Consider the following 225411-nt stretch of genomic DNA (forward strand, 5'->3'; position numbering starts at 1 on the left):
AGGTGAAAGCGCGACCGTCAATCCTTCATCTTGATTCATAACAATTCCTTTTGTTCAACATCCTACTCTCCGCCTAACCTACCACCTCCTTATTCCCCTGTAATTAGTAATGCTATTAACGCCACTTATAAAAAACATTTTTGGATGCTTAAAATGCAAAAAGGGGCACGTTCAACACGCGCCCCTTTTTACTGACTTTATTTCTTATTACTGATATTTACGCATTGTCAGCGTGGCGTTAGTGCCGCCAAAACCGAAGCTATTCGACATCACGGTAGTCAGCTTTTTCTCGGTCGGTTTAGTGACGATATTCAGGCCTTCACCCGCCGGATCGAGTTGCTCAACGTTAATGCTCGGCGCAACAAAACCATGCTCCAGCATTAGCAACGTATAGATAGCTTCCTGCACACCCGCCGCGCCCAGTGAGTGACCCGTCATCGCTTTGGTCGCTGAAATGGCCGGCGTATTATCGCCAAAGACTTCACGAATCGCGCCCAACTCTTTCACATCGCCCACCGGCGTTGATGTACCGTGAGAGTTAAGATAATCAATCGGTGTGTCTACGCCCTGCATCGCCATCTTCATACAACGCACCGCGCCCTCGCCAGACGGCGCAACCATGTCCGCGCCATCAGACGTCGCGCCATAGCCAACGATTTCCGCATAGATATGCGCACCACGCGCCAACGCGTGCTCCAGCTCTTCAACCACCACCATACCGCCGCCGCCTGCGATCACAAACCCATCGCGCTCGGTATCATAAGTACGGGAGGCTTTTTCTGGCGCATCATTATACTTCGTTGACAACGCGCCCATGGCATCAAACTCACAGGCCATTTCCCAGCACAGCTCTTCACCGCCACCGGCGAAAACCACATCTTGCTTACCCAGTTGAATTTGCTCAACCGCATTCCCGATGCAGTGCGCGGAGGTCGCACAGGCGGAACTGATAGAATAGTTAACGCCATGAATTTTAAACGGCGTCGCCAGACAAGCGGAAACGCCAGACGCCATCGCTTTGGTGACCACATAAGGCCCCACGGCTTTCAGCCCGCGCGGGCTACGCATCGCGTCAGCGCCAAATACTTGAAAACGCGGAGAGCCGCCGCCGGAACCTGCAATCAGGCCAACGCGCGGGTTGTTCTGATACTGTTCGTCGGTCAAACCGGAATCTTTAACCGCCTGTTCCATGGAGAGATAAGCATAAATTGACGCATCACTCATAAAACGCACGATTTTGCGATCAATGAGGCCGGTGGTATCCAGTTTAACGTTACCCCAGACGTGACTACGCATGCCGGAGTCTTTCATTTCCTGAGAGAAGGTAATGCCAGAGCGGCCTTCACGCAGAGATGCCAGCACCTCTTCCTGGTTATTACCAATGCTGGAAACGATACCCAGGCCAGTAATCACTGCACGTTTCATTAAAATACCTCTTCCACTTCAAATTAGGAGTCGACGTGCACTCTAGCTTACACTTGTACGCCGAACAAGTCCGATCAGCGTTTTACTTTTGTAAATTTGCGTCATGTGACTTAGCTCGCTAAAATCGCGGCACTGCCTGATTAACGAGCCATTCCCGTGAAGTTATCCCCGATTGAGCACGCCAAACTTGCCTGGAATGATCGGGGTACACCTGTATCCCGAGAATTCGATGATGTCTATTTTTCCAACCAAAACGGGCTTGAAGAGACGCGTTACGTATTTCTTGACGGTAATCAGCTTCCCGCGCGTTTCAGCCAACATCCGCGCGATCTCTTTATTGCCGCAGAAACCGGCTTTGGTACCGGATTAAACTTCCTCACGCTTTGGCAAGCGTTCGACCACTTCCAGCGCGCTCAGCCGCAGGCGCCATTACAGCGTTTACATTTTATTAGCTGCGAGAAATTCCCCCTCACCGCCGAAGACCTCGCCGCCGCCCACGCCCATTGGCCAGAGCTGGCTGATTACGCCAAGCAACTACAGGCACAGTGGCCGGTCGCCCTGCCCGGTTGCCATCGTTTACTGCTGGATGGCGGGCGTATTACGCTCGATCTGTGGTTTGGCGATATTAACCAACTTATTGATACCTTTGATGACAGTCTTAATCGCCAAGTCGATGCCTGGTTTTTAGATGGTTTCGCACCGGCAAAAAATCCGGATATGTGGACACCGGCGTTGTTTCAAAGCATGGCGCGCCTAGCGCGAGAAGGCGCAACGTTGGCGACCTTTACCGCCGCCGGTTTTGTGCGCCGTGGGTTGCAGGAGGCCGGGTTTAACATACAGAAACGCAAAGGGTTTGGGCAGAAGCGCGAAATGTTAGTCGGCCACCTGGTTGCGGCGCCATCGCTAGCCGCGCGTGCGCCGTGGTATGCCCGCCCGGCCGCCAGCATCGGCGATTACGCGATTATTGGCGGCGGTGTCGCCAGTGCGTTATTAGCGCTGGCCCTGCTACGTCGGGGTAAAAGTGTCACACTCTACTGTCGTGATGCGGCGGCGGCGCGTAACGCTTCCGGTAACCGTCAGGGCGCGCTCTATCCGCTGATTCATCATCAGGACGCGGCTATTCAACACTTTTTCCCTGCCGCCTTTACCTTCGCACGTCGGCTCTATGACACGCTACCAGTTGAATATGAACACGCCTGGTGCGGCGTAACCCAACTTAGCTGGGATGATAAAAGCGCCGCGAAAATCGCTAAGATGCTTAGCACCGGCCTGCCGCCAGAAATCGCTTACGCTGTTGACCAGAAACAGGCGGAGAGATTGTCTGGCGTGGAAACCGGATGCGGCGGCATACATTATCCGCATGGCGGCTGGCTCTCGCCGTCCGAATTAACCACCGCCGCGATTGCGTTGGCGCAGCAACGTGGGTTACGCATTCATTGGTTGCATCAACTTGATGCCGTGGAGCCACAGGAAGACAGTTGGCGTTTGCAATTTTCTGCAGGAAACGACGCGCGGCACACTACGGTGATCCTTGCCAGCGGGCACCACATCGCCAGCCTGCCGCAAAGTGAGCAATTGCCGGTCTACCCGGTAAGTGGGCAAGTGAGCCACATTCCGACCGGCCCGGCGCTGAGCGCCTTAAAACAGGTATTATGTTACGACGGTTATTTAACCCCGGTCAGTTCGCGCTTTGGCACCCATTGTATCGGCGCCAGCTATCATCGCGGTGACACCACCACCGACTACCGCGAAACCGACCAGCAAGAAAATCGCGCGCGTCTATTACACTGCCTGCCCGATAGCGCCTGGCCGCAGTCGGTCGATGTTAGCGAACGTCAGGCACGCTGTGGCGTGCGCTGTGCAACGCGCGATCATCTGCCGATGGTTGGCGCGCTGCCAGACTATGCCCGCACGCTCACGCAATATCAAACCTTGCCCCACCAGCGTGAGCGCGGCGAAGATATTGCCAACGCGCCGGTCTGGAAAAATCTCTTTGTGTTGGGCGCGCTGGGTTCACGTGGTTTATGCAGTGCGCCGCTGGCGGCAGAGATCCTCGCGGCGCAGATGTGCGGCGAACCGATTCCACTGGATGGTGCAACGCTGGCGGCGCTGAATCCAAACCGTTACTGGCTGAGAAAGTTATTAAAGGGAAAACCGGTCGAATAGAGAAAACATAGCGCGGGCGGCAGAGCGCCGCCCGCGGGGGAAATAAATCAGGCGGACTGCCGGGCCTGCAAAAACAGATTATCCCACATGCCAATCACCAGCGCCTGATCGCGCGGCGAAAGTTCGCCTGCCGCAATGGCATTTTGCAAACTGTTCTGCACCTGAATCTGTAGCGCTTCCGGCGTGTGATTGCCAGACTGCTCAATTTCAGCAACCGCCAGCGTGAGGTGACCGCGCAGATAACCGCTGGCAAACAGCTCATCGTCACTGGCGTGCTCAACCATATCGTCAATCAGGGCCAGAATACGCGACTCAAATTCTGCGATCATGTCTCTTCCTCTTCTTCAAATTCACCCTCCGTTCAGCACGCATCTTCCGGCCAGGAAAATTGTGCCGCCGTCAGCGGAGGCGTTGAGTAAAATGCGCGAAGCGCTTCAATTAAACGTGCCGGGCGAGCGGGAATGCCCTTTTCCAGGTAAACCATCACCTGCGCATGAACTTTGCGCTGAAACGCGACACGATCGGGCTCACAATCTCCGCTGAGATTGTCACAACTTACGTTGAAGGGGAAGCCTGCCGCGACGCAAAACAACCATTCCAGAGCCTGCGGTTTAATTTCTACCTGTTCAAACTGACTTTGCGTTTGCGCATCGCGCCCATCCGGGCAATACCAGTAGCCAAAATCCTCTAATTTGCGGCGTTCGGCACCGGCAATACACCAGTGGGAAATTTCATGTAATGCGCTGGCATAAAAACCGTGAGCGAACACAATTCGATTCCACGGCGATTCATCATCAGCCGGAAGATAAATCGGTTCGTCATCGCCTTTAATTAGACGGGTCTGAAAATCGTCGCTAAAACAGCGATCGAATAAGGTTATTAAATCTTGGTAACGGTGTGTTGTAGCGATCATTTTATTATTCATGGCGTAAAAAAACGCGCAATTGTCGCATTAACGCCCGCCGGTTTCGAGTACTATTCTGCACTTATAGCAGATGGGTAAACCACGCGGCAATCTGCGTGCCGTAATTGTCATACAGCAGCTTACTGCTCATCACCGCTGAGACGATGACCACCATTGGACGGATCAGTTTCTGCCCACGGCTCAGCACCATATGCGCCCCAAGCCGCGCGCCAATAATCGCGCCAACCAGCATGATTAAACCGGTGCCCCACACCACCTTACCGCCAAACATAAAGAACAGCAGGCTGCCAATATTAGAAGTGAAGTTAAGAATTTTGGCATGGGCGGTAGATTTCGCCAGGTTATAGCCACACAGCGTCACAAAGGCCAGCGCATAAAATGAACCGGCGCCAGGGCCAAAAAAACCGTCATAAAACCCTACGCAACCACCCGCAACCAAGGCAAACGGCAAACCATGCAGACGCCGCACCCGATCATCCTCACCGAGACGCGGCATCAATAAAAAATAGACCCCGATGCCGATAATTAATAACGGCAGTACCTGACGTAAAAACTCAGCCTGAATATGCTGAACCAGCGTCGCTCCGGCAATCGCGCCCAAAAAGGTCATGGCGATATTCAGCCGCTGTTCGCGCAACTTCACCGCGCCACGCCGAATAAAATAGAGACTGGCAGAGAAGGAGCCGCCAACCGATTGCAGTTTATTGGTCGCCAGCGTTTGGGCGGGCGATAGCCCGGCGGCCAATAACGCCGGAACGGTTAACAACCCGCCGCCACCGGCGATCGAATCAATAAAGGCCGCCAGTACGGCGACCAGAAACAGCACCCCGACGACCGCCGGGCTGACAACAAACCAGTCCATCCCGCTTCCTATAGTAAATGTTTATCCAGTAGCGCCTGACAGGATGGCGGCAACGGTGGCGGTGTGCGTTTAACCGGTGCCCCACTTTTCGGTGGCGGCGGCAAAAACCAGCTTTGTAATTCCGCGCCACAGCCATCGCCCGGCGGCGGCGGCGGTTGATCGATACATTCGCGGCTCTCTGGCGGGCAGCGTAGGCGCACATGCATATGGGCGCGGTGCCCAAACCACGGGCGCACTTTACGTAACCAGTCGCGATCGCTACCGGCATCGGCGCACAGTTGCTGTTTAATCGCCGGGCTAACAAAAATACGCGTAACCTCGTTATCTTTTGCCGCCACTTTCACCAAGCTGTCAATTTCCGGCCGCCAGTGACGCGCCACCACCTGTTTACCGTTCGCCGACACCAGATCGAGCGGCTGGGGTTTTAACAACATTTGCTCGCTCCAGCGCGTTTTAGGTAATTGCAGCCAAATATCGACATCCAACCCCGACTGATGGCTGGCATGGCCGCTACTAAAACGCCCACCCGCCGCCATCCCCATATCGCCAATTAACACTTGGCCCAACCCCAGTTGATGGATTTGGGTACTCAGGCGCTGAATAAACAGAATCAAATCGGGATGACCATAAAAACGACGCTGATCCTGACGCATAACCTGATAGTCCGGCGCTTCCAGCGGCAACGGACGCGCGCCGATAATGCAACCGTTAGCAAACGCGCCAATTGACTGCGCTGGCCCGGCGATCGGTTGGCGGATGCTCTGCCACGGCGTCGCCGCCAGCGCGGCGGCCGAAAACACTAGCGCAGAGAGTGTAATCAGGATCTTTTTCATCGCATTACCAACGTGGAACCGTTGAGTTAACCTCCGCGCACTGTGCGCGATGACGCAATAAATGATCGATCAGCACAATCGCCATCATCGCCTCGGCAATCGGCACCGCGCGGATCCCCACGCAGGGATCGTGACGGCCTTTCGTGATCATCTCTACCTCTTCACCGGCCCGGTTTATGGTTTTGCCCGGTACGGTAATACTGGAGGTTGGCTTCATCGCCAGGTTGGCGATAATCGGCTGACCGCTGCTAATGCCGCCCAGAATGCCGCCGGCATGGTTGCTTTGGAAACCATCGGCGCGAATTTCATCGCGATGTTGGCTACCGCGCTGATTTACCACCGCAAAACCGTCGCCGATTTCAACGCCTTTCACGGCATTAATACTCATCAACGCGTGGGCTAAATCCGCATCAAGCCGATCAAACACCGGCTCACCCAGCCCGGCGGGAACATTTTCCGCCATCACGGTCACTTTAGCGCCAATCGAATCGCCCTCTTTTTTCAGGCTACGCATCAGCTCATCCAGCGCTTCCAGCTTATCAGGGTCCGGGCAGAAAAACGGATTTTGCTCCACCTGGTCCCAGGCTTTCAGTTCACAAGCCACGTCGCCAATTTGCGCCAGATAACCGCGTACTTGCACGCCAAACTTCATCGCCAGATATTTTTTGGCAATCGCGCCTGCCGCCACTCGCATTGCGGTTTCGCGCGCCGAAGAACGCCCGCCGCCGCGATAATCGCGTAGGCCATATTTTTGCTCGTAGGTGTAATCCGCATGTCCCGGACGAAACAGATCCTTAATCGCGCTGTAATCTTGCGAACGCTGGTCGGTATTCTCAATGATGAGACCAATGCTGGTACCGGTCGTCACGCCTTCGAATACGCCAGAAAGGATCTTTACCTGGTCCGGCTCACGGCGTTGGGTGGTATAGCGCGAGGTACCCGGGCGACGCCTGTCGAGATCGTGTTGCAAATCAGCCTCAGTGAGTGGAATACCCGGCGGCACGCCATCAACAATGCAGCCTAAAGCAAGACCGTGTGATTCACCGAAGGTGGTGACGCGAAAAAGTTGTCCGATTGTATTTCCGGCCATTTCGGCTCCGTTCTAAGTCGTTAATCTTTGAAAAATTTAAAATGATGCTGCGCGTCGAGAATCTGCTGTTTGGTTAGCATAAACACGCCATCGCCGCCGTTATTGAATTCCAGCCAGGTAAACGGCACATCCGGATATTGTTCGATCATATGTACCATACTGTTGCCGACTTCGCAGATCAGAACGCCCGTATCGCTGAGGTAATTCGGCGCACAGGCCAGAATACGACGGACCAGCTTCAACCCGTCACTGCCCGCCGCTAATCCAAGCTCAGGCTCGTGGCGATACTCGTTCGGCAGGTCATCCATATCGTCGGCATCAACATACGGCGGATTCGTGACGATTAAATCGTAAGGGATCGCCGGTAAATCACGGAACAGGTCGGAACGAATTGGCGTCACATGATGGATTAAGCCATGGTTTTCAATATTTTGTTCAGTAACGGCCAACGCGTCCCAGGAAATATCCACCGCATCGACCTCCGCTTCCGGAAAGGCGTATGCGCAAGCAATGGCGATACAGCCGCTGCCGGTGCACATATCAAGAATATGGCGCGGCGCCTGCCCGATTAAACCGGCGAAACGGTTATCAATCAATTCACCAATTGGCGAACGCGGGACTAAGACACGCTCATCAACGTAAAATTCATGGCCGCAAAACCACGCTTTATTGGTCAGGTAAGCTACCGGCACTCGCTCATTAACGCGGCGGATCACGCGCTCAACAATACGGTGACGTTCGCTGGAGGTGAGGCGTGCATTACGCATCTCTTCCGGAATATCGAGCGGCAGCCACAAGGTAGGCAACACCAGTTGAACGGCTTCGTCCCAGGGGTTATCTGTACCGTGCCCATACCAAATATTCGCTGCGGAGAAACGGCTCACCGCCCAGCGCAGCATGTCCTGAATGGTATGCAGTTCGCTGACTGCCTCATCGACGAAAATTTTGTCCAAGTTGCCCTCCACAGGCAAAGCCAATAATACGCCCGCTAGTTTGCCATGAAGCGGGGGATAATTCAGCGCGAGCGCGTGAAAAAGCTCACTTTTGTTTATATCCGGCAACAAGACAAGGTAGACTCGGACATCAAACCGGGACATTCAGCGCCACCAGCCGCGATGCCCCCGCCTGATGGCGCCATGACAGCGACGGTATCACTGTACGATGAAAAAAAAACACCACCTAAGCGCGGAAGACCAAACCTTATTCCGCCAGTTGATGGAAGGAACGCGTAAGTTAACCCAGGACACTATTGTCCATAAACCGGTCCGTAAGAAGAGCAACGAAGTTCCGCTTAAACGGTTGCTTTCCGAGCAGGCCGATAACAGTTATTACTTTTCCGATGAGTTTCAGCCGTTGCTGGCGAGCGACGGGCCGGTACGTTACGTGCGTGCCGATGTAAGCCATTACGAGCTTAAGAAGCTGCGGCGCGGTGATTATACTCCGGAGATTTTTCTTGATTTACATGGGTTAACGCAAAATCAGGCCCGCCAGGAACTGGGCGCGCTGATTGCCGCCTGCCGTCGTGACCATCTGTTTTGTGCCAGCGTAATGCATGGCCATGGTAAACATATTTTAAAACAACAGACACCGTTGTGGCTGGCGCAGCATCCGTATGTGATGGCGTTTCATCAGGCGCCGAAAGCGTTTGGCGGCGATGCCGCATTACTGGTATTGATTGAAGTTGAAGAGTGGTTGCCGCCGGAGTTGCCCTAACGCTCACGCATCACAGCCACGGCGGGCGCAATAGCCAATGCAAAACCAAGAATATCCATGCGTCTGTGGATCGGCACCAAAAGAAAAGGCGCCCGCGGCGCCCTCTGTTACTGTTGCTTTGGTTTGTCACCAAACCAGACTTACATTGCCTTCGCCAGTTTAGACGGGCTAACTTGCCATAACAACGTTCCCGTGCCCTGCTCAGCATCAAAATCAATACAAGCAATGGCGGAGGTCGCAAACATGGGCGGCGCTTCCTGTGGGCACAGTTCGGAAACCAGATAGCCGACTAAAGGTAGATGCGAAATCACCAGTGCCGATTCTACCCCTTCATTAGCCAACGTCTGTAAATAACTGGCGACTAAAGCGGGATCGCCGCCTGGCGTCAACTCTGGCAAAACGTCTTCGCCTTCCGGCAGTGAAAGCGCTTCGCGCACCGTTGAGAGTGTCTGCCCGGCACGCAAATAGGGGCTGACCAACACACGCTCAATTTTCAGCGCCTGGCCATTAAGCCAGCTCGCCATCTGACGTGACTCATGGCAGCCGCAATGCGTTAGAGGCCGCACCGAATCACTTGCCGCATCCAGGGCTGCATCGCCATGACGCATGATAAAAACTTGCATAAAGCACCGCTGTTGTTTAACAAAATCGCCGGGAACACAGGCTCACCGACTCTTCATTCTGCGAATGAACGCTGTGTTGTAACTCAATGCCCAAAGCCAAGTCAACCGATTGTTTATTAAATAAGCGCATCTCAGAACAGTGCCGATCGCGCGCTATTGCGCCATATTTTCTAAGGCACTGAATCGCTATGGTTATTGCCAGTTTCCACTGAATTGTAAAACTTTTCGCCATTTTCAGCCCGTCGGCGTAAAGCTTCGCAAGGGGAAAAACGCGCGCCATGTTGTTGCATAAGGGTGGTTAATGTATCAACCACATTTGTTGCGCCCAATGTATCCAGATAACGAAACGGCCCGCCGAGGAAAGGAGGGAATCCGATGCCAAATACCGCGCCAATATCGCCATCGCGCGCATGGCGAATTACGCCTTCATCGAGACAACGCGCCGCCTCATTCAGCATCATCATCACACAGCGGCGCGCAATTAACGCGCCATCTAATTGACGTTTGGGTTGTACGTTAAGTAGACGATAAATATCGCTATCTACCCGCTTTTTCGTTTTACCGTCATAACGATAAAACCCACGACCGTTTTTGCGCCCTTTACGATTATCATTTAGTACCGCATCAAACGCCGGCGGCGCGGCGAAACGCTCACCATACGCCTGCACCAGAATCGGGATAATCTTGGTGCCAACATCAATGCCTACCTCATCCAGTAACTGGATCGGGCCGACCGGAAAACCAAACTGTACTAACGCCTCATCTACCGCCTCGATCGGCTCGCCGTCCAGCACGCAGCGCATGGCTTCATTTATATAGGGCGCCAGGATACGGTTAACGTAAAAACCTGCGCGGTCGGACACGACAATTGGCGTTTTGCCCTGCTTTTTCGCCAGCGCCACCGTGGTAGCGATGGTTTGCGCTGAGGTCGCGGCGTGTGGGATCACCTCTACCAACGGCATTTTATCGACCGGACTAAAGTAGTGTAGGCCAATAACCTGCTGTGGGCGTTGCGCCTGCGCGGCAATCTCGCCAATCGGCAGCGAGGAAGTGTTGGAAGCGAAAACGGTGTCGGGCCTACAATGCTGCTCAACTTCGGCCACCATCTTTTGCTTCAGCGCCAAATCTTCAAATACCGCCTCTATCACGACATCGCGCTGTTGAAACCCCTGATAATCGGTTCCGCCGGAAATCAACGCCATCTCGCGTTGCCGTTCAGCCGCCGTTTCCTGCCGCCGTTTTACCTTTTGGCTCAGTAGCTCCCAACTGTATTTCATCGCATGGTTGATGCCTTCAAGATTAATATCTTTTATGCGCACCGGCAGTTTTGCCCGTGTCGCGGTGACGCTGGCAATGCCACCGCCCATTAATCCGCCGCCCAGTACCGCAATCGAACGCAATGCGGCGGGCTGTGCATCAGCGCCACGCTCTTTTTTCATCGCGGTAGTGGCAAAGAAAATGCTGCGCAACGCGGCGGATTGTGCTGATACTGCCAGTTCGCCAAACGCCTGCGCTTCGGCGTCATAACCACTTCCGCTGCCCTGCTCTAACCCAATACGCACCACATTCAGGATGCGCTCCGTCGCCGGATAATTACCTTTGGTTTTCGCTCGTGTCTGCTTTGTCGCCAGCAAAAACATCAGCTTGCGACCCAGCGGGCCATTCATCAAACGCTCGCGGATGGGTAATGGACGACGCGCTTCACGCGCTTTCAGCGCCAGTTTTACCGCCGTTTCCAGCAAAATCGCTTGCGGTACCGCCTCATCGACTAACCCCAGTTTCAACGCCTGCTTCGGGCGTAGCGTTTTGCCAGTCAACATTAGGTTTAGCGCCTGCGAAGCGCCGATTAAGCGTGGTAAGCGCTGCGTTCCGCCAGAACCGGGCAGTAGCCCCAGTTGTACCTCCGGTAACCCCAGCCGCGTTTTGTCATCCAGCGAACAGACACGTTTCGCGCAGGCCAGCGCCAGCTCTAAACCGCCGCCGAGACAAGGGCCGTGGATCGCTGCCACTACCGGCACCGGAAGCGCGGCTATTTCCGCCATCGCTTTTTGCCCTTGGTGCGCCAGCGCCTCGGCCTCTTCAGCGCTATCACAAGCTGCAATCATCGAAATATCGGCGCCGGCAATAAAGGAATCCGGCTTACCGGAAATAAACACCAGGCCCGCCAGATGCGGATTTTCACGCGCCCGTTTAATCACCTCACGAAGTTGTGTGGCAAAGGCCGCTTTCAGGGTATTCATCTTTTCACCAGGCACGTCAATAACGATCACGCCGACATTGTCTAAGCGCATATCAAGGTGAAATGCTGATTGTTGTTCCATTTGTTACTCCGCCTCCAGAACCATCGCCGCGCCGAGGCCACCTGCCGCGCAGGCGGTAACCAACCCTAATCCTCCGCCACGTCGGCGTAACTCATTAAGCGTTTGGGTTATCATTCGTGCGCCGGTCGCGGCGAAGGGATGCCCGTAAGCGATTGAGCCACCCAACACATTAAATTTTTCTTCGTTCACCTCGCCCATCGCGTGTGGGCGGTTAAGCACCTCACGCGCAAAACGCTCATCGCGGAACAGTTTGAGGTTTGCCAGGGTTTGCGCGGCAAACGCTTCATGCATATCAATGAGCGTGAGGTCATCCAGCGTCACGCCTGCACGTTCGAGCGCCAGCGGTGAGGCATAAGTTGGGCCCAGCAGCATGTCCTGCCAGACATCAATAGCGGTAAACGCGTAACTGCGCAGATAACCGAGTGGGGTAATGCCTAACTCACGCGCGCGCGACTCCGTCATCAGGACAACCGCGGCGGCGCCATCGGTAAGAGGGGTGCTGTTAGCGGCGGTGACGGTACCGTGACGGCGGTCAAACGCGGGACGTAAACGCGCATAATCCTCCGGTCTGGAGGCGGTACGAACGTTATTATCTTGCTGGAATGCGGCGCGCCACGGCGGCACAAATGCCGTCATCACCTCCGCGGCCAGCTTTCCCTCTTCCCAGGCTTTGGCGGCCCGCTGATGAGAGCGGTGCGCCAACGCGTCCTGCTGCTCTCTAGTGATGCCATGTGTTTTCGCCATCTGTTCAGCGGTGTCACCCATACGTAAACCGGTGGAGTACTCGGCGACTGCCGGCGGCACCGGCAGTAAATCACGCGGACGTAACTGGCTAAGGAGTTTTATTTTTTGGCCGAAGGTGCGCGCTTTACTGAGATCGACCAGCGCACGCCCTAATTTTTTGCTCACGCCAATTGGCAACACGGACGAAGAATCGGCGCCGCCCGCAATACCCGCACGGATAGTCCCGGCCAGCAAACTTTCGGTGACATTTGCCACCGCCTGAAAGCTGGTGGCGCAAGCGCGGCTAACGCTATAAGCATCGGTTTCAACACCCAATCCGCTACTCAGCACAATTTCGCGGGCGATATTCGGCGCTTCCGGCATTTGTACCACTTGACCGAATACCAGTTGTTCAATCACCTCAGCCGGAAGTTCGCTACGCGCCATCATTTCACTGACCACCATCCTGCCTAACTCAATGGCGGGGATGCCATGCAGCGCAGTCGCCTGCCGGGCGAATGGCGTGCGTAATCCATGCGTAATCGCGATGCGGTCGCCCTGACGGGTAAGCAAGGGTAGCGCTTTGCTCATTGTTATCACCTGTTAACTGGACCGGCGGCATCATTGCCAAAGAGGTCTGACCTGATCCAGTGTTAACCAGGTTGTTACATTACGCCAAGCGTTAGGAGAGAAAAATGCGAGAACAAACACGCTTTACAAGAAAAGGAAACCGCCAGCATGCGTGGAAACATACTGGCGGCTGGCAAAGTCTATACGGAAGGAGTTAACGCAGGCCGAGTTGGAAAATCAGCGTTTCCGCCTGACAGGCAAAGGTAAAATCTACATTCAGCCTGATCCCTTCCGCTTCCGGCGTGAAACGTGCCTGAACATCACAAGGTTCTGACTCAACCGCACGCGCTTTTTCCGTTAATGTCGCTAACATCGCCTCTGCCTGTTGGCGATCGCTAAACGCCTGTGACCAGGAAGCGGTACAGTCGGTATTATCCATTACGGTTCCAACATCAACACAGCAGCAAGCTGCGGTTTCATTCGCACTGCATTTATTAATGGCATCAGTCATTATTTTCTCCTGATACAGCCGCATCACGGCAGGATATTTATTTACTGCCCATGAGTTTACGCCGACCCGATGGCTATCTCTATGTCAGTGATGAATATCACATTAAATATTGATCGGACGCAATTACCGCACGGTTATTCCACTTTATTGCCCGTTTTTTGTTAAGCAGATCTTATTTCACGCATCATTCTTGAAATATTTAAAAAACAATATTGCAACATATACACAGGTCGGACCTATACTTGCCGCACTGGTCTGATTTGTCTGTTGTACTTCAGTCCCTACAATCCGCGATCCTTTGTTACGTTATGTAACGAGTTAATAAAAATCAGATAATGAGGTTGTGGTCATGAACCATAAAAACCTGTTTACAAAGTCAGCTGTGGCGGCTGCGGTGGCAATCATTTCCTCTAACGTATACGCAGCAGGATTTCAGCTTAATGAATTCTCTGCCATTGGGTTAGGTCGGGCTTATTCTGGTGAAGGTGCAATGGGCGATACCGCCGCTTCCGCCAGTCGTAACCCGGCGACCATGGCATTAATGGATCGCCCGATGTTCTCGATCGGCGCCGTCTATATTGATCCGGATGTTTCTCTGGATGGACAAACCGGTTCCGGTAATAGCCTGAAAGCCGATAATATTGCGCCGAACCAATGGGTGCCAAATATCCATTACGTGCAGCCCATTAACGATCAGTGGTGGATTGGCGCCTCGGCGGTCAGCAATTATGGTCTGGCAACCGAATTCAATGATAATTACGCAGGCGGTCCGTTTGCCGGTAAAACCGACCTGATGACCACTAACCTCAATCTGAGCACCGCTTACCGTCTTAACCAACACTTCAGTTTTGGGGTCGGGTTTGATGCGGTTTATGCACGGGCCAAGATTGAGCGTAACTTCGGTGAATTGGGTTCCTTACTGCCTGCCGCTGGCGCGCCAGCGGCACCTGCCGATACGCAAATTGCCCGCCTGAAAGGCAATGAGTGGGGCTACGGCTGGAACGCCGGTATTTTGTATGAAGTGGATGACAATAACCGCTTTGGCTTGACCTACCGCTCTGAAGTGAAGGTCGATTTTGATGGCGCTTATAAGAGCGATATCCCGGTCGCGCTGAACCCGATTGGTAGCCAATTTGGCCTGCCGGTGGGTACCGGCGGCGCGACGGTGCCGGGCTCGCTGTCGCTTCATTTGCCTGAAATGTGGGAGATCTCCGGTTACCACAAAGTGGCGCCGAAATGGGCCATCCATTACAGCATGGCCTACACCAGTTGGAGCCAGTTCCAGCAGTTGAAAGCGACCGGTTCTAATGGCCAAACGCTGTTCTATAAAGATGAAAGCTATAAAGATGCTTACCGCATCGCGCTGGGTACCTCTTATTTCTACGACGACAACTGGACCTTCCGTGCCGGTATCGCCTTTGATGATAGCCCGGTTCCCGCCGACCAACGCTCTATCTCTATTCCGGATCAAGACCGTACCTGGATCAGTGCTGGCGCATCCTACGCCTTCAACGAGGACGCCTCGGTCGACGTGGGCGTCTCTTATATGCACGGCCAGAAAGTCACTATCCGTGAAGGAACCGACCCAGTGGCAACCGCGCGTAACGGTGGTGTGAACACCCCATATACCTTTGATTCAGAAGGTAAAGCTTGGTTGTATGGCGCGAACTTTAACTACAAGTTCTAAACATAACGGCGAGAGTAGTCTCGCCGTTATGCTGTAACCTTTACCATCGGCGGGCAGTGACCCGCCGTTTTTATTCCGCGTCGATCTCGTTAATCTCACCCTGAATCGCTTGCGCGTTGGGGTTTTCCTGCGGTTTAAGCTTGCCGCCATTCGCCAGGAAATCATGCCGCTGGAAATACGCGTTACGCACAAAGGCGTAAGGATCTTTCGAGTTACGCAAAATCGCATCGGAATCCAGCAACTGCGCACGCGTTTCAATGCCTTCCAGCGTCCATTTACCAATCGACATCGGCCACGTCAGCCAGCTTAACACCGGATAGAGTGTATCAGCGTAATCGCCGCCATCTTCACGCAGGGTAAAACTGCCGTAAGCCGGAAGTTCTACATAAGGGCCATAGCCCACGCCCCAGGCACCCAGGGTTCCGCCAAAACGCGGCGGCTCCTCTTTCGTCAGTTTCGGATTCGCCATCCCTGCCACATCGATAAAACCGCCCAATCCGAAAATGGTATTCAGGAAGAAGCGGTTAAAGTGGATCATGCCGCGATAGGGATCGCCGCGCAGGAAGGAGTTCACCATCGCCGCAGGCTCATCAAGGTTACCGAGGAAATTGCTCAGCCCGCTACGCGCCGGAACCGGTACATAATCACGCCATGCCACCGCGACCGGACGCAAAACATAGGGATCCAGTACGTTGTAGTTAAAATCGAACATGGTTCGGTTGAAACCTTCCAGCGGATCGGAACGCCCTTGCGGCTCATCCGTCCCTTTAGAACTGGCGCAGCCGACCAGTAATACGCTTGCCAGTGCCAGCCCCGTCAGGCGGTAGTTCATATTGTTCTCCCTGTACTGGTTGAGTGATTACCGCTTCAGGGCTGCTGCTGGTTTATTTCAACAGCCAGTTGCTGATGACCATCGTAAGGCATAACCGCACTCTCGCCGAACCAATCTCCGGACTGTGGCGTGGCGCGACCATCACGCGAAAGGCGGACCCGTACCTGAACCTGATGCAGGGCCGATAACAGGCGCTGTGGCATCATGGCATTACTGTCATCCAGCGTCAGCGATAACGGAAAGTGACTCAGCGGCAGTTTTTTCACCGCCACCGGAACCGGTGAAACACCGTCGGAAACAGAAATATACATGACTCCGCCTTCCGGTAACATTTTTTCTGCATTGGGCGCAATGTTGACCGTCAATGATAACCGGCTGGTTTGTAACCCGGCATCGGTTTTCGCCTTTTCAATACTGCGTTCAATCACGGCTACCCGCCCATCATCCGCCGGGATTAGGCTAAGCATTTTTTGCCAAACGGCGATGGCTTGCGAGTAGTGTTGTTGTTCAAAAGCATTAAACGCTAGCAGACTCAGCACCGAAACATCTTTGCCGTCCTCTGCCAACATAGCGTTGAGTATCTCGCCGCCCTGGCGGTTATCTTCCGGGTCGTTAGAGCGAGTCAGTACTTCAGCATAGCTAAGTCTGACGTTTTTATTATTCGGCGCCAGTTGCAATGCGTGCTGAAACGCCTGCGTCGCGGTGCTCGCATTATTCATCACCATTCCAATGCGCCCCAGCAGCATCCAATCATTCAGGTTACGCGGGTCGCGCTGTAATTCGCTACGCACACCAAGCCCGAAGCGGGCCAACTCTTCCATACTTAATGGCTTCGCTTGTGGATCCATAACGCGTGCTCGCAGAGCCGGTAAGTCATGCTGCACTTGCTGCCATTCAACAAACTGAACGAAGCCGCCGGTTTTCAGATACAAACCAAAGCTGATAATCATCATCACCAGCACACCGGGTAACAGTATCCAGCCGCTTTGTGTTCTGAAGACACCCGACGATTCGGTTACCGGAATGTCGGTCAGCAGTGATTGTTGTAGTTCACGAACCATCACCGCGCGTTCCCCGACCACGCCCTGCGCTTCATCCTCTTCCAGCTCGCGCAGACGTTGGTAGTAAAAGCGCTTATTTAGCGCATCTCGAGTGTCACTGGCGGATTGGTCAGCGCGCCTTCCGCCCAACAATAACAGTGCGCTGGCGGCAACCAATAAGCCAACAAGGGTGAACCAAAAAGCGTTCATCACGATTTCCCCTTATCGTTGAGTAACGCATCCAGACGCTGGCGCTCTTCATCGTCAAGCGGCTGGTCAGCGGCAATACCAGAGCGGCGGCTACGTAAAACCAAGGTTAACGCTCCCAGTAACACAAACAGTGCCGGACCGGCCCACAGAATTAGCGTTGAGAGCATCAGCGGCGGCTCATAAGTGACAAAATTGCCGTAACGCGCCACCATATACTGCGTGATTTGTTGGTTACTTTGCCCCTGTTTCATGAGTTGCCAGACTTTCTGGCGCATGTCCGCTGCAATCATCGAATTGGAATCGGCAATGCTATTGTTCTGGCACTTCGGGCAACGTAGCGACTCGGTCAGGTGGCGATACTGCTGCTCCTGCTGCGCTGAATCAAACTGGAAGGTATCAATGGCGGCATAAACGCTGACGCTGAATAACATACCGATGAGTATGGCGATCACTCTGCTCATGCGCCCGCCTCCCGGCTGTATTTGATCCATAACGGTTTCACTTCTTGCTGCCAGACGCGGTCGTTCATATCGCCAGCATGGCGATAACGAATAATGCCTTTACCGTCGATCAGAAAAGTTTCCGGCGCCCCATAGACCCCCAAATCCAGGCCCAACATCCCGTCGCCATCGTACAGGCTTAAAGCGTAGGGATTACCTAATGTATTGAGCCAGTTCACCGCCTTGATGCGAGAGTCTTTATAATTTAGCCCCACTACGCGGATCCCTTGCTGCGCCAGGCCATTGAGATATTGATGTTCGGCACGACAGGTTGGGCACCAAGTGGCCCATACGTTCAGCAAAATGGGCTTACCGTCGGTCAAAACCGATTGGTTATAGGTCTGCCCTGGATGGTCGAGCGATTCGAGTTTAAACACCGGCACCGGTTTACCAATCAGCGCCGACTCTAAATTGGTGGGATCATCGCCCTGCGCGTTACGCGTGAGTTGCCACAACAAGGCGGCCGCCAGCAGCAAAAACAGCACCAAGGGAATATAGAGGATTTTCTTACTCATCATGCCTCCCGCCGGGCGTGCTTAGCGGAACGATAACGCGGATCAAGCAGGCAGAAAATACCGCCCAGCGCCATAAACAGGCCACCGAACCATATCCAACGCACGAAAGGTTTGTAGTAGATGCGTACTGCCCAAGAACCATCATCGAGTTGTTCGCCCAGCGCCGCATATAAATCACGGGTTAAACCGCCGTCGATCGCGGCCTCGGTCATCATTGAACGCGCCGCGCTGTAATAGCGTTTTTCCGCCCGCAACGTCGCCTCATAATGTCCGTTACGCGTGACCTCAATCACCCCCGCCCCGCCGCTGTAGTTTGGGCCGTTCACCGGCTGAACATCACGGAAAATGAAGCGATAATGATGAATATCGACACTGTCTCCGGCCTGCATTCGCACATCGCGTTCCACGCTATAACTTTGGCTAAAAGCAATGCCGATAACGGTAACCGCCACGCCGAGATGGCCAAGCACCATGCCCCAGTGGCTACGGGATAGATGCGTCAGCCCGCGCCAGAAGCTGTGCCGGTGCGTTGCACGCTCATGTAGCTCCATCAACGTCAGGATGATCACCCACACCGCCATGATTAACCCCACGACCGTCATCGCTTCGATGCGATCCTGTAGCAGCCATGGCAGCAAGATCGCCAGCAGTAACGTCACCGCGCAGGCCAATGCCAACCGTTTCCACAGCTTTTGTGGTTCATCGCGCCGCCAACGAACCAGCGGACCAATCCCCAGCATCAGCGCAAACGGTGCCATCAGCCAGGTAAATAAGGTATTAAAAAACGGTTCGCCGACTGAGATGCTACCCAATCCGAGCTGCTTATGAACCAACGGCAACAGCGTGCCTAACAGCACGACCAGCATGGCAGCAATCAGCAACACGTTGTTGCCAAGCAGAAAAGTCTCGCGTGACCATAACCCATTTTGCACCCGGGCACGCACCTTACTGCCTTTCACCGCATACAGTAGCAATGAGCAACCAATCACTATTACCAGGAACATCAGAATAAACATTCCACGAGCCGGATCGGAGGCAAACGCGTGAACCGAAACCAGCACGCCGGAACGTACCAGGAAAGTACCCAGTAAACTTAATGAAAATGCAGTGATAGCCAACAACACGGTCCACGCCTTAAACGTGCCGCGCTTTTCGGTGACCGCCAGTGAGTGCATCAGCGCGGTGCCTGCCAGCCATGGCATAAAGGAGGCGTTTTCGACCGGGTCCCAAAACCACCAACCGCCCCATCCCAGCTCGTAGTATGCCCAAGCGGAGCCAAGTACGATGCCGATGGTGAGAAATACCCATGCGGCAGTGGTCCACGGACGTGACCAGCGCGCCCAGGCGGTATCAAGCCGCCCGGCCATCAGTGAAGCAATGGCAAATGCGAAAGCAACCGAGAAACCGACATAGCCCATATAGAGCAACGGGGGGTGAAAGATCAGCCCAATATCCTGCAACATCGGGTTAAGATCGCGCCCGTCAATCGGGAAATCCGGCAAAGTCCGCGCGAACGGGTTTGAGGTCAGCGTAATAAACAGCAGAAAGCCGAGGTTAATCATCCCCATCACGGCCAGCACCCGCGCACTGGCGTCTACCGGCATAGCGCGGCTGAGCAGCGCAACCGCCAGCGTCCAGCCGCTCAGCATCAGTACCCAGAGTAATAACGATCCCTCATGCGCGCCCCAGGTTGCCGCCACCCGATACCATACCGGCAGTAATGTATTGGAGTTATCGGCAACATACGCCACGCTAAAATCATTGACGATAAAGGCGTGCACCAGGATCAGGAACGCGCCGGCGATACAGGCAAATAACCCGTAACTTAACGGGCGAGACAAGGCCATTAAGCGGTTATTTTGACGCGCCACGCCCCACAGAGGATAAACACTCAGCAGCAGCGCCAGCGCCAGGCCAAGACACAGTAAGAAGCTGCCAATTTCCGGCATCATGAGGCGCCACCTCCGGCATTTGAATACGCCGCCGGCGGGCTGTTATGATTTTTCTTCATCGCGTCTTTAATTTCCGGCGGGGTATATTTTTCATCATGTTTAGCCAGCACTTCTTTGGCGAGAATTTGGTTACCCGGTTGCAATACGCCCTGCGCTACCACGCCCTGCCCTTCACGAAACAAATCAGGCAGGATACCGTTAAACGACACGCTGACCACGCCATTCGCATCGTAGAGTTTAAAAGAAACTTGTAGCGTTTTGGCATCGCGTTTAACGCTGCCGGGCATCACCATACCGCCCACACGCAGCCGCTGCCCTGGCTCCGGCTTTTCCGCCGACTCGCCTTTGCCGTTAATAATTTCGCCGGGCGTGTAGAACAGATCGATATTTGAACGCAGGGCATACATCACTAATGCCGTCGCGACACCCAGACCTAATAAGATGGCCAGCACCGCGTACAGACGATGTTTTCTACGGGCATTCACAGAATGTCTCCTGCTGTTTTATCGGCATGTTTTTTCCGTTTCGCCGCCTGAATACGGCGCTCACGCGCCAAACGCTGACCAATATCGGCTAATAACCGGCGGCGCTGCCAGACGGTATGCGCCACCAGCCCACACAGCGCCATCACGCTAATGGCGACCGCCAGCCACACATAAAAGGCATAACCGCCCATGGCAAAAAAGGCCTGCCAGGAAGAAAATGCGGGGGTCATGATTTCGGCCCTCCCCGGGTCACCAGCGCCGCCACCCAAGGCCGATGCCGCTCGGTAAGTAAAATTACATTACGCAGGCGCATCAGCGTTAAGCTGATAAACAACAGTAAAAAACCGAGGATCGACCACCGTAGTGGCACGCGCATACTGGGGTCAATCGCCTGCTGTAATATGCCGGAAGAGCCCTGATGCAGGGTATTCCACCATTGTACCGAGTAGTGAATGATCGGCAGGTTAACGATACCTACCAAAATCAGGATCCCGGCAGCGCGTCCCGCCATTCGGCGGTCTTCAAATGCGTGGTACAGCGCGATGGTTCCCATATACAGAAACAGCAACACCAGTTCCGAGGTCAACCGCGCATCCCAGATCCACCAAGTCCCCCACATCGGCTTGCCCCACGCTGAACCGGTTACCAAGGCAATAAAGGTAAACACCGCCCCCACCGGCGCCATCGCGGCAGCGGCCAAGTCAGCCATTTTCATCTGCCAAACCATGCCGATAAACGCGGCAATCGCCATTGACGCATAAATACCCATTGACCAGATTGCCGCAGGTACGTGCAGGTAAATGATGCGGTAGCTATTACCTTGCTGATAATCGGCGGGCGCGAAACCAAAGCCCCACGCCAGCCCCAGCACTAAGGTCGCCAGCGCCAGCAGAGAGAAAACCGGGATCAGTTTTCCGCATAATTGATAAAGCCGCTCCGGCTTCGCGAGGGGATGTAACCATTTCCACATCGGTTAATTACTCACCATTAAATTTTTTAACCTTCGTCAGTTAATCTTCAACACCGGTTAATGCAAACTGACACGTAGCGCGGCGGCGGTGGCAAAAGGCGAAATCACCAAACTCAGTACCAGCATCGCGCCGAGGATCGCCAGATAACCACCGATCGGTAACCCCATCCCGGCAGCATCCATCGCCGCACTGGCAAAGATCAGAACCGGGATCGCCAACGGCAGTAGCAATAAACTCAATAAAATCCCGCCGCGTCGTAGCCCAACCGTCAAGCCAACGCCGATCGCGCCCAATAGACTTAGCGTTGGCGTGCCTAGTAGCAGGGTTAACGCCATCGCACGCCAACTGGCGAAATCCAGCGACAGCAACAGTGCGATAAGCGGTGACAACAATAACAACGGTACGCCGGTGAGTATCCAATGGGCGCCAGTTTTACCTAACACCGTTAACGGCAACGGTGTCGGTAACAGCAACAGTTGTTCCAGTGAACCATCGATGAAATCATCGCGGAACAAACGCTCCAACGCCAACAGCGAAGCCAGCAATGCCGCCACCCACACCACGCCGGGCGCGATACGCGCCAATAGTTGCGGTTCCGGACCGATACCCAGCGGAAACAGTGTGATGACGATTAGAAAAAACCAGAGTGGATTAACCACTTCCGCTCCGCTACGCAGCGCAATTTGCAGTTCTCGTTTTAATACGCGCCACAGCATTAACTCAACTCCGTGGCGCCAAGCGTCATTTTACGGACGCCGCGTGAGCAAGCCGGCAGATCTTGATGAGTGGTTAAGATCACGGCGCCACCGTTATCGCGATGATGCAAAAACAGCGCCACTAATTTTTCTACGCCCGATTTATCGATCGCCGTCAGCGGCTCATCGAGTATCCACAGTGTGGCGCGGCTGAGCCATAAACGCGCTAACGCTACGCGGCGCTGCTGCCCGGCAGAAAGCTGTGCTACCGGCATCTCTTCATAGCCCACCAGATCGACTGCTTCCAGTGCGGCATAGCATTCATCCGGGTGGCAATCGGCATGATAAAACGCCAGATTTTCCAGCGGGCTGAGCACCGCCTTCACGCCCGGCTGATGGCCGAGGTACAGCATATCGCGATGCCAGCGCTCACGTTGTTGATGAATGGCCCGTTGATGCCAAAGGACTTCGCCCCGTTCCGCCTGGCTTAGCCCAGCCAGCAAACGCAGTAATGACGTTTTCCCGGCGCCGTTCGCCCCTTCAACCTGCACGATATCGCCGCCGCCGACGGTGATATTCAGATCGCGGAACAGTATGCGCTCATCGCGCATGCAGGTCAGGTTAATGGCTTCCAGCATCGGCATCAAATCACACCCGTTGAATGAGGGCGGAATAGTACCACAACCCGAGCGGGTCCCGCAGCCCGCATACCCATACAGAGGTAGCACTAAGGTGCCATTATTTTGTTCATGATCAATGAAGTAAACGAAAGCGAATAACATAAAGATACGAGAAGGAGGTAAGAGTCAGTTGGTGCGGCGAAGGAAAGGACTAATTGATGACAGAATAAGCAATCAGACGGTAAGTGGTTAATCTGCGTGTAGAAACGCGCTATACTGCCCGCCTCGTCCCCTTAGTTAAATGGATATAACGAGCCCCTCCTAAGGGCTAGTTGTAGGTTCGATTCCTGCAGGGGACGCCAGTTAGCAGTTCGCTATCCTCCGTTTTAGTCCGCAAAATCCCATCTACAGCAAGACATCCATAAAACATCCGTTCGCCATAGTTCGCATTAGTTCGTTGACAGCCGCACCCTTCGGCGGGTAAAAAACGGGTAAATAATTTTACCCACCGGAATTTTACCCATGCTGACCATCAAGCAGATTGACGCGGCAAAGCCGAAAGATAAACCGTACCGTTTGCTTGATAGCAATGGACTCTATCTCTACGTTCCAGCGTCCGGGAAAAAAGTGTGGCAACTGCGATATAAGATGGGCGGCAAAGAGAAAGTGATGACAGTGGGGAAATACCCTCTAATGTCGCTGCAGGAAGCCAGAGATAAGGCCTGGCTGGCAAGGAAGGATGTTGCGGGAGGCGTCGACCCGGTTAAGGCAAAGAAGCTATCGGTTAAAGACAACTCCTTCGGTGCGATTTACCAGGAATGGTATGAGCATAAAAGGCAAGTATGGTCAGAAGGATATGCCGCCGAACTTTCACGGATGTTCCGTGACGACATCCTGCCATTGATTGGCAGCCTGGAAATTTATGACATCGAGCCAATGAAGATACTTGAGGTTATCCGTCACTTCGAAGACAGAGGAGCGATGGAAAGAGCCAATAAAGCCCGGAGGCGTTGTGGTGAGGTTTTTAGATATGCCATTGTAACCGGAAGAGCCAAGTATAATCCGGCTCCTGACCTGGCTGACGCAATGAAGGGATACCGAAAAAAAAACTATCCTTTCCTACCCGCCGACCAGATACCGGCATTCAATCGGGCGCTATCAGGATTCTCAGGAAGTATCGTTTCGAAGATTGCAACAGAGGTTCTGCAGTACACCGCATTGCGCACTAAAGAGCTCAGGTCCATGCAATGGGCGAACGTCGATTTCGAAACCAGGACAATCACAATCGACGCCGAAGTGATGAAGGGGCGTCGTATTCATCTTGTACCCATGTCGGAGCAAGTATTCAATCTCTTAAAAACTCTGGAGCCAGTCACGTCACCAGTTTCCAGTTTTGTTTTTGCGGGACGCAACGACAAAAAGAAGCCCATTAGCGAAAATGCCGTACTGCTCGTAATTCGCCAGATTGGCTACGAAGGACTGGCAAGCGGCCATGGCTTTCGGCACCAGTTCAGCACAATCATGAACGAACACGAATGGCCACATGATGCGATAGAGCGTCAACTTGCTCATGTCGATAGCGGATCAATTCGAGGCATTTACAATCACGCTCAATACCTCGATAAACGCCGGGAAATGATGCAATGGTGGGCTGACTGGATAGATGGTAAGACTCAATAACCGCACGGCCTGATGGCTCAGAACCCGACATGGAAAGTATCATCATTCGGGTCGAGCAACTCGAATTCCTCAAAGTCAGGAAACTCCCTCACCTTTCTCAGCGACATCAGGTATTCCATACCCTGCCTCAGCGAAACAGGGTACTCCATCTCCAGATAAGCGCTGTCATGATAAGTGCGTACAAGCCAGTACCCTCCACCCCACTGCAAAGAACGCTGGAAAAATACCAGCCTTCCCTCCCTCACTCGGTTAGCAGGCAACACCTGCCCGCGATATACCACGTCGAATCCTATGTCTTTCGCACCCATAGCTACCTCAATAGATACTGTATATTAATACAGTAATATCGATCGATGTATGCAATCAAGCGCGTTTTCTTGAGCTTTCAGGAAGGGGTTGAGCGGCAAGGGAATTTAGTTATGGCCCCATTCGGGGCCAGGGGTTTAGTGATGATGTGCCGCACCAGTCTTAATCACTGGAATCTTAATATTTGGCAGGTGCTTGCTCAACTTGAGCATGGGTCTCTCAATAGCAATGTGACACAACCAAGACGCTAACATTAGCAACGCTATTGTCGATGCTGCATATATAATGACCGTGGAATTAGGGGTGGAGTTAGTTACGAATAATTTCTTAACAAAAATGAATGTCGTTCCATGTAATAGATAAATTGGGTATGAAATATCACCCAAAAATTTCAGAATGTAATGGATTGGCTTTATTTCTCTCAAATCACCCATCAAAAAAAACGAAGAGCATAGCATCAATGTTATAGTTGTGAAAAAAACCTTCTCTGTTCCTGTTATTATATTTATCAAATCCCCACCGACATCGCGAGCCACAAAGAGAAACAGCAGCAATAAAGCAAAGCAAGAGCACAAGGCCTTTCTCCTTCCTACGTATGGAAGTAAAATTCGTGCGGATATAATACCAAAAATGAAAAAGTAAACCTGATTCAACGGATTGATATATTGAGACCACTGCCATCCAAATGGTTTATCTGAGTCTAGATGCATCGTTGCACAATATAAAAAAAGAGCAGCAGAAAATAAAGAAAGGATGAGAAGCATATACCTATTCCTTGCCATCAAAATGAAAAATGGGAAAAATAGATAAAAAACAATCTCATTACCGATTGACCACCCACCCATAACAATATAACCAGTTGGGCTAGTGACTCCAAATGTAAGAAATATGTTCTGAAGATATGACCACGGATCGATAGTAAGTATAGAAAATTTGTATGTTAAATAAGTCAGGAGGCATAATGCCACCCAATACACCGGGGCGAGTCTCAGAAACCTTTTCAGCATGAAAAAACCATATGCCGAAAGATCCCACTTACTATTTTTATGAGCAAGATAGAGTGCCATACCACTGATCACATAAAATGCAGAAACTGCATAGATGCCAAATCGACCAAGAATAGTGCCAGAGTCCATCACTCCCCAACGCCCAAAAATGAACGCAACATGATAAAAAACAACGCTTAACGCCATCACGCCGCGCAAATAATCTATCGACTGGATTCGCATTTATTGACTCAAGATAACGAAATTTTTCGGTACATTATCAAAAAGCCTACATAAGGTAAATTTTATTAACCTGTTTTTGAGTGATTTATCAGATAATTTTGATTGACTTAACATGAAAAAGGGAATCCATTCCCTTGTTAATTACATTATAAACAATAACATATCAACCAACACCTGTATCTGGATACCACCCGTATTTTGTACGATGCAGAAGCACTGCTTTACCGGCCAAGCTTTTACTAACTCTTATGCGATTTGCTTGGTCAATAGACGTGTCCTCGGTCAGTGTAATAGGGTTGGCTGCAGCCATAGACACGATAAGCACCCTACTGGCAGTCCCTGTGATAGAGCGAAGCGTTGTTGTAGCAGACATATAAAAAGTTGTAGCGACATCAGAGTTTAGCGTTGTTACGGCAGTTGTTACATCTTGCTCAATGCGAGAGTCACTAAGTCGAACTACATTTCCCAGATAGTTCATGTTTAACGTCTGACGATCACTGTTAATGTAAAGAGAGTACTGAGGAATATCGAAATATTGACACAGTGTGGATTCTGCAGCTATTTGAGCAACCGGCAACCGTCCCCAAGATCGGGAAAAATTAGATTGCTGAGTGAAAGCCCCTATTGAGCGATGCCGAACATTTAAAGACTTATATTGCGAACCTTCTGCGACAACTAAGAATGCCCCACTACCCAGTGAAGAGACTGTACTGTAACTAGTACTAATATTCACATCATCAAACATTGTCGTGCTGAACTTTTCCCACGAAAATCCATTATCCGTCGAAGCCCACATTTTTAGATTGTTTCTATACAGGTTCGAATCGTCGTTACCTGTGGGTGCTGTAACAAGAATTGTATCTCGTGAGTCGCCAGATGCCATGCTTGCATAAAGACACATTCCGGCTTTGCAGTTCGTTGTATCGATAGATGACTGGTAACTCCAATTCACTCCATCATACGACCTGTAAAATTGCTGTCGTCCCTTTGTATTTCCTGAATCGTTAAAATAGTCACGAATCATGGCGAGCAGAGAGCCGTCACCTAATTGAACAATTTGCTGCTCCCCTCCCCCCTGACCTCCTGCCGTACTTCCGAACAATATTAGCTGTCGAGAATACGAAAAACTTCCATCAGACTTAACTTGTACTCTGATACAGCCCTGGTTAAATATTCCGTCAACAAACCACGTATATGGAACGAACAGATCACCATCCCCTGTTACACAAATCGGAGATGGTGGTGTCCATGCCGAGGTGGCATTGTCCGGTTTAACAATCGTAGTGATATTTACAGGCTGGCTCCACGTTGAGCCATAAGTGTCGCTGTAAGTTACCCAATTCTGAAACGTTTTGTCAGGGTCGAAACCTGATGAACCGTGACCAACACCAACTTGCCCGCGCGCGGTTGTATAGAAAACCCAAATGCGTCCACGTTTCTCATCAAATGCAATTGAGGGCTCAGAAGCTTGTTGCTCTCCGTCATTTGAGATGACAGTAGGTGATGAAAATGTAAGATTATTATTTGTTGTGCGGAATTCAATGCGTGACGTTTGCGTTGCGCTCTGACCAATATCATTATTAGTCCCGACTAAAACGGCATATACAAGAAATGACCGGGCGCTAAAAGAAGATTTAATAAGGCTTGGCAGGCGATAAAACTCACCGGAATTAGCCGTTATAACAGACGAGCCTGTTGTATAAATGGGCCCACCGGTCAACTTTGAAACGTCAACCGGCAAACTACGCTGTAAACTACTCTGCGCTCTAGGTATCAGTTTTACCGTCCCGGACCCGACGATATTCACGTCGCCGTCAGAGTAATACGTAGCATCAAGATCTGACTCAACGCGATACGTGCCCGCTGGCACAATGCAGCCACCGGCAGCAATGAACGCGTCAGTAGAGTCGAGTACGCCGGTCTTGTCCGCGCCGAAGTCAGTAACAGACAAAGAGTCAGACCACTTATCAGATAACGGTCTGTTAATGGCCTCGGGCACCGGTCGATTATGTATATAACTGGCACCGGCATCTGAGGCCAGCAACAACAGAACATCGGCAGCAGAGCCAGACTCCGGCAGCAGCATGATCGGGTCGCCGTTCTCATCCATGCCGAGTATTTTATTTTTCCGCGCCTCTATAGAGGGAAGTTCTTTTACAAATCCTTCGGGCACGCGTAGCGAACGCTGAAAAAGGTTTGCCTCACCTGAAAAAGGGTAAGTAGAGTGAAAGTGAATCGGGTCATAACCAATATGAACCGGATCAGCGGCTTCTACCTGCCAGCAGTCACCATCAATTGAAAAAACCAGCGTTCCGTTTACCGCATCACGCGCACCGTCAAAATCTGGCGATCGTCTCCACGAGGCAGGCATGGCTTCCCAGATGCCATTATCTATAGGGTTGGTTTGGTTGGTCAGTAAAACACGCATCCCTTTAGATGTAGTGACAGTCCTTGTCCCGGTAAAAGTCGATGACGTAATGGTCTGCTCTCCGAACATAATTACGTTATAATCGGCTGAAATCTGCACAGGCGCTTTTACGGCCACGCTTGTTGTTATCCCATACAGGCGATCTGTTGCTGTTGAAGGCATTTAATTTTCTCCGGGCGTGACAACTCTCCACAGATGATTATCTGCGGTAATAGTGGTGTGTAATGAATGAAGAACAGCGTAAAAATATAGAAATGGCTGCTACTACGGCAGTTATAACCTCTCTGATTTCACTGCCGTTTGTTGGATTATGGGGTCTTGCGGTCGGGCCAGCGCTTGTTGCTATGTTCGCATGGGCTTATTATTCAATGGTTGGATTCGTCTGGTTTATAGAGAAAATAACCGGGCGAAAACTTTAATGCCCCAACATGAACTGAGAAGGAGGAATAAGGAAATCATTCTCCTGATTCTTCCTTACGTTTTGTTCATATCTGTGTAATGAGCCAGGCGACATAGACTCCTGTAACTGATTAAGTATCAGATAATTCATTATTGGGCGGGCCCAGTACAAATTAATGAATGGCGTATGGTCTACGGTGAAGCGAAATGCATCCCCTGCCTTTACATCGCCACGAACTGATTTCTGATACAAGGTAACAATGTCATCCAGATTGCCAGCAACCGGACCCGCCAGTGATGTGATTGGGCCGTTGCCGAAGCGATTGGCTTCGCCAAACAGGAAGTCGCCAAATATTCCCAACCCTCCGCCCTGCGCAGCAGCAGCAAGAAAGGTCTTGGCATCTGCCGGTCGAGGAGTTTGCCCCTTTAGCATCAATTTGGTCTGCATAGACAGATAGCCAAAAGTGGTCATCCAGAGAAACAGTTGAGCCAGTCCAACCATTTCTCCTTTCCCGCTCCTGAACAATGCATTCTGCACGCTTCCCCATCGGCTTTCACCAAGCTTAGCTGGCGTGTATCCACGACCAAAAACCTCGCGGCCCAATGCCTGTTGCATAAACGAAGCAGTAAAGGATTTATACTGGCCGATAAAACGCATCAGTTCGCCTTCAACAGTGCCTGGCTGCGTTCCCTGCTTCATTAATGCCCGTGTTCTGGCTCCGGGTTCTGTCATTGCTACCATGACGCGATCAAGGACATAACCACGCAACTTATCAGCCAGTTGTTCTCGTCCTGCCTTGAGGCTCTTCTCATTTACACTGATGTTGCGGTCGGATACATATTTTCCGATCACGTCATCCGGGATTGAGTCGATGCCATCCGGCGTCATGAACTTGCGACCCTCTGAGCCTTTCAAATCCATCTGACGATAGATGTTCCACTCAGCCTCACCAATGCCGTGAAGATCCAGTGCGCGCTTTAAATCTCCATTCAACGTAGCGTGTGGCGACCCTGCATTGTCTGCAAGCCAGTGCGAAATCATCGTCGCAGTAGTATTGCGTGATGCATCCGTCCACCAGTTCAGCCCGTTCAGTTTGAAAAACTGACGCTGAAGTCTCGATACCTTACCGGGAAGGGTTACATCTCCTGAAAAACGCTGGAGGATTTCATCACGCATTGAATCAGCATAAACACCAAGTGAGCTTAGTATCTGTTTCTGCTCAGCAGAGCTAAATCGCTTAAGCCGACCCTGTATAGATTCGGTAAGAGCCTGACCATAATTCATGCCCTGATAACGTAACTCCATGGCGTTGCTTGCCAGGTCGTTAAATGAAGAGATCATAGCACCGCCAAGCTTTATCGTTGAGTCTACAGCGCGCGTTACAGAGCCAAACCTTGCCAGGGAAGTTGAACCCGGAATATTTGTCTGACCGGTAACTTCTTTTATCTCGTTTTTGATTGAACTGCGTCGCTTGTCACTGAATGCCCTGAGTGCCCTTTCATTGCCTTTAAGGTCTCTCTCAATAGTGTCAGCAAGATAATTGAGCATGTTCTCTGGGTTAGTGCCGAGAATGCGCATCAGCCCTGTATTGCGTGCCGAGCTTTCCAGCCCACCAAAGATCGCCTCGCGTAAACTTCCCACGCCGAACTCTTTATTGTATGCATGCCATGACAGGCCGTCAGCAAAGTGCAGCACGCGCTCCTGGCTGGCTTTTTTAGCCGTGTTCTGACTACCTTTAAATCCTTTCATCCAGTCCGGCTTCTCAGAGGAAAGGTGAACTCCGGATGCAAGCCCGTCATAAATATTACGCAAAAATGCATCTTTATCAGACACGCCATCGAACGTTACCGGGTCCAGCTTAGGGAGAATGGCGTTACGCCATGCATCAAATCCGGCTGCGCGGATTTTCATCATGTCGTGCCCCTGGCGGGCGATGTATCCCGGAACCTTACGGATCCATGCCCCTGCTCTATTAGCATCCATCCTCGCGGATTCCTGCCATTTTGTGATGATCTCGGCAATGCGAACAGATTCCTTTGTCATTCCCTCTGTAGGCTGATTTTTACCGATACGCCACATAGCGTCCGCAACTTCAGCGTCATTGCTGCCACTGGCGAGAAATTTAACCAATCCCTCACGATCTAAATCATGATTAAGTCCGGACAAGTATTTTGAACGCAACTGGAACTGCTCGTTTGAAACCGAAGCGCGGCTACCCGTTCTGGCTTCATTTCGACCAACCAGAATAGCTGATAATCCAATATCCTGGTTATCAGGGAAACTGTCACGAATGAACATCAACCGCTGTGCAGCGATCCGGGTATTGATGGCTTTGTTGCGAGCCTCAATAACGCGAGCAAGTTTTTCCTCATTACCCAGTTCATTTGCGGCTCTCAATGCGGCATCCTCCAGCGAAATTCCTTCGTTCTCTGCGCGTATCCGCTTCACTGTATTATCCATTCCGGAGATCAGAGATTCCATTTCAGCCTCTGACAACTCTCTGCCCGCAGCATTATTCACTACTTGTTCACAGGCGGTAAGGAACTGGTTAGCCATTAAATTCTCCTGAGCATACAGGCTGCATATGCCTGCAAACCTTTGAAAATACTTTCGTCACTAGCCTCTCGTTTGACTGTCTCCAGAGCATCTCTTAACTCGGGAGAATCGAATTCTGCCAGGCTCTGAGTAGCCAACTCAATTTCTGAATTAAAGTCTTCCTGCGCGTTGATGAAGTCTGCGTTATCCTGATTAGCACGTTTCAGTTGTGAGTCAGCCTCGCGACTGGCGTTAGTCATGGAAATGTCAGCATCGGCCTGAGGCCCACGCTGAATCTGAGCCATGGATGACTCGCGAAGTTGAGGATCGGAGAGGTTGAATACAGGCTCAATGTCAGGCACCTTTCCCTGAAGCATATGAGACAGCCCAGCCCTGAATGCGTTTTGCCTTACAGACCAGTGAGCATCATTAATTCGTTGTGAAGCATTCTTAATACCCTGCGCAACGGGATTAATGCGCAATGCTCCTTTAATTTCATCTGCACGGGCACTGATGGCATTTTTCAACCCTTCAGGAATCTCTCCTCGCCCAATGCCTGCCACTTCACCACTCGCCACTTCTGCAGCTCGATTTCTGGAAAGAGACTCCTCAATATCTGCCTGCCGGCCAATGATGGTCCCTTTTTCCTGCTCTATATCCCGAAGAGCACGGGTCCGGGCATCCTTATACTTCATCCGTTGCTGCTGATAATCAGACGTTCTTTGCGGCAAAGTCTTATCAAGTTCAGCAAATAATTGCTGATTGGCGGCAAACTCACGCCTCAGATCTGCAATGTTACCCACTCTTGCATTCGCTAATGACTGTTGTTGCGCAAGATAATCAGGCGCGACATCATCGTATGCGCGACTGTAGGCGTAACTATCAAGATCGCGAGCAATCGCCTCACTCAGAATTGGTACCGTACCATCCTCACCAAACCTTCGAGGTGAAGTCGAGAAATCCGTAAAAACCTGAGCACTTTCTCCTGTCGGAGGAGAAGTATCAGGAGTTTTCTCCGGTGATTCAGTTATTGCAATATTTCTACGGGCGTGAACCATATCAGCAATAACACCACCTCCGGCATGAAGCAGACCGCCTCCCACAGTACCAAGGAATATATTTTCCATGGCATTTGCCATCGTATAATCTTCACCATCGGCGGCGGATGCGCTGGCAGTAAATGGTATTGTCGCAGCGGTCTGTGCTGCACCCATTGCTGCACCTTGTAAGAAGCGCTCTCCTGCACGCCCAAGCACTGATGCCGCTTTAGCTTCACCTGCAAACGGAACTAGTCCTATAGCAAGGTTTGCAGGGTCTGCCATCGAACCAGCCAGGCCGGCGATAAAATTAAGTGGAGTGGCAATAAATCCCGATGGGGCTGAGGAGGCTATCTGTTGTTTAGCAAGAGACTCCTTTCTCTCTTCTGTGACGTGATCGAGATAAGACTGAGTAACACCATAATCAGGGATGTTGATACTTTTAACACCCAACTCTTTCAGCCTGGCGTCTGCTTCACCTTTAGAAATAATCCTGGAGTTTGGGTCATTAGCAAGTTCGTCTGCCTCAGAATAACGAAGGGCCGACATAAGCGGCCCTTCTCTCAATCCATCGCTAAATGATGCAGCAAGTGACTCACCTAATCCTGAGGGGGCGTTACTTATTGGCTGATTAATCCCCGGCCCCGGATCGTTGGTATAAATTGGCATTTGTGTTCCTCATACCTTCAGCCATTGATGGAATATCGGCACTGCCGAAATTACCGAGTTGCCTTGCGGTTTCTTCGTTTCTGTTTTGCGACTCCTTAACTGCCTGTCCCGGCGTGTAAATCTTGGGTTTAAACGCGTCTTTAGACAGTTGATTGAGTACGCCGCGATTAGCAGAACCAAGTTGCGCCAGATCAGCGAATTTAACTGTGAGAGGGTTTCCTTGCGCATCATTAACAACCAGCCCGTTGAGAGTTAACATCAACCCTGTCTCGTCGGAATTAGTTACCCACTCACCATTATCTTTAATGCGGTCCAGGCTCTGTTTGCGGTTTACATCATCTCCAAGTCGAGGGTCTCCGTTTAAGGGGGTAATGTCAGATGGCTTCAGCTTGTCCATGAATGCATCCACCCCATCGGAAACATCTTTGATATCGGCGTTAGCGGTAACGGGTATGCGCCAGGTACCTTTCGTCTGATATTGACTGCCGAGAATATCCTGGTACGCCTGTGCTGCCGCGTCAGATGCCCCCATTCCTTTCTGCATGTTGAGATAGGTGAGGCGTCGTCCCTGCTCGTTGAAGTTATTCCAAATTGCAATTCCACCCGGCTGACCAACCATGGTTGAGGCAAAGTCTTTAGACTGAGAACCCCACTCACTATCAGCGCTATCTGACGCGCCTTTGGATGCAGTATTTACAGCATCTTTTAGTTCGGACGTTTTAACATCCCGGTTCTGCCATAACGCATTAGCTGCACGTGGATTGTTTGTCGCCATAACAACCTGCAAAACAGGGCCAGCTTTTTTCTGTACTTGCTGCATAACCTGCTCAGAATAAGGTCCGAACTGCTGACCCAATGACTGTATTGCGTTGACGTCCTGCTCTTTGTTGTTATTGATCTGCTGAAGAATCCCACTTGCAATACTGTCCGGAAGAACGTCCTTGCTTTTGATGCCGAGCCGCTGCTTTTCCATCAGTATCTGATGAGCCAACTGAGAACCAGTTGATGGGTCTTGTTGGTAAGACTGGTATGCCTGTTGTACTGAGGGGACGTTTTGAACCATCCAACCACCCGGATCTTTCTCACGAGCAGCAATAGTCTGCTGGTACTTCTGAACCGCCATCGCATAGCGCTTCTGTTTAAACTCAAAATCTGCATCACTGGCATCCGGGCGTAAAGCATTTACAGCATCAAGTCCAACATTTGAAGGGCTGGAGATAATGGTTTTATATGCCGGTTGTAGCGCAAGAACCTGACGATACTGGTCGAACTGCTGATATGCCTGCGCTCGCTGCGCCGGAGTTGAGCTTAGTTGCTGAGCAGCAACGTATTCTGATGCGGTTACCGGAGTCTCTACTTCCTTACCCGCATTAATCCTTGCCATGTCATCCTGCATTCTCTGCTGAATGCTGAAACGCTGACTGGAAGTAGCTGTATCTATGACATTATAGGTTTGCTCTACTGCCCTTGCTTTCTGTTGCGCGTCCAGCATGCCAAATTCTGGTGAGTCAATAACGTTTTTAGTCACATTGACTTTGGCAGCATTGCTCATTACTGACGCAACATAATTTTGCGTTTCTCCGTATGGAATGGAATTAGCAAATCCCTCGTCTGAAACTTCTCCTTTTCGTGGGTCGCCTATCTGTTTAATCCACTGATCCACCTTGCCCGGACCTGCGTTATAGGCCGCGAGCGCAAGCACCGGATTACCGCTGTACTTCTTGAGTTGCTGGTTAAGATATGCCTTGCCGATCGCCTGGTTGTATCCTGCGTCGTTTTTAAATCGGCTTTCATCCCATTGAAGTCCCGCAAGCTTTGCGGCTTCAGGGCCGGTTCCTGGCATAATCTGCGCGATACCAATTGCGCCAGCAGATGAAGTTAAAGGTTTTCCTTCATTGTCAAATTGTCGGCCACCACTCTCCTGCCCCACAACCGCTGAAAACAGGTCTTCTTCTGGAATAGGACCGGATTTAAAACCACCTATTCCACCGGGGGACATTAAGCGGATTTGTGCATCATTTATACGATTTCCGATAACTTCATTTGCCGCGGCATCCTGAAGTTTCTTTTTGGTGTCAGGAGGAAGAAGAGAGGCAATACCATCACGAGAATTCAGCGCAGCAATACGCTGTTCGGGTTTCATTGCGCCAATAGACGCAGCCGCATAGTCAACAGCTGATTTTTGACGGATGGCTACGCTTTGGGTTTCATCAATATATCCACGACTATAAGCGCCCTCAATTGCATCCTGTGTTGCTTTCAGGAATCCCATACGGGTTTCTTCATCTGGTGCCGTGATTGCGGCGCTGCGGTTAGACTCAATAGTTGAATTAAGTGATGCTATACCGTGGTCAACTTCCTTCCTGCGGGCCAGTCCTTTTATCTGCTCGAGGCCACGGGCAATGTCGTTGTTTGATTCAATTTCGAATGCCCGGCGATCATTAGCGTTACGGATCATCCCCATGGATGATTCTCGCGCTTTATTTATCTGGTCGTTATAGCGGTCACCGAACGTGCTGTAATCATTGTCATCCTGGAATGAAGATGTAATCGCCAGCTTCTTTTTCAGAAAGTAAGATTGTGCTTCCGCGTAATTGAACTGGTCTTCTTTTTGAGCGTAAGCATCGCCGACACGCTGAATTACTTGCCCTAAATTATCCTGGGCACGGAACTGAGATGACCGGTCAACGCTGGCTACTCCGCCAGCAACCTGTGGAATTCTGCGTCCAATGTCATTTGCATCAGGAATGCGAGCCATATTTATCCCCGGCTAGAAGTGCTGCCACCATAACGTGAATAAAGTGAGCTTCCACTTTGCAGAACTGATCCGATCATCTGAAGTGGCGCTGCTTTTTTTACTGATTTAGCCTGCTGATTTAGCAGGTCGCTCTGAAGATTCATATTTCTGGCCTGCTCGTTACCTCCCCAAAGTGATGTAAGCGCATTCAGTTCACCTTGCTGTGCAATATCGGAAATATTTTTTACCGTTGATGCGGATGTCGAAGAGGCACCTGATGCCGCCGAGACAGCTAATGCACGGGATTGCGCAAGGCTTGCCTGACGTCGGTCCTCCATGGCCTGAATCTGCGACTGGGCCATTGTGTTCTTAGCCTGAGTCGCGACCTGAGCAGCCTGTATTTTACTGTCCTGATACTGTTGATCGGCCTGCTGTTTCTGTGCTGATGCAGAAAGAACCGTGCCAGCAACTGTTGCAATTAACGGGATTGCCGCTGCCATATATAAACCTCTCCACCATCTTCGAGGGGGATGAATCCGATATGTCTCAAATAGCGATCTGCACTTTCCAGTCCCTCTTCTTTATATGCATAAATCGGAGCCCTGTACTTCGTGAATATTTCATCAGCAGCCTTTCTTGTTGCCTGCATGATGAGCCGAGCATGAGACTGAGCGCCTGGCTTCATGTTCATAAAAGCGACAAATGCCCCGCGGCTGTGCGCGACACCGCCGAGCACTACAGGGTTGCCATCAACTTCCCCAATAACTGCCCTGACAGCAACCTTTGGGCGCTCTTCGTCAGCATAAAAAAAAGCCACATCCTGAGACGTGGCAATTCTTACATTACTTGTCATTTGTCGATATTCCGATTATTGCCGCAAGAATAGTTACCGGTCGCGGGGCTTTCGCCATAAGGCATATTCGGGAATCGGTATCCCAGTCGCCGGGGAATTCGATCGCATCATTATCGTATGCATCCCATATTTTTCCGTCAGGGACATAGGCCCCACACTCATCTCGCGGCATGTCGTCCATGATTTCGAAATCGGGCCCATACATCAGCCCCTGCGCATGAGTATCTGAAAGAATTAAGCCTACCCGGTCTACCCTTTTACGTTGAGACAGCGCTGTTCCCATTCCTGCCGAATAAGCCAACTTAGCACTCTTGTATGGGGCTGAATAACCCAGGCCAACAACAATATTGCTTTTGGGTAAGGGAAGGGAAATGCTCCCGCCACTGACAATCATTGTGCCAATGTCAAATCCATCTGCCCAGCAAACTACTTCCTTCCCTTCAAGGTGGTCCAGTCCTGCTATGTTGCTCACAGGAGAGCCGGTGTAAACGATGTGCGAATCAGCCAGCTTTGTGAGTTGCCCACCGCGACATTCTGATTCAAGGCTCCATCTCTCCAGACAGCGCTTACCCTCGCGATTAACGACATAATAAACTTTATCCTCAATAGTCCCTGGCAGAGTCACAACGTCTTCAACAATTCCATCTGTTTCCATAAGTACCCAACAGCGGACATTTTCAACTTTGTCGTAAACCTGAATCGCAACCTTCCCGTCACCACGCACACAATGAATCCGCGTGTCCGGCTGACGATGGGCGTCTATCGCAACTATCTCGGGGTATCCAATTTCAGGGCAAAGCGTAGTCATATCGTTACTGACGTAGTCGTAAACACCGGAGTCGTATGTTAGCTCGTAAACCCTTACCCCTCCCCGCTGTACGAAAATGGCGCTGCTGTCGATTTTTACTGCTGCAATAGCAGTGCTGCCCTGCGTTGATGGGAATTTTATGCCAAAGTTTGTAGGGGTTAATGGTTCATCAAACGAAGATGAACGAATGGATGCTTCTGCTCCCTGGGTTCCAACCAGTAATCTCAATAACGGCATTAACCAGTTAATCGTATCAACAGGACCGGAACCTATTGCGCCTGAAATAGGTCCAGAGTCGCCTTCAGTCGTATCATCGAATGAATCGTATGCGTCCGACACACTTCCCCAAAACTTATCTTTGCCAGCCCACCACAATCTACCTTCATATAATGCCACCGCAGAAGGCCATCCTTTTTTGCCAGACCAGTCACCTTCTGACCAAATCTCAGTCGCGCTGGTGCCGCCAAGCTGAGACAAAACGATTGCGCTTGCAGAGGTTGGCGATGATACGGCGGTTACACGAACTATTCCTGTTCGACTACCGCCTGCGAATGAGATGCTTGTGCGCAAACTTCCCGATGACCACGCACCTGCTTTATACCCAATTCGGTAATAAATGATGGAGTTGTCAAGCTGATCGTTATAATCAAAAGAACCATTATCAGGCGCATACGATTCCACATCTACCCAGGCGCCAGGAGAACTAACCGAGCGTTGTAATGTCAGGGTTCCAGACCATGGGCCCGAACCAATCTGCGTCCTGTTAATGGTAAACTTTCTTGAATCCCCTATACCTGTAACCTTCACATAGTCAGTGAACTGATCGCTTCCATTAAGCGTTACAGTTGATGTTTGCCCGGTTGATTCCAGCCGGAATAGCGACCCAACATTTCCTGACTTAAAGAGCGGCGATGATGCGGTGAGAGTTATCACTCCGCTCAGGCCGCTTGGTGTAATGCGTAGCCCTGTGGTGTTCTCAATACCAAAAGGCCCATCAGTGGATTCGTAATTCACAACAGACCATGAGTTGTTATTACGACGCTCTATTCTCTGTTGCTGATAACTCTTACACGCTACGAATACAACGTCTCCACTCTGATCGTATCTAATTAGCGGCAGGTCACCCTCAGGCCACGGAGTGGTTATCTCCATTACCCCGCTGGACTCTATCGATATGGAATTGACAAGTACGGGATAATTTAGACGACTTGAGAACTCGACAAAGAAATTACCAGCAGGACTCAGTGTTAATGAGTGCGTGCCAGTAGCAAGGACGGTTTCAGTGATATATGAATCATCCCCGGCGCTTGATCCAACCCGCAGAGTTACCGGCCCTCTTGTTACGGAAATACGTAAACCATGCACCTTATTTGCATCGCCGGATGAAACAGAAACCTGTTGATTTCTTTTTGCTGCATTGAATCCCGTGCCAACAAGTTGCATATTCCCCGACACCCATGATGAAACCGCATCACTTTCGTCGGTATCACTCCAGCCAGAAAGGTCACTATCGAAGCCACCGTTTGTAATGATGGTAGACACTGCTGAGCGGGACACAAGTGCGTCATTTGTCCATATGCGCATTACTTTGTCACTTAGCTCAATGAGGGATGTCTCAGTTGTGGAGAAGATAAACTTAAGGAAACGAGACTTTTTATCCCCCTTTGTTCTGCCTACGAAGGCAGTTCCGGGGCGAAGCATCATGGAGCCCAACGTACGGGGCATCCAGTTCGTTTGTATTTCAGCGGACAGTGCAACGCGATCGATGTCAGTTCTTGCAAGAGCAAGTGGAGATACTATTCCACGGTTAAAGGCCTGAAGCGGAACGTTGTTGCGCGGCATGTTTCATCACCTGTCTCGATAATACCGGCTATATCCACCGGAACGTGAATTTACCCAGCAACCATCAGGCGTGCGCTTGGTTGCTTCCTGCATTGCATCTTTTGCCAGAGCGTCAGATTTTTTCATCCTGTAAGCTTTTTGCAGCCTGTCATCATCAATATCATTTTTCAGTCGCGGTGCTATTTGTAGCGCTAAATACGCGGCTATATAGTGACGGAATGTCTGCGGCCATAACGAAGTATCTTTACCAAATGACTCGTCTTTAGAAACGTAACGTATGTACATTTCATCCAGGTCACAGAACCAGAAACCGGCCTCGTCCGTGTACTGCAATAGAGGGCAGTTGAAGTAAGGATCTGACGCAATAGCGACCGTCCTAATATAATCATCAGGCTTATTAAACGCCCTCAAATAGCCGAATGGAGGCTCTACTGAAGGTGAGTAATCGAGTCGTTGCGAGCGAATAGCAAAGTTCCATTGCCCCTGCTCTAAACAGTATTCAACTGCACCATCCCATACCGCATCAAGCAAACGGCGAGGCTCCCGATTTTCATCAATGGAGACAAGCTGGCGCTCCCCTACCAGCCGCAACGAATCGTTATAAACATTGAGCTGGCTTGGCATGCTATTCCCCTTCGATATTCAACTTTTCGGTAAGAGAAAGCGCATCGTCCTTGGATTCAATTCCGCTTTCCACGACTTCGCCATCCGCTCTTCGGACTACCCGCCAGCGAGCATGAGGTCCGGCAAATTCAGCGTAATAAGTTGGTTCTTTTAATTCTGGCTCTGATTTTTCATTCAGATTGGCGTGAATGTGGAAATGAACATGAGCAGACGTTTTTGTCACTTTAAGCACCACGCCTTCCGCGTAAAAAGAACCGTCTTCTGCAACGAGTTCAATCTTGTCAAATTTCTTCAACTGTACAGCGACATGTGCCCATGCATCTGGCTCCTTAAAATCTTCAAAGGTCTGTCCGTGCTTTGCTTCAACTTTGTAAACGTTGCGCTTGTACTCAGCGAGATTGACGCTAGGCGGCAGGATTTTCATTCATTGCTCCAAAGAAAGGCCACCGAAGTGGCCCCTGTCATTATGCAAGCGCTGTTACAGTTACAGCGCCGGTTGATGCGTTAACTGCAGTCACAGATGCAACAGTCAACACGCCGGTTGAATCAACTACACAGTTAACAACGTCGCCAACTTTCATGCCGAGTTGCTTGCCGTTAGTAAAGTAGCCAGAGGCTACAACGGCAGCGCGGGCATCAGCGGAGATGTATGACCAGACAGCGCCGCCGCCCATTACGCGATCTTGCAATAGAGACGGTGGATTGGTTGTTGCGTAAGCCATGCTTTACTCCTTATGCCGCGTATGCGGACCCGTCGTGAACGATTTTGACAACACCTTTGTTCTGCAAAAGTTTGCCGCCCATGTATGCACTTGCGCGCGCCCACGAATAATCCTGCTCTTCGTCGTAGCCAACTGGTGTTTGCAAGCCTTTGGTGTCCATGCCGTGACCGATGGCACTGCGGTGATACAAGAACATCTGTTCCGCATTGGTGCCTTTGCCTGGCAGATTCGGATGGACAATCCAGGTGATGCCAGCCCAGTTGAATGACTTCAGAGAGCTGTCGGTGACGGTGAACGGTTTATTGTTGACATAGTCAACTGACGCAAACTCTTTGGTCTGCATCAGATAGGCTTCCGCAGCGGGAGTGATCAGCGCGAACAGGTTGTTATCTGCCGGCACTTCGTTGTTACCGAGGATAACTTTCGCTTTCATCGCTAGCGCCAGTGACATAGTCGCGGCATCGCCAGTGGTCTGAGTGGCAGCTGACAGTTCGCCAATGATGTCCTGGTCAATTTTGCGGTTCAGCACCGCCATTGTGGTACCGTGCATAATTGCACGCTGGTCACCCTGGCTGGCGAAAACGTTGTATTTCGTTTTTCGCACCAGGTCGTGCCACTCGCGAAGTGTTGCGGTGTATTGATTCAGGTTATCAGCGCGCGCGGGAATCATCCCGTTAACGCCGCGGGTTACAGCTTCAGCGCCGCCAGAGTCTGCAACCAGAAACACGATCTGATTACCCTTGATGACGCCTTCGGTAGTTGTGGTTTGCCGAACCAGGGACTGATTCTGCTCAAATCCCGCAATAAACTCATTGCGGTACATGGTTTGAAAAGCGGTATTCGCCATTTTAATTTCCTCATCGGGTTATTTGGTTCGCTCCGACGGGGTGTCCTTTCTTCAGGCAATAGCGGGGTGTCCTCAGTAAAGAGGGGCCGGTTGCATGGGAATGGGGCCGTTTACGCGTGTGTAAGAAGAGAGTTAAGCGCTGAAGCGCTCTTTTTCTTCGAGAAGTTGCAAGCGCTCTTTTGCTTCGAGAAGTTGCAGGTATCGCTCCTGCATTTTTGTGTCTTTGTTGTATGCGCTGCGGTTTTCCCGCATTACCTTTTCAATGCTTTCGATTTCAGTATCAACAGCAGAAATATTCGTTGCGCCGGGCACGACGGTTCCAACCGGATTTACCTTGCGCGCCATATCAACCATCCATCTGACAACATCAGGATTATTGAAAATAGCGGTACCATCAGCGGTGGTGGCGTTCGCGAATGCATCACGCGCCTCATCCGGCAGCGTTGCAATCAGTCCGTTTACCAGATTGATATTGCGCTTATACTCGCCGCCCCATTCCGCACGGAGTGACTCTTCAGTTTGTTCACGAAGGTTTGCATTGGCTTCATACCGCTGTTGTGCGTCCTCCTCAATCTGTTTCTGGTTCCACTCAATTGCCTTCTGCACCAGTCCCTTTGGAGCGTTCTCGGCATGCATTGCATCCAGAAATGATTTAACCCGAGGCTTATCATCTTCGCCCAGGACAACGCCTGAAGGTAAGTCGTTGATGTAATCGTCAGCCTTTTCTGGCACGCCGTTTTCTTTTCGCCACGTCGATAACTCTTCATCGGTTGGCTTGTCTGGTAATTTGTTATTTTTAAGCTCGCCGGAACTGACCTTCGATTGCAATTCTCGGTATGCCTTAGCCAGCGCAGCAGGAGATGCATACCGTTCAAGTTGCTTACGGTATTTTGCATCGTCTCCAGCAAACTCATCGCGCCAGTTGTCCGGGAACTTCTGTGGCGATGCAGGTGGCTGCTCTCCACCTCCATCAAGCGTGCTTGGCTGCACAGGAGGGGTTGTAGGCTGCTGGCCTGACGGTGGCTCATTACCTGGCTGCTGCTCTGCTGCTGCAGGTGGTGCGCCACCCACATCTTCAGGTGAGTAATATTTGATGAGAATGTTGCGAAATAGCATTGTATTTCCTCAATAAAAAACCCGCCGTAGCGGGTCTATTTCTTTGTTCTTTGCTTCGATTTCTCGATAGCTTCGCCAGAGAGGTTGATCAACTTAACCAACTGTGCACCGATGAATCTTTTCCCTTCTGCAAACGATGTATCTCTGTCGCTGTTTGGCCGGTAGCTCAAATCGTAATAGCCTGACATTGTCATCATTTCCTTAAGGATTAGTTGCTGCTGCTCAGCCGTAGCATCTCCTTTGTGCATGGCTTTCAGGGCATAAACAAATGGAAGGTTCCTGGCCCACTCATAAGGCTCATATGGTGGTGGGATTGTCATCCTATAGCCTCCGCTGCCTGTGATGCTGCAGCAATGTTTTGCATAACATCAGCACCTTGCTGAACACCTTCGACAGCTTGCTGGGTTTGCTGCTGCTGAGCCTGCTGCTGGATAATCTGGTCAGCATCATCCTCGCTTCGCATCCACTTAGCCGGGACACCAAACCCATCCATCGCATCTCGGAAAGCAGTGCGAATATCAACATCTGCTGTAACGCTTGGATCAATTTGGGCGGCAATACCAAGCATCTGGGCCGTATTTTGCAACAGCCCCTGTTTTTCCTGGCCTATCGCGGCTTGAAGTGGACTTTCAAATGTAAACTGAACGTCCTGGCCTCTCAGTGCGTCGGGTATGTCCATTGGTGACCCGAAAGCACCGCCTCGCATCAACAGGTCAAAGGTCATTTCACAGAGGTCGCCGTTATACTCATACTCAATTGGCGCGAATATTGGCAAGGCCTGGCGGATATACTCCTGAACACGCTGGCTTACTTCGTACGCTGTCATCTCTCTTACGTCGGGAAGAGACAGTTTATCGAGGTAGAAGGCCTGAGAAATCATCACGCGAACATCATCGCGGATGTTTATTCCTGCCGGCAGGTTTGACGATTTGCCAAATTCGCTAATCACATTGCGAATGTCGGTATCCATCTCTATATCAGCCCAGGTGATACCGCCAGCCATCAGATTAAAGTCATCACGGAACACCTCCCGGCTCGCTACCATTGGGGGATCTACCGCTTTCTCACCAGCCTCCAGCAACACGCGGCTTATTGACTGAATCAAGCGCGCGTCAGGGAGTGCAACTATAGTTGCCGGGGAATATGCATACTGAGAACCTGCTACAGTCTGCCAGCGTGGTATAACGTAAACGCGATGAAACACACCCGTTTCTTCCATTACGTGCTGATTTTCAACATCGATGTAAATGGAAACGTACGGGGTTTTAAAACCTTCATATTGCTCGGAGGGAATAACTATGTGCCTGCACTCAACCTCGCGATACGGCTCTTTTTCTATTGAATCGTTAATGCGCGGATGAACTTTGCTGCCAAAAATATTCTTTAGGTCTCGTACGGTTGGTTTCCATTTCCGATGAACTGTATCTATTAACCCCTCGGCATTCTCACACCACGCCATATCACGCAAGTGCCAGCATCGATATAAGAGCCCGTCAGCATTTTTATTCAGTTCAACGCTAATCGCGCATTGCCCGAAGGCGGCGTAATCATGATCGGCTTCTTTTGTTGCCCTGACGAATTGAGTGCGACGGTCATACATCGCCCGAAACTGGACATCTCTCGCCCATTCCAGCCAGACTTTAGATGCATGATCATTGTTATCTTCATAACCTGTTTTAAGGTTAAACCACTTATCTCTTCGCAACATTGAGGAGAAAGAATTGCCCAGGTCGCGGCGAGCCATCACCGGGTAGGACGTCATGAGATGGTCGGCAAATTCATCACCGAGCGAGCGGCAAACGGTGAAGTCAGCACGCTCAGGGTAGAACTGCTCAGCGATTTCCTGCCATAAGTTGAGTATTGGCGACTTCTTACCAAACAAGTGATCGCCCTGCTTGATGAGTTGCTGAGCATTGGATTTCATTTAACCACCTAATCTGTCCGTGAGAATCGTGCTGGCGCGACCGCTTCGCTGCATCTGATCAGCTGTCTTGCGGCGGCGAGCCGCTGTCACTGCATCAGTGTCTTCAGTTGGCATTACCGTTGTTGCCGTTTGCGTCAAATCCGGCTCATCAGGCTCTGCAGTGAGGCTATCTACTGTTGGAAGTCCTGCCTTAGTAAGCGCCTTGTCGCCGAACTTAATTGCCGGGTCCAGCGTGCTGACTACGCTATGCACCTTGCGTACTGCTTTAGCTACTCCGCCCATTAGCGTTTCCTCTTTGCTGATGTGTGCCCAAGGTTCACCTTAGGTGAGCCCCTTTGCATTCTTGATTTATACCCGCCTCTTACATGTTCTTGCTTCTCGCCATCGAACCACGCCATAACAACTGCATCGCCATCATCTGTAGACCTTCCAATCCTGTCTTTGAGTTTTTCCTTTGGCTCGAGCTGGATAACGCCTCCATCATGAGAGCGCTTAACTTCATATGATGGAGCTGTCAGGTCGGATAGAAGCGTCTGGTCAGGAGGTAGGGCTATCTGAGAGCCGCCCGGCTGATCCGGGTTGAGCGCATCACGCAGAGACCAGTAAGCCTCTGTGCGTACGTTGTAAAACTTGAGTTTCTTATCCTGCGTGCGCCTGACAGACGGCTTTACCCCCATGTACGAAACAGCATCAACGCCGTTCTCTCGCAGATGGGCATAAGCATCACCACCCCAGCCGCCACCGATATCAATGATGACCTTTGCGCCGTCTCGTCTTTTGGCAATGACGATACCAGCCACATCTGTTCCTCCAGGAGTTTCTTTGCCGGGCACCTTAATTAACTCGGCAAACCATGAATCATGGCGCTTGGCCAGCACCGTGTTGTCAGAGCCCCCCTGAGCTACGTCCACTCCGATAGAGCTCATTGGCACGCCAACAGGTGGTTGAGATGTCCATCTCGCCATTGCAGCCTGAACCCATGCGGTTGGGATACACTGATTAGGTTCGTCCTGAAGTGATGCGCGGAACTGTCCGTCACGATATGCATCGCGCAGTTCCTTCGGAAGGTTATTCAGGATGCGGGCATATTCACCATCCGCAGCAAGGTCAGGGTTATCACTGAGCTTCGCAGGAATGAATGTTCTGCTCTTTGCCTCTACCTCGAAGCCACCGATTAAATGCGGCCCACGACCTTCTACTTCGACTTCTTCCCCATGCTCATTACGCAGATACCAGCGCAACTCTCCGGGCTTAGCCGGGTTAGGGTGTGACGGGTCTAGCCAGGCTCCCCAATGCTGGATAACCCATAATCCGCTGGCAGACGTAGGCGGATTTCCGGTGCAAACAACACGACATCTTTGACCTTTCGTTGTCGAACGGTTCCAAATCGTGATGAACTCATACTGCGATTTAAGGAAGTCGGTAATCTCATCAAAGCAAATCAGATCGTGCGGGTCGCCTTTATAACGCTGCTTATCCTCTTCGAGTTCGCAACCACCGAACTGAATTAACTGCTTGCCGTTACGCCAGATGAGGTCAGAACCATTCCAGCCCGTTCGATTGCCATCAAACAATTTTCCGATTAACTCAGCCTCAGCGAGTTTCTGAGCATCAGCGCGAACACGTCGCAGTAGTAACGAACGCTCGTGAGACGTGACCGCCAGCCCGTTAATCAGCGCTGATTTTCCGCCACCAGCTTGCCCGCCATAGAAAAGCTCATCAGCCTCACAGTAATAAGCGTCTGTTTGTGGGCCGGGATTTGGTATCCATAGTTGATCACCTGTTGCCGACATCACTTCCTTTTCGACTTCTGCCAGTTGAGCAGGCGTAAGCCCTGAAAGGCGATTCAGTACGTCGTCAAAAGAGATAGTCATGGGATATTCCAGGCAATAAAAAAGGCCGCCTAAGCGACCTCTCTTTTCATTCTGTTTTAATCATCGGGGTAAATCAGCGGCATCCAGTGGGTAACCTTGCTGGAACCTGACTCAATGAACGCTGTTGTTCTCTGCCAGTAAGAGCCCATACAGGATAGCTTAAAAACATCACCAGTATCGCTAAGCGCAATTACCTCTTTCGACCACTGACCTTCTTTGCTTTCTGGTAGTTGGCGCTCAACACTTATCCATTTTCTTACGTTCTCATCCATAACAACCTCGTCTAGTTGCTCGTCAATGTTCGCTATGGCAGGCAGTGACGATACTGCTTTTCGACTGGCCGGTCTAGCCATAGCGTATAGGGTTGTCAGATTAGGAGGAAGCGATGACACCGGCAGAACGAAGGGATGCCAGGAGCGCATTAAGTGTAGTGTTAACGCCATCGACATCAGTAGCCGCACTATTAGAAACAGCCGCCCCCAACTTAACGCCGCCGATCTCGGCAGAGGTTGCCTCAGGAAGCACATATTCGCCCCCACTTAAAATCTCCCCATCAAACACCAATTGGCATTTTCCGTTCTCATCAGGAGCAGTAATTCCTAAGCGGTTACCATGAAGCGATACGAGAATATCAGGCATTGGAATTTTCCTTCATTGATTTAGTTAGGATGAACGCGAGTCGGCGGGCGACATCTGTCATGGTGGAGTCTTTAGTTTCTACTGTCCCGGAGTGCTCAGTTGCATGGCTGTCTTTTAGCCCAAGGTCACGGGCGATGATATTCGCATTAAGCAGATCAGCAGCCGCGCCAGAAAACTTCTGGTCATAAATAACTTGTTCTGCTCGCGTTACGACTTCAGATAAATCATCTCTTTGGCGGTACATTCGCCACGTTTCCAGAGTGATATCGAGAAAAAGAGTGAGCCCTGTAAGGGTCATAGCCCTCATTTTTGCCACTGGCTCCTGTGTTACTTCACCCTGATAGTTAAACGCCTTCATCTCCCATAATGGATGCTCTTCGACCCATTGAAAGTATTCACAGCACGCAGACCAAAGGGAATCGGCAGACTCAAACTTTGGGCTTCTTCCGTGGCTGCTGCGAGCCTCCCAGAACTTATTCCCCTTTGGAGCCGCCATCTGTTACTCCTTCTCAAACAAACCTTTCAGATACGCTTCAAGCTTTTTTAAGCGCTCTTCAATGTCATCAATGGCGATATGAGCACTGGTGCAAAGCTGGACAGCCGCATCCTTCAGGGCAGTAGCATTTGGATTAGCAACTGCTTTCGCAGCATCGTTTAATGTGGTTTCTTGTTTCGTTTCGGTTGCTTTGGTGGTCATGTTGACTCCTGTTGCATAAATTGAGAGAAATGAGAAAACATTCTGTCGAGGAGGTAGCAGTACGGTTCATTTGCATCGCCGGGGTTAGTTGTAACTCCAACGTCGCTACAGCAGTAGAAGGTTGCGTGAGCGCATTCATGAACCAGGGTAGACAGGCTGTTATCGAATACTCCAATCAGGTAGAGATTCTCACCCGTGGCATCATTAACGAACTGCCTGCATCGACCTACGCTCACGGATAAATCAGCTGGAGGTAGCCCAATAGATGCCTCTGCCTGAATCCACTCGTCTTTGCTGCGGCAAAGATAAATATTCGCTGAATTGAACAGGGGAACCAGGTAACGGGGCAACTTCGGCCATTTAGCTTTTGCCATGCCGTCTCCGGAAGTAATTATCAGGCGCACTCGTAAATGCGCCCTGTGATGAAAGCCGTTGTGAAAGTGGCTCTCGAAGCTATTTTTGCAGGTCAGGAATTGTCACTTGCCCATGATTTTCCAGACGTTCGATGCGAGCCAGTAAAGATGGTTTCTTCACCCTTCCCCAGCGGTTCAGTAAACGCCCCGACATGCTGGCAACATCTTTCTCTTTCATATATTCCAGCATCACCGCATTCCGCTCTGCTTCGTAGCTTTCGCTGTATTTCCGCAGTTCTGCTGTCATCCAGTTGAAAGCATTGATATATGCTTCTTTCACTGCGTCAGCTTTAGCGCCATTAAACCCCATGACAAGCATAACAAACCCGCTGAAGTCCATCGTGTAATAGGTCTGCTTCTTGTAAAAAACACCTAACTCATTGATTCTCTCGGCAACGCAAAAATGCGTTGTCCTGAATGCATCTGAGCAATGACTGTTTTTTAATGCCCTTAATACATCCGCATGTCTCTTACCGAACGCTTTCGCTATCTGAAAGGTATCAGTTACCGGCTCACCATCTGCAGCTGATACCAACTGGCGAAAATCAAACTCAGGGATTACTGATAAATCGTTCATTGCGTTTACCTTTTTGAAATAGAGCCTGCCGCATAGAGAACCAGCCCCAAGAAGCTCGCCAGCATTACTGGTGCTCTCAGGCTCTACATCAAACAGGTCTTGGGATTTGCGCTGCGGGCGCGGGGATTTACTACGGACGAAAAAAAGCCCCGCTAATGCGAGGCTCGTTACTTCTGGATAGCGCGGATATATTCCTGCAAACCGGTTATTTGCTTATTTGCTGTTTCGATTCGTTCCCGGAGGGTGAAATAATCCCGTTCAGCGGCGTTAGTAAGTCCGGGGCTGGCAGCAGCATCCATGCTGGCGGAGGTGGAGGAGTCGGACACTCGCTTACATGTGGCGTTGATACGCAGCCGCTTAATGCCATCAACAACATCGCGCTGCAAATCATCGATCGTTTGTTTTGCATCTGCGAGTTCCTTTGTGTATTTCCTGTCGATTTCAGCAACTGATTTTTGGTCAGCCTGCATTTTCGTGATTGTTTGCTGACGTGTTGCTGCTAACTGCTCTGCCTGCCTTCGCTCGGCGTCTGCCGTTTTATATGCAGAATGATAGTGCTGAGCGAGAGAACAAAAGATTGCGGCTAAACCTGCAAGCGCCAGCCACATGATGAGACGCCAGTTAAAGGTCATTAGCATCCTCCGCCAGGCATAGCGAACGTTCCATATCGCGTCTGTTCATCAAACCACGCCATTTCTGCCCGCCTGCATAAACCCATCTGCGCATTTCATCGCAAGCTCCAGCCTGGTCACCTGCATTGAGTTTTTTCAGTAGTGTTGAGTTCGAGAAAGCACTGACGCCGACATTATAAGTAAAACTGTAGAGGGCGGCACGCTGATACTCACCGAGATGCACTTTAACCAGTGGGTCAACCTGCTCTTTAACTTGTCTGACCCGGTTCCACAACAAACTGTCGCATTCTCGATCAGTGTAATGCTTGCCCTGAATAACCCCCTTCCCTGTTATTCCATCGCAGACAGTCCAGACCCCGACCACGTCTTTGTATGGCTCATATACGCGACCTTCAACGCCATCCTTGCCACCTAAAAACAATGTCGTAATTGCAATGGCACCGCCGCCAGCCGCAGCGATTAACTTATTACGCAAGCCTGATGACAGGGCCATAGCGTCTACTCCTCAAGCTTTTCAGTGGGAATATATCTGCGCGTCTCCAGTGCTCTTATCTGAGCGAGAGAAACTTTGCGTTTAAAGTAAAAATTGATACCAGCAGTGATGAGTGCCACGACAATACCAGCAAGCACTCCGACCGCACTCCATTCGTCAGGGCTGAGCCTCGTCAGCAACCCGTTCGCGACAGTACCGGCTGACGCGCCGTATGCCACGCCAGTTGCTAATTTGCTCATATGATTAATGCTCATGATCACCTCCGGTCATGCCGGTACGGTGGTGTGTGTTGTTAGAAAGGAGAAAGCGCCATCGCCAAAAGCACGGGTGAGTAAGGGATGGTAATTGGCGAGGCGCAAAATTGGTTGCTAAATAACTTGCAATGTAATCATTTTTTGATTACATTAATTGCATCGAAACGGAATGCAGGAATTTACAATGAAACTCTTTCACGGCTCTTTCAGCGACAAAGCACCGGTTATCAAAGTTGGTGAATTCGCCATGTCAGGCGACAACGTGTTTGACGGTATTTTCGCAAGTGCTGATTCTGATATTGCCGCATCCCACGGTGACTTTGTTCACTGCTACAACATAAATTCTGTAGCCGATAGTGCAGCACTGAATGACCGCATTGGCGAGGTTGTTGCTTTTCTTGCCAGTGAAGTCGAAACCGATGATGCTGAAACGCTGGCATATGCCATCGCTGATGATGAATGTGATGACCGTTTCGCTGATTTACTTACTCCACGTTCATGCACGGGTGATGCGGGATGGGAAATGCAGCGCCTGCGTGGCCGCGTGGCCGCCCATCTCGGATTTGATGCCGTTGAAATGAACGACGAGCACGGCACAAGCTATCTGATCGTAAATCCTTCAATCTTCGCGGAGTGATGCATGCTTTTACACAATTACATCAACGACACTTTCGGCGGGAATCAATCTGAATTCGCACGCCATATGGGAGTAAATCGTCAACAGGTAACGCGCTGGATCAATGAGTCGTGGATAGTCATAAATGATGTTATGTACAGCCCGCGCCGTGAAATACCAGAATATACTTCTGACGGACGAAGTGCTGAATAGATTCCCCGACGCTAAGCGGTAGTAACTGTCATCGTCATGACCGGGGATGTTTGGTGCCGGGCAAAGGAATCGAACCTCTGACTCACGCATTACAAGTGCGCAGTTCTGCCACTGAACTAGACCGGCGAATTGGTGCCACCACAAGACAGCATTCAGACCCTAAATATTATCTGAGGCCGGGTGTGGTGGTCTTTCAAGTCCCATACGGGCACGTAAAACAAAAAGCCCCGAGCTATTAACTCAGGGCTTTCTTCTTTGTGCTTAACAACGCACGCAACTTCAACTGTTGGGAATCATAACCCCAGTTTCGGGAAAAGTAAATAGCTCACAACAAAATAATGAGCTATTTCTGATTGAGCTATGAAGTCACCTTGTTAAGCGCGGTATTGGCCCATGATTCTTCAATCTCAAGCTTACCAATTAGTTGGTCATAAAATGGCTTTGCGCTTTTTTTCCATGTATCGAGGCTTATAGCGTCAGTGATGCCGCAGACTGCATTATGCGCATCGGTTGATGGTATTCGTTCATAGCCACGACCGCAGCAGCGCTTGCAATCACCCATAACCGGCACTCCCTGCCTTTCCGTTTCAGCTTTCATCACGGCCCGGCCACGACCATTGCAGTCGCGGCACGCTGTTGAGACGACGCCTTTCCCAAGGCACCGCTTACAGAGCACGCGAACTACCTCCTGAACCTGTCGGCGCTTTTCATATGATGAAGGTATAAATCCTTCAACACCCATGCGTACCGATGCCTTAACCACCTCTTTAGCAGGGAATGGCGTGTATGATTTAGTACTGAACACTTCAGCATCTATAAATCCCTCCCCATGACAGCAATCACACGGCTTCACGCTTGCTGCGCTCCTGCAATAATCCAGGTACGCATAAGTTGCGAGCGTTTGCATAACCGCTGGCTTAATATCACTGTCGAGCTTGCGAAGGGCTGCAACCCTGTCGCAGATTGTCAAAGCATATTCAGTTAACAGGGATACGGCGCGTGCGGCGTCGTTCTCACTTATCCCGACCTTCCCCATAAATGCCGAATATCCCATTGGAGCGCGTGCCATTGTCATACCCATAGCGGCGATGTAATCAGTGCCGATCAGCGGCTCTGTCGATGTGCATCGGGATGTGGGATTGAAGTTTGATGTCTTCGCGTAGTGAAATTTTACCGTTGATTCAAGGCTCACCCTTTCCTCCTCAGAATATGGCTAAAGTGTTGCAATATCCGGTAGTCGAACTGAAATGATTCTTTGCTGCGATACATGCGGAGTAGTAACCACTTTCGCCTGAGATAGTCGCTCATGCCGCTTCCTCCCGCTGTTTAATCAACGCCCGTAATTTCGCTCTGTACAGCGCCCTAATGCTGTCCAGTTCTTCTCTGGTGTATCGGTGAGGTGTGTTGTTAGATTCGAGCGCAAGGACGCGCTGAGGGCCGATTTTTTCTATGAGGTTGATACGGTACTGCTGTTGGTTGCCGGATAGCTGGACGTTACAGCGATGACATTGTTTCGATATATTGTCTTCGTTATAACGGATGTGCGATGCCTTGCCTCTTGACCGGTAATGCCCCGCTTCCCACTGAACCGTTTCCCACGTTCCGCAACTGATGCACGGAAGCTCTTTGTCCCTTTCCCGTATGTAGTCATTGACTACGCGCTGCGTTAAGTCTTCCCAGTGCTTTAGCGGCTTCAGTTTGGCTTTACGCTCACGCCATTCACGACGAGATTTAGCCTCAGCCTGTTTCTGCTGATTCTCTTTCTGTCGTTTCTGGAATTGGTAGGCGCAAGGGCCGGAACAAACAAACTGAAGGGGTCGGGATGGGATGAATTTATTTTTGCAGGATTTGCAGGTCTTCGGTTTCGGCGACTTAATCACTTTCGCCATCATCACCTCCATACATGTTAGGGTCTGTCATTTCGTAGAAAGCCGAGCAATCGCTGCAGACGTAACATTCATCCGGTGATAGCGGCATGCCGCAGTCACAGCAAATTTCTTCGCACATCATCGCTACCATCCAGCCACAGAAGAAATAACAGGCAGCAAATAGCATGTGCCAGATGCGGCAACCCACTTTCTGAATCATTGCGTTCGCCGCCCCACCAGGCTGTTATGTGGCGCATTGCGGCATCGAAATAACGGGTCCGGGCATCCGGTACCGTTTTCCAGTTATCAACCGCATATTTCTGTGCACCAAATTCCAGCACATCGATAACAGGTTTCAGCGTTCCTAGTGGAATGAGGCTAAATCGCCATTTTCCCGCGTCGTGTTTAGTTGTCATCTCGGCATCCTCATCTTGTCGTCCACACGCGCACGGATACCGCCGATGTAATCAAAGGTGACTATCTGGCTGGCGGTTGGAATTGGCTTGGGACGGTTTCTGCTGCGGCGGGTAGGTCGGAATATAGCGTTCTGCATAGCAAGGTAAGTGACGCTAATTTGTCGCCGCATAAGCCGCCCTCACGCCAGAAATAAGGTCGTTGAATTCCTGCATGTTTGCTCTGATGCCGAAGCCTGCCGCCTGCTCCGCCTTGTGATAGAGCATGCCGTTATGTCGTTCTGGGTCGGCTTTCTTCTTAACGACGCCATCGCGCACAAAGCCCGCCAGTAAAATCCGCACAGTGTCTTTCTTCGCATGCGCAAATGAAGCTATCTGTGTCGATGTCATCCAGCCGCCATTGCTCAGCGCTTCGATGACTGATACCTGTGTTTTAGTCATTCTGTTTTTCCTTCAGTTTTAGGCATATTCCCACATCATGCTGCGGTGAGATTTTTGCCTCCCGGTGATCGAGTTATGAACCAGAGACGGGTTGCACCCATAGCGCCTAGTTGATTGAATGGAAGGATACCAATATCCAATTTCAGCACCACTTGCTTGAACTGTGGTCTTATTTAAATTCATGAGACCTATTTCATTGGCGTGTTTCATATTCATTTCATGCGTGCACCACTCTAGATTTGAAACAATATTATTTCTTTTGTTTCCATCGATATGATTTACATGTGGATAATGATTTGGATTGGGGATAAAAGCCATTGCAACAAAACGATGCACTAAGTAATGTTTTGATTTTAAAGAAACCCTATCATATTGATGTGTTTTGCACAGACCGAGAATTCTTCCTGTGTATAGTTTCTTAACCCAAGTCTTTTTATCTCTTCCGCATGTATTTATCATTCTGGTTATACTTCTAACCCTGCCAGCATCACTGACCTCATAAAACCCCTCTAATCCTGGAACAGGCAGCCATTGTTCATCACTCATTGATTAATCTCTTTGTGTGGTATTCAGAGTTGGGTGGGATGCGAATTTTTATGCCTTTGGTTAAACACCAGACCTCAATCCTCCTCAGATAAAATGTCATTTCTTCGGTATCAAGTAGCTTCGTAGAGCGAACTATTTTGGATTCACCAAGTATTTCGATCTCTTTTTCGGGACAGAACATTCCCTTTAGAAATTCGTGAATTTCTTCATCACTTAATTTCTCAGTTGAAATCGCATTCACTTGGGTGGAAATATCTGAATTCCACATCCACATAAGGCTGTTCTGTGAGAGGCTGCGTTTTTCCGACCACGGTTTGATTATGAGGCGGTAACAATCACCAGATTCGAGAAGAGGTTGAAGCTGTTGGCCTATGGCCGCGAAGTTAGTTTTATGGAGTCTGACGCCCTCTTTCGGTATTTGCATTGGTCACCTCTCATCCCCCTTAACGGATATTCCTGCTCTGGTACCCTCATTGGTGAGGGTACCATCACTCTTCCTCAGGTTGGCGCTGGCATGCCATGCTTTAAACGCGAGGTGAACGCCGAAAATCACGTAACAATTCCTCCGCTCAAACCTATCCCGCTCAAGCTCGGTTTTGTCTGTCATAAAGCCTCCTGTGGTATTTCTACAACATCTGCAAGCCGGGAAACGGCTGTAATGCATATGCCATCAAGATGCTTATTTTTATTTTTTATCTTCTCCTCCATGCTTTCGATGTCCTCTATTCTCGGCGGAAGATGATCGTTACGGTAATTGAATATTCTGCCAGCACCACGACTATGCACAAACGAAACGAGATATACCTGGTACATCACTCCCTCCCCGCCCTCAACCAAAAAATAAGGCCCGCTATCGTTAGCAGGCCCTTTATTAGCTCTGCTGTGTAGGCGATCATCAGAATCCCCCCTTCTTCGCATATGGTTTCTGTTCTTGCTGCGGTTTTTGACGCTCTTCACGTTCTGCCCTGGCCGCATGTTGATCCATGTCGTAAATTGCTCCGTCTTTTTGCAGGCAAAACACTGTCCCGGTGTTTCCGTGTCGGTTCAGTCGCAGAAGCAGTTCGGTTTCGCCTGGAGGAACTTTATCGTCGTATGAGCCCTCGCGATGGATTCCTACCCAATAATCACAGTCCTGTTCAATCTGCCCTGTGTCACGTGAGTCGCTTGGCAATGGGCGCTTATCGGCGCGTTGCTCCAGCGAGCGGTTAAGCTGCGACAGCAGCACGACAACGCACCTAAGTTCTTTGGCGAGGTTCTTCAGTCCTTTGGTAATCATGCCGTAGGCCAGATCGTTCCTGTCCGCTTTCTCAGCTTTCATCAGCGTCAGGTAGTCAACCAGCACCATGCCAACACTTCCCCTCTGCCGCTTAACCTTGCGGCATTCAGCGACGATGTGGGCCAGAGATAATCCAGGGGTGTCGTCGATGTAGAGCAGGTCAAGATCGCGCAGCCGGTTCGCAGTAGCAAGGGCTTTCCCAAAATCCTCATCGTAGTTACCCTGGTAGGTATCATCGGCATCGTCCGTTGCTGGCATGTAGAAAATATTTGGGTTGACGCCTGACTTTTGGCCCACCAACTTCTCAAGAATCTGGTCAGCAGGCATTTCGAGACTGAACATCAACGCTGGTTTATTTTCACGAACAGCGCAGTTAATCGCCATTTGGCTGTAGAGTGTTGTTTTTCCTTGTTTGGGTCTGGCACCAATTACGAACAGCGACCCCTTTACCAGTCCTTTCGGCGATAGCATGCGGTCGAGTGACGGGATGCCGGTACTGAGTCCGCGCTGCTCACCTGTTGCGGAAAATCGTTTGTCCAGGTCAACTACCCAATCATCCATAACCTCTCCGAATGAGCGTAATCCGCGCTGTTTTCCGGTTTTGGCATAATCAGAAATGCTGGTCGTCAGGGTCTGAATCGCGTCGAATTTTTCTGACGCCGTCATCCCGTTTCTTGCATAGAGCAAATCAGCGGCTTCGTTTAGCTTCGCGATCCCGTAACGTTCCATCGCGCGCTCACGAACAACTCGCGCATATTCAACAATGTTTGCCACAGAGGGAATATTTTTTGAAAGCTCTGCCAGGTAAGCAAAGCCGCCAGCCATTTCCATTAGAGATTTACTTTCAAGTGAGTCCGACAAGGTCAGCAAATCAACCGGCTTATTGGCTTTAAGCAGAGAGGTTATTTCTTCGAAAATCAATCCATGGGGACGGCTGAAAAAAGACTCCTTCTTGAGCATGGCGATTGCTTTCAGGCTTCTTTCCTGCCCACCATCCAGCATTATCCCACCAAGAACCGCTTGCTCAGCTTCCAGGCTGTGTGGTGTGGTGATAATTTCATCGGTCATCCTTGTCACCCTCCCTGACTTCGACGTAGAGTTTTGCTTTCAGGAAGTCATCAAACTTCTTACGCCGCCATGTTTGCCCGGTTCTCTGATCCGGGCGGTCTTCAAGCATCCATCGACAGTTCCGGCTGATGTACTGCAAATAACCCCTGAAACCTTCCATAGTGAGTGGTTGTCCATCATCAAGGTCGCGGGCAATCTTGTTGGCCTTCCCCCAGAATGTCCTGATCAGGTTACGGCGTTCGTCTGTAAGTGTTCTCCATCCCCTCGCTTCTGGTAGTTCGTCTTTCAGACATTGCCAGACTTCTTCGCAAGAAATCCTTTGCTTCTGCTCAGGCGATTTTTGGCTGTGAGTTGCACACTCAATATCTTTAGATATTGAGTTAGTATTTAATAATTCTTTATCTGTGGACACTGGCTGGACACTGGCTGGACACTGTTGCTCATCAGCCCTTACCTGATGCGGCTTTCCGCTGGACACTGGCTGGACATCGGCTGGACACGAAAATTGCTGATATTCGTCGTATTTGACCACTTTCAGAATAGTAAATCTGTTGTTCGATTTGGTAGTTATCATCCCAAGATTGGTATATTTCCTGAGGAGCGATTTAACGCGATCTGGCTCAATTCCGGTTTCGAATGCCAGTGTATTTCTGCCAGTGATGAACTCACCGCGTTCACACAAAACATCGCCGATATCAGTCGATACGAGCGTTTGCTCATGGTTGGCGCGGAGAAGTAGATGAACCCACAAATGCGCCGCTTCAGGGTCTTTATAAAATGGCACATCCATAATTTTTCTGTGCAGCAAGGCAAACCCCTTACCGACTGGTTTCGGTGTCTCCTGATGCCGCCTGGCCTGTCTGGCGACGGCTAGATTGGTGACGTTGCTCATTTTCCCTTCCCCCTTGCCTTCGCCGCTTCCAGTGACTGCCTAAGTTTGCTTGCTGAAAGTGAAGAAAAACTCCGACAGAAAGCCTCACGAGCCCGCTCTTTATAGCGTTCGAATCTTTGATATTTATCGGGTTTCATGTATAATTACCTTGTTGAATTTATTGCAAATCACGCCTCGAAAAGCTCGCTACTTTCCGGGGCGTTTTCTTTTGTGAGCAGCCGTGCTACCTGCTTGGCCAGACTCGCTAGTTCTTCGTCTTCCACTCCCCATTCCAGAACCGCCAACAGCATTGACATGCGCGGTAGTAGCGATTCTTTCCAGCGGGTGATCTGCGATTTGTCCACGCCAACCGCTTCGGCAATGTTTGCCACGCCGCGAATAGCGATTTTGCTCAATAACTTGCTTTCAATTGCACGCGCTTTATTGCGTGTTGTTGCATGTTCCATTACTTACTATCTCCTGGTGTTAAGACGTGGCGTAACCGTGGGGTTTGCCACTAAAGGCTCCAGACCTTCCGGAGCGGGTTCAGAGTTTTAAAGAGCGATCGTGCTTAGGCGGATTTGCCGTCTTTTTCGCCATAAAGAAGCCAGTGCGGGTCGCACTTAAGAGCCATGGCTAACTCGACCAGAAAACGGGGTCGCTTTGTCAGTCCTGATTCAACCTGCTGTATGGTCTGTTGTTTTGTGCCAGACAACTCAGCAAGTTGAGATTGGGTAAGATTTAGCTCAACACGCTTCTGTTTGAGTCGGTCGGATAAAGTTTCCATACAACCTCCTAACAAACTTATTTGTATTTTATTGTCAAACTAACTTGTTTGTCAATTACCGTGTTTCTTGTAAGGATGGCGTATTGCAAGAGAGGGATATATGAGTATTGGCATCAGGGCTAAAAACAGACGTATAGAGCTTGGATTAACACAAGCTGAGGTGGCTCAGAGAGCAAAAACATCTCAGCAAGCCATACAGCAGCTTGAGGATGGAAAAACTCAGCGTCCACGCTATTTGCCTGAATTAGCAACAGCTCTGAATTGCAGCATTAAATGGCTCACTACCGGTAGCGATGGGGATGCCATACCTGATGAGAGTGAGTGGGGTTCTGTCGAACCTTGGGATGATGAAACCCCCTTACGCAACGATGAGGTAGAAGTTCCATTCTTAAGGGATATTGAATTCGCATGTGGGGATGGAAGCGTGTCCGATGAGGATTATAACGGATTTAAAATTCGATTCTCAAAATCCACGTTACGCAGAGTGGGTGCCAGGACGGATGGCGGTGGCATACTATGTTTCCCGGCTAGAGGTAACAGCATGGAGCCATACATTCCTGATGGAGCTACGGTAGCTATCAACTGCGATGACAAAAAAATCGTAGATGGCAAGGTTTACGCCGTAAACCAAAATGGCTGGAAAAGGCTGAAATTACTTTATCGCGTAGGGCCTGAACACGTAAGTTTGCGCAGCTTCAACAGCGAAGAGCATAAGCCCGAAGATCATGCGATCAACGATGTGGAGATTATTGGACGCCTCATCTGGTCGAGCACAATTTGGTAGCAATGGCCGGGCGAGACGCTTGGGTGGGTGGAATAGCAATTTTGAATGCGTAGAAGAGGAAAAATGGAAGAGTCAGAGATTGATAAGCGCGAACGAGAGCTGATGGAAATTTTGTGGAAAAAGTTCAAAGCATTATCACCTGAACTTTTCGCAAGGTTTCTTTCCCAAAAGGGAGTTCCTATTGTCTCCTGCCCTATTTGCAATCACATTGACATGGCGGTTCCACAGGTGAGCGAGCAAGTATATGAGGGCAATAAGGCCACTGGAAAATGGATCACATACGTTAATCCTTCAAAGGTTAGCTCATTTGGATTTGAACCATTACACTCGCTACTTCATTACAATTACAGACTAATTTGTAAAAATTGTGGTTATGAAAATAGATTCTCCGCCTACCCCGTTCTGACATGGCTTGAGAATAATGACAAAGAAAATAATGCCGAGTAGACTATGATTCAAGATAAAGACGATGCAAATGTTGTCTGGGGTGACTTCCCTAAACGTGGAGGGGGAGATGATGGAGGTAACGATATGCAAGTTAAAGTTGCCAGATTAGAGTCATACGTTGAATATATAAAACGCGATATTTCAGAGTTAAAAAAGGATGTTAAGTCCATTGATTCAAGGCTTTCAGGCATTGAGACGGGCATAAAATCACTTAAAACTACACTTAAGGCATCAGCCGCTGTAGCAAGTGTAGTCTTCGCTTTTTGTGCATATGTTTTTGGTAGTTATGTGACAAAAATTCTTGATGCACTAAATGGACTTGTCTTGAAATAACCCGGCCACCGCGCCGGGTTTTTTGTGCCTACCGATCACCACCCGGTCAACACCCTATCTCATTGATATTCAGGCAAAGATCTGATTATTTCCCCGTTTAGGTCAACACCCCGATCCCTATCTATCCAGCACCTTCGCAGCAGCCTCCATCGCCCTAACCAATAGCTCAGAACGCTCCTCAACCTTATGCGCCAGCGCCGTGCGGAGTGCATCCGCTATCACCATCTGTTTCGACTCCATGCCGAAATCATGCAGCGTGAACACCATGTCGCCCACCACCCTGCACATCTCATCATAAAGTTCGTCTGCTTCCTTTGACATATACGCCCCTCTATTTCCGCAACATGCTAATCGCGAACTCCACAGCCAAATCCGGCTCCGCATCAGCCAGTAACTCCACCATCTCCCGTATTGACTCGTTCGTGACCGCCCTTCCCTCAGCTATCAACTGAATCACAGCGTCACCTATGAGCTGTGCTGTAGCTGCCTGCGCTTTTTCCATGTCCATATAGCTCTCCTTTGTGGCATTTCAGCCTACCACCCCACCGCCGAGATGGCATTTACAAAAATAAATTCCTTTATAAAACAACACAAAACAAGATTAATACAATAAAATACAAATTTATGTGTTTACAAGAAAGTTTGTTTTCTTGTATTCTTATCCCATCAACAGGACGCACCACACGACAAGAAGTCGACGCTCTTTAAAAATATGGGATTGTCCCTGGAAGGTCCGGGGAACGAGTTTAACTAACAGGAGGTGCCAAATGGTGCACTAACGCGGTTAGACCGCTTATGCAGTGTCCTTAACTGGTTCTGCATCGCGAAGACGGCGTATACGGTCTGGCTCCCACGGCGACGTAGTGAGGGAGAGGAAGCGAAAGCATCACTGAGTTCCGGTTAGCGCCCGAGTTAACGCGTAAGCAGCTATCAAATGACGATGTGGATTTACCCTTCATCTGTATATCGGGTGAAGGCATAAATCTACCGGAGGTAACCATGACAATAGTCATTACGTATCTGGCGAAAGACAACGCCAAAAACCGCAAGTACAAAAAGACCGGCGAGTTTTTCGCGAAGAAAGACGCTGACCGGGCGATGGCAAAGAAGATTGCAAAAGCCTGGGCGAAGCTGACCCATGTTGATTTACCGAAACAGCATGAGAATTACAGTGGTCCAATATGCCTGCCGGAGGTTGCTATCTTCCGCGCAGGTCATCGTAAATCTAACAGCGTAACGGCGAGGTAATGATGCCCACATACGAGCAGCTTTACGCGTTTCTTCTTAAAAATTACAGGCCGTCAAGGTTCGAACAGCATAGCGACAAAGGAAAGCCTGACCGAATTTGCAAGATGTACCTTGATGACCTCCAAAAGTATGGCGTTGCGTATATTTCCAGACATGAAGATCCACTCGGGCAAGGTTTGAAATTTTACCCAAGCCTTGAAATAGAGCGTGGCGAGAGAATTGAATACCGAAACAGTGCCGGGCACTTAACGCATTTATTCTAGTCGGCTGCCTAACCCGCAGCTATTAGTCCCAGCGTGGACGCAGCAGATTAAGAGGTGAGTATGAGTAAGTTACGCGTTTGGCATATTCCACAGTTGCCAATGAAGGCGTTCTTCGTAGAGGTTGAATCTGTCGAAGAAGGCGTGCGAATGATGAATGCGCTGGCTGATTATGATTTGTTCCAACTTGATAACAACATAAAGCCTGATTACTGCAACGCCAACGGCATGCATATATGGGATGAAATCCTGACAGAGCAGGACTTAGTTGATATGGAGGTAGGTGACCGCTGGGTTGATTGGTTTATCGAGGTTGGTGACGATTATTTCGATGACCCGAGAGAATATCTCGAATCAATTAGCGAACCAGCATAGCCCGCCCGCGCGGATTTATTTCACCAGTCGCCATGAGCGGCTTTTTTGTGCCTGAGAAGGAGGAGTGATGAGTTAAGAAACAGGTGGGCCAGCGTTTCCAGTGCCACCCAGTGAATATCAAATTCAAGATACAGGCATGACGCTGCGAGATTACTTCGCCGCTAAGGCTATGCAGGGAGATATATCGTTTGATCCTCTTTCTCCCGGCGTAACTGATGAGCAGTTGGATATATATGCTAATCACTATTACAAAATTGCCGACGCAATGCTTAAGGCTCGCAGCCAGTAACCGGTAAGGAGGGGCTATGGAGTGGATTAAATTTGCAGGCGGTATTGATGAAGGAACATATATCGTCTGCACTGAAAATAAAATAGTTACAGAAATGAAATACATATCGAACAAATACGCAAAAACGAATCGCGGTAGAGCGCCACGGTGGGAATGGCACGGAAGAGTCAGCCCGTGGAAAGTCACTCATTTTATGGAAATGCCATCGCCGCCATCCGACTAACACCGCAATGCCGTTATACGTGACGGCATGACGATGTTACTCGACATCATCCACAACTTCTTTGCCCGCGCTGTGCGGGCTTTTTTATGCCCGTTATACAGGAGAGGGAAATGACAGAAACCACTGATTTAGCAGTACTTGAGATTAAGGCGGAGCAGGCTCCCACGCTCTATGTTCCGAACGGTCTTGATAGTTATTTGGAGCAGATTCGCCAGCAGGTTAATGAGGTTCCAGACCTGAGCACAGCAAAAGGTCGTGCGCGTGTGGCTTCACTTGCGGCGCAGGTGTCACGCAGTAAAACAGCAGTTGAGAAACCGGGACGTGACTACCTTCGTCACTTAAAGGAAGCTGTAAAGCCCGCAGAGGCTGAATTACGCCGATGGGTATCCGCGTGCGACACGCTGCGTGATGAAGTGCGACGACCTCTCACTGAGTGGGAAGCTGAGCAGGAGCGCATCAAATCTGATCAGCAGATGCTCGACTGGCATACCGAAGCGCTGGGAATGAACGAAGCGCACGATAAGGCAGCGGCTGAGCGTTTCGAATCAGATCACGAAGTCGCCCTACTCATGAATGAGAAATTCGACCGCGAAGCAGCAGAAGCGAAAGCCGAAGCTGAGCGAAAACGTATCGCCTACGAAGAAGAGTTAAAGCGTAAGGCGGCGGAACAGGCCCGCATCGAAGCTGAACAGAAAGCGCAGCGTGCGCGTGAAGAGGCTGCGCAGCGTGAACGTGAATTGCAGGCCAAGGCAGAGCAAGCTGAGCGTGACCGCATTGCCGCACAGGAACGTGCAGAGCGTGAGAAACAGGCAGCGATCGCTGAAGAACAGCGCAAAGCCAAAGCTGCGGAAGATGCAAGACTTGCTGAGGAGAAACGCATTGCTGATGAAGCTGCAAAACGCGCCGCTGACATCGAACACCGCAAGGCAGTTAACAACAAAGCTCTGGCAGATTTAATCGCAGCTGGCATACCTGAAGAATGTGCTAAAGCCTGTATTACAGCTATCGCAAAAGGTGCAGTAAGCGCCATCCGTATTACCTACTAATTAAATTAAAACAGGAGTTACCCATGATTTATGCAATCGCGGGTTGCCCGGTCATGGGCAACTTTCAGGAATCACTTTTAGACATTATCAAGCGCCGCATGAAGTGCGTTAGCAAATGGCTTGTTGACACGCTTAATCAGCCCGGGAGGCCGTAATGAAACTTCGATATTTCGATAAAGCTCAGGAGTTGTCACGGCTGGCTCTGTTAACCGGTAACAACCTCATCTGGCAGCAGGCGATGCAGATTTTACGGAGGGCGATTCAGTGAAGATAAAACTGACGTACAAAGACCGGCTGGAAATTGAGTCGATTATCGAAAACTTGTCTGAGTCAGATAACGAACTTATCTATGAGCAAGTTAAAAATATTATCGACAAAACAACAACAAATCCCGCCGAAATGTCCATGTGTGCATGGCTACCCAAACATTTCGATTACCCCATTATTGAATTGTGTCAGGAAGACACTCTGTCTCAGGATTTGGCTCACCAGTTCATCTGGGATTACCTAACCCGCGCTGCCAAGTGGGAGTACGCAGTTTCTATTTTCAAAAATAAATATAGCTACAGTGAGGTGGCATAAATGGCAAATGAATTAACTGTTACCTCTTCAGTTCTGGCAGAAAAAGGGATTGATGTTGCAACTTGGAGCGCTCTCAAAAACAGCATTTACCCAGGCGCTAAAGATGAGTCTGTAATGATGGCTCTGGACTACTGCCGGGCGCGCCAGTTGGACCCATTAATGAAGCCAGTTCATCTCGTGCCGATGAGCGTGAAGGATGCAAAGACCGGCAAAAACGAATGGCGCGATGTGGTTATGCCGGGAATTGGTCTTTACCGCATTCAGGCAGACCGCTCCGGCGACTACGCTGGCGCTCATGAGCCTGAATTTGGCCCGGATGTAACACAACAACTTAACGGGGTTGAGGTTACCTTCCCACAGTTCTGTAAGTACACAGTATGTAAGCGCATGCCAAGCGGTGAAATCGTCGAATTCAGCGCGAAGGAATACTGGATTGAAAACTACGCCACAGCTGGTCGTGATACCACTGCACCCAATGCGATGTGGAAGAAGCGCCCGTATGGACAACTGGCAAAATGTGCTGAGGCTCAGGCACTGCGTAAGGCGTGGCCGGAAATAGGACAGCAACCTACCGCCGAGGAGATGGAGGGTAAAACACTGGAAGTTAATGATCCGCGCGACGTAACCAACGTTGAAAGCCAGAAATCATTACCGGCAACTGCCAGCCATGAAACCCTTCAGTCGATTACTGACCTGTTGTCCAGTCTTGATAAAGATTGGGACGACGACTTTCTTCCGCTATGCCGTTCAATCTTCAAAAGGGAAATTTATGAAGCCGGTCAGTTAACGGAGGAGGAGGCCATTAAAGCCCACGACTTCCTGTCTAAAAAGGCTAAGGCGGCGGCATGACACCTTCCCTGCTTAATCTTCTGATGCGTGGTGGATATAGCTACAGCAACATAGCTGAAACTTTAGGGATGAGTAAAAGCAGAGTTCGCTGGTTTGTTATGGAACTGGAGCGCCGAAAGTGGATTGTTGTTAATAGGACCATCAACTGCACATGGAACGGACAAACCATCGGAAACGCAGTTAACAGGTACAGGCGAGGGATACTATGACACCAGAAATAATAATGAAGAAAACAGGGATTAACGTTCTCTCCGTAGAGCAAGGAAGCGATGACTGGATGAGGCTCAGGCTGGGGGTCATCACAGCTTCCGAGGTATCTAACGTAATTGCAAAGCCACGGAGCGGCACCAAATGGACGGATATGAAAATGTCCTACTTCCACACCCTTCTCGCTGAAGTCTGCACCGGAGTATCACCTGAGGTTAATGCTAAAGCACTGGCGTGGGGAAAGCAGAACGAAGAGGCAGCAAGGACGCTGTTTGAGTTCACCTCTGGCGTTGATGTTGTTGAAGCACCCATCCTCTACCACGACGAAACGATGCGCACAGCCTGTTCCCCTGATGGCCTATGCAGTGACGGACGCGGGCTTGAACTTAAATGCCCTTTCACCTCTCGCGATTTTATGAAGTTTCGCCTGGGTGGATTCGATGCCATTAAGAGCGCCTACATGGCGCAGGTTCAATACAGCATGTGGATAACCGGCAAGGATGCCTGGTACTTCGCCAATTACGACCCGCGCATGAAGCGTGAAGGGATTCATCACGTCATTGTCGAACGCGACGAAAAATATATAGCCGACTTTGAAGAGTTAGTACCGGAGTTCATTGAAAAAATGGATGAGGCACTTAGCGCAATCGGATTTCAATTTGGCGACCAGTGGCGGTGATTGATGAAAAAAAATCCCTTCTATCGGCGAAATGTTGCGGGGAAATATAGCGGGCTTAAGGAAAAGGTTGCATGGCAACTCAGCAAGCGCCCCATGTCAGGAAGTGAGTTAGCCACCATTTTGAGGATGGATGCTACTGAAATTAACCGCATGATGCGCTACTACATCACCGAGAACGCCGTTGTAACAATAACGGCAGGCGAATGGTTCAGGGATGAATCGGGATTTAAGGACAGAATATATACACTCGGAAGGAAAGCTAAGCGCGTTGCACCCCGCCCCACAAAATCAATCGTAGTAAGCCTCAAATCATTCAAAAACGCCAGCGAAGAACAGCGACAGAAAAACATTCTTGCGGCGCAGCGTCGTGCGCGGCTGATTGCTGCTGGCCTCTATATAACGGAGTAACCCATGACTAAATACTTTGTATCCGGCTGCATTGACGCAGACGGAGAGACTACGCGCGTCAGTGACAGTGAGGCGCAATTCTGGACTGTTTATGAGCGGGAGGATAATGGAACAAGTCAGGCTGTTGGTGACTGTGACAGCCGCGAATCTGCTGAGGCGTTTGCATCGCTGCTTAACTCCCTGACCATGCGCGCCGATGCTTTAGCGGCGGAGAATGTGGCCATGCGCCAGATAATCGACTCAGTAACCAACCTCGATAACGAACCCCAATACCACGCAGAGGGTATGGGATGCGGTCTTGAAGACCGGAATATTACTGACCGATACGATGCAATGCGCCATGGATGGGATGAAGCAATGGAGCGCGTTTACGCCGAAGTTATCCCGTGCGCTGAGGAGTTGGACTTTTTAGCCACTGACGATTACCTGGAATCGGTGCGCAATGAGGCCAGAGCTCAAGGCATACACTTTGCAGCTAACCGCATTCTTGCAGCGTGGGAAGCTGGCTTTATCAATGACACTCCGGCGCATGCATATGACATTTCCGGCGCTGTTCTGTCTGCGCTTGAGTTCCTTCCAAATGCGTCAGCCGAAGAGTTTAAACGTGATTACGCTGATGAAGTCAGGACAGCTATCGCCGCCCGCTTACGCAACGGGGAGACTGAATGATGATTGCTGCTATGGAACCCCAGCGCGACAAGTACGGCTACTGGACTCACCCCGACTATTTCGAGCCTGCAAACGGCAATGAATATGGCATGCTGGGCGAGTTCGATGCCTGGCTGAACGCGAACGGACTCGAATTCCGGGAGGAATATCGCGATGAGGATGAAATCGACCAGCACGGCGATGGTTACGACATTTCATCATGGCAGCCATCAGGAATAAAAGGTGATGGCTGGTTTGTCGGCTCCATTCATGACACTGAGGAAGGCGCGGTATGCATCTGGTTGCGCGTTAAGCAGGGAGGCGACCATGTGTGACTGCATGAAAAATACAGCCGAGAAAGTGCGCGGGCATCTGGAAAAACGCGTACCGATTAATGCTGAAGTATCAACTGGATTAGGTGATACGGGCTGGCAAGATGAATGGCTTTCTCTTGAAGACGGGAAACTTCACGTGATGCTCATTTACAAGCTCGCATATCGTGCACGAAAAAAAGACGGTTCAATGGCTAAAAATCTTACGCGCCTTTCAACTGGTGTCTCGATGGCTTATTGCCCGTTTTGCGGTGAGAAGTTTGGAGGCGACCATGCGTGAGCGTGAATACTTCGTTATCAGCGTAAAGCATAACCAGTGCAGTGACCGTTATGTCATCCTTTGGGGCGCTAACAATAGCGGCTATCGTGGGCGCGTTGAAAGTGCCGGTCGCTATCCCGAATCACTGGTTAAAGCGAAATTAGGATACTACAACACTGGCGACGATATTGCTGTGCCCTGCGATGTGATCGAAAGCCTGGCTGTGCCGGTCGATAAAGGATTTTTCGATACCGATGGCGGTAATTGGGTACTCAGCAACCGTAAGAACTGGCAAACGATACTCGCGCACGTCATCGAGCCACCAGCATACAAACCACAACCGGAATATCGTGGCGCCCGCCGCCGTGGGAGTGATTCATGAACCAGCCAATCCTTGACATGTGCTGCGGCTCGCGCATGTTCTGGCTAAACAAGACTGATCCGCGTGCGGTGTTCGCTGATATTCGGAAAGAATCACACACTCTGTGCGATGGACGGGCACTGCATATTGCGCCGGACGTTATCGCTGATTTTCGCGCGCTGCCATTCTCTGACAACTCATTTTCTCAAGTGGTATTCGATCCGCCTCATTTGGTTAACGTGGGCGAAAAAGCATGGATGGGTAAAAAGTACGGGCGGCTCAACCGGGAAACGTGGAAAGAAGACATCCGCCAGGGTTTTGTTGAAGCATTTCGCGTACTGCGGCCACACGGCACGCTTATCTTCAAATGGAATGAAACGCAGATACCCGCCAGCCAGATTATAGCCCTGACTGACAAGTCGCCGACAATCTGGCAGCGCACAGGCAAAGCCGACAAAACGCACTGGATACTGTTTCTGAAGGAAGGTGACGCATGAACCGCCCATACGACAAAACCAAACCGTTGAGTGAGCAGCCGTGGCTATTCAACAGGACGAGGAAAAAATCTTGAAAAGAAATGCTCTAACTAAAGCCGAGCTAGCATGGCTGGAAGCCTTGCAAGAATTACTCAATAAATGCCCGTCAAAAAGAATCGCGTTCTTCACTGTAGGTGATGATTTTTTGGGCTTGCACGATGCTAACCGAGAAAACGAAATCGCCGCAGAACTGGATAAAAACGGCGGCGAGTGGAGTAGCGCAGCCCAAAATATAGCGGCGGACTTTAACGGCTTTTGTCTTAATTTCCCTAACAGTGTTCATAGTACAGCAGGATAAGGAGCCAGCATGACAATTACATCTGAAAAGCTGCGCCATTGGGCGCAAATGGCGTCTTTAACATCTGAGGGTGCTTCATGTCTCAGCGCTGAGCAGTTAGCGCAAACAGCGGAATACATCGACGCCCAGGCGGAGGCTGTTGCAGGACTCAAAGCCTCGCTGGAGTGTTCATGTCGGCAAAACCAAAACCAGGCGGCGAGGATTGCTGAACTGGAGTTTATTCGTAATAGCGCCGACCAGGTGCAACGGGAATATGCGGAAGCCCTCGGATGTGCGGGTGACAATGAGTCGATTTTGGCAGCTATCGCCGACCAGGCGTCCGAGATTGAGAAAACCAAATCCCGTTACAATGAGGTGTCTGGATGGTACTGCAAGATGAAAACAAGGATGCTGGCAGCGGAGAAAGAACTGGCTTATTTTAAGAGACAGAGCAGTGAAAATAATACCTAGCAAAGATATTTTAGAAAAGTTCATCAATTACGAACCAGAAACAGGAGTTTTTATTTGGAAAGTTTCACCAAGCCCTAGGGTCAACATTGGAGACAGATCTGGATGGCTAGATTCCCAAGGGTATAGATATATCAGAATTGAAAACAAAACATATAAATCATCAAGGCTAGCTTACTTATGGATGACAGGAAATCAGCCAGTCATAGTTGACCATATAAACGGAATAAGGTCTGACGACAGATGGGAGAACTTAAGGAACTGTCTTGGTGATGAAAATAATTACAATAAGGGGAAGGAAAGTAAAAATAAATCAGGAATCACTGGGGTTTTCTGGTCAAGCAGAGATAAAAAATGGAGAGCAGAAATAACTCATCAAGGAAAAAGGAAAAGCCTTGGTTACTATGAAGATTTATTTTCAGCTTCTTGCGCCAGAAGGTCAGCAGAAATAACTTATTTTGGTGATTACAGACCCACAAGAAAATAAAGGTGATAGTCATGACTAAATCAGAACAGCGCAACGCCCCGGTTGCTGTGCCGGATAAGCATTATGATGCAGACGGTATTACCACCAGCGAGGCGGATATGATCTGGAATGCATGCATTGACGAAGTGCTGCGCCTCAACAGCGGGAGTGAGCCGGCAGTGAAGCCGGTGAAATTGCCGGAAGCATTATTGCCCGCTAATCACCGCAGCGGTGAAGCGTTTATGGCGGCAGATTCTGAGGGAAATTATTTGAACAGGGAGTTCACAATCAAAGCAATCCGGGCCGCTGGCGGGGAGATTGAAGAATGACTGAATCAGAAAAAGCGGAGTTGGTTGAAATCGCAACGAAGCGTCTGGCGCAATACCGGAAGATGAATGAGCACAAAAATTCAAATGTCATGCCGCGCGGAGGCATCGAATTTCAATATGAGCCGAGCATAGCGCTGATGGAAACCCTATTAGTGATGAAATCTACTCCCTCGAAGAATGCGAAAGCGTCAAAGCGCTGATATTAGAGCACAGCAACGTGACGCTGGAGTGTTCACCCGTTTACCGATAGCCGCGAAAGCGGTTTTTTAATATCTGGAGAAAAATAAATGCGAGTTGATAATGAAGTGCTCAACGTGTTGAGCGCTGCGGAATGTCATGGAAAAAATCTGGTGTTAACTGGTCAACTTGACCGTAATTTATACACACGCACCAACAAAGTTCTGGAAGCCGCGGGAGGGAAATGGAGCAGGAAAGAAAAGGCTCACATTTTTGATATTGATGCATCCGAGCGCATTGAGCAGATCATCCTGACTGGCGATGTTGTGGTGCCGAAAGATGATTTTGAGTTCTTCCCTACCCCGCCAGATGTGGTCAGACACGTAATTTATTTTGCAGATATTCGTGATGGCATGAGAGTACTTGAGCCCAGCGCTGGCCAAGGTGCGATTGCTAAAGCCGCTCATGATGCGGCAGCAGATGTGATAATTGATATGTATGAGCTGATGCCAGCCAACAATGATGCGCTGCACGCTCTAAATCTTCGTCTTTCAGGTATTGGTGAGCCAGTCGATTTTCTCACCGTGGTGCCAGCACCAATCTATGACAGGGTGGTAATGAACCCTCCATTTGGTCGGCAGGCTGATATTAAGCACGTTACTCACGCAATGAAATTCTTGAAACCGGGCGGCCTGCTGGTTTCAGTTATGTCTTCCTCGGTAACGTTCCGCAGCAACAAGCTTACTTCTGATTTCCGTCAGTTGGTTGAAGAACGCAGTGGTCACATCGAAGAGCTGCCAGAAGGTGCGTTCAAAAAATCCGGCACGATGGTTAACACCGTGATTGTGGTGATACCCAACTAGCTAATCATGGCGATATACTCCCCTAAGGAGGATTCGCCATGTCAAACAACATAGCAGCACGCAGCAAAGAAGAACGCGATAAAGTTAACGTTGACCTTGCGGCGTCCGGAGTTGCTTATAAAGAACGGCTGAACATGCCTGTAATCGCTTTCGAAGTTCAAAATCAACAACCGACTCACCTTCAGGAGTATTTCGTCGAACGGCTCCAGTTCTATCGCAGCGTGTCGGCTAAATACCCTAAAGGTGCAGACCCTATCTATGCGAAGAAGGAAGATTCAAAATGACACAAATTCTTTTGATTGGCGGGCCATTCGATGGGGAGATTCGTGAAGACCATTTCCTCGAATATAAAAATTTGAGAGTTACTAAGCCAACCTCTGTTTCGAGCGTATCGGCTCTGAGACGAGATTCCAACTCGGCAACTTCTCATGTTAAGGAGTGTTATCATAACTATAATATGATCTCGGTTCGTATCGAGGGAAAAAGTTATGCCTGTGCGACTGCAAAAACAATAAATGAACATGAAATTTTAGATTTAGTAAAGAAAGCAGCAAATGAATCTGGATTCAAACCAATTGAATAGAGCATGAAGTCTTTGGGGTGTTCAAAACCAATCTATCAGGTTTATGCGAAAACGGAGGAAGGGAAGTGAATCAATATAAATGGCCTACTTTTGGCCTAATCATTTTCCTTAGCGGCTGCATGGCCACCCCGAATGAAGCGCGGAGTGATAGCCCTCTTTTTACCGGGACAAGTACAAAGGCGCCCGAGTCCTTAGCCGAATGCATCTATGAGCAATGGACTAACCAGCGCGTTATGCTTGAAAGGGATAACACAACGCACACCGAAAGAGTTCGCAATATGATTACTGTTTTTACAATGAAAGACAGTATGTTTGCCGACATAACAGCCAGGGAAGGCGGCTCAGAAGTTAAATTTTATAAGACATTTGGAATGGGTTATACGGTATCAGGAAACAGACAAGACATCGTTAAAAATTGCCTTTAGTCATTCAAAGGTTGACCAATAACCTCGCCACGGCGGGGTTTTTTATTGCCTATAGGAAACCCTTATGCAAATCAATATCGGCGACAAATATGTTCTGACCGCTGACCAGTATCAGTACGTTATTCAGGAGAAGAAAACCATCAAGGAAGGCAAGAACGCTGGCGGCGAATACCTTTCACTCGTCGGCTATTTCCCGAAACTCAGCCAGGCTATCAGCGGACTGATTCATTTGGATATTCGATTGTCCGATGTTCAGTCATTACAAGCCATGCAGCAACATATTGAACGCGTTGCTATGCAGTGTGAGAGCGCATTTAAGGAGCGTGAGAATGTGTGATATCGCAGACGAAGCCGCTCAGCTAGAGGAGCACAATATCAGAGTCGCGCTGGCTAACATTAAAAAGCCGGAGCCTCGAGCTACAGAGTGTCAGTTTTGCGGCGATGACGAACTGATGCCTGGCAGCAATTACTGCTCGCCAGAGTGCTGTAGAAAACACGAACTGAGGCAGCGGAGGATGATGTGAATGCAGAACGTCAAAACGCAATCAGGGCAGTAGCGCGACGATGTAACGACGAAATAAAATCAGCAATAAAAACCAATCCCCACGTCAACCGCGACGACATATCCCGACCAATCATCAAAGCCCACTATCAGAAAATTAGCCCTTCATTTCGTCTGGTCGATTTGCTTTGGGCGATGGGCGTGATTAATGGCGTGCTTAAGGAGAGATAGTGATCACCCTTACCGAAATCCTCATGGCAATAGCATTCGTAATCATCGTAACGGCGTTATTCAAACAATTGTAATCAGGTTCGATTCCCATAATCGGAGTGCAACTCATGCAACATCATTTGCAACCAGACTCGCTTGTTGATCTGAAGTTCATCATGGCAGATACTGGATTTGGCAAGACCTTCATCTATGACCGGATCAAGTCTGGCGATCTACCAAAAAGTAAAATCATTCATGGCCGCGCTCGATGGCTATATAGTGACCACTGCGCATTCAAAAACAAACTCCTAAATTGCCCTAATGGGTAAATTAGCGGGTAAAATAAAAACCACACTTGATTTACCTCTTTTATATCAATCCCCTGCTATATATATTCGATGTATGCAGGGGACGCCAGTTAGCAGTTCGCTATTCTCCGTTTTAGTTCGCAAAATCCCATCTACAGCAAGACATCGATAAAACATCCGTTCGCCATAGTTCCCGGGCAGAAACCCCGGCTTCGGCCTCGCGGAGAATACTGATGATCTGTTCGTCGGAAAAACGCTTCTTCATAGGGATGTCCTCACGTTGTTGATGAAGACATTACTAACATCGCGGTGTATTAATCAACGGGGAGCGGGTCAGCCAAGATAGCGACTCAGGTTCTTCACTATACAGCATTACGCACCAAGGAACTCCGGTCAATGGTATGGAAAAACGTCGACTTTGAGAACAGGTTAATAACCATAGACGCTTCGGTAATGAAGGGCCGCCGTATTCATGTTGTCCCAATGTCTGACCAGGTTGTCGAGCTACTGAACTTCTTAAAAAAGATAAACGGCCAATATGATATTTGTTTTGTTGGGCGGAACGACAAGAAGAAGTCGATTAGCGAAAACACCATCCTTGGTGTAATCCGGTGCATTGGATATGAAGGGCAAACATCAGGGCATGGATTCCGACACCAGTTCAGTACGGTTCTTAACGAGAAGCACTGGAACAGTGATGCCATAGAGGCCCAGCTGGCCCATGTAAACGGACAGGGGACGCGAGGTGTTTACAACCATGCTGCATATATGGAAACGAGGATAGCAATGATGCAGTGGTGGGCTAACTGGATAGATGGTAAGACTCAATAACCGCACGGACTGATGACTCAAAACCCGATACGAAAAGTATCATCATTACAACGGAGAGCTGACGCCGGAAGAGTCAGAGAACAGATACCGTTTTTACTGTAAAACCGTGGCCAGTATTACTTGACCACTACACCCTCACTCCTTTCAATTACTGCTTCACAGAGTTGAAGGAGTAATTAACGCTACAAGCAGTCTTCTCTGGTTCCAGTTCCTCCAGGGAAATGCCTTTCGAACCCTTCACTTAGGTCTTCCAGGCTAATTTCAGAAAAACGTGACAGGAGTGCCTGTTCAGCCTCTTCCAGCACATTACCCAGAGCCTGATTTACCACCGCTTCAACGGCGCATTCCGGGCATTCATCTCCTCCACCGATGGCGAAAAGCTGCTTAACCCCTACAGCGTTGTAGATATCGAGCAGGCTGATATCCCGCATAGCAACAGCAATACGCCAGCCACCGTGATGGCCTTTTACCGATGTGACAAACCCCGCCTCGCGTAACCCGGCCAGAGTCCGCCTTACAACAGCACTGTTCGTCCCAAGCATCATGGCAATTTGTTCTGAGGTATAGACTTTATCGTGCCGCGCCATATGCAGTAAAACGTGCAATGTACGGGAAAGCTTGTTGTCCTGACGCATATCGCCTCTTCTCTTCAATCTACACTTATGTATCTTACAATGATACATAAGATTGACAACAACGAATATCATGTGATTTCATAAGTCACATGAAGGATCGCATCGCTATGCAAACAGGAAAAATTGCCCTCACAGACCTGCAAGGAACCAACAATGACTTCTATATTATCTTCAGATTTTTCAGTATGCCTAATGATTGCTCTGTCATCTGCCAGCTTGTCTATGACGATTACGCAAACCGAACTTTTCGCGTCACTACGAGCATTGGCGGCCAGAAAAAATGGCCTATTAGGGCATCTGTTCAGTTGTTTTTACTGTATGAGCCACTGGATGGTTGCGACCGGTATGCTGATCTACCACCCGGCTCTTTTACACAGTGGCATCAGCCTGTTCGACTGGGTAATGACAGCTTTTATCGTACTAACCATCACCACCTTTATTAATGGCTTACTGTTTAAAGTTTTTCAGGCCGCTATTCGTACTCATGTGATGAAGCATGAAGCACAACAAATACTGAATCCACATAAGTAAATGACAGGTACATATGAATACCAATGACATTTTTAACAGTGAATTTTCCCGCCAGTATGATGCCAGTAATTCACGTTTCAGCGCGATTAATGACAACCTGCATTTCCTGGTCGCACTGCTGCTGCGTGATCTCCCCACTGATGCACGTATACTTTGTGTCGGTGTGGGAACGGGTAACGAAATTATTTACCACGCAGTCAAAAACCATGGCTGGCACTTCACTGGTGTTGATCCCTCTCCCGATATGCTGGAGGTATGCGCCAGTAAACTGGAACAAGCTGAGATAAGAGACCGTTGCACTTTAATAGAAGGATATCTTGATAATATACCGGACAATGTAGCTTATGATGCAGTATTGTGCCTGCTAGTGACTCATTTTATCCAGACGAGTGACCGGGGTGACATCTACCGTCAAATAAAAAAGAGATTAAGGACTTCTGGCAGGTTGATTGTTGCTGAAATCGCGGGAGATACCACTGCTGGTAATTTCGACGAACAACTGTCTGGTTGGGCAGCCCTCCAGGCTGTCTCCAACCCAAACATACCAATGCTTGATGATCTCAAAACTTTGCTACGAAAAAGATTGCTTCTATTGCCCCCTGAAAAAACTGAAGAGCTAATTTTCAATGCCGGATTTTCGCCACCTCATCATTTCTTTCAATCACTATTAATTCATGCCTGGATAGCTAATACATAACAAGAACATACACTTCTAACCCTTGCTATTTTTGTAATTAACTATCCCACATATTATTTTTTATCAAAAATTTTGGAAACAGGGAGTTTTCCTTTGATTAAGACTCCACTCCCAAAATTCTTTCTTGAGTTCATCACTCACTAAGGTTTTCTACATGCTGTTGAAAAATCTTTAATTATTTTTTTGGTATAAATGTTGGAATAAATATGAACAGTTATAAAGTTTATTCTTTAAATCATATGTTCGTAGTGGTTGGTTGACAGTCCCCAAGCGGGTAAAGGACGTGTGCCGCACCAGATTAATACTGATTGCCTGAACAAATCGGTAAATGGGTATACCCGGGCTTGTTGGCCATATAGAGGGGAGCACATGTCGGTTTTCGGGGTTGTGGATCGACCGGTTCATCGCTTTCTGTAATGTGCTGCTGTGCCTGCTTTTTCGCGATGTCGCCTTTTTCGTCGGCGTTTTCCTGGCCGTGACTGAAATCACCCGCGACCAGTAACTTCGCAGGGAGATGAGCATACCTGGCATAGTCGAGCGGCGAAAATGCGAGCATAAATAGCATCATGATCATCGCACCAGCGTATAAGAATTTGACCGGTAAGAACTCTTTAGTAGCATGGAAATGATGCGCGCCGCTAAAGATACTCACCGCCGGTAACCGCTTCGGCGTAATAACGCTTCCATCACATCAATCGTTTTTACTGGTGCCCTTCCCGGTTCGCCGTTCGTCCAGCCAGTCGCTTACCTCAATAGGGTAAGTGTCAGGCGCCAGGCGGAGCATTCGGCGTGTCAAATCTAAAATAGTATGTTGAGCAAGCGCTTCATACATTCTTGCTTGTGCGATTTCCATCACCTGCCTGACACCACACGGCTGAGCGCACGCCCACTCCGGCGGCGAGCCGTCGAATACCGCCATACGCTGGCGAATTTCTTTACATTCGAAAACTTTTTTTTCTTCATCAATTGCTTTTACTACGTCCAGGACGGTTATTTGCTCCGGCGGCCGTGCTAAACGAAACCCACCGCCGCGACCTTCATTGCTTTCAACTAACCCGGCTTTGGCTAATCGGGTAAAAATTTTGCCCAAAAAAACGTAAGGAATATTATGAAGACTGGCCAGTTCACGGACACTCATATCGATTGAATTCCCTTGAGAATCAACCATACACATCAAGCTATGTATTCCGTACTCAACCCCAGAACTAAAGAAACTCATCATGACCCTGCTTGTTCATTAAACCTGACTAAGACCCGCCCTTACACGCCAGCAAGAGGATAGCATCAACTCGCGAACGTTGCGCATTCATTGATGTAACCCATCACTACGAAACATAACCAGGATAATATTTATCCAAGATAAATTCAATAACAGCAGAGGCAGTGATATTATTTATTTATAAAACAAAGGGTTATTTTTTAATTTTAATTATCAGTGCTTGATATGTGGATTTTTATGGATCTTTCTAGGATTATGTTTATCCTAGTATGACGATTAGTTAAGAACTCACGAGGAAGATATGAGCGATAATATTGTTGTAGTGGGTGCCGGTTTTGCCGGTATGTGGGCGGCTTTAAGTGCCTCTCGCCTTGCGGCACTTCATAAGCGTAATGATATTAGGGTCACGGTTATTGCCCCTCAGCCTGAATTAAGCGTTAGACCGCGCCTTTATGAAAAAAAAGCGCGGACCTTAATCGCCCCCCTATTACCTTTATTTGAAAAAACCAATGTTCACTTCATTAAAGGGAAGGTGGTTAAAATCGATGATGCCTCACACAATATTTACTACCGCGATGAGAATGAAGATATAAAGGCGGTAGGCTTTAGCAAGTTAGTCCTCGCAAGTGGGAGTCAGATAAACAAAACGACGATTAAAGGCGCGGATACTTACTCGTTTGATATCGATCAGGCAGAAAGTGCCGATGTGTTTGAAAAGCATTTACACGCACTCTCCTCAGAGGAAGAGAGCCAGCAACGAAACACCTTTATTATTTGTGGCGGCGGCTTAACGGGTATTGAGTTAGCAACCGAATTGCCTACGCGTGCCCGTGAAATTTTAGGTGAGGACGCGGATATAAAAGTGATGGTTATTGACCGGGGCACACGCGTTGGCGCTAATTTCAGCGCTGAAATGGCCGGGGTCATCTCCGAGGCTTCAGAAAAACTTGGAGTAGAATGGCTGCTTAACAAAAGCATTGAAGAGATAACCAAAGAGGGGGTGTTATTAACGGATGGCACCTTTATTAAATCAAGAACCGTTGTTCTGACTGCCGGAGTTAAAGCCAGCCCCTTAACTGCGCAACTCAATACCCCAAAAGATAATCGCGGCAGACTTCATGTTGATAGCGCTTTACGAGTAGCAGGTTATGAAGATATTTATGCCACCGGCGACGTTGCTTACGCGGCGTGCGATCAAAATGGTAAATATGCGCTAATGACCTGCCAGCACGCTATTCCTATGGGAAAATTCGCTGGCAATAATGCCGCCGCGGCAATTATCGGGCTGCCCCCGCTGCCCTATAGACAAGAAAATTACGTCACTTGTGTGGACTTGGGTGCATGGGGTGCCGTATATACTGAAACATGGAATCAACACGTGAAATCGATCCAAAAAGAAGCCAAGAACATTAAAGTATCTATCACCAACCAACTGATTTATCCCCCTGAGGCTGACCGGGAGATCGCTTTCGAGAAAGCCGACCCGCTTTCAGCTTTTGTGTAAAGCGGCAATCCGGAGCATTGCTTGGGTATGGCTACATCACGTCGCAGGCCAATGCTGAGAGAAATAATCGGTAAGAAAATCGATACAGGCTTTCACCCGGCTGGAACTTGACGGACGACGAGGATAAACCGCCCAAATATTCGCTTCTTGATACCACGCCGGTAAGACCTGAACCAAATCGCCACTCTGCAAATGATTAGCCACATCCCAGCGCGAACGCAACGCAATTCCATGCCCGCGCAACGCCCAGGCTAATACTACGCTGCCGCTATTTGAAGCGTGGCGACTATTTAACTGGCAATGCACCTGCTCCTCGCCATTGGTCAGCAGCCAGTGGCCAAAAACGGCGCTTCTTTCCTGAATAATCAGACAGTCATGATCGGCAAGATCATCAAGCGATTGCGGCACACCCTTGCGCTTTAAATATTCCGGCGCGGCACATAGTATGCGCTGATTTTTCATCAACTGCCGCGCTATATAGAGATCTTTAACGTCGTTTCCGATATGGATTTCAATATCCACGCCCTCTTCGACTAAATCGACCTCTTTATCGCTAAGCAGCAGTTTCACGTTAACGTCCGGATGTAAGTTGATAAATGCCGATAACGCATCCGCAACATACTCATGTCCAAAACCGAAGGAACAACTGAGAGTAATATTACCGGTTAATGCGCCGCGCACGCCCTCCAGATGACTGACGAAATCATCCATGCCGCCCACCACTTGTAGCGCGCCATCCAGCGCGCTCTCACCTTCCGGGGTCAAACGGATCATGCGGTTATTACGGAAAAACAGCCGCGTATCCAGACATTTTTCCAGAATCGCAATCCGTTTGCTGACATAAGAGGGAGATAACCCCAGCTCAGCGGCCGCCCGCGCAAAACCACCGTGACGCGCAACGATGATAAACACATACAAATCTTCGACTGAAGGCCACCCCGCAAGAGGCTGGCGATAGTGCTTCCCGACAAAACGTGTTTTCATACCGTGTGAGTGGCGCAGTAGTGAATGTCTCTGGCTATAATACCTTTTTCAAAAAAGGCTGCACCTTCTGCAGGAAGAGATCCGGTATCTCCTCTTGTGGGGAATGGCCGCAAGGTAGCGCCTCGCCTGATACGCTGATGGCTTTATCGCGCCAGGTTTCCACCACATCATACAAATTCCCTACCGTTCCTTGCCCGCCCCATAACAGTTGCAGCGGACACTGGATGCGTTTATCGGCATCTTGTGCGTCATCCTGCAGGTCGATAGTGGCCGCGGCACGATAATCTTCGCATACCGCATGGATCATCTCAGGCCGTTGGTAACAGCGGAGATACTCATTAAATACCGCTTCCGAGGTCGCGCCCGGTGTTTTTAGCTGCCCATCAATATGCTTACGCAGAAAAAACGCCGGATCATGCCCAATCATCGTCTCAGGGAGCGGCGAAGGTTGGATCAAAAAGAACCACCAGAAATAGCGGGTCGCAAACGCTTGATCGGTGCGCGCATACATGGTGGCGGTAGGCGCGATGTCAATAAAGGTACAACAGGTGACCTGCTGCGGATAATCCAGTGCCAGCCGATGACCGACGCGCCCGCCGCGATCGTGCCCAATCAGCGCAAAACGCGCATGCCCTAATCGTGCCATCAACAGGACAATATCCTGCGCCATCAACCGTTTTGAATAGGGCCGATGTTGCGCGTCGCTAACGGGCTTATCGCTGTCGCCGTATCCGCGCAGGTCAGGCAGAATAACGCGATACGCTTTTGCCAGTATCGGCGCAACTTTGCGCCAGGTAACATGGTTCTGAGGATGACCATGCAATAACACCAGCGGCGGCCCCTCACCGCCGCTCGCCACACGCAGCGTAATACCGTTATCCAGATGAACATCCTGCAAAGTAAAACCTGAAATAAAGGGAGAAGCGCCAATTTCTTCAATGGCTTGCATAAGGTTTACCTGTAATATTCCGCGTTATCGTCGTCATCCTCAGCAACGCGCCGGACGTTTTAACCACGGGCGCGTCGCGTAGTGCTGCGCCTCAAACTGTTCAATGTCCGACAAATAGTGCAATGTCCAGCTAATCGCATCTTCGCCGCCCGATAAAATCTCGCGTTTTAACGCTTCAACAGAAAAGGTCAGGCGCTCATCGCCAGCAATAATTTCACCGTTCTCTAGCGAAACCGTAATCCGATTGCTATCCGGTGTGGCGGCCAACTGGCTGAGACGCGAGAAAACCCTCTCCTCCAGAGAAACGGTTAGTACGCCATTACGTAGGCAGTTATCGTCGAAAATACCGGCAAAGGTGGTGCCAAATAGCGCCCGGATACCCAATTGCCTTAAGCCCCAAACCGCATGCTCACGGCTCGAACCACAGCCAAAATTGGGGCCAACCAATAAGAAAGTCGCCCCCTGCCAGCCGGGTTGATTCAGGATAAAATCAGGGTTCGGTTGTTGATTAGCGTTAAAGCGACGGTCGAAAAACACGCCGCGATCCAGCCCCTGGCGATCAATACCTTTCAAAAACTGTTTCGGCATGATGACATCAGTATCAATATTCGCTTCCAGCATCGGCGCAATAATGCCGCTGAGTTGATTAAAGGCTTCCATGTTGACCTCCGGAATTAAGCAGGATACGCACATCTTCTAAATGCCCGGCAATCGCGGCGGCGGCCACCATCGCCGGGCTCATCAGATGCGTTCTGGCCCCGGCGCCCTGACGTCCCGGAAAATTACGATTGGTGCCGGATGCACAGCGATCGCCAGGGGCGAGGACATCTTCATTCATCGCCAGGCACATGGAGCAGCCTGACTGACGCCACTCGAAACCGGCCTGAATAAATATCTCTGCCAGCCCCTCTTTTTCTGCCTGCAACCGTACCTGGGTAGAGCCCGGCACGATAATGCCGCGAACATGGCGGGCTATCTTACGCCCCTGAATCACCGCCGCAGCCGATCTCAAATCCTCAATCCGCCCATTGGTACAGGAGCCGATAAAAGCGTGGGTAATGTGGATGTCACGCAGCGGCGTTCCGGGCTTTAGGCCCATATACTGCAACGCTTTTTTCATCGATTGCTGTTTAACCAGGTCGGACTCATGCTCCGGATCGGGAATACAATCCGTAATCGTACCGGTCTGATCAGGGCTGATGCCCCAAGTGACTTTCGGCTCCAGGTCACGGCAATCAATCACCACCGTTTTATCGAAGCGCGCGGCCGGATCGCTGCGTAACCCTTGCCATTCGTTAAGCGCCTGCTGCCACAACTCGCCATCCGGCATCTGTGGTTTTCCGGCAATATAGGCGAAGGTTTTTTCATCCGGTGCAATAATTGCCCCGCGCGCGCCAGCCTCTACCGCCATGTTACACAACGTCATACGCCCTTCCATGCTCAACGCGGCAATGGTTTCGCCATCAAACTCAATCGCATAACCGGTGGCGCCAGAGGCGCTAATCTGCTCAAGTAACGCAAGGATGATATCTTTCGCGGTACATGCATACGGTAAAACGCCCGTCACCGTAACACGCAGGGTTTTAAGCGTGCGGTAAACCAGGGTCTGCGTCGCCAGTAAGTGTTCGATTTCCGAAGTGCCGATACCGAACCCTAAGGCGCCAAACGCACCATAGGTGGTGGTATGACTATCCCCGGCAGCGATAACCATGCCCGGCATTACCAGGCCTTGCTCATGCGCGACCACATGTTCAATTCCCTGGCGTTGATCCAGCACGTCGAACAGCTCGATACCAAAGTCAGCGGCATTCTTTCTAAAATAATCAACCTGAAGCTGACCGCCGTCATCGGTCATATGGATATCACGCTGTGGGCGGGTAGGATTAACGTGATCGATATTGAGCAATATATTTTCGGGGTGGCGTACCCCCCGTTGGTTTTCACGCAGCCCGCTAAACGCTTGCGGACTGGTATATTCGTTCAGAATGGAGCGGTCAATATACAGTAAAATATGACCTTCGTTATCCAATTCCCGAATGGTGTGCGATGCGATTATTTTCTCATACAGCGTTTTAGCAGACATAGGCTCACCCAATACAACCGTAATTAGAATAATTTATCTGCTATGGATGATTTCAGATATCGGGTCATAAAACAAACCCAACGCCCCTTCCTGAATGTGAATTACTGCATCACACTTCGTGCATGATGAGAAAATAATTTATGTGGTTATCCTAATGAAATTAATTACCGCGACGTAGCGCCGAAGGGGAATAACCCAACACGCTTTTAAAACGATTACTGAAATGGCTGGATGAACTAAAGCCACAGATCAAGGCTATCTCTGTCAGAGGCAAAGCGCTGTGCCGTACTAACTGTTCCGCTTTTGCCATACGCCGCTGCATTACATATTGATGAGGCGCCAGTTTAGTTGATTGCCTAAACATGCGCGCAAAGTGAAATTCGCTGAGTTCAGCCTGCGCGGCGAGATCGGCCAGCGTTAATGGGGCGTTTAAATTCTCTTCAATAAAGGTCGTTACCCGCCGCAGCACAACAGGTGCCAGCCCACCGCGTAGCGTAGGTAATTTCCATAACACATTACTGTAATGCTGCACCAAGTGGGACATTAACAAAGTCGAGGCGCTACTCAACGTCAAATGATTGGCATTTTGCCGCCAGTCACAATTCAGTAGAAAGTGACGATAAAGCTGTGTGATATGTGCGTCATCAGCAAAGACTTTTTCCTGTAGTGTCAGGCTTGCCGGGCTACGATCCCAAATCTGTTCCGCAACCTGCCGCAGGTGAGCATCCGTACAATACAGATGAACAAAAGAGAATTCGTCACGCACATCCCAGGTCGATTCGCTCTGCTCCGGCATCAGACAAAAACGGTCAGGCGCACCGCCATTTTTCCAGCCAGCCGGCGTTTTATGCCAGGTGTGGTAACCCGCCTCGACATACAGGCTCAGCGTATGGTGATCGCTACGCTGAGTGACGCAATCAAAATCGTTCGACCATGCCGCCAACTGAATACCCGAGCCTAATTGCACACTATTACGTAAGCGTGCGCGGTGCTGGCGGAGGTTTTCGAAGGCGTGATAAGGCTTATTCATGGTGTTCGATTGGCTGAAAAATGAAGCGATAGTGTAAGCGGCTCAGGCCTGTCTGACCAGATGGGGAGCCCTTAACGTCAATAAAAAAGCGCAAGTTTTTGCAAGTCCCGGCAGGATGCTGACAGCAAAAAACTGCCAGCGCGGCGAGACTAAGCGCCTTGTGAAAAGCGACAGGAAACGCGCATGAACGTATTATTGTATGGCTTGGTGGTGATGATTTGGGGAACGACCTGGATTGCGATCGTGATGCAACAGGGCACTGTCGCCATCACGGTCTCCATATTTTGGCGCTTTTTATTAGCGGCGCTGGCGATGCTCGCACTGTTAACGCTAACCCGGCGCCTGCGGCAAATTAGCCTGCGCGATCATCTGTTTTGCCTGCTACAAGGCTGCTGTGTATTCAGTTTCAACTTTGTCTGTTTCTACCAGGCGGCAAGTTTCATTAGTAGCGGGCTGGAATCGGTCATTTTCTCTATGGCGGTATTATTTAATGCGTTTAATAGCCTGCTTTTTTTCCGCCAGCGTCCCCATCCTAACTTGTTACCCGCCGCTCTACTCGGTATTGGCGGCGTCATCGCATTGTTCTGGCACGATCTCTTGGCTACCCAATTGGCGCCCTCGCTCCTTTACGGCATTGGTCTCAGCGCCCTGGGAACGTTTGGCTTCTCACTGGGCAACATGATCAGCACTCGCCATCAGCGACGTGGATTAGAAACACTGTCAACCAATACCTATGCCATGTTTTACGGCGCGCTGATCATGGCAATAATCAGCCTGGGACGCGGCGATAATTTTGCGCCTGAATTAACCACGCGCTATTTAGGCGCGTTGGTCTATTTGGCTATTTTTGGTTCGGTGATCGCCTTTGGCGCCTATTTCACCCTGGTTGGCCGCATTGGCGCCGGACCGGCGGCTTACAGCACATTACTGTTCCCGTTAGTCGCGTTAGCCATGTCAACGCTGTTTGAAGGCTACCGTTGGCATAGCAATGCGGTTATCGGCTTAGCGATGATTTTACTCGGTAATGCGGTGATGTTTCGCCCGCCGGGAAGAGTGCCTGGTTTCAACATCTTCCGCCGTACTCGCCAGGATAAGGCGCCACGCTCAGGATAACGCGCTGGTGCGTATCTTCACCCTTATTGCCTGGCGCAGCCTGCTTGCTCAACAAACCCGGAACACTATAAAAAATACTATCACTATTTGTTCCGTATTTGTCGCGCTACTCTAAAAGCGTTCATTGCAGGAGGAAAAAACCATGTTGCATCCACGGCCCTTTGTACAACAACTCCATCAACTCTGGAGGAGCGAACGCTACCCGCAGAAATTACTCGGCCTGATTTACCTCACGCCGGAGGCACGCACGGCGGTGGTAAAGGAGTTACTGGAACCTCATGCGCGTAAACATTAATTTCAATAGCCGGTCGTTTGTTTCAGGCTACATTCGCGTAGCCTGAAGCTTGCATTTAATTCACATTAGGTTATCTTTTTTCCAATTTAATCAAACAGTTTTACCATCCCAGGCATACTCTCCCGACCAACCGCAATGCCATTCATGCCACCCTCAATGCATTTCATTCCATTTTTAGCGCCATTCATGCCGGAACCCGCCGCCTGAACGGCATCAGGCTTTATTCTGTGCGCAATTTCAGAGATTCCCATGCGGGAGAGAGAAAATGAGCAATACCATTGCACCACAAAGCCTGAATCGCACACGTTGGCTAACCCTTATCGGCACCATCATTACCCAATTCGCTCTTGGTTCGGTCTATACCTGGAGCCTGTTTAATGGCCAGTTATCGCAAAAGCTGGACTCTCCTATCAGCCAGGTCGCCTTCACCTTTGGCTTATTGAGTTTAGGGTTAGCGGTCGCCTCTTCTCTTGCCGGTAAACTTCAGGAACGTTTTGGCGTTCGCTATGTCGCCATCGGCGCCGGTTTGTTAATGGCAATTGGGTTGAGTCTAACAGCGCAAGCCTCGAATCTATTTATGCTCTATCTGAGCGCCGGTGTATTGGTCGGTCTTGCCGACGGTGCCGGTTACCTGATGACGCTATCCAACTGCGTAAAATGGTTCCCGGAGCGTAAAGGCGTGATCTCTGCCTGCGCGATCGGCGCTTATGGCTTGGGTAGCCTCGGCTTTAAATTTATCTGTAGCTATTTACTCAGCATCCATAGCCTCGGAACCACCTTTATTATCTGGGGTGTGATGGCAATGGTGATGATTATCTGTGGCGCTTTAATGATGAAAGACGCGCCGAAGCAGCAAACCCAGAATAGTGCTACGGCGACCACCATCCGCGATTACACCCTTGCGGAATCAATGCGTTTGCCGCAGTACTGGATGTTGTCATTGATGTTTCTGACCGCCTGTATGAGTGGCTTGTATGTGATTGGGGTGGCGAAAGACATCGGAGAAGGTCTGGTACACCTGAGCGCGCAAACTGCCGCCAACGCCGTCACCATTATCGCTATCGCCAACCTGAGTGGGCGTCTGGTTCTCGGTGTATTATCGGACAAAATTGCGCGCATTCGGGTCATTAGCCTGGCGCAGATCATTTCGCTGGCCGGGATGAGTATCCTGCTGTTCACCACCATGAATGAAACCACGTTCTTCATCTCGGTTGCCTGCGTCGCCTTTAGTTTTGGCGGCACTATCACGGTTTATCCATCACTGGTTAGCGATTTCTTTGGCTTGAATAATCTGACAAAAAATTATGGCGTGCTGTATTTGGGCTTCGGTATCGGCAGCGTATTGGGCTCGCTGATTGCCTCGCTGTTCGGCGGTTTTACCATCACCTTTAGCTTGATTATGACGCTGTTGGTCATTTCTTTAGTGATGTCGTTGGCGATTCGCCTGCCGAATAAAGGGATGGAATTGAAACAAGTTTATCAACACAGTTAAGCCTGCATTACCGCATCCCGGTGGCAGGCCGGGATGCGGTACTACGCTGCGCTCATGCCTCCCTGAAGAACGGTTCCGCCAGCCCGCCAACCGCCATTTTTACCGCGAAGACACTGCCAGACTGCGGATAATGGAGCAGTTCCTCCGCGGTACGGTTTTCACGGGAACTGGTGATATAGAGGGTTTTGAGGTCTGCACCACCAAAGGCCACCATGGTTGGCCAGCGCACCGGCAGAAGGATTTCATCCACAATATCGCCGCTTTCGGGGTCAATGCGTACCACTCGCCCGCCATCAAACATCGCCGACCAGTAAAACCCCTCTTCATCAACCGCCGCCCCATCCGGTAAACCACCGCGCGCGTCATCGAAACGACGGAACACCTCACGCGGGCCGGGATCGCCACTCACGGGATCAAGTGGATAACGGTACAACACCGCGTTGGGAGTATCACTGTGATACATCCAGCGTCGATCCGGAGAAAATGCTAAGCCATTCGAAATTTTGATATCGTCCGCAATCACCCGCAGACCCAGGTCCGAATTGAGTTGGCAAAGTATGCCGCCATTTCTATCCTGTGGTTCCCACAAGCTACCGCAATAAAAACGGCCAAAGGGATCGACGCGTCCATCATTAAAACGGCTACGGCTGGCGTCGCCCGGATTATCGGCCACTTTTCGCACAGCTTTACCTTCGGCATCAAGAAACCAAACCCCGCTACGCAGCGCGGCGACCAGCCCCCCGTCACGCCGTAGTCCAATGCATCCAATCTCTTCTACCTGGGGGAAAACGCGGTGTTCCCCGGTGCGCGGCGAGAAACGATGCACCGCCGGCGCTAAAATGTCGACGAACCACAGTACCTGCTCCGTTACCGACCATAACGGGCACTCGCCCAACTCCGTCTCAATCGCTAAAACCCTCTCAACCTGATACGTCATGATTCTTCCTTTTTTCATCACTGGAGACACCGTTAACTGTAGCGCCAAAAATGAAACCGATATTTATTTTATTTGAGTTGAATTTAGGAAAATTCCAGGTAGTATTGACGGTAATTTGATGAATTCATTTATCTCCGCCAGCCGAAACACGCCTTATTCGATGCGTGGAAACATTTAGAAATATCACTATAAATAACTCTACATAGGCGGCATCCTTCCTCCATGATTGACGCGTAAAGTCGACTCCATCAAGGCATTAAAGGAGCCGTATTATGAAAACTATAATAAAAGTCGCGTCAGTATTTATGGTTGTTTCAATGCTAAGCGGTTGTATTATTGCACACGATCGCGGCAGCCATTATCACTACAATGGCTATCATCACGGTTATGGTTACCATCATCATAGATGGTAAGAATAAATAATCGGGAGAACTAAATAATGTATTTTTACCGCGGGCAAAGCCTGCACACAGCAATATAAAAATAATCAGGTAGTAAAAATTGGGCGGGATATTTTCCCGCCCTTTCTTTTTTAACCTTTCAGCGCGTAGTTACATTGATACCAGGCCTTCTTCAACCCCGGCAGGTGGCTATCTTGCGCCGGTAACGGCTCAACCCGATCAAACCCACGCGCGCTACAATAATGCGCAAGGTCTATCTCCAGCGCGGTTTTATCCACCGTTTTAGGATTGAAACGGTACTGCACCGTATTGGAGGCCGGATCCTCATCCACACGTTCAAAAGCGCCAGGCTTATCCGATGTGCAGCCAGCCAGTAAAAATGTCGCAACCGCGAATATTACCTGAGTTTTCATCTAAATACCTCACTCTGAGGCGGCATCATAACAGACAGACCGCCGACCACAATCGGACATTGACGCAAAACATCACCTCGCAATGCATTGTTTTACCGATTGGTTTGATTCAGTTAAACGCTTATCAGCCGCGCCGACGAAATGCGAGAATGCGCCCAGAGCGCAAGCTCTGAACCAGACCTGAAGTTACAACCATAAAAAAGAGTATTGCTTCATTTGGATGCCCGCGACGAGCGGGCTTTTTTTGGCGGTTAACCCGCGTTAGCGCCAAGCATCATACGCAAAACGTTAGCGGATTGTTTGGTCGGAAGTGCCAAGATAGCGCGATAAAGATCAATGGTCATATCACACATTTTAGCGCGGTCAGGCATCGCATCCGCTGGCGCGTTTAACCACTGCAAATCATTTCCCCATTTCGCATATAACGTGCGGACAATGCCCTGTAAACTCTGCCGCGCCGCCGGCAGGTCGACCGTATGTTCAGCCCCGGCACTATCGCGCAATAAGGCATCCATCTGGCGTAAGTCCCGCTGTTGCAGCGCAACCGGCAGCACTTCGCTCATATTCACGCCACCGCTCACTTGAGGAAACAGAAATTTAAAACACAGTTGTGGATCTTTCGCCCGCAGCGTCGCCATTTCTTCCACCGAGAGGCGGATATAGTCGTCAATACTCTGGTCGCCAGCGCGACCAATACGCTGATTTAACAGGTTAACCAACATACCGCGTAAATGCCCCATTGCCGCACTAATCGGTACGCCGTCGCGGACTTCCGCCATCAACTCGTCATCTAACTGTTTATACAGGGCGGGTTCCTGCTGTTTGATGGTGCGCCAAGGTGGTTCGGAGGCTAACCGCGCCCGAGCCTGATTCAGTAACGCTTGCTCACGCTGCTGCGGCAGCACCATACGCAGGTAATAAAGGTTACCTAAGATGACCGGTAAGACAACCAACAGTAGCGCCAGCAGGCGGTTAAACCGATATTTTTTAACTAACACCACGGCCAGCAGCAGCAGTATCAGCGCTGCCAGGAAAGAAGGGAGTACTGTTTGGCTATTCACAACATGACTTTCGGCTATTCAGGAGGTCCTGATAATAGCGTTGCAGGATAAGCTCACGCAACGTTACCGTTAAAAATCCCTGTGCGGCGCGCGCGCTACTCCCCTCATATCATGATTATCGCGGCTATTTATTTTGCGCCTGATTCGGCGTAGATTAAGTGCCGATCCTGTTCTGAGTTACTCAGAACGACCTGAGATGAAAGTGCATCTTTCTCTCAATTCTGTTCGTGTTGCACTGGCCCGGGATCGCCATGGTCGTAACCGCTCAGAGGAGTTGTTTGGTGAAATACGCGTTGATGGGAATTTCATTCTTCCTGTTGATCTGGGTCGGCACCTTTGTATTGATGCTGTAACCCAACCGAGTGGGGCGACGCTCTGCGTCGCCCGTCATGCGTTAGCCTTGCTCCACCACCGTTTTTATTGCCCCCGGTAGAATGCCGTCAGCCCGAAACATCGCTTTAATTCCGCGCACCGCCTGACGAATACGATCGCTATTTTCGATCAACGCAAAGCGTACGTGCGTATCGCCGTAATCCCCAAAGCCAATGCCTGGCGAAACGCATACCTTCGCTTCTTGTAACATGTGCTTGGCGAACTCCAGCGACCCCATCGCCGCATAGTGGTCAGGAATTTTTGCCCAGACATACATCGACGCTTTTGGCGATTCGACCATCCACCCCGCTTCATGCAAGCCTTTAACCAAAACATCACGTCGACGTTTATACTGTTCGGCAATATCCCGCACACATTGCTGTGGGCCTTCCAACGCGGCAATGGCTGCCACCTGCAACGGCGTGAAAGTACCGTAGTCATGGTAACTTTTGATGCGCGCCAACGCAGCGACTAACGCTTTGTTACCGACCATAAAACCAATGCGCCAGCCTGCCATATTGTAGCTTTTCGATAGGGTAAAAAACTCGACTGCCACATCACGCGCACCGGGAACCTGCATAATCGACGGCGCTTTCCAGCCATCATATACGATGTCAGCATAGGCCAAATCATGCACCACCAACACGTTGTACTGCTTCGCTAACGCGATAACCCGCTCAAAAAAATCCAACTCAACGCACTGCGCGGTGGGGTTTGACGGGAACCCTAAAATCATCATCTTCGGTTTAGGATAACTTTCGCGGATCGCACGCTCCAGTTCGGCGAAGAAATCAACGCCAGCGACCAATGGTACCGAACGAACCTGCGCGCCAGCGATTACTGCGCCGTAAATATGAATCGGATAACTTGGATTTGGCACCAATACCGTATCACCATGGTCAAGCGTTGCCAGCATCAAATGCGCCAGCCCCTCTTTCGAGCCGATGGTCACAATCGCTTCAGACTCCGGATCGATATCGACCTGATAGCGCTCCGCATACCAGTGAGAAATTGCCCGGCGCAAGCGGGGAATACCGCGCGATGTCGAATAACCGTGCGTGTCTTCACGCTGTGCGACCTGACACAGTTTTTCGACGATATGTGGCGGCGTTGGGCCATCGGGGTTGCCCATACTGAAATCAATAATGTCCTCGCCACGGCGGCGCGCCGCCATTTTCAGCTCGGCAGTAATATTGAAAACATAGGGAGGGAGACGTTCAATACGAGAAAAACGACGCGGTGTGCTGTTGTCAGCCATAGTATCCTCTGATGTACGTAAGCGCCCGGACCGTCCGAGCGACGCTGACCTCGTCTGGAGGTCGAACCATCAACATAACGCAACGTTAACAAGCCTGTCACCTGGCAGAATGAAATTTTTTTAATGATCCGGATTCAGACGACCAAACACCCAATCGTTCACCCACTGCCCACGTAGCAGATAATTATCCCGTAGCGTGCCTTCCAGCATAAAACCGTTTTTCTCCAAAACGCGCCGTGAGGCGTAATTACCTTCCACCACCGACGCTTTTAATTTGTGAAACTCACACTGCACCAATAAAAAGTCACACAGCACGCCTAGCGCTTCGCTGCCATAGCCCTGCCCGCAATGCTGATTAAGAAAAGAGTACCCGACTTCCACCTGTCGGTGCGGTAACCACTCGGCATTGGCGCCCATCAGCCCTAGTTTTTCCCCGCTGTCTTTCAGGCTAACCACCAAGCACAACATGTGATAGCTGGTAATTTGCCAAGGCGCCAGCCGATCGGCAAAACGCTGGCGAATGCCCTCTTCAGATGGGATTGCCGAGATCCAACTCATGCTCTGCTTATCGGTATGCACTTGCCGAAACAACTGCCAGTCCTCCGGCTGAAGCGTGGTTAATTGCAATCTTTGCGTTATCAGTTGCACGTTATCCTCACAAAAGCGGAACTCACATTATCAGTGAGCGTTTCCTCTATTCATCTTTTAAACCACAAAACCAACATTAACGTTACCTTTACGCTTCCTGGTCTGCCCTTTCATCCCCGTACACCCGATAAATTAGCCACCGGAAGACGTTTTTCCCTTAATAAGGAGAGATAAGTGATAGCCCCTTTTATGTCCAGGGTTTTCCGTAATTCCGGCCGAACAGCCTGAGGATGTATCGCAACATGGCAGTCACTGGCGACATTACTTATCATAGTCTCTTCAGTCTGAGCCGGGGGATGCCGTGCAATCCATCTTCGATATGCTGTTGGCGGTGTTTGACCGCGCGGCGCTAATGCTAATTTGTTTGTTTTTTCTGACGCGTACTCGTCATTTTCGTCAACTTTTACAAAATGAGGAGCATTCACGCCAGGAGCTCGCGGCGGTAACCGCCATCTTCTCGCTATTTGCACTGTTCAGCACCTGGTCCGGCATTAATGTTGATGGCTCTCTGCTTAATGTCCGTACCATTGCCATTATGTCCGGCGGTATCTTGTTTGGCCCATGGGTAGGCATCATCACCGGGGTTATTGCCGGTATCCACCGTTTTCTGATCGATATTCACGGCGTGACCTCAGTTCCCTGCCTGATTACCAGCATCATCGCAGGCGGCGTTTCCGGCTGGATTAACCTGAAAGTTCCGAAAGAGCAGCGCTGGCGCGTTGGGATCTTAGGCGGCATGTTGTGCGAAGCATTGACCATGCTATTGATTTTGCTTTGGGCAAAGCCCGCAGCATTAGGCGTAGCGATTGTTTCGGAAATTGCTATTCCGATGATTTTTGGCGCCACCAGTATCGGGCTGATCGTATTATTGGTGCAAAGCGTTGAAGGTGAAAAAGAGGCGGTCGCCGCCCGGCAGGCAAAACTGGCGCTGGATATTGCCAATAAAACGCTGCCGCTATTTCGCCAGGTGAATAGCGATTCACTGCGTCAAGTGTGCGATATTATCCGCAGCGACATTCATGCCGATGCGGTTGCAATTACCAATAAAAGCCAGATCTTGGCCTATGTCGGGTATGGCGAACAAAATTATCATGATGGCGATGATGGCCTGAGCCCCACCACCTCCCAGGCAATTAATTATGGCAAAATCATCATCAAAAATAATGATGAGGCCTGGCGAACGCCGGATATTCACTCGATGATTGTGATCCCGCTGTGGGAGAAAGGGGAAGTCACCGGCACGCTGAAAATTTATTATCGCCACGCGCATCGCATCACCGGTTCGCTGAAAGAGATGGCGGTTGGCCTCTCGCAAATTATCTCAACCCAGTTAGAGGTCTCACGCGCCGAGCAACTCCGTGAAATGGCGAATAAAGCGGAACTACGGGCGCTGCAAAGCAAAATTAACCCCCATTTTCTGTTTAACGCCCTGAACGCCATCTCCTCATTAACCCGGCTAAACCCCGATACCGCCCGGCAGTTAATCATTAATTTGTCGCGCTACCTACGCTACAACCTGGAACTCAATGACGATGCGTTTATCGATATCAAAAAAGAGCTTTACCAAATAAAGGACTATATCGCCATTGAACAGGCGCGTTTCGGCGATAAGCTCACCATGATTTATGATATTGACGAAGAGGTCGCCTGTACCATCCCGAGTTTGTTAATCCAGCCGCTGGTAGAAAACGCTATCGTGCATGGTATTCAGCCGTGTCGCGGCAAAGGCGTGGTGGTGCTGACGATACAAGATTGCAGTGACCGCGTGCGTATCTCGGTACGCGATACCGGCAACGGTATCAGCCAGCAAGTGATGGCGCGCGTAGCGAATAATGAAATGCCGGGCAATAAAATTGGCTTGTTAAATGTTCATCATCGCGTGCAATTACTGTATGGCGAGGGCTTGCAAATCAGCCGGCTGAATCCGGGTACCGAAATTGCTTTTTACGTCAGCAAAAACGGCCAGCGGCTGCCGGAGAAAAACCGCCCATTAACGGTATGAAACCCAATACAAATCCGGAGGTGTTGGCGTGAAAGCAATTATTGTAGAAGATGAATTTTTAGCTCAGCAGGAGCTAAGTTGGCTGATTAATCAGCATAGCGCCATCACAATTGAAGCCAGTTTCGATGACGGTTTAGATGTGCTGAAATATCTGCAACACCATCAGGTCGACGTCATCTTTCTGGATATTAATATTCCTTCACTGGATGGCATGTTGCTGGCGCAAAATATCAGTAAGTTTGCCCATAAGCCGCTGATTGTGTTTATCACCGCGTGGAAAGAACATGCCGTTGAAGCCTTCGAACTGGAAGCCTTTGATTACATCCTTAAGCCTTATCATGAGGCGCGGATTATCACTATGCTCAACAAACTGGAAGCGGCCTGGCACCAGCGGCAACAACCGGCGGCCTCGGAACCGGCATTTCGTCCCGCCTCGCAAACCATTAATTTGGTGAAGGATGAGCGCATCATCGTCACCGAGATTAACGATATTTATTACGCGGAAGCGCACGAAAAGCTGACCTTCGTGTATACCCGCCGCGAAGAGTATGTGATGTCGATGAATTTGACCGAGTTTTGTCAACGCCTGCCGGAAACCGGTTTTTTCCGTTGCCACCGTTCGTATTGCGTTAACCTGAGTAAAATTCGCGAGATCGAGCCGTGGTTCAATAACACCTATATTTTAAAACTGCGGGATTTAGAGTTTCAGGTGCCGGTCAGCCGTAGCCGGGTGAAAGCGTTCCGCCAGTTGATGCGGTTATAGTTCACCGGGCGGCGCAGCACACGTCGCCCGGCGCGTGGCCAGCTTTACAATACCCGGCCTAATGTTTGGCGCAGATGGGCGCCTGCGCCCAGTAACCCCGGCTGATCGTGGGTGATCATATAGACCGGTATCGCCATCACGTACTCTTTAAAACGCCCTTTATCTTCAAACGCGGCCCGGAAGCCAGAGGCTTTAAAGAAGTCGAGAAAACGCGGCACAATACCACCCGCAATATAGACCCCGCCGAAAGTGCCCAAATTCAGCGCCAGGTTACCGCCAAAGCGCCCCATAATCACGCAGAACAGCGCCAAAGCACGGCGGCAATCGGTATCCCCTTCGGATAACGCCCGCTCGGTGACATCTTTTGGCTTCAGCTTTTCTGGTACTCGCTGGTCGGATTTCACAATGGCGCGATAGAGGTTAACCAGCCCGGCGCCGGATAGCACACGTTCCGCGGAAACATGCCCCAGTTCGTCACGCAAAACGTCAAGGATAATGCCCTCTTCTTCACTGTTCGGCGCGAAATCAACGTGACCGCCTTCACCCGGAAGGCTCACCCAACGCTTATCAACGTGAACCAAATGCGCAACGCCCAGACCCGTACCCGCACCGTATACCGCAATTGGCTTATCTTTTACCGCAGCGCCGCCGCCAAACTGAATTACATCATCAGCGGACAGCATCGGAATCGCCATTGATACGGCGGTAAAATCATTAATAATTTCCAGATGTTCAAAACCGAGATTGGTTTTTAATGCCTGGGTAGAAAAGGCCCAGTCATGGTTGGTCATCTCAACCCAGTCGTCCGTGATCGGGCAAGCAATGGCAATGCAGCCATCGGTAATAGATTGCTGTTGTTCATCAAGATAGTGACGGATAACCGCTTCCAGACTTTCGTATTCCGCGGTCGAAAAGGTTTTGGCCTGGGAGAGCGTGCCGGTTTCGATCTCACACAGCGCGAGGCGTGCGTTGGTTCCACCCACATCTCCTACCAAAGCATAGGTTGTCATTATTCTGCTGCTCCGATTACGTCAATTTAATGAGGAACACTATAAATTTCCCCTGGTAAAACAACAACGCCCACCGAAAATAAAGGTGAGCGTGTAAGCAAAAACATCTCCCTACCATAACGCCGCTCAGGCCCGGCGCACAGCGGCATCGTCCGAAATGTTCAAGATCCGTTGCGTTGATGGAGGGAGGCCGATACTTTTTGCAACAACGGTGGGATATCTTGCTGCGGTAGCATCACTTCCACCAGCGACATACGTTCGCCCGGCGCGATAAGCGTCATCACCTCAATTAATTGAACGCTCTCTTCCACACGCCAGCTCTGTACCGGACACTCAACACTCATCGCTTGCGGTAACTGTGTCCAGTTCCAGGCCGCAATATCATTATAGCGCTGCGTGGCGCCATGGATGGCGCGCTCCACCGTATACCCCTCATTATTCAGCAAGAAGATGAGTGGATGCAGACCATCGCGCATCATCGACCCCAACTCCTGTGCGGTGAGTTGGGCCGAACCATCGCCAATCAATAAAATAACGCGCCGCGTGGGGTGTGCGGTTTGCGCACCAAACGCAGCAGGTAAAGTGTACCCAATTGAGCCCCACAACGGTTGTACAATTAGCGTGCTGTTTTCCGCCAGACGTAACGCTGCCGCGCCAAAAGCGGCGGTTCCCTGGTCGGCGAGAAGCAAATCCCCCGGCTGGAGAAAATCCTGCATCGCCTGCCAAAAAGCATTTTGGTTTAACCCGCTCTGCGCATCCGCCAGTAATGGCGGCGGCGTATCGCAATGTTTCTCCCAGCCAGAGGCATAGCGGCGACAGAGTTGGCGCAGCGTTTCAATAGCTTGTTGCATCGGTACACGCGCGAAGTGTCGCTCACCGATGCGGCAATCAAACGGTTGAATATCAATACGTTTTGCCGTTGGGATTTGTTGCGTAAAACCGGCGGTAATCGTATCGGTAAAGCGAACGCCGACGCAGATAATGACATCCGCTTGTTCAATTCCCTGCCGGGTGCTTTCCGCACTGCCTTCACCGGCATAGGTGCCAACAAATCCTGGCCGTTGTTCATTAACCACACCTTTACCCATCAATAATGAAGCGTGGGGTAGTGGTGTTTCATCAAGCCAGCGTGCCAGTACCGCGCTGAGGTCAAAACGATCGACCAAAAAATCCGCTAACAGTGAAACCGATTTCGCCCGCGCCAGCCACTCTTCTGCCGCATCGCTAAACGCGGCTAGCGCCTGCGCGTCAAACTCTGCCCCTCCCGGTTTTAACGGCGTGGTGGGCGTACGCGCGGGCGCTTCACACACATCGGTTGGCAGTAATAGATAGCCGGGACGACGTTCATGCAGCACGGTCAGGATAACGCGGTCAATCTCAGCACAGGCATTTTCCACGGTTAGCGCCGCCTGGGCCACGGTCACTTCTCGCTGCATACGCAAAAAATGTTCAAAATCGCCATCTCCCAACGAATGATGAACCAGATCGCCGTTCTGCTGCATTTTTAGCGAAGGCGCGCCAACAATGTGGATCACCGGCAGGTATTCGGCATAGCTACCGGCCACGCCATTAATCGCGCTCAACTCTCCTACGCCAAAGGTGGTTAATAAGGCGGCGGCAGATTTACAGCGCGCATAGCCATCTGCCGCATAGGCGGCATTGAGTTCGTTAGCACAGCCAACCCATGCCAGTTGTGGATGCGCAATGACGTGATCGAGAAATTGCAGATTATAGTCACCCGGTACGCCAAACAGATGATCGATACCGATTTCATGCAGTCGATACAGCAAATAATCACCAACGGTGGCCACTTTCATAGCAGACTCCTTCTGGAAAGGTATTTTCAGTATCGAAGATCCTTCTCAAACGGCGACCTTTTCCCACCCGCGTGCCCCTGTCGCGCTGGCAACAGATCGTTACGGTTACAGAATTATCTGCAAGTTGCGATCCGCCACGCGATTTATCCTTGTGTAAACGCATACACTGCTATGCTCATGGGTTTTTAAACCACGAGTGACAGGATCAAGAGATGCATTATCGCCCCGCAGCAGAACGTTACCAACAGATGGAATATCGGCGCTCAGGTCGTAGCGGCCTGAAGCTTCCGGCAATTTCACTGGGTTTATGGCACAACTTTGGCGATACCACGTTGGTGGATAACAGCCGCCAGCTACTACGGCATGCCTTTGACCGTGGTATTACTCATTTCGATCTCGCGAATAACTATGGCCCGCCGCCCGGTTCCGCCGAAGAGAACTTTGGTCGTATCCTGCGTGAAGATTTCCATGCCTGGCGCGATGAGCTGATTATCTCCACCAAAGCGGGTTACACCATGTGGGAAGGCCCGTATGGCGATTGGGGCTCGCGCAAATACCTGATCGCCAGCCTTGATCAGAGCCTAAAGCGTATGGGGTTAGAGTATGTGGATATTTTCTATCATCACCGTCCCGATCCGGAAACACCGCTGGAAGAGACCATGCGTGCGCTTGACCATGTCGTACGCCAGGGGAAAGCGCTGTATGCCGCGCTGTCTAACTATCCGGCGGAGTTAGCCGAAAAAGCGTTGGCAATCCTGCGTGATCTCGGCACGCCCTGTCTGATTCATCAACCGAAATATTCGATGTTCGAACGTACGCCGGAAAACGGGTTACTGACAGTACTGGAACGAGAAGGCGTAGGAAGCATTGCTTTTTCACCATTGGCGGGCGGCGTATTGACCGATCGTTATTTGCAAGGTATCCCGCAAGATTCACGCGCCGCCAGCGGCAGCCAGTTTCTTAAGGCGAACCAGTTGACCGAAGAAAAAATGGAGAAGGTACGTCAACTGAATGCGTTGGCCGAAGCTCGAGGACAGAAACTGTCGCAAATGGCGTTAGCCTGGGTGTTACGCGGAGACCGGGTTACTAGCGTGTTGATCGGTGCCAGTAAAACCAGCCAAATTGATGATGCGGTGGGAATGTTGAGCCAGCGTCACTTTAGTGATGATGAGTTAACGCGCATTGATGAGATCTTGCGCTAATCTCTCCTCCCGCCCTAACCGGGGCGGGTTGCGCCAGCAAGAATAGTCTCAAATCCCCTGTGATAAAACATTTTCAGAACACAACGCAAAGTCGATGGCCGCGTTTCGCTTTATGCTGGGGTCACAGTGACGCAGTCCGGTCGCTGAAAAGGAGATAATTATGAAACGTGCCGTACTTTTTGCCGCTTTGCTGGCAACCTTATCGCCTTTGGCTATTCACACAGCACAGGCCAATAGCGCAACTATCGATCTGGCTCCCGGCGTTACGCTGCATTTAGGCGACCGCGATAACCGAGGTTACTATTGGGACGGCGGACACTGGCGTGATCACCGTTGGTGGAACGATCGTTATCAATGGAATGATGGCCGCTGGTGGCGTCACGAAGAGTGGCGTCGACATCAGGAGTGGGAACGCCATCGTCAGTGGGAACGCGAACGCGCATGGCACCAACACCAGCGCGAACGGCAATGGCATCATGATAACCATCATCATGACGATCATCACCACCATTAAGCAAAACCGGGGCGGATTCTTCCGCCCCAACGCACATTAGTGAAACACTTCTCCGATCAGTAACCAGATATTTAACGCCACCACCAGCACCACAATTAACCATCCAGTGTTTTGCATCAACCGGTTGTTGACCATGTCCCCCATCAATTCCTGTTTGCCGGTAAAAACCAGCAGCGGAACCAGCGCCAGCGCGATACCAAAGCTGAGCATGACCTGGCTCATCACCAGAATACGCGTTGGGTCCCAACCGAGCATGATGACAATAAAAGAAGGCAACATCGTCACCGTACGCCGTAACCATAGTGGAATATGGAAGTGGATAAAACCTTGCATAACCACCTGCCCCGCGAGCGTAGCAACTACGGTCGAGGATAAACCGGCCGCCACCAGGCTGAGACCAAATACCGTAGCGGCAGCATGACCCAGCAGCGGCTTCAGGGTTAAATACGCCTGATCCAGGTCGGTAATACCGGTATGACCGCTAAAATGGAAAGCCGCGGCGGCAGTCGCCATCATCGCCAGGTTTACAAACCCAGCGATGGTCATCGCAATCGCCACATCCAGTTTGGTTGAAGAGTAACGCTCCGCCCGCGTACCGCGTCCTTCCTGTTGCGTTAACGACGAATGGAGATAGATAACGTGCGGCATAATGGTGGCGCCCAGCACCCCGGCGGCAAGGAAAACCGCATCTGAGGTGGGTAACGTTGGCAATACCATACCCTTAACCAAACCAGCTACGTTCGGCTGGGAGAAAAACAGCTCAACAATATAGGCCGCCGCAACAAACAGCAGCAGGCCGCTAATCACTAATTCCAGCGGCTTTTGACCGCGTTGTTGTAGCATCAGAATCAGGAAGGTCGCCACTCCGGTGAGCACCGCGCCCTGCAGTAATGACACGCCAAGCAGTAATTTAAAGCCGATCGCCGCGCCGATAAACTCAGCCAAGTCGGTCGCCATCGCGATAATTTCCGCCTGTACCCAATAAAACCATACCGCCGGGCGCGGGAAGCGATCGCGAATGTGTTCCGCAAGGTTTTTGCCCGTTGCAATCCCTAGCTTTGCCGACATCAATTGAATCAACATCGCCATGACGTTAGCCCACACCACCACCCACAGCAGCTTATAGCCATACGAAGCTCCGGCCTGGATATTGGTGGCAAAGTTGCCGGGATCGATATACCCGATAGCCGCAATAAATGCGGGACCCAGCAAGGCAAATTTAACTTTACGGGCTCCGCGTGCAGCTCGTTCCGCGGTGCGACTTTCTAACATAGTGGTAACCCTGCGTGGACGCTTGAACACCCCTATACGATAAAGGGACACTCCGGCGAGTGATATTCGGTTATCTTTATCGCTCTGATAGCCATCGCTATAAAGTATAGCAAAGGCTATAAATTAGGATCACAATAACCTGGTGCTAAAAAATGAGCAATCCCTTTAACGTTAGGTGACAGGTTTGGCGTTCAGCGGGCGGTGACGGGTTTTTAACCCCCGGTGTAGATGTGATCCGTCAGGCTTTTCTGACACCTGTCGGGATAGGTAATTATTATATTGTGGCCTTGATCTCGTTTTTACGCCTGCCGTTACATAGAATACGCAACGAAATATAACCTGCCTCAAATTTGGAGCATACATGTCCCGCATTTTGCAATTTATTCTGGCGTTGGTAGTGGTCACGCTGTTGGCTCTGTTGGTCAGCCACGATCGCAAAAGTATCCGCGCCCGCTTCGTCATACAGCTACTGGTGATCGAGTTGCTACTTGCCTGGTTCTTCCTGAACTCGGAAATCGGCCTCGGGTTTGTAAAAGGTTTCGCCGGTCTGTTCGATCACCTGCTGAAATATGCAGCGAAAGGAACCGACTTTGTGTTTGGCGGGATGAATGATAAGGGTTTAGCGTTCTTCTTCCTGAACGTACTCTGCCCTATCGTCTTCATCTCCGCGCTGATCGGTATTTTGCAGCACTTCCGCATTTTACCGGTGGTTATCCGCGCAATTGGTACCGTACTGTCAAAAATCAACGGTATGGGCAAGCTGGAATCCTTCAACGCGGTAAGCTCACTGATTTTGGGACAATCAGAAAACTTTATCGCCTATAAGGACATTCTGGGCAAAATGTCGCAACGCCGCATGTATACCATGGCGGCAACCGCTATGTCGACGGTATCAATGTCGATCGTCGGGGCTTACATGACGATGCTGCAGCCTAAATATGTGGTCGCCGCACTGGTGCTCAACATGTTTAGTACCTTTATCGTTTTATCGCTGATCAACCCGTATAGCGTTGATAAAGAAGAAGACTTGCAGTTAAACGATCTGCATAAGGGACAAAGCTTCTTCGAAATGCTGGGCGAATATATTCTGGCCGGTTTTAAAGTTGCCATCATCGTGGCAGCGATGCTGATCGGTTTCATCGCGCTGATCTCAGCGATTAACGCCGTGTTTGATACTATCTTCGGCATCAGCTTCCAGGGCGTGTTAGGTTATGTGTTCTATCCGTTTGCGTGGGTGATGGGCGTGCCAGCGCACGAAGCGCTGCAAGTCGGCAGTATTATGGCCACTAAACTGGTTTCCAATGAGTTTGTCGCCATGATGGATTTGCAAAAAATCGCCAGCCAGCTTTCTCCGCGCAGTGAGGGTATCCTGTCGGTGTTCCTGGTCTCTTTCGCCAACTTCTCCTCTATCGGGATTGTTGCCGGGGCGATCAAAGGCCTGCATGAAGAGCAAGGTAATGTGGTTTCACGCTTTGGTCTCAAACTGCTGTACGGTTCAACGCTGGTTAGCATTCTGTCCGCCTCTATCGCAGGCGTAGTATTAGCCTAATCCGTGGATTTAGATGCAAAGGCCGGGCGTTCCCGGCCTTTTTTATTAGCTACTTTTTAACTTAGCTATCCCTGTTTTCTCATTTCACACTGCTTTTATTCGGTAATAGGGTTTTCTCTCTGCCAGCCCGGCTGGCCACATCCACGGAGAAGCCCAATGAGTATTCAGTTTCTTGGCATGATCGGCCATCGCCTGGCGTCGGAAATTATCCCCGCCAGCGGTACGCTGTTTGATAAACAGTACATCGCCGATTTTGCCCGCGCCCATGAACAAGCCGGTTTTGACCGCGTGCTGGTAGGCTATTGGTCCGATCAACCGGACGGTTTCCTGGTCACCGCACATGCGGCGGCGAACACCAGCCGGATAAAGTTCCTGCTCGCCCATCGTCCGGGATTTGTTTCGCCAACGCTGGCGGCGCGTAAGCTCGCCTCGCTGGATAACCTGACCGATGGTCGCCTGGCGGTACACATCATTAGCGGCGGTAGCGATAGCGAGCAACGGCGTGATGGTGATTTTCTTGATAAAACCCAGCGTTATGCCCGCACCGATGAATTTTTGCAGGTATTAAAGCAGAGCCTGGAATCCAACTCGCCTTACGATCATCAAGGTACATTTTACCAGGCCGAGCAGGCTTTTTCCGCGATTAAACCGCAACAGGCGCATCTCCCCATCTATTTTGGCGGCTCTTCGCCGGAGGCGATTGAAGTGGCTTCCCGGCATGCCGATGTGTTCGCGCTGTGGGGAGAACCGCTGGCTGGCGCGGCAGAAACCGTCAACGCGGTGCGTGCCGCAGCGGCAAAGCAAGGGCGTGCCATCAAGTTCAATATCTCCTTTCGCCCCATTCTGGGCAGCACCGAAAAAGAGGCCTGGGAACGCGCCGAATATATTCGGGAAACCGCGCGCAAACAACTATTGGAGAGTGGCTATACCTTCGGTTTGCCGAAACCACAAAGTATTGGCGCGAAACGCTTACTGGAAGCGGCGAACCAAGGCGACCGGCTGGATAAACATCTGTGGACTGGTATCGCGAAGCTGGTCAGCGGCGGCTATAACTCTACCGCACTGGTTGGCACGCCCGATCAAGTTTCCGATGCATTGTTGGATTATTACGACCTCGGCATTGATAGCGTGTTGATTCGCGGCTTTGATCCGCTTAACGATGTGATTGAATATGGCAAAACGCTTCTCCCCCTGACGCGTGAAAAAGTCGCGGCAAAAGATCACATTGCGAGGCGTGCCTGATGAGTAGAAAAACCTGGCGCGCGGCAGTAGCGCTAGTCCTGATGGCGGCATCGGCCAGCGCAGCGGCAAAAGTGACCCTACGCCTCGGCGACGTGAAAGGCGACCGTTTTGTTTCGCTTGAGGCCTCCGGTCAGCTAAAAAATCTCCCTTACGAACTGAAACTCTCTTCCTTTGATTCCGGCGCGCCGGTACAGGAAGCGCTCAACGCAGGCGCATTGGATATTGGGTTTACCGGCGACCTGCCGTTTTTATTTGTCTATGCCGCTGGCGCACCAGTGAAAGCGGTCGGTGCATGGCAAAACAACCCCGATAGCATCGCCTTGCTAACCCGCCCCGATGCACATATCCATCGCCTACAAGATTTAAAAGGTAAGCAGATTGCGGTCAACCGTGGCGGCTGGGGGCACTATTTGGTGTTGGGCCTGCTTCAACGCGCCGGGTTAAAACCAAGCGATGTCACGCTGCGTTTTTTAGGGCCGGTAGATGGTCGCGCAGCATTGGCTTCCGGCGCTGTCGATGCGTGGGCGCCATGGGAGCCGTATATCGCTACCTCGGTGGCGGTTGATGGGAGTGAGCGCGTCCCGCAGGGCGGCGGTAAAGGGATTATGTCCGGCTATTCCTATGCGCTGGCGCGTGAAGATGCATTACAAGATAAAGAAAAACGCGCGGCTATCGCCGATTTGCTGGTTCGTCTGGCGAAAGCGCAAATTTGGGCGCAGCAACACCCTGACCAATTCGCACAGGATTTAGGTAAAGCGCTAAAAATGCCGCCGGCGATCACTCGTAGCTGGATTGACGATGCGCAAATTCGTCCTGTCAGCTTTACGCCGCAATTAGCCGCTACGCTACAAAAATCAGCAGATTTCTTTTTCAACTATCATGTGCTGCCCAAACGGGTGGATGTTAAACAGGCCTTTGACTACAGCCTGGCGGCAGAGGCGAATAAGGTGAGCCAACAGGCAATAGGAGGCACGCAATGAGCCAATCTCGTTATCAACCGCTGCGGGAATTTGTCGGCAACTTCGCGCGTTTACTGGATGCTACGCCGGAGCAACCGGTGTTGTTGCAGCAAGGAACATTACTCTTAAAACACCTGATCGCCAGCGATGAATGGCTGGATGCTGACTTTGCCCGGCCCTCTTTAGAGCACTACCAGCAATATTTACTGTATGCCGATGCCCGCCAGCGGTTTTCGGTAGTGAGTTTTGTCTGGGGGCCGGGTCAATCAACGCCAATCCACGATCATCGCGTTTGGGGACTGATTGGCATGTTGCGCGGCGCGGAAATCTCGCAATCATATCGGCGGGATAGCCATGGCCTGCAGGCGGTTGGCGCGCCGGTCAGGTTAGCGCCCGGCGATGTCGAACGCCTCTCTCCCGACGAAGGCGATATTCATCGCGTTAGTAACGCCTTTCCCGATCGGACTTCAATCAGCATTCACGTTTATGGCGCGAACATCGGCGCGGTAAGCCGCGCGGTGTATCACCAAGACGGCAGCGAAAAACACTTTATCTCCGGCTACAACAACCGCTTATTACCGAATATCTGGGATCTGTCACATGCCTAACTCCTCTATTACTGAGCGCCACAGCGGCGCAATTTTACAGGCACTACGCGCGGGACAAGAGGTCGCGCTGATCGATGTGCGCGATGAAGCGCTATTCGCAACCGGCCATCCGCTGTTCGCCGCCAACATCGCCTTGTCAAAGCTGGAAATAGAAATTCTCGATCGCGTGCCGCGGCGTACTGTGCCGGTGACGCTCTACGATGATGGGGAAGGACTGGCAAGCATCGCGGCTGACCGCCTGTTAGCGCTCGGCTACTCGGATGTCGCATTACTGGCCGGTGGGCTTGCTGGTTGGCGCGATGCTGGCGGTGAAATCTTTATTGATGTTAACTCACCCGGCAAAGCCTTTGGTGAATTAGTGGAAAGCCATAACCATACTCCCTCGCTCTCCGCCGACGAAATCCATACGCTGTTGCAAACCAATGATGACGTTGTGGTGCTGGATAGCCGCCGTTTCGACGAATATCAGACCATGAACATTCCCGGCAGCATCAGTGTGCCAGGCGCTGAACTGGTGCTACGGGTCGGTGACCTCGCGCCCTCCCCGGATACCACGGTGATTGTGAACTGCGCCGGGCGCACGCGCAGTATCATCGGTACCCAATCACTACTCAATGCCGGTCTGCGTAACCCAGTCTTTGCGCTGCGCAACGGCACCATTGGCTGGACACTGGCCGGATTGACACTGGAAACCGGACAAACGCGCCGATATGGCGATGCCAGCCCATCGGTGCAGCGCCAGGCGGCACAACGCGCACGCGCGGTAGCCGACCGCTGCGGCGTACAACGGGTTAATTTGGCCCAACTCGCGCAGTGGCAACATGATCCTGATCGGACGCTGTACCTGTTTGACGTACGTGATGCGGAAGCCTTCGCCAAAGGGCATCTGCCCAATAGCCGCTCGGTGCCAGGTGGTCAATTGGTACAAGAAACCGACCATTATGCTAGCGTGCGGGGCGCGCGCGTGGTGCTTATTGATGATGATGGCGTGCGGGCTAATATGAGCGCCTCGTGGCTGGCGCAAATGGGTTGGGAAAGCGGCGTACTGGATGATTTACGCGCCAGCGATTTTAATCAACAGGGTGACTGGCGCCCGCATTTACCGCCGCTGCCCTCTTTGCCGACCCTCTTACCTGACGCAGTGGCCGCCAGGCTGGCGCAAGGAGAGACACAGGTGCTGGATTTTACCACTAGCGCCAACTACGTTAATGGCCATATTCCCGGCGCCGCGTGGCTGCAACGCTCAGCCTTAGCGGGGCATTCAACCATCACTCTGCCAGAGGCGGAAAGCTATGTGCTGACCTGCGGTAGCAGCACACTGGCGCGTTTTGCATGGGCGGATGTCACCGCGCTTACCTCTAAACCGGTCTGGGTGTTGGAGGGAGGCAACGCCGCATGGAAAGCCGCTAGCTTGCCGCTTGAACAGGGAGAAACGCAGTTGCTGTTACCGCGCATTGATCGCTATCGCCGTCCCTATGAAGGAACCGAGAATTCGCCTGAAGCGATGCAAGCCTATTTGGATTGGGAGTTTGGCTTAATCGCGCAACTCGATCGCGATGGCACGCATGGTTTCAGGGTAGTTTCGCCGCTTGCGTAGCGCATAGGACCACAGTGTAGAGAACGCCAGGCACGCGATTATTGCGTGCCTTTTTTATCACTATGGATAGTGGCCGCAAGCGCGAAAAAACATCATTGGGAAATAAACAGAAGATGGTGGAGATAAGCGGGATCGAACCGCTGACCTCTTGCATGCCATGCAAGCGCTCTCCCAGCTGAGCTATACCCCCACTACAGGAAGCGAGTTTTCAGTACCAAACCTACTGGTGAAGATTTGGTGGAGCTAAGCGGGATCGAACCGCTGACCTCTTGCATGCCATGCAAGCGCTCTCCCAGCTGAGCTATAGCCCCGAACCGAAAAACCGTGTCGTGTTGACGGACGGCATAATATGAAACGCTCTACAGAGTGTCAACGGCAAATTCAGTTTCTGTGGTTGATCGCTGAAAAAGCCGCCAACAACGAAAATGAGTCTGAAAAATGCCGCAATAAACATAGCCGATCGCGCGTGAAAGCCCGAGCTACGCCGGATAATCAAAATTAACCATTTATATTGGCGATTCCAGTTAGTTTCTCCTGTCACAATTTATTGTAAGATACTCCCCTAACTCTTCTGTTACAGGGATAGCAACGTGAAAAAGGAATGGTTAACACCCGAAGAACTGGCGCAACTTACCGGTTATAGTCGCCAAACAATTAATAAATGGATTAAGCGTGAGAACTGGACCACGGCACCAAAACCCGGTGTTCAAGGTGGTAAAGCACGTATTATTCATATTGATGATCGCGTGACCGAGTTTTTGAAATCCACCCGGCATGCTGCCGAACCTAGCGCGGCTTATATGGCAAACCCGGCTACGCTTTCGGCGTTATTAGTGAATTCGATCCAACAAATGTCTCTGGCGGAACAAAATAAACTAGCCGCGCTGTTATTACGTGAAGGCGTGCAAGGATTATTACAACGCTTAGGGATTAGCGAAAATTAGCGGTAAAAAAACCGGAAACAGTAATCTGTTTCCGGTTTCGCATTACGCAACGTAATTTTTATGCTTGCGCTTCGCGCTCGGCAATATAGTTCAGCGCTTTTTCAATCCGGGCAATAGAGCGTGACTTGCCTATCGCCTGCACGGTGACATCCAGCCCTGGCGACTGACCGGCACCGGTCACGGCAACACGCAGCGGCATACCGACTTTCCCCATCCCTACCGCTAACTCGTCGGCGGTGGACTGAATGGCGTGATGAACATTTTCCGCTGTCCATTCACTCACTGCGGCCAGCTTATCACGCACGGTTTCCAGTGGCTGACGCGCGACCGGACGCAGGTGTTTTTTCGCCGCATCGGCATCAAAATCAGTAAAGTCTTCGTAGAAATAACGGCAAGAGGCAGCCATCTCTTTCAACGTTTTGCAACGCTCACCCAGCAATTTCACCAATTGCGCCAATTCCGGGCCGGTGCGCGTGTCGATATTTTCCTGCTCAATGTGCCATTGCAAATGCGTCGCAACATACTCAGGCGGCAGCGAATTAATGTAGTGATGGTTCAGCCATTGCAATTTTTCGGTATTGAAGGCGCTGGCGGATTTACTTACCGCATCCAGCGTAAATAGCTGCTTCATCTCTTCAATGCTGAAAATTTCCTGATCGCCATGCGACCAGCCGAGACGGACTAAATAGTTGAGCAATGCTTCCGGCAAATAACCATCATCGCGATATTGCATCACCCCGACCGCGCCGTGGCGCTTGGAGAGTTTTTTACCATCATCGCCCAAGATCATTGAAACATGCGCGTAAACCGGCACCTGTGCGCCAATCGCTTGCAAGATATTGATCTGGCGCGGCGTGTTGTTGATATGATCTTCACCACGGATAACGTGGGTGATGCCCATATCCCAGTCATCCACCACCACACAGAAATTGTAGGTTGGTGAACCGTCGGTACGGCGGATGATCAGATCATCCAGCTCCTGGTTACTAAATTCAATCGGCCCGCGAATCTGGTCGTCAAAAATAACTGACCCTTCTTGCGGGTTACGGAAGCGCACGACGCAAGGTTCATCAGCAGCATGATGTTGATGACTATCGCGACAATGACCGTCGTAACGCGGTTTTTCGCCGTTGGCCATTTGCGTTTCACGCAGGTTTTCCAGACGCTCTTTCGAGCAGTAACATTTATAGGCAGTGCCCGCTTCCAGCATTTCATCAATTACCGCGTTATAGCGATCGAAGCGTTTGGTTTGGTAATACGGGCCTTCATCCCAGTTCAGACTCAGCCAGTTCATTCCATCCATGATGGCATCAATCGCCTGCTGCGTTGAACGCTCCAGGTCGGTGTCTTCAATACGCAAAACAAATTCGCCGCCCAGGTGACGGGCAAACAGCCATGAGTAGAGCGCGGTACGGGCACCGCCGACGTGCAAATAGCCAGTCGGACTCGGAGCGAAACGGGTTTTGATTTTCATTAAGCGTTGCCTTGAATATGCGGATTTTCTGAGGTATGACAGAAAATAGCGAGTAGATGCCGGGTTAAGGTTAAGTGTGCTTATTCTACCATCTGCCTCTGATTCCTCAACGGCAATCCCGGTGAGTTTCGATCAACCCGCTGCGATTTCACACAGTAAAACAGTGATTTTGCCTAAAATGAGGTCGGCCTGACTAAATTTAAGACGAACGATCGTTTTCGTTTTAAAAACCGTTGACTCATTTTGAACTCTCCCTATAATGCGACTCCACACAGCGGGGGTGATTAGCTCAGTTGGTAGAGCATCTCCTTTACACGGAGGGGGTCGGCGGTTCGAGCCCGTCATCACCCACCATTTTATAGATGGCCCGCAAAGTAGTACAAGATTTGAGAGATGGGTGATTAGCTCAGTTGGTAGAGCATCTCCTTTACACGGAGGGGGTCGGCGGTTCGAGCCCGTCATCACCCACCATTTCTCATCAGGTTCTTGTAGGCAGTACCGAAATGGGTGATTAGCTCAGTTGGTAGAGCATCTCCTTTACACGGAGGGGGTCGGCGGTTCGAGCCCGTCATCACCCACCATTTCGGGTCGTTAGCTCAGTTGGTAGAGCAGTTGACTTTTAATCAATTGGTCGCAGGTTCGAATCCTGCACGACCCACCAATGTAGAAAGGCGCCCTAAAGGCGCCTTTTTGCTATGCTAAATCGGCAGGGTTCGAACCGTAAAAGGTTCGAGTCGAGCGAAGGCGAGACAACGTTGCCAGCGGCAACGGCCCGTAGGGCGAGGCCAAAGGCCGAGTCATCCTGCACGACCCACCAATGTAGAAAGGCGCCCTAAAGGCGCCTTTTTGCTATGCTAAATCGGCATAGTGCATCATATTTAAATCTATTATTCCCAAATTGATACAAAAAATGAGAAAAATAGACATTGCTTATTATTTATATTACGCCTAATAAAAAACCCATTAACCGTAAGCCACTTTATCATTGATATGATACAAGGTCGCCGTCGCCGCTAATACATGCTGCCCATCATTACCGGGTTCATGAGATTCAATATCCGTAATGTGATAACCGACCGCACCCGCAGCCAGCGCTTTCTTCACAAACGCATCATTCAGCTCCTCCATCGACGTCACCCAACTCACCGACGTCACGCCTGAAGGCTGGATTGACGCGATTTCACGATGCGATAACCCGGCACGAATTAACACCGGTTTCGCCTCCTGGTGGGTAAAAATGGAGATAACATCATTAATTAATTTTTTCATTTTCTTACTCCTCTGGAAACCACATCAGAGCCGATTATTAAACGCTGTGAGTTTTTCTGTTATTGATGCATAGCTGATAAATTTCTTTTATATATATATCGACAACGGCGCACGGAAAATAATGCGTACCGGTTGAATCAATAAACACCTTTTCATGTGACTTGTTTTAGCTTTAATTGCTAATAGAATGTTAAAATAAGTTCAGCCACACTTCATTTAATGTTTACGGCGTTTTTTTCATCTGATTACATTTTGGCGCTCTCTGAAACGAAACGGCACCGCACAAACAATCCGTGGTGAAAAAGGAGAGTTAGCTGGCAAGCCCACGAGAAAAATTGCTGCAATATCAATTACTCAAAACGCCGGAAACTGTTCACGCTGCCGCGTCAACAATGCCGCCTGCTGGCTCACTTCTTGCCAAATCGCCTCTGCTGCCGGTGAAAGCGAGCGATTCTTACGGCGGATCAACATCAGCGTGCGATTAATCTCCGGAAAAATCCGCCGCACCAGTAGCGGACGTCCTTCCGGCATCGGTAAAGCCAGAGCAGGCAGAATACTGATCCCAATCCCGGCTTCCACCATCGGATAAAGCGTCGCGGGATGCCCAATCTCTTGTACAATTTCGGCATTAACGCGCTGTTGCCGAAGCGCCTCATCAATCAATATTCGACTGCCGGAGGCGTAATCCTGTAAAACCAGCAGCCGCCCATTAAGACAACGCCAACTCACCTGCTCTCGCTGCGCTAAGGCATCATCCTGACGGCATAACAATAAAAAAGGCTCCTCCAGGATCGGCTGACAGGCAAAATCCGCTGAGGCCAGCGGCCCGATAATAATGCCGAAATCCACTTCCGCGTTACGCACGCTTTGCAGCACCCATTGTTGCGGGCGATCGCGCAGCATCACTTTAATATCCGGGTAATGTTGCTGGCTGGCGGCCAAACACTGCGGCATAAGATGTGCGGAGATGGTTTGGCTAGCGGCTACCCGCACAGTCCCGCTACGTTGCTGGCCGTAACTGCGCGCATCCAATAGCGTAGTGTTCAACTCTTCCAACAGACGCTCCAGCCGCGTAGCGAGTTGTTGCCCCGCTTCGGTCAGCAACACTTCACGCGTGGTTCGGTCTAACAGACGGATCCCCATCTCCGTTTCCAACTCTTTAATGCTATGGCTTACCGCCGATTGGCTCAGGCCAATGGCTTGCCCTGCCTGGCTAAATCCGCCCTGCTGCGCCACCGCCACAAATACGCGTAACTGCCGAAGAGAGTAATTCATCTATTCAATTCATATATACATTCAATAAATCAATTTTATTTCTAAACCCTAACCGCGCACAATGGCCGTTATTCATTTTTTATCAGGCATGCGTTATGGGAATTTTTCGACTCGACCCGATGATGGTCAAACTGATTATCACCGTCCTGTTGGCAACCTTTTTACCGGCGAAAGGCGCTTTTGTACCGTTTTTCGAATGGCTGACTACCGCCGCAATCGCCCTGCTGTTTTTTATGCATGGCGCAAAACTTTCACGGGAAAAAATTATCGCTGGCAGTAGCCACTGGCGGCTTCATCTCTGGATTATGTTCAGTACCTTTGTCCTGTTCCCACTCCTTGGTCTGGGTCTGGTCTGGTGGCATCCGGTCGACGTAGGGGCGGATATTTATACTGGCTTCCTCTACCTTTGCATCCTTCCCGCTACCGTACAGTCCGCCATTGCTTTTACTTCGATGGCAGGTGGTAACGTCGCCGCCGCAGTGTGTAGCGCTTCGGCCTCCAGTTTGCTTGGCGTCTTCATTTCACCGTTACTGGTTGGACTGGTGATGAATATCCACAGCGCCGTACCGGGTAACGGGCTGGAGCAGATTGGTAAAATCATGCTGCAACTGTTGGTACCCTTTGTACTTGGGCACATCGCCCAACGCTGGATTGGCGGCTGGGTGGAAAAACACCGTTCCTTAATCGGGAAAACCGATCAGACATCGATTTTATTAGTGGTCTACTCCGCCTTTAGCGAAGCGGTAGTTAACGGCATCTGGCATCGCGTTGGCGTCACCACGCTGGTTTGGATCCTGCTGGGTAGTTTACTGTTACTGGTGCTGGTACTGGCGATCAATCTCGGCGCAGCGCGCCTGTTCGGCTTTAACCGTGCGGATGAAATTACCATTCTGTTTTGTGGTTCAAAGAAAAGCCTGGCAAACGGGGTACCGATGGCCAACATCCTGTTCCCGGCTTCGGCGGTGGGGATTATCGTGCTGCCGCTAATGGTGTTCCACCAGGTACAGCTAATGGTGTGCTCATATATCGCTCAGCGCTATAAAAAGCAACATGACGCGAAGGCCGCACGGCAAATGCCGGAAAAAGGAAAAGCGGCTATTGAGTCACAAAAATAGCCGCAGCGGCTAATCTTACTACGGCGAGCCGCTTAGCTACGCTTAAGCGGCTTTACCAAACCTTCCAGCCCTTCAATTTTTATCGCCAACGTCATTTGCATTAGCTCGCCCAGATGCCCTTGTGGGAATTCGCCCTTGCGGGCAAACCACAATAAATAGGGCTCGGGGAGATCAATCAACGCGCGCCCCTTATATTTACCAAATGGCATCGGCGTATTCGCGATTTCAATCAGGTGCTCTTTCTCCATCCGGCTCTCCCAGCAAGCGGATCATTTCCGCCTCATCAATCACCTCAATCCCCAGCTCTTGCGCCTTCGCCAGCTTAGAACCCGCCGCTTCACCGGCAATCACTAAGTCGGTTTTCTTTGAAACGCTACCGCTGACCTTGGCGCCCAGCGCGTTGAGGCGCGCTTTGGCATCATCACGCGACATAATGCTGAGCGAGCCGGTCAATACCACGGTTTTACCGGCGAATGGGCTCTCAATTTCCGCCACATTCACCACCTCGACCGCCGGCCAGTGGATACCAATCTCCTCCACCAACTGACGGATCACCTCGCGGTTGCTCTCCTCCTCCATGAAGTTGCGTACGTGCGTTGCCACTACGCTGCCCACATCCTGTACGGCGATAAGCGCTTCAAGCGGCGCATCCATTAATGCTTCTAGCGTACCGAAATGCGCCGCGAGGTTAGCCGCCGTCGCCTCGCCCACTTCGCGGATCCCCAAGGCGTACAGGAAACGCGCCAGCGTGGTCTGTTTAGCGTTATCTAATGCATTGACCACATTCTGCGCCGATTTCGGCCCCATCCGATCCAGGCCGGTCAATTTACCGGCCGTCAGACGGAAGAGATCCGCCGGGGTTTTGACATACTCTTTTTCGACCAGTTGATCGATAATTTTATCGCCCATGCCGTCAACATCCAGCGCGCGACGCGAAACGAAATGCTTCAGCGCTTCTTTACGCTGGGCACCGCAAATTAACCCACCGGTGCAGCGCGCCACCGCTTCGCCTTCCACTCGCTCAACATCGGAACCGCATACCGGGCAATGCAGAGGGAAGACCACTTGCGCCGCGCCTTCCGGACGTTCTGACTCCACGACGCTAACCACCTGCGGAATCACGTCGCCTGCCCGTCGAATCACCACCCGGTCGCCAATTCGCAAACCCAGGCGCTCGATTTCATCGGCATTGTGTAGCGTCGCGTTACTGACCGTTACGCCAGCCACTTGAACCGGCTCCAGGCGGGCAACCGGCGTAATTGCGCCGGTACGTCCAACCTGAAACTCGACGTCACGTACCGTGGTCATCTGCTCTTGCGCCGGGAACTTAAAGGCAATCGCCCAGCGCGGCGCGCGCGCCACGAAGCCAAGCTGTTCCTGTAGATCTTGCGAATCCACTTTGATCACCACGCCATCAATATCAAAACCCAGCGTTGGGCGATCACTCTCAACCTGGCGGTAAAATGCTAACACCTCTTCCGCGCTATGGCACAACCGAACCCGATCGCTGACCGGCAAGCCCCATGCTTTAAATTGTTGCAGGCGTTGCCAGTGGCTACGCGGCATCTCGCCGCCTTCCAGTAAACCAAATCCATAGCAGAAAAAGGTCAGCGGACGTTTGGCGGTAATACGCGGATCTAACTGACGCAATGAGCCTGCCGCCGCGTTACGTGGATTGGCGAAAACTTTATTTCCACTACGACGCGCCTCAGCATTGAGCTTTTCAAAACCGCTCTGGGTCATAAAAACTTCGCCGCGCACTTCTACTCGCGCCGGAATATTGTCGCCTTTCAACCGTAGCGGTATGGCGTGGATGGTTCGCACGTTAGCGGTGATATTCTCACCGGTGGTGCCGTCGCCGCGCGTTGCCGCGCGTACCAGCAAACCATCTTCATACAACAAGCTCACCGCCAGCCCATCGAGTTTTAATTCACAGCAGAATGTGATGTCCTCAGTGCTTTTCAGACGATCCTGAACACGTTTGTTGAATGCCAGGTAGCTGGTTTCATCAAAGGCGTTATCCAGCGATAACATCGGCACCTCATGGCGCACCTGCTCAAAGGCGCCCAATGGCGCGGCGCCTACCCGTTGCGTTGGCGAATCCGGCGTCACCAAATCAGGATGCTTTTCTTCCAACTCGCGCAATTCGCGCATCAAGCGGTCGTACTCCACATCGGGTACTTCAGGCGCGTCCATAACGTGATAAAGGTATTCGTGATGACGAAGCGTGGTTCGCAATTGGGTGATTTTGTCTTGTACGGATTCCATAACGCACCATCAGAGATAAAAAAACCCCGACAAGCGGGGGTTTAAGATAGGAATGACGAGGTCGCTTACGCGTTCGCGTCAATTACATCGCGAATACGCGCCTTGTAGGTTTCCAGCTTTTGCGGCGTCATCATACGACGCTCATCATCCAGCACCACGCCGCCAACATCATCGGCAATACGTTGAGCCGACTGGAGCATCAGCTTAAAGTTTTGATTCGCATCGCCATAGGAGGGCACCATCATAAAAATGGAGACACCAGGCGTAGTGAAGTCCGCCATTTCATCCGGGTTAAACGACCCCGGCTTCACCATATTCGCCAGGCTGAATAACACCGGGCCACTGCCCGCAGGGTTTAGATGCCGATGGAAAATATTCATTTCACCAAACTGGAAGCCGGCCTGCAGCACGCCCTGTAGCAAACTTTCACCGTTCAGAGTACCGCCGGCATGCGCGGCAACATGTAGCACCAACACCGTTTCTTTACTGCGCTCTTCGCGCGGCGCGGCGGTTGGCTGGGCAGCCTGCTGGCGCAATTCAGGCTCAGGTTGAACCTCTTCCTCGTCGTCGAACGCCTCGTCATCCAACAGCGGATCTTTCTGTTCAGACGGCGCAAACTGCGGTTCAGGTTTTACGCGCACCGGTTCTGGCGCGCGCGGCGCAACCACCGGCGCCTGCTCCGCAATAGAAGGCGCATCGTCATCAAACAACGGGTCACGCTGCGCGGCGTCATCCGGCGTGGCGACGTGGCGAACCGGCTCCGGCTGTTTGCGCGGCGCAGGTTGTATTTCTGGCTCCTCGTCCTCAGCCGTAAACCCACCGAACGCAGGCTCATCATCATGCGCTGGCCGGGTCGGCGCACGGCGCACGCGAACTTCCCCTACCCCTTCATCCTCAACATCGGTAAGGTTCTCTTCGTCATTCTGCTTTAAACGCTTGTGCGGGCGATCGCGAAAAACGGAAGAACGCTCTTTACGGCTGGTCCACAGACCGTGAAGAAGCAATGCTATTATGGCGATCGCGCCAACAACGATTAATATCAGACGCAAATCCTGCATCATTGTATTCTCTGTTGTTCCAATACCTTGCCACCACGGCAAACTTTATTCTCTAACTGTATTTGTCCAGGTACACAAGTGCAAGTCTACGCAGTATTTTCTGACAAATAAGATAACGCCGACACGCTTTTTTGCTGTTTTTTCGACCAAAAGACATCTGGTCAGGCAAAAAAGCCAGGTTATGATAGCGCTGCTCTCACCATCAGGAGAAACTCGTTACATGCTAAACGACACTACCTTCACCGAACGTAATGGCATCCACTATTTTGCCGAGGGCTGGAAACTGATCCGCTTACCCGGCATTCGTCGCTTTGTCATTTTGCCGTTATTGGTGAATATTGTGTTACTGGGCGGCGCCTTTTATTGGCTTTTTCAGCGCTTAGGGCTGTGGATACCCGCGTTAATGTCCCACATCCCCGGCTGGTTACAGTGGCTCAGCTATCTGTTATGGCCGCTGACCGTCATCTCGCTAATTTTAGTGTTTAGCTACTTCTTTTCCACTCTCGCCAACTGGATTGCTGCCCCTTTTTGCGGGTTGTTGGCAGAACAACTTGAAGGGCATCTCACCGGCAAGCCGTTGCCTGATAGCGGCTGGGTTGCGATGATGAAAGACATTCCACGCATAATGAAACGTGAATGGCAAAAGCTGGCCTGGTATTTACCGCGTGCGCTGGGGTTGTTGTTACTCTACTTTATTCCCGGTTTTGGTCAGACTGTGGTGCCGGTATTGTGGTTTTTATTCAGCGCCTGGATGCTGGCTATTCAATATTGCGACTACCCTTTTGATAATCATAAAGTGAGTTTTCGCCAAATGCGCCATGCGTTGAGCCAACACAAAGGCGACAACATGCAGTTCGGCGCGCTAGTGAGTCTATTTACTATGATTCCCATACTAAACTTGGCGATTATGCCAGTGGCGGTCTGCGGCGCGACGGCGATGTGGGTGGATCGCTATCGCCAGTCGTTAGGGCGTTATCCGGCGGAAAACCAAGCAGAAAACCTCTCGCGCTTTTGAGAGCCTGAATCGGTAAAAAAGCCTTATGCATTTTCGTGAAGCCCTTATTTCGGTAGAACATATCCATATACGATTTCTTTCCTTCCTTGATAAATCGGAAAGGGTATGCTCTTGGGGTTCCCTATATTTCATACAGTTAAGGACGGGCTATGAGTAAGATCTATGAAGACAACTCTTTGACCATCGGTCATACGCCGCTGGTTCGACTGAACCGCATCGGCAATGGGCGCATTCTGGCGAAGGTAGAATCCCGTAACCCAAGTTTCAGCGTCAAATGCCGTATCGGTGCCAATATGATTTGGGATGCGGAGAAACGTGGCATATTGAAGCCCGGTATTGAACTGGTGGAACCCACCAGCGGGAATACCGGTATTGCGCTGGCTTACGTTGCCGCCGCACGCGGTTACAAACTAACGCTGACGATGCCGGAAACCATGTCAGTCGAACGTCGCAAACTCTTAAAAGCGCTGGGCGCCAACCTGGTGCTGACCGAAGGCGCCAAAGGCATGAAAGGCGCGATTGCCAAAGCGGAAGAGATCGTTGCCAGCGATCCGGACAAATTTGTACTGCTCCAGCAATTCAGCAACCCGGCTAACCCGGAAATTCATGAAAAAACCACCGGCCCTGAAATTTGGGAAGATACCGACGGCGAAGTCGATGTCTTCATTGCGGGCGTCGGCACCGGCGGCACGCTAACCGGCGTTAGCCGTTACATTAAAAATACCAAAGGCAAAAAAGCGTTAGTCACCGTCGCGGTGGAACCAACCGATTCACCGGTTATCGCGCAAGCGTTAGCGGGTGAAGAGATTAAACCCGGCCCGCACAAAATTCAGGGCATCGGCGCGGGCTTTATTCCGGGCAACCTGGATCTCAACCTGATCGACCGCGTGGTCGCCATCACGAATGAAGAGGCGATTTCCACCGCACGTCTATTGATGGAAGAGGAAGGTATTCTGGCCGGTATCTCTTCTGGCGCTGCGGTTGCCGCCGCGCTGAAGCTGCAGGAAGAAGAAGCTTTCGCCAATAAAAATATCGTGGTGATCTTGCCCTCTTCTGGCGAACGTTATCTCAGTACCGCATTGTTTGCCGATCTCTTCACCGAGAAAGAGCTGCAACAATAATGCCAACGTGCATGATTTGATGAAAAAAGCACCCAACAGGGTGCTTTTTTGTGGCACGCATCAAAGTTTTACCACCCGGTAGATTGATTTTACCCTCCAGGCTCTGGTATTTAAGCTGCCAATTATTTCGATCCGCAAAATTAATCGCCGCATGAAATGGATCAAGCTGAATCGATTTACTGATTTGGTGCATTACTGCAATTCGCGGCATAATAGGACGTGGAAAAGCGAAGCGATACCTTGTTTTCTGCCAAGCTAACTCTCATATCCTTAATTGCGCATTTTTTGGCGAGTTTCATACTCATGCCAGCGCAACCAACACAGGCTAAAGTTGCGCCACCAGGCTACGCTTTAGATCCATAACACCAAACCAATTTAAGTTGGGGAAACATAATGTTCCAGCAAGAAGTCACCATCACCGCACCTAACGGTTTGCACACTCGCCCGGCTGCACAGTTCGTGAAAGAAGCAAAAGGCTTCACCTCCGAAATCACCGTCACCTCTAACGGCAAATCAGCTAGCGCGAAAAGCCTGTTTAAACTGCAGACGCTGGGCCTGACGCAAGGCACCGTGGTTACACTGTCTGCCGAAGGTGAAGATGAGCAGCAAGCGGTTGAGCATTTAGTCAAGCTGATGGCTGAACTCGAGTAATTCACTCAGTCTCTCAAAAAAACCGTTTCATTAGGCCATTGAGTGCCAACATTTTGATCGCGGACATTACGTCCGCGTTACTGCATCCGTAAAGTACACTTTTTGTAAATTACTGACAGTTGGCATCACCTAATGGGCCATCGTTATAGAAAGGTAGGGTTATGATTTCAGGCATTTTAGCATCACCGGGTATCGCTTTCGGCAAAGCACTTTTGCTGAAAGAAGATGAAATCGTCATCAACCGGAAAAAGATTACTGCGGATCAGGTTGATCAGGAAGTTCAGCGCTTCCTCACTGGGCGGAGCAAAGCCGCCGAACAGCTCGAAGCCATCAAAATCAAAGCCGGCGAAACCTTCGGTGAAGAGAAAGAAGCTATCTTCGAAGGCCACATTATGCTGCTGGAAGATGAAGAGCTGGAGCAGGAAATCATAGCCCTAATCAAAGAAGATCACGCCACCGCCGATGCGGCGACCCACTCGGTGATCGAGGGGCAAGCCAAAGCGTTGGAAGAGTTAGATGACGAATACCTGAAAGAACGTGCGGCTGACGTGCGTGATATCGGTAAACGCCTACTGCAAAACATCCTTGGTCTGCATATTGTTGACCTGAGCGCGATTGAAAATGAAGCCATTCTGGTGGCGAAAGATCTGACTCCGTCCGAAACCGCTCAGCTAAATCTGAAAAAAGTATTAGGTTTCATTACCGACTTGGGCGGCCGTACCTCCCATACCTCGATCATGGCCCGCTCGCTTGAGCTGCCAGCGATTGTCGGTACTGGCGAAATCACCAATAGCGTCAAAAACGGTGATTATTTAATTCTGGATGGCGTCAATAATCAGATTTATATCAATCCAACCGCCGATGTTATTGAAGAATTAAAAGCGGTACAGAGCCAATATCTGTCTGAGAAAAACGAACTGGCCAAACTGAAAGATCTGCCGGCGGTGACGCTGGATGGGCATCAGGTTGAAGTCGGCGCCAATATCGGTACCGTGCGTGACATCCCAGGCGCGGAGCGGAATGGCGCGGAGTGCGTTGGTCTGTATCGTACCGAATTCCTGTTTATGGACCGCGACTCTCTGCCTTCTGAAGAAGAGCAGTTCCAGGCGTACAAAGCAGTGGCGGAAGCCATGGGCACCCAATCTGTTATCGTGCGTACTATGGATATTGGCGGCGATAAAGATTTGCCGTACATGAATTTGCCGAAAGAAGAAAACCCCTTCCTCGGCTGGCGTGCGATTCGTATCGCGATGGATCGTAAAGAAATTTTGCATGCTCAGTTGCGCGCCATTCTGCGTGCCTCCGCCTTTGGTAAATTGCGTATCATGTTCCCGATGATTATTTCGGTGGAAGAAGTACGTATTCTGAAAGGCGAGCTGGAGTTGCTGAAAACGCAATTACGTGAAGAGGGTAAGGCTTTCGACGAATCCATTGAAGTTGGAATCATGGTGGAAACGCCGGCTTCGGCGGTCATTGCACGTCACCTGGCGAAAGAAGTGGACTTCTTTAGTATTGGGACAAACGATTTGACGCAGTATACTCTGGCGGTTGATCGTGGTAACGAACTGATTTCCCATCTCTACAACCCAATGACGCCGTCTGTCCTTGGCCTAATCAAGCAAGTTATTGATGCATCGCATGCTGAAGGTAAATGGACCGGAATGTGTGGTGAGCTGGCTGGTGATGAACGTGCTACACTACTGTTATTGGGAATGGGGCTGGACGAATTCAGCATGAGTGCCATTTCTATCCCGCGCATCAAAAAAATTATTCGCAATACCAATTTTGAAGATGCGAAGGCATTAGCAGAGCAGGCTCTGGCTCAACCGACTGCGGAAGAGTTGATGAACCTGGTCAACAAGTTCATTAAAGAAAAAACACTCTGCTGATTCCGCGAGACGCTGGCCCAATATTACTGCTTAGGAGAAGATCATGGGTTTGTTTTCTAAACTTTTTGGCGACAAAACAGAAAGCGCATCGGGTACCATCGAGATCGTTGCGCCGTTGTCAGGTGAAATCGTCAATATTGAAGACGTGCCGGACGTGGTGTTTGCCGAAAAAATCGTCGGTGATGGTATCGCGATTAAGCCGGCAGGCAACAAGATGGTTGCGCCGGTTGATGGCACCATCGGTAAAATTTTTGAAACTAACCACGCTTTTTCAATCGAGTCTGACAATGGCATCGAGCTGTTTGTTCACTTCGGTATTGATACCGTTGAACTGAAAGGCGAAGGCTTCAAACGCATCGCGGAAGAAGGCCAAAAAGTGAAAAAAGGCGACGTGGTCATTGAGTTCGACCTGCCGTTGCTGGAAGAAAAAGCCAAATCTACCCTGACGCCGGTGGTGATCTCTAATATGGATGAGATCAAAGAGTTAATTAAACTCACCGGCCAGGTTACCGTGGGTGAAACCCCGGTTATCCGCATTAAAAAGTAAACGCGCGTGGCGCATCGATTAAACGGCACCTGCGGGTGCCGTTTGTGTTTCTACTCCCCTTGCCAGTGCGGCAAACGAATCGTCAGCATCAGGCCGCCCTGCCTGGCATTCTCTGCCTGCACCTCGCCTCCGTGCGCCAAAATAACTTTACGCACAATCGACAGACCAAGGCCATATCCTTTACCCGTCAGCGGAGAATTCACGCGCACAAAAGGATCGAAGATACTGGACAGTTTTCCGGCATCCACCCCCGGCCCCTGGTCGCTTACGCTTACCACCAGCCAACCAATCTCCCGCCGCAGGCTAACCGCCACCTTCTGCCCCTGTAGCGAGAAACGTAGCGCATTGCGTACCACGTTTTCCACCGCACGGCGTACCAACTCCGCGTTCCCTTTCACCGTGTACTCTTCAGCGTCATCCACCTCAAGTAAGATCTCGACGCCGGGAACCTGCGCCTCATAACGCGCATCGTTAACCACCACTTCCAGCAAACCGAGCAGATCAAAATACTCTTCTTGCGGTAAATTCTCATGCTCCGCTCGCGACAGCGTTAATAGCTCGCCAATCATCTTGTCCAACCGGCGCGCTTCTTCATCAATCCGATCGAGAGAAGCGCCCACCGATTCTGGCGTTTGCCGCGCCAACCCGGTCGCCAACTGTAAACGCGCCAGCGGAGAACGCAACTCATGAGAAACATCGTGTAGCAGCGCCTCACGGGCATCAACCAGCACCGTTAAACGCTCTACCATCGCATCAAAATCACGCGCGACGATCGACAACTCATCATGACGTCGACGCATTGCCGGATAGAGGCGCACCGATAAATCCCCGTTAGAAACTTTAGTAAACCCTTCGCGCAACTGGCGCATAGGTCGCGTTAAGTTCCAGGCCAGCAACGAACTAAATAACAGGCCAAACAGCCCGGCAATAATCAGCATCGGCTCAGGAATATTCAGGAAACTGTGCCGCGCTTTTCTCGCCCGCATCAGATTATCCTCGCGCAACCCTTCCATATCGTAATGCAACTGATATTGTTGCCCGTCGGCACCGGTAACCCGTTCAGATACTTCGGCGGGAAACACCTCGGTAGAAGCAGCGTGCGCAGGGATTTCATCTGCGCCTGCGCGCAGTGGGATCACCGAAAAAAAACGGCGATCTTCACGCGGCCAGTCGGCCATCATGTTATCCAGCGCCGCCGGGCCATCGCGTTGCAAAACCGAGACCGCCGAGGTCATCTGCAAATCCACCATGCGCCTCAGCGCACTGAATTCCGGCGGCTCGTGGTGATGTTTACCATACAGGGTAAAGCCCAGCCAAAGCAGTTGGCTGATGACGATAAAAACTAACCAAAAAGCGAACAGAATTTTCCAGAACAGGCGGCCACGAAAATCACGCTTCATCGAATGCGATACCCGATACTGCGGACCGTTTCAATGGTGACGGCGCCGCCGCTGAGGGCTGAGAGCTTCTGACGGATATTACTGATATGCACATCCACGCTGCGGTCATAAGGTTCGCGTGGACGCCCTAACCCACTCTCGGAAAGTTCATCTTTTGAAACGACCCGTTCCGGCGAACGCAGGAGCAAATCCAGCAGATTAAATTCTGAAGCGGTTAAATCAAACGGCTGATTTTTCCAGGCGCTAATACGCGTGGCGGGATTCAGCGAAAGATCGCCCCAACCAATCAACGCTTTTTTCTCCGTTACCGGCACCTGCTCTTCAAAACGGCGCAGCACCGCCCGTAAACGCGCCACCAATTCACGCGGATAGCAGGGTTTGGGCATATAATCATCTGCGCCCATCTCTAGGCCAATGACACGATCAATATTATCCCCTTTCGCCGTCAGCATAATCACCGGAATACGGCTGCTTTGCCTGACCTGGCGCAGCACATCAATTCCACTCATATCCGGCAGCATAATATCAAGGATCATGGCAGTATATTCACCGGATAAAGCCCCCTCAATGCCCGCGCTACCGGTAATCACCAATGAGGCGTCAAACCCCTCGCCAATTAAGTATTGGCTTAGCATGGTGCCCAACTCAACATCATCATCGACTAATAAAATTTTCATGGCGATTCTCTCACAAGCTTCCGCCGCTATTTTGACCGGCCTCGGATGCTTTCGCAGCTAGTTTTACTCTATTCTTACATTGCTCTCGCGGCGTTCTAATTCGCGTTTTTATTTTAATCGCGTAAAATTCGCGCCAAATATGCACTTTTGTCGTTTAAAGGATTATTGATTATGGCATCAGGCCGTCTAATAAGTCGCCGCTGGTTTTTGATACTGGTATTAATTCTGCTGGTCGCCGGAGTTGTCTTCTGGTTACTACGTCCACATCCGGTGGATCCTAACGCGGTGCTTACCGCCACTGCCGAGCGGCGTGACCTGCAACAGACCGTGTTAGCCGATGGCACTATCACCGCCAGTAAACAAGTTAGCGTCGGTGCACAAGCATCCGGCCAGATCAAAGCACTGTTGGTTGAGCTAGGCTCCCAGGTGAAAAAAGGGCAACTGGTGGCAGAAATTGACAGTATGACGCAGCAGAATGATTTGCGTAACGCGCAGGCCGCGCTAAAAAACGTCACCGCACAACGCGCATCCAGGCAAGCCGTCTTGGCAAACTACCGGGCGGCATTTGAGCGGCAAAAGGCCATGTTAGCCAAAAATCTGACCGCTAAAGCGGATTATGACAGCGCGCAAGCTAACCTACGAAGTACCGAAGCCGATATTCAGGCATTAGATGCACAACTCATTCAGTCACAAATTGAAGTGGATACCGCACAGGTCAATCTGGGCTACACCAAAATCACCTCACCGATTGATGGCACCGTGGTGTCAATGCCAGTTGAAGCAGGCCAAACGGTCAACGCCGTGCAAAGCGCGCCAACCATTCTGAAAGTGGCGAATCTCGACACCATGACGGTAAAAGCGCAGATCTCAGAAGCCGATGTGGTGAATGTCACGCCGGGGATGAAAGTGTGGTTCACCATTCTTGGTAAACCGAACAAGCGTTATCCGGCAACCCTGCGGGCGATTGAACCAGCGCCGGACTCTATCAATGACGATAGCGCCACCAGTGGGTTAACCGGCTCAGGCAGTTCTTCCTCATCCGACAGCAAAGCCGTTTACTATTATGGCCTGTTCGACGTCGCCAATCCTGATAAAGCGTTACGCATCTCAATGACGGCGGAAGTGCATATCGTGCTCGGCGATCGCCCGCAAGCAATCGTGATCCCTTCAACCGCCCTCGACAATATTGATGGGAAAACTAGCGTACGCGTGGTTGACGACCAGCAAAAAATTACCCGCCGGGAGGTACAAGTCGGGATTAACAACAATATTGAAGCCGAAATCCTTTCCGGTTTGCATGAGGGCGAAAAGGTCTTGCTCAGCGAGAGTGACGCCAGCGCGACACCTGCCGATCACCGGTCAAGGATGTAACCATGGCTCTGTTGCTGCTTGAGGAGATTAACCGCGAGTTTCAAAGCGGAGAACAGCGCGTTCGCGTGTTGAAAAATATCAACCTGGCGATTGAGTCCGGTGAGTTTGTCGCCATCGTCGGTCAATCCGGTTCAGGAAAATCCACGCTGATGAATCTGCTCGGCTGTCTGGATAAGCCAAGCAGCGGTGATTATCGGGTCGCCGACCGCTCGGTGACACAGTTGACCGATGACGCGCTGGCGGAATTGCGGCGCGAGCACTTCGGCTTTATCTTCCAACGCTACCATTTACTCAGCGAATTGACGGCGTTAGGTAACGTTGAAATCCCGGCCATCTATGCCGGTAAAGACCGGCAAGCTCGTCACGATCGCGCCACCGCGCTACTCACACGGCTGGGGCTCGGTGAGCGGCTGACTTATCGTCCCGGGCAGCTTTCCGGCGGTCAACAACAGCGTGTGAGTATTGCCAGGGCGCTGATGAATGGCGGCGAGGTGATTCTGGCGGATGAGCCTACCGGCGCGCTGGATAGCCACAGTGGCGATGAGGTGATGAATATCCTGCGCGACTTGCATCAGCAGGGCCACACGGTGGTGATCGTCACGCATGACATGCGTATTGCGCAAAATGCCGACCGGATCATCGAAATTCATGACGGTGAGATTATTGCGGACAAGCGCGATAACCACGCGGGATCCGAACACCAACGGTCTGCCGTCAATACTACCAATGGCAGCCGTTGGCGCGCATTACGCGATCGGCTCAGCGAAGCGTTTCGCATGGCGCTGGTGTCGATGATGGCGCAACGTCTGCGGACCTTTCTAACCATGCTCGGCATCATCATCGGCATTGCCTCAGTGGTGGCGGTAGTTGCGCTCGGTAAAGGCTCGCAGCAAAAAATCCTGACGGAAATTAGCGCAATGGGTACCAGCACGCTGGATATTTTCCCCGGTACCGATTTCGGCGATATGAACTCGTCGAAAATTCAGACGCTGCGCGCCAGCGATGCCGATGCGCTGGCACACCAACCGTATGTGCATAGTGTCACGCCATCGCTCTCCGTCAGCACCACGCTGAAATATCGTAATTTAGCGCTCACCGCGATGGTGAATGGCGTCGGCGAACAGTTTTTTGCGGTACGTGGCTATACGCTGACGCGTGGCATGGCGTTTAACCGCGCGGGCGTTGATGCCTTAGTGCAGGAAGCGGTGATTGACGAAAATACGCGTAATAAGCTGTTTCGCGCCAATGAGAACCCACTCGGTCAGGTGATTATTTTAGGTTCAATGCCAGTAAGGATCATTGGCATCGCGACGCGGCAAAGCAGCTTTGGCAGTGACAGCAATCTCAATATTTGGGTGCCCTATACCACCGCGATGAAACGCATGATGGGGCAAACCTGGCTAAGCGGGATTACCGTGCGGGTGAAAGATAATGTCGATCTTGCGTTGGCGGAGCAAGGAGTGACTCGCTTACTGATGCAGCGCCATACCACCAAAGACTTTTTCATTCTGAATACCGACAGTATCCGTAAAACGATTGAAAGCACTACCAATACGTTAACACTGTTAGTGGCGATGATCGCTCTGATCTCTTTGTTGGTCGGCGGTATTGGCGTGATGAATATTATGCTGGTGTCGGTGACCGAACGGACCCGTGAGATTGGCGTACGCATGGCGGTTGGCGCACGGGCTGGCGATATTATGCAGCAGTTTTTGATCGAGGCAGTGTTAGTGTGCCTGACGGGGGGCATATTTGGCGTGCTGCTGGCGCTGGTGCCGGGCATGATCCTCGCACAAACCAGCAGCAGTTTTAGCATGATCTATTCACCGTTTTCGATTATTGCCGCCTTTATCTGTTCTACGCTAATCGGCGTGATTTTCGGCTTCTTCCCGGCACGGCGCGCCGCCAAAATGGACCCGATCCATGCGCTGGAGAGGGAGTAGCCGCCCTAATGCGGCCAGCGGGGTGAGGAAACTCACCCCTGGTGCTGATAAACCCCGGTCGACAAATACCGATCGCCACGGTCGCAAACAATGGCGACAATAATACTGCCCGGCTGTTGCTGCGCAATCCGTAACGCGCCAGCAACCGCCCCGCCCGAACTAACGCCGCAGAAAACCCCTTCCTGACGCGCCAACGCACGCATCACTTGCTCGGCTTCCTGTTGTGACATATCCATTACCCGATCCACCAATTCCGGACGGTAGATCCCCGGTAAATAAGCGGCAGGCCAGCGACGAATCCCCGGAATACTGCTCCCTTCTTCGGGCTGTAACCCTACAATTTCGACCCGTCCGCCCTGCTCTTTCAAGTAACGCCCCACGCCGGAAATGGTGCCGGTGGTCCCCATGCTGGAAACAAAATGCGTTAAACGCCCCTGACTTTGTCGCCAGATTTCCGGGCCAGTGGTGAGATAGTGCCCCAATGGATTATCGGGATTATTGAATTGATCGAGCACTTTGCCTTCACCACGCGCCGCCATCTCCTGCGCCAAATCACGCGCGCCTTCCATGCCCTGTTCACGGCTAACCAAAATCAGTTCTGCGCCATAGGCACGCATCGCCGCCTGACGTTCCTGGCTCATATTCTCCGGCATTAACAACTTCAACCGATAGCCTTTCATCGCTGCAATCATCGCCAACGCAATACCGGTATTTCCGCTGGTGGCTTCAATCAGCACCTCGCCCGGTGCGATTTCCCCACGCCGTTCCGCCTGTTGAATCATCGACAGCGCCGCGCGATCTTTCACCGAGCCCGCAGGATTATTACCTTCCAGCTTCAGCCAGATTTCACTGCCGTTGGCAGGCGTCAGACGCTGTAATTTGATCAACGGCGTATTGCCGATGGTGTCTTCCAAAGTAGTCACGGTGGTTTCCCGGCAGGCGAACATCACACTGGCGGGCAAACGCCCGCCTCGGTGGGTTGAGAAAGGGTTAGAAAATATCAGGCGCTTTCGGCAAAGGCAACCGCACGCAGGGGGTTATCTCCCTGATAAATACGCGCCTGTTGCAGCCCAACAAATAAACGCTCGCCACGAATAGGCGCAGTAAGGTCGCCATCAAACACCAGCGCGATTGGCTGCGTGTGCCAGCCGACAGGCTGAACCACCAATTGCCAGTAATGCCCGCGCGGGCTCACTTCCAATACCTGCACTGGAAGTGGCGTTTCCAGACTGCTTTGACGGCTGACGTCCAGCTCCCATGGCCGTAAAAACAGCTCTACCGCGCCTTGATGCGCAGGCGTATAGCCCAACGGCCAATGATGCGCGCCGACATGAAATTGCGAACCATGAACTTCGCCATCAAAGCGGTTCACTTCGCCAAGAAACTCCAGCACAAAGCGGGTTGCCGGCTCGCGCCAAACCTCTTCTGGCGTACCGACTTGCTCAATATGCCCCTGACTCATTACCACCACCCGATCGGCAACCTCCATCGCCTCTTCTTGGTCGTGGGTTACAAACACGCTGGTAAATTTCAACTCTTCATGTAACTGGCGCAGCCAGCGACGCAGCTCTTTACGTACTTGGGCATCCAACGCGCCAAACGGCTCATCCAATAAGAGAATTTGCGGTTCTACCGCCAGCGCACGGGCCAACGCCACCCGCTGTTTCTGGCCGCCGGAAAGCTGTGCCGGATAGCGGTTGGCTAAATGTCCTAACTGCACCATTTCCAGTAAGCGAGCCACTTTTTGCTTAATCGCCGCGCCGGAAGGACGTTCGCGACGCGGAAGTACCGTTAGACCAAAGGCAATATTGTCGAATACCGTCATATGGCGAAACAGCGCATAGTGTTGGAACACGAAGCCAACCTGGCGGTCACGCGCGTGCAGACGGCTAACGTCTTTACCATGAAAACTAAGCTGACCACGCGTTTGGTGTTCCAGCCCGGCAATAATCCGCAGCAGCGTGGTTTTTCCCGAGCCGGAAGGGCCAAGCAGCGCCACCATTTCCCCGGAAGCGATATCCAGCGAAATGTCGTGCAGCACCTGCGTGCGATCAAAGGATTTATTGATTTGGCTAATCTCAATGCTCATGATTTTCCTCCCGTTGCAAACGCCCGGCCTGGTGTTCTAAACGCCACTGCAGCGCGCCTTTGAGAAATAGTGTCGCAATCGCCATCAGGGTTAACAGCGCGGCGGCAGTAAAAGCGCCGACGGTGTTATAGTCCTGATGCAGTAACTCAACCTGTAGCGGCAAAGTATAGGTTTCGCCGCGGATCGATCCCGAAACCACCGAGACCGCGCCAAACTCGCCAATCGCTCGGGCATTGGTCAACACAATGCCATATAACAATGCCCAACGGATGTTCGGTAACGTCACCCGGCGAAACATCTGCCAACCGGACGCGCCGAGTAAGATCGCCGCCTCATCTTCCTGGCTTCCCTGGCTCAACATCACCGGCACCAACTCGCGCACAACAAAGGGGCAGGTGACGAACACCGTCGCCATCACCATTCCAGGCCACGAGAACATCAACTGAATATCGTGCGCATCAAGCCAGCCGCCAACCGGGCCATTAACGCCCCAAAACAGCAAATAGATCAGACCCGCCACCACTGGCGATACCGCAAACGGTATATCAAACAGGGTCACCAGCAGTTGCCGTCCCGGGAAGTTGAAACGCGTTACCAGCCAGGCCAACAAGGTGCCGAACACCAGATTGACCGGCACGGTAATTAACGCCACCAGAATCGTCAGCCAGATAGCATGTAGCATGTCGCTATCTTTCAAATTACCCAACGAGGCCATCAGCCCTTGCGCTAACGCCTCGGTAAAAATCGAAACCAACGGCACTACCAGCAATAGCACGGAAATGATCACACCAAGCCCGATCAAAATCCCTTTTGCCCAGTTAATGCGTGGGCGGTTCATGGCATTGAGTTCAGAAATATCCGCCATTAGTGACCTCCTAAACGACGGCCAAAGCGACTTTGTAATGTATTGATAGCGAACAGCAATAATAATGAAGCCGCCAGAATCACTGACGCAATCGCGCTGGCCGCCGGGTAATCAAACTCTTGCAGGCGGATAAAAATCATTAGTGACGTAACCTCGGTTTTCCAGGCGATGTTGCCGGCAATAAAAATCACCGCGCCAAATTCACCCAAGCTACGCGTAAACGATAGCGCGGTACCCGCCAGTAGCGCGGGCGCCACTTCAGGCATTACCACCCGGCGGAAACTTTGCCATGGGCTAGCGCCCAGAGTTTGCGCGGCTTCTTCATACTCTGGCCCCAGTTCTTCCAGTACCGGCTGGACGGTGCGCACCACAAAGGGAATGCTGGTGAAGGCCATTGCCACCGCAATCCCCAGCCAGGTGTAGGAGACTTTGATATCAAACTGCGCCAGCCATTGCCCATACCAACCATTAACCGAAAACAACCCGGCCAACGTTAACCCCGCCACCGCCGTAGGCAGCGCGAAAGGGAGATCCATCAGCCCGTCAAGAATACTGCGTCCCGGAAAGCGGTAGCGGGTTAATATCCATGCCATCAACATGCCGAAAAACGCATTGAAAATGGAGGCCACGCCTGCCGCGATCAGCGTTATTTTATAGGCCGCCATCACTTCGGGGTTGGTCACCACTTCCCAATACTGCTGTAAGCTCATCTGCGAAAGCTGCATCAACAGCGCGCTGAGCGGTAACAACAGAATCAGGCAGGTGAAAAACAGGCTGCTACCGAGACTCAGTCCGAATCCGGGCAACACGCGCTTACTACTTGCTGCAAACATCACTTACGCCCCGCCGCTAACAACTTATCCAACTCGCCGCCGCTGGCGAAATGGTCTTTCATGACCGATGCCCAGCCGCCAAACGCCTCTTCAACGCGGAATAGACTGACCTGCGGGAAACGGTCTTTTTGCTGTGCCATCAATGCCGGGTTATTCACCCGATAGTAGAATTGCGTAATGATCTTCTGCGCGGGCGGCGTCCAGAGATAATTCAAATACGCTTTCGCCGCCTGCTCGGTGTGGTTATGCTGCACATTCTTATCAACCCAAGCCACCGGGAACTCCGCCAGGATATTGGTTTTCGGCACAATGACTTCATATCCCGCTTTAGGGTACTGGTTGCGGATGTTGTTCACTTCCGACTCAAAACTAATCAGCACATCGCCTAACCCACGCTCGGCGAAAGTGGTGGTCGCACCACGACCGCCGGTATCGAACACTTCAACGTTTTTCAGGAACTGCGTCATAAACTGTTCGGTCTTTGCCCGATCTTTGCCGTCAGCCAGGTCTGCCGCGCCCCATGCTGCCAAATAGGTGTAACGCCCGTTACCGGAGGTTTTCGGATTAGGAAAAACCAACTTCACGTCACTACGCGTCAAATCACTCCAGCTATGGATATTTTTCGGGTTTCCCTTACGAACCAGAAAAGCCATGGTCGAGTAAAAAGGTGAACTGTTATTCGGCAGGCGCTGCTGCCAGTCAGCCGGGATTAGGTTGCCGCGATCGTGCAGTACCTGAACATCGGTAACCTGGTTATAGGTAACGACATCCGCTTTAAGGCCTTGCAGAATGGCCAGCGCCTGCTTTGAGGAACCGGCATGGGATTGTTTGATGGTCAGTTTGTCGCCGGGATGTGCGGCGTCCCACTGCTGTTCAAACGGCGCGTTTAACGCCACAAAGAGTTCGCGAGCCACATCATAAGAGCTGTTCAGCAGTTCAGTCGCCTGCGCTGAACCGACCAATACCAGGCAGAGCACAGCTCCGCCGGTGAGTTTTTTCACCTGAGAAAAAGTCATTTAGCACCCTGAAGTCGTGAACCGGCTCGCGCCACCATTGGACTCAGTTTATTTATAACCCAGGTAAAAGCTGTAACGGTTTTATATACCGTTTGATGATTTCAAAGTTGAAAAAGCTATAAGCCGCCGGGAATGGTTATGCGCAGGGTGGGAAATGACGTCTGCTGAAAGCATGTGACCAAGGAAACGCGCCAACCGCGTTTCCTGATGATGGAATTTACAGCGCCAGTAAGGTTTCTACCGAAGGCGCAAACCACCAAGCGCCGCTCACTGGTTTGGTAAAGCGCAGCATCGCATCATACTGCCCATCGCTTTCACCAAACATACTCAACAACTGTTGCTCAATATTATGCAGCGTGGCGCAGTAGGCAATAAAATACAAGCCGTGGGTACCGCTGGCGGTGCCGTAGGGTAAACTTTGCCGTAAAATCTTCAGCCCTTTGCCGTCCTCTTTCAAATCCACACGGCTAACGTGCGAGGTAGCCGGACGCGTTTCGCTGTCCAATTCCTCATTGGTCACTTTGGTGCGGCCAATAATTTTTTCCTGTTTGCTGACGTCCATCTTGTGCCACAACCTGAGATTATGTTCCCAACGCTGGGTCAACACGTAGCTGCCGCCCGCATCTCTGCCTTCGGCGATAATCGCCACCGCCTGGCGCTGTTCGCCCTGCGGGTTTTCAGTACCGTCGACAAAGCCAGAAAGATCGCGTTCTTCGGTCCAGCGAAAGCCGTGTGTCTCTTCTTCCACTACCAGCGCCGCGCCAAACACAGCCAATGCTTTTTGCGCCAGAGTAAAGTTGACGTCATGGCGTAACGACTGAATATGGATCAACACATCGCGCTGGGTGGCGGGCGCCAGCCCTTTGCCCAACGGCTGAAAATCTTTTAACTCACCGGCACTGTCGGGGTGGCCGATATCGCGCCACAGCCCCTGCCCAAACGCAAGAGTGGCACCTAAACCGGCATCGGGAAATTGGTGTTGTAACTGCGTTAACTGCTGATAAAACGCTTTACTTCCGGCGCGAATGGCCTCGGTTGCGCCCTGCGCTTTCGCTTCCAGATAAATGGCAAAGCGACGATGCTCTGGCAAAATGCCGCTCTGATGCTGAGACATCCGGCTGTTCTCCTGTAAGTGCTTAACAATGCAGAAATTTCGCGCATATCATAGCGGAAACCAGAGAAAGAAGGTTGTTTCGCCGCAAAGAAAAGGGAGACGGGCGGAAAGTTTTCCGCCCGGGGAGGAGATTAACGACGCCAAATAATTTTAGTGACCGTCCAGCTTTTCAGCGTATCATCCGGCGGCATTAAGCCCTCCGGACCGGCCCATTTGCCATGATAGACATAGCTAATATGCTGGCTATTTGGCGCTTTACATTCGACACCATTTTCACCCACGCCTTCCGCCTGCTGGCAGTTGCCAAACGCCTTCTGGTAGTGCTGGCTAAAGGTATCGCCCAGTTTGGTGCCGTCAACGCTGGCAATATCGCTATCGGTCACTTCAATACGCTCAATACTGCTTTTACCGTATATCGCCAGCTTCACTTCGCCGTCATCCACCGCTTGCCAGAAGGAAACCACCGCGCCTTTCTCACTACGCATGCCCTGCCGCAGGGTATAATCGCCATTCAGGCCTTTATCAATCGCGTCCCGGTTCATAGGCGTGGCGCTGGTTAAGCCGCCAACGCCCTGCTCGCTCACCTTCAGCGAGGAGTGAAACCAGTTAAGCGGCGACAGGCTCGACCAGGAAATTTTAGAGAAGGGGTTCCACCAACTCGAATCGGAAGAGGTTGTCGAACCTGAACTGGCACATCCCGCCAGCAGTAGGGCGGTGATAATGAGCGCGGGTCGAAAAGCTTTCATGGCAACTCCTGTAATTAAAACGCGGAACGTGCGAATCGGATTTGAGTGCTAAATTGGGAAAAAGTTTTATTCCGCGCCATTTAGTCGCGGATTAAACACGTCCCGCAAGCGGCGATTTCCCAGTAAATAGCCCATCGCCAGTAAATCTACCGCCATTAGCCCGGCAACCGCTGGCGAAAAACTGTCATCGTCCTGCCACCACCAGCCCTGTAATAGCGCACTGGCGAACAAGCTGATGCTCAGTACATAACGCCAACTCTGCCATAATCGGGGAAGACGCTGGCGGTAACCGGTTAACAATAACCCCAACGCCGCCGGAACGCCCAAACCTAATCCCAGCCAGAAGGCCTGTGAGTCGGGGTAGAACAACGCCAACAACGACGCGCCCTGCTGACGTGATGCGCCCGCCATCACAAACAGAACCCATGTACGTGCCTGCACTAACAGCACCAACCAGAAGGTAACCGGTAACCGAAGTTGGCCCTTATTATCGTAGGCGTCAGGAGAATAATTGAAGGACATGATGCGGTAACGTTATCTACAAACAAGAAACGCCCCGGAAAAGCCGGAGGCGAGGAGGAGGCGTAACCCGCCGATTAAGGCCACGCCTGGGTTAATATTCGCGATCTTCAATCAGGCGTTTTCCAAGGCTAACGGTATCTTGCAGGTCATAATCCAGCTTTTCATAAAAACCGATAACCGCGTCATTCTCTTCCCGCACCAGTAACTGGATTTTCGGGCACCCGCGCGCAATCAGTTTTTTTTCCAGCCGGTTAAGCAACGCATTTGCGAAACCGCGCCCGCGATAATCCGGATGCACACCAAGATAGTAAGCCGAGCCGCGGTGCCCGTCATAGCCGCCCATCAACGTCCCCACGATTTCACCGCCGACCACCGCCACCAGAAACAAATCGGGATCGTGATTGAGCTTGCGCTCAATATCCATCTCGGGATCATTCCACGGGCGTAACAAATCACAACGCTCCCAGAGCGTAATAACTTCTTCGAAGTCTTCCTGGCGGAATACACGGATTTCCATGACGTTTACTCAGATGTTTAACCGAATTTGCTGATTATCACGCATTCTTTGCCTCGTGCAACCCTTGAACGCGGCTTCCACAGAAAAAATCCGCTTTTGTTCTATTAGCGTGCTGAAATAAAAAGTAAAACGCTGAAATAGTTCCCTTGTCGCCGTCGACCAATTGATACGATATAACAATACTTTTCATCACATCGGGTTTCTGCATGAAAACGTTTTTGCCCCTGACCTCTCGTCGCCAGTTGCTACTTTCCGGCCTGGCGTTGGCACTGTTACCTAAACAACGCGCGCAGGCCAAAGAGGAAGATGCCACGCTTAAGCTAACGCCACGCCCCCATCGCCAGGCAAGCCGCAGCGTCATTCCGGCGGCGACAGGCAAACGTATTGTGATGATCGATCCCGGTCATGGCGGTATTGATTCCGGCGCGGTGGGTGAAGAAGGCTCAGAAGAGAAGCATATCGTGCTGGAGATTGCCAATAACATCCGCCGGTTATTGAGCGAACATCCGCGTATTGAGGTGCGTTTAACGCGCGAGAGCGATCATTTTATTCCGCTCTACGAGCGGGTAGAAATTGCGCATCAACATGGCGCGAACCTTTTTATGTCGATTCATGCCGATGGGTTTACCAGCCCGGACGCCAGCGGCGCGTCGGTTTTCGCGCTCTCTAACCGTGGCGCCAGCAGCGCGATGGCGCGCTATATGTCGGAAAAAGAGAATGCTGCCGATGCAATAGGCGGCGTTAAAGTGCAGGAGAAGGACAATTATCTGCAGCAAGTGCTATTCGATTTAGTGCAAACCGACACCATCAAAAATAGCCTGACGCTCGGGCAGCATGTGCTGAAACAGATTCGTCCGGTACACCATTTGCACAGCCAGGAAACCGAGCAAGCCGCCTTTGCGGTGCTGAAATCCCCTTCTATTCCTTCGGTGCTGGTCGAAACCTCTTTTATTACCAATCCAGGCGAAGAGCGGTTATTGGGCAGCACGGCATTCCGTCAAAAAATCGCTAGCGCGATTGTCGACGGCATCATCAGTTACTTCGATGAATATGACAGTCACAATCGTCGCCCGGCTTAGGTATAATCGCGTCAAATCAATGACGACGATATTTCTATGACAGTTCCCGATAGTGAACAGGTAAAGCAATTTCTGCTCAGCCTGCAAGACAACATTTGTCAGCAGTTGGCGCACGCCGACGGCGCGGCGCAGTTTAGCGAAGATAACTGGACACGTTCAGCGGGCGGCGGCGGACGTAGCCGGGTGTTACGTAACGGTGCGCTGTTTGAACAAGCGGGCGTCAACTTTTCACACGTACACGGCGCGGCAATGCCCGCGTCGGCGACCGCGCATCGCCCTGAACTGGCGGGCCGCAGTTTTGAAGCCATGGGGGTTTCACTGGTGGTACATCCGGAAAATCCCTATATTCCGACCAGCCACGCTAACGTGCGTTTTTTTATCGCCGAGAAACCCGGCGCCGATCCGGTTTGGTGGTTTGGCGGCGGCTTCGATTTAACGCCCTTTTATGGTTTTGAGGAAGATGCCGTACACTGGCATCAAACCGCTCATCGCCTCTGCCAGCCGTTTGGTGAGGATGTCTATCCGCGTTATAAAAAATGGTGCGATGACTATTTTTATATCAGGCACCGTGATGAACAACGCGGTATTGGCGGGCTGTTCTTTGATGATTTAAATACGCCTGATTTTGAGCACTGTTTCGCCTTTACTCAAGCAGTGGGTCACGGATTCCTTGACGGCTATTTACCAATTGTTGAACGCCGTAAAGCGTTGCCGTGGGGCGACCGTGAGCGTCAGTTTCAGCTTTATCGTCGCGGGCGGTACGTTGAGTTTAATTTAGTGTGGGATCGTGGCACCCTATTCGGGCTGCAAACTGGCGGCCGCACCGAATCGATTCTGATGTCGATGCCGCCGTTAGTGCGCTGGGAGTATGATTATCAGCTTGAGGATGGCTCGCCGGAAGCCGCGCTGTACCACGACTTTTTACCGGTCAAAGAATGGATATAACCTGCCGGGCGCGCTAATCCGCGCCCGATGATTACAGTGGTTGCGTCTGCGCTTCCACCACCGCTAACGCCACCATGTTGACAATACGCCGCACCGAAGCAATCGGCGTCAACACATGTACCGGCTTGGCGATGCCCATTAGTACCGGCCCGACGGTTACCCCTTCTGAACAGGAGACACGCAGCAGGTTATAGCTGATTCGCGCCGCCTCCACATTTGGCATAATCAGGATATTCGCCGACCCTTTCAGCGGGCTGTCCGGCATCGCATCCTGACGGATGCTTTCAACCAGCGCGGCATCGCCATGCATTTCACCGTCAATCTCCAGGTCCGGCGCCCGGGCATTAACCAGCGCCAGCGTTTTACGCATTTTACACGCCGCCGGGGCGTTAGATGAACCGAAGCTAGAGTGCGAGAGCAGCGCAACTTTTGGCTCAATACCAAAGCGTCGTACCGTTTCCGCCGCTAAAATCGTCAACTCCGCCAACTCCTCCGGTGAGGGATCTTCATTAACATAGGTATCGGCGATAAAGGTATTACCGCTCGGCAACTGTAAGGCGTTCATCGCCCCCGCCACCTTCACATCCGGCCGGAAACCAAATAGCTTCTCAACAATGTCATAATGCGCCTGATAATCGCCAATGGTGCCGCAGATCAACGCGTCCGCCTCACCACGGTGCACCATGATCGCGCCGATCAGCGTCGGGTTACCAATAACGGCACGCTGTGCCTCCGCCGGTGATACGCCACGGCGTTTCATAATCTGATAATAGGTATTCCAATACTCTTTAAAGCGCGGGTCGGACTCATTATTCACCACTTCGAAATCTTTTCCGGCCTCAATTTTTAGCCCCAGCTTCTGTAGGCGCATCTCAATCACGCTCGGGCGGCCAATTAATATTGGTTTTGCCAGACCGAGAGAAACCAACTCTTGGGTCGCATGCAACACCCGCGCCTCTTCTCCTTCCGCCAGCACCACACGTTTCGGCTCTTTACGGGCCTGCGAAAAGATCGGCTTCATAAACAGGTTGGTTTTATAGACAAACTCGGTCAGCTTATCTTTATACGCCTCAAAATCTTCGATCGGGCGCGTGGCCACGCCGGAATCCATTGCCGCTTTCGCAACCGCTGGCGCAATCTGTACGATTAAGCGCGGATCGAACGGTTTAGGAATCAGGTACTCAGGGCCAAATGATAACTCCTGGTCGCCATAGGCCGAGGCAACGACATCGCTTTGCTCAGCCAACGCCAGTTCGGCGATAGCATGTACTGCCGCCAGTTTCATCTCTTCGTTAATTGCCGTCGCGCCGACGTCCAACGCGCCACGGAAAATAAAGGGAAAGCAGAGTACGTTATTCACCTGATTCGGATAATCCGAACGACCAGTGCAAATAATGGCATCCGGACGCACCTCTTTCGCCAGCGGCGGCAGAATTTCGGGCTCAGGATTTGCCAGCGCGAGGATCAGCGGATCTTTCGCCATCCGTTTCACCATCTGCTGACTGAGCACTTTCGGGCCGGAGCAACCAAGGAAAATATCGGCATCGGTGATTGCATCATCAAGCGTGCGTTTGCCGTTATCTTTAATCGCGTAGGCGGCTTTGGTTTCCGCCATATTCTCCTCACGTCCCTGATAAATCACCCCTTTTGAATCGCAGACCACAATGTTGTGTTTCTGCATACCCAGCTCAACCAGCAGGTTCATACAGGCAATCGCCGAGGCCCCGGCGCCGGAAACCACCAGCCGTACATCGGAGATATTCTTCTTCACGATGCGCAACCCATTCAACACCGCGGCGGTGCAAATGATTGCCGTACCGTGCTGGTCGTCATGAAACACCGGGATTTTCATGCGCTCACGTAGCGTTTTCTCAATATAGAAACACTCAGGCGCCTTAATATCCTCAAGATTGATGCCACCGAACGTCGGCTCCAGCGCCGCCACCACGTTAATCAGCTTATCGGGATCTTGTTCATCCACTTCAATATCAAACACGTCGATACCGGCGAATTTTTTAAACAGTACGCCCTTTCCTTCCATAACCGGCTTACCGGCCAACGCGCCAATATTCCCCAACCCTAATACCGCGGTTCCGTTAGAAATCACGGCTACCAGATTACCGCGGGCGGTGTATTTGTGTGCCGCCAGTGGATCATCGGCAATTTCGAGGCACGGCGCCGCCACGCCGGGCGAGTAGGCTAAAGCCAAGTCGCGTTGCGTGGCGAGGGGTTTAGTCGGGGAAACCTGAATTTTTCCTGGTACCGGGAATTGATGAAAATCGAGCGCACTCTGTTTTAGTTGGTCATCCATTAGCAGTTCCTTGGTTATCGGATAGCGATGTAGGGAGTCAACTACTCAGTATAGAAGCGAGAAACGGATAAAAAACATGAAGCGCCCCAAATAATTGGGACGCAAAAGAAGATTTCGGAAATAATTTCCAAAGCGCTAAAAAGCGCCGCGTTTGCGGCTTACTTGGTCATGTTCAGGAGCGTTCTGATATTTTGCGCCGAGGTGGCGATAATATCGATGGCGCCGGTACGCAACGCGCCGAGAATAGCCATTGCTTTGGTGTTTTCAGAAGCCACCGCAATAACACAGGGGATTTTGCGTAGTTCATCAATGCTTAGACCAATCACACGATCGTTCATTACGGTATCGACATGCTCGCCTTGCGCGTTAAAAAAATCATACCCCGCCACATCGCCGGTCACCCCCTGATTCAGGCTGGCATCAATAATTTCATGCGGTGTAAACCAGCCCAGTTTAACCATGTAGCTGTTTTCATTCATATCGCCAATTCCGACCAGCGCAATATCGGCTTTACGCGCGCGATCCAGCGTCTCTTTAATGGTGCCGTTTTGCATAAACGCCTGCTTGAGCGCCCGGTTTTCAACATAGGCCGGGGCATACAACGTTTCACTGATCCCGCCGAACTTTTTCGCCATACGGCGACTAATATGATCGGCATTAATCGCATCGCCAGGACGATGAGTGCCGCCAATGCCGCTAATAAAATGGCAGTGCCGGGTCGGAACGCTGCCTGGGTGATCGGCCACCGCCGCGACGTTACGCCCCTGCCCAACCGCCACCACCGCATTATCTTTCAAATTCTGCGCGAGGTGCGCCGCGACTAGCGCGGCAACCTGACGACGCTGTTCTTCATCATCCGGGTGATCGAGCGCAATTAACGCGCGTTGCAGTGGAAAACGCGCCAACACTTGTTGTTCCAGACGCGTGCTAAAGACCGGATGGTAACGAACATTGATCTCTACAATGCCCTCTTCCCTCGCCCGTTTTAGCAGACGCCCCACCTTGATACGCGAGATATTAAATTTACGCGCAATCTCTTCTTGCGTAATTTCATCCTGATAATAGGCCACCGCAATTTCTGTCAGTAGTTCGGTATCCTGGGAGAGCGTGTTTTTTTCCATCCGGCTAGTTATCTCGCAACGTCTAGAAGTAATAAAGTGGGCGGCGCGGCCCCGCGGCCCCGCTACGCTGGCTGAGTCTCAAGCGCCGTCGCCGTCGAATCCGCCAACTGTGTTAGCAACAGGCAACATGATACCGCACCCGCGTCCAGTACGCCGCGAGAACGTTCACCCAACCGGCTGGCGCGCCCAATTTTCGCCACCAGATCGCGGGTTGAATCTCGCCCTGCGCTGGCCGCCTGTTTTAGCGCCTCCAGCATAACAGGAAATCCCTGCTCCGCACGCTGTTCAGCCATCGCCACCGAAGGGATCAAGGTATCCATCAAACATTTATCGCCGACCCCGGCTTCGCTAATATCTTGTAACTCTGTCAGCCCGGCGCGCAGCATGGCGGCAAACTGTGGTGCCGAGAGCGTGGTTTTGTCGCGCGCGTAATCAGCCATGCCCATAAAGAAACTGCCGTATAACGGCCCCATTGAGCCGCCAATCCCTTCCATTAATGCATCGGAAAGCGTGTCAAACGCCTGCGCCAGCGTTTGGTTACCGGCGAGACGCTCGCCGCATTGGGTAAACCCTTTCGCCATATTAATACCGTGATCGCCATCGCCGATCGCGCCGTCAATCTCACTGAGATATTCACGGTTTTGTTTAACGATGGTCACCAAATCGGCGACGACATCACTGCCATGTTGGGTGGAAAGCGTGGTCATCATTATTACTCCGCTTGCGTTAAACCGGGGGATTGGGCGGGCAGATCAATCAGTTTTTTCAACTCATCGTCAAGCTTCATTACCGTTAATGTGACGCCCATCATCTCCAGAGAAGTGAAATAGTTACCGACATAGTTACGGTGAATGCGAATACCTTTCTCGCTGAGGATTTTTTCAATTTCAGCATAATAGATATACAACTCCATCACCGGGGTGGCGCCAAGACCGGACACTAACACCACCACATCCGGGTGCGCGGTATCTGTCTGCTGCTCCAGGACGAAATTGAGCATGGTGACGGCCATCTCTTTTGCCGACTGGGTCGGAACCACTTCAATACCCGGTTCGCCGTGGTGACCGATACCAATCTCCATGGTGCCGGTTTCAATATGAAAATTCGGCTTACCAACCGCCGGAATAGTACAGGAACTGAGACCTACCCCGATGGAACGGCAGTTATCAATCGCCTTTTGCGCGACGCCGATTACGCCATCAAGGTCATAGCCCTGCGCGGCGGCGGCAGCGCCGACTTTCCACATCAAAATTTCGCCCGCCACGCCGCGACGGCGCGCTTTTTCATCGGCTGGCGCTGAGGCCACATCATCATTCGCCACCACGGTTTTTACCGTGATACCGGCGGCGGCGGCTTTTTTCATCGCCATTTTCACATTCATATTATCGCCGGCGTAATTGCCATACAGGCAGGCGACGCCCGCTCCGGCATCGGCGGCTTTAAAGGCATCAAGGAAGGCGCCGGCGGTCGGCGAAGAGAAAATCTCCCCAATCGCTACCGCATCCAGCATATTCTCGCCAAGATACCCTAAAAAGGCTGGCTCATGCCCCGACCCACCGCCGGTCACCACCCCGACTTTGCCGCTAATCGGTGCCTGCGGGCGTTTCAATACCCGTGGATTTTCCGTGGTGGCAAAGATTGAGGGATGTGCTTTTACATACCCCTGAATGGCGTCTTCGACCACATAATCCGGATGGTTAATAATTCGATTCATCGCCGCTTCTCCTTATTTCATTGATATCACAGGCTGGTATTGCCACCGCCGACCAGCCGATTCGCGCCATTCATCATTGCCGCCCTGCGGCTGACAAGAAACCGTGCAGTTGCCGCAATGTGCGCTGGCTCGACAAAACGGCGCGCGGTAGCGCGCATTTTTACCAAGGCTCATAGTGAGGCACCTTTATCTTTTACCCATTCGCCGCATGCCGCCCGCGAGCTGGCTGCCGCTTCTGTCTGCGGCAAGGTGACAAATTTCATCAATACGGCAGCAAACAGGTAGAGACCGGCATAGATCCAAATCACGCCCGCCGCGCCAAAAGCGCCAATAAATAACCCCACCACTGCCGGGCCAACGAAGGTGCTTAAACCGGCGCCAAGGTTAAGGATCGACATCGCCGCCCCTTTATTTTCCGGCGCCAGCGTGGGCATCAGAGCCGAAAGCGGAACGAATGCGGCAAGACAGGCGCCAAACAAGCCAGCCATGGATACCGTGGCCCAATAATTTGCGCCCAGCCACTGTGGCATATAGAAGAAGAGTAAAGTGGTGATGGCACAACCGATGCAGCCAAACCACATCACCACGTTACGCCAGCCCAACCCGTCGCTGATAATGCCGAATAGCAGGTTAAAAATGATATTCACCGTCCACAGCGCCGCATACATGTGCAACCAATCGGTACGGGTGAATCCCAAGTCCATCATGTAAGTCGGCATAAACACCACAAACCCATAGGCGGCGGAGGTATTGATGGTACGAACAATGCCGCCCAGCCCAACTTTAGGGTTCTCGAAAGCAATGGTGATGCCTTTCAGAACATAGGCCAGTGAGGCGGTGGGTTTCTTCACGTCATTGGCCGCTTTTCCGCGGTTGAGAAATAGCGCAATGATGGCGCCAAGCATCACAAACACCAGCGCGCTCCACAGCGTATGCATTTCGCCTAAGACCGGCAGCATGATGCTGGAATAGAGCACGCCAAGTACGCTCAGGCCGCCGCTGTAGACAAACCAAAAAATGCCCACCGCCGATCCCAGCCGTTCAAGCGGCGCCTCATAGGCAACCCAAACCAGGAAGCCGTAAGCAAACAATGGATACCCCAGGCCGCGTAATGCGTAGGTGGGGATCATGGTAGCCAGGTGATGGCTCGGTAACCCCACGGAAAGAAACAGCACCGAGCCAATCATAAACATCACTAAACCCGCCAGCATCACGCGACGCGCGGTAAAAATTTCCGCTAATACGCCGGAAAACCACGCGGCAATGGCGGCGGCAAAGCCATACACACTGAAAAGCAGCGCGGACTCCTGCATGGTTAAGCCATTCTGAATCAAATAGGGTGACAGCCATCCCTGCTCCAGCCCTTCGCCCATCATAAAAATCAGCACACCGGCATAACCCAGCAGCAATTTTGGCGGAAGCCCAATACGGTTGATCAAATTATGCAGCATAAAACACCCCGTGATGGAGGCCAGGAGGTCGAGCCTGAATAGTCAGGCCTTACCGCTCCCGGACCGGTGTCAAAGATTGGGATTAAGCACCACTTTGATGGAGTCAACACCGCGTTTCATCAGTTCGAAACCTTGCGCAAACTGTTCCAGTGGTAAGGTGTGCGTGACCACGCCTTCGGTTGGTAATGAACCATCATTGATGCCTTCGATGACCAACGGGTAACAGTAAGGGCCGAGATGGGAACCCAGCAGATCCAGCTCTTTGCGATCGCTGATGATGCTCCAGTCAACCGTTACCGGATCTTTAAATACCGAGAATTCGACAAAGGTACCGAGCTTACGAATCATCGTGAGCCCTTGCTCGACTGATTTACTGGCGCCGGTCGCTTCAATGTAAATGTCACAGCCATAGCCTTCGGTCATCTCTTTTACCCGCTTTACCGCATCCTCACGGGCCGGATTAATCACGATGTCGGCACCAAAGCGTTGCGCTAATTCGAGTCGGCTGTCGGACAGATCCAGCACCACCAGTTTCGCCGCGCCGGATTTTTTTATCGCACCAATCATTCCCAGCCCAAGCGTCCCTGCGCCCGCCAACACCACCACATCACCGAGCTTAATATTGGCGCGCTGTACCGCATGAAAAGAGCAGGCGTAAGGTTCAATCAAAATCGCTTGATCAATCGGTAACTCCGCCGGTACATGATAGTTAATCGCCTCTTTGGTGAATTTCATGTACTGCGCCATACCGCCATTCACATTGTTCTGGAAACCGTATAAATCATGCTTTTCACACATCCAGTACTGCCCACGGTTACAGAAACGGCAGTTCCAGCAGGGAACAATTTGTTCTGAGATCACCCGGTCGCCAATCGCGAACCCGTCGACGCCTGCGCCAAACCCCACCACATGACCAATAAACTCATGCCCCGGAATCATTGGCGCTTTAATATAAGCGGGCTGTTTCTCATCGCCCCAGAAGCTGGGCGCCCCGTCGTAGGCTTTCACGTCTCCGGCGCAAATACCGCAGGCCTCAATCTTCACTAAAATCTCACCGGCACCGATGGTCGGTACCGCCACTTCTTCAAGCCGATAATCGCCCGGCGCATAGGCCACTACCGCTTTCATACGCTGTGGAATGTTTTCCGCCATTTGGCCGCTGTGCTCACATTTCTGACACATGTTTCCTCTCCTGCTTCGCTTGATGAACAATAAAACATTAACTGAACAAATGAACACTAACTTTATGAAGGAAAAATGCCACCCTCTACCGCTATATTTGTGAAGTCGGTCAAATTGAGCGCTGATAAAGGTCAAAAAGAACCAAAAACAAAAATAAACGTGATGTTGATCACTCATCATCGTCGCGTGAGTGATGATCTGCACTAATCATATGAACATTGATTGAACATTTGATAATTTAGCGATAGGGTAATTCCTGTTACGATCCTGCCGCCGTTTCTGGCCGCAGGCTCAGCCACGTTATTCTGGAGATCTGCTATGCTTCCTATTGCGATTGGCGCGGATGACGCCGCCATTGAACTGAAAAACACCCTTGTCCACTACTTGCAACAGTCAGGCTTTAGCGTGACTGATTACAGCGTCGACACACGGCAAGATAGCGGCAGCGCTTACCCTGATATTGCCTGGACAGTGGCACAAGCCATCAAATCGGGTCGTCACCAACGTGGCATTCTGGTTTGCGGTACCGGAATTGGGATGAGTATTACCGCCAATAAGGTACCGGGTATCCGCGCCGCGCAGTGTCATGACACCTATTCCGCTGAACGCGCGCGTAAAAGTAACGATGCGCAAATTGTGTCGCTAGGGTCGCGGGTGATTGGGCCGGAGTTGGCGAAATCGATTGTCGCCGCCTGGCTTAATGCGGAATTTGAAGGCGGACGATCCGCACCCAAAGTAGAAAAAATTGGCTATTACGAACGACAGGAGAGTGAGTAAACCGCTCTCCATAACAGCCGTGTTGCGGCGCAAGACGCTGCAATCTGCTGTGAGGCGAGCCCATTGCAACAATCAGAGAAAACGCATTTTCATCGGAAAGCGCCTGAGGCAATGTGGTTGATCTGTCATTTACCGAACGCGGCTATCAGGCTGCATAACGTTGCCTGAGTTAGCCCGTTCTGACACCGCCATCGGCGGTGTTGCATTACCGATTGCTTATCAAGGAGATAAGAGATGAACCAGCTTGATGCACTAAAACAGTTCACTACCGTGGTGGCGGACAGTGGCGACATTGAATCTATTCGTAACTATCACCCCGAAGATGCAACCACCAACCCGTCTCTGATCCTGAAAGCGTCTGGCCTTGAGTCTTACAAGCACCTGATTGACGATGCGATTGAATACGCGAAGAAACAGGGCGGCAGCAAAGAAACCCAAATTATCAACGCCAGCGATAAAGTTGCGATTAACCTCGGCATGGAAATATTAAAAAGCATACCGGGCCGCGTTTCGACTGAGGTTGACGCCCGTCTCTCTTATGATCGCGGGATGTGTGTGACCAAAGCAGAGAAACTGGTGAGGATGTATGAAGATCACGGTATTGACCGCTCTCGTATCCTGATCAAACTGGCTTCAACCTGGGAAGGTATCCGCGCGGCGGAAGAGCTGGAAAAAAACGGCATCAATTGTAACCTGACGTTACTGTTTTCATTTGCCCAGGCACGCGCCTGTGCCGAAGCGGGCGTCTTTCTGATTTCGCCGTTTGTCGGCCGTATTTTCGACTGGTATAACAGCCGTAAACCGCTCGACCCCTATGTGGTGGATGAGGATCCGGGCGTGAAGTCAGTGCGTAATATTTATGATTACTATAAACAGCACCGTTATAACACCGTCATTATGGGCGCCAGCTTCCGTAAAGTGGAGCAAATCTTGGCGTTAGCAGGCTGCGATCGTCTGACGATCTCCCCCAACCTGCTGGAAGAGTTACAAGCGAGCGATGCGCCCGTCGAGCGTAAATTGATCCCCTCTACCGAAGCTTTCCATCAGCCTGCTCCGCTGTCAGAAGCGCAATTCCGTTGGGAACATAACCAAGATCCGATGGCGGTAGACAAACTGGCGGACGGTATTCGTCAGTTCGCCGCCGACCAGGAAAAACTGGAAGAAGTGCTGGCGGCACGTCTGTAATCCGACAGGCGGCAGCCGTACGCTGCCGCCTCAGCCTAATGGCGTTGTCTCGTAGAGTCGGGGCACCTCCCGGCATCTACCAGACAACGTTTAAATTTCCCCACCCCGAATTCAAGGGAGAAAAACATGTCTTCACGTAGAGAGCTGGCTAATGCGATTCGTGCGCTAAGTATGGATGCGGTTCAAAAAGCGAATTCCGGTCACCCTGGCGCGCCAATGGGAATGGCGGATATTGCCGAAGTGCTATGGCGCGACTTCCTCCACCACAACCCGACGAATCCCGCCTGGTTCGATCGCGACCGCTTTATTTTGTCGAACGGCCACGGCTCGATGCTGTTGTACAGCCTGCTCCATCTAACCGGTTATGACTTGCCGATGGAAGAGCTGAAAAACTTCCGCCAGCTACACTCTAAAACACCAGGTCACCCGGAAATCGGCTATACCCCCGGTGTTGAAACCACGACCGGCCCGTTAGGGCAAGGGCTGGCGAATGCCGTCGGTCTGGCCATCGCAGAGCGCACGCTTGGCGCGCAGTTTAACCGTCCCGATCACAATATTGTCGATCACTATACCTACGTCTTTATGGGTGATGGCTGCCTGATGGAGGGCATCTCCCATGAAGCATGCTCACTGGCGGGAACATTGGGGCTGGGTAAACTGATTGGCTTCTACGATCACAACGGAATCTCCATTGACGGCGAAACCGCAGGATGGTTCACCGATGATACCGCCAAACGTTTTGAAGCCTACCATTGGCATGTGGTACACGAAATTGACGGTCATGACCCAGACGCGGTGGCAAAAGCCATTAAAGAAGCGCAAAGCGTCACCGATAAGCCGTCGTTGATTATCTGCCGTACCGTGATTGGTTTCGGTTCACCGAATAAGTCCGGTAAAGAAGAAGCGCATGGCGCCGCGTTAGGCGAGGAAGAAGTCGCGCTGACCCGTAAAGCGCTGGGCTGGAACTATCCGCCATTTGAGGTTCCTAAAGAAATCTATCAGCAATGGGATGCCAAAACCGAAGGCGAAAAACACGAGAAAGCGTGGAAGGATAAATTCACGGCTTATCAAAGCGCGCATCCCGAATTAGCGAAAGAGTTTCTGCGTCGCATGGACGGCGGAATGCCTGAGAACTGGCAGGCCGATGCGCAGAAATTTATCGAGCAACTGCAAGCCAACCCGCAAAAAATCGCCAGCCGTAAAGCCTCACAAAATACGCTGGAAGTGTTTGGTAAACTACTTCCGGAATTCCTCGGCGGCTCCGCCGACCTGGCGCCGAGTAACCTGACCATTTGGTCTGGTTCGAAATCCATTAAGGATGACCTCGCCGGTAACTATATTCACTATGGCGTACGTGAATTCGGCATGACGGCAATCGCCAACGGTATTGCGCATCACGGCGGGTTCGTGCCTTATACCGCAACGTTCTTGATGTTTGTTGAATATGCGCGTAATGCGGCACGTATGGCGGCGTTGATGAAGGCGCGGCAAATTATGGTCTATACCCATGACTCCATTGGTCTGGGCGAAGATGGCCCGACCCACCAGCCGGTTGAGCAGCTAGCCAGCCTGCGGCTGACGCCGAATATGAGCGTATGGCGTCCATGCGATCAGGTGGAAACCGCTGTGGCGTGGAAACATGCGGTGGAGCGTCATCATGGCCCGACCGCCTTGATCCTCTCACGCCAGAATTTGGCGCAGCCTGAGCGTAACAAAGCGCAACTGGAGAATATTTCGCGTGGCGCTTACGTCTTGAAAGACAGCGACGGCACGCCAGATATTATTCTGATTGCCACCGGCTCCGAGGTGGAGATTACGCTCGGCGCGGCGGAAAAATTGAGCGCCAGCGGACATAAGGTGCGCGTCGTCTCGATGCCGTCAACCGACCTGTTTGATAAACAAGAGGCGGCATACCGCGAATCCGTGCTGCCCTCCACCGTCACCGCACGCGTGGCGGTAGAGGCCGGGATTGCCGACTATTGGTATAAATATGTTGGCCTTAACGGCGCCATTGTCGGGATGACCAGCTTTGGCGAATCGGCACCAGCCGATAAGTTGTTTAAAGAGTTTGGCTTTACGGTGGAAAACATTGTTAGCCATGCGGAAGCGTTGTTGAAACCGCACTAATCTCGGCGACTAATCCCGCTGGCGGGCGCACCTATTCGGCGTTCGCCAGCGTTTACTGATTTCTTCCCCAAAGCGCTATCCAGCAAACTGATACATAAAAAAATCCCTCCTCCCCCTTTCAGCGCGGCGTAAAGTGATTACTATTAACCTCTTCCCGTTTACTCAGATGGATGTCAACTCGTTGAAAACGCGTTTTCACTTGATCGCCGCGCTGTGGCTCGGCACGCTGCCTTTTACCGGCCAGGCGCAGACCTCGCCCGATCCGCTGTTGGCTTCGCAAATTGTTGATCGTTACGCCGAACATATTTTTTATGGTAGCGCCGCGACCGGCATGGCATTAGTCGCTATTGATGGTAATCAGCGCGTGTTTACCAGCTTTGGCGAAACCCGCCCCGGTAACAATATCCGGCCGCAAAAAGACTCCCTGATCCGTATCGCCTCACTTAGTAAGCTGATGACCAGCGAAGTGATGGTTAAGCTGGCGGAACAAGGCCGCTTAAATCTGGATGATCCGCTCAGTAAATTCGCACCGCCTGGCCGCAGAGTGCCAACGTATGATGGTCAAACCATCCGTTTAGTTAACCTGGCCACTCACACCAGCGGCTTGCCACGCGAACAACCCGGCGGTAAACCGATACGCCCCGTATTTGTTTGGCCTACCCAATCAGAGCGCTGGAGCTGGTTACAAACAGCGCAACTCAAAGCGCCGCCTGGCGCACGCGCCTCCTATTCTAATCTCGCCTATGATTTGTTGGGCGATGCGCTCGCACGGGCGGCGGGAACACCTTACCCAACACTGTTCAAACAGTTAATTACCCGTCCGTTAGGAATGAAAGACACCACCTTCACCCCTTCGCCGGAGCAGTGTAGCCGCCTGATGGTGCCGGAAAAAAGCGCCAGCCCCTGCATGAATACGTTGGCGGCTATCGGTAGCGGCGGCGTTTACTCTACGCCTGATGATATGGGGCGCTGGATGCAGCAATTCCTCTCTTCCGATGTCTATCGCCGTAGCGCACAAATCGATCGGCTACAGACGCTGATTTATAAACGCGCGCAGTTAACCAAAGTGGAAGGAATGGACGTTCCCGGTAAAGCCGATGCGTTAGGCATGGGATGGGTCTATATGGGGCCGAGAGATGGCCATCCGGGCATTATTGAAAAAACCGGCGGCGGCGGCGGATTTATTACCTATATCGCCATGGTGCCACAGCAAAATGTCGGCGTGTTCGTGGTGCTCACCCGCTCCTCGTTAACGCGTTTTAAAGTCATGAGCGATGGCGTTAACGATATGTTGGCGGAACTGGTTGGCAACCAGCAAGATTCGCCGGTGTTGGTACAAGCGATTAAATAAACGCTGGCGCAGGCTACTTAGCTGCGGCGCCCGCATCCACCGTTTCCTCGCTGGCACGCTGGCTGACCCACAAGGTTGGCCAGTCATCGCTGCCGTGCCACGCATCGCAGGTGCTCTCTTCGGCGTACTCCGCCAATACAAACTCCCGCCCGTCAAACTGCCAGCGCGTCGCGTTACCGCAATCTCCCAACCCGCGCCCCTTGGAAAAGGTCAACAACTCACTGCGCGAAGCATCATACTCGGCATTGACCAGTTCCATCTGCTTGTCGCCATGATTCGGCGGTACAAAGGGCAACGTGAGTGTCAGCCCACGCGCGACGTAAGGTAGCGAGCGCGTGACTTCAAACGCCAAGTCAATCACGTTATAGGCGCCCATCTCACAACTCACCAGCAACAGCGCTTTCTCATCGCTAAGCGGCGCAACGCTGACCTCGCGCCGCATCGGATCAAGCGAGCACTCATCGGCATTCACGCGCCAGGTCCCGAAATCAATCAGCCCGGTGGTTTCATCGCGCGTCAACGGCGTAGGCGGCTGACCCGGCGTGCGCATTTGCGGCGCTTCCGGTTCGGGCGGCACATCAACTGCGGCCCGATCGCCACGTTTGATCCACGCGCTCATGCCATTTACTCGCCCCTGCAATTCATCCATTAACAGCAGCGCCGCTTTCAAACCATGTAAAGAGATGGTGGCCTGCGGACGGTAGGTAAGCTGGATATTATCGGCATCCAGCACTTGCGCCAAAAACTCATCAATGGAAATCATATGCGCGGTCGCCAGATGATGCGGCTCTACGCTCCAGTGTTTCAGGTCAGGCTTTAGGCGTTGCTGATCAAGCAACAAATTATCTTTCAGCGGGCCGCCCGCCAGCTCCCCGGTATAGCGGTTGCCATAATCAATACGCAACAATGGGCGGTCATTGCCGCCCGCATGGCGAGAAAGGCTCATCACCAATCCGTTATCACCGGGGATATTCCGCGCCACACAAAAATTAAGGTTATTGCAGGTAATCTGCCAGTCGGAGAACGTCTTTTGCAACGGTGCCGCATGTACGCTGGCAACAAGAAGAAAAGGCAAAAGGAACAGCGATTTCATCCAATAAGACATTAAAAGATCAGGTCCCCGAATAAATGAAGTTATGATGATAGCGCAACGGTAACCCTTCAACATCTCTTTCTCTGTGACCGCCTCCAAAAAGCCATGGCGGAACGCAACCTATGTCGGCGTAAAAACGCGACACCGGGCATATTCATCATCCCGATGCGGTGCTAATCGCTCAATCGGATTCGTCGGACTATCGCTCAGCGGCAAGCAAAACGGTCAAATCCACACATCCGGTCATAAACAGTCAATTTATTTCCACTGCTTAAAAGCGACCGTTATGGCATTAATAGTAAATGGCTCGGCGATAAACCCACTATTTTGTGATTTAAATCACTAATTAGTGAAATACAAACCAGCCATTACATTTTCTATTCGATTCATATCACTTATTTCAGCGTCCCCGGTTTACCCCCTACGTACTATTGCCTGGGACACATTTTGCGTTGTTGCTATCCATTACTTTACCTACAGCGGAGGTCACCATGTTACCTATCGAACGTCAGCGTCAAATTATTGAGACGCTTAATTTAAATGGACGTGTGCTGGTAACCGAGTTGGTTAAGTTATGTCAGGTTTCGCAAGAAACCATTCGACGTGATTTAGCGCAACTGGAAAAAAAAGGGTTATTACATCGTAGTCATGGCGGTGCGGTTATTGCGCAGCGTAGTCAGGGAAATAGCGCCGGAAGTAAAAATGCGCTGAATGAATACGAATTAGCTTTCCGCCAACGAATGAATGAAAACGTTCAACAAAAAATGCAGATAGCAAAACGCGCGCTGGATTTTATTAGCGTTGGCGATTGTCTACTGCTCGATAGCAGCACCACCTGCTGGTTTCTGGCCCGACAGTTACCGGATATTGAATTAACCGTGCTAACCAATTCATTACGGGTAATTCAGAGTCTGGCGGCAAAAAGTAATATTCGCACGATTTGTCTCGGCGGCGAATATTCCGAACGGTACGAAGATTTTAACGGTGTCGTCGCGGAACAACCGTTAAGAGAATTTTTAATTAATAAGATTTTCTTCTCATGCAGCGGTTTTGGTAAAGACGGTTACCTACGTGAAAGCAATGAGAATCACGCACATTTAAAACAACAAATGTTATTAGCGGCAGAACGTAAATATTTACTTATGGATGCCAGTAAATTTCTGCGGCCCTCATTCGCGCGTATTTGCCATTACCGCGATGTGGATTTTTTGATTACCGACCACCTGAAAGATAGAGATCTACAACAAGAATTGGCCTGGAACGGCGTGAACGTGATCAATTGTTCACAACGTCCACAAGCCATGCAGTTAATCAATTCCTAATCCGGACACCTACGGAGAAATTATGAAAAGAACACTCGTCGCCTGTACCCTGCTCGCTCTGTTTGCCGCTTCATATGCTAATGCCGCCGATAAACTGCGGATGGGCATCGTCGTGAAGGTTGGCGGTATTCCATGGTTTAACGCCATGGAAGCCGGGATCAAAAGCGAAGCGGCCAAGCGCGGTATTGATGCGTGGCAAGTTGGGCCAACGGCGGCAGACCCGGCGTTACAAGTGCGTGCGATTGAAGATCTGATTGCGCAAAAAGTCGACATCATTGGCGTGGTGCCGAATGACCCGAAAGTACTAGAACCGGTGCTGAAAAAGGCGCGCGACGCCGGGATTAAAGTGATTACCCATGAGTCTCCCGGACAGAAATACGCTAACTGGGACTTTGAGTTGGTCGACGCGCCAACGCATGGCATCAATCATATGAAAGCGTTGGCGCAATGTATGCACGAAGAAGGCAAATACGCGGTCTATGTCGGTAGCCTGACGGTGCCGCTGCATCAACAATGGACCGACGCCGCCGTGCAGTACCAAAAGGCGCACTACCCGAAAATGCAAATGGTTACCGACCGCTTTGGCGTCGGGGAATCACTGGATGATTCTATCCGCACCACCAACGAGCTGATGTCGAAATATCCCGATCTGAAAGGCATTCTCGCCTTCGGTTCCCAGGGGCCAATCGGCGCCGGGCGCGCAGTATTAAACCGCAATAAAACCAACCAAGTATGCGTTATCGGCTCATTCAGCCCGGGACAAGGCGCGTCGCTGGTTAACCGTGGCGCAATTAAGGGTGGCTATATCTGGAACCCGATGACCGCAGGCGAAGTGTTCGTTCGCATTGCCGACATGATGCAGAAGAACCAGCCGATCAAAGACGGTATGACCATTGAAGGGTTAGGCAAGGTGAAGGTGGATGAAAAAGATCACAACATCCTCGGCAATAACACCGAAAGCCTGGATAAAGCCAACCTGCCGAAACTGGTTAAAATGGGGCTGTAAACGATGAATCTGGTTGAACCACAGACGCTTATCGCCCTCGAAAATTTATCGAAGACGTTTGGCGGTAACCGTGCACTAAGCGATATTTCGCTGTCGTTAATGGCAGGAGAAGTCCACTGCCTCGCCGGAACCAACGGCTGTGGCAAAAGCACGTTAATCAAAGTTATCTCCGGGGTTCACGCCCCGGATAGCGGCAGCACTATTACCTTACAAGGCGGCGAATCCTTCCCGCGTTTGACGCCAAAACAGGCGCGGGATTTCGGGATTCAGGTTATTTATCAAGACCTGTCGCTGTTTCCCAATCTGAGCGTTGCGGAAAATATCGCTTTCGAGCACAACCTTAACGGTCTGTTCGGCTGGTACAGCGCCAAACTCCTGCGTGAAACCGCACAGCGCATCATCAATGAGCTGCAATTCTCCCTCAAACTGGACGAAAAAGTCGCCGCGCTCTCGATCGCCCAACGTCAGCAAGTGGCGATTTGTCGCGCGCTGGTCGCTGATGCACGGCTGGTCATTATGGATGAGCCGACCGCTTCGTTAACCCGCACGGAAGTTAATCAACTGCTGCGTACCGTGCGCTATTTGAAAGAGAAAAATATCTGCGTGGTATTTGTCAGCCATCGGCTGGATGAGGTGCTGGAAATCTCCGACCGGGTAACGGTGATCCGCGATGGACGTAAAATGGGTTGTTGGCCTGCCAGTGAAATGGACGGCCATCGCCTAACCGAATTGATGACCGGCCTGAAGCTCGACTACCAGTTAAAAACCCCCACGCTGAAGCAAGACAGAATTTTGTTGGAGGTCGAACACCTGTCACGCGCCGGGCAGTATCAGGATGTCAGCTTTCGCCTGTGCGAAGGCGAAGTGCTGGGACTCTGCGGCCTGTTGGGTTCCGGGCGTACTGAACTGGCGTTGTCGCTGTTTGGCATGACACGCCCGGACAGCGGCAAAATTTGGCTCGATAGCAAGCCGGTGCGTTTTCGTAATCATGAAGATGCCATCAAATCCGGCATCGGTTATGTCTCGGAAGACCGTCTCACTCTCGGGCTAATACAGCAGCAATCGGTTGCCGACAATATGGTTTTGCCGATCTTGAAAAAGCTGCAAAACCGTTTTCATCTGATTGATGAGTACCGCAAGAACAAATTAATCCTGCAATGGATTAATCAACTCGGCGTGCGCGTTGCCGACCCTGATCTGGCGATCTCTACCCTCTCCGGCGGCAACCAACAAAAAATCGTGTTAGCGAAATGGGTACTGACACAACCCAAAATCCTGATTCTCGATTCGCCGACCGTCGGGGTGGATGTCGGCGCGAAGGCCAGTATCTATCAAATGATCCACGAGTTGGCGCGCGAAGGGCTGGCGATCATTCTCATCTCCGATGAGGTCCCCGAAGTTTGGTACAACTGCGATCGCATTCTGCATTTCCGCGATGGGCGCATTCACGCCGAATATCAGCCGGGCAATGTTGAACAGCAACAGTTGCAGGAGGTGATCAATGCCTAATCTGTCCTTTTTTAAACCGCAAAGCAGCCAGGGCTGGCTAGCTTGGGTGCTGGTCGCGTTTATGCTGTTTTTTTCCCTCACCAGTGACGAGTTTTTTAGCGTGCAAAACTTACTCGACCTGGCGGAAAGCTATGCGGTCACCGGTATTTTTGCACTCGGCCTGTTTGTGGTGCTGGTCACAGGCGGAATCGACATTTCCTTCGCTGCCGTGGCCTCGGTGGTGCAATACATTATCGCTTCACTGTTTACTCATTATCAGTTTGACAGCGCCTCGCTCAGCATTGTGCTGGCGATAGTGTGCGGCACGCTGTTCGGCATCGTGAATGCCATCCTGATTTACTGGCTGCGCATCGTCTCGATCATCATCACCATCAGTATGCAATCGCTGCTGTTCGGCATGCTGATGTGGCTCACCGAAGGCCGGAGTCTGTATACCCTGCCTGATTGGTGGATCACGTTACGCAACGTGATGCCTTTCACCTTTCACGGACAGAGTTTTCAGATTGGGTTGCCGCTGACCATCATGCTGATTATCGCCGCCATTACCTGGGTTTTATTGAATAAGACTCACTTGGGCCGCCAGCTTTACGCGGTTGGCGGCGATCAGGAGTCGGCGCGGCGCGTCGGTATCCGCGTAGGGCTAATTCATATTTTTGCCTACGGCTATCTGGGCGCGATGGCGGCAATTGGCGGCCTGGTACAGGTTTACCGGATGGGCGAAGTAGTACCGAACGCATTAGTCGGCGGCGAACTGGATGTGCTGGCGGCGACCGTTCTTGGCGGCGCTAGCCTAATGGGCGGCAAAGGCACCGTGACCGGTACCCTGATGGGCGTGTTCTTGATCGCCGTACTGAAAAATGGCCTCAATCTGGTCGGCGTCTCTAACTACTTCATGAACATTGTGGTCGGCGGCGTAATCATGATCGCGATTGCCGTTACCCATTACAAAAAACGTAAAGAGACCGATGTCAGCTTTGTCTGACCGGCGGGAGAACCTGATGAAACCACTACATTTCCTCAAACCTGACGGTACCAATAGCGGGCTATTGCTATTGATCGCGTTGGCGCTGGCGTTGTTTGCCTGGTTGCTACCGGGCCGGTTCTTTACCGACTCCACCTTTATGAGTATGGCTTTTCAATTGCCAGAGCTTGGGCTATTAACCCTCGGCATGTTCGTTGCGATTCTTAGCGGCGGCCTCAACCTGGCGATTATCGCCACCGCCAACCTGACCAGTCTGTTTATTGCCTGGGTGCTGCTGCACTTCTTGCCGGACGGAGCAGGTACCGGCTTGCAATTATTGTGGCTGGCGATTGGGCTTTTCGGCGCTACGGTTATCGCCACCCTAATCGGCGTGATCACTGGCCTGATGGTAACGCGCATTGGCGCACACCCGATTTTAGTCACCCTGGCAACGATGATGACGGTCAACGGCATCGGCATCTGGCTAACACACGGCGCGGCAGTGAGCGGCATGCCGGATGTGTTGCGCACGCTGGGTTCCGGCTCTCTTTTGGGCGTGCCTCTGCCACTGTGGCTGTTCTTTGCCGCCGCCGGTGGCCTAGCCCTTTTTCTCGGTAAAACACGCGCCGGTAAATGCATCTATATGGGCGGCAGCAATATTAATGCCACCTGGTTTAGCGGCGTAAACACCCATCGCATGCTGATCCTGGTGTATGTCATCTCCAGTTGGATGTGCGTACTGGCCGGGTTGGTGATGATGGCGCGCTTTAACTCAGCGCGTATGGGTTACGGCGACTCCTATCTACTGCTGACGGTACTGGCAATCATCCTCGGCGGTACCGATCCGAACGGCGGCTTTGGCCGCGTGACCGGTGTGGTGCTGTCGCTGATTGCACTGCAAATTTTATCTACCGGTTTCAACCTAATGAATATTAGCCAGCATTTTAGCCTCGCGATGTGGGGCGCGGTATTGATCGTGGTGCTGGCGGTGAAATTCTTTAAAGGCCGTTTTAACGACTATCGCGCGGTGCGGCTTAGCCAGCTACGCGCCCGTCTGACCCATTTAACCGAAAAAAAGGAAGTGTGATGCGCACTAAAATCTCCCCTTCGCTGATGTGTATGAATCTGATGGAGATCAAGCAGCAGTTAGCCATTCTTAACTCACGCGCCGATTTCCTGCATGTCGATATCATGGATGGCCATTACGTGAAGAACATTACGCTATCGCCATTTTTTATTGAGCAGATCCGCCCGTATACACCGCTGGCGATCGATGTGCATTTAATGGTGGAGGAACCCACTGATTTTATCGAAGCAGTGGCGAAAGCGGGCGCCGATTATATTTGCCCGCATGCCGAAACCATTAACCGAGATGCCTTTCGGGTAATTAATCAAATCCGGGCGTTAGGCAAAAAACCGGGCGTGGTGCTTAATCCGGCCACGCCGGTCTCCTTTATCCATCACTATATCCATCTGCTGGATAAGATTACCGTAATGACGGTAGATCCTGGCTACGCTGGTCAACCTTTTATTCCGGAGATGATCAACAAAATTGCGGAACTCAAAGCGCTCAAAGAACAGCATGGGTACACTTGGTTGATTGAAATTGACGGCTCCTGTAACCAGAAAACCTATACCACACTGCTCGACGCGGGCGCCGAAGTATTAATTGTCGGTACCTCCGGTTTGTTTAACCTGCATGCAAACCTGGAAACCGCCTGGGATGACATGATGGTGAATATCGCCCAGGCACAGAGCGCGCTGCGGGAGTCGGCATGACGGAGACTTGGCTCGGTGTTGATATTGGCGGAACCAGTACCCGCCTCCTGTTGATGGACGAGGCTCACCAGTGGTCTGGTTTTCGTAAAGTGCCCACCGCCAGTTGGGCGCAAGCGCCGGATGCATTGGCAACACTGGCGGTGCTGATTGAGGAGGTGCTGGAGAAACAACCGGTACGAGGCGTGATGCTGGGGTTACCGGGTATTCTTAGCCGTAACCGTCAAACCGTCATTTCGTTACCCTTTATTCAGGCACTGGATAACCAACCCGTGGCGACGTTGTTAGCCGAAAAATTACGTATTCCGGTGGCAATGGATAAAGACGTTAACCACCTGATGTTATGGGATCTATTGCAATTAGGCCGCCTCCCCGACCATGCCGTGGGGCTCTATCTGGGCACCGGTATGGGCAACAGTTTATGGCTCAACGGGCAATTTTATCACGGTGCGCACGGCGGGGCCGGTGAAATTGGTCATACGCCGTGGGAAGGCAATTCGCTACCCTGCCCATGCGGTAATATCGGCTGCGCGGAAACCTTAACTTCGGGCAATTGGCTGGCGCGTTGGGCAGAGACGCACTGTGCGGAAACACCGCTAAGTATGCTGTTTACCCAGCATGGCGAACATCCCGATTTGCAGCAATTCGTACAGCGCCTGGGGAAAATTATCGCCAGCGAAATGAATATTCTCGATCCGGAATACCTGATTTTAGGCGGCGGTGTGTTGGCGATGAATGATTTCCCGCTGGCGACGCTGCGTGCTCAAATCGTGCAACATCTGCGCCCGCCCGCCACCCGCGCCGGGCTGAAACTGGTGTTCAGTAATGCTACCGATCATACTGGCTGTCGCGGCGCATGCCTTGCCGCCGAGCGGCAATTCAGGAGTCAATGATGAAAGGAAAAGTCTGTGTATTTGGCTCGTTTAATCTGGATATTGTTGCGGGCATGTCGCGTTTCCCCATGCCCGGCGAATCATTAATCGCCCATCACAGTATGATGGGCCCCGGCGGTAAAGGGGCCAACCAGGCGACCGCCGCGCTGCGTGCAGGCGCGCGCGTTCACTATATCGGCAAGATCGGTAAAGACGATTTCGGCATCTTTGCCCGGCGCCATCTGGAAAACACCGGTTTTGATGCCATCACGCTATTTACCTGTAAGGAAAAACCTACCGGTAATGCGTTAATTTATGTGGCCGGTGACGATGCGGAGAATATGATTTCGGTGTATCCCGGCGCTAACCTGACCGTTACCGCAGCGGAGGTGACCCGCTGTCAACCAACCGTGGCCGCCGCCGACATCTTGCTGATGCAGCTAGAAAATAATCTGAGCGCCATTCAGCGCATGGTGGATATTGCGCGTGACGGGGGAACCTTCGTGATCATGAACCCGGCGCCGTGGCAAAAAGTCAGTGATGCGCTACTGCGCAAAGTCGATTTGTTAACGCCAAACAGTACTGAAGCATCGCTGTTAACCGGCGTCAGCGTGACTGATTTAGCCAGCGCACAGCACGCCGCTGAAGTGCTGCACCAGAAAGGCGTTCGGCAACTGATCATTACCCTTGGCACCCAAGGCGCATTGCTCTCAGATGGCAGCGGTATGGCGCGGATCCCGCTTTACCCCGCTCAGCCACAGGATAGTACCGGGGCGGGCGATGCGTTTAACGGCGCACTGGCCGCACGGCTCGCTGCCGGAGAGCCGTTGCGCAAGGCAGCGTTGTTCGCGTCCGCCTATGCGTCGGTTTGTGTAGAACGCCCCGGCGCCGCTCACTCCATGCCGCTGTACGCCGATGCGCTGGCGCGGCAGCAGGCGCATCCACATTTAGCCATTGAGCCGCTAACGGAACTGGTTTAACGCTGGCAGGAGCGGCTAGGCATTGCGTAACCAACCGGCAAGTTGCGCATGTTGTAGCAGCATAATGGTTTTGCCATCACGGATCTGCCCATCTTTCACCATTGCCAACGCCTGCGGGAAAGGGATTTCCAGCACATCAATATCTTCATCCTCAACGCCGCCGCCTGCATTGTCGCGCTGAGATTCATCATACTCCGCCGCGAAGAAATGAATCAGTTCGGTCACGCCGCCGGGCGACATATAGGCCTCAAACAATTTTTCTACCTTCCCGACCACATAACCGGTCTCTTCAACCGCCTCTTTCCGAATACACTCTTCCGGCGAGTCGTCATCCAGTAGACCGGCGCAGGTTTCTATCAACATCCCACTTTCATTACCGTTGACCCATGTAGCGACGCGAAACTGGCGCGTTAACACCACACTATTTTTTTCGCGGTTATACAGCAAGATAGTCGCGCCGTTGCCGCGATCATAAACCTCACGCTTATGGCGCAGCGTTTCGCCGTTGTGCCTGGTGAGATCGTAGGTGTAGTTGTGCAGGACAAACCAGTTTTCGGACAGGATTTTGTGCTTGATAAGATTAATTTTGACCGACATAGCGACCCCACGGTAATGAAATGGAGCCAGTGATGATAAAACCCACCGGGCGAGAAAACTATCTGAATCGAATAAAAAAAGCCGCCTTTCGACGACTTTTTGCAAACCCGCAGATTATGAAGGGTAGCTGCCGAGCGGCGGCATTTTCTGTAACTGCTTTCTGCGCCACAACCAAACCGGGATAAAAACCAGGATGCCCAGTAACATCAAGATCAGGACATACCACTGCGCGGTACGGAAATCCGCCGGGATGATAAACACACACATCTCTACCACCAGCCATACGCACGCGCCGATGATGACCGGCCACTCCCAGACACCGAGCGAGAAATCATCCGGATGATGAGTATGTTTATGGCGCGTAAAAATATACAGCAGCACCGTACCGCTATACAGAATGGCGGGAAACAGCGTTGCCGCGCCTAATAACTGCGTTAAGGCATCCGGGTTGGTGTAAAAACTCAGAACGATTAATGTCGAGACCGCGCCCGCCAACAGTGTCGCCCACAACGGTCCGCCAGTAGGGCGTGGAACATAGCTCAGTTTTTGTGAGAAAGGCAGACGACCATCACGCGCCATGGCATGAATCAACCGACTGTTACTGGTCAGAATCACTAACCCACAGGCAAAGATGGCGATACACACCACCACCAGCACCACTTTACTGAACGTATCGCCCAAAATCAGGCGGATAACATCGGCAACCGGCGCGGAACTCTTCGACAACTCATTCACATGGTCGCCCAGCCCCAGACTGATGACAATAAGAAACAAGGTACCAAGAATGCCGCTTGCCAGTACCGCTTTCACCATGGCGCGCGGAACCACCTGCTTAGGATTGTGCGTCTCTTCCGCGAGGTTTGCCGCCGATTCCCAGCCAACCAAGGTAAATGCCCCCAATAAGCCAGACAACATAAACGGCCCCAGCCAGCCGAAATAATGCGGGCTATGTATCAGCCCGGTGGAGACCAGGTTTGAGGCATTGCCTTTACCCAAGAACAGCACCGCCACGCCGATTGCGACAATCAGGCCAAATATCGCAATCACCTCAGCGCCCACCGCCAGGTTGTTGATTTTGGTCAGAATCGGTGTAGACCAGATAACCAGTACCATCTGGATAATGAGCAGCGCGATGGTGGTCACCGCCCCGCCTGCCGCGGTGTAATTCAATCCCAACAACGGAAACAGCGCCACCTGCGCAAGCCCGTAATCGACCGCCACGGTGACAATGCCCAGAAAAGCGAAGCTTGCCCAACCGAACCACCATCCCAATACCGGATTGACCAGACGGCTGGCCCACTGGTAACTGAACCCTGAAAGCGGAATTTTACTGGCCAGAAGCCCGAACACTAATGCCACCAGCAGTGTACCAAGCGTGACTATCGGCCAAGTCCAAATGCCGACCGGCCCACTAGAAGCCAACATACTGCCATAAGTAGAAAACAACCCCGTGGTGATAGAAATGAAAGAAAACGCAACGGCAAACGACTCGAACTTGCCGAGCGTTCTCTCAAACTGCGAATGGTAACCCTCACCTTCAATAAGCTTTCCCTCGCCTGGTGTATGTAGATCTTTATTTACATCAGACATTTGATGTCTCCCGCCGTATTGCTGTCGTCAATTACGCGCTTGTGTTGTGCTGTGAAGCTATTAGGGTTTTGATGTATCTTTGTGTTGTTTTAATGACCGATTAACAAACAACAAAACCAATATACACATTGAAATAACATAAAAGCCACATCATTTTCTTATATGTGAGGAGCGTCATAATTTTTTTGCAACCAGCCGGGCACTCGGCGCTGAGACCGCGCAGCGACAGAAACCGCGACAACAATCCCCCACCGGCACTCAGCGCAGCCCCATACTATTTCCTTATCTACACAGGTTCAGTGCGCTATTTATGTGGATTTTATGTGATAAATTTGTTGTTTTGGCATTGTTAGCCTGTGGTCTTTATGCTTAGATGATGAAAGAACCTGCGTCCGGGATATTTTAAATGGCACCATTAAATGAAAATGTAGATGTGGTCGTTATCGGCGGTGGAGTAGTCGGTTGCGCGCTATTCCGCCGTTTTACTTTGATGGGCGCGCGCACGCTGTTACTGGAAAAAGGTGGCGATATTCTTTCCGGCGCCAGTAAGGCCAATAGCGCGATTTTACATACCGGTTTTGACGCACCGACCGGCAGCCTGGAACTGCAATGTATGCAGGCCGGCTACCGTGAATATCTGGCTGTCCATCAGCAGATGAATTTGCCGTTGCTAAAAACCGGCGCCATGGTGGTTGCCTGGGACCAGGCACAGTTGGAAGCGCTGCCCGGTATCGTGCAGCAAGCGCATGATAACGGCGTTAGCGATGTCGCCCTGATTTCCACACAGGAACTCTACCAACGTGAACCGAATCTTGCGGCAGGCGCGCTGGGCGGTGTCGTGATACCGGGCGAGTACGTTATCGATCCCTGGAGCGCGCCGCTGGCCTATGTCACCCAAGCCGTCATGCACGGTGGCGCGTGGCAATTTAATTGTGAGGTGCGGGAGGTCCAGGCGGAAGAGAATGGCTGGCTTCTCACTACCAGTAAGGGGAGAGTGCGTACCCGGCTGGTGATCAACTGTGCCGGTAACCACGGCGATTTGATTGATGGAATGTGGCGCACGCCGGAGTATGAAATTCGCCCCCGTAAAGGGCAGTTTCTGGTGTATGACAAAGCCTGCGCGACGCAGATTAACGCGATCATCCTACCGGTTCCGACTCCCACCACCAAAGGCGTGCTGCTGTGCAGAACCATTTTTGGCAATGTGATCCTTGGCCCAACCGCGGAGGAGCAGCAGGATAGAAACCGGGCAGACGTCGACGAAACCGTGATGAGAGAGTTGATCGAAAAGGGCCGCCGGATGCTGCCAACCTTAACTAACTACCCGGTTACCGCCACTTATGCCGGTCTTCGTCCGGCAACCGAAAAAAAAGAGTACCGTATCTACGACTACCCTGAAAATAACTGGATCAGTGTCGGCGGAATCCGTTCCACCGGGCTAACCGCAGCGCTGGGCATTGCCGCGCATGTCGAGACGTTGTACCGCAACCGTTTTACCCAACGCTTCCCCCTTCATCCACCGGCAGAATTGCGTTGGCCACAAATGCCGATGCTCTCTGATTATCAGCCGCGGGATTACACTTGCCCCGGCAACGGCGGCATTGTCTGCCACTGTGAATTAGTGACCCGCCGCGAGCTGGAAGCAGCATTTGATTCGGCGGTGCCGCCCGAATGTATTGGCGGTTTGCGCCGCCGTACACGCGTCATGATGGGACGCTGTAATGGTTTTTTCTGCAGTAATCACGTTGCCGACATTATTGGCGACCGTCTTGATAACACTCTGGTGGTTGGGAAGGTGAAATGAACGCGCGTTACCCAGTGATTATTATCGGTGCCGGTCCGGCCGGGCTGGCGGCCGCCCGCGCATTATTCGACGCCGGGGTTAAAAATGTTCTGCTGTTAGAACGAGAAGCCGAAGCGGGCGGCGTTCCCCGCCATTGTCGGCATCCCACCTTTGGTATCCAGACATTTTATCGTCCAATGAATGGCGATCGCTGGGCGGCGCGAATTCGGCAACGTATTGAACATCACTATGAAATCCGTACCAACACCACGGTGGTTAGCCTCAACCCCGGAGGCGTGCTGGAGATCTCCTCCGATCGCGGGCTTGAGACGCTCTACGCCGAGCGCATCATTATTGCCACCGGCGTACGTGAAACGCCACGCCACGCCAGGCTGGTGAGCGGCTTACGTCCACAAGGCGTGCTCACCGCCGGCGCTTTGCAACAGTTTATCTATTTACGCAAACTAAAGCCGGGTAATTGCCCGGTCATCGTCGGTTCGGAACTGGTGAGCTTTTCGGCAATCTGGACACTACGTAACGCGGGTATACGCGCGGTGGCGCTTATTGATGAGAACCTGCGGCCTACCGCCTTTAAACTCAGTACGTTATACGCTCGTCTGATGGGCGTCGAAGTACACTTAGGCGCGCATATCACCCGAATTAACGGCACTGAACGGGTTGAAAGTATTGCCTTCAGGGATGCCGCCGGACAGGAGCGCGTGATGGCTTGCGATAGCCTGATTTTTACCGGGCGTTTTACCGGTGAATATACGCTAATTCGCACCAGCCACCTTCTGCACGAAGCAGACAGCGGTCGACCAATCTTCGATCAATATGGTTGCTGTTCCGATCCGGCCTACTACGCCGTCGGTAATATGACCCATCCTGCCGATATGGGCGATCAATGCTACCAGGAAGGTTTACGCATTGGCCGCTTTGTGGCGGAATCCTTGCGTGCCGAGGCGTCGACCTCTTTCCAGGTTCCGGTCATTTTGCATGAAGTTTTTAAGATTGCCGCGCCCAATGTGGTACGTTGCGATACCGGCTCGCAGGCTTCCCTCACGCTTAATGTGCGCGTGAACCGCTATCATCATGGCGAAATTCGGGTGATGGACCGGCAGAAAATCCTGTATCGCAAGCGCCATCGCTGCCTGCCGGAGCGGCGTATTTTACTCCGTGGGATAGATATTTCCGCGCTCACCGCCGATAGCCAACTCACTATCACCATTTAATCGGGGATAGCACCACCCCACCGTCTCAAATAAAAAACCCGCGACGCCTGGCGACCGCGGGTTTTGACCTTTATCACCGTGCGCTTAGCGACGGTTACGGACTAACTGGTAACGACGCGTTAAATATTCGACCGGCGCGCTCCAGATATGTACCAAGCGACAGAACGGGAACAACAAGAACAGCGTCATACCCAACACCATATGCACTTTGAAGATCAGCGCCACGCCTTCAAGATGCTGCGCCGCGCCGGAGTGGAAGGTGACGACCGCTTGCGCCCAGCCAACCAATTTCATCATTTCACTACCGTCCATATGCTGAGCAGAGAACGGAATGGTTAACAGCCCTAAGCACACCTGCACCACTAAAAGTGTCAGGATCATAATATCGGCAAAGCTGCTGGTTGCCCGCACACGTGGGTTAGTCAAACGACGTTTGAGCAATAACCCACCGCCAACCAATGTCATCACGCCACAGGCGCCACCGGCGATCATCGCCAGCTTCTGCTTAACATCAATCGGCAAGAACGATTCATACATCCAGTGCGGTGTCAGCATCCCGGCGGCGTGCCCGAAGAAAATACCTAAGATACCGATATGAAACAGGTTAGAAGCTAAGCGCATCCCCTTTTTATCCAGCATTTGGCTAGAGCCGGCACGCCAACTGTATTGGCCGTAGTCATAGCGTAGCCAGCTACCAATCAGGAACACGGAACCCGCAATGTAAGGATAGATATTGAAAAAGAAAAGATTGAAAAATTGCATGATTAGCGTCCTTTGGTTCCCGCAACCACTTGTGTCACGTCCAGATACTGAGGCGCGACCGCACCGGCAAAGCGGCGCTGATGCGCCGTTTGCTGAGCAGAGGCACAGCCCTGTTCACCTAAAAACTTGATTTGCTCCTCTTCCCACACCGCATCCAGCGCCTGCGGCGTATCGTCGCGCGCCTCTTTCGCTACCTCAGAAGCCAGCGTCTGGGTCTGCACTTCGCTGCCGGAAAAAGCAACCAGCGCTGCGAACAGGCAGGCATATGGGCTTTGACGCTGTTCCAGACGGGCATTCAGCAGCGCCAGAATCGGCGCAATATCCTGTAGGCCGAGATACGCTTCATCGGTTTGCAGGCTAGCGAGGTATTCAAGATAAAGCGGCAGGAAATCCGGCAGTTCGCGGCTATCGATTTCCAACCCGGCGGCGCGATATTGCGCCATCAAGTCAACCATCGCCTGGCCGCGATCGCGTGATTCGCCATGTACGTGTTCGAATAACAGCAAGGAGGTAGCGCGCCCGCGATCAAACAACTCACAGTAGTCTGCCTGCACGTCCAACAAAGGACGTGCGCAAAATTGCCGGATAAAGTGCGTTAATGCCTGGCAATGTTCAGCCTGCAACGCATTGTCGGCTTCAACTGCCGCCAGCAACTCTTGCTGATGGTCGAACAACGCCTGCTCGGGATAGTCCAACAAGCGAGCGATTACTCTTAGCGTCATCATGAGGCATCCTCCTGGTGGGTTCTTTTGGTCACATCCACCGCGTCAATCCGGCGAGTGTTGAACAAATTGAACCGGCTATCGCCGCCGTGGCAACTCTCGCCAAAGCTAAAGCCGCAGCCTTTACTTTCCGGGAAGGCTTCGCGTGCCATCTCACGATGGCTGGACGGAATGACAAAACGATCTTCGTAATTCGCGATCGCCAGATAACGGTACATTTCCTGCGCCTGGGCTTCGGTCAGGCCGACCTGTTCCAGCGCACTGGTATCAATCACGCCATCCACGCTTTCCGCACGTTTATAGTGGCGCATTGCCAACATACGTTTTAGCGCCAGCAGCACTGGCTCGGTGTCGCCGGCAGTGAGTAAGTTAGCCAGATACTGCACCGGAATACGCAGGCTCTCGACGTCCGGCAATACCCCGTTGTGCGCCAGAATACCGGCATCTGCCGCGGACTGAATCGGCGACAGGGGCGGCACATACCACACCATTGGTAAGGTGCGATATTCCGGGTGCAGCGGCAGCGCCAGCTTCCAATCCATCGCCATCTTGTAGACCGGAGATTGCTGCGCCGCGTCGATCACGCTTAGCGGAATGCCGTCTTTGATCGCCTGCTCAATCACCGCCGGATCGTTCGGATCGAGGAAAATATCCAACTGACTTTGATACAGATCGGTCGCATTTTCCGTGGAGGCCGCCTCGGCGATACGGTCCGCGTCGTAGAGTAACACGCCAAGATAACGAATACGGCCGACGCAGGTTTCGGAACAGACGGTGGGTTGGCCTGACTCAATACGTGGATAGCAGAAAATGCACTTCTCGGATTTACCGCTTTTCCAGTTGAAGTAGATTTTTTTGTACGGACAACCGGTCAGGCACATACGCCAGCCGCGACACTTATCCTGGTCGATCAGTACAATGCCGTCTTCACCGCGCTTATAAATCGCCCCACTCGGGCAAGTTGCCACACACGCCGGGTTCAAACAGTGTTCACACAAGCGCGGCAGGTACATCATGAAAGTGTTTTCAAACTGGCCGTACATCTCTTTCTGTACGTTATCGAAGTTCTTATCCTTTGAGCGTTTTTCAAACTCACCGCCGAGGATCTCTTCCCAGTTCGGACCGCCTTCAATTTTCTTCATGCGCTGGCCGGTAATCAGCGAACGCGGACGTGCGATTGGCTGATGTTTGCCTGCCGGCGCGTTATGCAGGTGCTGGTAATCGAAATCAAACGGCTCGTAATAATCGTCTAGCGCCGGAACGTCTGGATTAGCGAAAATTTTCGACAGCAGGCCGACACGGTTCCCCATGCGCGGCTCCAGCTTACCGTTGATTTTGCGGATCCAGCCGCCCTTCCATTTTTCCTGATCTTCCCAGGCGTGCGGATACCCGACGCCCGGTTTACTTTCGACATTATTGAACCAGGCATATTCCATGCCTTCACGGCTGGTCCAAACATTCTTACAGGTGACCGAACAGGTATGGCAACCGATGCATTTGTCCAGATTCAGCACCATGCCGACTTGAGAACGAATTTTCATTTGGTTTTCTCCTGTTGGCTACCCTGTGAATAGTCATTACCTTCACCGTCCAACCAATCGATATGATTCATTTTGCGTACCACGACAAACTCATCGCGGTTAGAACCCACGGTACCGTAGTAATTGAAGCCATAAGCCAGTTGCGCATAACCGCCGATCATATGCGTCGGTTTCGGGCAAACGCGGGTTACCGAGTTATGGATACCGCCGCGCTGGCTGGTGATTTCCGAACCCGGAATATTCACGATACGTTCCTGCGCGTGGTACATCATGGTCATACCGGCCGGGATACGCTGGCTAACCACCGCACGTGCGGTTAGCGCGCCGTTGGCGTTGAACACCTCGATCCAGTCGTTATCTTCAATCCCCAACTCTTGCGCATCATCCTCACTCATCCAGACAATCGGGCCGCCGCGCGAAAGCGTCAGCATCAGCAAATTATCGCTATAGGTGGAGTGGATGCCCCATTTCTGGTGCGGCGTCAGGAAGTTCAGCGCTTTCTCCGGGTTGCCATTCGGTTTTTTATTCAGCAAGGGCTTCGCCGCACGGGTATCAATCGGCGGACGATAGACCAATAAACTCTCGCCGAAGGCACGCATCCATTCATGATCCTGATACAACTGTTGACGACCGCTCAGGGTGCGCCATGGAATCAGCTCATGCACGTTGGTGTAACAGGCGTTATAGGAGACATGCTCATCTTCCAGACCAGACCAGGTTGGGCTGGAGATAATTTTACGCGGCTGCGCCTGGATATCGCGGAAGCGGATTTTTTCCTCTTCTTTGTTCTCTGCCAGATGCACATGGTCGCGCCCGGTAAACTCACCCAGCGCTTCCCACGCTTTCACCGCCACTTGACCATTGGTTTCTGGCGCCAGCGAAAGAATGACCTCAGCGGCATCAATGGCGCTCTCAATTTTCGGTCGTCCCGCTGCCGGGCCGTCCGCTTTGACGTAGTTGAGTTTTTTCAGGAAGTCGATTTCAGTTTGCGTATTCCAGTTAATACCTTTACCGCCATTACCCAATTTATCCAGCAGCGGACCCAGTGAAGTGAAACGCTCATAGGTGGCCGGATAATCACGTTCAACCGCGATAATATGCGGGGCGGTTTTGCCCGGAATTAGATCGCATTCGCCTTTTTTCCAGTCTTTCACGCCAAACGCCTGGCCGAGTTCCGCCGGTGAATCGTGCTGGATGGGTAACGTCACCACATCGGTTTCTTGCCCCAGGTGACCAACACACACTTCGGAGAATTTTTTGGCGATGCCTTTATAAATTTCCCAGTCGCTTTTCGCTTCCCAGGCCGGATCAACCGCCGCAGACAAGGGATGAATAAACGGATGCATATCCGAGGTATTCATATCGTCTTTCTCGTACCAGGTCGCCGTTGGCAGCACAATATCGGAGTAGAGGCAGGTGCTCGACATACGGAAATCCAGCGTGACCACCAAGTCTAACTTGCCTTCGCCGCCGTTATCACGCCACTCCACCTCTTCCGGTTTCACACTGCCCTGCTGACCTAGATCGGTTCCCTGGATGCCGTTTTCGGTACCCAGCAAATATTTCAGCATGTACTCGTGCCCTTTACCGGACGAACCGAGCAAATTTGAACGCCAGACAAACAGGTTACGCGGGAAGTTGTCCGGGTTATCCGGCTGTTCAGAGGCGAAGCGCAACGTCCCCTCTTTCAGGCCATTTACCGCAAAGTCGACCGGTGATTGACCGGCGGCTTTCGCCTGCGCCGCCAAGTGTAGCGGGTTAGTATTCAGTTGCGGGGCAGACGGCAACCAACCCATCCGTTCAGCGCGAACGTTGAAATCGATCATACTGCCGGTAAAGCGCGATTTATCCGCCATCGGCGACAGCAGTTCGCCCGCCGAGACCGTTTCGTAACGCCATTGGCTGGAGTGGTTATAGAAGAAAGAGGTGCTGTTCATATGGCGCGGTGGACGCTGCCAGTCGGTACCAAAAGCTAACGGTACCCAGCCGGTCTGCGGACGCAGTTTTTCCTGGCCGACATAGTGCGCCCAACCGCCGCCGCTCTGCCCGACGCAGCCGCAGAAGATCAGCATATTGATCAAACCACGGTAGTTCATATCCATATGGAACCAGTGGTTCATCCCGGCGCCAACGATAATCATTGAACGACCGCGGGTTTTCTCGGCATTCTGCGCAAACTCACGCGCGATGCGAATGATGTTCTGCTGTGAAACGCCGGTAATTTTTTCCGCCCACGCAGGTGTATAAGCTTTGATTTGATCGTAATCGGTCGCGCAGTTTTCATCATTCAAACCGCGATCCAGACCGTAGTTCGCCAGCGTCAGGTCATACACGCTGGTGACCAGTACTTCGCTGCCATCCGCCAGTTGCAAGCGTTTTACCGGCAGGTTATGGGTTAATACTTCATCCAGCGCGACGCTATTGAAATGTTCGCTTTCCGCCCCGCCGAAATAGGGGAAGCCAACGGAAACCACTTCATCGTGGGTGCCTAGCAGGCTCAGTTGCAGCTCAACCTCGCGCTGCGATTTGCCTTCACGCTGCTCAAGGTTCCATTTCCCTTTTTCACCCCAGCGAAAACCAATTGAGCCCTGCGGCGCCACCAGCTCACCGCTGGTTTGATCAATAGCGACAGTTTTCCATTCCGGGTTATTGCCTTCGCCTAATCCGTCAACCAGATCGCTGGCGCGCAACATCCGCCCGGCGGCATATTGACCGTTTTCACGCGGCTCCAGCATCACCAGCATCGGCATGTCGGTGTAACGGCGGACATAATCGCGGAAATAGCCCACTTCACGATCGAGGTGGAACTCTTTCAGCATCACATGGCCCATTGCCAGCGCCATCGCGCTATCGGTACCCTGTTTGGGGTTCAGCCATTGGTCGCATAATTTCGCCACTTCGGCGTAATCCGGCGTAACCGCTACCGTTTTAGTCCCTTTGTAACGGACTTCGGTAAAGAAGTGCGCATCCGGCGTACGTGTCTGCGGGACGTTGGAGCCCCAGGCAATGATGTAAGAAGAGTTATACCAGTCGGCGGATTCAGGTACGTCAGTCTGCTCGCCCCATGTCATCGGCGATGCTGGCGGCAGGTCGCAATACCAGTCATAGAAGCTGAGGCAAACGCCGCCAATCAGCGAGAGATAACGTGCGCCGGAAGCGTAAGACACCATCGACATTGCCGGGATCGGCGAGAAACCGATAATCCGGTCTGGGCCGAACGTTTTGGCGGTATAAACGTTGGAGGCCGCGATCAGCTCATTGACCTCCTGCCAACTGGAACGCACAAAGCCACCGCGTCCACGGGCGATTTTATAGCTTTTCGCTTTTTCCGGATCGCTCACAATCGATCCCCACGCCTCAACCGGATCGCGATATTGCGCTTTCGCTTCACGCCATAACTTCACCAGGCGTTTACGCATCAGCGGGTATTTTAGGCGGTTAGCGCTGTATAAATACCACGAGTAGCTGGCGCCGCGCGGGCAGCCGCGCGGTTCATGGTTTGGCAGGTCCGGGCGAGTTCGCGGATAATCGGTCTGCTGGGTTTCCCAAGTGACCAGGCCGTTCTTCACATAAATCTTCCAGCTACATGAACCCGTACAGTTAACGCCGTGGGTCGAGCGCACAATTTTATCGTGCTGCCAACGGCTGCGATAACCGTCTTCCCAGTCGCGATTGGTATTCAGCGTCTGGCCGTGACCACCGGCGAACGGTTCTGCTAACTGTTTGAAATAGCGAAACCGGTCTAAAAATTTGCTCATCCGGAATTCTCCTGAAGGCTTGTTGTCGTTATACAAATAGCGAAATGACATTGCTCAATCTGTGGTCAAGCCTACTGAGCGCTACCCTGGCGCAACTTGATTGCGATCAAGGGAAGGCCGCTCACCACCCCCACGCCAGCGGCCTTATACCACCAAAGGGTTAGTAAATTAAAATCACCTAAATTACTGATATATAACAATAAAAAAGAACACAATGCGGTTAGGTTGTGAGGGAATTATCAGGCTAAATATTTGGTGGTAGAGGCGGCGGTTTACGCCGTATTGCCAGGCAAAATGGCGCGAGGACGGTTACGAATAACAACGGTGGATAAGTGGAGAGTACGAAATACCCCCTTCCGATCGGGAAGGGGGGAGGATAATCAGGCTTTTTTACGTCCGTAAACCAACCATGTGATCACTACACAAAGGATATAGAACGCGAGGAACACCTTCATCGCCCCGGCTGGGGAACCGGTCATTGATAACGACATACCGAATGTCTGCGGGATAAAGAAACCGCCCAACGCGCCAATCGCGGAGATAAAACCGAGCGCCGCCGAGGTTTCGGTAACCGCTTCATGTTGCGCTCTCTCTTCACTGCCGCCTTCCGCGCTAACCCTTTCAAGCGTCAGTTTGCGGAAGATAACCGCAATCATCTGGAAGGTCGACCCACTCCCCAGACCGGCGTTAATAAACAGCACCATAAACACGGCGTAGAACGCAATGAACGAGCCTTCGGTACTTTCACCCGGCAAGGTCAAAAACAGCAACGCGGTAAAAATCGCCATCACCACGAAGTTAATCAGCGTCACACGTATACCACCAAAACGGTCGGACAGCATTCCGCCCACCGAACGCGCCAGCCCGCCAAGGAAGGGGCCAAAGAAGGCATAGTGCAAGATCACCACTGCCGGGAACTGGGTTTTCGATAGCATGGCAAACCCGGCCGAGAAACCGATAAACGAGCCGAAGGTGGCGAGATAGAGCACTGCCATAATCCACAGATGTAAACGCTTCAGTACCGGTAACTGCTCGCGCAGCGAAGATTTCGCCGCCGCCAGATCGTTCATACCAAACCAGGCGGCAAAGGTGGCGATAATCAGGAAAGGAACCCACAGCCATGCCGCATTTTGCAGCCAAATGACCTCGCCGCTACCGATGTCTTGCGAAGTGCCGTTGAAGGCGCCGAAAATGGCGCAGGAAATCGCTAATGGCGCAAAGAACTGCATCACGCTGACGCCAAGATTGCCTAAGCCGCCATTAATACCCAGCGCCCCGCCCTGCTTCGCTTTCGGGAAGAAAAAACTGATATTCCCCATGCTGGAGGCGAAATTCGCCCCGGCGAAACCACAGAGTAACGCGATAATAATAAAGGTCGAAAAGGTGGTACTGGTATCCTGCACCGCAAAACCCAGCCACAGGCAAGGGATTAACAAAATCCCGGTGCTGAATGCCGTCCAACGACGACCGCCAAAAACCGGAATCACGAACGAGTAAGGCACACGCAGCAGCGCGCCGGAAACCGACGGTAAAGCAGTGAGTAAAAAGAGTTGATCGGTGGTGAAATTAAAGCCAACTTTGTTAAGGTTTACTGCCACGGCGCTAAACAGCATCCAGACACAGAAAGCGAGTAACAAACAGTAGACCGAAATCCATAAATTACGGCTGGCAATGCGCTTACCGCGTTGCTGCCAGAACTCGGCGTTCTCGGGCTGCCAGTCTTGAATGACCGCTCCCGATTTTTTTGGTGATAACATACCTGATTGCGACATAAGCATCCCGCTGGTTGAGTAGTAAATAATTTCCTCACCCTAGGGGGCCGCCTGCCTGGCTAAGTTGACGTAAATCAACGCTGGTGCAGGTAATTACGCCATGAAAAATGGCTCACAGCCAAAATGAGTAGCCAAGGAATTTTCACAAAAACTTTGTTAATCAAACAATTAAATATACCTCTTTTGCGTTATACTGATATTCTGCCGGTAGGTAGAAAAAAGTAGTTACCCCTTTATAGGTATGGGGTTATGGGCCGGGATAATGAAAAAATAGTGCGCTCAGCACGGTTTATCGGCACGCATTTTCGTTCGCTATCCGTTCTTTCCCCCTTATCTGCCCTAAATTGAGAGTCAACGCCGCATGAAAAGATTGCTGGCTCCGCTTTCCATCGTGAACCAGGTCGCCCTGCTGATGTTACTGCTTGGCGTACTGGGTGTCGGTGGCATGAGCATTTCGGCCTGGATGTCACAAGGCATTCAGGGGAATGCGCACGCCATTAATAAAGCCGGCTCCCTCAGAATGCAGAGTTACCGTTTGCTGGCGCAAGTTCCGCTCGCCGCCAACAGTGAGCTACTGCTACAGGGCTTAGATAAAGATGAAAACAGCCAGGATCTGCAACATACCGTCACCCAGGAGGGATTAAACGCGGAATATCAGGCGCTACGCGGCTACTGGCAACAAGTACTGCAACCACGGCTGCGTGAAGCGCAACGCCCGGCGGATGCCGCGCCACAGGTTGCGCACTTTGTTGAACTGTTGGATAAACTGGTTTCCGATATTGACCATCAAACCGAACGCCGCCTGTTGATGGTGACGTTGGTTCAGGGCATCTTTATCACCCTGATGCTGGTGCTGCTGGTTGGCACCGTCATTTATTTACGTCGTCGGCTCTTGCAGCCATGGCGCCAACTGGTGGCGATGGCCGCCGCGGTTGGTCATGGGGATTTCAGCCGCCGCTTTACTGGCCGCCAGCATCGCGATGAGATGACGTCGCTGGGCGAAGCGTTGAATACGATGGCGAATGAGCTCTCCACTATGTATGGCGAGCTGGAGCAACGCGTACTCAGTAAGACCGCCGATTTACAACAAAAAAACCTGGTGCTGGATTTTTTGTACCGCACCAGCCGTAGCCTGCATACCAACGAACCGCTCTCCAGTCGGCTAGAAGCATTGTTAAGCGAGTTAGAACGCATCGTACCGTTTTGCGCGGTGCAAATGCGGCTGTACGAAAACAACAATCAGGCCTCTTTTGTTCAGCTTAGTAGCCCGGCAAGCAAGCGCGATAACTGCTGGTCCGGCGCGTTGACGCCGCTGCACTGCCCATTAAAAGATAAACTGGGGCGTTATGGCGTGCTGATTGCGCAGCCGCTGGAAAATGTCCCGCTCAGCGCCGATCATCGTCAATTGCTGAATACACTCGCCGAGCAGCTAACCAGCGTGCTGGCGATTGAACGTCAGGTCGATCAGCAACAACGGCTTATTTTGATGGAGGAACGCGCAACCATTGCCCGCGAACTGCATGACTCTATCGCGCAGTCGCTCTCTTGCCTGAAAATTCAGGCCAGTTGTCTACAAATGCAGGGCGAAGAATTACCGCCTGCCAGCCGCAACCTGGTCGATCAAATGCGCGAAGAGCTTAATGTTGCCTACCGCCAACTGCGTGAATTGTTGACCACTTTTCGTCTGCGCCTCACCGAGCCCGGGCTGTTAGCCGCTTTGCAATCTACGGTGAAAGAATTTAACCAGCGGCTTGGGCTTGAGATCGCGCTGGACTATCAGCCGGGGCCTTATTCGCTGCCGCCTCATCAGGCGATTCATGTGTTACAAATCGCCCGCGAAGCGCTGAACAATATTCACAAACATGCCAATGCCAGCGAGGTGCGTATCCAGGTGATTGCGCGCGAGGGAGAAGTGGCGCTGAGCATTTGCGATAACGGACGTGGGCTACCCGCTACTGCCGAACGGCCTGACCATCACGGGCTGATTATTATGCGTGACCGTGCCCGATCTTTGCATGGCCGCTGTGACATTTTGCCCCGCGACGGCGGCGGCACCGAAGTTCGGGTGATATTCCGCCCTGATATTTCCGCAACAGACCACCCGGAGCATCCCGATGAGTGAAGAAGAAGCCGCTACGATCCTATTAATTGACGATCATCCCATGCTACGCAATGGCGTTAAGCAGCTTATTAGTATGGATGCCCGGTTACAGGTGGTTGCCGAAGCCAGTAACGGGGAACAAGGCGTACAGCTGGCCGAGCAGCACGATCCCGATTTGATTTTGCTCGATCTCAATATGCCGGGCATTAATGGTCTGGAAACGTTGGACAGATTACGTATGACCGATCTTTCCGGGCGCGTGGTGGTATTTAGCGTTTCGAACCACGAGGATGATGTAGTGAGCGCGTTAAAACGCGGAGCGGATGGTTATCTGTTGAAAGATATGGAACCCGAAGATCTGCTCAAATCGTTGCATCAGGCGGCGGCAGGGCAAATGGTGCTCAGTGAAGCACTGACGCCGATACTGGTTTCCAGCCTGCGGGAAAGTCGCCCAAGCGCCGATCGCGATATTCAGCAGTTAACGCGGCGTGAACGCGATATTCTGAAGCTTATCGCCCTTGGTCTGCCCAATAAACTGATTGCGCGTCGGCTGTCGATCACTGAAAGCACGGTGAAAGTGCATGTAAAGCATCTGCTGAAAAAACTGAAGTTAAAATCACGGGTTGAGGCGGCAGTCTGGGTATTACAAGGTGAGTTAAAAAAATGGGATGACGGTTAAACCGCCATCCCACTCAGGTGACTTTGTATTACTCTTCCCGCACCGCATAGCAGAAAGCGCGGTAATTAGTCAGGCAAATCCTCCGCCAATTGATTTTTTTGCCCCGCTCCCACTGGCTCATGTTCGGTTTGCGCCACGGCATGTACACGTTTTCGCACACCGAACCATCCGAGAACCAACAGCACCGCTAACAGCGGGATTGAAGCGATGGTAAAGGTGCCGTTCGGATAGTCGAACGCCATTAATACCAGCACGCTAAGCAGGAACAGCAGCGTTAGCCAGGAAGTAAACGGTGCGCCAGGCAGTTTAAAGCTGACATCTTCCGCCTTGCCCTCTTTAATCGCTTTCCGTAAGCGCATCTGGCATACGACGATAAATCCCCAGGAAGAGATAATACCCAGCGAGGCAATGTTCAACACAATCTCAAACACCTGTGAAGGAACATAGTAATTCAGCACGACTCCCACCACGTAGACCGCGATGGTGACCAAAATCCCGGCATAGGGAACCTGCTGCTGGTTCATCTTCGACATAAACTTCGGTGCCGAACCGCCCATCGACATCGAACGTAAAATGCGCCCGGTAGAATAGAGGCCGGAATTAAGGCTGGAAAGCGCAGCGCTTAATACCACAATGTTCATGATACTGCCGATGTAAGGCACGCCCAGCTTGGTGAAAAAGGTGACAAACGGGCTCTGCCCTGCCTGATAAGCATTCCACGGCAATAACAGCACCAGCAACACCACGGATCCAACATAAAACAACCCAATACGCCAAATGACGCTATTGATTGCTTTAGGCAGCATGGTTTTCGGGTCTTTACACTCGCCCGCCGCAGTACCCACCAATTCAATTGAGGCAAAGGCGAATACCACACCCTGCACTAATATCAACGCCGCCATCAGGCCATGCGGGAAAATACCGCCATTATCGCTCACCAGATGAAAGCCGGTGGCATTGCCGTCTAACGGTTTACCGGTACCCAGAAACACCACACCGACAATCAGGAAAATGGCGATAGCCAGCACTTTGACCAGCGCAAACCAAAACTCCATTTCCGCAAACCACTTCACACCAATCATGTTCATGGTGCCGACGATTGCCAGCGCCCCAAGCGCAAACACCCATTGCGGCACATCGCCAAACGCGCCCCAATAATGCATATACAGCGCGACGGCGGTGATGTCGACAATCCCGGTCATCGCCCAGTTGACGAAATACATCCAGCCCGCCACATAAGAGGCTTTTTCACCGAGAAACTCACGGGCATACGAGACAAAACTGCCGCTCGAAGGGCGATGCAAAACCAGCTCACCCAAGGCGCGTAAAATAAAGAAAGAGAAGATACCGCAGACCAGATAAACCAACGCCAGCGCAGGCCCAGCCGCCTGCAACCGCGCACCGGCGCCGAGGAATAAACCGGTACCAATCGCACCGCCAATCGCGATCATCTGTACCTGTCGGTTCCCCATCGCTTTGTGGTAACCGGTGTCATGTGAGTTTAACCAACGTCTTCTGGCAGCACGCTGCTGCTGCTCCGTTTTCTTTGTTGCTTTCATATCTATCCTATCTGTCCTGTCCAATAAGGAAGCATTGATTTACCGCATCCTCTCTTTGAAAAGAACAACCAAATATTTTCATTAAGTTATTCATTTCAGAGGAAAACGTACTCACTCGCTGTTAATTATAGTGTGACCAGAGTGGTAAAATTACGGCGTTGAATCCTACCCGTTCTCAATCAACGAAGCAAAATTTCACCCGCCGGTTTCGGCGTTGATTTGTAATTTTGTGGTACGCAACAAATAATAGTCGGAAGAAAATACTTCCGCCGGGCTGAGATGTGACGGAATAAGACAAGCAGCGGGAAATAAAAAACCGGCCGCAAGAAATGCGGCCGGTATAGTCTATGCCGTGGCAGGCAAACTAAAGGCTACAGGGGAATAGAGAGAACGTTAACGATAAATCTCGGCGCTACCACTCCATAAACTGGAGTCGCCCGGATTTTCTACGCCGATAACACGATAATGGGTTGCGCCCATTTCGTCGGCTTTGCGCGCTAAGTGACGGGTTGCGTCATCAATCGAGCCACGCACGCCCGAGACAGAAACATCACCGATCGGGTTTAGGTTTTGTGCTTGCTGTGCATCGACTTCGGTTGCCGCCATAGCGGTGAAGGAAGAGAGCGCGAATAAGGCAACGGCGGCGACGGCAGGTAATTTAATTTTCATTTTGGTGTTCCTCAGGTCGATAATTATTAGTTACGTAGTTAATTATTACCCTATTAATGAAAACCTGTGTGACTACTGCGTAAAACCATTAAAGTTTTGTGAAGGGAATGCTGTTCTCTCCTGGGAAAGGTCAATAGGCGTTACTTTCTGTTCAATCGGTAAATTGATATGTCTTTCTGCGGCAAGATTTTTCCTCATTAAGCGTCAATAACCCGGTGTAGATCAGAGAAATGTTAAATAGCGCGCGGATAGAGGCGGCCTGCGGCGCCAGGCACTACAGTTTACCCGGTGGTCGCAGTACAATTTTCTCCCTTTTTCTGTGGAAGCTTCGCGTGATAGTTAAACGTTCCGTGACCGGTAGCATCGCTCGCGCGTTGGCGGGAATGGTGATTTTGTCCCTGATAGGTACTGGCCTGGCGTTAGTGACCTTGCTGAGTAGCCAGCGTGACGCAGAAGCAATAAATATTGCCGGTTCATTACGTATGCAGAGTTACCGTCTCGCCTGGGATCGCGCCACGCACTCACGGGATCTACCAACCGACCTGCAACATTATCAGCAATCGCTGGATGAACCGGCGCTAAGCGCCTTAGAGCATTTTTACGTCCCGGCGCAGGTCACCGCTCGCTACCGCCAATTAAAAACAGAGTGGCCCGGCCTACGGAGCGAGCTACTGGATACCAACGCCGCCAATTACCCTCAGCAAGTGCGAAGTTATGTCGATACGCTTGAGCGCTTTGTGCTTGAGCTGCAGCGCTACGCTGAATTAAAAATGCATTTAGTGGTGGCGAGCAGTTTGGTGGGGTTTATCGCCATCATTACGCTTGCCGGCTGGACGATTCGCCAAACACGGCGGCAGATCGTTATGCCACTTAACAAACTGGCGACCGCGAGCGGCTATCTCCAGCACGGTAATTTTCATTATCCGGCGCTGGACACCGCCTTACCAAACGAACTTGGCGTTCTGGCCAGCGCTTTTCAGCGCATGGCGCAAAAGCTACAACAACATACTCTTTTGCTCGAACAGCATGCACAGCAACAGCAGCACCAGTTAATACTAATGGAGGAGCGCGCGGCGATTGCCGAGGAGTTACATGACGCCCTGGCGCAAGCGCTCTCTTTTTTAGGTATTCAGCTCACGTTGCTCAAGCGTCGTATCGGCGATCGCGATCCGAAGGCTGAGGCAATTATTGCAGATTTAGAGCATGCGCTAGATGCCTCCTGGCATCAGCTACGCGAACTGCTTGCCACTTTTCGCTCCACGCATTAGCACCAACGTTTAGCCACTATTACCCAATCTGGCAGGAGAAAAATCGATGGAGAACCCCCACTTTACCGTCATCGTAGTTGATGACCACCCCCTGATGCGCCGCGGCATTCGCCAATTGCTGGCGTTAGACGCTCGCTTTGAAGTGGTTGCCGAAGCCAGCAACGGTAGCGAGGCGTTGGTCGAAGTTCAGCGCCTGATGCCGGATTTAATTTTGCTCGATCTGAATATGAAAGGGATATCCGGCCTCGATACGCTTAAAGCGCTACGCGACGATCAGGTAACCTCCCGTGTTTTGGTGCTCACCGTTTCTGACGCACGCAATGATATTTATGCCATGGTGGATGCCGGCGCCGATGGGTATTTACTCAAAGACAGCGAACCCGAGCAATTACTGGCGCAAATTATCGAAGGAGCGCAGGGGCAGAATGTGTTTAGTGAAATCGTCAGTGATTATCTGGCGGGCCGTACTCAGCGCGCCGATCCCTTCAGCACGTTGACCGATCGTGAACGGGATGTTCTGCAGGAGGTCGCACGCGGGCTATCCAATAAGGGGATTGCCGCCGTTCTGTCTATTTCAGAAGAAACCGTCAAAGTGCATATCCGCAACTTACTGCGTAAACTGGACGTGCGTTCGCGCGTGGCGGCAACCGTACTTTGGCTTGAGAATAAACACACCTAATTGGTCGGCAGCCCGTCAGCCCGATGTTTAGGGACGATAATTTACATTTTCTCCTCAATTTCTCCACGATTCCTTTAACCCGGACGCGTAAAGTGATGTCTTGCCGGAGCGGCCTGAAACGATTAAAAACTTCGCCCGGTCAGGATGGTTGCTTTTCGCCGCAGGAGTGAGCTGGCGAACTTTTCCATTACTTTGACGAAACGCTGCTGAGGAGTGCCGATTCGATGGCGAACTTTTTTATCGACCGCCCCATTTTTGCCTGGGTGCTGGCGATCTTACTGTGTCTAACCGGCACGCTGGCCATCCTTTCATTACCGGTGGAACAATACCCCGATATCGCACCGCCGAATGTGCGCATTACTGCAAACTATCCGGGCGCCTCGGCTGAAACGCTAGAAAACACCGTCACGCAGGTGATTGAGCAAAGCATGACCGGCATCGATAATCTGATGTATATGGCCTCGCAGAGCAGCAACACCGGGCAGGCAACCATCACGCTGAGCTTTACGGCAGGCACCAATCCCGATGAAGCACGTCAACAGGTGCAAAACCAGTTACAGTCTGCATTGCGTAAGTTACCGCAAACCGTACAACAGCAGGGCGTGGTGGTTACCAAAACCGGCGATACCAACATTCTGATGGTGGCCTTCGTCTCCACCGACGGCAGTATGGATAAGCAGGACATCGCCGATTATGTCGCCAGTAATATTCAAGATCCGATCAGCCGCGTAAGTGGCGTCGGCGAAGTGGATGCCTATGGTTCGCAGTATGCAATGCGTATCTGGCTCGATCCGAATAAACTGATCAACTATTCACTTACCACCCAAGATGTGGTGAATGCGATTGAATCGCAAAACAGCCAAGTAGCCGTCGGCCAGGTGGGTGGGTTACCCGCCGTTGACCACCAAGCGCTGAACGCCACGGTGAATTCACAATCGCTACTACAAACCCCGGCACAATTTAAAGCCATCACCTTACGTACTAATCAGGACGGTTCAGTCGTCACATTGGGCGACGTAGCGGATGTGGGGCTCGGCGCAGAAAAGTATGATTTCCTTAGCCGCTATAACGGTCAGGCGGCTTCCGGTCTCGGTATTAAGCTAGCCTCCGGCGCCAACGAACTGGATACCGATAAGCTGGTACGCGCTCGCATTGCCGAGTTAGCCCCCTTCTTCCCTCACGGGCTGAAAGCGGAAATCGCTTACGAAACCACGCCGTTTGTCACCGCCTCCATCAAAGACGTGGTTAAAACGCTGCTGGAAGCGATCTTACTCGTCTTCCTGGTGATGTACCTGTTTCTGCAAAACTTCCGCGCGACCTTAATTCCTACCATCGCGGTACCGGTAGTGTTACTTGGCACCTTCGCCGTGCTGTATGCCTGCCATTTCAGTATCAACACGCTCACTATGTTCGCGATGGTGTTAGCGATTGGTCTATTAGTAGATGATGCCATCGTGGTGGTGGAAAACGTCGAACGTATCATGAGCGAGGAAGGGCTCTCGCCGCGCGATGCGACGCGAAAATCGATGGGGCAGATTCAGGGCGCGCTGGTCGGGATCGCGCTGGTGCTCTCGGCAGTATTTATTCCAATGGCATTTTTCGGCGGTACCGTCGGCGCTATTTATCGCCAATTCTCGATTACCATCGTCGCCGCGATGGTGCTGTCGGTATTGGTGGCGATGATTTTGACCCCGGCGTTATGCGCCACCTTGCTGAAGCCGATTCCCCAGGGGCATCATCATGGGCGGCGTGGCTTTTTCGGCTGGTTTAACCGTAATTTTAACAAAAATGCCGAACGCTATGAGCACGGCGTGGCTAAAATCCTACGCACCGGCGGGCGCTGGTTAGTGCTCTATTTGGGTATTATCGGCATTATGGCGTTCCTGTTTCTCCATTTGCCCACCTCCTTCTTACCGTTGGAAGACCGCGGTGTTTTCACCACCGAAGTGCGTTTGCCGTCTGGCGCAACGCTGCAGCAGACCTCAAAAGTGGTGGAAAAAGTAGAAAGCTACTATTTGACTAAAGAGAAAGACAACGTGTTGTCGGTCTTCTCTACCATCGGGGCTGGCCCCGGCGGCAACGGGCAAAACGTCGCGCGTATGTTTGTACGGTTAAAGAATTGGGAAGACCGTCCGGGTTCAGACCGGAGTTCTTTCGCCATTATTGAACGCGCCACTAAAGCGTTTAAAAAAATCAATGAAGCGCGAGTCATCGCCAGTAGCCCACCAGCCATTACCGGCTTAGGTAACTCAGCCGGTTTCGATATGGAACTGCAAGATCACGCCGGAATCGGGCACGTTAAACTGATGGAGATGCGCGATCGGTTACTGGAAATGGCTGAGAATAATCCGCAGCTTTCCCGCGTGCGCCACAACGGGCTCGACGATAGCCCACAATTGCGCATCGATATTGATCAACGTAAAGCACAAGCGTTGGGCGTGTCGCTGGATGATATTAACGACACGCTACAGACCGGTTGGGGTTCTACCTACGTTAACGATTTTCTTGACCGTGGCCGGGTGAAAAAAGTGTATGTCCAGGCAGCGGCGCAATATCGCATGCTACCGGGGGACGTTAACGACTGGTACGTTCGCAATAGCAACGGCAGTATGGTGCCATTTAGCGCCTTCGCTAAAACCGGCTGGGAAACCGGCTCGCCACGGCTTGAACGCTACAACGGCTACTCCTCACTGGAAATTGTCGGCGAAGCAGCCCAAGGTGTGAGTACCGGTACCGCAATGGATGTGATGGAAAAACTGGTGAGCCAGTTACCGTTAGGCGTTGGGCTGCAATGGACCGGCGCGTCTTATCAGGAGCGGTTGTCCGGCGCGCAAGCACCGGCACTTTACGCCATCTCGTTGTTGGTGGTTTTCCTTTGCCTGGCCGCACTGTATGAGAGCTGGTCAATTCCATTCTCGGTGATGTTGGTAGTACCGCTCGGTGTCATTGGCGCGTTGGTTGCTACCTGGGCGCGTGGTTTAGAGAACGACGTCTACTTCCAGGTTGGCTTGCTGACGGTGATCGGGCTTTCAGCGAAAAATGCGATATTAATCGTTGAATTTGCCAATGAGATGAATACTGCCGGGCGTGAATTGGTAGAGGCAACGCTCGAAGCCGCGCGGCAACGTCTGCGTCCAATCTTGATGACCTCGCTGGCGTTTATTTTCGGCGTGTTGCCGATGGCAACCAGCAGTGGCGCAGGTTCCGGTAGCCAGCATGCGGTGGGAACCGGGGTAATGGGGGGAATGATTTCCGCCACTATTCTGGCTATTTTCTTCGTACCGCTATTCTTTGTGCTGGTTAGAAGACGTTTCCCGCTGAAAGAGAAACATCGCAATTAAGTCTCCCGATTTGAGCGGACCAATAATTAAGGCAGCTATAGTAGCTGCCTTAGTTTTTATTTTTAGCTGGTGAAGTTTGTGTTTGCCACGCTTCCCGAACGAGATATTACTTACGTAACATCGCGTCAATAAAGTCTTTCCAGTTACCTAACTCAACGTCGATCATGGTACCCTCTCTTATTATTGCGGTTGATTTTACCGCTATTTTTTCGGCAAGTGAACAGGGTTATACCCCTCGTTGTTATCGGCGCGGCGTATCAAAACTGTACATATTTAATAAATTGCGTACTGACGCACATTTCAGCAATATTGGTTACTTTGGTGATTAATTAAACCTCAATGGCAAACAACCATTTTATCAAATAAGGGAAATAGCCCATGTCAGACACCCATCAAAACACGCTCACCCTATTTGGCATCAAAAATTGCGATACGATAAAAAAGGCGCGGCGCTATCTGGAAAGCCAGGGTATCGAATACCGCTTTCATGACTATCGGGCTGATGGCCTTGATGACACCTTATTACAGCGCTTTATTGACCAACTCGGCTATGAAACGTTGCTGAATACCCGCGGTACCACGTGGCGAAAACTGCCGGAGGCTGAACGGCTAGCGGTGGATAACGTTGACGCGGCAAAAAAAGTCATGCTGGCGCAGCCTGCCATCATTAAACGCCCATTGCTGCTAGCCGCGGATGGATCTATGCTGCCGGGTTTCAGCGAAACTACTTATCAGCAGTTTATCCAGGAGAAGTCATAATATGTTTTGTCCGGTCATTGAGCTGACGCAGCAGCTTATTCGTCGCCCCTCCCTCAGCCCCGATGATGCCGGATGCCAGGCGTTAATGATTGAACGCCTAAAAGCCATTGGCTTTACCGTTGAACCGATGAATTTCGATGACACGCAAAATTTCTGGGCGTGGCGCGGTCAGGGCGAAACGTTGGCGTTTGCCGGGCATACCGATGTGGTGCCAACCGGCGATGCCAGCCGTTGGATCAACCCACCGTTTGAGCCTGCAATTCGCGACGGTATGCTGTTTGGCCGCGGCGCGGCAGATATGAAAGGCTCGCTGGCGGCGATGGTGGTTGCCGCCGAGCGCTTTGTCGCCGCCCACCCAAACCATCGTGGACGGCTGGCATTTCTGATCACCTCTGATGAAGAGGCCAGCGCGGCGAATGGGACGGTAAAAGTGGTAGAGGCGCTGATGGCGCGTAACGAACGCCTCGACTACTGCCTGGTTGGCGAACCGTCCAGTACTGAAGTGGTTGGCGATGTGGTGAAAAATGGTCGCCGTGGTTCGATCACCGCTAACCTCACCGTACACGGCGTACAAGGGCATGTCGCCTATCCACACTTGGCCGATAACCCGGTACACCGTGCTCTGCCCGCGCTGCAAGAGTTGGTCGCCACCGAGTGGGATGGCGGTAATGCGTTTTTCCCACCAACCAGCATGCAAATCGCGAATATCCAGGCGGGAACCGGCAGTAATAACGTCATCCCCGGCGAACTGTACGTTCAGTTCAATTTCCGTTTCAGCACCGAACTCACCGATGCCATGATTAAACAGCGTGTTGAAGCGCTGCTAGAACAGCACCAGTTGCGTTATACGCTGGAGTGGAAGCTATCGGGCCAGCCGTTTCTGACGTCACGCGGCAAACTGGTGGATGCGGTCGTCAACGCCGTTGAGCACTATAATGAAATCAAGCCCGAACTGTTAACCACCGGCGGCACCTCTGACGGGCGGTTTATTGCGCGGATGGGTGCCCAGGTGGTGGAATTAGGTCCGGTCAATGCGACCATTCATAAGATCAATGAGTGTGTGAAAGCCGCCGATTTACAATTGCTAAGCCGAATGTATCAACGGATTATGGAACAACTTATCGCTTAATGTACCGACGGGAGACAGCATCATGGAGTGGTTAAAAGAGTATTGGTGGATCCTGGTTATCGTGCTGATGGTAGGCGTGCTGATGAATGTCTACAAGGATCTCAAGCGTATCGATCATAAGAAGTATATGGATAACAAACCGGAGTTGCCGCCGCATCGCGATTTTAACGATAAATGGGACGATGACGACGACTGGCCGAAAAAGTAACCGTGACTTTTCGTTCGCCTCTCTCAGCGCAAAAACCGCGGAGAGAGGCGGTTAATCAGAGTAAGACGGTGGATTTATTGCAACGATGCGAGCCGTTGACGGGCCTGTTCCGCGCGCTTTTTATCTAACATTAACAGCGCCTCTGCCGTCTCCTGACGCCAGCGCATTTGTAATGCTTTACGCCCTGAAAGCATCAATTGTGCGGCGATGACGTTCACCGGTTGACGCTCTGTAATCGCCAGCCTCAATGCCGGAAGCGGTTGCTCACTTACCGCCAACATTCTAGCCAGCGCCGCCAAGCTCGCTTCAAAGGGACGGAACGCAAAGGCGAACCCGCTCAGTTCCTGCCAGTCATCATCATTAAACCTCTGCTCTGAGGTGGGCTCCAGCGGCAAGGGCAAAGGCAACCAATGCTGTAACCAATAGAGATCGCGTGCCAGGCGGTGCGCCGCCAGCCCGGCTAAACGCTCGCCCGCCGCGCTCAGCGGCAGCAACGCCATTGCGGTATAGCAACCACTGCTGGCCTCACGCTGCGTCCCCATTCGCACCAGCGTAAACCCACAGGCGCGCCAGAACTGCCATAACTCCCCGGTAAAGCCGAAACTCACCGAGAGAAAATCAATCCCCTCTGCGGCTTGACGCGCTGTTGCGACCAAATTTTTTCCAATACCCTGACGCCGTTTATCAGCGCTAATCGCAATACGGCTCAGGCGACGTGAGCGAAGCGTTGCCGCCTCTGGAAACCCACCGTGCGCCGCCAAAGATTGCGCCACTAAATTCCCGCGCGGACGACGACGTCCGGCCCATACCGCTTCGGCCAGCGACGGCGATAATTCGCCTTCATCCACCAGCCACAACGCGCCGCAAACCTGCTGCGGCCCGCTTTGCGCGGCGATAAAATGCATGCCCGGCGCATCCATCATCCGCCTGAGATCCAAAGGAGAAGTACGATAGTGGGCACTCGCCAGCAATTGATATAAGGCAGTTAATCGTTGCGGTTGGGTTTGCCACTCTTGCTGCTCCACGGGAATAAAGCTCACCCGACCAGCGGAAGCCTGATGCGGTGGTTCGGCAAAAATCAGGCTGCGATCAACTACCGTTTCGAGCGGGTCAGCGCTTGCCCACCGTAACGGCTGATCAAGCTGATAAAAACGCACGGCGGAAAGCGATGCGCAAAATTTCAGTAAAAAACCGCGCCCGGTCCCTTCATAGCCCTGCACGGTGGTGGTCAATAACACCCGAGGAAAACGCTGCACCATACGCTGGAGCAACGGGGCCGGAATGGCGGCAGCTTCATCAACTAATAGCCAATCAACCGCCGCGTTCGGCGGCTGCGCCAGTAATGCATCCGGGGCGATAAACTGAAAGGCCTCGCCGGCAAAGCGCGCCAGAACATCGGTTGCGGTTTTTGCCGGTGCGGTCACCCAACAGGTTCCCGGCCAATGCGCGGCCAGCATTCCCGCCAGCGCCGATTTGCCGCGCCCGCGTGGCGCGGTTAAAACCGAGATGCCGGGCGCTGCGGTTAACAACGCCTGCAAAATGGCTTGTTGTTGCTGTTCCGCCTCCGATCGCCAGAGCGGGAAATTCGCCAGCGAGGGCAGTGCCAGCGCCTCTCCCTGACGATGAATGGCGACCTGCCGATCTTGCTGCAGGTGTCGCTGTAAGTGACGAATAAAATGCGGAGTAATAATCGGCGTATCGCATTCGCTCCAGCGTAACGAATCGCTATCTGGCTGCTGTGACCAACCGGACCACTCCGGTACTAACAACATCAGCCAGCTACCGGCGGTTAACGTCCCGGCCAGCGCAGCAAATGCCTCGGCATGGAAACCGCTACGCGCATCGAATATTGCATGGCGAAACTCGCGTCCCAATAGCGTACGTAGCGCTCCCGGTTGGCAATGTAGCGCGCCTTCCGGCGATTCGCCTACCCACAACCAGTCGCCGGGCAGCGTGGCACGATAATCCATTACTTGCTGATAGCACCAAGCGGGCTCACCGCTGATGACCAGTAGACAACGCACGCCTTTGCGCTGCATCTCGGCGGTAATACGCTCTAACACCGCCATGGCTTAACGACCGGCGAAAGTATCACACTGCCCTGGATCGCCTGCGTCAAACCCGCGTTTGAACCAGGTATAGCGTTGTTGTGATGTGCCGTGCGTAAAGCTATCCGGCACCACGCGCCCCTGGCTTTGCTGTTGCAGACGATCATCGCCGATCGCCTCAGCGGCATTCAGCGCTTCTTGAAGATCGCCCGCTTCGAGGATGTTCTGCTGCTGCATGTAATGCCCCCAAACTCCGGCGAAGCAATCTGCCTGTAGCTCCATTTTAACCGACAGTCGGTTCACTTCCGTTTGCGAGGCATGTTGTTGCATTTGGCGAACTTTCGGCTCAATACCGAGCAACTTCTGCACGTGATGACCGACTTCATGAGCGATAACATAGCCCTGAGCGAAGTCGCCATCTGCGCCCAGTTTGTTTTTCATTTCGTCATAGAAAGAGAGATCGATGTACACCGTTTGGTCAGCCGGACAGTAAAATGGCCCCATCACCGATTGACCCGTGCCGCACCCGGTACGCGTCGCACCGCGATACATCACCAGTTTTGGCGCGACCCACGTTTTCCCCATCCGTTGGAATAACGTCTGCCAGGTATCTTCGGTGGTCGCAAGAATAACCGAGGTAAATTTAGCCGCCTCATCGTCTTGTGGGCTGACATGCCGTGGCGAAGCTTGCTGACTAACCGGCTCACCGCCGGTTAATAACGGCGTCAGGTCATAACCGTAATAACCAGCAACCACCACCACAATTAACAGAATGATGCCGCCTTTACCGCGCGGAATGCGCATCCGCCCGCCGCCCATGGTCGGCGACTGATCACGACGATCTTCAACATTGTCGCTTTCGCGACGTCCTTGCCAACGCATATCTACTCCTGTGATTAGCTTTCATCGATCAGGAAGATTTTAGTCGGCCTGCGGGCGAATAACCAGAATTACCGGGAAACCGGCTCAAGGTTCACGCCCAAACGATGCGCCACCTCTTCATAAGCCTCGATCACGCCGCCTAAGCTCTGGCGGAAGCGGTCTTTATCCATTTTATTGAGGGTTTCTTTATCCCACAGACGGGCACCATCCGGCGAGAACTCATCGCCTAACACCACTTCACCGTGGAACAGGCCAAACTCCAACTTAAAATCGACCAAAATTAATCCGGCATCGGCAAACAGTTTGCTCAACACGTCATTGGCTTTATAAGTTAGCTCACGCATCCGCGCCAGATTCTCTTTACTTACCCAGCCAAAGGTTTCGCAATAAGATTCGTTGACCATCGGATCGTGTTTGGCATCATCTTTTAAAAACAGATCGAATAACGGCGGATTAAGAACGATACCCTCTTCCACGCCAAGGCGTTTCACCAGCGAACCAGCGGCACGGTTACGGATTACGCACTCAACCGGTACCATCTCCAGCTTCTTCACCAGCGCTTCGTTGTCGGAGAGCAAAGCTTCCATCTGCGTGGGAATCCCCGCTTCCTGCAATTTGGTCATAATGAAGTGGTTAAACTTATTGTTGACCATCCCTTTACGGTCAAACTGCTCAATCCGGGCTCCGTCCCCTGCTGACGTATCATTGCGGAACTCGAGCACCAGCAAATCCGGATTTTCGGTGCTGTAGACGGTTTTCGCTTTGCCGCGATACAACTCAGCTTGCTTTTGCATCTTGTTAACTCCAAATATTACCAGCTATTTTTGCCACAACACGAACGGTACGGCGACAGCGTAAACCCGATAATGGAACGCGACGTATCCCTATTCTCTCTCCGTGACGCAATCGATTACGTCACCGTGCCGTATTATGCCAAATTCCAATAAAAAAGGCCGGAATAAATCCGGCCTTTTTTCGATTACTTGCTGAGTGCCGCCTCGAATACCGACACCAACGCATCGTTCTGGGACTGCGTTAAGACATGCCCCTTCGGATCGATAAACTGCAAGCTACTGCGGTTATCAAGGTCGCCAACCTGCAGTTTATAATCGCCGTTAGGCAACTGCGGGTCTTTCGCGCCAATTTCATCCCACGTGCTGCTGCCCGGTGCTTTATAGGTCACCGCCAGGCTACCTTGCGAACGATTGCTGTCCGTCACTTCCATACCGACACGTTTCAAAGCCGCAGGCAGACGTTGCCAAACGGTATTGAATGGCGCGCGCAGGATCAGATCCGGTAAGCCGGTATCATCCGCGCCGCTCTGCACATCAATTTGCGCCGAACTACGGTTAGCGGCGGCGTCCTGACGCGCGGTTTCCATTTTGTCCAGACCGGTACTGATATCATTCAACATCTGCGCGGTATAACGCTGCACCTGAGTCGGTGACGTCACGTCTTTGCCGGATTGCTGCAGTTGCAACAGACGAACCGTCAGCGCCTGCTGATAACCCTGTTGCTGCACGCTAATCTGATAACGTCCGCGATACTGATTATCTTCATCCGCACGGTTCCACTGCACCCAGTCGGTAGTCAGTTGCTGGCTGGCATCCTGACGTTCAGCAATCGGGAACTTGTACGACTGCACGACATTAACAACCTGCGGCCAGATTGAACCATCACGCCCGCTATCCACCATCAACACGCCGCTATTCCCTGAGAACTGGGTGCGGGTACCGTTCATTAATGCCAGCGGCTGCGCAGGCGGACGAATATCAAGCTGTTTGCCTACCTGGCCATTAGCAGCGGTAGAAGGAATATCATACTCGCCGTTTTGCAGCGGCAGAATCATCCCTGCCGGCGGGGTTAAATCCTTCAGCCCATCGGCCTGTAAATAGGACTCATCACCGCTAACCTGACGCTTATAGCGCTGATCGTTGGAACACGCCGCAAGCAACATAATTGTCGACAGCCCAATAACCTTAACAACCGTGGACTTCTTTACTGAGTAAGCCATCAAAACTCCCTAATTTACAGCAGACCGGCTTGCTTAAGCGCCTGCTCTACAACCGGACACGCTGCCTCGGTAATTGGCGTCATTGGCAGACGCAGCGTATCGGTTGCGATTAACCCTAATTGTTTCGCGGCCCATTTCACTGGAATTGGATTGGGTTCACAAAATAGTTTTTGATGCAGCGGCATCAGGCGCTGGTTCAGGCGGCGCGCTTCGGCGAAATCCCCCTGCTGCGCCAACGCGCACAGTTGCGCCATCTCACGTGCGGCAACGTTCGCCGTCACCGAAATCACGCCCTGCCCGCCCAGTTGCATGAAGTCCAGCGCGGAAGCGTCGTCACCGCTGACCAGCACGAAGTCATCATCAACCAGCTCTTGGATCTGACTAACACGCGATAAGTTCCCGGTCGCTTCCTTGATTCCAATAATATTTTTAATTTTCGCCAACCGGGCAACGGTTTCAGGCAACATATCACAACCGGTACGCGACGGGACGTTATACAGCATTTGCGGCAGATCGGTACTCTCGGCAATGGCCTTAAAATGCTGATACAACCCTTCCTGCGTTGGGCGATTGTAATAAGGCGTCACGGTCAGGCAGCCTACCACACCCGATTTTTCGAAACGTCTGGTCAGAGAAATACCTTCCGCCGTCGCATTAGCGCCGGTACCGGCAATCACCGGAATACGCCCATCGGCCAACTCCAGCGTCAGCATAACCACATCACCATGCTCATCATGGCTCAGCGTGGCGGACTCGCCGGTGGTTCCAACGGAAACAATCGCTGCGGTTCCGCTAGCGACATGATAATCGATTAGTTTTTTTAAGCTCGCCCGGCAAACATTACCTTTAACATCCATTGGCGTAAGCAGCGCAACAATACTTCCCGTGAACATTGACCATCCCCTCCACAAACAAGTGCTTCATGGTACGTTTGACGGGCAGGGAAAAGCAAGCGAACCAAGCCGTAAGGCGCTTGGCAGAGGGTATTTTTTATGTTTACCTTAAGCGTATAAATCTTGCTTATGCTCGACATAATTCGAATTAACAGGAAACCCCATTTTGCCTCAGACACCGCAACATCATCTGGTTATTACCGCGCTAGGCGTCGATCGCCCAGGCATCGTGAATACAATAACCCGTCACGTCAGTAGCTGCGGTTGTAATATTGAAGATAGTCGCCTGGCGATGCTGGGCGATGAGTTCACGTTTATTATGCTGCTTTCCGGCACCTGGAATGCCATTACGCTGATCGAATCGACGCTGCCGCTGAAAGGCGCCGAGTTGGAGTTGTTGATCGTGATGAAACGCACCAGCGCTAAAATACAGCCGCCGATGCCCGCTACCGTTTGGGTGCAAGTGGAGGTGGATGACTCACCGCATATTATTGAACGCTTCACCGATCTGTTTGATTCGCATCAGATGAATATCGCAGAATTGGTATCACGTACCCAGCCGGCGCAAGAAAACCGGCCCCCTTTACTCTATATTCAAATTACGGCGCATAGCCCGGCGAGTCAGGATGCCTCATTTATTGAGCAGGCTTTTAACCGGCTATGTACAGAATTGCATGCGCAAGGCACTATTAGCGTGGTGAATTACCCACAGCATGAAGAAAAAATTGGAGAGAAGTGATGAATCCACTGAAAGCCGGTGATATCGCACCGAAATTTAGCTTGCCCGATCAAGATGGCGAACAAGTAAATTTGACCGACTTCCAGGGACAGCGGGTTTTGGTTTATTTCTACCCGAAAGCCATGACGCCAGGCTGTACTGTTCAAGCCTGCGGTCTGCGCGACAATATGGACGAATTGAAAAAAGCCGGTGTGGAAGTGTTAGGCATCAGCACCGATAAACCGGAAAAACTGTCTCGTTTCGCTGAGAAAGAACTCCTCAACTTCACCCTACTGTCTGATGAAGATCATCAGGTTTGCGCGCAATTCGGCGTGTGGGGTGAGAAGTCATTTATGGGCAAGACTTACGATGGCATCCACCGCATTAGCTTTCTGTTAGACGGTAATGGCAAAGTAGAAAAAGTTTTTGATGATTTCAAAACCACGAATCACCACGATATCGTGATGGATTACCTGAAATCTGCCTAACCTGTCGGTCCGGGCGGGATCACTATCGCCCGGACATTTTGTTACTCGTCATCCAGTAATAGTGTATCCGGCCAGGCATGCACCACCGCTTTTACTAGCGTTGCCAGCGGAATGGCGAAAAACACGCCCCAGAACCCCCACAACCCGCCGAAAATCACTACCGAGAGAATAATCACCAGTGGATGTAAATTCACCGCCTCGGAAAACAGCACCGGGACCAATAGGTTACCGTCCAGTGCCTGAATGATCAGATACACCACCAGCATGGTCCAGAAATCACCGCCCGCGCCCCATTGAAACAGGCCAACGCAGATAACCGGAACTGTCACTACCATCGCGCCGATGTAAGGAATCAGCACCGAAAAGCCAACCAGCACCGCCAACAGCAACGCATAGTTCAGGCCGAGCACCGCAAAACCTATCCAGGTAGCAACCCCAACCACCACCATTTCCAGCACTTTGCCGCGAATATAGTTGGTGATCTGCTGGTTCATTTCGCTCCAGACCTGGCCGGCCAACCCGCGATTGCGTGGTAAAACGCGTCGAACCGCATTCAGAAAATGCTGTTTATCTTTCAACAGAAAGAACACCATTAGCGGCACCAAAATCAGGTAAATCGCCAGGGTTAACAGACCAACCAATGAGGCCAGCGAGTATTTCACCACCGAATCGCCCAGCCCGGTAAGACGGCTACGCAGGTTCTCGACAATAATATCAATAATGCCCGCATCAACCAGCGCCGGGAAACGACGCGGCAAACCGGCGGCAAAGTGATAAAGTTTGTTCAGCATATTCGGCATATCGCGTGTGAGGTTGATGCCCTGCTGCCAGGCTACCGGCGCCACAACCAGCACCATTAGCAGTAAAATACCGGCAAACACGGTCAACACCAACGCCGTCGCTACCGTGCGCGAACAGCCCATCCGCTCTAGCCGCACCGTGGGCCATTCAAGCAAATAGGCCAACACCATCGCTACCAATAGCGGTGCCAATAACCCGCTGAAAAAGAACAAAATACCAAATGCCGCAACCAGAATGATTAGCAGCGCAATAGCCTGTGGATCGCTAAAACGACGACGATACCACTGGAGTAATAATGCCCACATGGCGTTTCCTTCACTGATGTGTGCCGAGGGTTAAGCAGTGTAGCCGAAACTCACCGATACAGCGTAATCGCTTAGTGATGAGAAAGCTCTGTCTCACCGCTTTCATGGGGCGCAAGGTGCACCATCACGACCCGATTGCGTCCGGCTCTTTTCGCCTGATAAAGCGCGCTATCCGCGCGTTTAAATGTTTCATCCATATCTTCACGCTCCGTTTGCCACAACGCGACGCCAACCGAAATCGAAATGCCTTCCACCGGCGCAACCTCGGTATGCTCAATGGCCTGCCGTACCCGTTCGGCAATCGCTCCGGCTATTTCAAGATTTGCGCCGGGCAAAATCATTAAAAACTCTTCGCCGCCATTACGGCAGACCACATCGGTTTGTCGCGCGCTACGCTCCAACTGGCGAGCCACCGAAATAATGACGCGGTCGCCAACGTCATGCCCCCAGTCATCATTCACCCGCTTAAAATGGTCGATATCCACCGCTAATACCGCAAAGGGTTGGCGCGTGGTAAGGAAATACTCCAGCACCGCGTTCAGCCCGCGGCGGTTTAACAGTTGCGTCAGCGGATCGGTTTGCACCTCAAATTTGAGACGTCCGATTTTGTCCTGCAACAGACCGATCCCAATCAATAGAGCCCGTTTCATTTGCGCCGCTTCGAAATACCAGGAGCGGATAGCATTAATCTCTTTTGATACCCCGGCAGTGTCCATCTGGCTAGCCTTACGTGCCAGTTGCCAAAGCGGTAAAGCAATCCATCTTGCCAGTAGCCAGGCGGCGATTAATGTCAGTAAAGCCAACGGCAATGAGTGACGAACCACTTTCAGCAACAAACTGGAAAGCGGCTCCAGCGTAACCTCGGTGGGTTTAACCGCAATAATCGTCCACCCTGAAGCGGGCACCGTCGCGTAGCCAGCCAATAGCGCGGTGCCATCGGCCTTCGCCACCTGTTGGTAGCCGTTCGGTTGCTCTTTACGTTGCTGAGGCGTGATAAGCGGCGCAATGGTTTTCCCGACCAAGTTATCATTTTGATGGTAGAGCACGCGGTTATCTTCATCCATGACATACAGCGAAGAGCCGTCGCGATAGTACTGATTTCTCAGCAAATCATTCAGGATACTGTCTTTCTTTAAATAGAGCGTGCCGCCAACGTAACCCAGATAAGCGCCCGATTTTGACCACAGCGGATAAGAAATAAAGATCACCAGATTATTCGCCGCCGACATATTCGGCTTACTGATTAATGGCTTACGCTCAGATAACGCTTGCCGCGCGCTGGCAGAGTTCAGTTGAACGCCTTCCAACATCAGCGACTCGGGTGAAATTGCCCGCACCATACCATGCGCATCAACAATCGCGACCGAGTTAAAGCTGTTGGTCTGTTGACGCAGACGGCTGACTTCCGCATTCAGTATGTTCTGGTCATCAAAATGGTCGTCAAGGATTTTGGCGCTCCAGGCCAGTTGCGATTGCGCCTGACTGAAGAACAACTCGGTAGTGGAAGCCAGTTTGGTGGCGTAAACCCGGTTCGCCTCCAGAGTATTATTTATCAACACGCCGCGCTGAACGCGCCACGTGGCATACAGTGAGTTCGCAAGCGTAATGACAATACTGGCAATAGCCAGCAACGTAATCAGCGTACGCAGGTCCGTTTTCGGCCTCAGTAGCCTCAACATGAACCGAGTCCTGAATCAATTAACATTATTTTCACGCCATTAAGAGAGGCATTTATTTTTTTTGCAAAGGGTTCGCAATGCGTGTGTTTGCCCTGGTGAAGGACCGTACAATTGTACACGGCATGTACGGTTTAGGAACATGTAGTTTAAAAGCGCCAATAATTTATTTATTCCTTGCGCCAGCGCCGATAAAAAACAGACGCTACGCCTGAGACGGCATTTCTTTATGCCCCACCCCTGGTTAAGATAGCGACCAGAGCGAAAACATCGGGCGGCAACCGAGAACGATTACGCGTATGACCTGTCAAAACCATGGTCTCTTGAAAGGGAACGGAAGTATGCTTAAGCGGTTAAAGAAAAGTCTGTTTGCCTCTTTTTTGGCGACGCTGCTGGCAGGCAATGCGTTACCCACGCACGCGGATGTCGCCGACTCGCTGCCGGATATTGGCACCACGGCGGGCGGCACGTTATCAATCAATCAAGAGTTGCAGATGGGCGATTTTTACGTCCGCCAACTGCGCGCCAGCGCGCCGCTGATTAATGACCCACTGCTTAATGACTACATTAATCAGTTAGGCCAACGTCTGGTTGCCCATGCCAACTCGGTACGCACTCCCTTCCATTTCTATCTGATCAGTAACGATGAGATTAACGCCTTCGCCTTTTTCGGCGGCAACGTCGTTTTACACTCCTCGTTATTTCGTGTGACCGACAATGAGAGCCAACTGGCTTCAGTAATGGCGCACGAAATTTCCCACGTTACCCAACGCCATCTGGCTCGGGCGATGGAAGAACAGCAACGCAACGCGCCATTAACGTGGGTGGGCGCATTGGGTTCTATTTTGCTGGCGATGGCGAGCCCGCAGGCCGGGATGGCGGCATTGACCGGTACGCTCGCCGGTTCGCAACAGGGCGTGATTACCTTCACACAGGGCAACGAACAGGAAGCAGATCGCATTGGCATTCAGGTGCTACAACGGGCGGGTTTTGACCCACAGGCAATGCCGAACTTCCTGCAAAAGTTGGCCGATCAATCGCGCTTTGCCTCCAAGCCGCCGGAAATCTTGTTAACTCACCCACTGCCGGATAGCCGTTTGGCTGATGCGCGTAACCGCGCCAATCAGATGCGCCCGGTGGTGGTGCAATCTTCGCAGGATTATTACATGGCGAAAGTACGTGCGCTGGGCATGTACGCCGCCGGGCGCAACCAGCTTACCGATGAGATGTTGAACGATCTGAGCAAGGGCAATACGCGTGAGCAGCAAGCCGCGCAGTATGGGCGCGCCGTTCAATTCTTGCAGGCGAAAAGCTTCGATAACGCCAAAAAGATTATCGCCCCGCTGCTAGCCGCGCAGCCTAATAATGTCTGGTATCTCGATATTATGACCGATATCGATATTGGCCTGCATCAACCGCAACAGGCGGTCACGCTACTGAAAGCGCAAAAAATCGCCGATAACCCGGTGCTCCAGCTTAACCTGGCCAATGCGTATGTTGAAAGCCAGCAACCTGCCGCCGCCAGCCGTCTGCTGTATCGCTATACCTGGTCACACCCGGATGACGCCAACGCATGGGATCTGCTGGCGCAAGCTTCAGCGGCGCAAGGCCTACGCGATGAGGAGTTGTCCGCACGGGCGGAGGGGTTGGCATTAAATGGGCAACTCGCTCAGGCAATTACCGCGCTAAGCAGCGCCAGCGCACAGGTTCCGCTCGGTAGCTTAAAACAGGCGCGCTACGATGCGCGCATCGACCAGTTGCGCCAGTTACAACAGCGTTTCCGTCAGTATCAGAAAGGCTGATAACCCATTGGTAAAAGGAACATTATGGCCAAGGTAACCCTCTATCATAATCCGCGCTGTTCAAAGAGCCGCGAAACGTTGGCATTGATACAGCAGCAAGGAATTAAACCCGAAGTAGTGTTATATCTTGATACGCCGCCGGATGTCAGCGCGCTAAAAACGCTGCTTCAGCAACTCGATTTTACGCATCCTCGCCAACTGATGCGCACCAAAGAGGAGTTATATACCACCCTTGGGTTGGCGGAAGAAAATAACCAAGACGCGTTACTACAGGCGATGGCAGAAAACCCAAAACTGATTGAACGGCCGATTGTGGTTGCGAATGGAAAAGCGCGCCTCGGTCGCCCGCCTGAACAGGTGTTACCGATTTTGTGAGGGGGGCTGCCGCTAAAGCGCGAGCGTCTCTTTCACGAACGGGATGGTGAGCTTGCGCTGGGCAGAAATAGAGGCGCGATCCAGTTTGTCCAGCGTCACAAACAGCGTGCGCATTTCCCGATCCAGCCGTTTAAGCAGAAAGCGCCCCACATCTTCCGGCAATTCAAACCCACGTAGCCCGGCGCGTAACTGTAGCGCCTGCAATTTATCTTCATCCGAGAGCGGTTGCAGCTTATAGATTTGCCCCCAATCGAGGCGCGAAGCCAAGTCCGCCAGTGTTAAATTTAACTGGCGCGGGGGGCGATCGCCAGTGATTAAGAGCCGGGTTCTGCCGGTTTCCAGGATCCGGTTGTAGAGATCGAAAATCGCCATTTCCCACTCATCCTCTCCGGCAATGCACTCGATATTATCAATACAGATCAGCGCCAACTGTTCCATACCATCCAACACTTCCGGCACAAACCAGGTACGTTTATCCAGCGGCACATAGCCTACCGCTTCGCCGCGCGCCGACATTTCCGCACAGGCTGCGTGCAGCAAATGACTGCGCCCGCCGCCCTCGCGTGACCAGAAATAGAGATAGCTGCCATGTTCCTGGCGCAACGCGGCATGTAGCGCCGCCAACAATGACGGATTTTCCCCCGGCCAAAAGCTGGCGAAGGTTTCATCATCGGGTAGATAAAGAGGCAGTGAAAGTTGTGCCGGCGTGTTCAGAAGCACCTCAAGTGTGAACGGGCAGAAAACAGCAACAGTTTATCATAACTTTTATGCCGGAATGAAACGGGCAGCATCGGCTGCCCATCGTACTTATTGCGCGGTGTCTTCTTCCGCGTCCAGCACCACTTCTTCCGGACGTAATACGCTGATTAATTTAAAAATCAAACTCAGCGCCACACCCACTACCGTGGCTAATGCCATTCCTTTTAGCTCTGCGGCGCCAATATGCACCTTGGCGCCGCTGACGCCGACTATCAAGATGACTGAGGTCAGGATCAGGTTCTGCGCTTTGTTATAATCCACTTTCGATTCAATCAATACCCGAATCCCCGAAGCGCCAATCACACCGTACAACAGTAACGATACGCCGCCCATTACCGGCACCGGAATCGCCTGGATCGCGGCCGCCAGCTTACCGACGCATGAGAGCAAAATCGCCAAAATCGCCGCCCCGCCAATCACCCATGTACTGTAAACGCGTGTAATTGCCATCACGCCGATATTTTCGCCATAGGTGGTATTTGGCGTAGAGCCAAACAAGCCGGAAATGATGGTTGAGAAACCGTTGGCAAACATCGAACGGTGTAAGCCCGGATCGCGAATCAAATCCCGCTTCACAATATTGGCGGTCACCACCAAATGCCCGACATGCTCCGCAATGACGACCAACGCCGCCGGTAAGACGGTGAAAATGGCGAACCATTCGAAGCGCGGCGTATAAAAGGTCGGCAACGCAAACCAAGGCGCATTGTAAACCGGCGTCCAATCCACCAGCCCCAGCGCAAATGATAATATGTAGCCAACCACTACGCCGATCAGGATCGGGATGATGGCGAGGAAGCCGCGAAAAAGCACCGAGCCAAAGACCGTGGCGCCTAACGTCACCAGTGAAATCAGAATGGTTTTGTTATCGACCGATGCGCCATCGGCAGGTAGCAGCCCGGCCATATTGGCCGCCACGCCAGCCAGTTCGAGACCAATGACCGCCACTATCGCGCCCATTGCCGCCGGAGGAAACATCACATCAATCCAGCCGGTTCCGGCCTTTTTAACAATAAAAGAGACCAGGCAGAACAACACGCCACACATAATGAAACCGCCCAGCGCCAGTTCATAACCCAACGGCAACAGCAGTAAGACCGGAGAAATAAAAGCGAAGCTGGAGCCGAGATAGGCCGGGATTTTACCTTTACAGATAAACAGATACAGCAGCGTACCAAACCCATTAAACAACAACACCGTCGCCGGGTTGATGTGAAACAAAATGGGTACCAGCACCGTTGAGCCAAACATAGCGAAAAGATGCTGAAGGCTTAACGGTATCGTTTGCAACAGCGGTGGACGTTCGTTAACGCCAATCGCGCGACGCGTCATAATGATCCCCTTGAGATGGTTTTTTTATTAAAAAAAAGCCGACTCTATTGGTCGGCTTAAAAGCAAATTATTTGGTTCCGAAAATCTTATCGCCCGCGTCACCGAGGCCGGGAATAATGTACCCCTTCTCGTTTAAACCACGGTCAATAGAGGCGGTATACAGTTCAACATCCGGGTGTGCTTTCTCCAGCGCCGCGATCCCTTCCGGCGCCGCCACCAACACCAGCACTTTGATACTGGTACAACCGGCTTTCTTCAGCAGATCGATGGTAGCAATCATTGAACCGCCGGTTGCCAACATCGGGTCAACCACCAACGCCATGCGCTCTTCAATGTTTGATACCAGCTTCTGGAAATAAGGTACCGGCTCCAGCGTCTCTTCATCGCGGTAAACCCCGACCACGCTGATACGTGCGCTGGGCACATTTTCCAGTACGCCTTCCATCATGCCGAGACCGGCACGCAAAATTGGCACCACGGTAATCTTTTTACCTTTGATCTGGCTGATTTCAACCGGGCCGTTCCAGCCTTCAATGGTCACCTTCTCAGTTTCCAGGTCGGCCGTCGCCTCATAGGTCAACAAACTGCCCACTTCTGATGCCAATTCACGAAAACGCTTGGTGCTAATATCGTTCTCACGCATCAGGCCCAGTTTATGTTTGACGAGCGGGTGTTTGACTTCCACGATCTTCATTGTTGTTCTCCCGGAGTGGTTGGCGGCAAAAAAAATCGCGGGATTATACCGCCTTTTGTTTTACACGCCATATGACTTAAGGCAATTAAGATCAAAAGCGTCGGGTTTAGATAAGAATTGACTAAAAAATAGCGTAGCGCAACGGGGAGAAAGATGGCGCTCGCAAACGTTTGCCTGCGCTGATAGAATTGCCGCGCTTCATTTTCAAACCACCAACCGCAAACGCGTGGGGATTTCGCAGTGACCGACAAAACCTCTCTCAGCTATAAAGACGCCGGTGTTGATATTGATGCCGGTAATGCGTTAGTCGATCGTATCAAAGGCGTAGTGAAAAAGACTCGTCGCCCGGAAGTGATGGGTGGCCTGGGCGGTTTCGGCGCGCTTTGTGCGCTGCCGCAAAAATACCGCGAACCGGTGTTAGTCTCCGGTACCGATGGGGTTGGCACTAAACTGCGCCTGGCGATGGATTTGAAACGCCATGACAGCATCGGTATCGATTTGGTGGCGATGTGTGTGAATGACTTGGTGGTTCAGGGCGCGGAACCGTTATTTTTCCTTGATTATTACGCCACCGGTAAACTGGACGTTGACACTGCCTCAGCGGTGATTAGCGGCATCGCCGAAGGCTGCTTGCAGTCGGGTTGCGCGTTGGTCGGTGGTGAGACCGCCGAGATGCCAGGCATGTATCACGGTGAAGATTATGACGTGGCGGGTTTCTGCGTTGGGGTGGTGGAAAAGTCGGAAATTATTGATGGCAGTAAAGTCCGCGATGGCGATGTGTTGATCGCTTTAGGCTCCAGCGGCCCGCACTCCAATGGTTATTCGCTGGTGCGTAAGATTCTTGAAGTCAGCCAAACCGATCCCCTCACCCGGCAGTTAGAAGGCAAGCCATTGGCCGACCATCTGCTGGCGCCGACACGTATTTACGTCAAAAACATCCTTAACCTGATTGCGCAGGTGGATGTGCACGCTATTGCCCACCTCACTGGCGGTGGCTTCTGGGAGAATATTCCTCGCGTGCTGCCGGAGAATACGCAGGCGGTACTGGACGAATCAAGCTGGCAATGGCCGCCGGTGTTTAGCTGGTTACAGCAGGCGGGCAACGTTAGCCGCTTTGAGATGTACCGTACCTTTAACTGCGGCGTAGGAATGGTGATTGCGCTGAGTCCGCAAGACGCGGATAACGCCCTGCAGTTGCTCACCGCCGCCGGTGAAAAAGCGTGGAAAATCGGTGTGATTAATGCTTCTGATGCCGATGAGCGTGTGGTTATCAACCCATGAAACGCATAGTAGTGCTGGTTTCAGGTCACGGCAGTAACCTTCAGGCGATTCTGGATGCCTGCCAGCAACAACGGATTAACGGCAGCGTGGCTGCCGTATTAAGTAATAAAACCGACGCGTTTGCCCTAGAGCGCGCGCGGGAAGCGGGCATTGTGACGCACGCATTAAGCGCCTCACAGTTCGTTGATCGCGCAGCATTTGATCGGCAGTTAATGCGTGAAATTGATGCCTATGCGCCACATCTGGTGGTGCTGGCAGGCTATATGCGCATCCTAAGCCCGGCCTTTGTCGCCCATTATCATGACCGTTTACTCAATATCCACCCCTCCCTGCTGCCTAAATACCCCGGCCTACACACTCACCGGCAGGCGCTGGAAAACGGTGATGAAGAACATGGTACCTCGGTACACTTTGTCACCGATGAGCTGGATGGCGGCCCGGTTATTTTACAGGCCAAAGTGCCGGTGTTTCCTGACGATAGCGAAGAGGATATTACGGCGCGCGTGCAACATCAGGAGCATGCGATTTATCCCCTGGTGATTGGTTGGTTTGTTGAGGGGCGCTTACAGATGCGCGATAACGCCGCCTGGCTGGATGGCAAAAAGTTGCCGCCGCAGGGTTATGCATTTGAATAACTAAAGCGGGTTGAGCGTGCTGCCTGCCGTAGAGGCAGCCACGCCTGGCCGGTTACCCATAACGCCCGGTAATATAATCCTCGGTACGGCGCTGTTGTGGCGCGGTAAACAGACGGTCGGTTTCGGCAAACTCTACCAAACTCCCCTGATGCATAAAGGCGGTATAGTCCGATACACGCGCTGCCTGCTGCATATTATGCGTCACTAAAATCAGCGTAAAATGCTGCTTCAAGGTGGTCATTAACTCTTCAATTACTAACGTCGAAATCGGATCAAGCGCCGAGGTAGGTTCATCCAACAGTAGCACCTCCGGCTCAATCGCTATCGCCCGGGCAATAACTAACCGCTGCTGCTGGCCGCTGGAGAGCGTCAGAGCATTTTGCCCGAGGTTATCTTTCACCTCCGGCCACAGCGCCGCCGCGCGCAACGCGCGTTCTGCCGCCTCATTCAAAATGCGACGATCGCGAACGCCCTGTAAACGCAGCCCATACACCACATTTTCATAGATCGATTTAGGAAACGGATTCGGACGTTGAAATACCATTCCCACGCGGCGACGTAATGCTGTCGCATCACTACCCGGCTGCATAATCGCCTGGTTACCAAGGAAAATGTCCCCGCTGATCCGGCAATCATCAATCACATCGTTCATCCGATTAAAACAGCGCAACAGCGTCGATTTACCGCAACCGGAAGGGCCAATTAATGCGGTGATACGCCGCCGGGGAATAGCTAATGAAATGTCATTCAGCGCCTGTTTTTCGCCATACCATAACGAAAGGCTTTTTAGCTCCAGCGCATTATCAATTGCGGTAGTCATGAGGGTTTCCAACATTATTGCACTAATGCGCGATAACGCTCGCGCAGACGATGACGAAGCCCCATCGCCGTCAGGTTAAGGCCCAGGATAATTAACACCAATAGCAATGCCGTGGCATACACCAGCGGACGATCGGCTTGTGCATTCGGGCTTTGAAACGCTAAATCATAAATTTGAAAGCCAAGGTGCATAAATTTACGGTCAAGATGCAGGTAAGGGAAAATACCGTCCACCGGCAGTTCCGGCGCTTGCTTCACCACCCCCACCAACATCAGCGGCGCTGTCTCTCCCGCGGCGCGAGCAACCGCTAAAATTAACCCGGTCAACATCGCCGGTAGCGCCAGCGGCAAAGTAATATTCCATAACGTTTCGGCGCGTGTTGCGCCCAACGCCATCGCCCCGTGGCGCAAGGTAGCCGGAATACGCGACAACCCTTCTTCCGTGGCAACAATCACCACCGGTAAGGTCAACAATGCCAGCGTTAACGAGGCCCAAAGTAACCCCGGCGTGCCAAACGTGGGGTTGGGTAATGCGGCGGGAAACAGTAATTGATCGAGCGTGCCGCCAATCAACCAGACGAAAAAGCCCAGCCCAAACACGCCGTACACAATCGACGGTACGCCTGCCAGATTAACCACTGCGATCCGCACCAACCGTGTCAGCCAGTTACGTCCGGCATATTCATGCAGCCACACCGCAGCGATAACGCCCAACGGCATCACCACCACCGACATCAATATCACCATCAGCACGGTGCCAAAAATCGCCGGAAAAACGCCGCCATCACTCTGCTCGTTGTGCGCCGAATCGCTAACAAAATGCCATAACTGCAGGCCAAAATGTCGCCACTTTTGCCCGAGGGTCATATCGTTGGGATACCAGGCATCCACCACCTGCGTAAGGGGAATACGGTGTTGTTGGCCGTCGGCATCGCGCAACAGTAACGCATTACTATTGCTTTTCGCCATCACTGCCGCCAATTGCGCCGCCTGCGCCTTGAACTGCCGACGGAGTTCAGCGCGATCGGCCTGATAAACCGATTGCACTTGCGCATCATATTGGCCGGTTTTGCGCTGGGCTACGGCTTGCGCATCCAGCGTCTCGATCTGCGCGCTAAGGCGCGCCATTTCAACGTGACGAAGACGCTGCGCCTGCGCCATTTGTATCCGCGTTAATTGCAACCGCTGTTGCAACGCCTGGCGCATATTGCGCGCGGTTAAGGTTAAATCACCATCACGTAGCCCGTCGAACCAACCATACGCCATGCCCCCCACGCGCCGTTGTAACGCAATTACCTCTAACGGTCGTGTGCTATCAACCACTTGCGTAGAGAGGAAGGAGCGAAAATCCGGCGCCGCGAAATCGCGATTACCGGTTTTTAATAAAATACGCGTTACCCGTGGCGGCAGAGCCTGTGCCGCCGGAAAACCACTTTCAGCCAGGTAGTCGCGCGTGAGCGTTTGTTGCCCGGCGATCTCGCCCAGCCAGCGCGTATTGGTACCTGGCGATTGCTTTAAGGTAAACAACGTCACCGGCTGCGGCCAGAAGCCGCGCAACCCCTGCCAGGCAAGTAACCCGATCAACAGTACAAATGCCAGCAGGCTAACGGCGACAGCCCCGGCGGTTAACCAACGCCAGCGATCATTTTGGTGAATGGCACTCATCCCTGTCCCTCATGTTGGCTGTAACGCTGGCGTAAACGCTGACGAACCACTTCCGCCAGCGTGTTCACCACCAACGTGAACAGCAGCAGAACCAGTGCGCTAAGAAACAGAATGCGATAATGCGCGCTGCCCGCCGCAGCTTCCGGCATCTCCACCGCAATATTTGCCGAGAGCGTTCGTAGGCCCTGAAACAATCCCCCTTCGGTACGCGGCGTATTCCCGGTCGCCATCAGAACAATCATCGTCTCACCCATCGCGCGCCCGAAACCGATCATCAAGGCGGCAAAAATACCCGGCGAGGCGCCAGGCAACACCACGCGTGACAGCGTTTGCCACGGCGTTGCGCCCAGTGCTAACGATCCTTGCCCCAATGAAGCTGGCACGCTAAAAATTGCGTCCTCAGCCAGCGTAAAAATTAACGGGACCAGCGCAAACCCCATCGCGACGCCGGCCACCAGCAAATTGCGTTGCGCGTAGTCCTCAGAAAGCCGTTCAGCCATTCCACGCCCGAATATAGCGCTATCCAACAGCGGGAACAGCCATAAGCAGAGCAGCGACATCAGCAATAGCAACGGGATTAAGAGTAATGGCTCTCGCCCGGCGGCGAAAAACCATTGACGCCAGCGAGCAGGCAAACGACGCGCGCCCCATCCGCACAACAATAACGTCAGCGCCAGCATAAACGGCAATGCCAGCACACCAGCCAGATGGTTAGCTACGCGCGGCGCCAGCCACAGACCGGCAATCAACCCTACCACTACGCTTGGCAAGGCTCCCATCATCTCAATCGCCGGTTTTATCCAACGTCGCAGGCCGGGCGACATAAACCATGCGGTATAAATGGCCGCCGCCAATGCCAGCGGCATCGCAAAAAGCATCGCCAGCAGCGCCGCCTTCAGCGTGCCGACCACCATTGGCACCAAACTAAACTTGGCTTGATAATGATCCTCTGCCGAGGTAGCTTGCCAGGTCCAGTCGGGCTGCGGATAGTTCTCATACCATACTTTTTGCCACACACTGCGCCAGCTTACATCGGGCCATGGATTATCCAACTGCCAGTATTGCCACAGCCCGTCACGCTCGGTCAGCAAACCATCGCCCGCCGGTGTAAAACGGGCCTGAGTAATGCCGGGCGGCAAGTGATGGTGAAAAATCGCCTGATCTTGTTTACTGGCAAACAATGATAACGCGCCTTGTGGGCTGATAACGGCAAATACGCGCCGTTGTGGTTCACTGACCACCAAACCCGTGCCGGTGCCGGAAAAACGACGAATATGGTTGAGATGTGGGCCGGTTTCGCTGGCAATATCAAACCACTGACTTACGCCGGTCGGCCCGGATAACAGTAATGAATGCCCGCCGCTCAGCAACGTCATGCGCTCAACGGGCTGATGTAAGGTAATGGCATCGCGCAGGGTTGGCTTCTCGGTATCAAGACGCCAGACGCGCAGTAGATTGCCGCTCAGCGCGAACAAGAGTTTACCATTCGGCGCCACCAGCAGTTGACGGGTGGCCGGGTTATCAATCCGTTGGCGCTGTATTGGTTGATGGGGCGCCAGCCAGCCGAGAGTAATCTGTGTGGCATTAGCCGCTGCCGCCAGCCAGCGCCCATCAGCAAGGTGCGCTAACGCCGGATGTTGTAATCCGCCCTCGCCCAGGCTTAATGCGCCATCGCCGAGCGGAAACTTCCAGCGCGGCCCGCCAGGATCGGAAAAATCGGGCTCAATCACGCGGATACCGCCAGCAGGCGTCAGCAACATCACCGCCTGATTATCCGCCGTGCTTGCCGCAGCGATCACCTTGTCCGCCAGCCGTAGCGCCGGTTCCGCCGGTTCGCCATTCAGCGGAATAAACTGCCCGATGCCTTGATTATCAATACGCCAGCCCCAGCGGCCTTCCGCTCCCAACGCTAGCGCGGGCTGGTTTTGCCATAACTGCTGCGTAATACCGGCGTGGATAGACGGTGCGCTAAATAACGGCAATACCACCCAAATTAACCACAGGAACAGCAACAGCATCACACCTAATACCCCAATGCCGCAGGCGGTGACGAAACGCCGCGTCATCCGGTCAATAAAGCGCCGACGCCTGTCGCTAAACTGTACGGGTATATGGTTATCAATCATCGGTGCGCGGCAGTCCTGTAAAGATAGAGCCGCTATGTTGCCCGTAGCCGCCTGATATGACAACAGTTGAGGTTGGACAATGCTGCCATACTCTCGCCATAATGATAACGGACACTGGATACCCTCGTCCTGAATCAGCCAAACGGAGCCATAATGGGTCAGGAAAAGCTATACATCGAAAAAGAACTGAGCTGGTTATCCTTCAACGAACGCGTTTTGCAAGAGGCGGCGGATAAAACCAACCCGCTGATTGAGCGTATGCGTTTTCTCGGCATCTATTCCAACAACCTTGATGAATTTTATAAGGTTCGTTTTGCCGATCTGAAACGACGTATTTTAATTGGCGAAGAGCAAGGTTCCGCAAGCCAGCCGCGCCACCTGTTAAAAAAGATTCAGCAACGCGTGATGAAGGCCGATCAAGAATTTGATGGGTTGTATAACGATTTGCTGCTGGAAATGGCGCGCAATCAAATTTTCTTGATTAACGAACGCCAGCTCTCGCCTAACCAACAAATCTGGTTGCGGCGTTACTTTAAGCACCAGTTACGCCAACACATTACGCCGATCCTGATTAATCACGACACCGATCTGACCGAGTTTCTGAAGGACGATTACACCTACCTGGCGGTTGAGATTATTCGCGGCGACGATATTCGCTATGCGCTGCTTGAGATCCCATCAGATAAGGTTCCACGCTTCGTCAATCTGCCGCCGGAAACGCCGCGCCGCCGCAAGCCGATGATCTTGCTGGATAATATTTTGCGCTATTGCCTTGATGATATTTTCAAAGGTTTCTTCGATTATGATGCGTTAAACGCCTACTCGATGAAAATGACGCGCGACGCCGAGTACGATCTGGTTACCGAAATGGAATCCAGCCTGCTGGAGTTAATGTCGTCCAGCCTGAAACAGCGTCTCACCGCCGAACCGGTGCGGTTCGTATATCAACGCGATATGCCAGACGAAATGGTTGAGTTACTGCGCGCCAAGCTGAATATCTCTAACTATGATTCCATCATCCCTGGTGGGCGCTATCATAACTTCAAAGATTTCATCAGTTTTCCAAACGTTGGCAAAGCCAATCTGGTCAATAAAGCATTACCGCAATTGCGTCATATCTGGTTTGACGCCTTTCGCAATGGCTTCGATGCCATTCGGCATCGCGATGTCCTGCTCTACTATCCGTATCATACCTTCGAACACGTCCTTGAATTGTTGCGTCAGGCGTCGTTCGACCCCAGTGTACTGGCGATAAAAATCAATATTTATCGTGTGGCGAAAAACTCACGCATTATTGATGCGATGATCCACGCCGCCTACAACGGTAAAAAAGTCACTGTGGTGGTGGAGCTACAGGCGCGTTTCGATGAAGAAGCGAATATTCACTGGGCCAAACGGCTTACCGAAGCCGGTGTACACGTTATTTTCTCCGCGCCGGGGCTGAAAATTCACGCCAAACTGTTCCTGATTTCACGCCGTGAAGGGGACGAAGTGGTGCGTTATGCGCATATTGGCACCGGTAACTTCAACGAAAAAACCGCCCGCCTCTACACCGACTATTCTCTGTTAACCGCCGATGCGCGCATTACTAACGAAGTGCGCCGGGTATTTAACTTTATTGAAAACCCGTATCGCCCGGTCAGCTTCGATTATCTGATGGTTTCGCCGCAAAACTCGCGGCGTATGCTCTATCAACTGATTGATGATGAAATCGCTAATGCGCAAAATGGCCGACCAGCCGGGATTACCTTAAAGGTCAATAATCTGGTAGATAAAGGGCTGGTTGATCGCCTGTATACCGCCTCCAGCGTAGGGGTAAAAGTCAATTTATTGATTCGTGGCATGTGCTCGCTGATTCCTGATCTGGAAGGCATCAGCGAAAATATTCGCGTCATCAGTATCGTTGACCGCTATCTGGAGCACGATCGCGTCTATATTTTTGAAAACGGCGGCGATAAAAAGGTGTTCCTCTCCTCCGCCGACTGGATGACGCGCAATATTGATTATCGGATTGAAGTCGCGGTGGCGGTGCTCGACCCGGTGCTGAAACAGCGCGTTCTGGATATTATCGGCATCCTGTTCAGTGATACGATGAAAGCCCGCTTTATTGATAAAGAACTGAGTAACCGTTACGTACCGCGTGGAAATCGCCGTAAAGTGCGCGCGCAATTGGCGATTTACGATTACATCAAATCTCTGGAACAACCTGAATAATTCACTATGCCAATATCCCATAAGAGTACGCCAAAACCGCAGGAGTTCGCCGCTATCGACCTCGGTTCCAATAGTTTCCACATGGTGATAGCCCGCGTGGTGGATGGCGCCATGCAGGTCTTGGGCCGGTTGAAGCAGCGGGTGCATCTGGCCGACGGCCTGGATGCCAATAATGTGCTAAGCGAAGAGGCGATTCAGCGTGGCCTCAGTTGCCTTACGCTGTTTGCCGAACGTTTACAGGGGTTCAGCGCTGCTAACGTTACCATCGTAGGTACCCATACGCTACGCCAGGCGGTGAATGCTGAAGAGTTCTTGCAGCGCGCCGCCGAGGTGATCCCCTACCCGATAGAGGTTATCTCCGGTCACGAAGAAGCGCGTCTGATTTTTATGGGTGTAGAACACACTCAACCGGAAAAGGGCCGCAAGCTGGTGATTGATATCGGCGGTGGCTCAACCGAGCTGGTCATCGGGGAGGATTTTGAACCGAAGTTAGTGGAAAGCCGCCGGATGGGTTGCGTGAGTTTTGCGCACCTCTATTTTCCCGCCGGAACCATAAGCAAAGAGAACTTCCGCCGCGCCCGCCTCGCCGCCGCGCAAAAACTGGAAACGCTGGCATGGCAATATCGTTTACTGGGCTGGCAATTCGCCCTCGGCGCTTCCGGCACCATTAAAGCCGCTTGTGAAGTGCTGGAGGCGATGGGCGAAAAAGATAAACTGATCACCGCGGAACGGCTGGAAAAGCTTTACGAGGAAGTGATCAAATATAAATCTTTCGACTCGCTCAGCCTGCCGGGCCTCTCGGAAGAGCGCAAAGTGGTCTTTGTGCCAGGACTTGCGATTCTCGCCGGGGTTTTTGATGCGCTGGCGATCCGTGAACTGCGCCTGTCTGACGGTGCGCTACGTGAAGGCGTGCTGTATGAAATGGAGGGCCGTTTCCGCCACCAGGATATTCGTAGCCGCACCGCACAAAGCCTCGCCAACCATTACAATATCGACAGCGATCAGGCGCGGCGGGTACTGGAAACTACCGACCAGCTCTATTTACAGTGGGAACAGCAAAATCCGAAACTGGCAAATCCACAACTGGCCACGCTATTACGCTGGGCGGCAATGCTGCACGAAGTGGGGTTAACCATCAACCACAGCGGATTACAACGCCACTCTTCCTACATCCTGCAAAACACCAATATGCCGGGCTTTAATCAGGATCAACAGTTGCTGTTGGCAACGCTGGTACGCTATCACCGTAAGGCGGTAAAAGTGGATGAAATGCCGCGCTTTACGTTATTTAAGAAAAAGCAATTTTTACCGCTAATCTTTTTATTGCGCCTGGGGACGTTGCTGAACAATCAGCGCCAGGCCACCTGTAAACCGGCCTCTTTACAGTTAAGCACCGACGACGGTCACTGGAGGTTACGCTTTCCGGAGGGGTATTTCAGCCAAAATACCCTGGTACAGTTAGACCTTGAGCGCGAGCAGTCTTATTGGGAAGACGTCACGGGCTGGAAATTGATGACAGAAGAGGAACCGGCCGCACAGTAACCGGCAGAAGATAACGATGACAACTTTACGACCTGAAAATTACTTCACCGAGAAATACCAGCTCACCGCGCCGCATTCTGAAATTGTTGCTGCGCTACCGCAGCTCACGCCCGGCAAAGCGCTGGATGTTGGGTGCGGTAATGGGCGCAACTCGCTGTATCTCAGCCAGCGCGGTTTTGATCTGACCGCTTGGGATAAAAATCCGGCCAGCATTGCACGGCTGAATCAGATTATCGAAGCAGAGGGTATTACCAATATTGATACGGCGATACGCGATCTGAACGACCACCGGTTTAATGGTGCCTGGGACTTGGTGTTCTCTACGGTGGTGATGATGTTTTTACAGCCGGAAACCATCCCGCAATTAATCGCCGATATGCAGGCCAGCACGGTGAAAGGTGGTTACAACCTGATTGTCGCCGCCATGGATACCGAGGATTTTCCCTGTGTCGTGCCTTTTCCATTTACCTTCAAATCCGGTGAGTTGAGCGATTATTACCGTAAATGGCATATCGTGAAATACAACGAGCATGTCGGGCAGTTACATCGCACCGATGAAAACGGCAACCGCATTCGCCTGCGTTTCGCCACCTTGTTGGCGCAAAAAACGCCGCCTGCCGATTATTAATGACTGGCGCCGCTGGCCTGGCTCAATCCAGACAGCGGCATCGCCTGACCGATCGCCGTTCCTTGCAAGTAATCCACGCCCATGTTTTTCAAGGCCGCAGCGACGGGCTGCTCCTGCACCTCCATCGCCACAACCTGCATTTTTTTCAACCGGGCAAGGCGACATATTGATTCAACTATCTGGTAATCAAGGCTGCTGTTTAAAATATTCCGCGCTAAACCGCCGTCAATTTTTAACATATCCGCCTGCACGTTATTAAGCCGCAAATAACTGGCATAACCGGCACCGAAACCATCAATAATCACGCGGCATCCGATTTGTCGTAGCCGAATCATGGTCTGATTGCCCCAGTAAACATCGCTCAGAACCGGGGATTCTGCGACCTCAATAATCAACTGCCAAGGTTCAACACCTCGCTCTGCCAGCATCGCGCCAATTTCATTCGCCAAGTGAGGCCGGCAGAAACTGGTGGCAAACAGTTTCACCGCCAACCGTGCCGCTGGCAGCGTTTCGCGATGTGTGGCAATAAAGTCGAGAGTTTGCGCTAATAACCAGCGATCAATTTCCCATGTCATACCGCATTCATGCACCACCGTTAAAAAGCGTGCGTGTTCAATCAGTTCGCCATTGCTATCAACCATATTTAGCAGTACTTCATGAAAATCATCGCCGCGCGTCCCCTCTATCCGCTGCGCCATCAGGACAAACCCGCCCTCTTGTAGCGCACGCTGCACCGCTTGCAAGGTGTTAACTTTTTCCTGGGTGGTTTGCAGCGTTGATACACTTCCCTCTTGCAACTGTTCCGCCCGACGACTGTGCAGCGACACTTCCGCCAGCGCACTCATCTCTCCCAGCAATTCATGTAACTGGCTGACCGGTGGTTTGATATGGCAGTAACTAACGCCAACCTCGGGTTGCAGCGGTAAGCCATCCCACAGCAGGCGATAATCGTTTAATGCGGCCGCGATCTCCTCAACCCGTAACGCATAGGCGCTCTTTTCCAGTCGTAGCGCCAAATCAAACCCCGGTAACTGATAGACGCCCTCGTGCGGTTGTAGCTGCGGCCTTAAATGTGCCGCCAATCCCCGTTTGTACTGTATTCGTAGTTGCAGACCATAAGTCCGACTGAGGAGATCCAGTTCGGGGATACGCAAAAAACAGAGTGTTGAATGAGGGTGGCGGCTTAGCTCACCGCTCAAGGCACGCAGATTCGGTAAATCGATGATGGGATCGATCAACGCCGCGCGGCGTGTTTGGCTGATAATACGCCGCTGCCGCGTTCCGCTGGTAGAAAGGATGATTAGCGTAAGGGTAAAGATCAGTAGATTAGAAAAAATCACCGCCAAATGATTATACATCGCCGGGTTAACCAAAAACTGCTCACGGAACTGAAACAGCGTAATCAGTACCAATGACCAACTCAGCGAGGTCAGTAAATAACCAAAACGTGTCGCAGACCACAGCATGGTTGGCAGCAGTAGCATCATGGCATAATCACCGACCCGCACATGGTCTAACACGGTACTTAACCAGCCAAAAACCATCAGCAGCAAACATAGCAGCCCTAGCCAGCAAGCAATTTCTGGCGCGGACACCTCTTCGCTAACTTGCCGCTTCATACGTTGGAACAGTTGTCGGGCAAAACGCGGATCGCGCAGGATACGAATCACGCAGTAGTACAGCGGCGTCATCGCCATGCAGGAGAGCAGAAAAGACTGATAGTTAATCAATGTGCGTAGCGTAAAAGGATCGCGTGACACCACCGCAGCACTTTCCGGAATAACGCCTAACGTCACCATCAATTGCAACAACATTACCGACAGCGTCGTCAGCAAGAAACTGAGCCAGAACAGACGGGCGGAAAGTACGCGCCACGCGCCGACCGTAACCCCCCAACGTCGCCCGGCCTGCAAATGGTAGCCAAGCCAGCAGCAGCTCAGGTTAATGATAAAAATCAGGCAAGTGGTTAACGCATGGCCTGGCGTAAACAGGTTGAAATAGCGTAGCGCCAACGCGAGTGTGATGCCCGGCAGCGCCAGCCAGTCAAACACCATCAGCATTGCCACCATCATCGCCATTGGCAAATAAAACAGATAGACATGCCCTTCCGGCAACTGCAAGCGCGTGGAAAAAAAGCTGGAAAGCGGCAACAGCGTGAGTGAGATAACCATCGGTAATCCCCACCATTTAGTGCCAAGAGTTTTAAGTAACGCGTATTTATGCATAAGAAGGTTTACTGCCAGTAACATCATCAGGATTGGGGAAATCTGGGGCGGCGCAAGAAAAGCAAGGATATAGTAGGCATCCGGGCAGAAAAAAAGTTGATATAAATCAATTTAGTTCCGTTTTTTTCCACTGCGTTATAACCTGCTTTCCAATAAATCGCGATAACTTGTGCGCTTTCTGCCGCGAATAGTCGCTCATGCATTGACCTCTTGCGTCGGCTGTGCCTAAATTGTCACACCGCCCTGGACGGGCATCCCACAGGAACCCACTGCGTGAATAACGCTATGACCATTCGAAGACGTCAGAAAACCGGTCTAATGACCCGTATTATTTTGCTGATTAGCTTCCTAATTTTGCTTGGACGTTTGCTGTACACCATTCCAGGCGCCATTGAACACCATCAGCAAAAAAAAGCGCAGCCGGAGCCAACGACTATTTCGTCCTCTACGTAGTACTGGCGTTACGACGCGAGTGTTAGGTTGTTTTCAGACACAAGGGATGTTTTATGTCTGTTTCTCACGTCCAGCAATTAGCTGAAATTCGTAACCGTATTCTGACGCGGTTGCTTAACGACCATGTCTTGGTTGATACCCTCCTCCAGCCTAAAGACACTGCTGAACCCGATAGCGCCATTCAACAGGCAATCATAGCGTTACAGCAAGATCTCGTCTTTATGCATGCCGCAGATATTGCCGATATTCTTGAGGCGTTACCCGAGGAGGAGCGTCTCGCGTTGTGGTCATTGATTGAAACCCGACGTCGGGGCGAAGTGTTGGTCGAAGCATCGGAAACCGTTTGGGAAAGCCTGACGGAGCGGATGAGCGATAAAGAGATCCTCCATGCACTCGAACCCCTTGATATTGACGATCAAGCCTGGCTGGCGAAGTACCTTCCTCGCGATCTGACCGGTCGCTTGTTGACCACGCTGGAACCCGGCTTACGCGCTCGGGTACTTAATGTGGTGCACTTTGATCGTGATCGGGTCGCACGCATCATGGATTTCAACTTCATCACGGTACGTGGTGATGTCACGCTGGCAACGGTACAACGTTTTTTACGCCACAAAAAATTTATGCCGGAAGGGACGGATAAACTTTTTATCACGGATAAAAGTAACCAGCTGCTCGGCGAGTTGGCCCTGACCGAGATATTACTGAATGCGCCAACAAAACGCGTAATTGAGGTAATGAACGCCAAACCGACCACCTTCCGGCTCGACGATCGTGCCGAAGAGGCGGCAGGCGCTTTCGAACGTTATAACCTGATTTCCGCGCCGGTGGTTGATGGCCACGGTAAGTTGATTGGGCGCGTTACCATTGAAGATATTGTCGACCTGGTTAACCAAGAGAGCGAGAGCAACATCCGTAAAATGGGCGGCGTCAGCCAGGAAGAGGATGTGTTTGCGCCGGTTAGAAAGGCAGTGCGTAACCGCTGGACTTGGTTGGCGGTTAATTTGTGTACCGCGTTTGTCGCTTCACGCGTTATCGGCCTATTTGAATCCACCATTTCGCAATTAGTGGCGTTGGCGACCTTAATGCCGATTGTCGCCGGGATCGGCGGGAACACTGGTAACCAGACGATTACCATGATTGTGCGTGCGCTGGCGCTTCATCAGGTAGAACCCGGCAACTTTTCTTTTTTAATTCTGCGTGAACTCGGCGTGGCGCTGATTAACGGCCTCATCTGGGGCGGAATTATGGGCGGCGTCACGTGGCTGATGTATCACAATCTGGCGCTGGGTGGCGTCATGATGTTGGCGATGGTGCTGAACCTTTTGCTGGCGGCGCTGATGGGTGTGTTGATCCCACTGATTATGACCCGCCTAAAGCGCGACCCGGCAGTCGGCTCCAGCGTATTGATTACTGCTTTAACCGATACCGGCGGATTTTTTATCTTTCTGGGGCTGGCCACGCTGTTTTTATTACCGCATTGATACCGGCGCACGCTAAGCACGCCGGTTTAAATTAACGCCTACTGTAATTGTTGGCGCAGAAACCTATCCGCCGCCTTCATCGTTGCTATCGACTCCGGGGTTTGATACTGCCAGTGAAAACCATGGGTGCCGCCTTCAGCAATCAACAGTTCTGAAGTCACGTCCACCGCCTTTAACTTCCAGAACAACCGCACTGCGTCGCTCAGCAGCAGATCTCGGGTGCCGGAAACAATCACACTGGCAGGGAAACTGGATGGATAAGTATCATAAAGCGGCGAAACCTCAGGCTTTCGCGCATCAATACCGTTGAGATAAAACTGGTTGGCGATACGTAACGTCAGCCCCAGTGGGGCGACATCCCGTCCATCATTGGCTACCGCGCTATCGCCATTCCCCGTAATGTCGGATGCGGGGCTAAATAAAACCTGTGCTTTTATCATTGGAAGATGCTGCCGCTGCGCCTTTAGCAACATTGCCAGCATAATTTCCCCGCCGGAAGAGCTACTGATACCAATCATCCGCTCGGGTCGGAAACGTGTCACCAGTTGTTTATAAACCGACAGCGACTGATCGATAGCGACCGGAAACTTCGCCTCTGGCGCCATATCATAATCAATAGAGTAGACCGTAACGCCCAGCGTACCTGCGACCATCAGCGCCGAGCGATCGCTGGCATCTCCCATCACAAACCCACCGCCGTGAATATTTATCGCAGCCACATCTTCCAAACCTGCCGCCACATGAGTTGGCGTGATAACCAACACCGGCACGCCGGCAATCGTGGTTCGCTGCGTATGTAAGGCGTATTTTTTAATCAAATCCGCTTCAATCGGCGCTTCGGAAGCATTGAATTTTTTTCGCCCGTCAATAATTTGCTGGTCACTAATCGGGATAAATGAAGGGATGATGGGATACGATGTTTTTTTAATAAACGCCGCCGCTTGTGGGCTGATTGCCGCTTGCTGGCCTGGCGTCAGGGTCAATGAATGACTACAGCCAGCCAGCGTTAATACCAGCGTTGCCGCAGTAACAACCTTCACAAAAGAGTTCATATTTCGGGTTCCGACGATCGCATGAGGTGGAAAGGCGCGGTTCGAAAGTTTTTCGATCCGCAAACAAACCCGATAATAATGCACTAAGTGCAAAGTTACCAACAGTGTATAATTATTTTCTGCTTCTGGTCGCCGTTACTTCGGCTCTCAATCTGCTAGCTGCTTAAAAACCGCGTTCAGATAATATTCAAATGGCTTCTTCCTCTGCTCTTCACTCCAGCATTCTGCCGAGATACGCATCGCACCTATTCCCATCATTGCGACTAAGCGTAGCTCCATACGCCGCGCGGGATCGGGCCATTTTTCCGTTAAAGCAGTAAATAAGGCCTGTTCCTGACGAATATAATTCGCCTGTTTGCGTGCCAGCAGCGTGTCGGTTGAATGCATCAAACGATCGAGCGCCGTCGCCTCTTCTAAAGAATAAGACGAGGTAATTTTTATTAGCGTCGCATATACCGCATCAAGCGGCGGTGTCTCCGGTGAGATTGCCAGCAGCTCAGTTTTGAAAGCCTCAGTAGAGCCGCTTTCCAGGGCGGTCACAATTTCCTCTTTCGAACTGAAATAGTGAAAAAAAGTTCGTCGGGAAATATCCGCCGCTTCGGCTATCGCATCTAGCGTGGTGGCTTCGAAACCGTTAGCCAGGAATAATTCCAGCGCGACAGTGATGATACGTTCATGCCTTGCCCGACGCTTTCTTTCGCGCAAACCTTCGATGGGCGCGGAGGCGTTATTAGGGGAAATGTGAGAGGGCTTAACCATGTTACTCCTGAAGATCGTCTTATCGCGTAGCGGATTTTACAGACCTGCCGCCTGCGCTGAATAGCTTGGTGATGACTCTTTTAACATCACTCAACGCTCTGCCCTTCCCGCAGGCGTATCGCGTCCCGACCGGGAGGAATGCCATAAAAGCGGCTATATTCGCGGCTGAATTGGGACGGGCTGTTATAGCCCACCGAAAACCCAATCGTCGCGACATCATCGGTGTGGGTAAGCAGCCGCACTCGCGCTTCCTGCAAACGCACTTGCTTTTGATACTGCCCCGGCGTCATGGTGGTTATCGCGCGGAAATGGCGATGAAATGAGGATTCACTCATGCCCGCCAGCGCCGATAAATCTTCAATCCTCAGCAGTTGCGCATAGTTAGCGCGTATCCAGCGAATCGCATGGCCGATCCGCGCCAGTCGGCTATCTGCCAAGCCAATTTGGCGCACCATCGCCCCTTGCGGGCCGTTTAATAGCCACCACAATATCTCCCGCTCAATCGCCGGAGCCAACACCACTGCGTCATCCGGTCGGTCAAGCAAACGCAACAGCCGTAACACCGCATCTCCGACTTCATGCGAGGCCGGACTAACGCCCAGCCCCGGGTGTTTTACCATTGCGCTGCGCGGCATGTTACCTGCCCTTTCCAACAATAACGACGCAATCATCGTCGGTTTCAACATCAATCCCACCGCTAGACAGGGTTCATTGACCGTCGCGAATTCAATGTGGCTGGCAATCGGTAACTCCACCGACACCACCAGATACTCGCCAGCGCCATACCGGAAAACACGCTCACCCAGCATGACCTTTTTCGTTCCCTGCACGACCAGTACAAACATCGGCTCAAAGACATGATGAATGGGCTCGCTCGGCGTGCTCTGCGCGGAAACCACCAAGCCGGGAATAGCGGTCTGCACAATGGCCGGCCGCAGAGGCCCGGCGTGACGAGCAATCAGGGTGGATAATTCTTGTAAGGGCGTCATAAGCGTATTCTCACTAAAGCGACGGCATTCGCCAGCGACTATCACGCAAACTAGCGTGATTGACAGGATTGTGCAAGATCCTGCCAGCTTGATGCTACCACGCCAAGAGCGGGTTCTGGTTAGATAATTTTCAACCCTACGCACCCTCCACAGGAGAAATGCTATGCCGCTTGATTCTTACCTTTCCCTTGGCCGTTCCGGCCTGCGCGTCAGCCCGTTTTGCCTCGGTACGATGACCTTTGGCGAAGATTGGGGCTGGGGAAGCAGCGTGGCGGAATCGGAAGCGATTCTGACCGAATATCTGGCACAGGGCGGTAATTTTATTGATACCGCCAACATCTATACCAACGGGCACGCCGAAAAAATTATCGGTGATTATTTTGCGACACGCGGTGAATTGCGCGATCGGGTGGTACTGGCGACCAAGTTCTTCTGCAACTTGCATCCTGGCGATCCGAATGGCGGCGGCGCGGGCCGTAAGGCCATCATTCGCCAGTGCGAGGAGTCGCTACGCCGCTTGCAGACTGATTATATCGATCTCTACTGGCTGCATAACTATGATCGCACAGCGCCGATTGAGGAGACGCTACGCGCGATGGATGACCTGGTGACTGCCGGTAAAGTCCGCTATCTCGGGGTTTCCGACCTACCGGCCTGGAAAGTGGCGCAGGCGGCGACGCTCGCCGACTTCTGTCATTTTGCGCCTTTTATCGCCATGCAGGTGGAATACTCACTGTTAGCGCGTACCGTCGAAGGCGAGTTGACGCCGATGGCGCAGGAGTTGGGCATTGGCGTCATGCCATGGGGGCCGCTGCGTGGAGGTAAACTTTCCGGCAAATATACCCGTGACAACGCAGGCCAACAAAAATCCGACCGCACCGGTTCGACCAGCGGGCTGAGCGCCGACGAGTATGCCGTACTGGATGTGGTCAACCAGGTCGCCGATGAAACCGGCGCCAGTGCCGCCGCGGTGGCTCTGGCATGGGTTCATCAGTGTCCCGGCGTCTCTTCTACGCTGATCGGCGCCAGACGTCTGGATCAGTTGCAGGCGAATCTTGCGGCGCTCGATCTAAAACTTACCGTTGACCAGCTTGCCCGGCTCGACGAGTGTTCGGTGCCGACGCTGAATTTCCCTGCCGACAATAACCGTCACCTCGCGCCGGGCCTCGCTTTTGCTGGTGCCACCGTGGACGGTGTAAAAACCACCGCGCAACCGATGATCGTAAACAACACCACCCGTTACTAAAAAACGGCGTCGCATAGGCGCTCAGGAGAAGCACAATGAAACAGATCCAACTGGGTTCCAGCGGCCTAACGGTGAGCGCTCAGGGGCTGGGATGCATGGGTATGAGTACCACTTACGGCCCAAGCGATGAACAGGAGAGCCTGGCGACATTGGCCCGGGCGCGTGAACTGGGCATCACTCTGTTCGATACGGCAGAAGTCTATGGACCGTTTAGCAATGAAAAACTGCTTGGCAAAGCGTTCGCCAGTACACGCGATCGCGTGGTGTTGGCAACCAAAGTCGGTTTCAAATTCGATGCCGCCGGCGCGCTCGAAATGGTCGCCGGTAGGCCGGTGGTTAGCGGCAAGCCAGCGCATATTCAGGCGGCGGTAGAGGGCTGTTTGCAGCGGCTGGGAACCGATTATATTGATTTGCTCTACCTGCATCGCATCGATCCTTCGACGCCGATCGAGGAAACCATTGCGGCGCTAGCAGCGCTGGTTAAGCAGGGAAAAATACGCTACATAGGGCTGTCTGAAGCCTCACCCGTGACTATCAGAAAGGCCCATGCCGTTCATCCCGTTTCGGCGGTGCAGATTGAGTATTCCCTGTTTGAACGTGGCGTGGAACACAACCAGGTTCTGGCAACCACGCGTGAACTCGGCATTGGTTTTGTGTCTTATTCCCCGCTCGGTCGCGGTTTTTTATCCGGTGCGCTCAATGATCTATCGTCGCTGGCGTCCACCGATTTCCGACGCTTCGATCCGCGATTCCAGGGAGAAAATTTACGCATTAACCTGCGCCTGGTCGACGGCATTACTAAAATTGCCGCGGCCAAAGGGGTCACGCCGTCGCAATTAGCGATTGCCTGGACCCAACAGGCTGGAACCGTGCCGATACCCGGTACCCGCCGCGTGAAATATCTGGAGGAAAATGCAGCGGCGGCTGACCTGATACTGACTGAGGAGGAGTTACAGGCGTTAAATGACATCGCGCCGTTTGGCGCGGCGGCCGGAGAACGTTATGCGCCAGCGATGATGGAAACGCTGGGACACTAAAAATATCGGCATGGTCAACACACGAGGAGGCACCCGTATGCAACCAGATTTTAACCGTCGTCTGTTACTGACTGCGGCGGCAGGCACTGCCGCCGTTGCCGGGTTCAATTCATCCCCGCTTTTTGCCGCCGCGCATTCCGCTGGCGCACCGCTTTCGCGTGACATGCTCTACTCAACCTCACCACAAGCAACAGCGCTACAGGGTGAAGCGGCCGATCGGGTTGCCATTCGCGCCTTGATTGATGCCTGGGCGCACTATGCCGATCGTCGGTTAGCGGAAAAGCAGGCAGCGCTCTTCACGGAAAACGGCGGGTATAGTATTTACAACGCCGAACCGGCGCATAGCCAGCCAGTGAGTTCCCGGCACGGACGGGCGCAAATTGTGGCGGCGCTGGCTACCCTTAACCAATTCGTGCATACCACCCATTTCAACGGGCAAAGCGCCATCGCGATTAAAGGGGATCGCGCGATCGGTGAATCTTACTGCCTGGCGCATCAGCTTCACGAAGTGAACGGACAACGGACGCTGCAACTCTTGTCGATTCGTTATTACGACGATTTTGTTCGGGTTAATGGGCAATGGCTCTTCGCCGAGCGGCAGTTAATTATTGACTGGAGTGATACACGTCCATCCGCCGAGAGTTAACAGGCGGCTCCTCAGCGGCGCTCTCAAGGTACCTGAGAGCGCCGGAATCAAGCACCAACTTATGCGGCGTTGAAGCTTTTCACCGCATCGGCCCCGGCGGGCAAGCGCATCGGGCTATTCGTATCGGTAACTGCCCGCCATACGGCCTCAGCAACATCCGCAGCCTGAGTAATGTCGGTGAGATTTTCAAAGCCAGCCAGTACATGTTGCGCCAGATCGCCATAGCCTTCCGGGAAAGCGTTTTCCATATGCGGGCGACAGTTCTCGCCAAAGCGGGTGCCGGGAGCGGCGCCGGGCAGAACCAAACGTACCCGTATATTATGCGGTGCCAGTTCCAACGCAAGTGATTCGGTAAACGCATTTACCGCGGCTTTACTGCCGGTATACACCGCCAACAGCGGCAGTGGTCTCACCGTCACGGTTGAGGTGACATTCACAATAGTACCGGCCTGCCGTTGACGAAATTGCGGGATGACCGCCTGGGTTAAGGCGATGGTGCCAAGCGTATTGGTCGCAAAAATTTCGCGAATACTTGCCATTGAAGCGCCTTCCAGCGCGCCCAACATACCTACACCCGCATTGTTAACCAGCACATCAATCGGACCGGCGGCTTCTACTGCGCGAGCGATACTGTGCGGATCAGTCACATCCAGCGCAATCACACTTAAACGATCGGATTGCGGAAACAGATCGGTGCGTGGCGTACGCATAGTGGCAATCACTTTCCAGTCACGCTCAAGAAAGTACTTGGCGGTTTCCAGCCCAAAGCCCGATGAACAGCCGGTGATAAGAATCGTTTTCATGTTAACTCCCGTAGAACTAAATGGTCGGTTAACAATAGATTGGTGCAATCGTACTTGCTACAATCGAAAGTCCGTAATTCTTTCGCCAGAGTCCAGTTATGATCGATCCGCTTGCCGATGTGGTTACGCTGCTGCAACCCGCCGCGCAGTTCTCTAAAGTTGCGGTGGCTTCAGGTAGCTGGAAAGTACGCCGCACCGATCGGGGCGAGCCATTTTATTGTGTGGTTTTAGCGGGTTGCTGTCGGCTCGCCGTGAACCGAGAGACGCCCTTTCTGCTGCAGGAAGGCGATTTTGTGCTGATCCCCGCCGCGTGGGATTTCACTCTCTACAGCCAGCATCCCGATGATTTATCGGAAATCGCAAGCGTCGCACCAGTCCGCCAGCCCAATGGTGAATTTCGTATTGGTCAACAGGACGAACCGCCGGAAGTCCGAATGTTGCTCGGGCACTGCGTATTTGATGCGCCGGATGCGGCATTGCTGGTATCGCTGTTGCCGCAGTTGATCCATGTGCGCGGCGAACCCAGGCTTACCACCCTGGTTCAGTTGGTGGGCGATGAATCACGTGCACAGCGGCCTGCTCGCGCGGTGGTCCTGGCACGCCTGCTAGAGGTTCTGTTTATTGAGGCGCTACGTTCAGCGGCGAGGACTTACGCATCGCCGGGGTTGTTACAAGGGCTGGCCGATGAGCGGTTGGCGGCAGCAATACGCGGTTTGCATGAAAAGCCAGCGCATCCATGGACCGTGGCGCAGATGGCAAAAACTGCGGCGCTCTCCCGCTCTACTTTTTTTGAGCGATTTCGTGCCACGGTGGGCGTTGCTCCGATGACCTATCTGCTCACCTGGCGTATGGCGCTGGCAAAAGATCTGCTGCGTAAAAACGCCGCCAGCATTACCGAGGTGGCGGAACGCGTCGGCTATAGTTCGGTAAGTACCTTTAGCGTGGCCTTTTCTCGTTATGCTGGCCTGACGCCAACCCGTTACAGGCAGGAACTGAGCGCCAGAAACCTGGCCGATGAATTTCAGCAGCCTGGCTAACCGGGCGGATAGTGGGATTTCGGCACTAAGTTATATACTTTAAGACCGAGCGAACCTTTATGAAACGGGGCTTAGCCGAGAGCCTGAGCCAGCCGTTTGAGGCGAGAGATGACCATGCACAGCACGAATTATCGGAACACACTGATCACGGTGTCGGATGATTGTCCGGTGACAGTGGCAACGCGGCCAGCCAAAGCGGGAACCATCGCAGAGCGACAGTTCGCACAGCTTTCAGCCGCGCCCTATACTCTGACGTCAGACGAACTGCTTCTCGCTGTCGAGAATGCCCGCAAAGGCCCGGTGACGGCAGACGAGTTCTTCGCTAAGCCACAAGCCTGCCTGCGCGCTTCTCCGCTGGTGAAGAAGCACGGTTATGGGCTGCACCACAATTCAGAGAGCCGGGTCGCGCTGGTCGCGATGGAGAGTGCCGAATATGCGCGGTTACTGGCTGATGCTTCGGTTGTGAAACGCCGGGGAATGCGTAGCTCGCGCCGTTGACTTCTCTCACCATGCGATAAAAGTACCGGCTGGCGTTGCCAGACTCAAAAACAAAAAAGCCCGCATCATTGCCAAACAACTGGCATTTGGAAACTGCTCGGGTTATCAGGCCATGATCAGACGCTTAAACAGTAACTGCTGGACGTCCTGCCGATGTGCCAGGATCGCATGCGCGGTCACTAACGTTCCATCTACTGAATACAAAACCCGGTAGCCTTCAGCGTGGTTAAACTCCCGGTACTTGGCGCAGCCAATTTTCAGCAATTCGGGGCAAATCTGGCCTTCCTGAGGGAACTGGCCTACGGTACTCTCAAACTGTGTGAGAATATCTGCGATAACCGGGCGCGGCTCAACATCAACCCGGCGCAGGAAACTCACTATTGTGTCGATGCAGTGCTTTACCGTCAGCGTGTACTCAAAGGTCACCTGCTGTTCCATGGAAATCCCTTAACGTTGAGCTCGCTGCGTTTAATCCGCAAGTCCATCCAGCAACTGGTCTTTCGAGAACACGCGCCCTTCAGCTTTATCTTTCTCTGACAGGGTAAGCAGCTTCAGCAAAGCGATAGTGTTTTCCCGTTCCTGCTGCTGATCATAGGATTCTATAACATAAGCAGGTACACCATTTTGTGTGACCAGGATGGGTTCTGACAGATCAAGCGTTGCTGCGTTCTTTTTAACGTAGCTGATTGTCTCTACTTTCATGATCCGTTCGCCTAATAGTCATATCTTGGCTTTAATATAGACCATATTTAGACCACCAACAAGGCTCCTGATTATCTGCTTTTCAGAGAGTGCAACTCTAAGACGATACCGTAAGAAATACCGCTAAAAAGTGTGAACTGTAATGAGGAAACATGAATGCACATAAAGAAAAACCCTCTGTATAAACAGAGGGTTGATTGCAGTATTGCCTGTTCATGAAAACCCAAGAAGGGCTATCGGCCTATTCCCACTCGATCGTTGCCGGTGGTTTACCGGAAATATCGTACACCACACGTGAAATACCGTTCACTTCATTGATAATGCGGTTGGAAACGCGACCAAGGAAGTCATACGGCAAATGCGCCCAGTGCGCGGTCATAAAGTCGATAGTTTCTACCGCACGCAGCGAAACCACCCAATCATATTTACGGCCATCACCCATCACGCCAACTGAACGGACCGGCAGGAACACGGTAAACGCCTGGCTGACTTTGTTGTAGAGATCGGCTTTACGCAGTTCTTCAATAAAAATCGCATCCGCGCGGCGCAACAGATCGCAATACTCTTTCTTCACTTCGCCCAATACCCGCACGCCTAAACCCGGCCCCGGGAAGGGATGACGATACAGCATATCGTACGGCAGACCGAGTTCGAGGCCGATTTTGCGTACTTCATCTTTAAACAGCTCTTTCAGCGGCTCAACCAGCCCCAGCGCCATCTCTTCCGGCAGACCGCCAACATTATGGTGCGATTTGATGACATGCGCTTTACCGGTTGCCGAGGCGGCAGATTCAATCACATCAGGATAGATGGTGCCTTGCGCCAGCCATTTCACCTCGGTCAGCTTACCGGCTTCTTCATCAAACACCTCAATGAAAACACGACCAATGGTTTTACGTTTCGCTTCCGGATCGTCAATACCAGCCAACGCATCGAGGAAACGAGCCTCCGCCGGGACGTGGACAATATTTAGACCGAAATGGTCACCGAACATTTCCAGCACCTGCTCAGCTTCATTCAGGCGCAACAGGCCATTATCAACAAACACACAGGTCAAACGTTCGCCAATCGCACGATGTAGCAGCATGGCGGTAACGGAAGAGTCTACCCCGCCGGACAGACCGAGGATCACCCGGTCGTTGCCAACCTGGGCGCGCAGGCGCTCAACCGCATCTTCAATAATTTTGGCCGGGGTCCACAACGCTTCGCACTGACAAATATCACGCACAAAGCGCTCCAGCATACGCAGCCCCTGGCGCGTATGGGTCACTTCCGGGTGGAACTGCACGCCGTAGAAACGTTTTTCTTCATTAGCCATAATCGCGAACGGACAGCTTTCGGTACTGGCAACGGTGACGAAATCGGACGGAATGGCGGTAACTTTATCGCCATGGCTCATCCACACGTCCAGCAGCGGTTTGCCCGCATCGCTAATCGCATCTTCGATATCACGCACCAGCGCGCTCTGGGTCACCACTTCTACCTGCGCATAACCAAACTCACGTTCGCTGGAGCCTTCTACTTTGCCGCCCAATTGCATGGCCATGGTTTGCATACCATAGCAAACGCCCAACACCGGTACACCAGCGGTAAACACATATTCCGGCGCTCGCGGGCTATTCAGTTCGGTGGTGCTTTCCGGGCCGCCAGACAAAATAATACCGTTTGGATTGAACTGACGAATCTGCTCTTCGGTAACATCCCATGCCCACAGTTCACAATAAACGCCAAGCTCACGCACGCGGCGCGCAACCAGTTGCGTATACTGCGAACCAAAGTCGAGGATCAATATGCGATGTTTATGAATATTTTCCGTTGTCATTAAGGCTATTCCAGGGCGATGTACTGATAATAAAATCGCCCGGCAGACGCCGGGCGGTAAACAAGACGGGAATTATGACCCCATACGGTAGTTCGGCGACTCTTTGGTAATCGTCACATCATGGACGTGGCTTTCCGAAATACCGGCGCCGCTGATCCGCACAAACTC

At 51.9% G+C, this 225411-nt stretch carries 239 protein-coding genes, 8 tRNA genes, 1 other RNA gene and 1 pseudogene (2 of these 249 only partly in view); 110 read left to right on the forward strand and 139 right to left on the reverse strand.

The window, feature by feature from the left end:
• Both PMPD1_RS15405 and fabB read right to left on the reverse strand, forming a co-directional pair.
• Positions 1-39 carry the 5' portion of a hypothetical protein gene (locus PMPD1_RS15405; protein WP_354292647.1) on the reverse strand. It extends 432 nt beyond the left edge of the window, so 39 of the gene's 471 nt are visible here — the first part of the coding sequence; it begins with the start codon at positions 37-39; its stop codon lies off the left edge, out of view.
• Between the two features lie 168 nt (positions 40-207).
• Complete coding sequence (gene fabB / locus PMPD1_RS15410) at positions 208-1425, reverse strand: beta-ketoacyl-ACP synthase I (protein ID WP_173634882.1); 1218 nt, start codon at positions 1423-1425, stop codon at positions 208-210.
• A 156-nt stretch (positions 1426-1581) separates the two neighbouring features.
• Between fabB and mnmC the strand changes: the two genes are divergently transcribed.
• Complete coding sequence (mnmC, locus tag PMPD1_RS15415; protein WP_173634883.1) at positions 1582-3591, forward strand: bifunctional tRNA (5-methylaminomethyl-2-thiouridine)(34)-methyltransferase MnmC2/FAD-dependent 5-carboxymethylaminomethyl-2-thiouridine(34) oxidoreductase MnmC1; 2010 nt, start codon at positions 1582-1584, stop codon at positions 3589-3591.
• A 47-nt stretch (positions 3592-3638) separates the two neighbouring features.
• On the opposite strand, the gene PMPD1_RS15420 is transcribed toward mnmC, so the two are convergent.
• The 6 genes from PMPD1_RS15420 to prmB all read right to left on the reverse strand — a co-directional run bounded on the left by PMPD1_RS15420 (position 3639) and on the right by prmB (position 8254).
• Positions 3639-3920, reverse strand: coding sequence for a YfcL family protein (locus PMPD1_RS15420; RefSeq protein WP_173634884.1), 282 nt, complete (start codon positions 3918-3920; stop codon positions 3639-3641).
• A 32-nt stretch (positions 3921-3952) separates the two neighbouring features.
• Entirely contained in the window at positions 3953-4501 is a 549-nt protein-coding gene (locus tag PMPD1_RS15425; RefSeq protein ID WP_173636245.1) for an elongation factor P hydroxylase, read from the reverse strand.
• Positions 4502-4577: 76 nt separating this feature from the next.
• Positions 4578-5378: a sulfite exporter TauE/SafE family protein gene (locus PMPD1_RS15430; protein ID WP_173634885.1), complete on the reverse strand. Its 801-nt coding sequence runs from the start codon at positions 5376-5378 to the stop codon at positions 4578-4580.
• A gap of 8 nt (positions 5379-5386) precedes the next feature.
• The gene (gene mepA, locus PMPD1_RS15435; RefSeq protein ID WP_173634886.1) at positions 5387-6211 is read right to left on the reverse strand and encodes a penicillin-insensitive murein endopeptidase; all 825 of its coding nucleotides are present in this window, start codon (positions 6209-6211) and stop codon (positions 5387-5389) included.
• A gap of 4 nt (positions 6212-6215) precedes the next feature.
• Complete coding sequence (aroC, locus tag PMPD1_RS15440; protein ID WP_173634887.1) at positions 6216-7301, reverse strand: chorismate synthase; 1086 nt, start codon at positions 7299-7301, stop codon at positions 6216-6218.
• Between the two features lie 20 nt (positions 7302-7321).
• Positions 7322-8254 (reverse strand): 50S ribosomal protein L3 N(5)-glutamine methyltransferase, encoded by a 933-nt coding sequence (gene prmB, locus PMPD1_RS15445; protein WP_173634888.1) that lies wholly within the window; start codon positions 8252-8254, stop codon positions 7322-7324.
• A gap of 208 nt (positions 8255-8462) precedes the next feature.
• On the opposite strand from prmB, the gene smrB reads away from it, so the two are divergent.
• Entirely contained in the window at positions 8463-9014 is a 552-nt protein-coding gene (smrB, locus tag PMPD1_RS15450; protein WP_173634889.1) for an endonuclease SmrB, read from the forward strand.
• Positions 9015-9154: 140 nt separating this feature from the next.
• Here the strand turns inward: smrB and sixA are convergent, their stop codons facing one another.
• From sixA to PMPD1_RS15470, 4 genes are all read right to left on the reverse strand, one after another.
• The gene (gene sixA / locus PMPD1_RS15455; protein ID WP_173634890.1) at positions 9155-9637 is read right to left on the reverse strand and encodes a phosphohistidine phosphatase SixA; all 483 of its coding nucleotides are present in this window, start codon (positions 9635-9637) and stop codon (positions 9155-9157) included.
• Positions 9638-9807: 170 nt separating this feature from the next.
• Positions 9808-11958: a fatty acid oxidation complex subunit alpha FadJ gene (gene fadJ / locus PMPD1_RS15460; RefSeq protein WP_173634891.1), complete on the reverse strand. Its 2151-nt coding sequence runs from the start codon at positions 11956-11958 to the stop codon at positions 9808-9810.
• Between the two features lie 3 nt (positions 11959-11961).
• Positions 11962-13272, reverse strand: a complete 1311-nt coding sequence (fadI, locus tag PMPD1_RS15465; protein ID WP_173634892.1) for an acetyl-CoA C-acyltransferase FadI — start codon at positions 13270-13272, stop codon at positions 11962-11964.
• Between the two features lie 193 nt (positions 13273-13465).
• A complete protein-coding gene (locus PMPD1_RS15470; protein WP_173634893.1) occupies positions 13466-13762 on the reverse strand; it encodes a YfcZ/YiiS family protein in 297 nt (98 codons plus the stop codon).
• Between the two features lie 349 nt (positions 13763-14111).
• Here PMPD1_RS15470 and fadL point away from each other — a divergent pair, with 349 nt between their 5' ends.
• Positions 14112-15449 (forward strand): long-chain fatty acid transporter FadL, encoded by a 1338-nt coding sequence (fadL, locus tag PMPD1_RS15475; protein ID WP_173634894.1) that lies wholly within the window; start codon positions 14112-14114, stop codon positions 15447-15449.
• Between the two features lie 70 nt (positions 15450-15519).
• Here fadL and mlaA read toward each other — a convergent pair whose 3' ends face one another.
• From mlaA to ccmA, 10 genes are read right to left on the reverse strand one after another with little or no spacing between them, the layout of a single operon-like run.
• Positions 15520-16281, reverse strand: coding sequence for a phospholipid-binding lipoprotein MlaA (gene mlaA, locus PMPD1_RS15480; protein WP_173634895.1), 762 nt, complete (start codon positions 16279-16281; stop codon positions 15520-15522).
• A 35-nt stretch (positions 16282-16316) separates the two neighbouring features.
• Positions 16317-17531, reverse strand: a complete 1215-nt coding sequence (gene ccmI, locus PMPD1_RS15485) for a c-type cytochrome biogenesis protein CcmI (protein ID WP_173636246.1) — start codon at positions 17529-17531, stop codon at positions 16317-16319.
• Complete coding sequence (locus tag PMPD1_RS15490; RefSeq protein WP_173634896.1) at positions 17531-17992, reverse strand: cytochrome c-type biogenesis protein; 462 nt, start codon at positions 17990-17992, stop codon at positions 17531-17533. The genes ccmI and PMPD1_RS15490 overlap by 1 nt, the downstream gene beginning before the upstream one ends.
• Positions 17989-18546, reverse strand: coding sequence for a DsbE family thiol:disulfide interchange protein (locus PMPD1_RS15495; RefSeq protein ID WP_173636247.1), 558 nt, complete (start codon positions 18544-18546; stop codon positions 17989-17991). The genes PMPD1_RS15490 and PMPD1_RS15495 overlap by 4 nt, the downstream gene beginning before the upstream one ends.
• On the reverse strand, positions 18546-20498 hold the full coding sequence (locus tag PMPD1_RS15500) for a heme lyase CcmF/NrfE family subunit (RefSeq protein ID WP_173634897.1): 1953 nt from the start codon (positions 20496-20498) through the stop codon (positions 18546-18548). The genes PMPD1_RS15495 and PMPD1_RS15500 overlap by 1 nt, the downstream gene beginning before the upstream one ends.
• Positions 20495-20983 (reverse strand): cytochrome c maturation protein CcmE, encoded by a 489-nt coding sequence (ccmE, locus tag PMPD1_RS15505; protein WP_173634898.1) that lies wholly within the window; start codon positions 20981-20983, stop codon positions 20495-20497. Before ccmE ends, PMPD1_RS15500 begins: the two co-directional genes overlap by 4 nt.
• Positions 20980-21213: a heme exporter protein CcmD gene (gene ccmD, locus PMPD1_RS15510; protein WP_173634899.1), complete on the reverse strand. Its 234-nt coding sequence runs from the start codon at positions 21211-21213 to the stop codon at positions 20980-20982. Before ccmD ends, ccmE begins: the two co-directional genes overlap by 4 nt.
• Positions 21210-21953 carry a heme ABC transporter permease gene (locus PMPD1_RS15515; RefSeq protein WP_173634900.1) on the reverse strand — a complete coding sequence of 248 codons (744 nt, stop codon included), beginning with the start codon at positions 21951-21953 and terminating at the stop codon, positions 21210-21212. Before PMPD1_RS15515 ends, ccmD begins: the two co-directional genes overlap by 4 nt.
• Before the next feature lie 57 nt (positions 21954-22010).
• Positions 22011-22670: a heme exporter protein CcmB gene (gene ccmB, locus PMPD1_RS15520; protein WP_173634901.1), complete on the reverse strand. Its 660-nt coding sequence runs from the start codon at positions 22668-22670 to the stop codon at positions 22011-22013.
• Complete coding sequence (gene ccmA, locus PMPD1_RS15525; RefSeq protein ID WP_173636248.1) at positions 22670-23287, reverse strand: cytochrome c biogenesis heme-transporting ATPase CcmA; 618 nt, start codon at positions 23285-23287, stop codon at positions 22670-22672. The genes ccmB and ccmA overlap by 1 nt, the downstream gene beginning before the upstream one ends.
• A 269-nt stretch (positions 23288-23556) precedes the next feature.
• Here ccmA and PMPD1_RS15530 point away from each other — a divergent pair.
• Positions 23557-23631 (forward strand) — tRNA-Arg (locus PMPD1_RS15530).
• 160 nt (positions 23632-23791) lie between these two features.
• Positions 23792-24949, forward strand: coding sequence for a tyrosine-type recombinase/integrase (locus PMPD1_RS15535; protein ID WP_173634902.1), 1158 nt, complete (start codon positions 23792-23794; stop codon positions 24947-24949).
• 17 nt (positions 24950-24966) lie between these two features.
• Here PMPD1_RS15535 and PMPD1_RS15540 read toward each other — a convergent pair whose 3' ends face one another.
• From PMPD1_RS15540 to PMPD1_RS15550, 3 genes are all read right to left on the reverse strand, one after another.
• Positions 24967-25257, reverse strand: coding sequence for a hypothetical protein (locus PMPD1_RS15540; RefSeq protein ID WP_173634903.1), 291 nt, complete (start codon positions 25255-25257; stop codon positions 24967-24969).
• 135 nt (positions 25258-25392) lie between these two features.
• Positions 25393-26484, reverse strand: coding sequence for an acyltransferase family protein (locus PMPD1_RS15545; RefSeq protein WP_173634904.1), 1092 nt, complete (start codon positions 26482-26484; stop codon positions 25393-25395).
• 163 nt (positions 26485-26647) lie between these two features.
• A complete protein-coding gene (locus PMPD1_RS15550; RefSeq protein ID WP_173634905.1) occupies positions 26648-29074 on the reverse strand; it encodes an exo-alpha-sialidase in 2427 nt (808 codons plus the stop codon).
• Between the two features lie 62 nt (positions 29075-29136).
• Between PMPD1_RS15550 and PMPD1_RS15555 the strand changes: the two genes are divergently transcribed.
• The gene (locus PMPD1_RS15555; RefSeq protein WP_173634906.1) at positions 29137-29331 is read left to right on the forward strand and encodes a hypothetical protein; all 195 of its coding nucleotides are present in this window, start codon (positions 29137-29139) and stop codon (positions 29329-29331) included.
• Here the strand turns inward: PMPD1_RS15555 and PMPD1_RS15560 are convergent.
• The 24 genes from PMPD1_RS15560 to PMPD1_RS15675 form a co-directional block, all read right to left on the reverse strand.
• The gene (locus PMPD1_RS15560; RefSeq protein WP_173634907.1) at positions 29328-31868 is read right to left on the reverse strand and encodes a hypothetical protein; all 2541 of its coding nucleotides are present in this window, start codon (positions 31866-31868) and stop codon (positions 29328-29330) included. The genes PMPD1_RS15555 and PMPD1_RS15560 overlap by 4 nt on opposite strands.
• Complete coding sequence (locus PMPD1_RS15565; RefSeq protein WP_173634908.1) at positions 31868-33553, reverse strand: hypothetical protein; 1686 nt, start codon at positions 33551-33553, stop codon at positions 31868-31870. The genes PMPD1_RS15560 and PMPD1_RS15565 overlap by 1 nt, the downstream gene beginning before the upstream one ends.
• Complete coding sequence (locus PMPD1_RS15570; RefSeq protein WP_173634909.1) at positions 33516-36311, reverse strand: transglycosylase SLT domain-containing protein; 2796 nt, start codon at positions 36309-36311, stop codon at positions 33516-33518. Before PMPD1_RS15570 ends, PMPD1_RS15565 begins: the two co-directional genes overlap by 38 nt.
• Before the next feature lie 2 nt (positions 36312-36313).
• On the reverse strand, positions 36314-36790 hold the full coding sequence (locus PMPD1_RS15575) for a hypothetical protein (protein ID WP_173634910.1): 477 nt from the start codon (positions 36788-36790) through the stop codon (positions 36314-36316).
• The gene (locus PMPD1_RS15580) at positions 36769-37143 is read right to left on the reverse strand and encodes a hypothetical protein (protein WP_173634911.1); all 375 of its coding nucleotides are present in this window, start codon (positions 37141-37143) and stop codon (positions 36769-36771) included. The genes PMPD1_RS15575 and PMPD1_RS15580 overlap by 22 nt, the downstream gene beginning before the upstream one ends.
• The gene (locus PMPD1_RS15585; RefSeq protein WP_173634912.1) at positions 37133-39793 is read right to left on the reverse strand and encodes a phage tail protein; all 2661 of its coding nucleotides are present in this window, start codon (positions 39791-39793) and stop codon (positions 37133-37135) included. Before PMPD1_RS15585 ends, PMPD1_RS15580 begins: the two co-directional genes overlap by 11 nt.
• Positions 39794-39799: 6 nt before the next feature.
• Positions 39800-40417: a phage connector family protein gene (locus PMPD1_RS15590; protein WP_173634913.1), complete on the reverse strand. Its 618-nt coding sequence runs from the start codon at positions 40415-40417 to the stop codon at positions 39800-39802.
• 1 nt (position 40418) lies between these two features.
• Positions 40419-40841: a hypothetical protein gene (locus tag PMPD1_RS15595; protein ID WP_173634914.1), complete on the reverse strand. Its 423-nt coding sequence runs from the start codon at positions 40839-40841 to the stop codon at positions 40419-40421.
• Between the two features lie 40 nt (positions 40842-40881).
• A complete protein-coding gene (locus PMPD1_RS15600; RefSeq protein WP_173634915.1) occupies positions 40882-41139 on the reverse strand; it encodes a hypothetical protein in 258 nt (85 codons plus the stop codon).
• A gap of 10 nt (positions 41140-41149) precedes the next feature.
• Positions 41150-41986 (reverse strand): phage capsid protein, encoded by an 837-nt coding sequence (locus PMPD1_RS15605; RefSeq protein ID WP_173634916.1) that lies wholly within the window; start codon positions 41984-41986, stop codon positions 41150-41152.
• Positions 41987-42118: 132 nt separating this feature from the next.
• Positions 42119-43102 carry a hypothetical protein gene (locus PMPD1_RS15610; RefSeq protein WP_173634917.1) on the reverse strand — a complete coding sequence of 328 codons (984 nt, stop codon included), beginning with the start codon at positions 43100-43102 and terminating at the stop codon, positions 42119-42121.
• Between the two features lie 35 nt (positions 43103-43137).
• Positions 43138-43422, reverse strand: a complete 285-nt coding sequence (locus PMPD1_RS15615) for a hypothetical protein (protein WP_173634918.1) — start codon at positions 43420-43422, stop codon at positions 43138-43140.
• Entirely contained in the window at positions 43419-45026 is a 1608-nt protein-coding gene (locus PMPD1_RS15620) for a portal protein (RefSeq protein WP_173634919.1), read from the reverse strand. Before PMPD1_RS15620 ends, PMPD1_RS15615 begins: the two co-directional genes overlap by 4 nt.
• Positions 45027-45308, reverse strand: coding sequence for a hypothetical protein (locus tag PMPD1_RS15625; protein ID WP_173634920.1), 282 nt, complete (start codon positions 45306-45308; stop codon positions 45027-45029).
• Positions 45308-46900, reverse strand: a complete 1593-nt coding sequence (locus tag PMPD1_RS15630) for a terminase large subunit domain-containing protein (RefSeq protein ID WP_173634921.1) — start codon at positions 46898-46900, stop codon at positions 45308-45310. The genes PMPD1_RS15625 and PMPD1_RS15630 overlap by 1 nt, the downstream gene beginning before the upstream one ends.
• Before the next feature lie 56 nt (positions 46901-46956).
• Complete coding sequence (locus PMPD1_RS15635; protein WP_173634922.1) at positions 46957-47172, reverse strand: DUF551 domain-containing protein; 216 nt, start codon at positions 47170-47172, stop codon at positions 46957-46959.
• 100 nt (positions 47173-47272) lie between these two features.
• Complete coding sequence (locus PMPD1_RS15640) at positions 47273-47446, reverse strand: head fiber protein (RefSeq protein WP_435529741.1); 174 nt, start codon at positions 47444-47446, stop codon at positions 47273-47275.
• A gap of 85 nt (positions 47447-47531) precedes the next feature.
• Positions 47532-48035 (reverse strand): DNA-packaging protein, encoded by a 504-nt coding sequence (locus PMPD1_RS15645; protein WP_173634924.1) that lies wholly within the window; start codon positions 48033-48035, stop codon positions 47532-47534.
• 3 nt (positions 48036-48038) lie between these two features.
• Positions 48039-48236 carry a hypothetical protein gene (locus PMPD1_RS15650; RefSeq protein WP_173634925.1) on the reverse strand — a complete coding sequence of 66 codons (198 nt, stop codon included), beginning with the start codon at positions 48234-48236 and terminating at the stop codon, positions 48039-48041.
• Positions 48233-48610 (reverse strand): hypothetical protein, encoded by a 378-nt coding sequence (locus PMPD1_RS15655; protein ID WP_173634926.1) that lies wholly within the window; start codon positions 48608-48610, stop codon positions 48233-48235. Before PMPD1_RS15655 ends, PMPD1_RS15650 begins: the two co-directional genes overlap by 4 nt.
• A 79-nt stretch (positions 48611-48689) precedes the next feature.
• Complete coding sequence (locus PMPD1_RS15660) at positions 48690-49226, reverse strand: Rha family transcriptional regulator (protein ID WP_173634927.1); 537 nt, start codon at positions 49224-49226, stop codon at positions 48690-48692.
• A 167-nt stretch (positions 49227-49393) separates the two neighbouring features.
• Positions 49394-49858 (reverse strand): lysis protein, encoded by a 465-nt coding sequence (locus tag PMPD1_RS15665; protein WP_173634928.1) that lies wholly within the window; start codon positions 49856-49858, stop codon positions 49394-49396.
• Positions 49848-50351 (reverse strand): lysozyme, encoded by a 504-nt coding sequence (locus PMPD1_RS15670; protein ID WP_354292649.1) that lies wholly within the window; start codon positions 50349-50351, stop codon positions 49848-49850. The genes PMPD1_RS15665 and PMPD1_RS15670 overlap by 11 nt, the downstream gene beginning before the upstream one ends.
• 5 nt (positions 50352-50356) lie before the next feature.
• Positions 50357-50605 (reverse strand): class II holin family protein, encoded by a 249-nt coding sequence (locus PMPD1_RS15675; protein ID WP_354292650.1) that lies wholly within the window; start codon positions 50603-50605, stop codon positions 50357-50359.
• A 184-nt stretch (positions 50606-50789) separates the two neighbouring features.
• On the opposite strand from PMPD1_RS15675, the gene PMPD1_RS15680 reads away from it, so the two are divergent.
• Complete coding sequence (locus PMPD1_RS15680) at positions 50790-51242, forward strand: AcrIF11 family anti-CRISPR ADP-ribosyltransferase (protein WP_173634929.1); 453 nt, start codon at positions 50790-50792, stop codon at positions 51240-51242.
• 243 nt (positions 51243-51485) lie between these two features.
• Here PMPD1_RS15680 and PMPD1_RS15685 read toward each other — a convergent pair.
• The 14 genes from PMPD1_RS15685 to PMPD1_RS15740 all read right to left on the reverse strand — a co-directional run bounded on the left by PMPD1_RS15685 (position 51486) and on the right by PMPD1_RS15740 (position 58704).
• Positions 51486-51560: transfer RNA gene (locus PMPD1_RS15685), tRNA-Thr, on the reverse strand.
• Between the two features lie 232 nt (positions 51561-51792).
• Positions 51793-52626 (reverse strand): antitermination protein Q, encoded by an 834-nt coding sequence (locus tag PMPD1_RS15690; RefSeq protein WP_173634930.1) that lies wholly within the window; start codon positions 52624-52626, stop codon positions 51793-51795.
• Entirely contained in the window at positions 52623-52742 is a 120-nt protein-coding gene (locus PMPD1_RS22930) for a YlcG family protein (protein WP_494338253.1), read from the reverse strand. Before PMPD1_RS22930 ends, PMPD1_RS15690 begins: the two co-directional genes overlap by 4 nt.
• On the reverse strand, positions 52739-53323 hold the full coding sequence (locus PMPD1_RS15695) for a recombination protein NinG (protein ID WP_173636251.1): 585 nt from the start codon (positions 53321-53323) through the stop codon (positions 52739-52741). Before PMPD1_RS15695 ends, PMPD1_RS22930 begins: the two co-directional genes overlap by 4 nt.
• A complete protein-coding gene (locus PMPD1_RS22935; RefSeq protein ID WP_494338254.1) occupies positions 53307-53522 on the reverse strand; it encodes a protein NinF in 216 nt (71 codons plus the stop codon). The genes PMPD1_RS15695 and PMPD1_RS22935 overlap by 17 nt, the downstream gene beginning before the upstream one ends.
• Positions 53419-53718 (reverse strand): dATP/dGTP diphosphohydrolase domain-containing protein, encoded by a 300-nt coding sequence (locus PMPD1_RS15700; protein WP_173634931.1) that lies wholly within the window; start codon positions 53716-53718, stop codon positions 53419-53421. The genes PMPD1_RS22935 and PMPD1_RS15700 overlap by 104 nt, the downstream gene beginning before the upstream one ends.
• Positions 53715-53888 carry a NinE family protein gene (locus PMPD1_RS15705; RefSeq protein WP_173634932.1) on the reverse strand — a complete coding sequence of 58 codons (174 nt, stop codon included), beginning with the start codon at positions 53886-53888 and terminating at the stop codon, positions 53715-53717. Before PMPD1_RS15705 ends, PMPD1_RS15700 begins: the two co-directional genes overlap by 4 nt.
• Positions 53872-54156, reverse strand: coding sequence for a MarR family transcriptional regulator (locus PMPD1_RS15710; protein ID WP_173634933.1), 285 nt, complete (start codon positions 54154-54156; stop codon positions 53872-53874). The genes PMPD1_RS15705 and PMPD1_RS15710 overlap by 17 nt, the downstream gene beginning before the upstream one ends.
• Before the next feature lie 18 nt (positions 54157-54174).
• Positions 54175-54702 (reverse strand): NUMOD4 domain-containing protein, encoded by a 528-nt coding sequence (locus tag PMPD1_RS15715; RefSeq protein WP_173634934.1) that lies wholly within the window; start codon positions 54700-54702, stop codon positions 54175-54177.
• Positions 54695-55126, reverse strand: coding sequence for a NinB/YbcN family protein (locus PMPD1_RS15720; RefSeq protein ID WP_173634935.1), 432 nt, complete (start codon positions 55124-55126; stop codon positions 54695-54697). Before PMPD1_RS15720 ends, PMPD1_RS15715 begins: the two co-directional genes overlap by 8 nt.
• Before the next feature lie 471 nt (positions 55127-55597).
• Positions 55598-57046, reverse strand: a complete 1449-nt coding sequence (locus PMPD1_RS15725; protein WP_173634936.1) for a DnaB-like helicase C-terminal domain-containing protein — start codon at positions 57044-57046, stop codon at positions 55598-55600.
• A complete protein-coding gene (locus tag PMPD1_RS15730) occupies positions 57036-57938 on the reverse strand; it encodes a DNA replication protein (RefSeq protein WP_173634937.1) in 903 nt (300 codons plus the stop codon). The genes PMPD1_RS15725 and PMPD1_RS15730 overlap by 11 nt, the downstream gene beginning before the upstream one ends.
• 167 nt (positions 57939-58105) lie before the next feature.
• A complete protein-coding gene (locus PMPD1_RS15735) occupies positions 58106-58384 on the reverse strand; it encodes a CII family transcriptional regulator (protein WP_173634938.1) in 279 nt (92 codons plus the stop codon).
• Between the two features lie 104 nt (positions 58385-58488).
• Positions 58489-58704 (reverse strand): helix-turn-helix domain-containing protein, encoded by a 216-nt coding sequence (locus tag PMPD1_RS15740; protein ID WP_173634939.1) that lies wholly within the window; start codon positions 58702-58704, stop codon positions 58489-58491.
• Between the two features lie 100 nt (positions 58705-58804).
• Here PMPD1_RS15740 and PMPD1_RS15745 point away from each other — a divergent pair, with 100 nt between their 5' ends.
• From PMPD1_RS15745 to PMPD1_RS15755, 3 genes are all read left to right on the forward strand, one after another.
• Positions 58805-59488: an XRE family transcriptional regulator gene (locus tag PMPD1_RS15745; RefSeq protein WP_173634940.1), complete on the forward strand. Its 684-nt coding sequence runs from the start codon at positions 58805-58807 to the stop codon at positions 59486-59488.
• Positions 59489-59551: 63 nt separating this feature from the next.
• Positions 59552-59935, forward strand: a complete 384-nt coding sequence (locus PMPD1_RS15750; RefSeq protein ID WP_173634941.1) for a hypothetical protein — start codon at positions 59552-59554, stop codon at positions 59933-59935.
• A gap of 3 nt (positions 59936-59938) precedes the next feature.
• Positions 59939-60268 carry a hemolysin XhlA gene (locus PMPD1_RS15755; protein WP_173634942.1) on the forward strand — a complete coding sequence of 110 codons (330 nt, stop codon included), beginning with the start codon at positions 59939-59941 and terminating at the stop codon, positions 60266-60268.
• A 117-nt stretch (positions 60269-60385) separates the two neighbouring features.
• On the opposite strand, the gene PMPD1_RS15760 is transcribed toward PMPD1_RS15755, so the two are convergent.
• Together PMPD1_RS15760 and PMPD1_RS15765 are read right to left on the reverse strand one after the other, a co-directional pair.
• Positions 60386-60589 carry a DUF2767 family protein gene (locus PMPD1_RS15760; RefSeq protein ID WP_173634943.1) on the reverse strand — a complete coding sequence of 68 codons (204 nt, stop codon included), beginning with the start codon at positions 60587-60589 and terminating at the stop codon, positions 60386-60388.
• A 10-nt stretch (positions 60590-60599) separates the two neighbouring features.
• A complete protein-coding gene (locus PMPD1_RS15765) occupies positions 60600-60776 on the reverse strand; it encodes a hypothetical protein (protein ID WP_173634944.1) in 177 nt (58 codons plus the stop codon).
• 491 nt (positions 60777-61267) lie between these two features.
• On the opposite strand from PMPD1_RS15765, the gene PMPD1_RS15770 reads away from it, so the two are divergent.
• From PMPD1_RS15770 to PMPD1_RS15910, 29 genes and pseudogenes are all read left to right on the forward strand, one after another.
• Positions 61268-61516: a transcriptional antitermination N peptide gene (locus PMPD1_RS15770; protein ID WP_173634945.1), complete on the forward strand. Its 249-nt coding sequence runs from the start codon at positions 61268-61270 to the stop codon at positions 61514-61516.
• A 323-nt stretch (positions 61517-61839) separates the two neighbouring features.
• Entirely contained in the window at positions 61840-62151 is a 312-nt protein-coding gene (locus PMPD1_RS15775; RefSeq protein WP_173634946.1) for a superinfection exclusion protein, read from the forward strand.
• Between the two features lie 136 nt (positions 62152-62287).
• Positions 62288-62440 (forward strand): hypothetical protein, encoded by a 153-nt coding sequence (locus PMPD1_RS15780; RefSeq protein WP_354292652.1) that lies wholly within the window; start codon positions 62288-62290, stop codon positions 62438-62440.
• A 16-nt stretch (positions 62441-62456) separates the two neighbouring features.
• A complete protein-coding gene (locus PMPD1_RS15785) occupies positions 62457-62663 on the forward strand; it encodes a hypothetical protein (protein ID WP_173634947.1) in 207 nt (68 codons plus the stop codon).
• 110 nt (positions 62664-62773) lie between these two features.
• A complete protein-coding gene (locus PMPD1_RS15790) occupies positions 62774-63709 on the forward strand; it encodes a hypothetical protein (RefSeq protein ID WP_173634948.1) in 936 nt (311 codons plus the stop codon).
• A gap of 23 nt (positions 63710-63732) precedes the next feature.
• A complete protein-coding gene (locus PMPD1_RS15795) occupies positions 63733-63864 on the forward strand; it encodes a protease FtsH-inhibitory lysogeny factor CIII (protein ID WP_173634949.1) in 132 nt (43 codons plus the stop codon).
• Positions 63865-63973: 109 nt separating this feature from the next.
• Positions 63974-64291: a hypothetical protein gene (locus tag PMPD1_RS15800; protein WP_173634950.1), complete on the forward strand. Its 318-nt coding sequence runs from the start codon at positions 63974-63976 to the stop codon at positions 64289-64291.
• Positions 64292-65140, forward strand: coding sequence for a phage recombination protein Bet (bet, locus tag PMPD1_RS15805; protein ID WP_173634951.1), 849 nt, complete (start codon positions 64292-64294; stop codon positions 65138-65140).
• Positions 65137-65349, forward strand: coding sequence for a winged helix-turn-helix domain-containing protein (locus tag PMPD1_RS15810; protein WP_173634952.1), 213 nt, complete (start codon positions 65137-65139; stop codon positions 65347-65349). The genes bet and PMPD1_RS15810 overlap by 4 nt, the downstream gene beginning before the upstream one ends.
• Positions 65346-66026 (forward strand): lambda exonuclease family protein, encoded by a 681-nt coding sequence (locus tag PMPD1_RS15815; protein WP_173634953.1) that lies wholly within the window; start codon positions 65346-65348, stop codon positions 66024-66026. The genes PMPD1_RS15810 and PMPD1_RS15815 overlap by 4 nt, the downstream gene beginning before the upstream one ends.
• Positions 66027-66029: 3 nt before the next feature.
• Positions 66030-66434, forward strand: a complete 405-nt coding sequence (locus PMPD1_RS15820) for a regulator (protein ID WP_173634954.1) — start codon at positions 66030-66032, stop codon at positions 66432-66434.
• Positions 66435-66437: 3 nt separating this feature from the next.
• Complete coding sequence (locus PMPD1_RS22780; protein ID WP_354292654.1) at positions 66438-67103, forward strand: hypothetical protein; 666 nt, start codon at positions 66438-66440, stop codon at positions 67101-67103.
• Entirely contained in the window at positions 67100-67417 is a 318-nt protein-coding gene (locus PMPD1_RS15830; RefSeq protein ID WP_173634955.1) for a hypothetical protein, read from the forward strand. Before PMPD1_RS22780 ends, PMPD1_RS15830 begins: the two co-directional genes overlap by 4 nt.
• A 4-nt stretch (positions 67418-67421) precedes the next feature.
• Positions 67422-67694, forward strand: coding sequence for a hypothetical protein (locus PMPD1_RS15835; protein WP_354292656.1), 273 nt, complete (start codon positions 67422-67424; stop codon positions 67692-67694).
• Entirely contained in the window at positions 67687-68055 is a 369-nt protein-coding gene (locus tag PMPD1_RS15840) for a hypothetical protein (RefSeq protein WP_173634957.1), read from the forward strand. The genes PMPD1_RS15835 and PMPD1_RS15840 overlap by 8 nt, the downstream gene beginning before the upstream one ends.
• On the forward strand, positions 68052-68531 hold the full coding sequence (locus PMPD1_RS15845; RefSeq protein ID WP_173634958.1) for a class I SAM-dependent methyltransferase: 480 nt from the start codon (positions 68052-68054) through the stop codon (positions 68529-68531). The genes PMPD1_RS15840 and PMPD1_RS15845 overlap by 4 nt, the downstream gene beginning before the upstream one ends.
• Positions 68532-68571: 40 nt before the next feature.
• The gene (locus PMPD1_RS15850) at positions 68572-68868 is read left to right on the forward strand and encodes a hypothetical protein (RefSeq protein WP_354292658.1); all 297 of its coding nucleotides are present in this window, start codon (positions 68572-68574) and stop codon (positions 68866-68868) included.
• A 9-nt stretch (positions 68869-68877) separates the two neighbouring features.
• Positions 68878-69318 (forward strand): hypothetical protein, encoded by a 441-nt coding sequence (locus PMPD1_RS15855; protein ID WP_173634959.1) that lies wholly within the window; start codon positions 68878-68880, stop codon positions 69316-69318.
• Positions 69302-69802, forward strand: coding sequence for an HNH endonuclease (locus PMPD1_RS15860; protein WP_173634960.1), 501 nt, complete (start codon positions 69302-69304; stop codon positions 69800-69802). Before PMPD1_RS15855 ends, PMPD1_RS15860 begins: the two co-directional genes overlap by 17 nt.
• Positions 69803-69813: 11 nt before the next feature.
• Positions 69814-70110 carry a hypothetical protein gene (locus PMPD1_RS15865; RefSeq protein ID WP_173634961.1) on the forward strand — a complete coding sequence of 99 codons (297 nt, stop codon included), beginning with the start codon at positions 69814-69816 and terminating at the stop codon, positions 70108-70110.
• The gene (locus PMPD1_RS15870; RefSeq protein WP_173634962.1) at positions 70107-70310 is read left to right on the forward strand and encodes a hypothetical protein; all 204 of its coding nucleotides are present in this window, start codon (positions 70107-70109) and stop codon (positions 70308-70310) included. Before PMPD1_RS15865 ends, PMPD1_RS15870 begins: the two co-directional genes overlap by 4 nt.
• 87 nt (positions 70311-70397) lie before the next feature.
• The gene (locus tag PMPD1_RS15875; RefSeq protein WP_173634963.1) at positions 70398-71150 is read left to right on the forward strand and encodes a methyltransferase; all 753 of its coding nucleotides are present in this window, start codon (positions 70398-70400) and stop codon (positions 71148-71150) included.
• A gap of 38 nt (positions 71151-71188) precedes the next feature.
• Positions 71189-71434: a DNA polymerase III subunit theta gene (locus PMPD1_RS15880; RefSeq protein ID WP_173634964.1), complete on the forward strand. Its 246-nt coding sequence runs from the start codon at positions 71189-71191 to the stop codon at positions 71432-71434.
• Entirely contained in the window at positions 71431-71733 is a 303-nt protein-coding gene (locus PMPD1_RS15885; RefSeq protein WP_173634405.1) for a hypothetical protein, read from the forward strand. The genes PMPD1_RS15880 and PMPD1_RS15885 overlap by 4 nt, the downstream gene beginning before the upstream one ends.
• 65 nt (positions 71734-71798) lie before the next feature.
• Complete coding sequence (locus PMPD1_RS15890) at positions 71799-72158, forward strand: hypothetical protein (RefSeq protein ID WP_173634965.1); 360 nt, start codon at positions 71799-71801, stop codon at positions 72156-72158.
• Between the two features lie 64 nt (positions 72159-72222).
• Positions 72223-72495 (forward strand): DUF5405 family protein, encoded by a 273-nt coding sequence (locus PMPD1_RS15895; protein ID WP_173634966.1) that lies wholly within the window; start codon positions 72223-72225, stop codon positions 72493-72495.
• Between the two features lie 183 nt (positions 72496-72678).
• Entirely contained in the window at positions 72679-72891 is a 213-nt protein-coding gene (locus PMPD1_RS15900; RefSeq protein ID WP_173634967.1) for a hypothetical protein, read from the forward strand.
• Positions 72892-72998: 107 nt separating this feature from the next.
• Positions 72999-73199 carry a helix-turn-helix transcriptional regulator gene (locus tag PMPD1_RS15905; protein WP_173634968.1) on the forward strand — a complete coding sequence of 67 codons (201 nt, stop codon included), beginning with the start codon at positions 72999-73001 and terminating at the stop codon, positions 73197-73199.
• A 300-nt stretch (positions 73200-73499) separates the two neighbouring features.
• A pseudogene (locus tag PMPD1_RS15910) lies at positions 73500-74009 on the forward strand (tyrosine-type recombinase/integrase); the annotation flags it as partial.
• Positions 74010-74191: 182 nt separating this feature from the next.
• Here the strand turns inward: PMPD1_RS15910 and PMPD1_RS15915 are convergent.
• Entirely contained in the window at positions 74192-74644 is a 453-nt protein-coding gene (locus PMPD1_RS15915; protein WP_173634969.1) for an RrF2 family transcriptional regulator, read from the reverse strand.
• 153 nt (positions 74645-74797) lie between these two features.
• On the opposite strand from PMPD1_RS15915, the gene PMPD1_RS15920 reads away from it, so the two are divergent.
• Complete coding sequence (locus PMPD1_RS15920; RefSeq protein ID WP_173634970.1) at positions 74798-75175, forward strand: DUF1360 domain-containing protein; 378 nt, start codon at positions 74798-74800, stop codon at positions 75173-75175.
• Positions 75176-75188: 13 nt separating this feature from the next.
• Complete coding sequence (locus PMPD1_RS15925) at positions 75189-75872, forward strand: class I SAM-dependent methyltransferase (RefSeq protein ID WP_173634971.1); 684 nt, start codon at positions 75189-75191, stop codon at positions 75870-75872.
• Positions 75873-76170: 298 nt separating this feature from the next.
• Here the strand turns inward: PMPD1_RS15925 and PMPD1_RS22785 are convergent, their stop codons facing one another.
• Both PMPD1_RS22785 and PMPD1_RS15935 read right to left on the reverse strand, forming a co-directional pair.
• Positions 76171-76524, reverse strand: coding sequence for a hypothetical protein (locus PMPD1_RS22785; protein ID WP_354292659.1), 354 nt, complete (start codon positions 76522-76524; stop codon positions 76171-76173).
• A gap of 39 nt (positions 76525-76563) precedes the next feature.
• Positions 76564-77091, reverse strand: a complete 528-nt coding sequence (locus tag PMPD1_RS15935) for an RrF2 family transcriptional regulator (protein WP_173636255.1) — start codon at positions 77089-77091, stop codon at positions 76564-76566.
• Positions 77092-77392: 301 nt separating this feature from the next.
• On the opposite strand from PMPD1_RS15935, the gene PMPD1_RS15940 reads away from it, so the two are divergent.
• Positions 77393-78595 (forward strand): NAD(P)/FAD-dependent oxidoreductase, encoded by a 1203-nt coding sequence (locus PMPD1_RS15940; RefSeq protein ID WP_173634972.1) that lies wholly within the window; start codon positions 77393-77395, stop codon positions 78593-78595.
• A 36-nt stretch (positions 78596-78631) separates the two neighbouring features.
• Here the strand turns inward: PMPD1_RS15940 and PMPD1_RS15945 are convergent, their stop codons facing one another.
• From PMPD1_RS15945 to PMPD1_RS15965, 5 genes are all read right to left on the reverse strand, one after another.
• On the reverse strand, positions 78632-79579 hold the full coding sequence (locus PMPD1_RS15945; protein WP_173634973.1) for a LysR family transcriptional regulator: 948 nt from the start codon (positions 79577-79579) through the stop codon (positions 78632-78634).
• A 34-nt stretch (positions 79580-79613) separates the two neighbouring features.
• Complete coding sequence (locus PMPD1_RS15950; RefSeq protein WP_173634974.1) at positions 79614-80528, reverse strand: alpha/beta fold hydrolase; 915 nt, start codon at positions 80526-80528, stop codon at positions 79614-79616.
• A gap of 39 nt (positions 80529-80567) precedes the next feature.
• Positions 80568-81188, reverse strand: a complete 621-nt coding sequence (leuD, locus tag PMPD1_RS15955) for a 3-isopropylmalate dehydratase small subunit (protein ID WP_173634975.1) — start codon at positions 81186-81188, stop codon at positions 80568-80570.
• Positions 81175-82611, reverse strand: coding sequence for a 3-isopropylmalate dehydratase large subunit (gene leuC, locus PMPD1_RS15960; RefSeq protein WP_173634976.1), 1437 nt, complete (start codon positions 82609-82611; stop codon positions 81175-81177). Before leuC ends, leuD begins: the two co-directional genes overlap by 14 nt.
• Positions 82612-82771: 160 nt before the next feature.
• Positions 82772-83641, reverse strand: a complete 870-nt coding sequence (locus PMPD1_RS15965) for a helix-turn-helix domain-containing protein (RefSeq protein ID WP_173634977.1) — start codon at positions 83639-83641, stop codon at positions 82772-82774.
• 183 nt (positions 83642-83824) lie between these two features.
• Here PMPD1_RS15965 and PMPD1_RS15970 point away from each other — a divergent pair, with 183 nt between their 5' ends.
• From PMPD1_RS15970 to PMPD1_RS15980, 3 genes are all read left to right on the forward strand, one after another.
• Positions 83825-84754: a DMT family transporter gene (locus PMPD1_RS15970; protein ID WP_173634978.1), complete on the forward strand. Its 930-nt coding sequence runs from the start codon at positions 83825-83827 to the stop codon at positions 84752-84754.
• Between the two features lie 142 nt (positions 84755-84896).
• A complete protein-coding gene (locus PMPD1_RS15975; protein ID WP_173634979.1) occupies positions 84897-85049 on the forward strand; it encodes a hypothetical protein in 153 nt (50 codons plus the stop codon).
• 265 nt (positions 85050-85314) lie between these two features.
• Positions 85315-86541, forward strand: a complete 1227-nt coding sequence (locus PMPD1_RS15980; RefSeq protein ID WP_173634980.1) for an L-lactate MFS transporter — start codon at positions 85315-85317, stop codon at positions 86539-86541.
• Positions 86542-86593: 52 nt separating this feature from the next.
• Here PMPD1_RS15980 and PMPD1_RS15985 read toward each other — a convergent pair whose 3' ends face one another.
• A complete protein-coding gene (locus PMPD1_RS15985; protein WP_173634981.1) occupies positions 86594-87478 on the reverse strand; it encodes an SMP-30/gluconolactonase/LRE family protein in 885 nt (294 codons plus the stop codon).
• A 272-nt stretch (positions 87479-87750) separates the two neighbouring features.
• On the opposite strand from PMPD1_RS15985, the gene PMPD1_RS15990 reads away from it, so the two are divergent.
• On the forward strand, positions 87751-87891 hold the full coding sequence (locus PMPD1_RS15990; protein WP_173634982.1) for a hypothetical protein: 141 nt from the start codon (positions 87751-87753) through the stop codon (positions 87889-87891).
• A 119-nt stretch (positions 87892-88010) separates the two neighbouring features.
• Here PMPD1_RS15990 and PMPD1_RS15995 read toward each other — a convergent pair whose 3' ends face one another.
• Together PMPD1_RS15995 and PMPD1_RS16000 are read right to left on the reverse strand one after the other, a co-directional pair.
• Entirely contained in the window at positions 88011-88292 is a 282-nt protein-coding gene (locus tag PMPD1_RS15995) for a putative periplasmic lipoprotein (RefSeq protein ID WP_173634983.1), read from the reverse strand.
• A gap of 251 nt (positions 88293-88543) precedes the next feature.
• Positions 88544-89353 (reverse strand): hypothetical protein, encoded by an 810-nt coding sequence (locus PMPD1_RS16000; protein WP_173634984.1) that lies wholly within the window; start codon positions 89351-89353, stop codon positions 88544-88546.
• A gap of 281 nt (positions 89354-89634) precedes the next feature.
• On the opposite strand from PMPD1_RS16000, the gene ypdK reads away from it, so the two are divergent.
• A complete protein-coding gene (ypdK, locus tag PMPD1_RS16005) occupies positions 89635-89706 on the forward strand; it encodes a membrane protein YpdK (RefSeq protein ID WP_128178783.1) in 72 nt (23 codons plus the stop codon).
• Positions 89707-89747: 41 nt separating this feature from the next.
• Here ypdK and alaC read toward each other — a convergent pair whose 3' ends face one another.
• Together alaC and PMPD1_RS16015 are read right to left on the reverse strand one after the other, a co-directional pair.
• Positions 89748-90983 carry an alanine transaminase gene (gene alaC / locus PMPD1_RS16010; protein WP_173634985.1) on the reverse strand — a complete coding sequence of 412 codons (1236 nt, stop codon included), beginning with the start codon at positions 90981-90983 and terminating at the stop codon, positions 89748-89750.
• Positions 90984-91103: 120 nt separating this feature from the next.
• Positions 91104-91631, reverse strand: coding sequence for a GNAT family N-acetyltransferase (locus PMPD1_RS16015; RefSeq protein WP_173634986.1), 528 nt, complete (start codon positions 91629-91631; stop codon positions 91104-91106).
• A gap of 319 nt (positions 91632-91950) precedes the next feature.
• On the opposite strand from PMPD1_RS16015, the gene PMPD1_RS16020 reads away from it, so the two are divergent.
• Positions 91951-93633 carry a LytS/YhcK type 5TM receptor domain-containing protein gene (locus PMPD1_RS16020; protein WP_354292920.1) on the forward strand — a complete coding sequence of 561 codons (1683 nt, stop codon included), beginning with the start codon at positions 91951-91953 and terminating at the stop codon, positions 93631-93633.
• A gap of 28 nt (positions 93634-93661) precedes the next feature.
• On the forward strand, positions 93662-94396 hold the full coding sequence (locus PMPD1_RS16025; protein WP_173634988.1) for a LytR/AlgR family response regulator transcription factor: 735 nt from the start codon (positions 93662-93664) through the stop codon (positions 94394-94396).
• Positions 94397-94440: 44 nt separating this feature from the next.
• Here PMPD1_RS16025 and glk read toward each other — a convergent pair whose 3' ends face one another.
• Entirely contained in the window at positions 94441-95406 is a 966-nt protein-coding gene (glk, locus tag PMPD1_RS16030; protein ID WP_173634989.1) for a glucokinase, read from the reverse strand.
• 161 nt (positions 95407-95567) lie between these two features.
• Positions 95568-97223 (reverse strand): alpha-keto acid decarboxylase family protein, encoded by a 1656-nt coding sequence (locus PMPD1_RS16035; protein ID WP_173634990.1) that lies wholly within the window; start codon positions 97221-97223, stop codon positions 95568-95570.
• Positions 97224-97435: 212 nt separating this feature from the next.
• Here PMPD1_RS16035 and mgrA point away from each other — a divergent pair, with 212 nt between their 5' ends.
• The gene (mgrA, locus tag PMPD1_RS16040; protein WP_173634991.1) at positions 97436-98425 is read left to right on the forward strand and encodes an L-glyceraldehyde 3-phosphate reductase; all 990 of its coding nucleotides are present in this window, start codon (positions 97436-97438) and stop codon (positions 98423-98425) included.
• A 160-nt stretch (positions 98426-98585) separates the two neighbouring features.
• Positions 98586-98939: a DUF2502 domain-containing protein gene (locus tag PMPD1_RS16045; RefSeq protein WP_173634992.1), complete on the forward strand. Its 354-nt coding sequence runs from the start codon at positions 98586-98588 to the stop codon at positions 98937-98939.
• A gap of 36 nt (positions 98940-98975) precedes the next feature.
• On the opposite strand, the gene PMPD1_RS16050 is transcribed toward PMPD1_RS16045, so the two are convergent.
• Complete coding sequence (locus PMPD1_RS16050; RefSeq protein ID WP_173634993.1) at positions 98976-100211, reverse strand: Nramp family divalent metal transporter; 1236 nt, start codon at positions 100209-100211, stop codon at positions 98976-98978.
• Between the two features lie 361 nt (positions 100212-100572).
• On the opposite strand from PMPD1_RS16050, the gene PMPD1_RS16055 reads away from it, so the two are divergent.
• The 5 genes from PMPD1_RS16055 (at position 100573) to PMPD1_RS16075 (ending at position 106166) form a co-directional block, all read left to right on the forward strand.
• Entirely contained in the window at positions 100573-101760 is a 1188-nt protein-coding gene (locus tag PMPD1_RS16055) for a NupC/NupG family nucleoside CNT transporter (protein ID WP_173634994.1), read from the forward strand.
• 156 nt (positions 101761-101916) lie between these two features.
• The gene (locus PMPD1_RS16060; RefSeq protein WP_173634995.1) at positions 101917-103002 is read left to right on the forward strand and encodes an LLM class flavin-dependent oxidoreductase; all 1086 of its coding nucleotides are present in this window, start codon (positions 101917-101919) and stop codon (positions 103000-103002) included.
• On the forward strand, positions 103002-103982 hold the full coding sequence (locus PMPD1_RS16065) for an ABC transporter substrate-binding protein (RefSeq protein ID WP_173634996.1): 981 nt from the start codon (positions 103002-103004) through the stop codon (positions 103980-103982). Before PMPD1_RS16060 ends, PMPD1_RS16065 begins: the two co-directional genes overlap by 1 nt.
• On the forward strand, positions 103979-104569 hold the full coding sequence (locus tag PMPD1_RS16070) for a cysteine dioxygenase family protein (protein WP_173634997.1): 591 nt from the start codon (positions 103979-103981) through the stop codon (positions 104567-104569). The genes PMPD1_RS16065 and PMPD1_RS16070 overlap by 4 nt, the downstream gene beginning before the upstream one ends.
• The gene (locus PMPD1_RS16075; RefSeq protein ID WP_173634998.1) at positions 104562-106166 is read left to right on the forward strand and encodes a rhodanese homology domain-containing protein; all 1605 of its coding nucleotides are present in this window, start codon (positions 104562-104564) and stop codon (positions 106164-106166) included. Before PMPD1_RS16070 ends, PMPD1_RS16075 begins: the two co-directional genes overlap by 8 nt.
• Positions 106167-106280: 114 nt before the next feature.
• Here the strand turns inward: PMPD1_RS16075 and PMPD1_RS16080 are convergent.
• Positions 106281-106356 (reverse strand) — tRNA-Ala (locus tag PMPD1_RS16080).
• Between the two features lie 45 nt (positions 106357-106401).
• Positions 106402-106477, reverse strand: a tRNA-Ala gene (locus PMPD1_RS16085).
• A gap of 279 nt (positions 106478-106756) precedes the next feature.
• Here PMPD1_RS16085 and PMPD1_RS16090 point away from each other — a divergent pair.
• Positions 106757-107110 carry a YfeC-like transcriptional regulator gene (locus PMPD1_RS16090; RefSeq protein ID WP_173634999.1) on the forward strand — a complete coding sequence of 118 codons (354 nt, stop codon included), beginning with the start codon at positions 106757-106759 and terminating at the stop codon, positions 107108-107110.
• A 58-nt stretch (positions 107111-107168) separates the two neighbouring features.
• Here PMPD1_RS16090 and gltX read toward each other — a convergent pair whose 3' ends face one another.
• Positions 107169-108584 carry a glutamate--tRNA ligase gene (gene gltX, locus PMPD1_RS16095; RefSeq protein WP_173635000.1) on the reverse strand — a complete coding sequence of 472 codons (1416 nt, stop codon included), beginning with the start codon at positions 108582-108584 and terminating at the stop codon, positions 107169-107171.
• 278 nt (positions 108585-108862) lie between these two features.
• On the opposite strand from gltX, the gene PMPD1_RS16100 reads away from it, so the two are divergent.
• From PMPD1_RS16100 to PMPD1_RS16120, 5 genes are all read left to right on the forward strand, one after another.
• A tRNA-Val gene (locus PMPD1_RS16100) sits at positions 108863-108938 on the forward strand.
• 41 nt (positions 108939-108979) lie between these two features.
• Positions 108980-109055: transfer RNA gene (locus tag PMPD1_RS16105), tRNA-Val, on the forward strand.
• Between the two features lie 34 nt (positions 109056-109089).
• A tRNA-Val gene (locus PMPD1_RS16110) sits at positions 109090-109165 on the forward strand.
• A 4-nt stretch (positions 109166-109169) separates the two neighbouring features.
• Positions 109170-109245, forward strand: a tRNA-Lys gene (locus PMPD1_RS16115).
• 29 nt (positions 109246-109274) lie between these two features.
• A non-coding RNA gene (locus PMPD1_RS16120) (RtT sRNA) lies at positions 109275-109401 on the forward strand.
• Between the two features lie 146 nt (positions 109402-109547).
• On the opposite strand, the gene PMPD1_RS16125 is transcribed toward PMPD1_RS16120, so the two are convergent.
• Together PMPD1_RS16125 and PMPD1_RS16130 are read right to left on the reverse strand one after the other, a co-directional pair.
• Entirely contained in the window at positions 109548-109853 is a 306-nt protein-coding gene (locus PMPD1_RS16125) for a YdgH/BhsA/McbA family protein (protein WP_173635001.1), read from the reverse strand.
• 354 nt (positions 109854-110207) lie between these two features.
• Positions 110208-111128, reverse strand: a complete 921-nt coding sequence (locus tag PMPD1_RS16130) for a LysR family transcriptional regulator (RefSeq protein WP_173635002.1) — start codon at positions 111126-111128, stop codon at positions 110208-110210.
• Positions 111129-111223: 95 nt separating this feature from the next.
• Here PMPD1_RS16130 and PMPD1_RS16135 point away from each other — a divergent pair, with 95 nt between their 5' ends.
• Complete coding sequence (locus tag PMPD1_RS16135; protein WP_173635003.1) at positions 111224-112243, forward strand: bile acid:sodium symporter family protein; 1020 nt, start codon at positions 111224-111226, stop codon at positions 112241-112243.
• Positions 112244-112275: 32 nt separating this feature from the next.
• Here PMPD1_RS16135 and PMPD1_RS16140 read toward each other — a convergent pair whose 3' ends face one another.
• From PMPD1_RS16140 to zipA, 3 genes are all read right to left on the reverse strand, one after another.
• A complete protein-coding gene (locus PMPD1_RS16140) occupies positions 112276-112491 on the reverse strand; it encodes a DUF3820 family protein (protein ID WP_173635004.1) in 216 nt (71 codons plus the stop codon).
• Complete coding sequence (gene ligA, locus PMPD1_RS16145) at positions 112469-114511, reverse strand: NAD-dependent DNA ligase LigA (protein ID WP_173635005.1); 2043 nt, start codon at positions 114509-114511, stop codon at positions 112469-112471. Before ligA ends, PMPD1_RS16140 begins: the two co-directional genes overlap by 23 nt.
• A 65-nt stretch (positions 114512-114576) precedes the next feature.
• Positions 114577-115572, reverse strand: coding sequence for a cell division protein ZipA (gene zipA / locus PMPD1_RS16150; protein WP_173635006.1), 996 nt, complete (start codon positions 115570-115572; stop codon positions 114577-114579).
• Positions 115573-115789: 217 nt separating this feature from the next.
• Between zipA and cysZ the strand changes: the two genes are divergently transcribed.
• The 5 genes from cysZ (at position 115790) to crr (ending at position 120792) form a co-directional block, all read left to right on the forward strand.
• Positions 115790-116584 carry a sulfate transporter CysZ gene (gene cysZ / locus PMPD1_RS16155; RefSeq protein ID WP_173635007.1) on the forward strand — a complete coding sequence of 265 codons (795 nt, stop codon included), beginning with the start codon at positions 115790-115792 and terminating at the stop codon, positions 116582-116584.
• Positions 116585-116733: 149 nt separating this feature from the next.
• Positions 116734-117705 (forward strand): cysteine synthase A, encoded by a 972-nt coding sequence (gene cysK / locus PMPD1_RS16160; protein WP_173635008.1) that lies wholly within the window; start codon positions 116734-116736, stop codon positions 117703-117705.
• Between the two features lie 393 nt (positions 117706-118098).
• Entirely contained in the window at positions 118099-118356 is a 258-nt protein-coding gene (ptsH, locus tag PMPD1_RS16165; protein WP_058912663.1) for a phosphocarrier protein Hpr, read from the forward strand.
• A gap of 161 nt (positions 118357-118517) precedes the next feature.
• Entirely contained in the window at positions 118518-120245 is a 1728-nt protein-coding gene (gene ptsI, locus PMPD1_RS16170; protein WP_173635009.1) for a phosphoenolpyruvate-protein phosphotransferase PtsI, read from the forward strand.
• A gap of 43 nt (positions 120246-120288) precedes the next feature.
• The gene (gene crr / locus PMPD1_RS16175; RefSeq protein WP_173635010.1) at positions 120289-120792 is read left to right on the forward strand and encodes a PTS glucose transporter subunit IIA; all 504 of its coding nucleotides are present in this window, start codon (positions 120289-120291) and stop codon (positions 120790-120792) included.
• A 50-nt stretch (positions 120793-120842) separates the two neighbouring features.
• Here the strand turns inward: crr and PMPD1_RS16180 are convergent, their stop codons facing one another.
• The gene (locus PMPD1_RS16180; protein ID WP_173635011.1) at positions 120843-122192 is read right to left on the reverse strand and encodes an ATP-binding protein; all 1350 of its coding nucleotides are present in this window, start codon (positions 122190-122192) and stop codon (positions 120843-120845) included.
• Positions 122189-122869, reverse strand: coding sequence for a response regulator transcription factor (locus PMPD1_RS16185; RefSeq protein WP_173635012.1), 681 nt, complete (start codon positions 122867-122869; stop codon positions 122189-122191). The genes PMPD1_RS16180 and PMPD1_RS16185 overlap by 4 nt, the downstream gene beginning before the upstream one ends.
• Before the next feature lie 171 nt (positions 122870-123040).
• Here PMPD1_RS16185 and PMPD1_RS16190 point away from each other — a divergent pair, with 171 nt between their 5' ends.
• A complete protein-coding gene (locus PMPD1_RS16190) occupies positions 123041-124240 on the forward strand; it encodes an efflux RND transporter periplasmic adaptor subunit (protein ID WP_173635013.1) in 1200 nt (399 codons plus the stop codon).
• Between the two features lie 2 nt (positions 124241-124242).
• Positions 124243-126183: a MacB family efflux pump subunit gene (locus PMPD1_RS16195; RefSeq protein ID WP_173635014.1), complete on the forward strand. Its 1941-nt coding sequence runs from the start codon at positions 124243-124245 to the stop codon at positions 126181-126183.
• A gap of 32 nt (positions 126184-126215) precedes the next feature.
• Here the strand turns inward: PMPD1_RS16195 and cysM are convergent, their stop codons facing one another.
• The 9 genes from cysM to PMPD1_RS16240 form a co-directional block, all read right to left on the reverse strand.
• Entirely contained in the window at positions 126216-127106 is an 891-nt protein-coding gene (gene cysM, locus PMPD1_RS16200; RefSeq protein WP_173635015.1) for a cysteine synthase CysM, read from the reverse strand.
• A 77-nt stretch (positions 127107-127183) separates the two neighbouring features.
• On the reverse strand, positions 127184-128272 hold the full coding sequence (gene cysA, locus PMPD1_RS16205; protein ID WP_173635016.1) for a sulfate/thiosulfate ABC transporter ATP-binding protein CysA: 1089 nt from the start codon (positions 128270-128272) through the stop codon (positions 127184-127186).
• A complete protein-coding gene (cysW, locus tag PMPD1_RS16210; protein WP_173635017.1) occupies positions 128262-129137 on the reverse strand; it encodes a sulfate/thiosulfate ABC transporter permease CysW in 876 nt (291 codons plus the stop codon). The genes cysA and cysW overlap by 11 nt, the downstream gene beginning before the upstream one ends.
• Positions 129137-129970 (reverse strand): sulfate/thiosulfate ABC transporter permease CysT, encoded by an 834-nt coding sequence (cysT, locus tag PMPD1_RS16215; RefSeq protein WP_173635018.1) that lies wholly within the window; start codon positions 129968-129970, stop codon positions 129137-129139. The genes cysW and cysT overlap by 1 nt, the downstream gene beginning before the upstream one ends.
• Positions 129970-130986 (reverse strand): sulfate ABC transporter substrate-binding protein, encoded by a 1017-nt coding sequence (locus PMPD1_RS16220; RefSeq protein WP_173635019.1) that lies wholly within the window; start codon positions 130984-130986, stop codon positions 129970-129972. Before PMPD1_RS16220 ends, cysT begins: the two co-directional genes overlap by 1 nt.
• A 217-nt stretch (positions 130987-131203) precedes the next feature.
• Complete coding sequence (locus tag PMPD1_RS16225; RefSeq protein WP_173635020.1) at positions 131204-132100, reverse strand: Dyp-type peroxidase; 897 nt, start codon at positions 132098-132100, stop codon at positions 131204-131206.
• A gap of 131 nt (positions 132101-132231) precedes the next feature.
• On the reverse strand, positions 132232-132846 hold the full coding sequence (locus PMPD1_RS16230; RefSeq protein ID WP_173635021.1) for an RpoE-regulated lipoprotein: 615 nt from the start codon (positions 132844-132846) through the stop codon (positions 132232-132234).
• Between the two features lie 66 nt (positions 132847-132912).
• Positions 132913-133368 carry a DUF2919 domain-containing protein gene (locus tag PMPD1_RS16235; RefSeq protein WP_173635022.1) on the reverse strand — a complete coding sequence of 152 codons (456 nt, stop codon included), beginning with the start codon at positions 133366-133368 and terminating at the stop codon, positions 132913-132915.
• A gap of 91 nt (positions 133369-133459) precedes the next feature.
• On the reverse strand, positions 133460-133885 hold the full coding sequence (locus PMPD1_RS16240; protein WP_173635023.1) for a GNAT family acetyltransferase: 426 nt from the start codon (positions 133883-133885) through the stop codon (positions 133460-133462).
• A 206-nt stretch (positions 133886-134091) separates the two neighbouring features.
• Here PMPD1_RS16240 and amiA point away from each other — a divergent pair, with 206 nt between their 5' ends.
• Positions 134092-134964, forward strand: a complete 873-nt coding sequence (amiA, locus tag PMPD1_RS16245) for an N-acetylmuramoyl-L-alanine amidase AmiA (protein WP_173635024.1) — start codon at positions 134092-134094, stop codon at positions 134962-134964.
• Between the two features lie 36 nt (positions 134965-135000).
• Positions 135001-135909 (forward strand): oxygen-dependent coproporphyrinogen oxidase, encoded by a 909-nt coding sequence (gene hemF, locus PMPD1_RS16250; RefSeq protein ID WP_173635025.1) that lies wholly within the window; start codon positions 135001-135003, stop codon positions 135907-135909.
• Positions 135910-135940: 31 nt separating this feature from the next.
• On the opposite strand, the gene maeB is transcribed toward hemF, so the two are convergent.
• The 6 genes from maeB to PMPD1_RS16280 all read right to left on the reverse strand — a co-directional run bounded on the left by maeB (position 135941) and on the right by PMPD1_RS16280 (position 143688).
• Positions 135941-138220 (reverse strand): NADP-dependent oxaloacetate-decarboxylating malate dehydrogenase, encoded by a 2280-nt coding sequence (gene maeB / locus PMPD1_RS16255; protein WP_173635026.1) that lies wholly within the window; start codon positions 138218-138220, stop codon positions 135941-135943.
• A gap of 158 nt (positions 138221-138378) precedes the next feature.
• Positions 138379-139341, reverse strand: a complete 963-nt coding sequence (locus PMPD1_RS16260) for a sugar-binding transcriptional regulator (RefSeq protein ID WP_173635027.1) — start codon at positions 139339-139341, stop codon at positions 138379-138381.
• Positions 139342-139403: 62 nt separating this feature from the next.
• Positions 139404-140051: a dihydroxyacetone kinase subunit DhaL gene (gene dhaL / locus PMPD1_RS16265; RefSeq protein ID WP_173635028.1), complete on the reverse strand. Its 648-nt coding sequence runs from the start codon at positions 140049-140051 to the stop codon at positions 139404-139406.
• Between the two features lie 2 nt (positions 140052-140053).
• Positions 140054-141055: a dihydroxyacetone kinase subunit DhaK gene (locus PMPD1_RS16270; RefSeq protein ID WP_173635029.1), complete on the reverse strand. Its 1002-nt coding sequence runs from the start codon at positions 141053-141055 to the stop codon at positions 140054-140056.
• 170 nt (positions 141056-141225) lie between these two features.
• The gene (locus tag PMPD1_RS16275; RefSeq protein WP_173635030.1) at positions 141226-142506 is read right to left on the reverse strand and encodes an MFS transporter; all 1281 of its coding nucleotides are present in this window, start codon (positions 142504-142506) and stop codon (positions 141226-141228) included.
• 69 nt (positions 142507-142575) lie between these two features.
• Positions 142576-143688, reverse strand: coding sequence for an MDR/zinc-dependent alcohol dehydrogenase-like family protein (locus PMPD1_RS16280; protein ID WP_354292661.1), 1113 nt, complete (start codon positions 143686-143688; stop codon positions 142576-142578).
• Between the two features lie 318 nt (positions 143689-144006).
• On the opposite strand from PMPD1_RS16280, the gene rpiB reads away from it, so the two are divergent.
• From rpiB to ampH, 4 genes are all read left to right on the forward strand, one after another.
• A complete protein-coding gene (rpiB, locus tag PMPD1_RS16285) occupies positions 144007-144465 on the forward strand; it encodes a ribose 5-phosphate isomerase B (RefSeq protein ID WP_173635031.1) in 459 nt (152 codons plus the stop codon).
• 234 nt (positions 144466-144699) lie between these two features.
• Complete coding sequence (gene tal / locus PMPD1_RS16290; protein ID WP_173635032.1) at positions 144700-145650, forward strand: transaldolase; 951 nt, start codon at positions 144700-144702, stop codon at positions 145648-145650.
• A 126-nt stretch (positions 145651-145776) separates the two neighbouring features.
• On the forward strand, positions 145777-147777 hold the full coding sequence (tkt, locus tag PMPD1_RS16295) for a transketolase (RefSeq protein WP_173635033.1): 2001 nt from the start codon (positions 145777-145779) through the stop codon (positions 147775-147777).
• Positions 147778-147943: 166 nt separating this feature from the next.
• Positions 147944-149128: a D-alanyl-D-alanine-carboxypeptidase/endopeptidase AmpH gene (ampH, locus tag PMPD1_RS16300; protein ID WP_173636257.1), complete on the forward strand. Its 1185-nt coding sequence runs from the start codon at positions 147944-147946 to the stop codon at positions 149126-149128.
• A 13-nt stretch (positions 149129-149141) separates the two neighbouring features.
• Here ampH and PMPD1_RS16305 read toward each other — a convergent pair whose 3' ends face one another.
• Positions 149142-150233 (reverse strand): DUF1176 domain-containing protein, encoded by a 1092-nt coding sequence (locus PMPD1_RS16305; protein WP_173635034.1) that lies wholly within the window; start codon positions 150231-150233, stop codon positions 149142-149144.
• 479 nt (positions 150234-150712) lie between these two features.
• Here PMPD1_RS16305 and PMPD1_RS16310 point away from each other — a divergent pair, with 479 nt between their 5' ends.
• From PMPD1_RS16310 to PMPD1_RS16345, 8 genes are read left to right on the forward strand one after another with little or no spacing between them, the layout of a single operon-like run.
• Positions 150713-151543: a DeoR/GlpR family DNA-binding transcription regulator gene (locus tag PMPD1_RS16310; RefSeq protein ID WP_173635035.1), complete on the forward strand. Its 831-nt coding sequence runs from the start codon at positions 150713-150715 to the stop codon at positions 151541-151543.
• 22 nt (positions 151544-151565) lie between these two features.
• Positions 151566-152549: a substrate-binding domain-containing protein gene (locus PMPD1_RS16315; protein WP_173635036.1), complete on the forward strand. Its 984-nt coding sequence runs from the start codon at positions 151566-151568 to the stop codon at positions 152547-152549.
• A gap of 3 nt (positions 152550-152552) precedes the next feature.
• Complete coding sequence (locus PMPD1_RS16320; protein ID WP_173635037.1) at positions 152553-154058, forward strand: sugar ABC transporter ATP-binding protein; 1506 nt, start codon at positions 152553-152555, stop codon at positions 154056-154058.
• The gene (locus PMPD1_RS16325; protein WP_173635038.1) at positions 154051-155040 is read left to right on the forward strand and encodes an ABC transporter permease; all 990 of its coding nucleotides are present in this window, start codon (positions 154051-154053) and stop codon (positions 155038-155040) included. The genes PMPD1_RS16320 and PMPD1_RS16325 overlap by 8 nt, the downstream gene beginning before the upstream one ends.
• A gap of 16 nt (positions 155041-155056) precedes the next feature.
• Positions 155057-156106 (forward strand): ABC transporter permease, encoded by a 1050-nt coding sequence (locus PMPD1_RS16330; protein WP_173635039.1) that lies wholly within the window; start codon positions 155057-155059, stop codon positions 156104-156106.
• Positions 156106-156798 (forward strand): D-allulose 6-phosphate 3-epimerase, encoded by a 693-nt coding sequence (gene alsE, locus PMPD1_RS16335; protein ID WP_173635040.1) that lies wholly within the window; start codon positions 156106-156108, stop codon positions 156796-156798. Before PMPD1_RS16330 ends, alsE begins: the two co-directional genes overlap by 1 nt.
• Entirely contained in the window at positions 156795-157688 is an 894-nt protein-coding gene (alsK, locus tag PMPD1_RS16340; protein WP_173635041.1) for an allose kinase, read from the forward strand. Before alsE ends, alsK begins: the two co-directional genes overlap by 4 nt.
• On the forward strand, positions 157688-158647 hold the full coding sequence (locus PMPD1_RS16345) for a ribokinase (protein WP_173636258.1): 960 nt from the start codon (positions 157688-157690) through the stop codon (positions 158645-158647). The genes alsK and PMPD1_RS16345 overlap by 1 nt, the downstream gene beginning before the upstream one ends.
• 15 nt (positions 158648-158662) lie before the next feature.
• Here PMPD1_RS16345 and nudK read toward each other — a convergent pair whose 3' ends face one another.
• Both nudK and PMPD1_RS16355 read right to left on the reverse strand, forming a co-directional pair.
• Positions 158663-159244, reverse strand: a complete 582-nt coding sequence (gene nudK / locus PMPD1_RS16350; protein WP_173635042.1) for a GDP-mannose pyrophosphatase NudK — start codon at positions 159242-159244, stop codon at positions 158663-158665.
• A 114-nt stretch (positions 159245-159358) separates the two neighbouring features.
• The gene (locus tag PMPD1_RS16355) at positions 159359-160834 is read right to left on the reverse strand and encodes an amino acid permease (protein WP_173635043.1); all 1476 of its coding nucleotides are present in this window, start codon (positions 160832-160834) and stop codon (positions 159359-159361) included.
• Between the two features lie 406 nt (positions 160835-161240).
• Between PMPD1_RS16355 and PMPD1_RS16360 the strand changes: the two genes are divergently transcribed.
• Entirely contained in the window at positions 161241-162638 is a 1398-nt protein-coding gene (locus PMPD1_RS16360) for an NAD(P)/FAD-dependent oxidoreductase (protein ID WP_173635044.1), read from the forward strand.
• A complete protein-coding gene (locus PMPD1_RS16365; protein ID WP_173635045.1) occupies positions 162635-163849 on the forward strand; it encodes an FAD-dependent oxidoreductase in 1215 nt (404 codons plus the stop codon). The genes PMPD1_RS16360 and PMPD1_RS16365 overlap by 4 nt, the downstream gene beginning before the upstream one ends.
• An 84-nt stretch (positions 163850-163933) precedes the next feature.
• Here PMPD1_RS16365 and narI read toward each other — a convergent pair whose 3' ends face one another.
• The 5 genes from narI to PMPD1_RS16390 all read right to left on the reverse strand — a co-directional run bounded on the left by narI (position 163934) and on the right by PMPD1_RS16390 (position 172404).
• A complete protein-coding gene (gene narI / locus PMPD1_RS16370) occupies positions 163934-164611 on the reverse strand; it encodes a respiratory nitrate reductase subunit gamma (protein ID WP_173635046.1) in 678 nt (225 codons plus the stop codon).
• A gap of 2 nt (positions 164612-164613) precedes the next feature.
• Positions 164614-165336 (reverse strand): nitrate reductase molybdenum cofactor assembly chaperone, encoded by a 723-nt coding sequence (narJ, locus tag PMPD1_RS16375; RefSeq protein WP_173635047.1) that lies wholly within the window; start codon positions 165334-165336, stop codon positions 164614-164616.
• A complete protein-coding gene (gene narH, locus PMPD1_RS16380) occupies positions 165333-166874 on the reverse strand; it encodes a nitrate reductase subunit beta (RefSeq protein ID WP_173635048.1) in 1542 nt (513 codons plus the stop codon). The genes narJ and narH overlap by 4 nt, the downstream gene beginning before the upstream one ends.
• Positions 166871-170632, reverse strand: a complete 3762-nt coding sequence (locus PMPD1_RS16385; protein WP_173635049.1) for a nitrate reductase subunit alpha — start codon at positions 170630-170632, stop codon at positions 166871-166873. Before PMPD1_RS16385 ends, narH begins: the two co-directional genes overlap by 4 nt.
• A 380-nt stretch (positions 170633-171012) precedes the next feature.
• Positions 171013-172404, reverse strand: a complete 1392-nt coding sequence (locus PMPD1_RS16390) for a NarK family nitrate/nitrite MFS transporter (RefSeq protein ID WP_173635050.1) — start codon at positions 172402-172404, stop codon at positions 171013-171015.
• 361 nt (positions 172405-172765) lie between these two features.
• Between PMPD1_RS16390 and narX the strand changes: the two genes are divergently transcribed.
• Together narX and narL are read left to right on the forward strand one after the other, a co-directional pair.
• Entirely contained in the window at positions 172766-174526 is a 1761-nt protein-coding gene (gene narX / locus PMPD1_RS16395; RefSeq protein WP_173635051.1) for a nitrate/nitrite two-component system sensor histidine kinase NarX, read from the forward strand.
• A complete protein-coding gene (gene narL, locus PMPD1_RS16400) occupies positions 174519-175184 on the forward strand; it encodes a two-component system response regulator NarL (protein WP_173635052.1) in 666 nt (221 codons plus the stop codon). The genes narX and narL overlap by 8 nt, the downstream gene beginning before the upstream one ends.
• 65 nt (positions 175185-175249) lie before the next feature.
• On the opposite strand, the gene ansP is transcribed toward narL, so the two are convergent.
• Positions 175250-176743 (reverse strand): L-asparagine permease, encoded by a 1494-nt coding sequence (gene ansP, locus PMPD1_RS16405; protein ID WP_173635053.1) that lies wholly within the window; start codon positions 176741-176743, stop codon positions 175250-175252.
• A gap of 393 nt (positions 176744-177136) precedes the next feature.
• A complete protein-coding gene (locus PMPD1_RS16410) occupies positions 177137-177412 on the reverse strand; it encodes a YdgH/BhsA/McbA-like domain containing protein (RefSeq protein WP_173635054.1) in 276 nt (91 codons plus the stop codon).
• Positions 177413-177744: 332 nt separating this feature from the next.
• On the opposite strand from PMPD1_RS16410, the gene PMPD1_RS16415 reads away from it, so the two are divergent.
• The 3 genes from PMPD1_RS16415 (at position 177745) to acrD (ending at position 182700) form a co-directional block, all read left to right on the forward strand.
• Positions 177745-178680 (forward strand): type IV pili methyl-accepting chemotaxis transducer N-terminal domain-containing protein, encoded by a 936-nt coding sequence (locus tag PMPD1_RS16415; RefSeq protein WP_173635055.1) that lies wholly within the window; start codon positions 177745-177747, stop codon positions 178678-178680.
• A gap of 46 nt (positions 178681-178726) precedes the next feature.
• Complete coding sequence (locus PMPD1_RS16420) at positions 178727-179359, forward strand: response regulator (protein WP_173635056.1); 633 nt, start codon at positions 178727-178729, stop codon at positions 179357-179359.
• A 224-nt stretch (positions 179360-179583) separates the two neighbouring features.
• Complete coding sequence (gene acrD, locus PMPD1_RS16425; RefSeq protein ID WP_173635057.1) at positions 179584-182700, forward strand: multidrug efflux RND transporter permease AcrD; 3117 nt, start codon at positions 179584-179586, stop codon at positions 182698-182700.
• A gap of 106 nt (positions 182701-182806) precedes the next feature.
• Here the strand turns inward: acrD and ypfM are convergent, their stop codons facing one another.
• Entirely contained in the window at positions 182807-182866 is a 60-nt protein-coding gene (gene ypfM / locus PMPD1_RS16430) for a protein YpfM (protein ID WP_173636259.1), read from the reverse strand.
• Positions 182867-183078: 212 nt separating this feature from the next.
• On the opposite strand from ypfM, the gene PMPD1_RS16435 reads away from it, so the two are divergent.
• The 3 genes from PMPD1_RS16435 to PMPD1_RS16445 are packed head-to-tail and all read left to right on the forward strand — an operon-like array spanning position 183079 to position 184796.
• A complete protein-coding gene (locus tag PMPD1_RS16435; protein WP_173635058.1) occupies positions 183079-183459 on the forward strand; it encodes an ArsC family reductase in 381 nt (126 codons plus the stop codon).
• A 1-nt stretch (position 183460) separates the two neighbouring features.
• The gene (dapE, locus tag PMPD1_RS16440; RefSeq protein WP_173635059.1) at positions 183461-184588 is read left to right on the forward strand and encodes a succinyl-diaminopimelate desuccinylase; all 1128 of its coding nucleotides are present in this window, start codon (positions 183461-183463) and stop codon (positions 184586-184588) included.
• Positions 184589-184610: 22 nt separating this feature from the next.
• Positions 184611-184796 carry a YpfN family protein gene (locus PMPD1_RS16445; RefSeq protein WP_173635060.1) on the forward strand — a complete coding sequence of 62 codons (186 nt, stop codon included), beginning with the start codon at positions 184611-184613 and terminating at the stop codon, positions 184794-184796.
• Between the two features lie 74 nt (positions 184797-184870).
• On the opposite strand, the gene PMPD1_RS16450 is transcribed toward PMPD1_RS16445, so the two are convergent.
• The 5 genes from PMPD1_RS16450 to dapA all read right to left on the reverse strand — a co-directional run bounded on the left by PMPD1_RS16450 (position 184871) and on the right by dapA (position 190633).
• Positions 184871-186865, reverse strand: coding sequence for a tRNA(Met) cytidine acetyltransferase TmcA (locus tag PMPD1_RS16450; RefSeq protein ID WP_173635061.1), 1995 nt, complete (start codon positions 186863-186865; stop codon positions 184871-184873).
• A gap of 3 nt (positions 186866-186868) precedes the next feature.
• On the reverse strand, positions 186869-187726 hold the full coding sequence (gene ypfJ, locus PMPD1_RS16455; protein ID WP_173635062.1) for a KPN_02809 family neutral zinc metallopeptidase: 858 nt from the start codon (positions 187724-187726) through the stop codon (positions 186869-186871).
• Between the two features lie 68 nt (positions 187727-187794).
• Positions 187795-188520: a phosphoribosylaminoimidazolesuccinocarboxamide synthase gene (gene purC, locus PMPD1_RS16460; protein ID WP_173635063.1), complete on the reverse strand. Its 726-nt coding sequence runs from the start codon at positions 188518-188520 to the stop codon at positions 187795-187797.
• A 185-nt stretch (positions 188521-188705) separates the two neighbouring features.
• Positions 188706-189740: an outer membrane protein assembly factor BamC gene (gene bamC / locus PMPD1_RS16465; protein ID WP_173635064.1), complete on the reverse strand. Its 1035-nt coding sequence runs from the start codon at positions 189738-189740 to the stop codon at positions 188706-188708.
• 14 nt (positions 189741-189754) lie between these two features.
• Positions 189755-190633, reverse strand: a complete 879-nt coding sequence (gene dapA / locus PMPD1_RS16470; RefSeq protein WP_173635065.1) for a 4-hydroxy-tetrahydrodipicolinate synthase — start codon at positions 190631-190633, stop codon at positions 189755-189757.
• Positions 190634-190799: 166 nt separating this feature from the next.
• Between dapA and PMPD1_RS16475 the strand changes: the two genes are divergently transcribed.
• Entirely contained in the window at positions 190800-191372 is a 573-nt protein-coding gene (locus tag PMPD1_RS16475; RefSeq protein ID WP_173635066.1) for a glycine cleavage system transcriptional repressor, read from the forward strand.
• Positions 191372-191839, forward strand: coding sequence for a thioredoxin-dependent thiol peroxidase (gene bcp, locus PMPD1_RS16480; RefSeq protein ID WP_173635067.1), 468 nt, complete (start codon positions 191372-191374; stop codon positions 191837-191839). The genes PMPD1_RS16475 and bcp overlap by 1 nt, the downstream gene beginning before the upstream one ends.
• 41 nt (positions 191840-191880) lie before the next feature.
• Here the strand turns inward: bcp and PMPD1_RS16485 are convergent, their stop codons facing one another.
• Both PMPD1_RS16485 and PMPD1_RS16490 read right to left on the reverse strand, forming a co-directional pair.
• On the reverse strand, positions 191881-192945 hold the full coding sequence (locus PMPD1_RS16485) for an AI-2E family transporter (RefSeq protein WP_173635068.1): 1065 nt from the start codon (positions 192943-192945) through the stop codon (positions 191881-191883).
• A gap of 71 nt (positions 192946-193016) precedes the next feature.
• Positions 193017-194624, reverse strand: a complete 1608-nt coding sequence (locus PMPD1_RS16490; RefSeq protein WP_173635069.1) for a sensor domain-containing diguanylate cyclase — start codon at positions 194622-194624, stop codon at positions 193017-193019.
• A gap of 338 nt (positions 194625-194962) precedes the next feature.
• Here PMPD1_RS16490 and bepA point away from each other — a divergent pair, with 338 nt between their 5' ends.
• Together bepA and arsC are read left to right on the forward strand one after the other, a co-directional pair.
• Positions 194963-196423, forward strand: coding sequence for a beta-barrel assembly-enhancing protease (bepA, locus tag PMPD1_RS16495; protein WP_173635070.1), 1461 nt, complete (start codon positions 194963-194965; stop codon positions 196421-196423).
• Positions 196424-196447: 24 nt separating this feature from the next.
• Positions 196448-196798, forward strand: a complete 351-nt coding sequence (gene arsC, locus PMPD1_RS16500) for an arsenate reductase (glutaredoxin) (protein ID WP_173635071.1) — start codon at positions 196448-196450, stop codon at positions 196796-196798.
• A gap of 12 nt (positions 196799-196810) precedes the next feature.
• On the opposite strand, the gene hda is transcribed toward arsC, so the two are convergent.
• The 3 genes from hda to upp form a co-directional block, all read right to left on the reverse strand.
• Positions 196811-197512 (reverse strand): DnaA inactivator Hda, encoded by a 702-nt coding sequence (gene hda / locus PMPD1_RS16505; protein WP_354292922.1) that lies wholly within the window; start codon positions 197510-197512, stop codon positions 196811-196813.
• A gap of 93 nt (positions 197513-197605) precedes the next feature.
• Entirely contained in the window at positions 197606-198889 is a 1284-nt protein-coding gene (gene uraA / locus PMPD1_RS16510; protein ID WP_173635073.1) for a uracil permease, read from the reverse strand.
• Positions 198890-198956: 67 nt separating this feature from the next.
• Positions 198957-199583, reverse strand: coding sequence for a uracil phosphoribosyltransferase (upp, locus tag PMPD1_RS16515; RefSeq protein ID WP_173635074.1), 627 nt, complete (start codon positions 199581-199583; stop codon positions 198957-198959).
• A 240-nt stretch (positions 199584-199823) separates the two neighbouring features.
• Here upp and purM point away from each other — a divergent pair, with 240 nt between their 5' ends.
• The gene (purM, locus tag PMPD1_RS16520; protein WP_173635075.1) at positions 199824-200864 is read left to right on the forward strand and encodes a phosphoribosylformylglycinamidine cyclo-ligase; all 1041 of its coding nucleotides are present in this window, start codon (positions 199824-199826) and stop codon (positions 200862-200864) included.
• Positions 200861-201499, forward strand: coding sequence for a phosphoribosylglycinamide formyltransferase (gene purN / locus PMPD1_RS16525; protein ID WP_173635076.1), 639 nt, complete (start codon positions 200861-200863; stop codon positions 201497-201499). The genes purM and purN overlap by 4 nt, the downstream gene beginning before the upstream one ends.
• Before the next feature lie 52 nt (positions 201500-201551).
• Here the strand turns inward: purN and pstB are convergent, their stop codons facing one another.
• Genes pstB through PMPD1_RS16540 form a run of 3 tightly spaced genes read right to left on the reverse strand, consistent with a single transcriptional unit; the run spans position 201552 to position 206109 of the window.
• On the reverse strand, positions 201552-202319 hold the full coding sequence (gene pstB, locus PMPD1_RS16530) for a phosphate ABC transporter ATP-binding protein PstB (protein ID WP_173635077.1): 768 nt from the start codon (positions 202317-202319) through the stop codon (positions 201552-201554).
• A 14-nt stretch (positions 202320-202333) separates the two neighbouring features.
• Positions 202334-203983, reverse strand: coding sequence for a phosphate ABC transporter permease PstA (gene pstA / locus PMPD1_RS16535; protein WP_173635078.1), 1650 nt, complete (start codon positions 203981-203983; stop codon positions 202334-202336).
• Positions 203980-206109, reverse strand: coding sequence for an ABC transporter permease subunit (locus PMPD1_RS16540; protein WP_173635079.1), 2130 nt, complete (start codon positions 206107-206109; stop codon positions 203980-203982). Before PMPD1_RS16540 ends, pstA begins: the two co-directional genes overlap by 4 nt.
• Positions 206110-206262: 153 nt before the next feature.
• Here PMPD1_RS16540 and ppk1 point away from each other — a divergent pair, with 153 nt between their 5' ends.
• Genes ppk1 through tehB form a run of 3 tightly spaced genes read left to right on the forward strand, consistent with a single transcriptional unit; the run spans position 206263 to position 210493 of the window.
• Positions 206263-208323 (forward strand): polyphosphate kinase 1, encoded by a 2061-nt coding sequence (ppk1, locus tag PMPD1_RS16545; protein WP_173635080.1) that lies wholly within the window; start codon positions 206263-206265, stop codon positions 208321-208323.
• A gap of 6 nt (positions 208324-208329) precedes the next feature.
• On the forward strand, positions 208330-209865 hold the full coding sequence (gene ppx / locus PMPD1_RS16550; protein ID WP_173635081.1) for an exopolyphosphatase: 1536 nt from the start codon (positions 208330-208332) through the stop codon (positions 209863-209865).
• A 16-nt stretch (positions 209866-209881) separates the two neighbouring features.
• Positions 209882-210493 carry a tellurite resistance methyltransferase TehB gene (gene tehB / locus PMPD1_RS16555; RefSeq protein ID WP_173635082.1) on the forward strand — a complete coding sequence of 204 codons (612 nt, stop codon included), beginning with the start codon at positions 209882-209884 and terminating at the stop codon, positions 210491-210493.
• Here tehB and PMPD1_RS16560 read toward each other — a convergent pair.
• Entirely contained in the window at positions 210490-212664 is a 2175-nt protein-coding gene (locus tag PMPD1_RS16560; protein ID WP_354292664.1) for an EAL domain-containing protein, read from the reverse strand. The two genes, tehB and PMPD1_RS16560, sit on opposite strands and share 4 nt — an antisense overlap.
• Positions 212665-213003: 339 nt before the next feature.
• Between PMPD1_RS16560 and PMPD1_RS16565 the strand changes: the two genes are divergently transcribed.
• Positions 213004-213171, forward strand: coding sequence for a YfgG family protein (locus PMPD1_RS16565; protein ID WP_435529695.1), 168 nt, complete (start codon positions 213004-213006; stop codon positions 213169-213171).
• 53 nt (positions 213172-213224) lie between these two features.
• Positions 213225-214652, forward strand: coding sequence for a magnesium transporter (gene mgtE, locus PMPD1_RS16570; RefSeq protein WP_173635085.1), 1428 nt, complete (start codon positions 213225-213227; stop codon positions 214650-214652).
• A gap of 38 nt (positions 214653-214690) precedes the next feature.
• Here the strand turns inward: mgtE and PMPD1_RS16575 are convergent, their stop codons facing one another.
• From PMPD1_RS16575 to PMPD1_RS16585, 3 genes are all read right to left on the reverse strand, one after another.
• Complete coding sequence (locus tag PMPD1_RS16575) at positions 214691-215704, reverse strand: alpha/beta hydrolase (RefSeq protein WP_173635086.1); 1014 nt, start codon at positions 215702-215704, stop codon at positions 214691-214693.
• A gap of 147 nt (positions 215705-215851) precedes the next feature.
• The gene (locus PMPD1_RS16580) at positions 215852-216463 is read right to left on the reverse strand and encodes a TetR/AcrR family transcriptional regulator (RefSeq protein ID WP_173635087.1); all 612 of its coding nucleotides are present in this window, start codon (positions 216461-216463) and stop codon (positions 215852-215854) included.
• Between the two features lie 86 nt (positions 216464-216549).
• Positions 216550-217452 carry an AraC family transcriptional regulator gene (locus PMPD1_RS16585; RefSeq protein ID WP_173635088.1) on the reverse strand — a complete coding sequence of 301 codons (903 nt, stop codon included), beginning with the start codon at positions 217450-217452 and terminating at the stop codon, positions 216550-216552.
• Between the two features lie 163 nt (positions 217453-217615).
• On the opposite strand from PMPD1_RS16585, the gene PMPD1_RS16590 reads away from it, so the two are divergent.
• From PMPD1_RS16590 to PMPD1_RS16600, 3 genes are read left to right on the forward strand one after another with little or no spacing between them, the layout of a single operon-like run.
• Positions 217616-218698, forward strand: coding sequence for an aldo/keto reductase (locus tag PMPD1_RS16590; protein ID WP_173635089.1), 1083 nt, complete (start codon positions 217616-217618; stop codon positions 218696-218698).
• A gap of 35 nt (positions 218699-218733) precedes the next feature.
• Positions 218734-219735, forward strand: a complete 1002-nt coding sequence (locus tag PMPD1_RS16595) for an aldo/keto reductase (RefSeq protein WP_173635090.1) — start codon at positions 218734-218736, stop codon at positions 219733-219735.
• A 37-nt stretch (positions 219736-219772) separates the two neighbouring features.
• Complete coding sequence (locus tag PMPD1_RS16600; protein WP_354292666.1) at positions 219773-220381, forward strand: nuclear transport factor 2 family protein; 609 nt, start codon at positions 219773-219775, stop codon at positions 220379-220381.
• A 59-nt stretch (positions 220382-220440) separates the two neighbouring features.
• Here the strand turns inward: PMPD1_RS16600 and PMPD1_RS16605 are convergent, their stop codons facing one another.
• A complete protein-coding gene (locus PMPD1_RS16605) occupies positions 220441-221184 on the reverse strand; it encodes an SDR family oxidoreductase (RefSeq protein ID WP_173635091.1) in 744 nt (247 codons plus the stop codon).
• A gap of 98 nt (positions 221185-221282) precedes the next feature.
• On the opposite strand from PMPD1_RS16605, the gene PMPD1_RS16610 reads away from it, so the two are divergent.
• On the forward strand, positions 221283-222221 hold the full coding sequence (locus PMPD1_RS16610) for an AraC family transcriptional regulator (RefSeq protein WP_173635092.1): 939 nt from the start codon (positions 221283-221285) through the stop codon (positions 222219-222221).
• A 114-nt stretch (positions 222222-222335) separates the two neighbouring features.
• Positions 222336-222719, forward strand: a complete 384-nt coding sequence (locus tag PMPD1_RS16615; RefSeq protein WP_173635093.1) for a DUF6157 family protein — start codon at positions 222336-222338, stop codon at positions 222717-222719.
• A gap of 105 nt (positions 222720-222824) precedes the next feature.
• On the opposite strand, the gene PMPD1_RS16620 is transcribed toward PMPD1_RS16615, so the two are convergent.
• From PMPD1_RS16620 to guaB, 4 genes are all read right to left on the reverse strand, one after another.
• Positions 222825-223157 carry a type II toxin-antitoxin system RelE/ParE family toxin gene (locus PMPD1_RS16620; RefSeq protein WP_173635094.1) on the reverse strand — a complete coding sequence of 111 codons (333 nt, stop codon included), beginning with the start codon at positions 223155-223157 and terminating at the stop codon, positions 222825-222827.
• 30 nt (positions 223158-223187) lie between these two features.
• The gene (locus tag PMPD1_RS16625; protein ID WP_173635095.1) at positions 223188-223421 is read right to left on the reverse strand and encodes a type II toxin-antitoxin system Phd/YefM family antitoxin; all 234 of its coding nucleotides are present in this window, start codon (positions 223419-223421) and stop codon (positions 223188-223190) included.
• A gap of 241 nt (positions 223422-223662) precedes the next feature.
• A complete protein-coding gene (guaA, locus tag PMPD1_RS16630) occupies positions 223663-225243 on the reverse strand; it encodes a glutamine-hydrolyzing GMP synthase (protein WP_173635096.1) in 1581 nt (526 codons plus the stop codon).
• 72 nt (positions 225244-225315) lie between these two features.
• Positions 225316-225411, reverse strand: partial view of an IMP dehydrogenase gene (gene guaB, locus PMPD1_RS16635; protein WP_173635097.1) — the final stretch only. 1371 nt of this gene lie beyond the right edge of the window; only the last 96 of its 1467 coding nucleotides appear in the window; its start codon lies off the right edge, out of view — the gene reads right to left on this strand; the stop codon is at positions 225316-225318.

It is taken from the genome of Paramixta manurensis, from assembly GCF_013285385.1.
Classification (GTDB): Bacteria; Pseudomonadota; Gammaproteobacteria; order Enterobacterales; family Enterobacteriaceae; genus Paramixta; species Paramixta manurensis.

Excerpts from the sequence above, each read along its gene's own strand:
- fabB (WP_173634882.1), bottom strand. The coding sequence starts at position 1,425 with ATGAAACGTGCAGTGATTACTGGCCTGGGTATCGTTTCCAGCATTGGT.
- PMPD1_RS15420 (WP_173634884.1), bottom strand. The coding sequence starts at position 3,920 with ATGATCGCAGAATTTGAGTCGCGTATTCTGGCCCTGATTGACGATATG.
- PMPD1_RS15430 (WP_173634885.1), bottom strand. The coding sequence starts at position 5,378 with ATGGACTGGTTTGTTGTCAGCCCGGCGGTCGTCGGGGTGCTGTTTCTG.
- mepA (WP_173634886.1), bottom strand. The coding sequence starts at position 6,211 with ATGAAAAAGATCCTGATTACACTCTCTGCGCTAGTGTTTTCGGCCGCC.
- aroC (WP_173634887.1), bottom strand. The coding sequence starts at position 7,301 with ATGGCCGGAAATACAATCGGACAACTTTTTCGCGTCACCACCTTCGGT.
- smrB (WP_173634889.1), top strand. The coding sequence starts at position 8,463 with ATGAAAAAAAAACACCACCTAAGCGCGGAAGACCAAACCTTATTCCGC.
- sixA (WP_173634890.1), bottom strand. The coding sequence starts at position 9,637 with ATGCAAGTTTTTATCATGCGTCATGGCGATGCAGCCCTGGATGCGGCA.
- fadJ (WP_173634891.1), bottom strand. The coding sequence starts at position 11,958 with ATGGAACAACAATCAGCATTTCACCTTGATATGCGCTTAGACAATGTC.
- fadI (WP_173634892.1), bottom strand. The coding sequence starts at position 13,272 with ATGAGCAAAGCGCTACCCTTGCTTACCCGTCAGGGCGACCGCATCGCG.
- PMPD1_RS15470 (WP_173634893.1), bottom strand. The coding sequence starts at position 13,762 with ATGACTGATGCCATTAATAAATGCAGTGCGAATGAAACCGCAGCTTGC.
- fadL (WP_173634894.1), top strand. The coding sequence starts at position 14,112 with ATGAACCATAAAAACCTGTTTACAAAGTCAGCTGTGGCGGCTGCGGTG.
- mlaA (WP_173634895.1), bottom strand. The coding sequence starts at position 16,281 with ATGAACTACCGCCTGACGGGGCTGGCACTGGCAAGCGTATTACTGGTC.
- ccmI (WP_173636246.1), bottom strand. The coding sequence starts at position 17,531 with ATGAACGCTTTTTGGTTCACCCTTGTTGGCTTATTGGTTGCCGCCAGC.
- PMPD1_RS15490 (WP_173634896.1), bottom strand. The coding sequence starts at position 17,992 with ATGAGCAGAGTGATCGCCATACTCATCGGTATGTTATTCAGCGTCAGC.
- PMPD1_RS15495 (WP_173636247.1), bottom strand. The coding sequence starts at position 18,546 with ATGAGTAAGAAAATCCTCTATATTCCCTTGGTGCTGTTTTTGCTGCTG.
- PMPD1_RS15500 (WP_173634897.1), bottom strand. The coding sequence starts at position 20,498 with ATGATGCCGGAAATTGGCAGCTTCTTACTGTGTCTTGGCCTGGCGCTG.
- ccmD (WP_173634899.1), bottom strand. The coding sequence starts at position 21,213 with ATGACCCCCGCATTTTCTTCCTGGCAGGCCTTTTTTGCCATGGGCGGT.
- PMPD1_RS15515 (WP_173634900.1), bottom strand. The coding sequence starts at position 21,953 with ATGTGGAAATGGTTACATCCCCTCGCGAAGCCGGAGCGGCTTTATCAA.
- ccmB (WP_173634901.1), bottom strand. The coding sequence starts at position 22,670 with ATGCTGTGGCGCGTATTAAAACGAGAACTGCAAATTGCGCTGCGTAGC.
- ccmA (WP_173636248.1), bottom strand. The coding sequence starts at position 23,287 with ATGCTGGAAGCCATTAACCTGACCTGCATGCGCGATGAGCGCATACTG.
- PMPD1_RS15535 (WP_173634902.1), top strand. The coding sequence starts at position 23,792 with ATGCTGACCATCAAGCAGATTGACGCGGCAAAGCCGAAAGATAAACCG.
- PMPD1_RS15540 (WP_173634903.1), bottom strand. The coding sequence starts at position 25,257 with ATGGGTGCGAAAGACATAGGATTCGACGTGGTATATCGCGGGCAGGTG.
- PMPD1_RS15545 (WP_173634904.1), bottom strand. The coding sequence starts at position 26,484 with ATGCGAATCCAGTCGATAGATTATTTGCGCGGCGTGATGGCGTTAAGC.
- PMPD1_RS15550 (WP_173634905.1), bottom strand. The coding sequence starts at position 29,074 with ATGCCTTCAACAGCAACAGATCGCCTGTATGGGATAACAACAAGCGTG.
- PMPD1_RS15555 (WP_173634906.1), top strand. The coding sequence starts at position 29,137 with ATGAATGAAGAACAGCGTAAAAATATAGAAATGGCTGCTACTACGGCA.
- PMPD1_RS15560 (WP_173634907.1), bottom strand. The coding sequence starts at position 31,868 with ATGGCTAACCAGTTCCTTACCGCCTGTGAACAAGTAGTGAATAATGCT.
- PMPD1_RS15565 (WP_173634908.1), bottom strand. The coding sequence starts at position 33,553 with ATGCCAATTTATACCAACGATCCGGGGCCGGGGATTAATCAGCCAATA.
- PMPD1_RS15570 (WP_173634909.1), bottom strand. The coding sequence starts at position 36,311 with ATGGCTCGCATTCCTGATGCAAATGACATTGGACGCAGAATTCCACAG.
- PMPD1_RS15575 (WP_173634910.1), bottom strand. The coding sequence starts at position 36,790 with ATGGCAGCGGCAATCCCGTTAATTGCAACAGTTGCTGGCACGGTTCTT.
- PMPD1_RS15580 (WP_173634911.1), bottom strand. The coding sequence starts at position 37,143 with ATGACAAGTAATGTAAGAATTGCCACGTCTCAGGATGTGGCTTTTTTT.
- PMPD1_RS15585 (WP_173634912.1), bottom strand. The coding sequence starts at position 39,793 with ATGCCGCGCAACAACGTTCCGCTTCAGGCCTTTAACCGTGGAATAGTA.
- PMPD1_RS15590 (WP_173634913.1), bottom strand. The coding sequence starts at position 40,417 with ATGCCAAGCCAGCTCAATGTTTATAACGATTCGTTGCGGCTGGTAGGG.
- PMPD1_RS15595 (WP_173634914.1), bottom strand. The coding sequence starts at position 40,841 with ATGAAAATCCTGCCGCCTAGCGTCAATCTCGCTGAGTACAAGCGCAAC.
- PMPD1_RS15600 (WP_173634915.1), bottom strand. The coding sequence starts at position 41,139 with ATGGCTTACGCAACAACCAATCCACCGTCTCTATTGCAAGATCGCGTA.
- PMPD1_RS15605 (WP_173634916.1), bottom strand. The coding sequence starts at position 41,986 with ATGGCGAATACCGCTTTTCAAACCATGTACCGCAATGAGTTTATTGCG.
- PMPD1_RS15610 (WP_173634917.1), bottom strand. The coding sequence starts at position 43,102 with ATGCTATTTCGCAACATTCTCATCAAATATTACTCACCTGAAGATGTG.
- PMPD1_RS15615 (WP_173634918.1), bottom strand. The coding sequence starts at position 43,422 with ATGACAATCCCACCACCATATGAGCCTTATGAGTGGGCCAGGAACCTT.
- PMPD1_RS15620 (WP_173634919.1), bottom strand. The coding sequence starts at position 45,026 with ATGAAATCCAATGCTCAGCAACTCATCAAGCAGGGCGATCACTTGTTT.
- PMPD1_RS15625 (WP_173634920.1), bottom strand. The coding sequence starts at position 45,308 with ATGGGCGGAGTAGCTAAAGCAGTACGCAAGGTGCATAGCGTAGTCAGC.
- PMPD1_RS15630 (WP_173634921.1), bottom strand. The coding sequence starts at position 46,900 with ATGACTATCTCTTTTGACGACGTACTGAATCGCCTTTCAGGGCTTACG.
- PMPD1_RS15635 (WP_173634922.1), bottom strand. The coding sequence starts at position 47,172 with ATGGATGAGAACGTAAGAAAATGGATAAGTGTTGAGCGCCAACTACCA.
- PMPD1_RS15645 (WP_173634924.1), bottom strand. The coding sequence starts at position 48,035 with ATGGCGGCTCCAAAGGGGAATAAGTTCTGGGAGGCTCGCAGCAGCCAC.
- PMPD1_RS15650 (WP_173634925.1), bottom strand. The coding sequence starts at position 48,236 with ATGACCACCAAAGCAACCGAAACGAAACAAGAAACCACATTAAACGAT.
- PMPD1_RS15655 (WP_173634926.1), bottom strand. The coding sequence starts at position 48,610 with ATGGCAAAAGCTAAATGGCCGAAGTTGCCCCGTTACCTGGTTCCCCTG.
- PMPD1_RS15660 (WP_173634927.1), bottom strand. The coding sequence starts at position 49,226 with ATGAACGATTTATCAGTAATCCCTGAGTTTGATTTTCGCCAGTTGGTA.
- PMPD1_RS15665 (WP_173634928.1), bottom strand. The coding sequence starts at position 49,858 with ATGACCTTTAACTGGCGTCTCATCATGTGGCTGGCGCTTGCAGGTTTA.
- PMPD1_RS15670 (WP_354292649.1), bottom strand. The coding sequence starts at position 50,351 with ATGGCCCTGTCATCAGGCTTGCGTAATAAGTTAATCGCTGCGGCTGGC.
- PMPD1_RS15675 (WP_354292650.1), bottom strand. The coding sequence starts at position 50,605 with ATGAGCATTAATCATATGAGCAAATTAGCAACTGGCGTGGCATACGGC.
- PMPD1_RS15680 (WP_173634929.1), top strand. The coding sequence starts at position 50,790 with ATGAAACTCTTTCACGGCTCTTTCAGCGACAAAGCACCGGTTATCAAA.
- PMPD1_RS22930 (WP_494338253.1), bottom strand. The coding sequence starts at position 52,742 with ATGAGCGACTATCTCAGGCGAAAGTGGTTACTACTCCGCATGTATCGC.
- PMPD1_RS15695 (WP_173636251.1), bottom strand. The coding sequence starts at position 53,323 with ATGGCGAAAGTGATTAAGTCGCCGAAACCGAAGACCTGCAAATCCTGC.
- PMPD1_RS22935 (WP_494338254.1), bottom strand. The coding sequence starts at position 53,522 with ATGATTCAGAAAGTGGGTTGCCGCATCTGGCACATGCTATTTGCTGCC.
- PMPD1_RS15700 (WP_173634931.1), bottom strand. The coding sequence starts at position 53,718 with ATGACAACTAAACACGACGCGGGAAAATGGCGATTTAGCCTCATTCCA.
- PMPD1_RS15705 (WP_173634932.1), bottom strand. The coding sequence starts at position 53,888 with ATGCGGCGACAAATTAGCGTCACTTACCTTGCTATGCAGAACGCTATA.
- PMPD1_RS15710 (WP_173634933.1), bottom strand. The coding sequence starts at position 54,156 with ATGACTAAAACACAGGTATCAGTCATCGAAGCGCTGAGCAATGGCGGC.
- PMPD1_RS15715 (WP_173634934.1), bottom strand. The coding sequence starts at position 54,702 with ATGAGTGATGAACAATGGCTGCCTGTTCCAGGATTAGAGGGGTTTTAT.
- PMPD1_RS15720 (WP_173634935.1), bottom strand. The coding sequence starts at position 55,126 with ATGCAAATACCGAAAGAGGGCGTCAGACTCCATAAAACTAACTTCGCG.
- PMPD1_RS15725 (WP_173634936.1), bottom strand. The coding sequence starts at position 57,046 with ATGACCGATGAAATTATCACCACACCACACAGCCTGGAAGCTGAGCAA.
- PMPD1_RS15730 (WP_173634937.1), bottom strand. The coding sequence starts at position 57,938 with ATGAGCAACGTCACCAATCTAGCCGTCGCCAGACAGGCCAGGCGGCAT.
- PMPD1_RS15735 (WP_173634938.1), bottom strand. The coding sequence starts at position 58,384 with ATGGAACATGCAACAACACGCAATAAAGCGCGTGCAATTGAAAGCAAG.
- PMPD1_RS15740 (WP_173634939.1), bottom strand. The coding sequence starts at position 58,704 with ATGGAAACTTTATCCGACCGACTCAAACAGAAGCGTGTTGAGCTAAAT.
- PMPD1_RS15745 (WP_173634940.1), top strand. The coding sequence starts at position 58,805 with ATGAGTATTGGCATCAGGGCTAAAAACAGACGTATAGAGCTTGGATTA.
- PMPD1_RS15750 (WP_173634941.1), top strand. The coding sequence starts at position 59,552 with ATGGAAGAGTCAGAGATTGATAAGCGCGAACGAGAGCTGATGGAAATT.
- PMPD1_RS15755 (WP_173634942.1), top strand. The coding sequence starts at position 59,939 with ATGATTCAAGATAAAGACGATGCAAATGTTGTCTGGGGTGACTTCCCT.
- PMPD1_RS15760 (WP_173634943.1), bottom strand. The coding sequence starts at position 60,589 with ATGTCAAAGGAAGCAGACGAACTTTATGATGAGATGTGCAGGGTGGTG.
- PMPD1_RS15765 (WP_173634944.1), bottom strand. The coding sequence starts at position 60,776 with ATGGACATGGAAAAAGCGCAGGCAGCTACAGCACAGCTCATAGGTGAC.
- PMPD1_RS15770 (WP_173634945.1), top strand. The coding sequence starts at position 61,268 with ATGACAATAGTCATTACGTATCTGGCGAAAGACAACGCCAAAAACCGC.
- PMPD1_RS15775 (WP_173634946.1), top strand. The coding sequence starts at position 61,840 with ATGAGTAAGTTACGCGTTTGGCATATTCCACAGTTGCCAATGAAGGCG.
- PMPD1_RS15780 (WP_354292652.1), top strand. The coding sequence starts at position 62,288 with ATGACGCTGCGAGATTACTTCGCCGCTAAGGCTATGCAGGGAGATATA.
- PMPD1_RS15785 (WP_173634947.1), top strand. The coding sequence starts at position 62,457 with ATGGAGTGGATTAAATTTGCAGGCGGTATTGATGAAGGAACATATATC.
- PMPD1_RS15790 (WP_173634948.1), top strand. The coding sequence starts at position 62,774 with ATGACAGAAACCACTGATTTAGCAGTACTTGAGATTAAGGCGGAGCAG.
- PMPD1_RS15795 (WP_173634949.1), top strand. The coding sequence starts at position 63,733 with ATGATTTATGCAATCGCGGGTTGCCCGGTCATGGGCAACTTTCAGGAA.
- bet (WP_173634951.1), top strand. The coding sequence starts at position 64,292 with ATGGCAAATGAATTAACTGTTACCTCTTCAGTTCTGGCAGAAAAAGGG.
- PMPD1_RS15810 (WP_173634952.1), top strand. The coding sequence starts at position 65,137 with ATGACACCTTCCCTGCTTAATCTTCTGATGCGTGGTGGATATAGCTAC.
- PMPD1_RS15815 (WP_173634953.1), top strand. The coding sequence starts at position 65,346 with ATGACACCAGAAATAATAATGAAGAAAACAGGGATTAACGTTCTCTCC.
- PMPD1_RS15820 (WP_173634954.1), top strand. The coding sequence starts at position 66,030 with ATGAAAAAAAATCCCTTCTATCGGCGAAATGTTGCGGGGAAATATAGC.
- PMPD1_RS22780 (WP_354292654.1), top strand. The coding sequence starts at position 66,438 with ATGACTAAATACTTTGTATCCGGCTGCATTGACGCAGACGGAGAGACT.
- PMPD1_RS15830 (WP_173634955.1), top strand. The coding sequence starts at position 67,100 with ATGATGATTGCTGCTATGGAACCCCAGCGCGACAAGTACGGCTACTGG.
- PMPD1_RS15835 (WP_354292656.1), top strand. The coding sequence starts at position 67,422 with ATGAAAAATACAGCCGAGAAAGTGCGCGGGCATCTGGAAAAACGCGTA.
- PMPD1_RS15840 (WP_173634957.1), top strand. The coding sequence starts at position 67,687 with ATGCGTGAGCGTGAATACTTCGTTATCAGCGTAAAGCATAACCAGTGC.
- PMPD1_RS15845 (WP_173634958.1), top strand. The coding sequence starts at position 68,052 with ATGAACCAGCCAATCCTTGACATGTGCTGCGGCTCGCGCATGTTCTGG.
- PMPD1_RS15855 (WP_173634959.1), top strand. The coding sequence starts at position 68,878 with ATGACAATTACATCTGAAAAGCTGCGCCATTGGGCGCAAATGGCGTCT.
- PMPD1_RS15865 (WP_173634961.1), top strand. The coding sequence starts at position 69,814 with ATGACTAAATCAGAACAGCGCAACGCCCCGGTTGCTGTGCCGGATAAG.
- PMPD1_RS15870 (WP_173634962.1), top strand. The coding sequence starts at position 70,107 with ATGACTGAATCAGAAAAAGCGGAGTTGGTTGAAATCGCAACGAAGCGT.
- PMPD1_RS15875 (WP_173634963.1), top strand. The coding sequence starts at position 70,398 with ATGCGAGTTGATAATGAAGTGCTCAACGTGTTGAGCGCTGCGGAATGT.
- PMPD1_RS15880 (WP_173634964.1), top strand. The coding sequence starts at position 71,189 with ATGTCAAACAACATAGCAGCACGCAGCAAAGAAGAACGCGATAAAGTT.
- PMPD1_RS15885 (WP_173634405.1), top strand. The coding sequence starts at position 71,431 with ATGACACAAATTCTTTTGATTGGCGGGCCATTCGATGGGGAGATTCGT.
- PMPD1_RS15895 (WP_173634966.1), top strand. The coding sequence starts at position 72,223 with ATGCAAATCAATATCGGCGACAAATATGTTCTGACCGCTGACCAGTAT.
- PMPD1_RS15905 (WP_173634968.1), top strand. The coding sequence starts at position 72,999 with ATGCAACATCATTTGCAACCAGACTCGCTTGTTGATCTGAAGTTCATC.
- PMPD1_RS15915 (WP_173634969.1), bottom strand. The coding sequence starts at position 74,644 with ATGCGTCAGGACAACAAGCTTTCCCGTACATTGCACGTTTTACTGCAT.
- PMPD1_RS15920 (WP_173634970.1), top strand. The coding sequence starts at position 74,798 with ATGACTTCTATATTATCTTCAGATTTTTCAGTATGCCTAATGATTGCT.
- PMPD1_RS15925 (WP_173634971.1), top strand. The coding sequence starts at position 75,189 with ATGAATACCAATGACATTTTTAACAGTGAATTTTCCCGCCAGTATGAT.
- PMPD1_RS15935 (WP_173636255.1), bottom strand. The coding sequence starts at position 77,091 with ATGAGTTTCTTTAGTTCTGGGGTTGAGTACGGAATACATAGCTTGATG.
- PMPD1_RS15940 (WP_173634972.1), top strand. The coding sequence starts at position 77,393 with ATGAGCGATAATATTGTTGTAGTGGGTGCCGGTTTTGCCGGTATGTGG.
- PMPD1_RS15945 (WP_173634973.1), bottom strand. The coding sequence starts at position 79,579 with ATGAAAACACGTTTTGTCGGGAAGCACTATCGCCAGCCTCTTGCGGGG.
- PMPD1_RS15950 (WP_173634974.1), bottom strand. The coding sequence starts at position 80,528 with ATGCAAGCCATTGAAGAAATTGGCGCTTCTCCCTTTATTTCAGGTTTT.
- leuD (WP_173634975.1), bottom strand. The coding sequence starts at position 81,188 with ATGGAAGCCTTTAATCAACTCAGCGGCATTATTGCGCCGATGCTGGAA.
- leuC (WP_173634976.1), bottom strand. The coding sequence starts at position 82,611 with ATGTCTGCTAAAACGCTGTATGAGAAAATAATCGCATCGCACACCATT.
- PMPD1_RS15965 (WP_173634977.1), bottom strand. The coding sequence starts at position 83,641 with ATGAATAAGCCTTATCACGCCTTCGAAAACCTCCGCCAGCACCGCGCA.
- PMPD1_RS15970 (WP_173634978.1), top strand. The coding sequence starts at position 83,825 with ATGAACGTATTATTGTATGGCTTGGTGGTGATGATTTGGGGAACGACC.
- PMPD1_RS15975 (WP_173634979.1), top strand. The coding sequence starts at position 84,897 with ATGTTGCATCCACGGCCCTTTGTACAACAACTCCATCAACTCTGGAGG.
- PMPD1_RS15980 (WP_173634980.1), top strand. The coding sequence starts at position 85,315 with ATGAGCAATACCATTGCACCACAAAGCCTGAATCGCACACGTTGGCTA.
- PMPD1_RS15985 (WP_173634981.1), bottom strand. The coding sequence starts at position 87,478 with ATGACGTATCAGGTTGAGAGGGTTTTAGCGATTGAGACGGAGTTGGGC.
- PMPD1_RS15990 (WP_173634982.1), top strand. The coding sequence starts at position 87,751 with ATGAAAACTATAATAAAAGTCGCGTCAGTATTTATGGTTGTTTCAATG.
- PMPD1_RS15995 (WP_173634983.1), bottom strand. The coding sequence starts at position 88,292 with ATGAAAACTCAGGTAATATTCGCGGTTGCGACATTTTTACTGGCTGGC.
- alaC (WP_173634985.1), bottom strand. The coding sequence starts at position 90,983 with ATGGCTGACAACAGCACACCGCGTCGTTTTTCTCGTATTGAACGTCTC.
- PMPD1_RS16020 (WP_354292920.1), top strand. The coding sequence starts at position 91,951 with ATGCTGTTGGCGGTGTTTGACCGCGCGGCGCTAATGCTAATTTGTTTG.
- glk (WP_173634989.1), bottom strand. The coding sequence starts at position 95,406 with ATGACAACCTATGCTTTGGTAGGAGATGTGGGTGGAACCAACGCACGC.
- PMPD1_RS16035 (WP_173634990.1), bottom strand. The coding sequence starts at position 97,223 with ATGAAAGTGGCCACCGTTGGTGATTATTTGCTGTATCGACTGCATGAA.
- mgrA (WP_173634991.1), top strand. The coding sequence starts at position 97,436 with ATGCATTATCGCCCCGCAGCAGAACGTTACCAACAGATGGAATATCGG.
- PMPD1_RS16045 (WP_173634992.1), top strand. The coding sequence starts at position 98,586 with ATGAAACGTGCCGTACTTTTTGCCGCTTTGCTGGCAACCTTATCGCCT.
- PMPD1_RS16050 (WP_173634993.1), bottom strand. The coding sequence starts at position 100,211 with ATGTTAGAAAGTCGCACCGCGGAACGAGCTGCACGCGGAGCCCGTAAA.
- PMPD1_RS16055 (WP_173634994.1), top strand. The coding sequence starts at position 100,573 with ATGTCCCGCATTTTGCAATTTATTCTGGCGTTGGTAGTGGTCACGCTG.
- PMPD1_RS16060 (WP_173634995.1), top strand. The coding sequence starts at position 101,917 with ATGAGTATTCAGTTTCTTGGCATGATCGGCCATCGCCTGGCGTCGGAA.
- PMPD1_RS16065 (WP_173634996.1), top strand. The coding sequence starts at position 103,002 with ATGAGTAGAAAAACCTGGCGCGCGGCAGTAGCGCTAGTCCTGATGGCG.
- PMPD1_RS16070 (WP_173634997.1), top strand. The coding sequence starts at position 103,979 with ATGAGCCAATCTCGTTATCAACCGCTGCGGGAATTTGTCGGCAACTTC.
- PMPD1_RS16075 (WP_173634998.1), top strand. The coding sequence starts at position 104,562 with ATGCCTAACTCCTCTATTACTGAGCGCCACAGCGGCGCAATTTTACAG.
- gltX (WP_173635000.1), bottom strand. The coding sequence starts at position 108,584 with ATGAAAATCAAAACCCGTTTCGCTCCGAGTCCGACTGGCTATTTGCAC.
- PMPD1_RS16125 (WP_173635001.1), bottom strand. The coding sequence starts at position 109,853 with ATGAAAAAATTAATTAATGATGTTATCTCCATTTTTACCCACCAGGAG.
- PMPD1_RS16130 (WP_173635002.1), bottom strand. The coding sequence starts at position 111,128 with ATGAATTACTCTCTTCGGCAGTTACGCGTATTTGTGGCGGTGGCGCAG.
- PMPD1_RS16135 (WP_173635003.1), top strand. The coding sequence starts at position 111,224 with ATGGGAATTTTTCGACTCGACCCGATGATGGTCAAACTGATTATCACC.
- PMPD1_RS16140 (WP_173635004.1), bottom strand. The coding sequence starts at position 112,491 with ATGGAGAAAGAGCACCTGATTGAAATCGCGAATACGCCGATGCCATTT.
- ligA (WP_173635005.1), bottom strand. The coding sequence starts at position 114,511 with ATGGAATCCGTACAAGACAAAATCACCCAATTGCGAACCACGCTTCGT.
- zipA (WP_173635006.1), bottom strand. The coding sequence starts at position 115,572 with ATGATGCAGGATTTGCGTCTGATATTAATCGTTGTTGGCGCGATCGCC.
- cysZ (WP_173635007.1), top strand. The coding sequence starts at position 115,790 with ATGCTAAACGACACTACCTTCACCGAACGTAATGGCATCCACTATTTT.
- cysK (WP_173635008.1), top strand. The coding sequence starts at position 116,734 with ATGAGTAAGATCTATGAAGACAACTCTTTGACCATCGGTCATACGCCG.
- ptsH (WP_058912663.1), top strand. The coding sequence starts at position 118,099 with ATGTTCCAGCAAGAAGTCACCATCACCGCACCTAACGGTTTGCACACT.
- ptsI (WP_173635009.1), top strand. The coding sequence starts at position 118,518 with ATGATTTCAGGCATTTTAGCATCACCGGGTATCGCTTTCGGCAAAGCA.
- crr (WP_173635010.1), top strand. The coding sequence starts at position 120,289 with ATGGGTTTGTTTTCTAAACTTTTTGGCGACAAAACAGAAAGCGCATCG.
- PMPD1_RS16180 (WP_173635011.1), bottom strand. The coding sequence starts at position 122,192 with ATGAAGCGTGATTTTCGTGGCCGCCTGTTCTGGAAAATTCTGTTCGCT.
- PMPD1_RS16185 (WP_173635012.1), bottom strand. The coding sequence starts at position 122,869 with ATGAAAATTTTATTAGTCGATGATGATGTTGAGTTGGGCACCATGCTA.
- PMPD1_RS16190 (WP_173635013.1), top strand. The coding sequence starts at position 123,041 with ATGGCATCAGGCCGTCTAATAAGTCGCCGCTGGTTTTTGATACTGGTA.
- PMPD1_RS16195 (WP_173635014.1), top strand. The coding sequence starts at position 124,243 with ATGGCTCTGTTGCTGCTTGAGGAGATTAACCGCGAGTTTCAAAGCGGA.
- cysA (WP_173635016.1), bottom strand. The coding sequence starts at position 128,272 with ATGAGCATTGAGATTAGCCAAATCAATAAATCCTTTGATCGCACGCAG.
- cysW (WP_173635017.1), bottom strand. The coding sequence starts at position 129,137 with ATGGCGGATATTTCTGAACTCAATGCCATGAACCGCCCACGCATTAAC.
- cysT (WP_173635018.1), bottom strand. The coding sequence starts at position 129,970 with ATGTTTGCAGCAAGTAGTAAGCGCGTGTTGCCCGGATTCGGACTGAGT.
- PMPD1_RS16220 (WP_173635019.1), bottom strand. The coding sequence starts at position 130,986 with ATGACTTTTTCTCAGGTGAAAAAACTCACCGGCGGAGCTGTGCTCTGC.
- PMPD1_RS16225 (WP_173635020.1), bottom strand. The coding sequence starts at position 132,100 with ATGTCTCAGCATCAGAGCGGCATTTTGCCAGAGCATCGTCGCTTTGCC.
- PMPD1_RS16230 (WP_173635021.1), bottom strand. The coding sequence starts at position 132,846 with ATGAAAGCTTTTCGACCCGCGCTCATTATCACCGCCCTACTGCTGGCG.
- PMPD1_RS16235 (WP_173635022.1), bottom strand. The coding sequence starts at position 133,368 with ATGTCCTTCAATTATTCTCCTGACGCCTACGATAATAAGGGCCAACTT.
- PMPD1_RS16240 (WP_173635023.1), bottom strand. The coding sequence starts at position 133,885 with ATGGAAATCCGTGTATTCCGCCAGGAAGACTTCGAAGAAGTTATTACG.
- amiA (WP_173635024.1), top strand. The coding sequence starts at position 134,092 with ATGAAAACGTTTTTGCCCCTGACCTCTCGTCGCCAGTTGCTACTTTCC.
- hemF (WP_173635025.1), top strand. The coding sequence starts at position 135,001 with ATGACAGTTCCCGATAGTGAACAGGTAAAGCAATTTCTGCTCAGCCTG.
- maeB (WP_173635026.1), bottom strand. The coding sequence starts at position 138,220 with ATGGATGACCAACTAAAACAGAGTGCGCTCGATTTTCATCAATTCCCG.
- PMPD1_RS16260 (WP_173635027.1), bottom strand. The coding sequence starts at position 139,341 with ATGGAAAAAAACACGCTCTCCCAGGATACCGAACTACTGACAGAAATT.
- dhaL (WP_173635028.1), bottom strand. The coding sequence starts at position 140,051 with ATGATGACCACGCTTTCCACCCAACATGGCAGTGATGTCGTCGCCGAT.
- PMPD1_RS16270 (WP_173635029.1), bottom strand. The coding sequence starts at position 141,055 with ATGAATCGAATTATTAACCATCCGGATTATGTGGTCGAAGACGCCATT.
- PMPD1_RS16275 (WP_173635030.1), bottom strand. The coding sequence starts at position 142,506 with ATGCTGCATAATTTGATCAACCGTATTGGGCTTCCGCCAAAATTGCTG.
- PMPD1_RS16280 (WP_354292661.1), bottom strand. The coding sequence starts at position 143,688 with ATGTGTCAGAAATGTGAGCACAGCGGCCAAATGGCGGAAAACATTCCA.
- rpiB (WP_173635031.1), top strand. The coding sequence starts at position 144,007 with ATGCTTCCTATTGCGATTGGCGCGGATGACGCCGCCATTGAACTGAAA.
- tal (WP_173635032.1), top strand. The coding sequence starts at position 144,700 with ATGAACCAGCTTGATGCACTAAAACAGTTCACTACCGTGGTGGCGGAC.
- tkt (WP_173635033.1), top strand. The coding sequence starts at position 145,777 with ATGTCTTCACGTAGAGAGCTGGCTAATGCGATTCGTGCGCTAAGTATG.
- ampH (WP_173636257.1), top strand. The coding sequence starts at position 147,944 with ATGGATGTCAACTCGTTGAAAACGCGTTTTCACTTGATCGCCGCGCTG.
- PMPD1_RS16305 (WP_173635034.1), bottom strand. The coding sequence starts at position 150,233 with ATGTCTTATTGGATGAAATCGCTGTTCCTTTTGCCTTTTCTTCTTGTT.
- PMPD1_RS16310 (WP_173635035.1), top strand. The coding sequence starts at position 150,713 with ATGTTACCTATCGAACGTCAGCGTCAAATTATTGAGACGCTTAATTTA.
- PMPD1_RS16315 (WP_173635036.1), top strand. The coding sequence starts at position 151,566 with ATGAAAAGAACACTCGTCGCCTGTACCCTGCTCGCTCTGTTTGCCGCT.
- PMPD1_RS16320 (WP_173635037.1), top strand. The coding sequence starts at position 152,553 with ATGAATCTGGTTGAACCACAGACGCTTATCGCCCTCGAAAATTTATCG.
- PMPD1_RS16325 (WP_173635038.1), top strand. The coding sequence starts at position 154,051 with ATGCCTAATCTGTCCTTTTTTAAACCGCAAAGCAGCCAGGGCTGGCTA.
- PMPD1_RS16330 (WP_173635039.1), top strand. The coding sequence starts at position 155,057 with ATGAAACCACTACATTTCCTCAAACCTGACGGTACCAATAGCGGGCTA.
- alsE (WP_173635040.1), top strand. The coding sequence starts at position 156,106 with ATGCGCACTAAAATCTCCCCTTCGCTGATGTGTATGAATCTGATGGAG.
- alsK (WP_173635041.1), top strand. The coding sequence starts at position 156,795 with ATGACGGAGACTTGGCTCGGTGTTGATATTGGCGGAACCAGTACCCGC.
- PMPD1_RS16345 (WP_173636258.1), top strand. The coding sequence starts at position 157,688 with ATGAAAGGAAAAGTCTGTGTATTTGGCTCGTTTAATCTGGATATTGTT.
- nudK (WP_173635042.1), bottom strand. The coding sequence starts at position 159,244 with ATGTCGGTCAAAATTAATCTTATCAAGCACAAAATCCTGTCCGAAAAC.
- PMPD1_RS16355 (WP_173635043.1), bottom strand. The coding sequence starts at position 160,834 with ATGTCTGATGTAAATAAAGATCTACATACACCAGGCGAGGGAAAGCTT.
- PMPD1_RS16360 (WP_173635044.1), top strand. The coding sequence starts at position 161,241 with ATGGCACCATTAAATGAAAATGTAGATGTGGTCGTTATCGGCGGTGGA.
- PMPD1_RS16365 (WP_173635045.1), top strand. The coding sequence starts at position 162,635 with ATGAACGCGCGTTACCCAGTGATTATTATCGGTGCCGGTCCGGCCGGG.
- narI (WP_173635046.1), bottom strand. The coding sequence starts at position 164,611 with ATGCAATTTTTCAATCTTTTCTTTTTCAATATCTATCCTTACATTGCG.
- narJ (WP_173635047.1), bottom strand. The coding sequence starts at position 165,336 with ATGATGACGCTAAGAGTAATCGCTCGCTTGTTGGACTATCCCGAGCAG.
- narH (WP_173635048.1), bottom strand. The coding sequence starts at position 166,874 with ATGAAAATTCGTTCTCAAGTCGGCATGGTGCTGAATCTGGACAAATGC.
- PMPD1_RS16385 (WP_173635049.1), bottom strand. The coding sequence starts at position 170,632 with ATGAGCAAATTTTTAGACCGGTTTCGCTATTTCAAACAGTTAGCAGAA.
- PMPD1_RS16390 (WP_173635050.1), bottom strand. The coding sequence starts at position 172,404 with ATGTCGCAATCAGGTATGTTATCACCAAAAAAATCGGGAGCGGTCATT.
- narX (WP_173635051.1), top strand. The coding sequence starts at position 172,766 with ATGAAAAGATTGCTGGCTCCGCTTTCCATCGTGAACCAGGTCGCCCTG.
- narL (WP_173635052.1), top strand. The coding sequence starts at position 174,519 with ATGAGTGAAGAAGAAGCCGCTACGATCCTATTAATTGACGATCATCCC.
- ansP (WP_173635053.1), bottom strand. The coding sequence starts at position 176,743 with ATGAAAGCAACAAAGAAAACGGAGCAGCAGCAGCGTGCTGCCAGAAGA.
- PMPD1_RS16410 (WP_173635054.1), bottom strand. The coding sequence starts at position 177,412 with ATGAAAATTAAATTACCTGCCGTCGCCGCCGTTGCCTTATTCGCGCTC.
- PMPD1_RS16420 (WP_173635056.1), top strand. The coding sequence starts at position 178,727 with ATGGAGAACCCCCACTTTACCGTCATCGTAGTTGATGACCACCCCCTG.
- acrD (WP_173635057.1), top strand. The coding sequence starts at position 179,584 with ATGGCGAACTTTTTTATCGACCGCCCCATTTTTGCCTGGGTGCTGGCG.
- PMPD1_RS16435 (WP_173635058.1), top strand. The coding sequence starts at position 183,079 with ATGTCAGACACCCATCAAAACACGCTCACCCTATTTGGCATCAAAAAT.
- dapE (WP_173635059.1), top strand. The coding sequence starts at position 183,461 with ATGTTTTGTCCGGTCATTGAGCTGACGCAGCAGCTTATTCGTCGCCCC.
- PMPD1_RS16445 (WP_173635060.1), top strand. The coding sequence starts at position 184,611 with ATGGAGTGGTTAAAAGAGTATTGGTGGATCCTGGTTATCGTGCTGATG.
- PMPD1_RS16450 (WP_173635061.1), bottom strand. The coding sequence starts at position 186,865 with ATGGCGGTGTTAGAGCGTATTACCGCCGAGATGCAGCGCAAAGGCGTG.
- ypfJ (WP_173635062.1), bottom strand. The coding sequence starts at position 187,726 with ATGCGTTGGCAAGGACGTCGCGAAAGCGACAATGTTGAAGATCGTCGT.
- purC (WP_173635063.1), bottom strand. The coding sequence starts at position 188,520 with ATGCAAAAGCAAGCTGAGTTGTATCGCGGCAAAGCGAAAACCGTCTAC.
- bamC (WP_173635064.1), bottom strand. The coding sequence starts at position 189,740 with ATGGCTTACTCAGTAAAGAAGTCCACGGTTGTTAAGGTTATTGGGCTG.
- dapA (WP_173635065.1), bottom strand. The coding sequence starts at position 190,633 with ATGTTCACGGGAAGTATTGTTGCGCTGCTTACGCCAATGGATGTTAAA.
- bcp (WP_173635067.1), top strand. The coding sequence starts at position 191,372 with ATGAATCCACTGAAAGCCGGTGATATCGCACCGAAATTTAGCTTGCCC.
- PMPD1_RS16485 (WP_173635068.1), bottom strand. The coding sequence starts at position 192,945 with ATGTGGGCATTATTACTCCAGTGGTATCGTCGTCGTTTTAGCGATCCA.
- PMPD1_RS16490 (WP_173635069.1), bottom strand. The coding sequence starts at position 194,624 with ATGTTGAGGCTACTGAGGCCGAAAACGGACCTGCGTACGCTGATTACG.
- bepA (WP_173635070.1), top strand. The coding sequence starts at position 194,963 with ATGCTTAAGCGGTTAAAGAAAAGTCTGTTTGCCTCTTTTTTGGCGACG.
- arsC (WP_173635071.1), top strand. The coding sequence starts at position 196,448 with ATGGCCAAGGTAACCCTCTATCATAATCCGCGCTGTTCAAAGAGCCGC.
- uraA (WP_173635073.1), bottom strand. The coding sequence starts at position 198,889 with ATGACGCGTCGCGCGATTGGCGTTAACGAACGTCCACCGCTGTTGCAA.
- upp (WP_173635074.1), bottom strand. The coding sequence starts at position 199,583 with ATGAAGATCGTGGAAGTCAAACACCCGCTCGTCAAACATAAACTGGGC.
- purN (WP_173635076.1), top strand. The coding sequence starts at position 200,861 with ATGAAACGCATAGTAGTGCTGGTTTCAGGTCACGGCAGTAACCTTCAG.
- pstB (WP_173635077.1), bottom strand. The coding sequence starts at position 202,319 with ATGACTACCGCAATTGATAATGCGCTGGAGCTAAAAAGCCTTTCGTTA.
- pstA (WP_173635078.1), bottom strand. The coding sequence starts at position 203,983 with ATGAGTGCCATTCACCAAAATGATCGCTGGCGTTGGTTAACCGCCGGG.
- PMPD1_RS16540 (WP_173635079.1), bottom strand. The coding sequence starts at position 206,109 with ATGATTGATAACCATATACCCGTACAGTTTAGCGACAGGCGTCGGCGC.
- ppk1 (WP_173635080.1), top strand. The coding sequence starts at position 206,263 with ATGGGTCAGGAAAAGCTATACATCGAAAAAGAACTGAGCTGGTTATCC.
- ppx (WP_173635081.1), top strand. The coding sequence starts at position 208,330 with ATGCCAATATCCCATAAGAGTACGCCAAAACCGCAGGAGTTCGCCGCT.
- tehB (WP_173635082.1), top strand. The coding sequence starts at position 209,882 with ATGACAACTTTACGACCTGAAAATTACTTCACCGAGAAATACCAGCTC.
- PMPD1_RS16560 (WP_354292664.1), bottom strand. The coding sequence starts at position 212,664 with ATGGTTATCTCACTCACGCTGTTGCCGCTTTCCAGCTTTTTTTCCACG.
- PMPD1_RS16565 (WP_435529695.1), top strand. The coding sequence starts at position 213,004 with ATGACCATTCGAAGACGTCAGAAAACCGGTCTAATGACCCGTATTATT.
- mgtE (WP_173635085.1), top strand. The coding sequence starts at position 213,225 with ATGTCTGTTTCTCACGTCCAGCAATTAGCTGAAATTCGTAACCGTATT.
- PMPD1_RS16575 (WP_173635086.1), bottom strand. The coding sequence starts at position 215,704 with ATGAACTCTTTTGTGAAGGTTGTTACTGCGGCAACGCTGGTATTAACG.
- PMPD1_RS16580 (WP_173635087.1), bottom strand. The coding sequence starts at position 216,463 with ATGGTTAAGCCCTCTCACATTTCCCCTAATAACGCCTCCGCGCCCATC.
- PMPD1_RS16585 (WP_173635088.1), bottom strand. The coding sequence starts at position 217,452 with ATGACGCCCTTACAAGAATTATCCACCCTGATTGCTCGTCACGCCGGG.
- PMPD1_RS16590 (WP_173635089.1), top strand. The coding sequence starts at position 217,616 with ATGCCGCTTGATTCTTACCTTTCCCTTGGCCGTTCCGGCCTGCGCGTC.
- PMPD1_RS16595 (WP_173635090.1), top strand. The coding sequence starts at position 218,734 with ATGAAACAGATCCAACTGGGTTCCAGCGGCCTAACGGTGAGCGCTCAG.
- PMPD1_RS16600 (WP_354292666.1), top strand. The coding sequence starts at position 219,773 with ATGCAACCAGATTTTAACCGTCGTCTGTTACTGACTGCGGCGGCAGGC.
- PMPD1_RS16605 (WP_173635091.1), bottom strand. The coding sequence starts at position 221,184 with ATGAAAACGATTCTTATCACCGGCTGTTCATCGGGCTTTGGGCTGGAA.
- PMPD1_RS16610 (WP_173635092.1), top strand. The coding sequence starts at position 221,283 with ATGATCGATCCGCTTGCCGATGTGGTTACGCTGCTGCAACCCGCCGCG.
- PMPD1_RS16615 (WP_173635093.1), top strand. The coding sequence starts at position 222,336 with ATGCACAGCACGAATTATCGGAACACACTGATCACGGTGTCGGATGAT.
- PMPD1_RS16620 (WP_173635094.1), bottom strand. The coding sequence starts at position 223,157 with ATGGAACAGCAGGTGACCTTTGAGTACACGCTGACGGTAAAGCACTGC.
- PMPD1_RS16625 (WP_173635095.1), bottom strand. The coding sequence starts at position 223,421 with ATGAAAGTAGAGACAATCAGCTACGTTAAAAAGAACGCAGCAACGCTT.
- guaA (WP_173635096.1), bottom strand. The coding sequence starts at position 225,243 with ATGACAACGGAAAATATTCATAAACATCGCATATTGATCCTCGACTTT.